This window comes from Vreelandella halophila, assembly GCF_009856365.1.
Classification (GTDB): Bacteria; Pseudomonadota; Gammaproteobacteria; order Pseudomonadales; family Oleiphilaceae; genus Halospina; species Halospina utahensis_B.
In genome coordinates, this window is record NZ_WMEX01000001.1 from 515,346 (window position 1) to 718,985 (window position 203,640).

The following is a 203,640-nucleotide window of genomic DNA, read 5'->3' on the forward strand; positions in this document are numbered from 1 at the left end:
CAGCGCGAGGAGGTCCGTTTCCGCGTGGGCGACGACCGTGAACAGCGTACGGTCCTGGTGCTGCCGGGCCTGAGCTACAGCTATCTCTACCGCAACTCCCCGGTGGATCCCTCCAGGGGCTATCGTTTCCAGTTTGAAAGTTCCGGTGGCCAACGCGACCTGCTTTCTGACATTGATGTGATCCATCTGGTCGCCTCGGCCCGTGGGCTGATCACCGTGGGCAACGGGCACCGTTTTCTCGCAAGGGTGCGCGCCGGCGGCATTGGAACCAATGAATTTGATCAGGTACCACCCTTTCTGCGTTTCTTCGCCGGTGGTGACCAGAGCGTGCGTGGATACGGTTACCGCACCCTGGGCCCGACGGATGAGGACGGCGACAATGTTGGCGGGCGCTTCCTGCTCACCGGCAGCGTCGAATACCAGTACCCACTGTCGAACAGCTGGCGCTTGGCGACTTTCGTGGATGAAGGCAATGCCTTTGATGATCTGGGGGATCCACTGAAAACCGGTGTGGGCGTGGGCATCCGTTGGGTGTCACCAGTGGGACCCATCCGCCTGGACATTGCGCGGGGGCTGGATGAACCCGAGAACTTCCGCCTTCATTTCTCCATGGGGCCGGAACTCTGATGATGCGTCGCCGTGTTCTCTGGGCAGTGATGCTGTTGCCGGTGGCGGCCCTGCTGGTGGTGATGGCGGTGGCAGGCTGGCTGCTGTTCACCGAGAGCGGGAGCCGCTGGGTCATCCAACAGGTCCCTGGCCTGGAAGTGGCGGGTTACCAGGGCTCGCTGGGCAGTGCCTGGCGTGCGGAGCGCGTTGTCTATGACGACGGCCGGGGAACAGAGGCCCGGCTGGAGGGCGTGGACCTCGCCTGGTCCCCCGGGTGCCTCTTCACACTGGAACTCTGCGTGGACCGACTCCATGCCAGCCGGGTGGCGCTCTCCCTTCCTGAGGGCGAGGCCTCGGAAGCCTCCAGTGACGCCATTGAGCTGCCCGCCATCCGGCTGCCGCTTTCCGTATCCATCGCGGACCTGGATGTGGGCCGGATCAGCTGGAACGACACGCTGATCCTCGAAGCGATTGAGTCCAGGGCCACACTCAGCAGCGGCACTCTCCAGCTTGATTCACTGCGCGTGATCAGGGAGGGCCTGGATGCCAGGGCCGAAGGGTCCCTCGAAATGAGGGGGGACTGGCCGGTGGATCTGGCACTGGAGCTGGATTATGAAACGGGTACGGATTTCCCCGGAGAGCTGAATCTGACGGCGGAGCTGGCCGGAACGGTCAGCGCGCTGGATGTGATGGCCCGTATGAGCCACCCCTGGCAGGCGCGCCTGCAGGGGCGGGTGAACCCCCTGGAGCCAGGAGTCCCCGCCGAAGCCCGACTGAGCGCTGAGCATTTCGCGGCAACACCGGATCTGCCCCCGCACTATGCGCTGAGGGATCTGGTGCTCGATGCCAGCGGCGATCTGGATGAAGGCTGGTCCGTCGCGGGGGATGCGGTGCTTGCCACCCAACCCGGGCTTGATGTGTCCCTGGAAGGGCATACCACCATCAAACAGGCAAGCATCGAGAAACTTGCCGTCTCGGACGGCCAGGGGCGGTCGCGCTCGCTGGAGCTCAGAGGCGCCAGCGTAAGCTGGAGTGATGGGCTGAGCGCCAGTGGTTCGCTGGCGTGGCACTATTTCCCCTGGCAACGGCTGATCCCGGATCTGCCCTCGGTGCCGGTGGCCGTGAGCGATGCCGGCCTGGATTTTGCGCTTGAAGACGGCGAGTACACCGGGCGCCTGGATGCGCAGCTCTTCACACGGGAAGGGCCCGTATGGCTGCGGACACCGGTTGAAGGCGACTTCGGTCGGGCCCGCCTTGAGGGGCTGGGTCTGGCCAGTGCACTGGGGCGTGCCGCTGGCGATCTGGGGGTGGGGTGGTCCGGCGGCCTTGAGTGGCGTACGGACCTTGCACTGGAGAATCTACTGCCGGGCCGGCGTCTGCCGGAGCTGGATGGGGTGCTCAGTGGTCATCTCAGGAGCAGCGGCCGCATGACGGATAACGGTCCTGAAGGGGATGGTTCGCTGGAACTGGCGGGCGGCCTCCGGGGCCAGGCTCTGTGGCTGAAAACGGGGGTCCGTCTGGAGGGGAAACACTGGGAGATCCCCGCGTTGGAGCTGCGTTTCGGCGACAATGGACTCACTGGTTCCGCCCGCCAGGCGGAGCAGCTGCAGGCGGAGCTGGAATGGAACCTGCCGGTGCTGGCCCAGTTCTGGTCCGGTCTTGAAGGGCAGCTTGAGGGGCGTGCGAGTGGCCGCCATCTGCTTGGCGACCCGAAGGGGAGCATGACCTTCAGCGCCCGGGATCTGGCGATTGAGGAGTACGGCATCGAACTCAGGCAGCTGCAGGGTGAGGCGGGTCTGGCCGACGACGGTGCGGCCCGGGCCCGCGTGGATTTCTCGGGACTGGAAGCCCGGGAGCAGCGGCTGGAATCCGGCCAGCTGAGGGTTGACGGGTCCCTGGCCGATCATGAGCTTGGTCTGTCCCTGATGCACCGCCAGGGAAATCTGCGACTGAGCGCAGCAGGCGCCTGGGGGAGTGAAGGCTGGCAGGCCACCCTCAACGGCGGTGGTGTTGCACTTCCGGGCCAGCACTGGCTGATGGCGACCCCGGCCAGGCTGACGCTCGCCCGGGATGGCGAGGTCCACCTCGGGGGCCACTGCTGGCGCTGGGGCGGTGCCCGTCTCTGCACCGGTGATCAGCGGCTCAATCCGGCGCCCTCACTGAAGCTGGGTGTGGCGGATCTGCCCACCCGGGCCTTCAGGCCCCTGCTGCCACCGACCTTCCGTTGGGAAGACACCCTGGATGCCCATGCCACGCTGGAACTGGATGACCAGGGGCCACGCGGGCGGGCATGGATTGATGCCGGCAGCGGCCAGGTTGAATTGCGCCGTGACGTGGATCCGGACAATCTGGACGCGCAGGTGGATGAGCAGGAGGGCGAGCAGGCCTGGCAGTGGCTGCCGTTTGAGTACAGTGGGTTGCGGGTTGCCGCGGATTTCGGGCCTGAGCGCACACGGCTGAGCGCGGATCTGGCTGGCCCGGAGATCGGGCAGCTTGACCTGAATGCCGGGCTCAGGCCGCTGGAGAAGGGTATGCCAGTGGACGGCCAGCTCAATCTGGAGGCGCTGGATCTGGCCCTGATCCGTCCCTTCCTGGATCTGGACACCGTGGAAGGACGGCTGGCGGGGCGCTTGGATGTCAGCGGGCCCGTGGCATCACCTTCCATGCAGGGGGAGGTGGCCCTGTCGGAGGGGGAGATCCGCGACCCCCGGCTCCCGCTCCCTCTGTCTGAACTGAGTGCAACAGCGCGCATCGATGGCACAGAAGCCAGGATCGACGGGAACTGGCGCAGCGGTGAGGAGGGCCAGGGCCGGATTGAAGGCACGGCCAGCTGGGCCGATGGGCCGAGGGCGGAGATTTCCCTGGTGGCTGAGTCGCTGCCGGTGAGTGTGCCGCCTTACGCAGAGCTGACGGTCTTCCCGGATCTGATGCTGCGTTACGGAGAGGAGGGGGTTGGCGTCTCCGGCCAGGTCCGAGTTCCTTCCGGAAGCGTGGTGATCGAATCCCTCCCGGAGTCCGCCGTTGGTGTATCCGGCGATACCGTGATCGAAGGCGAGGAACCCGACGCCGGCCCCATACCTCTATCCCTGGACCTGGACGTGCGGATCGGGGAGGAGCGTGTGGATTTCAACGGTTTCGGTGTGACAGGGAACCTTGAGGGGCGCCTGAACCTGGCCGACGACATGGTGGCCAATGGCAACCTCAACCTGCGTAATGGCCGTTATGAGCTCTATGGCCAGGATCTGCGCATCCGCCGCGCCACGCTGCTGTTCTCCGGGCCCATTGACCGGCCTTTCCTGGACATCGAGGCGGTGCGGATTGTGGATGACGTGACGGCCGGCATACGGATCACAGGCCCCGCGGACGAACCGCGCTCCGAGATCTTCTCCGAGCCCCCGATGAGCCAGCAGCAGGCGCTGGCGTATCTGACACTGGGCCGGCCACTGGAAAGCGAGAGCGACAGCTATGCCATGGAGCGGGCTGCGATCAATCTCGGGCTGGCCCGCACCGCGCCGCTCACCCGCGAGATCGGTGAACGTGTCGGGATCGAGGACCTGCAGCTTGAGACCGAGGGGCGGGGCGAGGAGGCGAGTGTGGTGGCCTCCGGCTACCTGACTGACAGGCTCAGCCTGCGTTACGGCGTGGGTCTGTTCCAGCCCGTCAGCCGTATGGCGCTGCGTTACGACCTGTCGCGCAACCTCTATCTGGAAGCCGCCAGTGGTCTTGCCAGCTCACTCGATCTATTCTATCGGACAGACTTTGGCAAACCGGGAGACTGACCATGCTTGTCCATGGTGACCAGATCCGGCTCACGCCCCGGGAGCGTCGGGTGATCCGGCGCCTGACCGGAATAGACCCGCACTTCATCCACAACCGGGAAACAATGATCCGTTTCCGGGATCAGTACCTGCAGAGCTACCCCACTGATACCCCCCAGATCCGACTGGTCAAACTGCTACTGCGTCGCAACCTTGTGTAGCGTCTTTCCGGATGTTGATTTTTCGCAATGGCCTCGATAGCCAGTGGTGATTAGATGGAACCACGATGCGGCAATAACAAGAGAGGCCCTCATGACGGACCCGGCTCAGGTGCCTGAAGAAGACCGCAGAAAACACGAAATCGGGCTCTTCCTTTTCCTGATCGTTTTTCTGTTCCCTCTGGTGACCTTCATGGTCGTTGGCGGTTATGGCTTTGGCGTCTGGATGTTCCAGGAGCTGATGGGCCCGCCCGGCCCTCCGACAGGCTAGTGGGAGCCCCGCCATGACAGACGAGATCCATATCGCGAGCCTGCTCGTTCAGGTGGCCCCCGAGTCCCTGGATGACCTGAGCCAGTGGGCCGGCGCCCACCCTGAGGTGGAAGTCCGCGGCACGGACCCGGCCGGGAAGCTGGTGCTGATCACCGAGAGCGAGGGTCGCCAGCCCATTCTTGACCTGATGGATGCCTGCCGGGATCGCCCCGGCGTGTTCACCGTCAATCTCATCTACCACGAGATCCTCAACGCCCAGGAAGCGGATCAACCGGAGGAAATCCAGCCATGACCATGACACGTCGGGAATTCGCCAAGGCCAATGCCGCCGCGGCCGCTGCTGCCACGGCGGGGATGGCAATCCCTGCCGGCGCCAGTAACCTGATCACCAACCAGGAGCTGACCTCTCTGCGATGGGACAAGGCCGCCTGTCGTTTCTGTGGCGTGGGCTGCAGCGTCATGGTCGGCACCCGGGGCGGGCAGATCGTCGCCACCCACGGTGACAACCAGTCCGAGGTCAACCGGGGGCTCAACTGCGTTAAGGGGTATTTCCTCTCCAAGATCCTCTATGGCAAGGACCGGCTGGAACAGCCCATGCTCCGCAAGCGCGATGGGCAGTACCACAAGGAAGGCCAGTTTGAGCCGGTTTCCTGGGACGAGGCGCTGGACGTTATGGCCGAGAAGTTCAAGACGGCCATCCGCGAGCACGGCCCGGACAGTGTGGCCATGTTCGGCTCCGGCCAATGGACCATCTGGGAGGGGTACGCCGCCTCTAAGTTGATGAAGGCCGGCTTCCGCACCAACAACATCGACCCCAACGCCCGCCACTGCATGGCCTCGGCCGTGGGCGGGTTCATGCGCACCTTCGGGTCCGATGAGCCCATGGGCGTGTATGACGACATCGAGGAGGCGGATGCCTTTGTGGTCTGGGGCTCCAACATGGCGGAGATGCACCCGGTGCTCTGGACCCGGGTCACGGACCGGCGACTGTCATTCCCGGATACGGAGGTCGCCGTGCTCTCCACGTTTGAGCACCGCTCCTTCGATCTGGCGGACAACGGCATGGTCATGCATCCGCATGCGGATATTGTCATCCTCAACTACATCGCCAACCACATTATCCAGTCCGGCAATGTGAACGAGGATTTCGTCAACAATCACACGAAATTCGTCCGGAACGTGACCGACATTGGCTATGGCCTGCGCCCTGAGGATCCGCGCCAGCAGGACGCCGAGAACGCGGACAACCCCAATAGCTGGTCGGACATGAGCTTCGAGGCATTCCGCGAGCACGTCAGTGAGTTCACCCTCGAACGCGCTGCCCGTGAATCCGGGGTGCGGGAAAGCCAGCTCAAGCGCCTGGCCGAGCTCTATGCGGACCCGGATCGCAAGGTAATGACCTTCTGGACCATGGGCGTGAACCAGCACACCCGGGGTGTGTGGGTGAACAACCTGATCTACAACCTGCATCTGCTTACCGGCAAGATCAGCACCCCGGGCAACAGCCCGTTCTCGCTGACGGGCCAGCCTTCCGCCTGCGGCACTGCGCGGGAGGTGGGCACGTTCGCGCACCGGCTGCCGGCGGACATGGTGGTGGCCAACGCTGATCACCGGAAGAAGGCAGAGAAGATCTGGAAACTGCCGGAAGGCACCATTCCCTCGAAAGTCGGCTTCCATGCCGTGGAGCAGAGCCGCCAGCTGCGTGACGGCAACCTCAAGGTCTACTGGACCCAGGTGACCAACAACATCCAGGCCGGCCCGAACTCAGCCCAGGAGACCTATCCCGGATGGCGCAACCCGGAGTCCTTCATCATTGTCTCCGACATGTACCCCACGGTTTCCGCCCAGTGCGCGGACCTGATCCTGCCGACCGCCTCCTGGGTTGAGAAGGAGGGGGCCTTCGGCAACTCCGAGCGCCGGACCCAGTTCTTCTACCAGCTGGTGAGCGGGCCGGGTGAGTCCCGCTCGGATCTGTGGCAGACAGTGGCGCTTTCAAAGCGCATCCGGCTGGATGAGGTCTGGCCGGAGGAGCAGCTGCAGAAGGCACCGGAGCTGCGGGATAAAACGCTGTTCGACCTGCTGTTCGCCAACGGTAACGTGGATGCCTATCCACTGGATCAGATGCGCGAGGGTTACCCGAACCATGAATCCGAGGACTTCGGGTTCTACATCCAGAAGGGCCTTTTCGAGGAATACCGCAACTTCGGCGAGGGTAAGGGCAAGGACCTGGCGCCCTTCGATACCTACCACGAGGTGCGCGGTCTGCGCTGGCCGGTGATTGACGGCGAGGAGACCCGCTGGCGCTACCGCGAGGGACTGGATCCCTACGTGGAAGAGGGCACCGGCTGGCAGTTCTACGGTAACGACGACAACCGCGCCCGCATCTTCGCGGTGCCCGATGAGCCGCCGGCCGAGAGCCCGGATGATGAATACCCCATGTGGCTGTGCACCGGCCGGGTCCTGGAGCACTGGCACACAGGGTCCATGACACGCCGGGTGCCGGAGCTGCACCAGGCCGTGCCGGATGCCCTGGTCTACATGAACTTCGACGATGCCCGGGAACAGGGCATGCGCCGTGGCAGCGAGGTGCGCGTGGTCAGCCGGCGGGGTTCCATCCGCGCCCGGGTCGAGACACGGGGCCGCGTGAATCCACCCAGGGGACTGATCTTCGTGCCCTTCTTCGACGCGGGCAAGCTGATCAACAAGGTCACACTGGACGCCACGGACCCCATCTCCAAGCAGACTGACTTCAAGAAATGCGCGGTCCGCCTGGAACTTGTGGACCTGGCTTAAGGCACCGGAACAGAGAGGCCCATCATGAAAAGCTTCATCACGACTGTAACCCTTCTGGTGCTCACCGTTCTGGCCATGGGCGTGGCGGCTGAGAAGACGACGGACGCACCCAGGCCGGATGGCCTGCGTGGTGCCGGTTACAGCGCAACGCCGGCTGCTCCGCCCATTGCTGGCGTCACCGACCGCAAGGGTCGGGAGGAACGCAATTACCCGGAACAGCCGCCGGTGATACCGCACAGCATTGACGGCTACCAGCTGGACAAGCGCTTCAACCAGTGCCTGGACTGCCACAGCCGCAGCGCCTCACCGGAGAGCGGGGCACCCATGGTCAGCATCACCCACTTCATGGATCGCAACAAACAGGTACTGGCGGCGGTTTCACCGGACCGTTACTTCTGCACCCAGTGCCATGTGCCGCAGACGGACGTGGATCCGCTGGTGGAGAACCAGTTTGAGACGGTGGATGAAGTGCTGCGGCGGCTGGCCGAAGACGGTGACGGCCAGGGAGGCGCGGAATGAAACAATGGCTGTGCTACTACTGGCGTCTGCTGTGGCGGCCCGCGGCCACCATCAGCCTGGGCGTGCTGGTGCTGGGTGGCTTTATTGCCGGGATCATCTTCTGGGGCGGGTTCAACACCGCGATGGAGGCCACCAACACCGAACAGTTCTGCGTCTCGTGCCACGAGATGCGCGACAACGTTTTTGAGGAGCTCAAGGGCACTGTCCACTACAGCAACAGCTCTGGGGTTCGGGCGACCTGTTCGGACTGCCATGTGCCCCACGAATGGACGGACAAGGTGGCGCGCAAGATGGAAGCCTCGAAGGAGGTCTGGGGCTGGCTCTTCGGCACCATCAATACGCCCGAGAAATTCGAGGCCAAGCGCCGGGAGCTCGCGGAGCGTGAATGGGCCCGCCTGGAGGCGAACGACTCACTGGAATGCCGCAACTGCCACGAGTTTGAGTCCATGGACTTCACACGCCAGAGCCCGCGGGCTGCGGAAGCCCATTCCACTGCCCTGGCTGGCGGTGAGGCCACCTGCATTGACTGCCACAAGGGGATCGCCCACGAGCTGCCGGATATGTCCGGGGTTCATAACCGTTGAACCCAGAACGTCCGCATGGAAGCGGGCGTTCTGGGCGTCAGTCGCGCTTCGTGCCCCCGGGGGCATATCCCGGAGCCGGGTGGAGAAACCGCTCTGCTATGGCCGGCCGGCCACTGATTGGGGACTGTAATTTGTGATGTGAGCTAAAAGCGCATTAGAATCCGCATCGACAGACACAACAAAGAGGTAATGATGCGTACAGTCTTTGATGCGAAAGGCGCAGTTGTTCTTACCGCTGCAATGATTCCCGGTATGGCCATGGCGGGTGGCTTCTCCCTGAACGAGCAGAGCGCGAGCGCCATGGGCACCGCCAATGCCGGCGCCGCTGCCAACCCGCAGAACGCCTCGACGGTGATCTTCAACCCAGCGGGTATGACCCAGCTTTCCGGTACCAATCTCTCCTTTGGTGCTGCGGTTCTGGATATCGATGCTGAAGCCGATAGTGCATCCGCCACCAATCAGGTCGGTGAACCTGTTCGGGGCTCGAATGGCGGCGACATTGCTGACCCTGCCTATCTGCCCAATGCCTTCCTGACCCATGAGATGAGCGATAACGTCGCAGTGGGTATCGGTCTCCATGCGCCCTATGGCCTGGCGGCGGACTATGATGATGACTTCAAGGGGCGCTACTTCGCGGACGAGACGGAGCTTACCGGGATTGCCCTGACGCCATCCATCGCAGTGGACTCCGGTAACGGGCTGTCGCTCGGTTTTGGTGTGAATGTCATGTATCTGGATGGCAAGTTGTCCAAGTTTACGGATACGTCAGGCGCAACACTTCAGGATTCCAGTAATGGCTTCAATACGCCTGCCGCCGCAACGCGGGCAGCCAGTGCAACGCCGACCTACTCAAACGTTGAAGGTGATTCCATTGAGTACACGCTTCGCATTGGTGCTATGTATGAGCTGTCCGACAAGACCCAGTTCGGTTTGACTGTAGAGTCCGGTACTGAAGCCTCTTTGGATGGTGACATCACCATCAGCGACTTTCCGACCCAGGCAGGCCCTGTAACTCTCAAAGAAGATGCCGAGGTCCCTCTGGATATCCCGCCAAGTGTAACCTTCGGTGCCCGGCATCAGCTAAATGATGACGTTACCTTGCTGTTCGGGGCCACTTGGGCACGCTGGAGCGACTTTGAGGAACTCGATATCTACTCCGGTGAGGGTGGTACAGGAGAAGTTTCCAGCGCACTCAGGGCCCAAGGCCAGGTTGGTAACCCGATCACCCATATCACCGAGAAGTGGCAGGACACCTGGCAGTACAACCTGGGCGCCAGCTGGCAGGCGGACCCGCAGTGGAAGCTCAGGGCCGGCTATGCCTGGGACGAATCACCTGTGGACAGCTACACCACAGCACGGATTCCGTCTCAGGACCGCCACTGGCTGACTCTGGGTGCCCAGTTTGCTCCGGCCAATACCGACTGGACCGTGGACGCGGCCGTGGGGACGCTCATCTTTGATGGTGATGCGAAAGTCGATGAACAAAACTACACACACGCCACACCGCAGCAAAGTCCGGCAGCAGATCAGTCGCGGTACCAAGGTTCTTACGACCTGAGCGCATGGAGCGCTTCCGTGGAACTCAGTCGCTCATTCTGAACTCCATCCCCTCGGCTCCAGGGATGGAGCCGCCTCCCCCTTAGCCAAGGCACTTGTAACCCCTTTACGGGTCTACGGCAGCCACAGCTCGAACACACTGCCTCCCAGATCACCGCCATTGCGCAGGCGGGTGAAGCCCTGGCGGTCGCCAGCGGTGTGCATCCCAGCCATACGTTCGGCGAAGTAAAGCCCGAGGTTGGTGCTGCCAGTGCTGAAGTCGATGCGTTCGGTGCCGGAAAAATCGACCTCCAGCATGTGTTCTGGGTAACCCGGCCCGTCGTCCTCCACGCTCAGGACCAGCCAGCCGTCTTCGGCACGGGCGTTCAGCTGGAGCTGGCTTTCGGCGTAGCGGATGGCGTTGTTGATCACGTTGGTCAGGACGCCACTGACGAGCTGGGGATCGAAGTAGCCTTCCTCCGCATCCGGCTCGGTGTGGACTTCGAGAGTGATGCCCAGCCCCTCCAGCAGGCGCCGGTGATGGGCCTGCTGCTCATCAAGAAAGTCGTGGACCAGCTGCTCCTCCACGGTCGCGGAAAGCTTTTCCTCGGACAGCCGGTAGAGGCTCAGCAGCTGGACCAGGTCGCCATGTACCCGCTGGGCCTCATACTCGAGGGTGGTGAAGGGGCGGGCGCCACGAACCTCCTCGCCGACTGAGTCACGCACCTCATCCAGTGAATTCAAGAGCATCCCCAGGGAGTTCTTCATGTCATGGACGGTTGAGGCGAGCACCGTGGAAAAGTCGAGATCATTGCTCATGTGTTGCTCCCGGATGTGAGATCCGCAATTTTCTTTTTCAGGAACTGGTAGCGTTTGTACTGCTTGTGCTGGGGCGGCAGGTGGCTGAGCTGATCAAGGCACCGCTCACAGCGGCGCAGCATGCTCGGGTCTGACCCTTTTCCTTCCTTTTCCGCGTTCTTGAGCAGCACCTGGACCAGGTTGAGGTTCAGAGCCGGATGCTGGGGCACCAGCTCCAGAGCCTGGCTGAAGGAATCCGCGGCCTGACCCAGCTCGCCGCTCTCAAAGGCCTTGATGCCTTCCTTGTTAAGCGCCCGGGCCTGGTTCTTCTTATGGAAGCTCACGGGCTCATCCATCAGTTCCTCGATGGCTTTCATGATTTTCGGGTCATCCTGACAGCGTTCGGCCAGCTGGTTGAGAACCCGTTGGGCAGCCCCATCCTCCTGCTGGGTGTAGAGCGCGCGGGCGTAATCCAGGGTTTCCTCCGGGCTCAGGGTCTCCGGATCCAGCTGATCACTGATGCTGTCCAGCGCCTTGCGGCTTTCGTTCATCCGTCCCTGGCCGGCGTAGACCCGGGCGGCTACCAGCTGCTTCCGGGTTTTTGCGCTTTCGTCGTCCTTGAAGCGACGTCCCACGTTATGCAGGGCCTTGAGAGCTTCGTCCGCCAGCTGTTTGCCTTCGCTGGAGGTATTGCCGTCGCTGAGCTCGGACAGGGTGCGACCCAGACCGAGGTAGTTTTCCGGGCTGTCGTGGATGGAGTTGTCGCTGAGCTTGACGGTGGAACGCCAGGCGTCAGCAGCGGTTTCCATGTCCTGGTTGCTGGCCGCGATGCTGGCGAGCTGTTTCTGGCGCAGGATGGCCAGCGGTGAGATCTCAAGCGCCTTTTCCACGACCTCCTGGGCCCTGCGGCTGTTGCCCTTGCGCTGCAGGGCGTCCGCCAGGGCATCGTAGGCCTCGATGTAGTCGGGGTTGCTCTCGATCAGCGTCTCGAAGTGGCTGATGGCTTCGTCCAGTGCGTTGCGGGCCAGCGCGGCCCGCCCCATGCCCATGCGGGCCCAGGCCAGCTCGCGGCCCTCCAGAACCTGCTCATAGATGCCACGTGCAAGATCTGGGGTGCCGCGCTGAAGGTAGAGGTCACCGAGGATCTGCATGACCCAATTACGGTAGCGGGTCTTCGTCTGCAGGAGCTGTTCCGCCTGGCTGATGGCTTCCGGCAGGTCCTCCTGGTCGAGGGCATGGTTGATGGGGTAGAGAGCGTGGCGCTGGGCCATCAGGGCATCCATGCGTTTCTGCAGCACGGCCTGGGTGATGGGTTTGATGATGTAGGTATCGGGATGGTACTCACGGGCGCCCATCACGATCTCCCGCGAGGTTTCCGCGGTCACCAGCACAAACAGTGAGGTGTGGCGCAGCAGCTTGTGGTGGCGCAGTGCCTCCAGCACCTGCTGGCCGGTCTTACCGGAGCCCAGGTTGAAGTCGCAGATCAGTACGTCGTAATGATCCTTGGTGCACTTGGCAATGGTTTCGTTGCCGTTGGCCGCCATGTCGATCTTCTCGGCGCCAAAGCTGCTGAGCATCTGACGCATGGACTTGCGGAAATTCTCAAAGTCATCCGTGATCAGAAACCGCAGCTTCCGGTAAAGGTGATAGCGCTCGTTCTCATCCATCGGCTCTGGGCCCGTAATCAGTGGTGGCAACACAGGGGGTGCTGTTCAAATTAGTCGACCCCCGACCATCCCTCAACAGATCATGCACCCCCTTGACATAAAATAACGCCATTGGCGGCGTTTCCCTGCTTTCAGGGCGGGTGGTAGAGTAGCGGCGAAGCCTGTTTCCAGTTGAGAGGCTGCTATGACCACGAAGGATGAGCGCCTTCAGTTCCTTGAGGCCATGGGGGATGTTGAGCCGATCCGCAAGCCGGATCGTGCGGATCTCGATGGAGGGCGTCAGGTTACGCCGGGGCAGCTGGAACGCCAGCGCGCCGCCGTGCTCGAGAAAACCCGGGACCGTAACCCGCTGACCGCCACGGATGTGGCCTGGCTGGGCCCCCAGGATGAGCTGAGTTTCAAGCGCGACGGTATCCAGCATGGCGTTTTCAAGAAGGTGCGCCTGGGGCAGTACCCCATTGAAGCACAGCTGGACCTGCACCGGATGACCGTAGATGAAGCCCGCCAGGAGGTGTTCAACTTCATCCGCGAATGTCTGCGCCGTGGCGTGCGCTCGGGGCTGATCAAGCATGGCAAGGGGGAGCGCAATCCGGACCGTATCGCTACCATCAAGAGCTACGTTAACCAGTGGTTGCCCCAGCTGGAGGATGTAATGGCGTTCCACTCCGCGCAGCCGAAGCACGGCGGTACCGGAGCGGTCTACGTGATGCTGCGCAAGAGCCCGGAGGAACGGGAACGCAATCGAGAGCGGTTCAGTGGTTGAAGGGCCACTGTGACAGGAGTGAACAATGACAATAACGATCAGGGTGAATGGCGCCGAGCAGTCGGTGGATGCCCCGGAGGATACGCCCCTGCTGTGGGTGCTGCGTGACTGGATGGGGCTTAAGGGCACCAAGTTCGGGTGCGGAATCGGCCAGTGCGGAGCCTGTACCGTGCATATTGACGGCAGTGCGCAGCGCAGCTGCATCACGCCGGTTGCCAGGGTAGCCGGTGGCGAGGTGTCGGTTACCACCATTGAAGGCCTTGCCGGCGAAGACAGCCTGCATCCGGTACAGGAAGCATGGCTTGAGCATAATGTGCCCCAGTGCGGCTACTGCCAGTCCGGTCAGATCATGAGCGCTGCGGCGCTGCTTGACCAGGAGGCGAACCCGGATGATGAGCGGATCAGTGAGTTTATGGCCGGCAATCTCTGTCGCTGTGGCACCTATCCCCGGATCCATGCCGCCATCCGCTCCGTTGCGGATGGGAGTGCCTCATGAGTGAAATATCCCGACGTGAACTGTTCCGCCTGGGTGCTGCTGGCTCCGGCGCTCTGGTACTGGGCATGGTGCTGCCCGGCTGTGCCACTGCCCCGGGTGAACGGGAACCAACCCGTGTCGGGGCCTGGGCGCCCAACGCCTGGCTTGAGATTGATCCTGACGGCGGGGTGGCGTTCACCCTGGACCGTGTGGAGATGGGGCAGGGGACGGTGACCGGCATTACCACCCTGGTGGCGGAAGAGCTGGATGTGGCCCCGCAGAACATTGAGGTGGTCTTCGCCCCGGTGGGTGACGCCTACATCAACCCCCAGTACGGCCTGCAGGTAACGGGTGGCAGCTCCAGTGTGCGTACCAGCTGGGAGCGGGTGCGCGAGGCCGGTGCCAGGGTGCGGGCGGTTCTGCTGGCCTCGGCTGCGGAGGTCTGGCAGGAGCCGGTTGCGTCACTGACCACCGGAGACGGCCATGTGCTGCACCCGGACGGTACCCAGCGGATAGCCTATAAGGACCTGCTGGCACTGGCGGCACGCCAGAGCATGCCCGAACAGGTCACACTGCGTCGCCCGGAAGACTTCCGCTACATTGGTAAACACAACCGTCGCCTGGATGCCCTGGCCAAGGTCACGGGCCAGGCCCGCTTCGGTATCGATGTGGAGCTGGAGGGGATGCGCTATGCCGTGGTGGCACGGCCACCGGCCATCGGCGCGCGTCTTGTGGCCTTTGACGATTCCAGGGCACGGGGGCTGCCCGGTGTGATCGATGTGCTGGCCATTGAGCGTGGCGTTGCCGTTGTGGCGGAAAGCTACTGGCAGGCCATGAAGGCGCGGGGTGAGCTGAGCATTGAGTGGGACGAGTCCGATGCGGTGAAGGTTACCCAGAATTCGGTCTTCCGCCAGTATCGTCAGGCGGCGGATGACAGCGCCGGTGATACCGAGCGCAGTGAGGGCGATGCCGCCGGTGTGCTTGAGAACGCGGATGAGGTGCTGGAGGCCGAATACGAGGCGCCTTTCCTGGCGCATGCCACCATGGAGCCCCAGAACGCCACCGCCATGGTCACGGACCGGGGGCTGGAGGTCTGGGCACCCACCCAGGGGCCCGATCTGGCACGGATTGCGGCAGCACGCACCAGTGGCTATTCCCCGGGTGAGATCAGGGTGCACACCACCTTTTTGGGCGGTGGTTTCGGTCGGCGCCTGACCCAGGAGTATGTGGAAGAGGTGGCGGAGATCGCCAGCCACAGAAAGGAACCCATCAAGCTGGTGTGGTCCCGGGAGGACGACATCCGCCATGACGTCTTCCGCCCGGCTATGCTGCACCGCTTTCGTGGCGCTCTGGCTGACGGGCGCGTCACGGCCTGGGATCACCAGATCACGGGCCCGCTCATCTTCGACTGGTTCGCCCGCAACGCGGCCGCCGCCCAGTACCCCTGGGCACCACGCATGTTCTACAACACCCTGGCGTCGGTGGGGCGAATGACCGAGGATACCTTCCTCACCCCCAAGGACCATTCCGCCATTGAGGGCGCTGTGGATGTGCCCTATGCCGTCCCGGACCTCTGGGTGCGCCATACCCACTCCGATGCCGGGGTGCCGGTCAGCTACTGGCGCTCCGTTGGCCATTCCCACAATGGCTTCGCGGTGGAGACCTTTATGGATGAGCTGGCCCACCGGGCCGGCGAGGATCCGGTAGCGTTCCGTCTGCGTCATCTGGAGGACAGCCCCCGGCACCGTGCGGTGCTGGAGCGGGCGGCGGAAGCCGCTGGCTGGGGCGGCTCCCTTCCCGAGGGCAGGGCGCGGGGCGTGGCCCTGCACCGCAGCTTCGGCACTTTCGTGGCGCAGGTGGTGGAGGCCAGTATTGAAGACGGCGCTATCCGTGTTCACCGGGTGACCTGTGCCGCGGACTGTGGTCGCATGGTGAATCCGGATATTGTGCGGATGCAGATGGAAGGCGGCATTCTGTTCGGCCTCACGGCAGCCCTCTATGGCGAGGTGGACTGGGATGAGAACGGCCGCCTGCAGCAGAGCAACTTCCACGACTACACACTGATGCGCCACGACGAGACACCGGAACTCAGCATTATACTGGTGGAGAACGGGGAAGATCCGCAGGGCGTGGGTGAACCCGGAACACCGCCGGCAATTCCGGCCCTGGGCAACGCTCTGTTTGCACTCACTGGTGAACGCCAGCGGCGTACTCCCTTCCAGGCAGGGAGCGCCGATGCCTGAAGCGAATCAGGATCCGGCTTTTTCGGTCATAGAGCATGTCAGCCGCTGGCTGGCCCGCGGTGAGCGGGCCTGGCTGTGCACCGTTCTGCGCACCTGGGGATCCTCGCCGCGCCCACCGGGCTCCATGCTGGCGGTCAACGCCGCCGGTGAGTGGTCGGGCTCGGTCTCCGGGGGCTGCCTGGAGGAATCCCTGATCCGGGAGGTAGTGGAAGGGGGGGAACCGCTTTCCACAGCCCCCAGGCTGGTGGACCACGGCGTAACCGAAGAGGAGCAGGAGCGCTGGCGGCTGCCCTGCGGCGGCCGCATGCGGCTGGTGGTGGAGGTTCTGGATCCGGATCGCCATGCCGGCCCGGTCGCCCGGGTGCTGGATGATCTGGCCGAGCGCCGGGCGGTGACCCGGCGTGTGAACTGGGCCAGCGGCGAGTGGCAGTTCGCCGGTGCCTCGGTGCCTGAGCGCGTTGAGGAGCATGAACAGGAGTTCCTGCACACCATTGGTCCAAGCTTGCGCATGCTGATGATCGGGGCCGGGGAAGTGGCTCGCTACGTCGGCCGCATGGCCCTGATGAATGGTTTCAGTGTCGCGCTCTGCGAACCACGCCCGCTGTTTCTGGAAGGCTGGGAGGAACCGGGTATCGAGTGCCATGCCTGCCTGCCGGACGATCTTATCCAGCGTGACTTCAATGATGCGCACTGCGCGATTCTGGCGCTTGGGCATGACCCACGCATTGACGACATGGGCCTGCTGGCCGCCCTGGAGAGCAATGCGTTCTATATCGGCGCCATGGGGTCACAGCGCACCGCCGCCCAGCGGCGGGAGCGCCTGTATGAGCTGGGCGTGACGGACTCCCGCATGGGGCGTATCCATGCGCCCATTGGCTTCAGTATCGGCAGCAAGGCGCCGCCGGAGATCGCCGTGGCGACCATGGCGCAGGTTCTGGCCGAGCGCTACCGGCTGCTCCACCGGGTCAGCCGGTATGACGTTTAGGCCGCTGGCCCGCGTTCTCCTGCCGGTCCTGTTGCCCCTGGTCCTGGCGGGCTGCTGGTCGGGTGGGGAGAATGATGCCCGGGCGGAGGCCTATGTTGACGCCCTTGCCGGGGCTTTCGGTGTGGCGCCCGAACCTTCCCGCATCCCCACGGTCGAGCCCCTGCCGCGCCCCCGTGAACGCCGGCTGGAACTGCCGGAACTGGACATGGGGCTGGTGGATTTCCTGTCCCTCTACGGCTGTGAACTGCAGGTGGTGGTCGGTGAGCGGACCAGTGTTCTGGGGCGTGTGGCGCATCCGGGTACGCGCATGGAATACCATCTGCGCTTTCTTGCCGCTGTGGATGCCTGCCTGCCGAAGATTGACAGCGATTCCCGTACCGAGGCCCTGAAGAAGGCGCGTGACGCGCGGGTGGAATCACTGCCGCTGGCACTGTGGAACGGCGCCTGGGGCAGTGATGAGATGGCTGAGCTGGTCAGCCGTTCCGGTGGCCGCGTGCCGGAACCTGTACCGGAGCAGGCGCTGGATCGGCTTATTGAGGGCCTCTCCGGGACCGCCTCGATGCTGGCTTCGGTGGAACCGGGCAGGGTGCCGGAGGGGCTTCCAGCCATGACGGAACGCTACCGTCAGTGGCGCAGCGAGCCGCGCTTCGGGCAGTTGCTGCGCAGTGCCGAGGCCCTTCAGGCCCGTCTCGGCGACAGTGCCGGCATTCTGGAGCGTGCCCTGGCGTCGGTGGATGGCTGCCCCATGGAGACCGGGGCGGTGGCCTTCTACCGTGAGCACTATCTGGAGGGACTGGCACCCCGTGTCCAGCGGGTGCGCCACTATGGTCGCCGCATGGCCCGGGCCCTGGAAGCGCTGGTCGAGGCCACCGGCGCGTCGCCTCCCGGGGCCATGACCCCCTTCATTGAACGCAATCTCCGTACCCGTCTTTCCGGCAGTGTCTGGCATGACCTCGACCGGGCGGTTGAGCGCCACGCTCGTGCCTGGAACCGCCTGCTCGCACGCTGTGACTGATCCCGTGCCCGGAGTGTGAGCCGGTCGCTTTTGCCGCTTTCCGGATCCTGTTAAAACCGCCGCTGAACCGTCATGGAACAGGATGAACGCCATGGAATCGCGTGCCGGGGCCACACTGCTGGTGGCCGTGACGCTGGGGCTCAGCGGCTGCTTTGAGAGCCAGAGAGACGAAACCTTCAATGACACCGTCGTCGGCGACGATGTGGACGTGCGTGTGCTCCATGCCGTGGCTGACGCCCCCGCCCTGCGCCTGGAGGCGGGTGGCGAGGTGCGGGCGGAGACGCTGGATTACGGGAAAGTCGCCACCTTCACCCTGCCGGCGAATCACCACCGTTTCGAGGCGGCGGGCTATACCGGCAGGGAGGCACCCGAGGCCCTTCTGGACAACCTCGAGGGTAATCTTACCGAGGGCAAGCGCCATGATCTGATTCTGGCGGGTTCCCTGGCCGATGACAGCGCCCGCGCCATACTGCTTGAACAGGATGACGAGCCCTTCGAGCCTGAGGAGGAGGAAGCAGAGAACGGGGAAGAGGAAGGTGACGGCGAGGCCGATTCGGACGGGGATGAGCCGGATCGGGATGTCCGCTTCCGGGCGGCCCACCTTGCCCCCGATACCGGGGCGGTTGATCTGTATCTGGGCGACGATACCTCCGGCAGTCCGGATGCGACCCTCTCTTACGGTGACGCCAGCGAGGCCATCCGGGTTGAGTCGGGCGTTTACCGTTTTCTGATCACCCGGGCCGGAGAAAGCGACCCCATTTATGACAGTGACTCGGTTCTGGGTTGGGATACCGGGGATGATCTGCTGCTGGCCGTGACGCCCGCCATCGGTGTTCAGGAGGACAGTGACCTGTCGCTGATCGAGGTGGATGGGGAGCAGAGTCGGCGGATTCCTGGTGATGGGCAGGGAGCTGAGATTGCTTTCGTCAATGGTTCGGCCAGCAAAGTCAGTGCTGAAAGCAGTGATGGCACAATCACCTGGCAGGATGTTGATTCTCTGAGTAAAGCACCCGTGGATGGATATGACCCCGTCGGAGGAGGAAGTTATCAGCTGGATTTCACTTCGGATGGAGGAGCGGCTGGCTCCTATGGTTTCAGTCTTGCCAAGGGGAGCGCAGGCACCGTTGTGCTGAGATCCTGGCCTCCCTCCGATTCGACGGAGGCCAGTTTGCTGATCAATGATGCCCGCTCTGTCGCAACCAATGCCAGGGCCCGTATTCTGAATACTTGGCCTAACGATCCCGATAACGATGGCGACGCCGAGCCCGTGGACGTTTACCTTGTGGAAGGCAGTGGGTGTGAGAACCCGCTTTCCGGTGATGGCGTTGTGCCCGAGCCGGTTGTCGGCAGCCTTGCCTATTCAAACAGGAGCTCAATGCTGCCGGTGCGGCCCGGTGATTATCAGCTGGTCGTAACGGAACCTGATGACCCCGGTACGCAGTTGCTCTGTGAGGATTCCGTATCACTGCAGGCGCAGGGGCTTTATGAGCTGGTGGTTGCCCAGGACAGTGACTCTGGCCTGATCCAGGTTGGAGGTGTCAGGTAGCCTGCCAGGGCTTCTTCGGGGTGTCGTAGACCAGAAGGCGCCCCGTGCCTTCCCTGACGTCCCGCCAGGACCCTCCATCAAACGCCATCCGGAAGACCGCACAGGTGGGGAGGTTGTCGGTGTGCGGGCCGGCCAGCAGATTGGCCAGGTCCGTCAGGTCCGGATTGTGGCCGACCAGCCAGACCTCCCGTGCCCGGTCCGGCAGATTCCGGATGGTGCCGAGCAGTCGCTGGGTATCCGCCAGATAGAGGCTGCGCTCGAAGTGGATGTCCGCCTCCGGAAAGCCCGTGCCCTGGGCCAGTACCAGCGCTGTTTCCCGCGCGCGCCGCGCGCTGCTGGCGATGAAGTGGTCCGGGTATTCCCCGCGTGCGGCCATCCGCCGCGCCATCTCCGGCGCATCCCGCTCGCCCCGCTCGTTCAGGGGGCGGTCAAAGTCGCTGAGGCTGGGGTCGTCCCAACCGGACTTAGCATGGCGTATCAGCGTCAGTACCCGTTCCGCGCTCATGTTCCATAACTCCTTTGGTGCTCCGCTGTTATTTGCGGTTCTTGGTCAGCCGGAATACCAGTTCCGGTGATACCCGCTTGAGCCACAGTGCCATCATTTCCTTGCCTTCGCCCACCGGGATCTCGCGCTTGCCCCGGCCGAGGCCATTGATGATGACTTCCGCGGCCTTGTTGGAGTCCATGCCACCGGCATTGTCCCCATCCGCCTGACCAAAGGCGCTGCCGTCCGCTGCCAGTGCGTTCTCCGCAACAGCGGTTGCCACGAACCCCGGTACGATGGTGGAAACCTGTATGCCTTCGTCCTCGACTTCCGCCCGCAGCGCGTCAAAGAAGCCCATAACCGCGTGCTTGGCGGCACAGTAGCCAGTGCGCAGGCGCACGCCGACCTTGCCGGCCACACTGGAGGTGACCGCGATATGGCCCCGCCCCCGCTCCAGCATGTGGGGCAGGACGGCCTTGGTCAGCGCGATCTGGCCCATGACATCCACATCCATCAGCCGCTGGTAGACGGAGAGGTCGGTGTCCTGGCAGAGCGAGCGCTGGGAGACGCCGGCGTTGTTGATCAGCAGATCAATCTGACCGAAGTGCGCCAGAACCTCGTCCGTCTTCCCGGAGGCTGCTTCCAGTTCGGCGACATCCAGCGGCAGCACCATGATGGCGCTGCGGGGGAGCCCGGTTTCACTTTCACAGCGCTGTGCCACCCGCTCCAGTTCCTCCTCGCGCCTGGCGGACAGCACCAGTCGCGCCTGCTGGCCGGCAAAGGCCAGGGCCAGTGATTCGCCGATTCCGGATGAGGCCCCGGTGATCCAGACCACCTGATGCGTGAACATGCGTTGCTCCTGGTTGGTTGTTGATTTCCAGTACAGGAGCAGTATGGATCAGTCCCGGGTGGGTTGCTACGTGGTGTTCAGGCCTGTATACCAGACGCACATGCACTTGCTGGGAGGTTCTGGGCTCTGGTGATGGATCTGATGCTGATCGCGGCGGGCATCGTCCTGCTCGCCAGTGGTGGGGAGTTGCTCATCCGTGGTGCGCTGACGCTGGCACAGCGGCTGGGCATCTCGCCGCTTCTGAGTGGCCTGGTGGTGGTTGGTTTCGGCACCTCCGCGCCGGAACTGGTGGTGTCTCTGGATGCCGCGCTGTCATCCCGCCCGGATATTGCCGTTGGCAACGTCATCGGCAGCAATATCGGCAACATACTGCTGATCCTGGGGGTGAGTGCCACCATACTGCCGCTGGTCTACCAGCCCATGGCCCTGCGGCGGGACGCGGTTGCCATGCTGGTGGCCACGGTTGCGGTCATGCTGCTGGCTGCCGGGGGCACACTGGGTGCCGTGCAGGGCGCCGTTATGCTGACGGGGCTGGCCGGCTACCTGATCTGGGCCTACACCACCGAGAAAGGCTCTCAGCTGCCCGCGGGCGAGCTGCATGCCGCCGAATCCGCTGAAATGACACCGTTGCCGGTAGGGCCGGGATTGACCCTCGTGATGCTCGCGGTGGGCCTGGGGCTGCTCATTGGTGGTTCGCGGGTGCTGCTGACAGGAGCAAGCAGTATCGCGGCGGAGCTGGGTCTTTCCGAGGCGCTGATCGGGCTGACTCTGGTCGCCGTGGGCACCTCGCTGCCGGAGCTGACGGTCTCGGTCATGGCGGCAATCCGGCGTCACGCGGACGTGGCCATCGGCAACATCCTGGGCAGCAACATCTTCAACATTCTGGGTATTCTGGGGGTATCCGCACTGGTGCAGCCATTGCCACTGGCATCACGTATGGCGTGGTTCGATCAGTGGATCATGCTGGGTGCGGCGGTACTGCTGACGCTGTTCCTGGTCAGCGGACGGCGATTGAGTCGCCTGGAGGGGGTGGTTCTGTTGATGGGGTATGGCGCCTACGTGGCCGTAGGCGTCACCCTGTAGGAGCGCGCTCTGCGCGCGATGGGAAAGAATCGCGAGCGGGGCTCGCTCCTACACCGGAGCAGGTCCGGGTTTAACGACGGCGCGGCGGACCGTTACGGCCGGCGCCGGGGCGCCCACCGCCACCAGGGCGTCCACCACCACCGCGTTTCGGGGCCGGGCCACTCTTCTGGACCGGCTCGAAACCGGCTTCCACGCCTGCGGGGATCTCCCGGCTGACCACCTTGCGGATGCTGTTGAACTGGCCCTTTTCCTGACCACTGACGAAGGACACGGCGGAGCCGCTTTCGCCACCACGGCCGGTGCGGCCGATCCGGTGCACATAGTCGTCCGGGTTGTCCGGCAGGTCGTAGTTGACCACGTATTCCAGCCGGTCGATGTCGATGCCACGGGCTGCCACGTCCGTGGCGATGAGGGCGCGAACGTTCTCATGCTTGAATTCTTTCAGGGCCTTGTTGCGGGCACCCTGGCTCTTGTCACCATGGATTGCGGCGGAGCGGATACCGTCAGTCTCAAGCTGCTTGGCCAGTTGGTCCGCGCCGCGCTTGGTGCGGGTGAAGACCAGAACCGAACGCCAGTTCTGGGTGCCGATCAGGTGCGTCAGCAGTTCCCGCTTGCGGCCACCGTCGACCATATAGGCGCTCTGGTCGACCCTTTCGGCGGTGCCATTGCGTTCGCCGGTCTGGATCAGTTCCGGTTCGTTCATGAACTTCTGCGCCAGCTTCTGGATGGGCGCGGAGAAGGTGGCGGAGAACAGCATGGTCTGGCGGGCATCCGGCAGTGTGCGGGCGATTTTCTCGATCGCCGGCAGGAAGCCCATGTCCAGCATCCGGTCCGCTTCGTCCAGAACCAGCACTTCAATGTCGGACAGGTTCACGGTGCCGCGTTCCATGTGATCCATCAGGCGACCGGGTGTGGCCACGAGGATATCCATGCCGCTCTTGAGCTGACGGATCTGCGGGCCAATGCCAGCGCCACCGTAGATCGCGACGGAACGCAGGGGGAGATGGCGGCCATAGGTGCGCACGCTGTCTTCCACCTGAGCGGCGAGCTCACGGGTGGGGGTGAGCACCAGGGCACGCGGCCGGCCGCCCTGTGACTTGCCTTCGGAAAGCTTCTGCAGCAGCGGCAGTGTGAAAGCGGCGGTCTTGCCGGTGCCGGTCTGGGCACTGGCCATCAGGTCGCGACCAGCAAGGGCGGCCGGAATAGCCTGCTGCTGGATCTGGGTAGCCTGGTCATAACCCTGTTCCTTGATGGAACGGCTCAGTTCAGCCCGCAGGCCGAGGGAATCAAAGGACATTCAGTCTTTCCTGTTCAATACGCCAGAGCGGGTGTTGCCCGATGCCCCGTAAACAGGGAAGGGCAGATTGTCGGCTTGTCGGGAATGGCCCTGGCAATATGCAGTCCGCGATAAGCGTGCGGAGACCAACCGGCGAAACTGGGGTCGTCTGGACGACCGGGGAAGGCGGAGGGAACAACGCAGGTCGGTACCCTACCACGACCTCCGCTCAGTCGCCACCATTATTCTGTCTGCGGGTGAACTCATGCATGATCCCCAGGGTGGTCTCGCTGACGTGATGCTCCATGCCTTCGGCATCAATACGGGCCGTGGCGTCATCCACCCCCAGGCTTCGCAGGAACTGGAGGACCACACCGTGGCGCTTGCGGGATTCCTCGGCCATGGTGCGGCCGCGTTCAGTGAGGAAGATCGATCGGTAGGGCTCATTGGTGACCAGCCCCTGATCGTTAAGCCGCCTGATCATACGGGCGACAGTGGCCTGGCGAACGCCCATGCGAGCCGCGATGTCCGTGGCCCTCGCCTCGCCGGCATGATCCAGTAGATCCCCGATGAGCTCGACGTAATCCTCGATCAGCTCGGTCTCATGGGCGTCTCTCACGGCAGCATACTGGCGCGCGTGCTGCTCGGGGGGTGGCAGGTTCGTGTCCTGTTCGGACGGGTCGGGGCCGTTGTCGGAGTAGGTTGGCATAGGGCCAGTCTAACCAACTCCCCGAGTCTCGACAATAGCCATGCTGCACAGTTTAGCCTTGGCTAAAAAAGTTTGCGGGAGTGTCAAAAGTTTTTGTAAACTACAAGGCATTACGCAACCCGATTGAAGGAGCATGAGGAATGGTGACGCAGGCGGTTCAGCGATGGATTGTTGCTCTCAGCTTCTCGGCGGTTCTCGTGATGGGCGCCTCCGGTGCGCGCGCCGCTGATGTTGTGACCACCACGGGGATGATCGCGGATGTGGCTGCCAACATCGCGGGTGAGTGCCTCAGCGTGGAACCCCTGATGGGGCCGGGGATTGACCCTCATCTCTATGAAACGCGCCCCAGCGATATCCCGCTTCTGCGCAACGCGGATGCGATTCTCTACAACGGCTTCAATCTGGAGGGCCAGCTCGGTAAGGTTCTCGCCAGGATGGCTGAAAGCAGGCCCACTGTTGCGGTGGGACCTGAGTCGATGAAAGACGACGATCTGATCAAGGGAGCCGGGGGCTATGCAGTGGATCCCCACCTCTGGATGGATGCCTCGCTCTGGGCCCGGATCGTGCCCACGGTGGCGGACGTTCTGGTCAGGGTCGCCCCCGATTGTGAATCCGGCATCCGCTCGCGCGCCGCGAACTACCGGCAGCAGCTCCTGACGCTGGATGAGTGGGTGAGTGCCAGCGCAGCCAGCGTTCCGGAGCAGCAGCGTATCCTTGTCACCGCACACGATGCTTTCCGCTATTTTGGTCTGGGGTACGGTATTGAAGTGGTCGGCATCCAGGGCATCAGCACCGACAGTGAGGCGGCAATCGCGGATATCCGCTCGGTCGTGGACCGGGTCGTCAGCCGTAATGTGCCCGCTATCTTCGTGGAGAGCACCATCAGCCGCCGGACAGTAGAGACGGTGGTCGATGGCGCCAGGGACCGGGGGCACGACCTGACAATCGGTGGTGAGCTCTATTCCGATGCCATGGGCGCCCGCGGTACGCCGGAAGGGACGTACATCGGTATGATCCGGCACAATACCCGGACCATTGTTGAGTCCCTGGGTGGCTCAGTTGAGTCCTGGCCCGGGAGCCTGCCGTCCTTTGCGGGCAGCGGGCGCAGCAACGCGGCAGAATGAGACTGGAGTTGCCATGAAACGGGAGAAACGCCACGAACCGGACCTGGCGCTGCATATAGAGGACCTGACCGTTGCCTACGAGGGCAAGCCGGTTCTCTGGGACATTGATGTGAATATTCCCCCGGGGGTGATGGCGGCGGTCATCGGGCCCAACGGTGCCGGTAAGAGTACGCTGATCAAGACGGTACTCGGGCTGGTGAAGCCCACAGCCGGCCATATCTGCATCCATGGTTACCCACCGCGTCAGGCACTGAAGCGTGTGGCCTATGTGCCCCAGCGATCCTCGGTGGACTGGGACTTTCCAACCACCGTTGTCGATGTGGTCATGATGGGACGCTATGGCCATCTGGGCTGGTTCCGCTGGCCCGGGAGGCGTGAGCGCAGGCGCGCCATGGATGCGCTTTCAGCTGTTGGCATGGAGGCATTCGCCAAACGGCAGATCAACCAGCTTTCCGGCGGTCAGCAGCAACGGGTCTTTCTGGCACGGGCGATGGTGCAGGACGCGGATGTGCTGTTCCTGGACGAGCCCATGGCCGGCGTGGATGCCACGACCGAGAAGGCGGTCGTGGCGCTTCTGCAGGAGCTGCGGGATCAGGGCAAGACCATCATCGTGGTGCATCATGACCTTCAGACCGTGCGCGACTACTTCGACTGGCTGGTGATCCTGAACGTGCGGGTTGTCGCCCAGGGTCCGATCCCTGAGGTGTATACAGGTGAGAACCTGCGTAAGGCCTATGGCGGCCGTATCGCTCTCCTGGATCCGGATTCCTCTGGCGAGACACCGGATGCGGTGCCGAGGGAGGTTGTGAACTGATGCTGGAGCTGCTCGGCAACCATACGGTCCAGACCGTCACGCTGGGCGCGGTGTTGCTGGGGATGGTCAGCGGCCTTCTGGGTTCCTTTGCCGTCCTGCGCCAGCAGAGCCTTCTGGGCGACACTCTGGCCCATGCCGCGTTGCCCGGCGTCTGTATCGGGTTCCTGATTGCCGGTACCCGTCATCTGGGCTGGATCATGGCCGGAGCGCTTGTCACCGCCGTGATCGCGGCTCTGTTCGTACAGGTGGTCACGCGCTACAGCCGGATCAAGATGGATGCAGGCCTGGGGGCGGCCCTGAGCGTTTCATTCGCGGTAGGCGTGGTGCTTCTGACCTACATCCAGGGCCACGCCAGTGCCTCCCAGGGTGGACTGGATTCCTTCCTGTTCGGGCAGGCGGCAGCCACACGCCCTTCCGATCTGTGGTTCATGGGTGGGGTCACCCTTGCCGCCATGGCACTGGTCGCCCTGATGTGGAAGCAGCTCAAACTGGTGACCTTTGATCCGCTGTTTGCGGGCTCCATCGGCTTGCGCGTCGGGGTTCTCGAGACGCTGCTGACGGCCATGATTGCCCTGGCCGTTGTGGTGGGGCTTCAGATGGTGGGTGTTGTCCTGATGACGGCCATGGTGATCGCGCCGCCAGTGGCGGCGCGCCAATGGGTGTCGCGGCTTGAGCACATGGTCTTCCTGGCCATGCTGATGGGAGTGATTTCCGGCGTTGTGGGCGTGCTTTTGAGTGCTGGTGTTGCCCATCTGGCCACGGGGCCGGTGGTAGTGCTGGTGGCCTCGGCGCTGGTGGCGCTGTCGTTGCTGCTGGCACCCGGGCGCGGCGTGCTGTGGAGCTGGCTGAAACTCTGGCGGGAACAGCGCTCCATCGGCCAGCGCCAGATGCTGGTGACGCTGCATAAGCTGGCGGAGCATCACGAGGATCCCTATTACCCGGTGGAACGCAGCATGCTGGACAGCTTCTATGGCGTGGCCACCAGCCATATTCTAAGACGCCTGCAGGCCCGGGGCTTTGTCGTGCCCGCCAGCCACATGCGTCAGGAGGGGCCCCACTGGGCATTGACGGATGCAGGGCATAATGAGGCCAGGCAGGAGCTGGAGCGCATGGACTGGAACCAGGCGGAGGTATGATGCAGGCGTTTCTGAACGATCCCATGGCCATGATCCTGCTGACCGGGGCCCTCGTGGCGACCTCGGGCGCCCTGCTCGGGACGTTTCTGGTTCTGCAACGCCAGAGCATGCTCTCTGACGCGATCAGCCACTCCATCGTATTCGGTATTGTGGTGGTGTGGTTGCTGACCCATGCCCAGTCCGGGCCCCTTCAGATTGCCGGGGCGGCGCTGACCGGTGTGCTGACCGTCTTCCTGACCGAAATGGTCGCCCGCACGCGCCGGGTCAAGCGTGACGCGGCCATTGGTCTGGTGTTTCCGGCGCTTTTTGCGGCGGGTGTGCTGCTGCTCAACCTCTATGCCCGGGATATTCATATCGACAGCCACACGGTGCTGCTGGGTGAGATCGGATTTGTCTGGCTGGATACCATGCCGCTGGCAGGGCTTGAGATTCCCCAGGCAGTGGTCTGGATGACGGTGGCGACGCTGGTCAACCTGGGCTTCGTGCTTGCCTGCTACAAGGAGCTCAAGCTGGCGTCCTTTGACTGGCAGCTGGCCGCCGCACTGGGGCTGGCGCCCACGCTCATGTTCTATCTGCTGTTGGGGCTGACCAGTGTGACGGCCGTAGCGGCATTTGATGCCGTGGGCGCGGTACTGTTCATCGCCTTCGTGATCGTGCCGCCCGCGACGGCTTACCTGCTGACCGACCGGCTCTCGTTGATGCTGCTCCTGGCGGTGCTGGTGGGCGTGGCGTCGACGCTGTGTGGCTACCCGCTGGCGGTCAGGCTGGATGTCTCCATTGGCGGCACAATGGCCTCCATGACGGGGGTCTTTCTGGTCCTGGCCTTCGTCCTGAGCCCACGCTACGGGGTGCTGGGACACTGGCTGAACCGGCGTGTGAAATACTCCGGCTGAGCCGATTCGCCAGTAGTCTCTGGTACTTGCCTGCGTTCGCCGGCGGCGTATAGTGGAGGAACGCGGCAGGACTGTGGCGCCGCGAGCACACGGAGGCGGCAATGCCGAACGGCACCATAGCGCTTTTTCACGATGACCGCATGCTGGCACATGAGCCGGATGTGGACGTTCCTTTCCTGCCCGGTCGCCTTGACCGGCGCATCCGCGAGATCCTGGCTGGTCTCAATGCCCAGTGGAAGTACCCGGAACACCCCGGACGTCTGCGGGCGGTGATGGATCTGCTGGCCTCCCAGCCGATTCCGGGGCTTGCCATGGAGGCTGGCCGACCGGCCACCCGGGAGGAGCTGGGGCGGGTCCACACCACTGGCTATCTCGATCTGATCGAGGAGCTGCGTGACAAGAACGCCTGGCTTGACGTGGATACCACTGCGGTTTCCGAGGGCAGCGTTCTGGCTGCCGAGGTTGCCGCCGGAACGGCGTTGGCGGCGGTCGAGGCGGTGGTTGAGGAACGCTATCGCCATGCCTTTGCGCTGGTCCGCCCGCCTGGCCACCATGCGGAGCCGGTACGGGCGCGCGGGTTCTGCCTGTTCAACAATGTGGCGGTGGCCGCGGCGCATGCACGCAGCGAGCTTGGCTGCGAGCGGGTGATGATTCTGGACTGGGATGCCCACCACGGTAATGGCACCCAGGATATCTTCTGGGCGGATCCTGACGTGATGTTCATTGATATCCACCGTGCGGCGCCGTTCTATCCCGGGTCCGGCCTGATGGAGGAGGTTGGCGTGGGCATGGCTGAGGGATCGACCGTGAATGTGCCGTTGCCCGGAGGCTCAGGGGATGTCGCCTACCTCAAGGCCATGCGCGAGATCGTGGAGCCGGCCGCGGATGCCTTCCGGCCGGATATCATCCTGGTCTCAGCAGGCTTCGACACCCACTGGTATGACCTGGCGCTGAACGTGTCCTACGAGGGCATGTCGGTGATGACGGATATCATCCAGTCCGTGGCGGAACGCCATTGTGACGGTAGGTTGGTGTTCGTGCTGGAGGGGGGCTACAACCTGGAGTCTCTTTCCCACGGAGTGCATACCGTTCTGCGGACACTGGCTGGGGAGCGCTTTCCGGAACCCGGTGCGGCCGGGGTAGCAGAAGTCGAGGCTGCGGCTCGCTTTCATCGGAATGCATTTCTGGATCCGGATCAGGAATAAGCCACGGCCACCGGCATGGGTCAGCTGCTCTGCCAGTGATCCGCGCCAATGAAGATCATCCGAAGGAAGCGGGTGGTCCGGCGCCTGATCCGGGCCAGCTCTGCCTCGTCCTCGGGTGAAATGCTGAGGATGTCGGTCAGGCTGAATGCCACCGTGCGCACCACCAGCTCACAGGCCATGTCCAGATCCTCATCACTGAGGCGGGTCAGCAGGCGGAGGTTACGCAGATCGTTGGCCAGCTCGCTGGCGAAGAACTGCATCTCGTTGCGGATGCCCTGCTGGATCGCCTGACTTTCCCCCGCCAGCCCCTGTGCCATGAAGGTGAAGAAGTTGCGATTGGCCTGAACGTGGTTCACGAAGATGGCCACGGATTCGTCCATGAGCTTGTCCGCATGCAGCACATTGGCGCGCGCTTCCCGCATCATTCCCCGCAGGACCACGCCCAGCTCATCCACCAGCGTTAGTCCCAGATCGTCCATGTTGCGGAAGTGACGGTAGAAGGATGTGGGCACCACCTCGGCCTGCCGGGTGACCTCCCGGATGCCGAGGCTGGCGAAGTGGCGGCCTCGGCCCACCAGGGTCAGCGCGGCCTCCATGAGCATGTCCCGGGTCTCGCCGGGGCGGCGTCGTTTCTGTGTTGTCATACCTTTACGGGCGCGTTCGGGCTGATCCCGGAAGTGTACCGACCTGCTGGCGGAATCGAAACGTGTGAGCCGGCTCAGATCACCTGTTGACACCCCGGAGCCCCTTGTGTACATTCGTACACAATATGTGAACAACCGTACACACGAGGCCTGTCATGCAGGAGTCAATGAACATGGAAAAGGGTGTTGATCGCGGTCAGGGCCGCTCCTACAGGGGCGTGCTGGCACGGGTCGGGCCGGGGCGTGACACCTGGCGCTGGCTCGGGCAGCAGCTGTTCAACCGGGAGAACCCGGCCATGTACTTCGATCCGCTGCTCGAGAGCATCAACCCGCTCTGGGCCCAGCGTTACATCCCGGCGCGGGTGGAAGCGATTGAAGCGGAGACCCATGACAGCAAGACCCTGACCCTGCGCCCGGCACGGCGTTGGGGTGGGTTCCGGGCCGGCCAGCACCTGAACCTGGAAGTGGAAAAGGACGGTCGCTGGTACAGCCGGCCCTTCAGCCTCTCCTGTTCACCGTCGCACTGGGAACAGGACGGCACCATTACTGTCACCATCAAGAAAGTGGCGGATGGCGAGGTCACGCCCTGGCTGCTCGAACACTTCGAACCCGGCGATGTGATCGGGATCAGCCGTGCCTACGGTGAGGATCACACCCCCGAGCCCGGTCGTCCGATGCTGTTCATCACCGGCGGCAGCGGCATCACCCCGGTGCTGAGCCAGCTGGAAGCCATGGCGGATCGTCACCTGCGCAACCCGGTCACGCTGCTGTATTTCGTGCGTACCGACGCGGACGTCATCGGGGGCCGCAAGCTGGAAGCGCTTGCCGAGCGCCTGCCGAACCTGGAGCTGCGCATCGTGGCGGCGGAGCAGGATCCGCAGAACCCGGACCATCTCGGCCCGCATCATCTGCAGGCGGTTGAAGGGCTTACGGAGCGGGATTGCTTTCTGTGTGGCCCGCCCGGGCTCATGAAACACGCTCAGAATCTGCTGGCGGACGCCGGTGTGCCGGAGGAGAAGGTCAGCAGCACGCTGTTTGCGGTAGGGCCGGGAGTGGTCGTGACCGAAGACGCCGGCGGGACCGTTCACTTCAGCCGCAGCGACATCACGGTGGAAAGCGCCGGCGATCGTCGACTGCTTGAGGAAGCCGAGTCAGCCGGCCTGAACCCGCGCTATGGCTGTCGCATGGGCATCTGCCACCAGTGCAGCTGCCGCAAGACAAGCGGCATTGTCATCAACCAGCAGACCGGACAGCCATCGGGTTATGGCGAGGAAACCATCCAGCTCTGTATCAATGTGCCCCAGGGCGCCGTTGAACTGGACCTCTAACCGAACATCGAATCGACACTGCAAGGAGAATCACCATGCAGAAGCTCAGCGAAGAACAGCTCGAAAATCTTGCACAGGACCTGGACGCCATCCGTAATGAGCAGATGGCGGATCTGGGCCAGAAGGACGCCGACTACATCCGCGGCATCATCCGCCTGCACCGGACGCTGGAGTTTGGTGGCCGGGCGCTGATGCCCCTCGGCTTCATCCCGCCGTTCTTCCTGGCCGGCATGACTTCCCTCGGGATCGCCAAGATCCTGGAAAACATGGAGATCGGCCACAACGTGATGCATGGCCAGTACGACTGGATGAACGACCCGGAGCTCAACTCCCAGACCTACGAATGGGACACCATCTGCACCGCGGATTCCTGGAAGCGGACCCACAACTACGAGCACCACACCTACACCAACGTCATCGGCAAGGACCGGGACTACGGCTACGCGGTGCTGCGCCTTGAGGATGAGACGCCCTGGAAACCGATGCACCTGCTACAGATGATCAACTTCATCAACCTGAGTGTCTTCTTCCAGTGGGGTGTGGGCGTTCACGAGCTGGAGTTCGAGAAGCTGCGCAGTGGCGAGGTGACGCTCCGGGAGAAGGCAGAGTTCCTGCGGGACTTCGCACGCAAGGGCGGCCGTCAGGTGTTCAAGGACTACGCGTTTTACCCGGCGTTGACCCTCCCGGTGGCTCCGGTCGTGATCGCGGGCAACTTCGGGGCGAACCTGATCCGTAACCTCTGGGCCTCCAGCGTGATCTTCTGCGGTCACTTCACTGAAGACGCGGAAAGCTTTACCGAGGAAGAGTGCGAGAACGAGAGTCGTGGTCACTGGTACCTGCGTCAGCTGACTGGTTCCAGTAACTTTACCGGTCTGAACTGGGTTTACACCCTGAGCGGGCACCTGAGCCACCAGATCGAGCACCACGTGTTCCCGGACATTCCGGCGTACCGGTATCGCGAGATTTCGCCCCAGGTTCAGGCCGTCTGCGAGAAGTACGGCCTGCACTACAACGCGGACAGCTTCCCACGCCAGTACGCGACCGTGCTCAAGCGTGTGACGGCCTTCTCGCTGCCGGACCGGATGCGTGAGCGGCTGTTCCCCGAGTTCAATGAAGGGGACGAGCAGGGCAAGGTGGCGGACAGGACCACCAGCACCTCCCTGGTCAGCCGCCTGCGTAACCGGGTGAGCAGTACGCTCTCAGTGGCGGCCTGATCAGGCCAGCCTGCCCATCCAGAAATTCATCGGCTTGGCCGTCTCCTCGGCCTGGTCGATGTCCTTCCAGGGGTAATGGGTCCGCAGCTCCGGCACGGGCTCATACCCCCGCTTTTTCCAGAAATCATCCAGTGGCTGGTAGTCAGCCGGTCGTAACGGATGATCCGCTGGCCGCTCCACCGCACAGAAGCAGCAGTACCGGATCCCGCCCAGTTCACTGGCGTGGGCTTCACGTTCCCCGAAAAAGCGTACGCCAATGCCCTGACCCCGGTATTCCGGCAGTAGCACCGATTCCCCGAAATAGAAGATCTCCGCCGGGTTGTAGCCCTGGTCAATGAACGGCTGAATGAAGGCGTCCTCTTCGTCTTCCAGCGGCAGTCCCGTGGCGGCACCCACAACGCGATCACCGTCCCGGGCCAGGACGAAGACACTGCGTGGCGACTGGATGTAGGTTTCCAGGTACTGCTGCTCGTAATCCATATCGCCGTCATACAGGTAGGGCCATTCACGGAAAACCTGGATCCTGAGCCTCGCGACCTCGCTGACCCAGGGCCGGATGGTTTCACCGCTGACACGTTCGAGCGTTACTGTCATTCGCTGCTGCCTCCCGGGACTGGTTATCGGCTAGGGGGTTCTTCAGATTGTCATCATTAGAGTACAGGGGCAGTGCCGTGACAATCCGGGATCAGCCGGAGGCAGTGGGGTATCCCTTGTCAAACGAACCGGATTGGCGTGACGTATAAAGAACAAAGGCCATGAAAAGCGGAGGGCAGCATGGTGGGATACTCCAGGCGCAGGGTGCTTGGCGGCCTGGGCGCAGGGCTGGCGGTTGCTGCATGGCCAGGGCTGGCGGCTGCAGCCGGGAAGGCATTGAATCGCGCTGCCCTGCCGAATGGGGGTGGTTCCATTCCGGTGATCGGCATGGGCACCTGGCGCACCTTCAATGTGGGGGGAGACCCGGAACTTCGAGAGGCACGCACCCAGGTACTGGCGGCGTTCTTCGAGGAGGGTGGCGGGCTGATTGACTCCTCGCCCATGTACGGATCGGCGCAGTCGGTGCTCGGGCATGGGCTCGAAAAGCTGGGGTACCCGGATTCGCTGTTTGCCGCGGACAAGGTCTGGACCCGGGATGGCGGTGCCACGCGGGAGCAGGCGGCGGAGTCGTCCGCTAACTGGGGTCTCGAACGGTTCGACCTGCTGCAGGTGCACAACCTGCTGGCTTGGGAGGCCCACCTGGAAACCCTCCAGGCCATGAAGGAGGCGGGGGAGGTGGGTGCGATTGGCATTACCACCTCGCACGGGCGCCGGCTCGACCAGTTCGAGCGGATCATGGAGCGCCACGAGCTGGATTTTATCCAGCTGACCTACAATATCCGCGACCGCTGGGCCGAGGACCGGATACTGCCGCTGGCCCGGGAAAAGGGCATTGCCGTTATTGCCAACCGGCCCTACCAGGGAGGCTCGCTTATCAGGGGCGTGCAGCGTCGGGGCACGCCCCTTCCAGACTGGGCGGACGAAATCGACTGCCGTACCTGGGCAGACTTCCTGCTCAAATTCATCGTCTCGCATCCGGCGGTGACCTGCGCTATTCCCGCCACCACGAGCGCCGAGCATGTGCGAGAGAACATGGCAGCCGGGCGGGGGATCATGCCGGACGCCGCGCAACGCCAACGCATGATTGAAGCACTGGCAGAGGTCTAGCCCATGCTGGGGGCGCTCGATACCTACGCACTGCGGGACTTCGTGCCGGTCACACCCGAAGTGTGGTCCGGTCTGTTCGAGCGCCTCAACGGGCAGGTGTGGCCATGGCAGGGCCTGTTCCTCTTGCTCATGCTTTTCGCGCTCTGGCGGCTCCACCGGGGCGGCAGCGCCACCGCTGGGCTGGCGCTGGCGGCGTGCTGGTGCTGGTCCGCCGTCCAGTTCCAGTTTCTGCTGCACGCACCTCTGAACTGGGCAGCCAGCCTCATGGGGTGGGCCTTTATGGTTCAGGCGGTGCTGGTGTTCCTGGTGGGCCTTGGAGGCGGCTGGCGGTTCAGCGGCGGGTTGCGGGCGAAGCTGGGAGTCGTTCTGGTGCTGGCAGGCATCGTTGTACTGCCGGTGACCGGCCCATTGACGGGGCGCAGCTGGGCGGCGTTCGAGGTTGCCGGCACGGCGCCAACACCCACGGCCCTGGTAACGCTGGGCATGCTGCTCCTGGCACGCCCCATCAGCTGGGTGACGGGGGTGATCCCCGTGCTCTGGCTGGTCTACAGCAGTGTGATCTGGTGGGTCAGTGGCTGGCTGCCGGGAGCGGTCGTGGCTCCCCTGGCTATTGGCACTCTCGGAGTTGCCATGGGTGCCAGCCCTTGGTCCCGAGGCAGGGAACCGTCCTAGAACAACCCGATCTGAGGCGGTTCCGTGTTGATCGCCAGTTCTGCCAGCTCTGGCACCCGCTCCCCCAGCAGTTCATGCCAGAACGCAGCCAGTGCCAGGGCATCGCCATTGTCCGGCATGTGCATGAATATGTATGGATGCCGCCCCTCAGCAATCCATTCGCTCACCCGTTCCGCCCAGGGCGTCAGGAAAGGACGATTGCTCTCAAGGTCTGGATGGCCGATGTAGCGGACCACTGGTGGGGCATCCACGGGCAGCAGGTGGATGGGAAGCCGGGGTTTGCGGCTCTGGGCTTCCCATGTTGCCTCGGATTCCGGTGTGGCGGTAAACAGCGCCCGGGTATCAAAGCACACCCGGGCGAGGTTGCGCTCGCGCAGGCCCCGGTTCAGCGCCTTCTCGGCATCCCCTTTTTCGAAGAAGGCGGGGTGCCGAACCTCGACCGCGCAGGTCAGGGGCGCGGGGAGAGCGTCCACGAAGCGCCAGAGGTTATCCAGTTGCTCCGGGCCGAAGTTCGGCGGTAACTGGAGCAGAAAGGGGCCCAGCACGTCTGCAAGCGGTTCAAGGGGTGCCAGGAACTCCCGGACCGCAGTCTCTGAGCCGGTGAGCAGCCGGTCATGGCTGATTTCACGTGGAAACTTGAACAGGAACCGGAAGTCGTCGGGTACCTGGGAGCGCCATTGGGCACATTGTTCCCGGGTGGGTGTGGCGTAGAAAGTGGTATTGCCCTCGACGCAGCCGAACACCCGGCTGTAGCGTGCAAGTGGCGTTGCTCCCGGTGGGAGCAGGGTGTTCCAGCTGGGATCCTGCCACTGCGGGCAGCCGAGGGCGTAGTGGGTCATGGCGCACAGGGTAAACCAGAACATCGCGGCCATCACGGAGGGACGCGGGGTGCTCTGGCTTCTATACTGACGGTTTGAGGCTGTGGAGGCCCTATGCTGGCGGATATGACTGCAATGGAGATCGCCGGCCAGATTGTCGCGCTGGTCTCACTGGGCTTCTGCATCGCCGGGTTTGCCAGCACCCGGGATGATCGCCTGATGCTGCTGCTGATTGGCGCCAACGTGGCCTTCGCCCTCCAGTACGCGCTTTTCCAGAGCTGGACCGCCGCGGCACTGACGGTGCTGGTGATCCTGCGCATCCATCTGGCACAGCGCTTTCAGGGCAATGTCGCCGTGATGCTGGGCATGCTGGCGGTCAGTGGCGTGGCAGCGGTGCTCACCTGGCAGAGCTGGATCGACCTGTTCCCGATGACGGCGATGGTGCTGGGCACCGTGGGCATGTTCATGCTCCGGGGCATTCCCATGCGGCTTTTTCTGGCCGGAGCCGGGCTGGCCTGGATGGGCAACAACATCGCCATCGGCTCGGTGGGCGCAACGCTCGCGGAGGCTCTTGTGGTGGTCACCAATTGTGTGACTATCCTGCGCCTGCAGCGGATGCGGCGGCGTTACCCGGATGTGGAGTTGCCCTGAGTCCTGCTGCGATCAGCGAGGTGTTCTCGGCCTCAGGCGCTGCCGAAGAAGCGCTCCAGTACACCGGCCTGGCGTAATCCCGGAACCGGGAGGTTGGCATGTTCGTCCATCGCGCGCCGCCAGTAGTGCTCGGGGTCGTCCATGGTGGCTGCCTGTTCCCGTTCGGCCGTGCTGAAGGAGTTATGCTCGCCACTGAAGCCCGCCTCGATGAGGTCGAGGGTCCAGAGGTAGATCGTTGAACGGACCAGGCGCAACAGGTCGGAGTAGGTCTCGCGGTTGATCGTGAGCGCCAGGTCGGTGGTCAGATTGACCCGGGTCTGCAGTTCACGCATCGCTTCCGCGGAGAGAGCATGCTGAATGTAGCTGTCCTTGCGGTAACGGAGGCAGGTTTTCTCCAGGCTGCGGACACCGTCCCTCAGATCCATATGCGCTTCCCTGCGGTTCTGTTCCTCGCTGACGGGGGCGGGAATCCAGCCGTACTGGGGCGACCGTGTCATCAGGTGGCCGGGGAGATTCCGCCGGTAGTCAGGCAGGTCCACTTCCTCGCTGTAACCGGCAAACTCGTTCTGGAGCCAGCTTCCCATCCTGCGATTGCGGAGCATCAGCGACAGAGTGATCGAGGCGGGCAGGACCTCCTCGAGCGGGTCCTGAGGGTCCCTGACGCGCTGTTCCAGTGCATCGACCGGTGCTCCCATGGTGCCTCTCCTTCTGGTTCCCTGTTTGTTGTTTTAACGCAGACCTGACAGGGTCATCCAGCTTGATGAATGTCACAGTCTTCAAGCTAGGTTACCGGGGCGGAAGGTGCAACTGAACAGATGTTGAGCATCGGTAACACTGTGTCACCGATGCGCTGGGCGCTCAGGTGGAGAGGTTCCCGAGCGCGTCGGCCGCGATGCCGAATGAGTGCTTACGGGCGTCGTGATCGTGGATCTGGCCGGTCAGGATCAGCTCGTCCGAGCCGGTGCGTTCCAGGAAGGCCTTCAGCCAGCGCTCCACCGTCTCCGGCGAACCGACGGCTGACTCTTTCAGGGCGTGACGGGCAGTGCCGAGTTCGGCCCGGCTGCCCAGGCTGTCAGGGTCATCCACTGGAGGCTGGAGTGGTCCAGGGGTCCCCCGCCGCAGGGCAATGAACTGCTGTTCCATGGAGGTCATGAGCCGGCGGCCTTCCATGTCCGTATCCGCGGCGAAAACGTTGGCGGCGGCCGCTACATAGGGCCTGGCCAGGCGTTCCGATGGCTGGAACTGCTCGCGATAGACCCGGATGGCTTCGTCCAGCATGTCCGGTGCGAAGTGGGAGGCAAAGGCATAGGGCAGCCCCAGCGCCGCCGCCAGCTGGGCTCCGAAAAGGCTGGAGCCGAGGATCCAGACGGGCACCCGGGTACCGGCGCCTGGAACGGCCTGAACACGCTGGCCCGGCTGTACTGGTTCCAGGAAATGCAGCAGCTCCTGTACTTCCTGCGGGAAGCGGTTGGCCGCCGAATGATGGTCCCGGCGCAGGGCGCGCAGGGTTTCCTGATCGGTACCCGGAGCGCGCCCCAGGCCGAGGTCCACGCGCCCGGGGTAGAGGCTCTCCAGAGTGCCGAACTGTTCCGCCACCACCAGCGGCGCATGGTTGGGGAGCATCATTCCGGCGGCTCCCACTCCGATGCTGCTGGTATTGGCGGCGATGTGGCCCAGCGCCACCGGCGTGGCCGCGCTGGCGATACCGGTCATGTTGTGGTGCTCCGCCATCCAGAACCGGCTGTACCCAAGGGACTCGGCGTGTTGGGCCAGATCGGCCGCGTTGAGCAGTGCCTGCCGCGGCGTGCTGCCTTCATTCACGGGGGCGAGATCGAGCAGGGAATAGCGCGTCATGGTCGCTCCTGATACGGGTTCAGGTCACACAGTAGCGAGCCGGTACCGTTGCCGGCAATACGGGGTTGCCGGCGGGCTTCGCAACGGCCTTCAGCGTCTGTAGTATGCCCCTGTTTTCCAGCGTGGCCCGAGTGAGCCCCGATCGAACCGGCTTTAAGGAGTGCGTGCATTGGATTTCCTGCTGGAAGTAACCCTGTTCCTGCTGGCGGCGGTGATTGCCGTGCCCATTTTCCAGTGGCTGGGGTTCGGAGCCGTGCTCGGGTACCTGGTTGCCGGTGTCATCATGGGCCCGTCACTGTTCAGTGTGATCGACGATGTCGAGAGTATGCTGCGCTTCGCCAAGATCGGGGTGGTGCTGCTGCTGTTTCTCGTGGGGCTGGAGCTGGCGCCGCAACGGCTCTGGGTGATGCGCAGGAACATCTTCGGTCAGGGGATGGCCGGCGTGCTTGTGTGTGCCATCCCGATGGGCGTAGTCGCCTGGGCCGGATTCGGTCTGGACTGGCAGACGTCGCTGATCATCGCGCTGGGTCTGGCGTTCTCCTCCACGGCCTTCGCCATGCAGGTGCTCTCCGAGCATAATGAGCTTTCCTCGCTCCATGGCCGCAGCGCCTTTGCCATGCTGCTGTTCAAGTACATTGCGCTGCTGCCGCTGCTGGCTGCGATTCCGCTCATGGGTGAGGGCAGTACCGCGTCCATGGACCCGCTCGGAATCGCCCAGGCCATTGCCCGCACCCTGGTGGTGCTGGTCGCGGTGATCGTTGGCGGCCACTACCTGCTGCGGCCGGTTTTCCGCACGGTGGCGCGCATCGGTGCACGCGAGACCTTCACCGCTACCGCGCTGCTGGTGGTGCTCGGGGTGTCCCAGATCCTGAAGATGGCCGGCATGCCCATGGAGCTGGGGGCCTTTCTGGCCGGCGTACTGCTGGCGGACTCCGAATACCGGCATGAGATCCATCTCTCCATCGAGCCGTTCAAGGGGCTGCTGATGGGGCTTTTCTTCATGTCCGTGGGCATGTCGGCCGATCTGCACATGCTGGCGGATATGCCCGGGCTGGTGTTCGGTATCACTGGCGGGGTGCTGCTGCTCAAGATCACCGTTCTCTATGCTGTCGGGCGGCTTGGTGGGCTCGATGACAAGGGCAGCAGGGCACTCGCCGCACTCATGCCCCAGGGTGGTGAGCTGGCGTTCGTGCTGTTCTCCATGGCCATGACCTACGGGGTCATGAGCGAGTCCGTGACCGACGTATTGTTTGCGGTGGTGATCCTCACCATGGCCGCCACGCCCTTCACCTTCCTTTTCAATCGTCGGATTCTGGATCCGATGCTGGCCACCTCGGAGATCGACGATCGGCCCTATGATTCGGTGGGAGAGGATGAGGAAAAGCCCAAGGTTCTGATCTGCGGCTTCGGGGGCTTTGGCCAGATGGTGGGCCGACTGCTGCACAGCGCCGAGATCCCGTTCTCCGCGCTGGATGCCAACCCCCTGCAGGTTGATTTCATCCGCCGTTACGGGCACCGCATCTACTATGGCGACCCGGCACGCGTGGACCTGCTGACAACCGCAGGCGCCCGGGATGCACAGGCCATCATTGTCGCGGTGGAGAATGCGGAGTACTCCATGCGCATCGTGGACCATGTCCGGCGCAACTTCCCGACCGTTCCGGTCTACGCCCGCGCGCGCAACCGCCAGCACGCCTGGCGCCTGATGGATCTCGGCTGCCGGGTGATCACTCGCGAGACCCTGTCGGGCAGCATGCACATGGGCGAGCAGCTGCTGCAGATCTTCGGCTGGGATGAGGATGAGGCCCGCGAAGCGGTGCAGGTCTTCCGGGATCACGATGAGGAGGAGTTGCGCAAGTACTACGCCATCCACCAGGAGAAGGGCAGCCGTAACCCCAGTGACCAGGAAATCATCGACGAACTGGAGGGGCTGTTCCAGTCGGACGAGGCGGAATCCATCGATCCGGACAGTCTTCAGCACTCGAGCAGCTGACCCCGTCTCCTGAAGTGTCTTGAATCTGTTGCTGCTTTCGTTCAGTTTTGCACAACAATAAGCACAACAACGAGGTAGTTATGGCTCAGGATGCGGATGTCATTGTGGTCGGCGCCGGCCTTGCGGGACTGGTGGCGGCGACGGAGCTGGCCGATGCGGGCCGGCGTGTTCTGATTGTGGAACAGGAGTCCGAACAGAATCTGGGTGGTCAGGCGTATTGGTCGCTGGGTGGGCTGCTGTTCGTCGATTCGCCCGAACAGCGGCGCATGGGTATCAAGGACTCCCCGGAACTGGCGTGGCAGGACTGGTTGGGTACGGCCGGCTTTGACCGGGGCGAGGATTACTGGCCGCGCCGTGTTGCCGAGGCGTACGTGAACTTCGCCGCGGGTGAGAAGCGCGCCTGGCTGCGCGAGATGGGCCATCGTGTCTTTCCGGTGCTGGGCTGGGCCGAGCGGGGTGGTTATGATGCCTGCGGTCACGGCAATTCCGTACCCCGGTTCCACATCACCTGGGGGACAGGCCCCGGTATTGTTGAGCCCTTTGAAAGGCGGGCCAGGGAAGCGGAGGCCCGGGGGCTGATCCGGTTCTGCTGGCGTCATCGTGTGGACGAGCTGCTGACCACTGGCGACCATGTGGATGGTGTGCGTGGCAGTGTGCTGGCTGATGACCGGGCCGAGCGGGGCGTTGAGACCAACCGGGAGGAGAAGGATGACTTCGAGTTCCGGGCCCAGGCCGTGATCGTGGCCTCGGGGGGCATTGGCGGCAATCATGAGATGGTGCGCCGCAACTGGCCGGAACGGCTCGGGCGCCCGCCCCAGCGTATGGTCAGTGGGGTGCCGGCCCATGTGGACGGGCGCATGATCGATATCACCGAGGCTGCCGGCGCGCGCGTGATCAACCCGGATCGGATGTGGCACTACGTTGAGGGCATCCAGAACTGGAATTCCATCTGGCCGAACCACGGCATCCGCATCCTTCCCGGTCCGTCCTCCCTCTGGTTCGATGCCACCGGCCGGCGTTTCCCCGCGCCCCTGTATCCCGGCTCGGATACCCTGGGGCAACTGGAGTACATCCAGTCCACCGGCTACGACTACAGCTGGTTCATCCTGGACCAGAGCATCATCAAACGTGAGTTTGCCCTTTCAGGTTCCGAGCAGAACCCGGACATTACCGGCAAGAGCTGGGCACAGACCCTGAAGCGGCCCTTCGGCAGGAAAGGTACTGGCCCTGTTGAGGCCTTCAAGGAGAACGGGGTGGACTTCGTGGCCCGGGACAATATCGAGGATCTGGTTAAGGGGATGAACGAACTCAGTGGCGACCACCTGCTGGACCCGGCGGACATCCGCCGCCAGATCGAGGCGCGCGACCGGCAGCTGACTAACCCCTTCACCAAGGATTTCCAGGTCATGGCCATGCACAATGCCCGGAAATTCTCCGGTGACAAGATGGTGCGCACGGCCAAGCCGCACCGGATGCTGGACCCGGCCCACGGCCCCCTGATCGCGGTGCGGCTGAATATCCTGACGCGCAAGACACTGGGCGGCCTGGAAACGGACCTGGAGGCCCAGGTTCTCAACGAACAGGGTGAGCGTATCCCCGGCCTCTATGCAGTGGGGGAGGCGGCCGGCTTCGGTGGCGGCGGCATGCACGGTTACCGTGCGCTGGAAGGCACCTTCCTGGGTGGTTGCCTGTTCTCGGGCCGTAATGCGGGGCGGGCCGCGGCGAAAGCCGTCATCTGACCGGGAGGTCGCGGCACAGGCCGCACTCGCCCTCACTCTGTTCCTCGGTTGCACCACCGCTCTCAACATAGCGCAGGCGGTGGCGGGCCCGACCGCGATTGGCGCTTACCTGGTAGCGCCGCGGCTCGTGTCGCTGCTCCGCTTCATCCTGTTGCGCCGGTACGGCGTCTGTTTCTTCAGGTTCAGTCATCGTGGGTCTCCCTGATGAGAGTGCGCCGGAGCCAGGGCACGGCCATTATCACCAGAAGGGCGAGAGCGCTCCATTCCAGCCAGGCGGGAATCCATTCCTGAACCCCCTGGACCGAGCCCTGGATGTCCAGGTTAAAGCCGGCAATGACGGCGTCGGTCGCCAGCCCCGCTGCAACGGTGCTCACCACGATGCCGGTGAGGTAGAGGAGCAGTGCCCCGGTGCCCATTTCTCGCTGGAAAATGCTGAGAGTGGCCAGGCTGGTTACAGGGCCGGCGAGCATCAGAACCAGTGCGGTGCCGGGGGATAGCCCTTCCAGCATCAGGGCTGCCGCAATCGGGGTGGTTGCGGCGGCGCACAGGTAAAGGGGGACGCCGATCAGCGCCATCAGCAGCATGGGGCCGATGCCGCTGCCCAGCACCGCCAGCCCCTGGGGCGGCGTCAGCGTGATCAAAAGGCCGGCCACGGCCAGGCCAATGGCAATCCAGACGCTGATGTCGTCGAGCATCTCGGTGAACGCGTAGCGCAGGCCGTGGCGCAGCCCCGGGGCTGTTTCATCGGCGTCCGCCATAACATCGCCGCCGTCACAGCCGGAGGAGCAGCAACCGGAGTTGCAGGCTGCCTCCGCGGGTTCCGCGGCGGTTGCACCGCCGTGGCTCAGGGCGGTAAGCAGGCCGGTACTGATCGCTGCGATAACTGCGCCCAGCGCCCTGGCCACCATCATGAAGGGACCCATCAGCACAAAGGTGAGTGAGAGTGAATCAACGCCCGCGCCCGGCGTACCCACCAGGAAGGAGGTGGTCGGGCCGCGCCCGGCGCCACCCCGGTAGAGCGCCAGCGCGGTCGGAATGGCGCCACAGGAGCACATGGGCAGGGGAACACCCAGAACGGCACCCCGCAGGATGGGCCGGATACCGTCGCCGCTGAGCCACTGCCGGATGCGCGCCCGGGGCACCAGGCCGCGCACCAGCCCCGCCACCAGCAGGCCCAACAGCAGCCAGGGAGCGGCGAGCAGCGTCATCTCAACAATCGCGAACACAAGTTCCTTCATACCCACAGTATAGAGGTCGGCATGCCGTTATGGTGTAGCGCCTTTTGCAAATTGAGGCTCGACCCCCTTTCTGGTAGCCTGTCATCCCATCTTGAGGCGACGCCTCCCTCCTCCTCACAACTGGCAATCGGGCAGAATACGGGATTCGCATGACGCGCTATATATTTGTCACCGGCGGGGTTGTGTCCTCGCTCGGCAAGGGCATTGCATCAGCATCACTGGCCGCCATCCTTGAGGCGCGCGGCCTCAGGGTGACCATCCTCAAGCTCGATCCCTACATCAATGTGGATCCCGGCACCATGAGCCCGTTCCAGCACGGCGAGGTCTTCGTTACCGAGGATGGCGCCGAGACGGATCTGGACCTGGGGCACTACGAGCGCTTCATCCGCACCACCATGAGCAAGCGCAACAACTTCACCAGTGGCCGGGTCTACGAGGAAGTCATCCGCAAGGAACGCCGTGGCGACTACCTGGGCGGGACGGTGCAGGTGATCCCGCACATCACGGATGAAATCAAGCGTCGCATTGTCGAGGGCGCCGGTGACGTGGATGTTGCCCTGGTGGAGGTTGGCGGTACCGTCGGTGACATTGAATCCCAGCCCTTCCTGGAGGCCACGCGCCAGCTGCGTGTCGAAGTCGGGCCCCAGCGTGCGCTCTTCATGCACCTGACGCTGGTGCCCTACATCTCCACTGCCGGCGAGGTGAAGACCAAGCCGACCCAGCACTCCGTTAAGGAGATGCGTTCCATCGGCCTGCAGCCGGACATTCTGTTGTGCCGCTCCGAGCATGAGGTGGACGCCAGCTCGCAGCGCAAGATCGCGCTCTTCACCAACGTCGAGGAGCGGGCCGTCATCCCGCTGTGCGATGCGCCCAGCATCTACCGTGTGCCGCGCATGCTCCACGAGATGGATCTGGACCAGCTGATCGTTGAACGCTTTAACCTAAACGTGGGTCCGGCGGACCTGTCCGAATGGGACCAGGTGTTTGAGTGGGAGCAGAATCCCGACAAGACAGTGACCATCGCCATGGTCGGCAAGTACATGGAGCTGCTGGATGCCTACAAGTCCCTGATTGAGGCACTGAGCCACGCCGGGCTGCACACCAGGACCGACGTTAAGATGAAGTACGTCGATTCCGAGGACCTGGAACGCGAGGGCGAGGCGGCGCTGGAAGACGTTGACGGCATCGTGGTACCCGGTGGCTTCGGCGAGCGGGGGGTGGAAGGCAAGATCAGCGCCGTGCGCTACGCGCGTGAGAACGGCATTCCCTACCTGGGCATCTGCCTGGGGATGCAGGTGGCCGTTATCGAATACGCCCGCAACATCGCCGGGCTTTCCGGGGCCCACAGCACCGAGTTCCGCAAGGACTCACCGTACCCCGTGGTGGGCCTGATCACCGAGTGGGTGGACGAACACGGCCAGCTGGAAAAGCGCGGCGAGGATTCCGATCTGGGCGGCACCATGCGTCTGGGCGCCCAGGACTGTCGACTTGAACCGGGAACCACATCGCATCGGTGTTACGGCAAGGACGTGATCCGCGAGCGCCACCGCCACCGGTACGAGGTCAACAACCTGCTTCTGCCCAAGCTGGAGGAAGCGGGCCTGCGCGTGGCCGGGCGCTCCGGCGACAACAGCCTGGTGGAAATGGTGGAAGTCCCGGAACACCCGTGGTTCGTCGCCTGCCAGTTCCACCCGGAATTCACATCCACGCCGCGTGATGGCCATCCGCTGTTCAAGGGCTTTGTGGAAGCCGCGCTGGCCCGCAGGGGCGAATCCTGAACCCGACTGCCGAGGGCGCTCACCATGGCGTATAGCACCATCGACATCGCTGACCTGAGCATCGCCAACGACCGCCCGTTCACGCTGTTCGGCGGCATGAACGTGCTGGAATCCCGGGAGCTCGCGCTGGAAGTGGCGGACGCCTACAGCCAGGTAACCGCCCGGCTGGGCATTCCCTATGTCTTCAAGGCCTCCTTCGACAAGGCCAACCGCTCCTCCATGCATTCATTCCGCGGCCCCGGCCTGGAAAAAGGGCTGGCCATCCTCGAGGAAATCCGCGACCGCTACGGCGTTCCGGTCCTGACCGACGTCCACGAACCGCACCAGGCGCAACCGGCCGCCAACGTCTGCGACGTGATCCAGCTGCCCGCGTTCCTGTCACGCCAGACCGACCTGGTGGTCGCCATGGCCCGGACCGGCGCCGTCATCAACGTCAAGAAAGGCCAGTTCCTCGCGCCCCACGAAATGAACCACATCATCACCAAGTGCGGGGAAGCCGGTAACGAGCGGGTCATACTGTGCGAACGCGGCACCAGCTTTGGCTACAACAACCTGGTCGTGGACATGCTCGGCTTCGGCGCCATGAAGAAACTCGGCGTGCCGGTGTTCTTTGACGTCACCCACGCCCTGCAGATGCCCGGTGGCCGTGCTGACTCCGCCGGCGGCCGCCGCGAACAGGTTACCGAACTGGCCCGCGCCGGCCTGTCACAGGGCCTGGCCGGCCTCTTCCTGGAAGCACACCCGGATCCGGATCAGGCTAAGTGCGACGGCCCTTGTGCACTAAGGCTCGAACAGCTGGAGCCTTTTCTTTCGCAACTCAAACAACTGGATGATTTGATCAAGGGGTTTCAGCCGCTGGATACAGCGTGACCAACAAGGTTTGAAGAGGTGGGGAAGGCAGTCCTTTACGGGATTGTCTGGAGCCATGGATGGCGGAAGACAAGCGTACAGGGATGTATTTACAGCGTATCCCGTAAAGGACTGCCTTCCCCACCTCCTGAAATGACTTTCAGACTCGATTTCATTTCCTGAATCACTGACTGATTCAAAGATAAGAGAGGTTGAACGGATGACAACAATCGCCAACATCAAGGCCCGCGAAGTCCTCGACTCCCGCGGCAACCCCACCGTCGAAGCCGACGTGATCCTCGAATCCGGCCAGATCGGCAGCGCCTGCGCACCCTCCGGCGCCTCCACCGGCTCCCGGGAAGCGCTCGAACTGCGCGACAAGGACAAGAACCGCTACCTCGGCAAAGGCGTACAGAAAGCCGTCGCCGCCGTGAACGACCGCATCCGCGGCGCCCTCAAGGGTATGGATGCCGCCGACCAGCGCGCCATCGACAATGCCATGCTCGAGCTCGACGGCACCGACAACAAACAGAACCTCGGCGCCAACGCCATCCTGGCCGTCTCCCTGGCCAGCGCCAAGGCCGCCGCCACCGCCCTGGGCAAGCCCCTGTACGAACACATGGCCGAAATCAACGGCGCCGCCGGCCGGTTCTCCATGCCCGTGCCCATGATGAACATCCTCAACGGCGGCGAGCACGCGGACAACAACGTCGACATCCAGGAATTCATGATCCAGCCGGTGTCCGCGCCGACCTTCCGCGAAGCCCTGCGCTGCGGCGCCGAGGTGTTCCACAGCCTCAAGAAGGTCCTCAACAGCAAGGGCCTGAACACCGGTGTGGGCGACGAAGGCGGTTTCGCGCCGGACCTCCCGTCCAACGAAGCTGCGCTCGAGGCCATCCGCGAAGCCGTGGAAGGCGCCGGCTATACCCTCGGCAAGGACGTCACCCTGGCGCTCGACTGCGCCTCCTCCGAGTTCTACAGTGACGGCGTCTACGACCTGAAAGGCGAGGGCAAGCAGTACAACGCCGCCGAGTTCAGTGACTATCTTGCCGGCCTGTGCGACCGCTTTCCGATCGTCTCCATCGAGGATGGCATGGACGAAGGCGACTGGGACGGGTGGAAAACCCTGACCGAGCGCCTGGGCAGCAAGGTCCAGCTGGTCGGGGACGACCTGTTCGTGACCAATACCCGGATCCTCAAGGAAGGCATCGACAAGGGCGTCGCGAATTCCATTCTTGTGAAGTTCAACCAGATCGGCAGTCTCAGTGAAACCCTGGATGCCATTCGCATGGCGCAGGATGCGGGCTATACTGCGGTTATCTCGCATCGTTCGGGCGAGACCGAGGACACCACGATCGCGGATCTGGCCGTGGCCACCAGCGCCGGGCAGATCAAGACCGGGTCCCTCTGTCGTTCCGATCGGGTGGCGAAATACAATCAGCTGCTGCGGATTGAAGAGCAGCTCGGGGATCGGGCCGAGTATCGCGGTCTGACCGAAATCAAGGGGCAGGGGGGCTGAGGCACCCCTGACGCGTCAGGGAGCGTCGTGCATGAAATGGTTGTGGGGCATTATGGCCGTGCTGACCCTGCTGCTGCAGGTCCGGCTCTGGGCGGGTGAGAACAGCCTGCCCCACGCCTGGGCCCTGCAGAAGCAGATCGATGAGCAGAAGACCATCAATGCCGGGCTCCGTCACCGTAACGAGGAGCTGTTCGCCGAGGTGAACAACCTCGGCGACGGCACCCGTGCGATCGAGGAGCGCGCCCGTCGCGACCTCGGCATGATCGGCGAGGATGAGACCTTTTTCCTGGTTGTGGAGCCCTGAACCGTATCCATGCCGCCCAATGCCGCCTCAGACGGCCTCCCCCCAGCCATTGTTATACCCGCCGCGGGCGTCGGTGCCCGTGTCGGGGGCGAACGCCCCAAGCAGTACCAGTATCTCGGTAACGCTTTCCTGATTGACGTCACCCTTGAGCGGCTGGCCCGGGCAGTGCCTGGCGCAGCCCTCATGGTGGCTCTGGGGGCCGGGGATGGCTGGTGGGCGTCTACCCGCAGCGTGGCGGCAGACTCCGTCCGTACCTGTATTGGCGGCGCCACCCGTGCCGAGTCCGTGCTGAACGCTCTGCAGGCGCTGGCACTTCCTGAGGAGCACCCCGTACTGGTGCACGATGCCGCCCGCCCCTGTATCACAGGAGGGGATATCCACGCCCTCATGGAAGGGGTTGGCAGCAGCGAGGCCGGAGGCCTTCTGGCCCAGGCAGTCACGGATACGATCAAGGAAGTGGATGGGGCCCGCCATGTGCTGGCAACCCGGGACCGGAGCCATCTCTGGCGGGCCCAGACCCCCCAGCTGTTTCCCGCCGGGGTGCTGGAACGGGCGCTGCTCAGGGCCGCGGCAGCCGGGGCGCCGGTAACGGATGAGGCCTCGGCGGTGGAATATCTGGGCCTGAAGCCGCTCGTGGTACCGGGCCGGGCGGACAATATCAAGGTGACCCATCCGGGGGACCTGGCCATGGCGGCATGGCTGATCGAACAACAGCAACAGGCCGGAGGGGCCGTAACATGATACGAGTCGGGCAGGGGTTCGACGTCCACGCCTTTGAGGAGGGCGATCATATCCGCATCGGTGGCGTGGTCATCCCTCATGATCAGGGACTGCGGGCGCATTCGGATGGAGACGTGCTGCTGCACACCGTCAGCGATGCTCTGCTGGGGGCCATCGCCCTGGGCGATATCGGCCACTGGTTTCCCGATACCGAACAGCGCTGGCGGGATGCGGACAGCCGTGCGCTGCTGCGCGAGGTCTATCGTCAGGTGCGGATGCAGGGCTACCAGCTGGTCAATATTGATGCCACAGTCATGGCACAGGCGCCGAAGATGGGTCCCCATGTGGATGCCATGCGCCACAACATCGCGGAAGACCTGGCGGTGAACCCGGAACGGATCAGCGTGAAAGCCACCACGACCGAACGGCTGGGGTTCGTCGGGCGCGCCGAGGGCATTGCGGCCCAGGCGGTCTGTCTGGTCGAAAGCCGTCGCAGCGGCGGGGGCTCGTGACGGGCTGGCGCCTGGACTGGCCGCGGGCCGGGGGAGAACCTGTCGGAACCGGCCGCATCCGTGTGGACCCGGGGGATTTCGGGGTCACTGAGAACCTGGGGTGGTCTCCCGACGGTGAGGGCGAACACCTTCTTATCCAGCTTGAGAAAAGCGGTGACAACACCGATTGGGTTGCCCGTGGGCTGGCGCGCCTCTGTGGCTGTCCTGCAGCAGCGGTGGGTTATGCGGGGCGCAAGGATCGCCATGCCGTCACCCGCCAGTGGTTCAGCCTGCCCTGTCCGCCCGGGAGAGCGGATGACGTGCTTCAGGCTGTTTCCGCGCAGTGGCGGGTTCTGTCGGTAGACCGGCATAGCCGCAAGCTGCGCACCGGCGAACTGGCTGGCAACCACTTCCGGATCCGGGTAAGGGATCTTGAGGCGGACAGTGCCGCCCTGGCCGCGCGTTGGCAGGCGCTGGCAAATAACGGCTGTCCGAACTATTTTGGACGCCAGCGCTTTGGGCGTGATGGGGCCAATCTGGAGGCTGCCGCGCAGCTGGACCCGCAACGCCTGAAGCGCCCGCGTGAGCGGGCCCGCTCTGGCATGCTGCTGTCCGCCGTGCGCAGCTGGCTGTTCAATGAATGGCTGGCCGGGCGACTGGCAGCGGGCGATTGGCGGCAACAGCGGGAGGGGGACCCGGAAACCTCTCCTTCAGGGCCGATGTTCGGTGACGACAGCTGCGGGGCCGAAGGGGCGCTGGCAGAGGCGGAACTGGCATTTGCCGGGCAGTACCCGGAGTTCATGGCACTTCTGCGGGCCACCCGCATGCGCCCGGCACGTCGCAGCCTCGCGCTGAAACCGCTAGACTGCGCTCTGGAGCAGGAAGGCGACAGTGCCGTTTTTGATTTCTTCCTGCCTGCCGGTGGCTTTGCCACGGTGGTACTGACTGAGATTCTGGATCTGGAGGACGGTTCCCGAACGCCATGAAATTGCTGCTTTCCAATGACGACGGTGTCTATTCCCCGGGGCTCAAGGCACTCTACGACGCTCTGGAGGACCTGGGGGACGTGCGTGTTGCCGCCCCGGACCGGGATCACTCCGGCGCCAGCAACGCACTGACCCTGACACGGCCGCTTTCCGCGACCGATGTACCCGGTGGTTTCACGGCCATCGACGGTACGCCCACGGACTGCGTTCATCTGGGCATCGGGGACATGTTCGGGATTGAATTCGACCGGGTCATCTCCGGTATCAATACCCACTCCAACCTGGGTGATGACATCCTTTACTCGGGGACGGTGGCTGCTGCGGTTGAAGGGCGTCTGCTGCATCATCCGCCGATTGCGGTTTCGCTGGCCAACCAGGGTAACTGGCGTTTCGATACGGCGGCGCGGGTGGTCCGCAGCCTGCTGCTGCGCCCGGATCCGCTGGCAGTGCCGCCCAGAACGGTCCTCAATGTGAATGTACCGGATGTGGATTGGCATGAGCTCAGGGGCTTCCAGATCACGCGCCTGGGCCATCGTGGCCGGGGGGAGCTGCCCCAGCGGGTCCACTGTCCGCGTGGACGCGAGCGGATGTGGATCGGTGCCGCCGGGGACGAGGATGATGCCGGCCCTGGTACGGACTTCCACGCCATTCGTGAGGGCTACGTGTCCATTACACCGGTGAAAGTGGACATGACCCACTATGATACGTTCCAGAACCTGAACGACTGGCTGAAAGACGGACTCTGAATGAATACCGAACTCCAGGGGATCGGCATGACCTCCCAGCGCACCCGGATGCGGCTGGTGGAGCGTCTCAGTGATGAAGGCATACAGCGTGTGGAAGTGCTGGACGCCATCGCGAATGTGCCCCGGCACATCTTCCTGGATGAGGCGCTGTCACACCGTGCCTATGAGGACACGGCGCTGCCCATCGGCTACCAGCAGACCCTGTCCCAGCCCTATGTGGTCGCACGCATGACCGAGATGCTGCTGGCTGCCGGCGCCACGCGAATCCTTGAGCTGGGCACCGGATCCGGCTACCAGGCGGCCATCCTGGCGTATCTCGGCAAGGAGGTTTACAGCATCGAGCGCATTGGTGGTCTTCATCGCCAGGCCCGGGAGCGCCTGCAGCGGCTGGGTTATCGCAATGCCCACCTGCGCCTGGGGGATGGCAGCCAGGGTTGGCCGGAAGCCGCGCCCTTTGACGGCATGATCCTGACGGCAGCGCCCGGGGATATACCGGCAGCGCTGTACGATCAGCTGGCGGACGGCGGCAGCATTGTGGCACCGCTCGGCCGTGATACCCAGATGCTGACCCTGATCACCCGAAACGGGGACGAATTCGAGCGCCGGGAGATTGAGCCGGTGCGCTTCGTGCCCGTGCTCGGTGGCGTGGTGCGATGAACCGGACCCACACCCAGTCCGCTCCCGGTATTGTGGTGCGAGGTTGTCTCATGGGGGCTGCGGATATCGTGCCGGGGGTGTCCGGCGGCACCATGGCGTTGATCACCGGTATCTATCAGCGGCTGCTGGCCGCGCTTGGCAATATCCCAGCAGCGGCGCTGACCCTGGTGCGCGACCGCAGCCTGGTCCGGGCCTGGCAGACCATGGACGCAAACTTCCTCCTGCTGCTTCTGGGCGGCATTCTCTTCAGCGTTGTGACCCTGGCGCACGGTATCGGGACACTGCTGGATGAGCATCCGATGCTGGTCCGTGCTTTTTTCTCCGGCCTGATCATTGGGGCAGTCCTCCATGTGGGGCGGCAGATTCCCCATTGGTCACTGACTGCCGGGCTGGGGCTGGGCCTGGGGACCCTCGTGGCCTGGGGCATTGCCCAGCTGACGCCCGCCACCCTGGCCCTGACACCGTTGATCGCTTTTGGGGCCGGATTTGTGGCCATCTCGGCGATGGTTCTCCCCGGTATTTCCGGCAGCTTCATCCTGCTTCTGCTCGGTCTCTACGAGCCGATCCTCGATGCCATCCGCGAGCCTGCTCTGGCAACGCTGGCGGTGTTTGCCGGTGGCTGCGCGCTGGGGCTGGTTGCCATGGCCCGCCTGGTGGCGGCGACCCTGGCCCGCTTTCCCGCTGTGACGCTGGCGGTTCTGACCGGTTTCATGGTCGGTTCGCTTACCAATCTGTGGCCCTGGAAGCGCGCAGTGGCCTGGCGCACCGGCTCGGGCGGGGAAGCTGAGCCACTGCTGTATGAGAATCTTGCGCCCTGGCGCTATACGGAGCTGACGGGTGCTGCTTCCCAGACCTGGACGGTGCTGGTGCTGGCGTGTCTGGGGCTGGGGCTGATCCTGCTGGTTGAGTGGTTGGGTCGTTGTGGCAAGTCGTAACTGGTTGCCTGGCCGTGCAGGGCATACACTTGAGACGGATCACGCGACAGTCGGAAGTAACGCACGGCTTTTGCGTGATCTGTTACGCCCACTGTTCCCACAGGTAACAGTTCGGGGTGGGTGGGTAACTGAATTCTGGGTAAAAATTATCCTGACAAAAGAGCGGTTTACCCGCGTCTCCTCAGAGGCTCGTGAATATTCAGGATTTTTTTAGAATAAAAACATAGAATCAATAGCGGAAAGTTCTAGTACGGATGGGGTTCAACACGGTCAGAAAGGCTGTACGGAACCAGGCGGGAACCGGGATTCGAACAATCCGAAAACCGCTCCTGGCCGTTCTGGTATTGCTTCTGGTTGGTGGCTGCAACTCCACGGATCTGCTCCTCGACAGTGATTACAACCCCAGAGTGAACTGGGGGCATCACCGTGTCTCGAAGGGTGAAACCCTTTACAGCATCGCCATGCGTTATGGCTGGGATTACCGCAGACTCGCGGCTGCCAACGATATCGAGCCCCCCTATGAGATCCATCCCGGTCAGGTGATCCAGTTCGACGTTGAGGCGCCGGATGACTTCAGGCGCTCCGGTGGTGGCTCGGCTTCATCCCCATCATCCGGCACCGCTTCATCGTCAACCGGACGGGCGTCCGGATCATCCGGGCAACCCGCAGACCAGACGCGGGCGTCACCCCAGGCTTCCCGGAGTAACAATGCGTTACAGGCATCTGATGAAGCGTCATCCGAAATCGATTGGGCATGGCCCCATTCTGGCCCGATTATTGCGAAATATTCATCCGACGGCTCCGATGTGAACAAAGGTGTTGATATCGGAGGTGACGCGGGAGACCCCGTCAGGGCCGCTGCGGATGGCAGCGTGGTTTACGCCGGGAACGGGTTGCTGGGTTACGGCAACCTCATCATCGTGAACCACAGCGAGACCTTCCTCAGCGCCTATGCCCACAACCGGACGATCCTGGTGGAAGAGGGTCAGAACGTTGGGCAGGGCGATACCATCGCCGAGATGGGGGATTCGGGCGCCGACAGGATCATGCTCCACTTCGAGATACGGAGACGGGGCGATCCGGTTAACCCGATGCAGTACCTTCCGCGTCGCTGATCCGGGACTTGCGGCCCATAAGAAGTCGAACAAGGCCGGAAGTGTTCAAGGGGTAGATCAGTTAACGCAGGGTGAAAGCTATGTCGGAAGAGATGGTTCAGGAAGCAGCGCTCGATGCATCGGCGGAAGAGGCGGTGATGGATCCGGAAGAGGCCGTGGCCGCCAGCGAAGAAGCCACAAAGCTGGATGGGGATGCGGCAGCGCTTGAACGTGCCCGCTCCAGAACGTCGCGTTACAGCTATACCAGCCGCCAGCAGCAGGCGGATGCCACACAGCTCTATCTCAACGAGATCGGGTTTTCACCGCTGCTCACACCGGAAGAGGAAAAGCACTACGCCCGGCTTGCACGTGATGGCGACGAAAGCGGCCGCCGGCGCATGATCGAAAGCAATCTGCGCCTGGTGGTGAAAATCGCCCGGCGTTACGTCAACCGCGGCCTGACGCTGCTGGACCTGATCGAGGAAGGCAATCTGGGTCTCATCCGGGCCGTGGAAAAGTTCGATCCGGAGCGTGGTTTCCGGTTCTCCACCTACGCGACCTGGTGGATCCGCCAGACCATTGAACGGGCCATCATGAACCAGACCCGTACCATCCGCCTTCCCATCCACGTGGTGAAGGAACTCAACCTATACCTGCGGGCGTCGCGTGAGCTCAGCCAGCAGCTGGATCACGAACCCACCGCTGAGGAGATCGCAGAGAAGTGCGAGAAGCCGGTGAAGGACGTGAAACGGATGCTGGGGCTCAATGAACGGGTTGCCTCCGTGGATACACCCATCGGGCACAATGGCGACAAATCCCTGCTCGACACGGTTCCGGACGAAGGCTCGGCAGACCCGGCCGCGCTGCTGCAGGAGAGTAACATCAAGGGCTGCCTGGGGCAGTGGGTTGAGCAGCTCAGCGAAAAACAGCAGGAAGTACTCTGCCGCCGTTTCGGTCTGCGGGGCTACTCGACCATGACCCTGGAACAGGTGGGCGCCGAGATCGGGCTGACCCGGGAGCGGGTGCGCCAGATCCAGGTCGAGGCCCTGCGCCGCCTGCGCGAAATCCTGGAAAAGGAAGGGCTTTCCTGCGACATGCTCTTTGAGGGCTGATCAGCCCCTGCCGTAGAGGCTGGCACCCTCGTGCTGCTCGCTCGAGGGTTCCAGCTCCAGTGTTGCATGATGGATCCCGAAGCGGGATGCCAGTTCCTTCCTGATCCGGGCCTTGATAACCTGCTGTTCCGGCCACGCGTCGTTGGCCACCACCACGTGCGTGTCCAGGGCGGCACTGCTCTCCTCCATCAGCCAGAAATGCGCATGATGGATGTCCTCCACGCCTGCGAGTCCCCGGATGCAGTCGAGTACCGCCTCGGTATCAATCTCCGGTGGGCTGCCCAGCATCAGCACCCGGATCACTCCGCCAACCTCGGTGGCTGAGAGCCAGAGGATGTAACCCGCTATGAGCAGGGTGATCAGTGGATCGATCAGGCGCCAGCCGTACAGCACGATGAGCACACCACTGACCACCACGGCCACTGACGTCAGGGCATCGCTGAGGTTGTGCAGGAAGAGGGCGCGGATGTTGGCGCCGCCCTGCCGGATGGAGCCTGTCAGGATGGCAGTGAGCGTATCCACCACCAGGGCCAGTACGCCCAGGGCGATGACGGTGCCGCCGCCGACCTCGGGTGGATCCAGAAGGCGCATGCCGCCTTCGAAAGCCAGGTAGAGCCCGATCAGGATCAGGGAGGTGTAATTGACCAGGGCTGCGACGGTTTCGATCCGGCGGTACCCGAACGTCATCGCGGGATCGGCGGGGCGCCGTGCAATGCGCCGCGCGACCAGGGCAATGACCATGGAGGCCATGTCCGAGAAATTGTGCAGGGCATCGGCGATGAGTACCAGGCTGCCCGAAAGTATACCGCCAAGGACCTGGCCCAGGGTCAGCACGAGGTTGGCGATGATGGCTCCTATGACGCGGCCATCGCCAGTGTGTGGGTGATGGTGCTCGTGGCTCATGTCGACTGGCTCCGATGGGTGACAGGCGCTGTTATCCTCGGCTAACGGCCAAGGTCTTGCAAGCCGGGCCGGGGGCCTCTAGCATCGGCGCCATTCACGTATCAGGTTCCGGTTCCAATCCATGCTGGATCACCTTCAAGGATTCCATCCACGGCGTCTCCCTAACGGTGTGGCCGTTACAGGGCTGATGCTCCTGCTCGTCGCCCAGGTGCTTCTGGGCACGGCGGTGCACCACCACGTACTGGGCGAGCATGATGGGGCGCCGCAGGGCGCTGTTCACGGGGATTTCGCGCATGTCTGGCATGCCGATCAGCATAACCTGGTCCCGGATGGCCTGATTCCGGATACCCTCGGCGATACGCCGCCCCTGCCGCTCGCAGGTGCGTTTTTCATAGCGGCGGCGCCGCTCGTCTCCCGCTGGATCAGGCAGCCACGGGAACGCTGCACGGGCCCGTCACCCCCACGCTACTGCCTGCCCCAGCCCCGCGATCCTCCCCACCTTCTGCTGACCTGAGAGCGCGCACGGGCCCCTATCCGTGCATGAGCCGAACGATCGTCCGCAGCAGCGGGCGCGTGGAAGCAGGAGTCTAAAGCATGCGTATTACGTCATCCGGCGCCGTTCCGTTTGCGGCGGTGCTACTGTCTGTCCTGATGCTTTCCGGTTGCGGGGAGCATGGGGCGGAGGATCACAGCGGGAACCACGGGGATCATGGTGACCATGAGGAGCACAAGGACAACAAAAACGGAGGACACCGGGATCACAAGACCGGCAAGGGGATAGCCCTTGATGATGAGGTGATCCACGAATTCGGTATAGAGGTGCGCCGGGCTGCTCCGGGCCAGCTGGCCATCACCCGCACTCTTCCCGGTGAGATCCGGTTCGACGAGGCCCTGATGACCCATGTCACTCCCCGTGTCGCGGGCCGTGCGGAGAAGGTCCGGCGCTACAGCGGGGACAGGGTGGAAAAGGGCGAGGTTCTGGCGGTTCTGTCGAGCACCGAACTCGCGGAGGCACGTTCCCAGTATCTGTCCCGTCAGGCACGCCTGGAGCTGGAACAGGCGGATTTCGAACGTACGCAGCAGCTGGCGAAGGACCGCGCTGTTTCCGAGGCGGAACTCCAGCGGGCTCGCCAGGCCCTGAAGGAAGCGCGGGTACGGATGACCCTGGCAAGGCGGCGGCTTGAAGCACTGGGGATGGCGCCGCAGGCGGTTGCGGAGCTGGATACTGAGGGCAGTGACAGCCTCGCCCGCTATGAGCTCCGGGCACCGGCGTCCGGGACCATTATCGAGCAGCACCTGACCCGAGGTGAGCGCGTCGATACGGATCGTGATGACCCGCCGTTCGTCATTGCCCGCCGCGATCAGGTCTGGGCGGAATTCAGTGTCTTCCCGCGCAGCCTGGGCGAAATCCGGCCGGGGCAGGTCGTGGAGGTGAGTGCCAGCGAAGGCGGCAATCGGGCCAGCGGCACCATCAGCTATATCACACCCCGCATGGCGCAAGACAGCCGCTCGGCCAGCGCCCGGGTGGTTCTGGATAACAGCGACGGCCAGTGGTACCCGGGCCAGTTCGTGACCGGTGAGGTGACCGTGCGCGAGCTTGAGGCGGACGTGGTGGTGCCTGCCAGTGCCATCCAGCGGCTTGATGACCAGCCCCATGTCTTCGTTCGCACCGATCATGGCTTCCGGCGCCAACCGGTCAGAACCGGGATCAGTGCCGGCAGCCGCGTGATCATCCGTGAAGGGCTGGATGCCGGCACGCGCTACGCCGCCACCAACACCTTCACTCTCAAGGCCGAGGCCGGGCGTGCCCAGCTTAAGCATGCCGGACATTCCCATTGAGCCGGCTGCGGCAGAGGTGAGCGATCATGATTGAACGACTGATGGACATGGCCTTCCGCAATCGCCTGCTGATGGTGTTGCTGGGGGTACTGGTGCTGGCTGCAGGGATCTGGAGCTGGCAGAAACTGGCCGTGGACGCTGTGCCGGACGTCTCGCCGACGCTGGTACAGGTCTTCACGGTGACTGACGGTCTCGCCCCCGAGGAGGTGGAGACCTATGTGAGCTACCCCGTGGAGCAGGCCATGACGGGGCTGCCGAAGGTGCGGGAAATACGCAGCAACTCGAATTTCGGGCTCTCGGTGGTCAGTGTCTACTTCGAGGACGGCACGGACATCTACCACGCGCGCCAGCTGGTCAGCGAACGCCTTCAGAAGGCCCGTGAAAACATTCCGGAAGGCTTCGGAGAACCCGAAATGGGCCCCATTGCGAGCGGCCAGGGCCTGATTCTCTACTACTACCTGGATGCTCCCGGGGACGAGTACAGCCTGACCCAGCTGCGTACCATCCAGGACTGGCTGATCAAGCCGAAGATGGAGACAGTGCGTGGCGTTACCGAAGTGCTCGGGATTGGCGGGTACAAGAAGCAGTACCAGGTGAACGTCAACCCGGATGCGCTCCAGCGCTATGATCTGGACCTCCAGAATGTCATCGAGCGGGTGCGTTCCAGCAACCTTAACGTGGGGGCACAGTTTCTGGAGGAGGGCGGTGAACAGTTTGTGATCCGTTCCGAGGGGCTGGCCAAGGGCATCAGGGACCTGGAACGGATCACCGTCAAGACGGTCGACGGCACCCCGGTTCGGCTGTCGGATATTGCCCGTGTTGAGATTGGTGGCGAGGTCCGCCAGGGCCTGCAGACCCTCAATGGTGAGAAGGAAGTGGTCTCAGGGATGGTGGTCAAGCTCTACGGTGCCAACACCTCTGAGGTGATTGAGCGGGTGGAGCAGCGCATGGAGGCCATCCAGAAGAGCCTGCCCGAGGGCGTGAAGATCGTGCCCTACTACGAGCAGAAGACCCTGGTCCAGAACGCCGTGGATACGGTCTCGGATGCACTCTTCCAGGGGATCGTGCTGGTGGTGCTGGTGCTGTTTGTATTCATGGGTGGTTTCCGGCCCAGCGTGGTGGTGGCAGCGGCCATTCCATTCTCGGTGCTTTTCGCGGTCGTCGGGATGTACTGGTTTGAACTTTCCGCGAACCTGATGAGTCTGGGTGGGTTGGCCATCGCCATTGGACTGATGGTGGACGGCACCATCGTGATGGTCGAGAACATCGACCGCCACCTGCATGAGGCGGAAAGCTACGAACCCCGACTGCAGGTCGTGGCCCGGGCATGTCGCGAGGTGGCCGCGCCCATTCTGTTCGCCATTGCGATCATCATCATCGTCTTCCTGCCGTTGTTCACGCTGACCGGCGTGGCGGGCAAAACGTTCCGGCCCCTAGCCTACACAGTGGCATTGGGCATGGTTGGTTCGCTGGCCTATGCGCTGTTCATGACGCCGGTACTGGGCAGCTTGATGATGCGCCGGCCGAAGGCGGATGCCGGTGATGGGCCAGAACGCTGGTGGCACCGTCTTGTCCCGTCCAGGCCGATTGCCAGGGAGTCGGAAGATCATGGCTACCGGCGTGAATCCCTGGTTGTCCAGTGGATCCTGGTGCTCTATCGCCCTCTGCTGCGTTTCTTCATTGCCCGGCGTTCCCTGGCGGTGCTGCTTGCCGTGGGCCTTCTTGGCGCAGGGGCGGCACTGTTCCCTCAGCTGGGCTCGGAGTTCGCGCCGCGGATGGACGAGGGGGATCTGATTGTGAACCTGACCATGGCGCCTTCCATTTCACTCAGTGAGTCGAAACGCAACACCATGCTGGCGGAGAAACGGATGCTCAGCGTGCCCGGGGTGAAGAAGGTCGTCAGCCGGGTGGGGCGTGGCGAGGTGGGGGCCCACGCCGACCCCATCAACACTGTGCACTCACTGGTCGTGCTGGAGCCCCGGTCGCAGTGGGAGAAACACGGCTATGAGTCCCAGGCGGGGATCGAGCAGGCCATCCGGGAGAAGCTGGACGGTATGCCCGGCATCATGACCAACATGACCCAGCCGATCCAGCTTTCCGTGGATGAACTGGTGGGCGGTGTGAAGTCCGAGCTGGCCGTCAAACTGTACGGGGATGATCTGGATACCCTGAAGCAGAAGGCGGATGAAATCGCCGCGGTATTACGGCAGGTGCCGGGCGCCGCCGATGTCCGGGCGGATCAGGTGATTGGCGCTCCGCAGGTGCGTATCCGGCCGGACCGGGATGCCCTGGCGCGCTATGGCATCAGCATGGAGCGTGTGCAGAAGCGCATCCGTAATGCCGTCGGCGGAACTGCGGCGGGGCAGATCTTCGAGGGGGTACGGCGCTTCGATGTCTATGTCCGCTACCAGGAACAGGACCGGAAGGACCTGGAGGCGATGAGCAATATCCTGATCGAGGCCCCTGGTGGCGCCGAGGTGCCCCTGAGCCAGCTGGCGGAACTGGAGAAGATCACCGGCCCGCGCCAGATCAGTCGTGAAAACGCCCAGCGCTACATTACGGTACAGGCCAACGTGGAGGGTCGGGACATCGGCAGCTTCGTGGAAGCCGGCCGTGAGGCGATCGGTGACCAGGTGGAACTGCCTGCGGGCTATCTGCTCGAGTGGGGCGGCCAGTATGAGCTGCAGCAGAAGGCCAATGCGCGCTTCGCGATCGTGATCCCGGTGACGCTCGCCCTGATCTGCCTGATGCTCTACATCAGCTTCCGGTCGGTGCGCAGCACCCTGCTGATCCTGCTCAACATCCCGTTGGCACTGATGGGTGGTGTCGCCGCGCTCTGGGTTTCCGGCCAGAACCTGTCGGTCCCCGCATCGGTGGGATTCATTGCCCTTTTCGGCATTGCGCTGGAGAACGGCATGGTACTGGTCACCTACCTGAATCAGCTGGTACGCGAGGGGATGAACCTGGATGAGGCCTCAATACAGGGGGCCTGCCTGCGGGTGCGGCCGGTTCTGATGACGGCGCTGACCACCTCCCTGGGGCTGCTGCCGCTGCTGGTGGCCACAGGCACCGGCAGCGGCGTCCAGCGCCCGCTGGCCACGGTGGTGGTGGGTGGCCTGTTGACGTCCACGCTGCTGACCCTGGTGGTGATACCAGCGCTGTACCGCTGGTTCGCGGAGAAGACAGCGCCGAGCCCTGGCGATTGAATGCGCGTCCTTGCCCCACGGACGGGGAAGGAGCGCGTGTGGGTCATTGCGGGCCGTTCCCCGATGGCCAAAAATGCCAACGCGTTGAGAACTGATGGGCATTTGGAGGCTATCCGCGATGGTAGACTCCGGGCACCATCTGAAAACCGATACAACAAGAGGACGTGTTCATGAAACAGATGCTGACCTTCGCGTTTGCGCTGCTGTGCGCCTTAGCGATGACGGCCCAGGCTCAGGAGATGACCGTTGAGGGCGTTGAGCTGCCGGGGACCATCAAGGTTGCCGATAACGAACTCAGCCTGAATGGTGCTGGCGTGCGCTCCAAGTGGTTCATGAGCCTGTATGTGGGGTCACTCTACCTGCCGCAGGCATTCGACAGCGCCCAGGCGATTGTTGAGGCGGATCAGCCCATGGCGATCCAGCTGGACATCATCTCGGGCATGATCAACAGCGAGAACATGACCGAAGCGACCATGGAAGGCTTCAACAATGCCACCGGTGGCAACATGGAGCCGATCCAGGACGATATTGATGCGTTCATGAGCCTGTTCGAGGAAGAGATCAAGGAAGGCGACCAGTTCAAGATCACCTATATCCCCGAAGAAGGGATTGTTGGTTTCAAGAATGGTGACCGCATCGGCACAGTGGACGGCGGCATGGATTTCAAGAAGGCTGTCTTCGGCATCTGGCTTGGCGAGGTTCCGGCCCAGGAAAGCGTGAAAACGGCCATGATGGGCGGCGAGTAAAACGGTCTCAGTCGACCGTTTTCTCCTTGTACTCGCACAGATCCTCGATGACGCAGCTGCCGCAGCGTGGCTTCCGCGCCAGGCAGGTGTAGCGGCCATGGAGGATCAGCCAGTGATGCGCGTCCTTGAGGTACGCCTTCGGGACGCGTTTCATCAGCCTGTCTTCCACTTCCCGAACGTTTTTGCCGGGCGCGATGCCGGTCCGGTTCGCCACCCGATAGATGTGCGTGTCCACCGCCATGGTGGGCTGATCAAACGCGGTGTTCAGGATTACATTGGCGGTCTTGCGGCCGACGCCCGGTAACGCTTCCAGCTCCTTGCGGGTCTGTGGTACCTGCGAATCGTGCTTATCAACCAGCATCCGGCAGGCCTTGATGATGTTCGTGGCCTTGCTGTTGTAGAGCCCGATGGTCTTGATGTACTCCTTCAGGCCCTCTTCCCCCAGTTCCAGGATCGCCTCCGGCGTGTTGGCGTCGGGGAACAGTTTCGCCGTTGCCTTGTTAACGCCTACGTCAGTGGCCTGGGCGGAAAGCGTTACGGCCACCAGCAGCTCAAACGGGGAGCTGAAGTTCAGCTCCGTGGTGGGCGCGGGGTTGGCTTCCTTAAGGCGGGCGAAGATGGCTTCACGCTTGGCGTCGTTCATGAGAATGTCCCCGTTACGCGGACCCGCTTGTGCCCGCTTTCCACGGGCGTCTGGCGGGCCTGCTGCTGTTGCTGGATATGGTGATCGATGCGGTTCCGGAGTGCGATGATCAGGCCCAGGCCGATGAAGGCACCGGGGGGAAGAACGGCGATCAGCGCCTGCCGGTAGTCCGGGAAGACCGTCAGTGTCCAGCCCCGGGCGGCCTCGCCGAAGAGCAGGTGGGCGTCCGCCAGAAGCGTGCCGTAGCCCACCAGTTCGCGCATTCCCCCCAGGAGCACCAGGACGGCGAGAAACCCGAGTCCGGTCATCAGGCCATCCAGGGTTGCCTTGGGCAGGGGGTTACGGCTGGCGAAGGCCTCGGCTCGGCCCAGGATGGCGCAGTTGGTGACGATAAGGGGAATGAAGATGCCCAGGATCTGGTAGAGCCGATAGGCATAGGCCTGCATGATCAGCTCGGTACAGGTCACCAGGGCGGCGATGATCATCACGAAGGCGGGCAGGCGCATGGAGTCGGTTACCCGGTTGCGGATAAGCGACACCGCCATGTTGGAGCCGGTGACCACCATCAGCGTGGCCAGGCCCAGGCCAATGGCATTGACCACCGTGTTGGTGACCGCCAGCAGAGGGCACAGGCCCAGCAACTGAACCAGCGCCGGGTTGTTGTGCCAGAGGCCGTCTCGGATGATCTGGTTGGCACCTGTACTCATGGTGTTCCGGCTCCCGTTTCCCCGCCTTCGCTGTTGAACAGACGGTCGTGATGCGCGGCCGTGAATGTAAGCCCGCGTTTGACGGCATCCACGACGGCGCGGCTGGTGATGGTGGCTCCGCTCAGGGCATCAAAGGCACCATTCTGGCCAACGCGCCATTGTTCAGGGTTTGGATTGTCCAGTGAGCGGCCATTGAAATCCAGTATCCAGTTGCTCTTCGCCACTTCGATGGCATCGCCCAGCCCCGGGGTCTCCTGGTGATCGGTGGCGCGTACGCCCGTGAGCGTCCCATCTGCCCGGATGCCGAGGATCAGCTCGATGCGGCCGGAGTAACCATCCGGTGCCGTGACCGGAAGGATCAGGATGGGATCGGCGTCGCCGGGAGTGACCCGTATGGCCTCGGCGCCTCCACGGATACCGGTCACGTCGTTCCGTGGCAGAGTGATCGGACGGGTGGCCCCGGCTGTCAGGGACACATCGTCCGGCAGCACGGCAGCGCGGGCCCTTGCGGTCGCCAGTTCGCGCTGCTGCTCGATGCGCTCGGCGGTGAGGATCTGGGTGACGCCAATGGCCCCGGCCGTCAGGGCCGCGAACAGGCCCAGTCCCAGGGCATTGCGCTGGATGGCCTGGAGTGCCTCGCTCATGACGGCACCCCCCGCCCCGCACGTTTATGGCCTCGTGTCCGCGGCCGGGTGTAATAGTCCAGGAAGGGCACGGCCAGGTTCATCAGCAGGACCGCGAAGGCGACGGCGTCCGGGTAGCTGCCCCAGGCGCGTATCGTGTAGAGCAGCACACCGATGCCGGCACCGTACCAGAGCTTGCCCCGGTTGGAGGTGGCGGCTGAAACCGGGTCGGTGGCGATGAAGAAGGCGCCCAGCATGGTGCCGCCGGCCAGCAGGTGCAGGCTCAGGGGCACGGACTGGTCCGGGTCATAACCGAACAGCAGGGCCATGATGGTCAATGCCCCGAGCAGGCTGACCGGAATGTGCCAGGTGATGATCCGGCGCTGGATCAACAGCAGGCCACCGGCAAGAAAGCCCAGGTTGACCCATTCCCAGCCCAGGGCGACCCGATCGCCGTAGATGGGCGCGGTGGTAACCTGGCTGGCGATGGCACCGTCAATGGCATGCTTGTAGTCATCCAGGGGCGTGGCGCCGGTGAAGGCGTCCACGGAGGTCGAACCCAGGCCGGTGAACACGGACAGGCTGTCCAGGAGGCTGAGCGGTGTCTCCTGCAGTGACAGCGGCAGCGCCCAGCGCGTGCTCATGGCTTCCGGGAAGCTCACCAGAACCAGGGCGTAGCCCACCATGGCGGGGTTGAAAAGGTTGCTTCCGAGCCCGCCATAGAGGTGCTTGGCCAGGATGATGGCACTGGCGGTGGCCACCAGCGCGATCCACCAGGGCAGCAGTGGCGGCAGGGACAGGCCCAGAAGCAGGCCGGTCAGCGCGGCACTGCCGTCCATGAGGGTGTGCTGGACCGGGCGGGCGCGAATCCAGAGGATCAGGGCCTCGGTGGCCATGGCAATGCCCATGCACCAGAGCACGTTGATCAGCACGCCCCATCCGAAGAAGTGGATGAGCGCCAGCAGGCCGGGCAGGGTGGCCGCCATGACCCAGAGCATGATCCGCTGGGTGGTCAGCATGCTCAGGTATCCTCCTGCGCGTCGCTGAGCGCTTTCTCGGCGGCGTCCAGGCGTTTCTGGTGCTTGTTCAGGGCCCGTTCCAGTTTGGGCACGGCTTCCGGGGTCTGTTCCCGGGCCTCGGCCAGTTGTGCCTGCGCCTCCTCGACCTTCTGTCGGGCCTGGTCCCGGCGCTGGATCAGGGTTTCACGGTCCGGGCCGGGCGCCGTCGGTGAGCTCGCTGCTGCGGTAGCGGCTTCGGATGCCTCTGCGGGCGCCACGTTGTGGCGCTGTTCCCGGGCCTGCTGGCGCGCCCGGCGACGTTCCTCGCGGTCCGCCTGTTCCCGTTCCAGTCGGGCCTGGCGTTCCTCAAACCGCTGGCGGGCATGATCCGCCTCCGCCTGCTCCTTCTGTTCCTGGCGCAGCACGCCCTTGCTGTGTCGGTAGTAATCCGTCAGGGGCAGGTGGCTGGGGCAGACCCAGTCGCAGGCGCCACACTCGATGCAGTCGAACAGGTCGAAGTGCTCGGCCTTGCGGTGCTCACCGGCGCTGGCGAACCAGTAGAGCTGCTGGGGCAGCAGATCCACGGGGCAGGCCTGTTCGCACAGGCCGCAGCGGATGCACGGCTGCGGGATCGGCGGGTCCGGGAATTCCCCGGCGGTGCCCGCGATCAGGCAGTTGGCGGTCTTGATCAGGGGCAGGCCGGTCGTGGTCAGGTCGAACCCCATCAGCGGCCCGCCCATGATGAGCCGGTGCAGGCGCTGGGGATCCAGCCCTGCTTCGAACAGCAGGTGGTCCAGGGGCGTTCCGATGCGGGCCTCGATGTTACCGGGCCGGGCCAGTGCCTCGCCCGTGAGGGTGGTGATGCGCTGGATGACCGGTTCGCCCAGACGCAGGGAGCGGTCCACGGCGACCGCCGTGGCGACGTTCTGGCAGAGCACGCCCACGTCAGCGGGCAGGCCGCCGGAGGGTACTTCGAGGCCGGTCAGCAGCTGGATCAGCTGGCGCTCGCCGCCGGAGGGGTAGCGCGCGGCGACAACCCGTATCTCGACGCTGGTTCCCTCGGCCGACTGTCTGAGCGCCTCAATGGCATCCGGCTTGTTGTCCTCGATGCCAATCAGGCACCGGCCCGCCCCCACCAGTCGCCACAGGGCCAGGGCCCCGGCCACTACCGAGTCCGGCCGTTCACGCATCAGGGCCTGGTCGGCGGTGATGTAGGGCTCGCACTCAGCGCCATTGAGGATCAGGACGTCTGGCGCTGCCTCTGCGCTCTGGAGTTTGTCGCGGGTCGGGAAACCGGCACCACCGAGCCCAACAACGCCTGTCCGGTGCAGGTGGTCGTAGCGTTCGGCGGTACTGGCGCTGTCCGGGCAGGGCGCCAGCTCGTACCACTGGTCGCGGCCATCCGCCTCAATGAGGATACAGGTCTCTTCCAGCCCTGAGGGATGAGGCACTTCGTGCGACTTGATGGCCGTGATGGTTCCGGAGGTGGGCGCATGCACCGGAACCGAGCGTCCCGGCTGGCCTTCGCTCAGTGGCTGTCCGGTCAGTACGTGGTCACCAACGGCTACCACCACCCGCCCGGGGTCGCCGCGATGCTGGCGCAGCGGCACAGTCAACCGATCCGGCAGTGGCGCCTGGCGGATCGGTGTCTGCAGCGACCGAAGTTTGTTGTCCGGTGGATGAATGCCGCCGGGAAAGTCGAATTGCGTCCCCATCAGGCGGAGGCCTCCGCCGGACGCTGGTCCGTGGCGATCACAGGACCGTCATGGGTCAGTGGCCGGTCCGCGGGGTGAGGCGGCACCCAGTCATCGATGCCTCGGGCGACTTCAATCATGTCGATGCAGTCCACGGGGCAGGGGGCCACGCACAGGTCACAGCCGGTGCATTCGCTCTCGATCACGGTGTGCATGAACTTGGGCGCACCCACGATAGCGTCCACCGGGCAGGCCTGGATGCACTTGGTGCAGCCGATGCACTCGGCCTCGCGGATGTAGGCTACCCGTTTGGGCTGCTCCTCGCCATGTTCGGCATCCAACGGTTGCGGTTCCACATCCAGCAGGTTGGCCAGGCTCTGGATGGTCGCTTCGCCACCGGGCGGGCACTTGTTGATGGCGTCGCCCTCGGCGATGGCTTCCGCATAGGGGCGACAGCCGGGGTAACCGCACTGCCCGCACTGGGTCTGGGGCAGCACCGCGTCGATCTGCTCCACCAGGGAGTCGTCATCCCGACGCAGGCGCACGGACGCATACCCCAGCAGGGCTCCGAAGGCGCCGGCCAGCAGCAGCAGGGTCGCGATGGCGAGGAGCAGGTTCATCCACATGCCGGTAACCCTCTCACACCTGCACCATGCCGGTGAAACCCATGAAGGCCAGCGACATGATGCCGGCGGTGATCATGCCGATGGCGGCGCCCTGGAATGGCTGGGGCACGTCGGCGGCGGCGATGCGCTCGCGCATGGCGGAAAACAGCACCAGCACCAGCGAGAAACCGGCGGCGGCGCCGAAGCCGTAGAGTACGGATTCCAGGAAGCTGTTCTTCTCCTGGATGTTGAGCAGTGCCACGCCGAGCACGGCACAGTTGGTGGTGATCAGCGGCAGGAAGATGCCCAGTACCCGGTGGAGCAGGGGGCTGGTGTGGCGAACGGCCATCTCGGTGAACTGCACGACCACGGCGATGACGAGGATGAAGCTGATGGTGCGCAGGTATTCGACCTGCAGGGGTTCGAGGATCCAGGTGTTGACCAGATAGCTGCACACGGAGGCCAGTGTCAGCACGAAGGTGGTGGCCATGGACATGCCCATGGCGGTCTCCAGTTTGTTGGAGACGCCCATGAAGGGGCACAGCCCCAGGAACTGGGCCAGCACGAAGTTGTTCACCAGGACGGTGCTGATCAGTATCAGAAGGTATTCAGTCATCGGCTTCCGCTTTGTCGTGGGGAGGGGGTCGGGTGGTTCCTTCCGGGAATCGCCACGAGTACGTCCCTGTAGGCTGCTATTCCGCCATCCATGGCTCCATAGCTTCCCGGAAGGAACCACCCGACCCCCTCCAATCCGGATCCGTCATGGGCATCCGGCCATGGAACTCTGTTGTCTCCGCAATCCCAGGCTCCTCGTCAATTGCCTGTCTGCGACACCGGGGCATCCAGTAGGTGGGTTTCAGGGAGGTCTTCCCGGGAAGCTATGGAGCCATGGATGGCGGAATAGCAGCGTACAGGGATGTATTTACAGCGATTCCCGGGAAGACCTCCCTGAAACCCGCCCGGCAACCCTGCCGCATTCCTGAGACAACTACATAACCCGCAACCCAGGCGTCGCCCCGGAGTCGGGAGCCAGAAGCCAGATATCCTCACCCCCGGGCCCGGCCGCCAGAACCATCCCCTCGGACACCCCGAACTTCATCTTCCGCGGCTTCAGGTTCGCCACCATCACCGTCAGCCGCCCGATCAGGTCCTCAGGTGCGTAGGCCGTCTTGATGCCCGCAAACACCTGGCGCTCTTCCGCCCCGATATCCAGTGTCAGCTTCAGCAGCTTGTCCGCGCCCTCAACATGCTCGGCGTTCTCAATCTTGGCCACCCGCAGGTCCACCTTCGCGAAGTCATCGAACTCGATCTGGTCGGCAATGGGCTCCACGTTAGATTCCTCCTTCTCGGCTTGAGCGGGCTGCTGGCTCGTCTGCTGATCCTGGGCCACATCTTCTTTCGAGGCTTCGAGCATGGCCTCGATCTGTTTGGAGTCGATGCGCTTCATCAGCGGCTTGAACTTGTTGATTCCGTGATCCAGCAGATGATCCTCAAGCCGGCGCCAGTCCAGGCTGGTGTTGAGGAAAGCCTCCGCGTTGCGCGCAGTTTCCGGCAGCACGGGCGCCAGGTAGGTCATAAGGATGCGGAACATGTTCAGCGCATTGGTGCTGATGGCCTGGACCTGGTCGCGGGTGGTCTCGTCCTTGGCCAGGACCCAGGGCTTCTGCTCGTCCACGTACTGGTTGGCCCGGTCGGCCAGTTCCATCACACGCTTCATGGCGCGGCCGATTTCCCGTTCCTCGTAATAGCCCGCAATCTCTTCGGCGGCGTCGGTGAATTCCTTCAGCCGCTCCGGTTCGGTGATTTCAGAGCCCAGGCGGCCCTCGAACTGCTTGGTGATGAAACCGGCGCTGCGGCTGGCGATGTTGACCACCTTGCCCACCAGGTCCGAATTCACTTTCTGGATGAAGTCATCCAGGTTCAGGTCCATGTCGTCCACACCGGCGGTGAGCTTGGCCGCGAAGTAGTAGCGCAGGTACTCCGGATGCAGGTGATCCAGGTAGGTGCGCGCCATGATGAAGGTGCCGCGGGACTTGGACATCTTCTGGCCGTTCACGGTCACGAAGCCGTGGCAGTTGATGGCCGTGGGCGTGCGGAACCCGGCCGTCTTGAGCATCGCCGGCCAGAACAGGGCGTGGAAGTTGACGATGTCCTTGCCGATGAAATGGTAGACCTCGGCGGTGGAGTCTTCGCGCCAGTAATGGTCGAAGTCAATGTCGCCACGCTGGTTGCACAGGTTCTGGAAGCTGGCCAGGTAGCCCACCGGGGCATCGACCCAGACGTAGAAGTACTTGCCGGGGGAATCCGGGATCTCGAAACCGAAGTAGGGCGCGTCGCGGCTGATATCCCAGTCGTGCAGGCCGGCGTCGAGCCATTCCGCCAGTTTGTTGGCCATGCCGGGCTGTAGAGCGCCGCTGTTGGTCCAGTCCCGCAGGAAGTCGGCGAAGTCCGGCAGTGTGAAGAAGAAATGCTCGGACTCGCGCTCCTCGGGCGTAGCGCCGGAGAGCGCGGATCTGGGTTCAATCAGCTCCATGGGCGTGTAGGTGGCGCCGCAGGCCTCGCAGTTGTCGCCGTACTGGTCCGGGGTGCGGCAGCGCGGACAGGTGCCCTTGATGAAACGGTCTGCCAGGAACATGCCCTTTTCGGGATCGTAGGCCTGCGTGATGCTGCGCGTTGCGATATGGCCGCGGTCGCGCAGTTTCTGGTAGATGTAGGAGGACAGCTCGCGGTTTTCCTCAGAATGGGTCGAGTAGTAGTTGTCGAATTCGACCAGAAAGCCGGCAAAGTCACGCTCGTGTTCGGCCTGGATGCGGCTGATCAGCTGTTCCGGCGTAATCCCCTCGCGCTCCGCCCGGAGCATGATGGCGGTGCCGTGGGCGTCGTCCGCGCAGACATAGTGGCAGTTCTCCCCCCGCAGCTTCTGGTAACGCACCCAGATGTCGCTCTGGATGTACTCCAGCAGATGGCCCAGGTGGATGGGGCCATTGGCGTAGGGCAGGGCACTGGTGACCAGGATGTCGCGGCGATGGGCGCTCGGCTCGCTCATGGGGGTTGGCTGGCTCCGTGTGATTGGTTTTGGAGTTGCCGATGATACCGCTCAGCCGCGTTTTTTTCATCCCGCCTGTATGGCAGCCTCCCCCGCGCCGGGCGTATCATTGAGGCATTGGAATCCTTTGTTTCGGGAGCAGCATGACGGATATTGACCAGAGCGCGGTCGAACAGGCGATCCGCCAGTACACGGACCCCTATCTTAAGCAGGACCTGTTGTCGCTGGGGGCCATCCGGAATCTGTCCATTGAGGACGGTACGGTGTCCTTTGAGGTCCAGCTGGGCTATGCATGGAATGGCATCGCGGGCGGTGCCCGGTCGCTCCTGACCCATGCCATCGAGGATGTGGAAGGCGTGGAGGATGTGCGCATCACCACCAGTCACAACATCCATCCCCACAAGGCTCAGGGCGATCTGCATGCCATGGGTGGGGTGAGCAACATTATCGCCGTGGCCTCCGGCAAGGGTGGCGTGGGCAAGTCCACAACCGCCGTGAACCTGGCTCTGGCACTGGCGGGCGAGGGCGCGCGCGTGGGCATCCTGGATGCGGACATCTACGGGCCGAACGTGGGGCTGATGCTCGGGATCCCCGAAGGCACCCGGCCGGAGACGAAGCAGGAGAAATACTTCGTACCGATTGAGGCCCACGGTATCCAGGCCATGTCCATGGCTTTCATGATCACGGATAAAACTCCCATGATCTGGCGCGGGCCCATGGTCAGCGGTGCTGTCCAGCAGATGGTTGGGCAGACCCTGTGGGATAATCTGGATTACCTGGTGGTGGACATGCCGCCAGGCACCGGCGATATCCAGCTGACCCTGGCGCAGAAGGTGCCCGTGACCGGTGCGGTTGTGGTCACCACGCCCCAGGACATGGCGCTGATGGATGGCCAGAAGGGCATCGAGATGTTCCGCAAGGTGGATATCCCGGTGCTGGGCGTGGTTGAGAACATGAGCACGCACATCTGCAGCCATTGTGGGCATCATGATCCGCTGTTCGGCAGTGACGGTGGCGAACGCCTGGCCGCGGACTATGATGTGGCGCTTCTGGCGCAGTTGCCGCTGCACCGCACCATCCGGGAGCAGACTGACGGGGGCAACCCGACGGTGGTGGCGGAACCGGACTCGGAAGTCTCGCGGATCTACGCTGATCTCGCTCGGCGGGTGGGAGCGGCACTGTCGCAGCGGGAGCGGGATACCAGCTCTCCCATCGCCGCAATGAGTTCCTGATTACAGGTCGTAAACGAGTCTTAATGGCCTGGAGGGTAACCATTGAGTTATAAACGGTGCGCTTGCAGTCTCCAGCATCCATTGGCCAGGGGCGTATGAAACGATTCCCCACACTCCAGGCCCGTTACCGGGTCCTCCGACGCCGCGGCCATAACTGGTTGGTGGGCCACCCCCGCCTGTGGCATCTGCTGTACGTGACCGGGTGCCTCAGAGGCGGCGTTGAGTCGGCTGCCCGTGGCGTCAGCGTCGGTCTGTTCGTGGGCCTGACGCCCACGGTGGGTTTCCAGACGATTTTCATGATCATCGGCTGTGTGGTGCTGCGGGGCAACTTTCCGGCGGCCTTTGCTGTGTCCTGGCTGAGCAATCCGATCACCATGGCGCCGCTCTACTGGGGGTTCCACGAGTTGGGTGAGCTGCTGACCGTGCTGCTGCCGGTGTCCATGGATTTCATCCCCTCATGGATGTTCGAGCGGGCGGGGGACACCATGACGTTCACCATCATCGGGAGCCTGATCGTTGCCGTGCCGTTCGCGGTGGGCGGCTATCTGGCGACCCATGGCCTCTCGCGATGGATTCTTGCCCGCCGTCGCCTGCGCAAGCAGCGCCGCAACGGAGCGGCTTCCGGTCCCTGACTTTCGGTGCCTGTGTCAGCTGCGGTATGATCCCCGGCTATCCCAATCATCCAATCGTGGACGTTGACGCAGCATGAGCATCAAATCCGATCGCTGGATCCGCCGGATGGCGGAGGAATACAGCATGATCGAACCCTTCGAGCCTGGTCAGATCAAGGAGACTGCGGACAAGGGCAAGGTCATCTCCTACGGTACCTCCAGCTACGGCTACGACGTGCGTTGCAGCTCCGAGTTCAAGATCTTCACCAACGTTCATTCGGCCACGGTCGATCCCAAGAATTTTGACGAGGACAGTTTCGTCAACATTTCCGGGGAATCGTGCATTATCCCGCCCAATTCATTTGCGTTGGCGCAGACCGTGGAGTACTTCCGGATTCCGCGCAACGTGCTCACCATCTGCCTGGGCAAGTCCACCTATGCCCGCTGCGGGATCATCGTCAACGTCACACCGCTGGAGCCGGAATGGGAAGGGCAGGTAACCCTGGAGTTCTCGAATACCACCAACCTGCCCGCGCGCATCTATGCCAACGAAGGGGTGGCCCAGATGCTGTTCCTGGAGTCCGATGAGGTCTGTGAGACCAGCTACGCGGACCGTAAGGGCAAGTACATGGGCCAGCGTGGCGTGACCCTGCCCAAGACCTGAACGCCGGGAGCGGCCCATGAACTCGAAGCAGTGGCAGCGGGAAATGAACCGCCTGACCGGCTGGCGCCAGTACGCTTTCATACTGGCGCTGGCCGAAAGGGCTTTCCCCAACTACGCGCTCTTTGCCGAGATCACCGAACCCGAGTGGGGTGACCGCTTCCGGGATGCCCTGGACTGGGGCTGGCGGATGCTGGCCATCAAGGACCATGACGTGGACCCTCTGAAGCAGCTCACCCGCCTGGAAGATGTGTATCCGGACCCCGCCGAGTATGATTTCTACGGGGTGGCCCCGGCCATGGATGCCTGGCACCTGCTGGAGCAGGCCTTCCTGTGCCATGTGAACCCGGAAAAGAAACGCGCCTTTGAGGCGGCAGCCCGGGCCCTGGAGACGGTGACCACCTTCATCGAGGTCACCGAGGGCGAGGGGCTGGAGGACGACGCGCTGGTGAAGCTGTTCGACGGGCATGAACTGGTGAAAGCGGAAAAATCGTTCCAGAAGACCCTGGCCGAGACGCTGCGTCGTGCCCCGGCACCGGATGGCGAAACCCTGAATGAATTGCACGAGATGGCGCACAACGACGGTGTCAGCAGCCTGGGCCTGGAAGTCCCGGAGCGCTGGGCGAACGCGAACCAATCCTGAACGGGAGCCTGCATGAAACTCTCATCCTTCGGTCAGAAGCTGGGCGAGGACGCCGGCATCAATTCGCTGATGGACGATCTGGGCGAGGCCATGGCCTCCGGTGGCGACGTGGTCATGATGGGCGGGGGCAACCCGGGCCATCTTCCGGAGGTGACAGACCGGCTGCAGGCGATCATGAAGGAGCTGGTGGACGATCCGGAGCAGTTCCGGCGCCTGACGGGCGTTTACGACCCACCCCAGGGCGAGAAGCAGTTCATTGCCAGCCTGGTTGAACTGCTCAACCGGGAATACGACTGGGGGCTGACCACGGAGAACGTGGGGCTGACCAATGGCAGCCAGTCCGCGTTCTTCATGCTGTTCAACATGCTGGCCGGTGAACATCCGGACGGCAGCCACAAGCACATACTCCTGCCGCTGGCGCCGGAGTATATCGGCTATGGCGATGCCGGGCTGACGCCGGGCCTGTTCCACGCGGTCCGCCCTGAAATCGAGGAGCTGGGGGACAATCAGTTCAAGTACCGGGTGGATTTCTCGCAGCTCGAGATCACGGAAGACACCGCCGCCATCTGCGTGTCCCGCCCAACCAACCCGACCGGCAACGTGCTGACCGATGGCGAAATGCTGGGCCTTGAGGAGCTGGCGCGGGAACATGATATTCCGCTGATCGTGGACGGCGCCTATGGCACGCCCTTCCCGGACCTGATGTATACCGAGGCATCCCCGCGCTGGACACCCCAGCATATCCTCTGCCTGAGCCTCTCAAAACTGGGTATCCCGGCGGCGCGCACCGGTATCGTGATCGCCGACAAGCCGGTGATCCGGGCCCTGTCAGGTGTGAACGCCATCATGAACCTGGCCACAGGGAGTTTCGGCGCCATGCTGGCGGAGCCGCTGGTGCGCAGTGGCGAGATCATCAGCATGAGCCGGGATCTGGTGCAGCCCGTCTACCAGCGCAAGATGGAGGCTGCCGTGGCAGCCTTCCGGGAAGCCATGGGTGATGAGTGCCCCTGGCGGGTCCACAAGCCGGAGGGCGCCATGTTCCTGTGGCTCTGGTTCCCTGATCTGCCCATCAGCAGTCTGGAACTCTATAAGCGGCTCAAGGCCAGGGGGGTGCTGGTGGTGTCAGGGCACTATTTCTTTCCGGGGCTGCGGGACGAGGGCTGGCGCCACCAGCATGAGTGCCTGCGTGTGACCTATTCCCAGGACGAGGCGGACGTGGCCCGCGGTCTCCAGGCCATTGCCGAGGAAGTCAAGCGGGCCTGGGCTCAGGGCTGAATGCGTTCGCCGTCGAGGGTGGCGCTCTTGAGGTAGATCTCGAAGTCCTCGCCCTCGTCATTGGTCTGCTCCAGCCGCACCAGCAGGTGATCCCATTCAGGGGCGAACCACATCAGGGTGGTGCGGGGTGAGTCCTCGTCCCGCACCCGTTCCACCACTACGGTTTCGACCTTGCCGAACTCGCGGGTATCCAGGGTCTCCTCACGCAGCACTTCGAACTGGTAATCCTTGAATTCGCCCTCGTCCGGGATCACGTACTCCATCGTCTCCCTGCCGGCGCGCAGGTCCACCCAGAGCTGGAGCTGGGCCCCGAGCTGGTCCTGAACATCCGGGTGGTCACTCATGTCCGTGCGCTGGTCGTTCACCCGGTCCACAATGACGCTTTCATCCCAGTTGAAATCGAGCTTTTTGTAGCGGTTGGACAGGAAGAAGCCTTCCAGGCTGTAGCGGTACCGCTCTGAGATCACGGTCTGGTCCTCGAAACGGAACCGGCTGGACTCGCGGATATCCGCCACGAAGGAGTCCACATCAAAACGGTAGATCCAGCGGCCGGTGTCCGTGGGTTCCAGTGAACGCGTGGCTTCGCCACTGATGGTGATGCCGCGTTCGAGCTCCGCGCCATAGGTGGTGGTCATGGGGTAGAGGCCCAGGTCCTGCGCGAAAGCGGCGGAAGGCAGAACGGCGGCGGCAGCGAGTGTGAGCACCAGGCGGCGGATCGGGTCCATGTCAGCATCCCTTGTTGGACGGTTTGCTTCTACCCTATGAGAACCCTGTGACCGGCTCAAGTGTTTTGGGAGTCGGGGTCCACCGGTTCGTCCAGGGGCGTGCCGTCGAGCTGCGCCCGACCCTGCACCAGGCGCAGCCGCCCCTGGCAGAACCAGCGTACGGCCTCTGGGTAGATCCGGCGCTCCTGCACGCCCACGCGGCCTGCCAGGCTGTCCTCGTTATCGTCAGGGTGTACCCGGACCCGGCCCTGGATGATGCGTGGGCCACCGTCCAGTTCCTCGGTGACGAAATGCACGGTGGCGCCGTGCTCCTTTTCCCCAGCCTCCAGCACCTTGCGATGGGTGTGCAGGCCGGGCCAGGCCGGCAGCAGCGAGGGGTGGATATTGAGCAGCCGCCCCTGGTAGTGCTGTACGAAAGCGTCCGTAAGAATGCGCATGAAGCCGGCCAGGACCACCAGATCCGGCCTGAACCCATCAATGGCGGCCATCAGGGCCTGGTCGAAGGATTCCCGGCTGTCATGGTCGCGGTGCGGAATGGCCTGAGCGGGAATGCCGGCGCTTTCAGCCCGATCCAAGCCCTTGACGCCGGTACGGTTGCTGATGACGCCGGCAATGGTGCCATCCAGCGTACCGGCGGCCTCGGCGTCAATCAGTGCCTGAAGGTTGGTTCCGCCCCCGGAAATGAGGACAACGATACGCGGCAGGGTGTCCGGCATCAGCGTTCGTCGTTGTCGGGGACGAAGCGGACACCCGCAGGGTCATCGGATTCCTGGATGTAGCCCAGGAGCCAGGCGTCCTCGCCCGCGTCATTGAGGGTTTCCAGAACCTGGTCACGCTCGGTCTCCGGAATGCAGACCACCATGCCGACGCCGCAGTTGAAGGTACGGAACATCTCGTCGGTGGCCACGTTGCCGGCGCGCTGGAGCCACTGGAAGACGTCCGGCCACTGCCAGCTGTGGGTGTCGATGACTGCTTCCGTGCCCTCGGGCAGCACGCGCGGCACGTTTTCCGTGAGTCCGCCACCGGTGATGTGGGCCATGGCCCGGACGTCGAACTGGTGCAGTATCTCCAGAAGCGGCTTCACATAGATGCGGGTGGGGGCCATCAGGGCCTCGCCCAGGGTCTCCGTGCCCACGGACTGTTTCAGGTCCGCGTCGGTGTGCTCGAGGATGCGGCGGATCAGGGAGTAGCCATTGGAGTGCGGGCCCGAGGAACCAAGACCAATAAGGGCGTTACCGGCTTCCACGCGGCTGCCGTCGATCAGGCGTTTGCGCTCCACAATGCCCACACAGAAGCCGGCAAGGTCGTAGTCGTTGCCCTGGTACATGCCGGGCATTTCCGCGGTCTCGCCGCCAACCAGCGAGCAGCCGGCGTTCTCGCAGCCGGTTGCAATGCCCTTGATGACGTCGGCGGCGATGTCATTGTTGAGCTTGCCGGTGGCGTAGTAGTCGAGGAAGAACAAAGGTTCGGCGCCGGTGACGATAATGTCATTCACGCACATGGCCACCAGGTCGATGCCGATGCGGTCGTGGCGCTCCGTGTCCATGGCCAGGCGGAGCTTGGTGCCGACCCCGTCGGTCCCGGAGATCAGCACGGGTTCCTTATAGCCCTCGGGAACCGCGAAGGCCCCTCCGAAACCGCCCAGGCCACCCAGAACCTCCGGCCGTTGGGTGCGTGCAACGCTCTCGCCGATGCGGTCGACCAGCTCACTGCCGGCATCAATGTCGACTCCGGCGTCGCGGTAGGTCATTCCCTGGTTGGTGTCGCTCATGGGGCGTTCCTCGAAACGGGCATTGCGCGGATTCTAGCACCGTGGTCATCCCCGGCCAAATGCTGTGGGTGTTGTGGTTGGGGTGGTTGTTGTATCCTGAGCCGACCTTTGAGGGCGAGACAGTGGACAATGGGAGTTCGGGTGGAACAGCGCATTGATCGGTTCCGGGCAGGGCTGCTGGCAGGCGGTCTTCTGCTGCTGTTGATGCTGGCCGGCCCAGCTCAGGCAGTGGTTGTGGATCGTTTGTATCAGGCGGTAGTGCCGGTTGAGGATACCGGGACGGGGGCACGGGATGAAGCTTTCCGGGAAGCCCTGCGCCAGGTGCTGCTGCGCCTCACGGGTGATCCCGCCGAGGTGCGGGAGCTGGTGCCGGTTGCCGGTGGGGACAGTGCCAGCGAGCGTGCCCTGGATGGACGCACCACCCGCTTCATTGACGCCTTCAGTTATCGGCGCAATGGGGAAGATCTGGAGCTCCATGCCACCCTGAGTGCTCCCGCGGTTGGTCAGATGCTGGCTGAGCGGGGCGTTGCGGTGTGGGGCGCCAATCGCCCCCGGGTTCTGGTCTGGTTCGCGGTGGATGATCGCGGTGATCGTGAGCTGATCCACCGGGAGAACACACTGCCCCCCTTCCTTACGGAACCCATGCAGCCTCTGGACAGGGAGGCCATTGCCGCGGAACGGGGCCCCTGGAAAGAGCCGCTCTGGGCGGAATCCCAGCGGCGCGGGTTGCCGCTGGCATTGCCCTTCCACGATGAGCGGGATCGCGCGGAAGTCAGTCTGTCCGAGCTCTGGGGGCTGTTCCAGGGACCTATAAAGGAGGCTTCCCGACGCTATCCCCATGACCTCATGGCGACGGTCAGGGTCAATCGGGCCGGTGGTGGCTGGCGGGCACGCTGGCAGTTGTGGCGAGGGAATGACCGGGTTGCGGAGGGCGTTGCCCGTGACAGCGAACGTGCCATGGTGGTGCGGCAGCTGGTGGATGCCTGGGCTGACCGGTTGGCCGGGCGTTATGCCGTGGCGCCGCCCAGGGGCGAGGACCTGCGTTCCGCCCGTATGCGGGTGACCGGTGTTGGGACACTCGCGTCCTATGCCGGTGTGCGCCGGTCACTGGCCGGGCTGGAGCCGATCCGGTCGGTGCAGGTGGACACGGTGAAGCAGGACCATCTGACTCTGGACCTGGCGTTCAATGGTGATCTGGGCGTTCTGCGTGACTACATTGGGCTTGATGAGCGGCTGGTGCTGACGGGCGGGCCGCCGGACGGTGCGGTTCCGGCTGATCCGCAGGATGACACGCTGAGGCTCTACTATCGCTGGGATGAAGAGCGGGGCAGCAGCATGCTGCCTGGCCGTGGTGAGGTGCAGGAGATCGTGCCGCTGGATTCGGCAGAGGAAACCGGAGGAAGCGGTGCCACGCTGCAGCAGTAGAATGGGGCCATGACACAGACACCTTCCCAGTTTCCCCTGCGGATCCGGCTTCGGGATGAAGCCGGATTTGCCAATTTCCATGCCGGATCCAACGGGGCCGTGGTCGAGCGGCTTCAGGCCTGGCCGGTATCGGCAGACGCCGGTTCCCTGGTGCTCTGTGGTGATGCCGGAGCGGGCAAGAGTCACCTTCTCAATGCCGTCTGCCTGGCCGCGGAGTCTGCCGGCCTCCAGCCGGTTTCGCTCAGTCTGCGCGAGGCGGCGGCACTGGCGCCGGAGGCGCTTCAGGGGTTTGAGGGGTTCGATCCCGTCTGTCTGGATGATCTGGACGGATTGCCTGCGGATCCCGCCTGGCAGGAGGCGTTGCTGCACCTGTTCAATCGTGTGCAGGATGCCGGTGGACGCCTTCTGATCGCGAGCCGACAGCCGCCGGCGGCACTGGACTGGGCCCTGCCGGATCTGGCATCACGGCTCAGGGCCCTGCCCGTGTGGCAGCTGGCCCTCCCGGACGATGATCAGCGTGCGGCCATGCTCCGGGCGCGGGCGGAAAACCGGGGGCTTGCCATGCCGGAGGAGGTGACCCGTTACATCCTGCGTCGTGCCCCCCGGGATCCGGGCCAGCTCCTGGGGCTTCTGGATCATCTGGATGAGGCCTCGCTGCAACAGCAGCGGCGGCTGACGGTACCCTTCGTCAGGCAGGTGCTGGGCTGGTAGACTCCGGATCTGCAGGGATTTCATCGATAACAGCAAAAACACAGGGGGAAAGCCATGCGCCGGGTTGTTTTCAATCAGAAGGGCGGTGTGGGGAAATCCAGTATCGTCAGTAATCTGGCGGCCATCAGTGCCAGCCGTGGTGTGCGGACACTGGTGGTTGACCTGGATCCACAGGGGAATTCAACCCAGTATCTGCTTGGCAGACCCGCGGAAGAGCTGAAGGACACGGTGGCCGACCTGCTGGAGCAGTCCATCGCCTTCCGCATCTCCAGCCGTCGCCCCGAGGAGTTCGTGCATGCCTCGGCGTTCTCCAACCTGCATGTGCTGCCCTCGAGTCCCGAGCTGGACTACCTGGAGCGCAAGCTGGAAGCCAAGCACAAAATCTACAAGCTGCGCGACCACCTGAGCCGCCTGAGCGATCTCTATGATGCCATCTACATCGACACGGCACCGGCGCTGAATTTCTACACCCGTTCGGCCCTGATCGCGGCGCAGCGCTGCCTGATTCCCTTTGACTGCGACGATTTCTCCCGCCAGGCGCTGTACAGCATCATGGGCGAGATTCAGGAACTTCAGGAGGACCACAACCCCGACCTGATGATTGAGGGCATCATTGCCAACCAGTTCCAGAGTCAGGCCAGCCTGCCGCGCCGGCTTGTCCAGGAGCTGACGGATGAGGGGCTGCCGGTGCTGCCGGTCCGGCTGCCGTCCTCGGTGAAGATGAAGGAATCCCACCAGGCGGGGCGGCCCCTGATCCACATGGCGCCGAAGCACAACCTCACGGCGCGTTTCCAGGACCTCTACGGCCTGCTCAATGGTGAGGCCGTGGACGTGGAACCGCTGGGAGCCTGAGGCGCATGGCAATGGACCGGGAACACGCGCGTCAGGCGCTGCCTGGCAGCATGAAACGTGTGGAGGAGGCATTGTCGGAGCTGGCACTGCGCAGCAGTACCTCGCCGTCGCCTGAGGCCTTTGCCAGTGTGCAGCCCTTCTGCGTGGATACCATGACCTTCCCTGAGTGGGTCCAGTTCGTGTTCCTGCCCAAGCTGGAGGGCATGCTGGAAGGCGGCGAAGCCATGCCCCCCTGGTGTGATGTGGCGCCCATGGCCGAGGAATATTTCCGGAAGCTGGAACAGGATGGCAGCCTGCTCATCGAGGCGCTCCGGCGGCTGGACGAGCTGGTAACGGCCGCGCGCTAGGTCTCCGTAGCGTCGGCCTCGTCCGGTTCCTGGGCCAGTGGCCAGCGCTCCCGCACCCTGTACACGGGACCGTGCAGGCCCTGCTCGCTTGCGTAGAGACAGACCTCGGCCACTGGCAGTTCCGCCTGCCAGGGCGTGGCTGTTATGGGGCGCGGCTTGCGGTCCCGGAAATGGGCGACCGTGATGTGTGGGCGCCACTGCTGTTCCTGCCGGGAATGCCCGAGTGTCTCTGCCAGGCCCTCCCTGAGGGTGCGCTGGAGCGTTTCGATGGTGGGGGAGGCGTAGCCTTCCAGAACCAGGTGACGGGGGCTGCCGGGATCGGGGAAACCCGCCACCTGACGGAAGTGGATCCGGCCCGGGCGCGCATCGGCCAGCAGTTCACCCACCCGTGGTATGACCTGATCATCCAGTACCCGCTGCGGGACGGCGCCCAGGAACACCAGTGTGAGATGCAGGTTCGCCCATGGGGTAATCCGCAGCGGCGGCAGGGCGTGGGTTGAGGCGTTGACCGTGGCCATCAGGGGTTCCGCCACGGATTGCCCCACTGGCACGGCAAGAAAGCTTCGGATCGCGTCGGCCACCTTCGGATCCTCCTCTGTCGCAGGCACCCCGTCTGGCCATCACTATAGACGTTTACCGTCCGTTGTGCCGTTCAGGCCTCATCCCGTATGCGCAGCGAAAGGTCCACGGCCGTGACATCCTTGGTCAGTGCGCCCAGGGAGATGAAATCGACGCCGGTTTCCGCAATGGCCGCCAGGTTCGCCTCCGTGATGCCGCCGGAGGCCTCAAAGCGGGCCTGACCACGGTAGCGTTCCACCATCCGCGCCATGCTCTCCAGCGGGAACTCATCCAGCATGATGCGTTCGGCGCCAGCAGCGATGGCCTCCGCCACTTCCGCTTCGGTTTCGGTTTCCACCTCCAGGGGCACATCCGGTGATGTCTGCCGGGCACGCTCAACGGCGGTGGTTATGGAGCCACAGCTGGCGATGTGGTTCTCCTTGATGAGAATGCCGTCGTACAGGCCGATACGGTGGTTGGCGCAGCCACCACATCCGACCGCGTATTTCTGGGCGATGCGCAGTCCCGGCAGGGTCTTGCGGGTGTCCAGGAGTCGTGCCCCGGTATGCGCGATAAGGTCTGCATAGGCGCGACAGCGCGTTGCCACACCGGAGAGCGTCTGGAGCCAGTTGAGCGCGATGCGTTCGGCGGTGAGCAGGGACCGGGCAGGGCCGGTGATGGTGAGGAGGTGCGAATCCGCGGCGACCCGCTCCCCCTCACTGCAGTGCCAGACCACGCTCAGGCGCGGGTCCACCTGCCGGAAGCACTCATCCACCCAGGGTCTGCCGGCGACCACCGCCTCATGACGCACAATGACCCCGGCTTCGACCACGCGCGCCGGATCAATAAGGGCGGCGGTGCGGTCACCGGAGCCTTCATCCTCGGCAATACTGGCGGCGACATCGCGTGTCACGGCCTGACGCAGTGTGGCAGCGGGGATCGGGTTCATCATGGTCTGGCCCTTGCTGGCGGTGGTCACAAAAGGTGACAAATTCTGACACAGATTGACGCGCTCCGACTCTATAGTGGAACCGTTGAAAATCCAACCGGCGTTTCGCTGAAGTTCGGGAGCCAGACAGATGAGTCGTGGAGAGAATGTAGTCACCCTGGGTCAGTCCGGGGAAGGGCGCCAGCTGCCATCCCCGCTGATCAGCCTGCGCGACAGGGCGGCGGTCCGTTTCCGCACACTGCTTGACGCTTTCTTCGACAGCGCCGATGACGCGCTGTTTGATCTGTCCGAGCGCTCACGCTCCAATGCCGAGCAGACCACCTACTTTGATGCCATGCGTGAACTGCGCATGCAACGCAAGTCCATGACTCTGGCCTTCCAGCAGTGGCTGAGCCGTGCCTTCAATGAAGGTGGCCACTTCGAGCCCGCGCCGGGCCGGCACAGCGAAGGGGAGTCCGACCTGGAGTCGCTGTCGCTGGTGGAAGACGACGACCTGGAAGAGCAGGTGGCGGTGGACAATATGATCCAGCGCATCCGCAACCGCTACACCGACCAGGTGGAGCTGCTGCGCCAGCGGGTGGCGGAACTGTTGCGGAACCCGGAGCTGGCGTCCTCGCGCAATCCCCTCGGGCCGGAAGTCATCTGTCACGGCCTTGCTGAGGCCTGCTCCTCGCTGTCCATCGATATACGCTCCCGGCTGGTGATCTATAAGCTGTTCGACAAGCTGCTGATCAACCAGCTGGACAACCTGTACACCGAGGCCAATCAACATCTCAGCGATGAGGGTGTGCTGCCCAACCTGAAGAATCCTATGCCGCAGCGTCAGCGCCGCAACACCAGTCAGGGTGCGCCGGCCGGCACGGCAGGGCAGACCAGCAGCGGCCCGGCTTCCGGTGACGGGGCCGAGCAGTCCAGTGGCACCGACATCCGCAGCCTGATCGAGATGATGCATTCGGGCGGTGGCCAGGGCGGTGGCATGCCGTCCGGCTCCATGGGTGCCGGCCAGGGCTTCCCGGTCATTGGCGCGGGGCAGGGGGCTACACCGGTGCAGACATCCGAGCTGGTGCAGATGCTCTCCGGTGTTCAGCTCTCGGCCGAGGCCTCACAGGCGGGTGGTATGGTTCCTGTTGTTCAGGGACTGGTTAACAGCAATGATCGCAATGTGCGCCAGGTGGATTCGGACGTGATCAACCTGGTTTCCATGCTGTTCGATTTCATCCTTGAGGATCGCCGCCTGCCCGAGACGATGCAGGCACTGATAGGCCGGCTTCAGATTCCCATGGTCAAGGTGGCACTGGTGGATCCGGCCTTCTTCGAGCGTGGTGGTCATCCTGCCCGTAAACTGCTCAATGAGCTGTCCTCGGCGGCGCTGGTGTGGAACGAGGGCAACGACAGCAGCCGTGATCCGCTCTACGAGAAGATGGAATCCGCGGTCAGCCGGATCCTGAATGAGTACAGCGATGACGTGAGCGTCTTTGAATCCGTTCTGGACGACTTCACGGCCTTCATGGAGAAGGATCGGCGGCGGCGTGAACTGGTGGAGCAGCGCCTGCGCGATGCCGAGGAAGGGCGCGCCCGGGATGAGCAGGCCAGGGCCGAGGTGGAACGTTTCCTGAGCGAGGCACGGGCCCGGTACACGGTGCCGGAGAGCCTGCAGGGCTTTCTGGAGAGTGCCTGGTTCCGTGTGCTCAAGTGGCATTACCTGCGCGAGGGTGATGAGGGCGAAGGCTGGAAGGCGCAGTGCGAGCTGACCGACAGGCTGCTCTGGAGCCTGGACCCAGCACCCTTCCTGGCCTCCACCCGCTCAGTGTTGTTGCGTGAAATCCCCGGCATTGTGCGAAGCGTGCGCGAGAGCCTGGAAAAGATCGGCTGGGATCCCTTTGAAACGGACCGCAGCCTGCATCAGCTTGAGCTGGTGCATGTGGATGTGCTCCAGCGCCTGAAGACCGCACCGAAGGAAGAAGCGCCGCAGGAGACCACCGGCGGCAGTGAGCTGGATCTCACCAGCGAGGCGCCCCCAGGCCTGGCCGAAGCGTCCGGTGATGAGCTCGCTGCGGAGCAGCCGCTTGAAGCGCCTGCCGAGGTCGTGCCCGAGCAGCCCGAGGAAGAAGCCGAGGCGGTGACGCCCCCGGATCTGAGCGTGGGGGCCTGGCTTACATGGCAGCCCCCTGAGGGCAGCCCTGTGCGCTGCAAGCTGGCGGCGGTCATCCGCGCCACGGGCAAGTACATCTTTGTTAACCGCAACGGCGCCCGGGTGGTGGAGTACATGATGCCGGAGGTCAATCAGGCCCTGGCTGATGGCACCCTCGAGATGCTGGATGATGGCCTGATCTTTGACCGCGCCCTGGAGTCGGTCATCGACAGCCTGCGCCAGGGGCAGACCGCCTGAGGCTTCGGGCTCCCTCTTGCAAAATATGGCCACTGTGCTTCACTGCCGCCTGAACCCGCGAGTGAGGCAAGCGCATTGGCCAGTGATCCTGTTGAATTCCTGACGCCCAACCCGGAGGGATGGCTGCCGGCGGCGCACCCCAGGCCCTCGGACAACCACGATGCCCGGCCTGCAGAAGCCGGCGTTTCGCTGCTGGTGATTCACGGTATCAGCCTCCCTCCCGGTGAGTTCGGTGGCGACGCCATCGAGCGCCTCTTCTGCAACACCCTGGACTGCAGTGAGCACCCCTGGTTTGAGCGGCTGCGTAACCTGCGTGTATCGGCCCACCTTCTGATCCGGCGCGACGGGCAACTGGTGCAGTTTGTTTCCCTGCTGGATCGGGCCTGGCACGCCGGGCGTTCCTGTTTCAATGGCCAGGCGGAATGCAATGACTTCGGCATTGGTATTGAGCTGGAGGGCGCCGATGACACGCCCTATACGGAAGCCCAGTACGACCGCCTGATTCCGCTGGCCCGGGGCATCATGCGCAGTTTCCCGTCTATTACCCCGGACCGGGTTGTGGGGCATGCCGACATTGCGCCGGAGCGCAAGACCGATCCGGGGCCCGCCTTTGACTGGCTGCGGCTCCGGCGGGGCATTGCACAGACGGCAGAGGGACTGAGCTGATGCGTCTTCTGGTGATTCTTCTGGCCTGGATGCTGCGCCGGCAACTCGATGCCCGCGGCTGGCTGGATCCGGGGTACTGGCAGAGGCGGCTCCTGGAGCATGCGCCGCCGGAGAAGGACGGGGGGCGGGGTACGCTGCGCTGGCTGCTGCCCCTGTACGGACTGCTCGTTGTTCTCACTGGCCTGCTTTCATGGGGGACAAGTGGTATCGCCGGGGGGCTCTGGGCAAGCCTGCTGGCGCTCGCACTGCTGGTGGCCGGTACCGGTATGCCGGGCTGGCGGGCACCGCTCAGGGCCTACAGTGCGGCCTGGCGCACCGGGGATATGCAGGCAGCCTGGCATCATGTCTCGCCACTGCTGCCTGTGGAGCAGCGGGGCGCGGCACTGGCGCCGGAACAACTTCACCTGAGCCTGTGCGGTGCGCTGATCCAGACCACCTTTGAGCGCTACTTCCTGCCGCTGTTCTGGTACGCTCTTCTGGGCCCCGCCGGGGTGGTACTGATCCTGGTCGCCCTGATGCTGCGCGACCACTACCCCTCCACCAGAGTCCGCGCCCGCTTCGGGCGCTGGGTTCACTGGCTCGCTGTACCGCCGCGCTGGCTGCTGTCATTCAGCTTTGCCCTGGCGGGAGACTTCTCCGGCTGGTCGGGTGAACCCCGTAATCGCCGTCCCCGGCGGACGGACAGCTGTGGCGAGGTGCTTCTGATCGCCGCCGGCAGCGCCCTTTCAAGCTACGCCCTGGATCCTGCCCGCTTCCAGGCCCATGACCCGGATGGCTGGCCGGATTACGGTCACAGGAGTCTGCTGGCCGTGCGTCATCTGCTGAACCGCAGCCTGCTTGTCTGGCTGGCGGTTCTGGCTGTGCTCGCGCTCATGGGGGTTCTGCCCTGAAGGCTCAAGATCCGCGGGAAAAAGTCGTTAAACAGCCCATGGAACTGACGGATCAGGCTTGTCCCGGTGCATATCTGACCTAGACTTCCGGGCACGGAATGATTCAGAGGCTACTGTGAATCGAATAACGCCGCATCGGAGTGCGGCACACAGGCGATAGCGCCGGCAGGATCCAGGGCCGGCCTGCCAGTACGACTGGTGTGTTTGAACGCTCGGAGGGCGTACCGTGAAGAAACTGCTGACCCCCGCCATTCTGCTGATGAACAGGCTGAAGTTTGTCTACAAGTTCAGCCTGATCAGTGTTCTGTTCCTGATCCCTATAGCGGGACTGGGGTATCTCCTGGTGAGCCAGCTGAATGCCTCCATTGATGACCTGAACAAGGCGATCGATGGTACAGAGGCGGTTGCCGAGGCCAATGACCTGGTGCGCAGTGCCCAGCGCTTCCGCGATTACCACACGGTGGTGCGGGTGCGGGAGCTCGAAGGCGGACTCCGGGACAAGTCGCAGCAGGCCAGGGCGGCCGTTACCGAGCAGCTGCAGGTACTGAGCGACTATGCGGATACCCTGGATAACGGGGATACCCTGAAGACGCAGCTGGATGAGGTGACCTCGGCCTGGACCCGTATGCTGGAGGAGGATCAGTACCTGCAGACCCCTGATCGTCAGTTCAATCTCTACGACCGTTTCTTCCAGAAGACACTGGCGCTGCGCAACACGGTGCTCCAGGTCAGCGGGCTGGGGCAGGATCCGTCCAACAGTGTGCAGATGCTGCTGGAACTGGTCATCAATGGCATGACGCCGGTCGCCGATGAGATGGGCCAGGCCCGTGCCTTCGGCCTTCATGGCCTCAATGAGGGACGGCTCTCGGGGCCGCTCAGTGAGCGGATGAACGGCATCTATGACAGCCTCACCAACGTCAGCAACCAGCTGCAGACGGCCTTCGACCTTGGTTTCGATGCGGCACCCGTCATCGGCCAGCGTTTCACACAGGACGCGGAGCGGCTCAGCAAGGCGCCCATCGAGATCCGTGACCTTATGGAAGAGGAGGTGATCACTCCCTTCAGGCTTGAGTTTCCGGCGGAGGAGTATGATGTCCGTGTGTCCGAGTCCATCGGTCAGCTCTATTCCGTGGGCAATGACATACTCGACGCCATCCGGGGCCAGCTGCAGGCGCGTCTTGCCAGTGAACGCCAGCAGCGGACCATCATCTTTGCCTCCCTTGCGGTCGTTCTTCTGATCATTGTCTGGCTGTATACCGGTTTCTATTACTCAGTGCGCTCCTCCATCCGCAAGTTTGCGGATTCAGCCCGCCGTGTGGCGGATGGCGACATGCGGGTGCAGCTTGAACTCAACAGCCGGGACGAGCTGGGCGAACTCAGCACCGAGTTCAACGGCATGACCGAGAGCATCCGCGAGCTGGTGGAATCCGTGCGTGAGACGGTCAACCGGGTGGATCAGCAGGCACGGCGCGTAAACGAGACAGCCACCTCCAATTCGGATGCCGTCTCCCGCCAGATGCAGGAGACGGACCAGATCAATGATGCCATGAAGCAGATGGTGGATACGGTCCAGGAGGTGGCCCAGAGCTCCCAGCAGGCTTCGGATTATGCCAACGAGGCCGATTCCGAGGCGGATCAGGGGCGTGCCGTGGTAAGTGATACCGTGCAGACGATCAACCGGCTGGCGGATGAGATCAAGGGCTCAGCGGACGTCATCAACCGGGTCAGCAACGACAGCGACAGCATCAGTCAGGTGCTGGACGAGATCAAGGCGATCGCCGAGCAGACCAACCTGCTGGCCCTGAACGCGGCCATTGAGGCGGCACGGGCCGGGGAGCAGGGGCGCGGCTTTGCGGTCGTGGCGGATGAGGTGCGTTCGCTGTCACAGCGCACGCACAAGTCCACGGAAGAGATCGAGGAGATGGTCGGGCGGCTGCAGTCCGGCGTGAAGGACGCCGTGAGTGCCATGAACAACAGCCATGAGGTGACCAACGAGACGGTGACCAAGTCCAGTGAGGTGACCGAGGCACTGGAGAATATCGTCAGCGCCATTTCCCGGATCGTGGATATGAGTCAGCAGATCGCCCAGGCGGCGGAGGAGCAGTCCGCGGTCGCCAACAACATCAACAGTAATGTCGAGACGATTTCCGAGGTGGGTCGCGAAACGGCGGGCAACGCCGAAGAGACCCTCTCCGCAAGCCGTGAGCTATCGGACCTGACCGCCTCACTGCACGAACAGGTCGAGCGCTTCAGGGTGTAGGCTTGCTCATCTGCTGGTCCCAGAGCACTTCCGCCGCGCCCTCGCGGCGGGCCAGCACCCGGGAGGCGACGAACAGGAAGTCCGAAAGCCGGTTGAGATACTGGCGGGCGTCCGGGTTGATGGACTCCTCATGACCAAGCGCCACCGTAATCCGTTCCGCGCGGCGGCATACCGCCCGTGCCATATGGCACTGGGCCGCGGGCATGGACCCACCGGGCAGGATGAAGTTCTTCAGCGGCGGCAGGTCCTGGTTCCAGTGGTCGAGGGTGCTTTCGAGCCAATCGATGTGACTGTCCGCGACCACGCGACTCCCTGGAATGGCAAACTCGCCGCCCAGATCGAAGAGGTGATGCTGAACCCGTTGCAGCACTTCCTTCAGTTCCGTTTCCTCGCTGCCGAGTGACTCGATCAGGATGCCCATCTGAGCATTGAGCTCGTCCATGGTGCCCATGGCTTCGACCCGCAGACTGTTTTTGGCGATGCGGTTGCCATCGGCGAGACCGGTGGTGCCGTCATCGCCGGTGCGGGTGTAGATCTTGGAGAGGCGGTTGCCCATGCGTCCGTCCGTTTTCCGTCGTGACTGATTCCCGGGATACGCTGTCTTACAGCGCCCGGATCTGTTCCAGCTGCTCGTTCAGCCGCTGGCGCTGGCTTTCCGCATCCTCCAGCTTGGCCTTTTCCTTCTCCACCACCTCTGCCGGTGCCTTTTCGACAAAGCCGGCATTGCCGAGCTTGCCGCCCAGGCGCTGGATCTCCTTGTCGAGCTTTTCCAGCTCCCGGCTCAGGCGCGCGATCTCTTCATCCTTGTCGATGAGGTTGGCCATGGGCACCAGCACTTCCAGCTCGCCCACCAGCTGTGTGGCGGAGAGCGGGGCCTCGCCGTCATCGACCCAGTCGATGCTTTCAAGCTTGGCCAGGGATTTCAGGAAGGTCCGGTTGGCCTCCATGCGCTCACGGTCCTGTTCGTCGCCGTGGCGAAGGAGCACTGGCAATGCCCGGGCCGGGGAGATGTTCATTTCGCCACGGATATTGCGCACGGCCAGGATCACGCCCTTGAGCCACTCGATATCCGCCTCGGCGTCGGCATCCTCCAGGTTGCGGTCCGGCTCCGGATAGGCCTGGAGCATGACCGTTTCGCCGGTCACGCCGGCCAGCGGGGCCACGCGCTGCCAGATTTCCTCCGTGATGAAGGGCATCAGCGGATGGGCCAGCCGCAGTACCGTTTCCAGAACCTGCACCAGGGTCCGCCGGGTGCCACGCTTGTGCTCGGCGGATTCATTGTCGTCGTAGAGCACTGGTTTGGAGAGCTCCAGGTACCAGTCGCAGTACTCGTTCCAGAGGAAGTCGTAGATGCTCTGGGCAATACGATCAAAGCGGTAATGGTCGAAGAAGCTGTTGGTTTCCTCGATGCAGGTCTGGAGGCGGCTCAGGATCCAGCGATCGGCCAGTGACAGCTCCAGAGGTTCGCCCGAGGTGCCGCAGTCTTCGCCTTCCGTGTTCATCAGCACGTAGCGGGCCGCGTTCCAGAGCTTGTTGCAGAAGTTCCGGTAGCCCTCGAGGCGCTTCATGTCCCAGTTGATGTCGCGGCCGGTGGTGGCCAGCGCCGCCAGGGTAAAGCGCAGGGCGTCGGTACCGTGGGCCTGGATGCCTTCCGGGAATTCCTCGCGTGTGTTTTTCGCGATCTTTTCGGCCAGCTGCGGCTGCATCATGTTGGCGGTGCGCTTGGCCACCAGGTCCTCGCTGCTGATGCCGTCGATCATGTCCATGGGGTCAAGCACGTTGCCCTTGGACTTGGACATCTTGTTGCCGTGCTCGTCACGGATCAGGCCGGTCACATACACCTGCTGGAACGGAACCTGGGGTGTGCCGTCCTCGTGCTTCATGAACTGCAGGGTCATCATGATCATCCGGGCGACCCAGAAGAAGATGATGTCGAAGCCGGTGACCAGCACCTGGGTGGGATGGAAGGTGCGCAGGCGCTCGGTATCTTCGGGCCAGCCCAGGGTGCCGAAGGTCCAGAGTGCGGAGCTGAACCAGGTGTCCAGTACGTCCTCGTCCTGCTGCAGTGTGCAATCGTCGGACAGGCTGTATTTGCTGCGGACCTCGCTTTCGGTGCGACCCACGTAGACGTTGCCGTCATCGTCGTACCAGGCCGGGATGCGGTGCCCCCACCACAGCTGGCGCGAGATGCACCAGTCCTGGATCTCGCGCATCCAGGCGTAGTACATGTTGGCGTACTGCTCCGGCACGAACTCGATATCGCCGTTCTCAACGGCCTTGATGGCGGGTTCGGCGAGGGGCTTGGTGGCCACGAACCACTGGTCCGTCAGCAGCGGTTCAATGATCAGGCCGGAACGGTCGCCGCGCGGGACCTTGAGCGTGTGGTCATCCACACCCTGCAGGCGACCTTCCGCCTTCATGGCTTCCACGATCTTCTCGCGGGCGTCAAAGCGGTTCAGGCCCGTGAAAGCCTCCGGCATGGTGCCGTTGAGCTCATGGTTGGGCGTGCCGTCGGCATTGAAGACCTCGGCCTGCTCACGGATGCTGGCATCCGGCGTGAGGATGTTCACCAGTGGCAGACCGCAGCGCTGACCCACCGCGTAGTCGTTAAAGTCGTGGGCGGGCGTGATCTTGACGCAGCCGCTGCCCATCTCCGGATCGGCGTGCTCATCGCCCACGATCGGGATGTCGCGTTCCACCAGCGGCAGACGGATGGTGCCGCCGATCAGGTGTTTATAGCGTTCGTCCTCCGGGTTCACCGCCACGGCGGTATCACCGAGCATGGTCTCCGGGCGGGTGGTGCCGACCACCAGGTAGTCAGCCCCTTCGGAGGTGGTCTGCCCGCCGTTGATCGAATACCGGAAGTGCCAGAAATGGCCCTGTTCCTCGGCGTTCTCAACCTCGAGATCCGAGATGGCCGTGTGCAGTTTGGGGTCCCAGTTCACCAGGCGCTTGCCGCGGTAGATCAGGCCCTCGTCGTACAGCCGCACGAAGACTTCCTGGACGGCGCGGTAGAAGCCGTCGTCCATGGTGAAGCGTTCATGGTCCCAGTCCACCGAGGTGCCCAGCCGGCGCATCTGGCTGGTGATGGTGCCGCCGGACTGCTGCTTCCATTCCCAGACCTTGTCGATGAAGGCCTCGCGCCCGAGGTCATGGCGTGTCTGGCCTTCGTCACTGGCCAGGTTGCGTTCCACGACCATCTGGGTGGCGATGCCGGCATGGTCACTGCCCACCTGCCAGAGGGTGTTGTCGCCCTTCATGCGGCGGTGACGGATAAGCGCATCCATGAGCGTGTGCTGGAAGGCATGGCCCATGTGCAGGCTGCCGGTCACGTTGGGCGGCGGGATCATGATGCAGAAGGGATCGCCCTCGCCGGAAGGCGCGAAATAGCCGCGCTCTTCCCAGGTCCGGTACCACTGGTTCTCGATCTTTTCCGGCTGGTAGGTCTTGTCCATGCTTGTTCGGCCCGGGTCTGCTGGTGTGGGTTAAGGCATTAAAGGTTAACAGACTCGCGATTATACATGGTGGTCCGTCACCGGCGAACCGTCAGTCCCGCTTGCGGAAATCGTGGACCTGCGGGGTGATGCCCAACTCACGCAGCTGCCGGTACTGGGCGCGTGCCCGCTGGAGGCTGTCGTCGTCATTGCTGGCGATCAGAGCAAGGCGGGCAAAGCCATCTGCCGTGGCGGGGAGGCTGGGCGCGACGATGATCAGCGTGTCCCAGTCCGTGGTTGTCGGCTCGCATTCCAGTACCGCCACGGGTGCGTCCGGACGCTGGTCGCTGCTCCGGAGCCGGTCATGGGGCAGGAAAGCCTCCGGGCGGAAGGACCAGAGCATCCCGTCCAGCGCTTCGGCGGTCTCCGGGTCATCACAGAAAAGGGCTACCCGGTCACCATCCTGCCAGGCTTTTTCCGCCAGTCTCGCCGCGTGCAGCAGGCGGGCGTCACGGCCGGAGCCGGCCAGGATGTGGAACCAGTGACTCATGGTGTCTTCCGGGGTTGGCTGTCATTGCTGCTACAGGTTATCTAGAATGGCCCTTCCTGTCAGGCGATGCGAGACGCTGGGACTGCCTGTGTTCATCATTTTCCGGTACCTGGGCCGTCAGGTCCTGACCACCATGACCGCCGTTGCGCTGGTGCTGCTGCTCATCTTCATGAGTGGCCGCTTCCTGCAGTATCTGGCGTCGGCCGCGGAAGGCGAGTACGCGGCCAACGTCATTTTCATCGTCATGGGCTACCGCCTGCCGGAATTCCTTGAGCTTATCCTGCCGCTGAGCTTCTTCCTGGGAATCCTGCTGACCTATGGGCGCATGTACCAGGAGAGTGAGATGACGGTGCTGACCGCCTGCGGGGTCAGCGAGCGCCAGGTCCTGTTCCTGACACTGGGCCCCGGTCTGCTGGTGGCCTGCCTGGTGGGGGCCATGAGCCTGTGGCTGACGCCGGCAGGGATCCAGCAGGTCGACCGTATCTTTGCGGAACAGGCCCAGCGCACGGGCTTCGAGATGCTGGCGCCGGGCCGTTTCCAGGAAATGGGATCGAACGACCGTGTCACCTATACCCGGGCCATGAGCGATGACAAGCAGACCCTGGAAGGGGTTTTCATGGCAGAGGGGGGTGACGACGGGCGCTTCACGCTGATGAAGGCGGTTGAGGGAACCCAGATCGTCGAAGGCGATGGTGAGCGTTTCCTGGTGTTGCATGAGGGCGTCCGTTTTGAGGGGCGCCCGGGCGGGGCGGAATTCGATGCCATGACCTTTGAGGATTACGGGCTCAGGATCGAGTCGCCCGGGGGCGTGAGCTCAGGGGGGTCCCGGGAAGGGCAGTCCACACTGGCGCTCATGGCGTCTGATGCACGTGCCGACCAGGCCATGGTCCACTGGCGTCTGTCTCTGCCGCTGCTGGTTCTGGTGATCACGGTCCTCGCCATTCCGCTGAGCCGGGTGAATCCACGCCAGGGCCGTTTCTTCCATCTGTTGCCGGGGATTCTGGTGTTCATCAGTTATCTGGGCGTTCTGATTCTGGGGCGGGATGCCATTGCCTCGGGTCAGGTTCCGGCCAGTGCGGGGCTCTGGGCTGTGCATGGCGCCTTTCTCGCCCTGGGTGTGGCAATGCTGGGGTGGCCTGCAATGCGGCTGCGCAGGGCTGCGGGGGTGCGCCATGCGTCTGATTGACGGCTACATCATGCGGGTGGTGGCCGCCGCCATCCTTCTGGTGCTTCTGGTGGTGCAGTCACTGGATTTCGTGTTCGCCTACATCGCGGAGCTGGAGGATACGGTCAACGACTACCAGGCGTGGGAGGCTTTCCTCTTCATGCTCTATACCCTGCCACGGCGGATCTATGAGTTTCTGCCGCTGGCCGCATTCATGGGGGCCCTGGTGGGCCTGGGACAGCTGGCGAACAATTCCGAGCTGGTGGTGATCCGGGCCGCTGGCGTTTCGCTGGGGCGTGTTACCTGGTCCGCCATGAAGCCGGCGCTGGTGGTGGTTGTAATCAGCCTGCTGATCGGGGATTTTGTGGCCCCGCCGCTGGAGCAGGCCGCCCAGAGCAACAAGGCAGTCGCCCGGCACGGAGGGCAGGCCGCGGCAACCCATGGGTTCTGGCACCGCGAGGACGATGTCTTCATGCATTTCAACACGGTGCTGCCCAATGGCGAACTCCATGGCGTTTCCCTGTTCCGTTTCGGTGAGGACGAGTGGCTGGAGGAGGCCCTCTATGCCAAACGCGGGGAATACCAGGGCGATTACTGGCTGCTGCACGATGTGAGCCACTCCCGGATCCGGGAGCAGTCCGTGAGCACGGAGGAGCAGGACACGTTCCGGTGGGAGAATGGCCTCTCGCCCGATGTGCTCAGTGTTCTGACCGTGAGGCCGGATCGGCTGGCGATCAGTGGCCTCTATACCTACGCCACCTATATGGAGAACCAGGGGCTGAATGCCAGCGACTACTGGCTGGCGCTCTGGAAGAAGACCCTGCAGCCGCTGGGGACCGCCGCCATGGTGCTGCTCGCCATTTCCTTTGTCTTCGGACCGTTGCGTTCGGTCACCATGGGGTTCCGGATCTTCTGTGGGCTGCTGGCCGGGCTCGGCTTCAAGTACACCCAGGACCTGCTTGGGCCCATGAGTCTGGTCTACGGCTTCAGCCCCGCGCTGGCCACCATCGTGCCGATTGCGATTGCCGGGAGCATCGGTGTGGTGCTGCTGCGCCGGGCAGGATGACGCCGTTTACTGCTTTTTGTTCCTTTTCGGCAGCTGCACCGTGCGGCTTCCCGACAGGCGATCCGTCCAGCTCCGGTGCTGCGGGTCCAGCCACTGCCACAGCCAGCCAAGCCCGAAGGTTGCCCAGCTCAAAACGCCTGCAACGATCCTCAGTAAAGCCTGGCTCCAGCTGACCACGGATCCGTCCGCGTTCTCGACCCGGATCCGCCAGGTCTGCATGCCCAGCGTCTGGCCTGCACGGCGCCAGAAGAACCCAAAGAACAGCCACAGGCTGCCGGCCAGCACCAGCGTCAGTACCGGATCATACCCGATGCTGCCCCCGGGCTCCGCTATGGTGGCGTAGCGGTCGCTGAAAAGGCCGATGTTGATCAGCAGCTTGTGCAGGCCGGTGTAGACCGCTGTGACCACAAAGACCAGCGCAATGCACAGCAGGCTGTCATAGAGCATGGCCATCAGCCGGCGCCAGATCGGGGCCGGAGGGTGCGAGTCGGAGGTTGCGGGGGCGCTGTTCATCAGGGTCACGGCTGTTGCTGGAGGTGGTCGGTATTGTACCGGCTCAGGGCTGGCGCGGCGAGGCGGCGGGTTGCCCGCGGCGTGATGCGGTCCCCGTATGGCGCGTTCCCCGGCTTTTTTCGGCTGTGTTAGAGTGTCGCCTTCAGAGTCAATGCAATCCTCATCACCAAGAGAATGGGTCCGAGTCCGCTATGAAAACAGCCGAGCTGCGCAGTGCGTTTCTGGAGTATTTCCGTCAGAACGGCCACACCATTGTTCCCAGCAGTTCGCTCGTGCCGGCGGACGACCCAACCCTGCTGTTCACCAACGCGGGCATGAACCAGTTCAAGGACGCCTTCCTGGGGCGCGAGGACCGGGGCTACACCCGTGCGGTTTCCTCCCAGCGCTGTGTGCGCGCCGGCGGCAAGCATAATGACCTCGAGAACGTGGGCTACACGGCGCGTCATCACACCTTCTTCGAGATGCTGGGCAACTTCAGCTTTGGCGATTACTTCAAGCGCGACGCCATCAACTTTGCCTGGACCTTCCTGACTGACCCGCAGTGGCTGGGCCTGCCCGCGGAAAAACTCTGGGTCACGGTCTATCAGACCGATGAGGATGCCTACCGGATCTGGAATGAGGAGATCGGGGTGCCCGCGGACCGGATCATCCGTATCGGCGACGAGGACGGCGTGCCCTACAAGTCCGACAACTTCTGGTCCATGGGTGATACCGGCCCCTGTGGTCCCTGCTCCGAGGTCTTCTACGACCATGGTCCGGACGTGGCCGGTGGCCCGCCCGGCAGTGAGGATGAGGACGGCGACCGCTACATCGAGATCTGGAACATCGTCTTCATGCAGTTCAACCGCACTGCCGATGGCGTGATGCATGATCTGCCGAGCCCGTCCGTGGACACCGGCATGGGCCTTGAGCGCATCGCCGCCGTGCTGCAGGGCGTGCACAGCAACTATGAGATCGACCTGTTCCAGTCCCTGCTGGGGTCGGTTTCCGAACAGCTGGGGGGCGTGGACAAGGATCAGGCATCGGTCTGTGTGGTCGCCGACCATATCCGTTCCTGCGCCTTCCTGATTGCCGACGGCGTGATGCCCTCGAACGAGGGGCGCGGCTTCGTGCTGCGCCGGATCATCCGCCGCGCGGTCCGCCACGGCAACAAACTGGGTGCCACCGGCCCCTTCTTTCACAAGCTCATAGAGCCGCTTGAAGCGCTGATGGGCGAGGCCTATCCGGAGCTGACCCGGGCACGCCCGCAGATCGAGAAGATCCTCAAGCAGGAGGAGGAACAGTTCGCCCGGACCCTGGAAAAGGGCCTGAGGCTGCTGGAGGATGATATTGCCCAGCTCAGCGGCAGTGAGATTCCCGGAGAGACTGTCTTTACCCTCTACGACACCTACGGCTTCCCGGTGGACCTGACCAACGACATCGCCCGGGAGCGCGGCCTGACGCTGGACCATGAAGGCTACGAGAAGGCCATGGAGGCGCAGCGTGAACGCGCACGGGCGGCGAGCAAGTTTGGCATGGACTACAACGCCGGGCTCAGCCTTGACGGCCAGACCGATTTCACTGGTTACGGCAATTTCGAGGACGAGGGCGAGGTCCGGGCCGTGCTCGTTGATGGTGAGCGCCGTGCTGCGGGCGTGGGCGAACGGGCCGTGGTGGTGCTGGATCGTACGCCCTTCTACGGCGAATCCGGCGGCCAGGTGGGCGATACCGGTGTGCTGAGCTGGTCCGGCGGCCGTTTTGAGGTAGAGGACACCCAGAAAGAGGATGGCCACCATCTACACATTGGTCGGGTCGTCGCCGGTACGGTTGAGCCGGGTATGGCCCTGCATGCCGAGGTGAACGGTGAGCGCCGGGCCCATACGGCGCTCAACCACTCCGCCACCCATCTTCTGCACGCAGCCCTGCGGACGGTGTTGGGCGAACATGTAGCCCAGAAAGGCTCGCTGGTGAATGCCGAGCGGCTCCGCTTCGACTTCTCCCACTTCGAGGCGGTAACCGGCGAGGAGCTGGCGCGTATCGAGCGGATGGTCAACGAACAGGTCCGCGCGAACACGGCAGTGGAAACCCGCGTCACGGATATGGATACGGCGAAGACCATGGGCGCCATGGCGCTTTTCGGTGAGAAGTACGGAGACACTGTCAGGGTGCTGTCCATGGGAACAGAGGGGTTCTCCATCGAGCTCTGCGGTGGCACCCATGTTGAGCGCACCGGCGATATCGGCCTCTTCCGCATTGTTACGGAAACCGGCATTTCCTCCGGCGTGCGCCGCATAGAGGCGCTGACCGGTGAATCGGCCCTCGCCCATGACCGCGAGCAGGAGGCCCGTCTCGGGCGCATTGCGGCGCTGGTCAAGGGAGCGCCTGAATCTGCGGTCGAACGCGTGGAATCCCTGGTGGAGTACAATCGCCAGCTGGAGAAGGAAGTGGAGCAGCTCAAGGGCAAGCTTGCCAGTGCCGCCGGCAGTGATCTTGCGGACAGCGCCGTGGACGTCAATGGCGTTAAGGTGGTGGCTGCAGACATGCAGGGAGCCGACCGCAAGGCCCTGATGGAAACCGTCGACCAGCTCAGGAACAAACTCGGCAGCGCCGTGGTGCTGCTGGGGGCTGCGGCCGAAGGCAAGGTCACACTCGTGGCTGGCGTGACCAAGGATCTCACTGGCCAGCTCAAGGCGGGTGACCTTATGCAGGCCATTGCACCGAAGGTCGGCGGTAAGGGTGGTGGCCGTCCTGACATGGCACAAGGGGGCGGCAGTGACCCGGAGGGCCTGCCCGAGGCGATTGCCGCCGTGGAGAACTGGGTGCGCGAGAATTCAGGGGGGTGAGGGCCTAAGGGCTATCCCTACCTGTACAGCCGCCCAAACAGGGCTATAATTCGTCCGGCGCTAGCAGTGAACCGGGATTCATTTAATCCGTTCGGACAAGGAATACGCACGCATGGCGTTGTACGTAAAAAAATTCGGTGGCACGTCCGTCGGTTCGGTTGACCGCATCGAGGCGGTTGCGGATCAGCTCCAGGCCGCCCGTGAGGGCGGGGATGACGTGGTGGTTGTGGTTTCGGCCATGAGTGGTGAGACCAATCGATTGATTGATCTGGCCAACCAGGTGATGGACGATCCGGATCCGCGCGAGATGGACGTCCTGGTTTCGACCGGCGAACAGGTGACCATTGCGCTTCTGAGCATGGCCCTGCTCAAGCGGGGTGTGGATGCGCGCTCGTACACTGGGGGCCAGGTCCGCATCACCACGGACAGCTCCCACACCCGGGCCCGTATCCAGGACATTGACGAACACAATATGCGTGGCGATCTGGATGCGGGCCGAGTGGTGGTAGTGGCCGGCTTCCAGGGTATGGACGAGGAAGGTCACATCACCACCCTTGGTCGTGGTGGCTCGGACACTACAGCCGTGGCGCTTGCGGCTGCGCTCAAGGCCGACGAATGCCATATCTACACCGATGTGGATGGCGTCTACACCACGGATCCGCGGATCGTGGACGGTGCTCGCCGTCTTGAGACCATCACCTTCGAGGAGATGCTGGAGATGGCCAGCCTGGGCTCCAAGGTGCTGCAGATCCGTTCCGTGGAGTTTGCCGGCAAGTACAACGTACCGGTGAGGGTGCTTTCCAGCTTCAAGGAGGGCCCCGGAACCCTGATCACCTTTGATGACGAGGATGATATGGAAAAGCCAGTGGTCTCGGGCATCGCGTTCAACCGCGATGAAGCCAAGCTGACGGTGGTGGGTGTGGCGGACGTTCCCGGCGTTGCTTCACGCATCCTCAAGCCGGTCAGTGATTCGGGTGTCGAAGTGGACATGATCGTCCAGAACGTCGGGTCGGATAACCGCACCGACTTCACGTTCACGGTTCACCGGAACGACTACCGTCAGTCGCTGGAACTTCTGGAGAACCTGGGGCGTGATCTCGACGTACAGGCTGTACAGGGCGACGAGCACATTGCCAAGGTATCCATTGTAGGTGTGGGGATGCGCTCCCATGCGGGCGTTGCCTCAAGGATGTTCGATGCGCTTTCCGCTGAAGGCATCAATATCCAGATGATCTCGACCTCCGAAATCAAGATATCGGTGGTGATCAACGAGAAATACCTGGAGCTGGCAGTGCGCACGCTGCACAGCGCATTCGGCCTTGAAGAGGCTGAAATCCGGGAAGAAAGCTGAATAATCATAACAAAACATGACTGGCGAAAACGCGTGCAGGCTCCAATAATTAGGAAGCCGAACTGAAAACGACACGGGGGAGCGTCTCGCGACTGAGCCGGAAGGGGCAGTGGGGCGTATAACCGGAAAGCGGTTAAAACGGAACAAGGAGTTTGGGAAATGCTGATTCTGACACGTCGCGTCGGCGAGACACTCATGGTCGGTGATGAGGTGACTGTGACCGTTCTCGGCGTCAAGGGAAACCAGGTGCGTATCGGCGTGAATGCGCCGAAGGAAGTGGCCGTGCACCGGGAGGAGATCTATCAGCGCATCCAGCAGGAGCAGGACGAGGACGAGCCGGAACGCGAGTGAATCCGGTCCTGTGCGGCGGCTGCCATGAAATTTCGCGTCAACCCTATGAAAACGCGTCACATATGGTAGTATACGCCGCGTTCCAAAGGAGAGGTGGGTGAGTGGCTGAAACCAGCTCCCTGCTAAGGAGCCGTACGCATTGCGCGTACCGAGGGTTCGAATCCCTCCCTCTCCGCCATTACTTGCGGCTGTAGCTCAGCTGGATAGAGCACGTGGCTACGAACCACGGGGTCGGGGGTTCGAATCCTCCCAGCCGCACCAGATTCAGGACTGATGCCAGAGTGGTATCAGTCTTTCTCAGAAAAACCTGCCTGTATAAGCGGCTGTAGCTCAGCTGGATAGAGCACGTGGCTACGAACCACGGGGTCGGGGGTTCGAATCCTCCCAGCCGCACCAATTCAAAACTCTGCCATTCAGTATCAGAACCTGTTCAATCAGACTGAGCAGTAACGTATTGCTGGGCGGTGAGAATCGTCGTCTGTGATCCTGACTGTAATACGCCTGCCATCTTCCTTTCCTGTCCGCCTTGGCTGGAACGACTTGCGGTTTATCAATCCTTAGCTTGCAATCATCTGAATTTGTGGGTATAAAACGCGGCGCTGCGGCTGGGCGACGGGGTTTTTCATTGCCCGGCGGAGCGAGAAACTGTAAATTGTGGCAGATTTTGCGAAGTCTCTGAGTCGGTTTCGCAATCAATGAATCCCGCTTAAAGGTGATTTCCATGGATGAAGTGATGCAGGGGGCTGTGGACCTGATGCTGGTTGGCATGGGGTTCGTGTTTTCCTTTCTGATCATTCTGGTGTTCGTCACCATGCTGATGTCCCGCATTGCGGGCCGCATCGCGCCCCCGGAGCCACCGCGCCCCACGGGTGGCGGATCAGGGGGTGCTGATCCCATGCAAGACCCGAAACTCAAGACGGCCATTTCCGAAGCTGTTGCCAGGCACCGGGCTCGTCGCCGGCAATGAGCTGCCGCGCGTAAGCGCGGCCGGGAACCCAATACGAGATAAAAAAGGTCAGAACGATGACAGATAGCAAACAACCGCTGGGGATCACGGATCTGGTGCTGCGTGACGCGCACCAGTCCCTGTTCGCGACCCGCATGCGACTGGACGACATGCTGCCGATCGCCGAGAAGCTCGATCAGGTCGGCTTCTGGTCGGTGGAATCCTGGGGCGGCGCCACGTTCGACTCCTGCATCCGTTATCTGGGTGAGGATCCCTGGGAGCGGATCCGGGAGTTGAAAAAGGCCATGCCCAATACCCGCCAGCAGATGCTGCTGCGGGGCCAGAACCTCCTTGGTTACCGTCATTACGCGGACGATGTGGTTCGGCGCTTTGTGGAACGTGCTGCCGAGAATGGCGTGGATGTCTTCCGGATCTTTGACGCGATGAACGACCCGCGCAATCTGGAAACCGCGATCCAGGCCACGAAGGAGACCGGCAAGCACGCCCAGGGCACCATCTCCTACACCGTAAGCCCGGTCCACACCATTGAGATGTGGGTGGATCTGGCCAAGAAGATCGAGTCCATGGGCGCGGATTCCCTCGCGATCAAGGACATGGCCGGGCTCATGAAGCCCTATGTCTGTTACGACCTGGTGAGTCGCCTCAAGAAGGAACTCGATATTCCCATCCAGTTCCATTCCCATGCCACCACCGGCATGTCGACCGCCAGCATCATCAAGGCGGCCGAGGCGGGTGTTGACCGGGTGGACACCGCTATTTCCTCCATGAGCATGACCTACGGGCACTCACCTACCGAGTCCGTAGTGGCCATGATGCAGGGCACCGACCGCGAAACCGGTCTGGATATCGAGCTTCTTGAAGACATTGCCAAGTACTTCCGCGAAGTCCGCAAGAAGTACGCCAAGTTTGAGGGCTCGCTGCGCGGTGTGGATTCCCGCATCCTGGTGGCCCAGGTGCCGGGCGGCATGCTTACCAACATGGAAGGTCAGCTCAAGGAGCAGAACGCCAGCGACAAAATGGACGAGCTGCTGTCCGAGATCCCGCGCGTGCGCGAGGATCTGGGCTACATTCCGCTGGTCACGCCGACCTCCCAGATCGTAGGCACCCAGGCGGTGCTGAACGTGCTGACCGGCGAGCGCTACAAGTCCATTTCCAAGGAAACCTCCGCCGTGCTCAAGGGTGAATACGGCGCCGCCCCGGCGGACTGCAACAAGGAGCTGCAGCAGAAGGTGCTGGAAGGCGGCGAGCCGATCACCTGCCGTCCGGCTGACCTGATCGAGCCCGAAATGGAGCGTCTGACCGACGAGCTCCGTCAGGAAGCGAAGGACAAGGGCTTCACCATTGCTGAGAACGAGGTGGATGATGTCCTGACCTATGCGCTTTTCCCGCAGATTGGTCTGAAGTTCCTGGAGAATCGCGGTAACCCGGAAGCCTTTGAACCGGTACCGACCGGCGAGGAAGCCACCAAACCGGCTGCGCCCGGTGAGCCCGAGACCTATACGGTCACGGTGGAGGGGCAGTCCTATGTGGTGGAAGTTGCCGATGGTGGCGACATCACCAACATCCAGCCCGCGCAGGGCGGTGGCCAGCCCCAGGCTGCGGCCGGAGGAGGCCAGGCGCCAGTGCCCGCGGGTGGGGGTGAACCTGTTTCCGCGCCGCTGGCCGGCAACATCTTCAAGGTTCATGTGAGCCCCGGCCAACAGGTCAATGAGGGCGATGTGCTGATCATTCTCGAGGCCATGAAGATGGAGACCGAGGTAAAGGCGGATCGTTCCGGTACGGTCGGCTCCGTTACCGTCAAGGTCGGCGACAGCGTGGCCGTTGGCGACGAACTTCTGACTCTGGGATAAGAAGGGCTGTACGGCATGGACAACCTTATGACTCTATGGACCGGTAGCGGTCTGTACAATCTGACGCCGGGCGCGCTCACGATGATCGTGGTGGGCCTGGTGCTGCTCTACCTGGCAATCAACAAGAAGTTTGAGCCACTGCTCCTCGTACCGATCGGTTTCGGTACCATCCTCGCCAACCTTCCGGAGGCGGGGCTGGCCCAGAGCGCGATTGAGGCGGCCATCTACAGTGAGTCGCCCAAGGTGCTCGCGGCACTTGCTTCTGTGATGGATGTCAGCTTTGACATGGGGCAGCGGGTCACCCCCGAGGTCATCAAATCCTTCATTGAAGCCTATAAGAACATGGATGCGGAGACTGCCCTGAGCGCCAAACAGGTGGCGACGGACGCGGGCTATTCTCCGGGGATCATCCAGTCGTTCTATGCGGTGGCGATCGGAAGCGGCGTTGCGCCCCTTCTGATCTTCATGGGCGTCGGGGCCATGACGGATTTCGGCCCGCTTCTGGCCAACCCCAAGACAATGCTCCTCGGGGCTGCCGCCCAGTTCGGCATCTTCGCCACGGTACTGGGCGCGGCGCTGCTCAACTCGAGTGGCCTGATGGAGTTCTCCGTGGCCGAGGCTGCGGCCGTTGGTATCATCGGTGGTGCCGATGGTCCCACCTCCATCTATGTGTCCAGCATATTGGCGCCGCACCTTCTGGGGGCGATCGCGGTTGCGGCCTATTCCTACATGGCCCTCGTGCCATTGATTCAGCCGCCCATCATGCGAGCGTTCACCACTCCCGAGGAGCGCAAGCTGAAGATGAGTCAGCTGCGTGAGGTCGGTAAGCTGGAAAAGATCCTGTTCCCGGTCTGCATCCTGGTTCTGACGGGCATGTTCCTGCCGGACGCAACACCACTTCTGGGCATGTTCTGCTTCGGTAACCTCATGAAGGAATGCGGCGTGGTCGAGCGTCTGAGCGACACGGTGCAGAACTCGCTGATCAACGCCGTGACGATCATTCTCGGTCTCGCGGTTGGCTCCAAGATGGCCGCCGAGGCGTTCCTGAACACCCAGACGCTGGGTATCCTGGTGCTGGGTATCGGGGCCTTCGCGGTGGGTACCATGTGTGGTGTTCTCATGGCCAAGCTCATGAATGCGCTGACCAAGGAGAAGATCAACCCGCTGATCGGCTCAGCCGGGGTTTCCGCAGTGCCGATGGCGGCCCGGGTATCCAACAAGGTGGGTCTGGAGGAGAACCATCAGAACTTCCTCCTGATGCACGCCATGGGCCCGAACGTGGCCGGTGTGATCGGCTCCGCCGTGGCGGCGGGTGTCATGATCAAGTTCGTCGGCGGCTGATCCCGGCGTGATAGGCGCTCCCGGCAACTGGGGGCGCCTTTCCCTTTCCTGTTTCAGGCTTCGCCGGGTGACGGCGGTGGCCATCCTCCCAGAGACTTCCAGCGGTTCACGATCAGGCAGAACAGTTCGGCCGTCTTGTCCGCGTCGTACAGCGCGGAGTGGGCTTCTTTGTTGTCGAACTCAATGCCGGCCAGGCGGCACGCTTCCGCAAGGACCGTGTGACCCAGCGCGAGACCGGACAGGGCTGACGTGTCAAAGGTCGAGAAGGGGTGGAAGGGGTTGCGCTTGATGTTCTGGCGATCCGAAGCGGCCTTTACAAAGCCGAGATCAAAGGTGGCGTTGTGGCCGACCAGCACGGCGCGCTTGCACTGGTTGCGGCGCACGGCCTGGCGGATGGACTGGAAGGTGCCGCGCATGGCTTCCAGTTCCGGCCGTTCATCGCGCAGGGGGTTGCCGGGATCGATGCCCGTGAACTGGAGCGCGGCTTTTTCCAGGTTCGCGCCTTTAAAGGGCTGGACGTTGTACTGGATGCGTTCGCCCGGGTAGAGCCAGCCCTCGTCATCCATTTCCAGCAGGACCGTGGCGATTTCGAGCAGCGCGTCGGTGGCGGCATTGAAGCCTCCGGTCTCTACGTCCACCACAACCGGCAGGAATCCCCGGAAGCGCTGCTGCATCAGTGTCGGTGTTGGCTCATGGCTGCTCACTCCGGGCTCTCCCCGTCGTCGATCCGCCAGTTCAGGGTGTCGCCGGCATTCAGGGGCACAATGGGGTGACCATCTTCATGGAGGACATCGGGAATCGGGTGCGGTTCACGGCGCAGGGTGATGCGGCCGGTATTGCGCGGCAGCCCGTAGAAGTCCGCTCCATGCAGGGAAGCGAAGCCTTCCAGGCGCTCCAGGGCACCGGCTTGCTCAAAGAAATGGGCATAGAGCTCGATGGCTGCGTAGGCTGAATAGCAGCCCGCACAGCCGCAGCCCGTTTCCTTGCGGTGGCGGTCATGGGGCGCGGAGTCCGTGCCCAGAAAGAACCGGGGATCACCACTGGTGGCGGCTTCCTGCAGCGCCTGCTGATGACGCTGGCGCTTGAGGATCGGTAGGCAGTAGAAATGTGGCCGGATGCCGCCCACCAGCAGGTGATTGCGGTTGAACAGCAGGTGCTGGGGCGTGATGGTGGCTCCCAGGTTGCGCTCTCTGGATCTGACGAAGTCAGCGGCGTCCGCCGTCGTAATATGCTCCATGACCACCCGCAGCCGGGGAAGCCGTTCGAGAAGGGGCGCCAGGACCTCGTCGATGAAGACCTTTTCCCGGTCGAAGATATCGACTTCGGGGCGGGTCACTTCACCATGGGTGAGCAGCAGCAGGCCCTCTTCCGCCATGGTTTCCAGGGCGGCATCAATATGACGGATGTCGGTGACGCCGGAGTCGGAGTTCGTGGTGGCGCCCGCCGGGTAGAGCTTGCAGGCCACCACGCCTGCACGGGCCGCCTCGCGGATCATGTCCGGCGTGGTATTGTCCGTGAGGTAGAGCGTCATCAGTGGCTCAAACGCGCTGCCGGCCGGCACAGCGCTGCGGATCCGCTCACGGTAATCCAGGGCCTGAGCTGCCGTGGTGACCGGCGGTGTCAGATTGGGCATGATGATGGCGCGTCCGAAGCGTCGTGCCGAGGCGGGAACCACCTGGCGCATGAGGTCACCATCTCGGACATGCAGGTGCCAGTCGTCGGGTCGGATCAGTGTCAGCGTGTCAGTCATGGCGCGAAGTATACCAGAAGATCCGGGGCTCAAGTTCCGGTGCTTGCTGCCGATACCCGGGGGTGAAGCGTCAGAACAATGGTTCCAATTACCATGAAATCACGTCACTGGATTGTCGCCGTGCTGGTCATGGCCGGGTTGCCCTCGGGCGCCCTGGGCACGACATTCTCTGCCGGCATCGAAAACAGCCGTTGGATCCTCTCGGATTCAATCTTTGCGTGCACGCTGACGCATCCGGTCCCCGGTTATGGCGAGGCGGTGTTCTATCACCGTGCCGGGGAGTCACTGCGCTTCTTTCTGCAGCCTGTCCGCAATCCCATGCGCGCTGGTGAGGCAGCGCTGGTGATCGAGCAGCCTTCCTGGAAAGCAGGTAAGCCAGTGGATGATCTGGGGTATGTCCGGGTTGAGGATAACCATGACCGGCCCGTGGAGCTTTCCTCCGGCACCAGCGAGCGGATGCTTGCGAGCCTTCGGGAGGGGCGCAGGCCCACCTTCACGCGCCGGGCGCGTCAGAGCGATCGGCCGGTGCGGGTTCGGCTCAATCATGTCAACTATGGCAGTCCCCACCAGTCTTTCCGCCGCTGTCAGAGTGAGCTGCTGCCGGTGAACTACGATCAGGTCCAGCGCACCGTGGTCCTGTTCGATCTGGACAAGTCCAAACTCAGCCAGGAAGCCCGTGAGCGCCTTGATGACGTGGCCCTGTACGTGAAAGCCGATGACCGGATCACGCAAGTCTACGTGGATGGGCATACGGACAGTATCGGCACCCCTCTGCGCAACCGTGAGCTTTCGGAGGCGAGGGCGGAGGCGGTGGCTGGCTATCTTCAGGACCAGGGCGTTCCGGAGGATCAGCTGGTGACGCGCTTCCACGGGGACCGCTATCCGGTTGCCGGCGTCGAAACGCCCGGCCCGAGGCACCGCCGTGCCACGGTGCGGCTGGAACGGGAAAACGATGATGATGAAGCCGATCCGGTGGTGACCCAGGCCCAGCGCAAGGATCTGGTGATCGTCGACTGAACCCGGATTGGCTCCGGACCCCGCCCTTGCCGTAAAATACCCTCCACCGATCAACAGGCCCGGGTGCCGCGTGGTAGCCCGGCGTTCATGAATTCCGGATAAGGCGAAACAGCGATGTCAGACATCAACAAGGTCGTTCTGGCCTACTCCGGGGGGCTCGATACCTCCGTCATCGTCAAATGGCTCCAGGAAACCTACGACTGCGAGGTGGTGACCTTCACTGCCGATATCGGTCAGGGCGAGGAAGTCGAGCCCGCGCGTGAGAAGGCCAAGGGCCTGGGCGTGAAGGAAATCTACATCGAGGACCTGCGTGAGGAGTTCGCGCGGGATTACGTCTTCCCGATGTTCCGTGCCAACACCGTCTACGAGGGTGAGTACCTGCTGGGTACTTCCATTGCCCGGCCACTGATCGCCCGCCGCCTGGTGGAGATCGCCAACGAGACGGGGGCGGATGCCATTGCCCATGGCGCCACCGGCAAGGGCAACGACCAGGTGCGCTTTGAGCTGGGCGCCTACGCGCTCAAGCCTGGCATCAAGGTGATCGCTCCCTGGCGTGAGTGGGACCTCAACTCCCGCCAGAAGCTCCTGGACTACTGCGACCACCACGGCATTCCGGTGGAAAAGCAGCAGGGCAAGTCGCCTTACTCCATGGACGCCAACCTTCTGCATATCTCCTATGAGGGTGAAGTGCTGGAGGACCCCTGGGCGCAGGCCGAGGACGACATGTGGCGCTGGAGTGTATCGCCCGAGCAGGCGCCGGATGAGCCCACGATTCTGGACGTCTCCTACGAGAACGGTGACATCGTGGCCATCAACGGCGAGCGCATGAAGCCCCACGAGGTGCTGTCGTACCTGAACAGAGTGGCGGGCGATAACGGCATCGGCCGCATCGACATCGTCGAGAACCGTTACGTGGGCATGAAGTCCCGTGGCTGTTACGAGACGCCGGGTGGCACCGTCATGCTCAAGGCGCACCGCGCCATTGAGTCCATTACCCTGGACCGGGAAGTGGCCCACCTGAAGGACAGCATCATGCCGCGCTATGCGGAAGTGGTGTACAACGGCTACTGGTGGGCCCCCGAGCGCCGCGCCATGCAGGCCCTGATTGACGAGACCCAGGGGCCCGTCAACGGCGATGTGCGCCTCAAGCTCTACAAGGGCAACGTAGAGGTTCTGGGCCGTCGCTCAGAGGATTCGCTCTTCGATGAGAAGGTTGCGACCTTTGAGGAAGACGAGGGCGCCTATGACCAGAAGGACGCGGAAGGCTTCATCAAGCTGAATGCCCTCCGCCTGCGTATCGCCGCCTCCAAGGGCCGTTCCCTGTAGGGGGCAGCTCCTCCTACTTGATGCGTTCCGGGAAGTGCCTGCGCAGTTCCCGGGCGTTCATCTGGGAAAAATCCTTCCCGATCTCCTCCGCGATGATCGCCTTGAGTTCCGGCTTCATGTGCTTACGCAGTTCGCCCAGGAATCTGGGTGGCGCGGCAATATAGAGTTTCTCCACTTCCCCTTGCTTGCGGGCCTGCTCAAGAGTCTCTGCAAGCTCCTTGGCAAAGCGCTGAGCCTCCACCTCTTTCGGTTCGCTGTGTTCCTCCATAGCGCTGCGGCCACCATGCATGTCATCCGCCTGGCGACCGGGCCGGTCGGTGGTCAGGTCGCCGTCGTGCAGTCGGGCCTCGGGGTTGAGCAGGGTGTCCACCTCCGTGAAGTCGCCCTTGGGGGAATCGGTGGTGAACAGGCGCGCACGGCTGGCGTCGGCGACCACGATGCGAACCTTCGGCATGGTGAAGTGCGGGTTGTTCATGGAGCCTCTCCTCTACGGATCGGTGGGTGAAGAACTCCTTCACAGAACCACTGTGGGGGCTGTTTGGGGGTGGGGCAAGGGGCCTGGAAGCATCTCTTCCACCTTTACGCTGCTGCAGCAACGCGTGATGATGGGGTGGCGACACAAACAGAATGGGAGAAGGCATCATGAGCGACCTGACAAAGCAGACCTGTGAAGCCTGCAGCAAGGATTCGCCACTGGCCACGGAACAGGAGAAAAAGGAGCTGGGGGCGGAGGTGCCTGACTGGACCACGGTCACCCGTAACGGTGAAGAGCAGCTGGAGCGGACCTTCAAGCTGAAGAACTTTGCCGAGGCACTGGCCTTTACCAATAAGGTGGGTGAGCTGGCCGAGGAAGTGGATCACCACCCGATGATTACCACCGAATACGGCAAGGTGACGGTCACCTGGTGGACCCACAAGATCGGCGGGCTGCACCGCAATGACTTCATTATGGCGGCGCGTACCGACGAACTGGCGGGAGCCTGACGCCTGATCCTTCCGGGCCCCGTTCGGGGCCCATTCCGGAGACGCCGATTCCCCGGGGTCATCCTTTCTGTGGTATTATTGGCGGCTTTGGCGTGCCCGGGCAGCACGCCGCAGACCACCGCCAGAATACAGGAAGGATGACGTCCCGATGGGAGAGCTAGCCAGAGAAATCCTGCCGGTTAACATCGAAGAAGAACTCAAACAGTCCTACCTGGATTACGCCATGAGCGTGATCGTGGGGCGTGCGCTGCCGGATGTGCGGGATGGGCTCAAGCCGGTGCACCGCCGGGTGCTCTTCGCCATGGACGAGCTCGGCAACGACTGGAACAAGGCCTACAAGAAGTCCGCCCGTGTGGTGGGTGATGTCATTGGTAAATATCACCCCCACGGTGACGCGGCCGTGTACGACACCATCGTACGCATGGCTCAGCCCTTCTCCCTGCGCTACACGCTGGTGGACGGCCAGGGCAACTTCGGTTCCATCGATGGCGACAACGCGGCGGCGATGCGTTACACCGAGGTGCGGATGCGCAAGCTCGCTCACGAGCTGCTGGCGGATCTGGACAAGGAAACCGTCGACTATGTGCCCAACTACGACGGCACCGAGCAGATCCCCGAAGTGCTGCCCACCCGGGTTCCCAATCTGCTGGTCAACGGCTCCTCCGGCATCGCCGTGGGCATGGCCACCAACATCCCGCCGCACAACCTGCGGGAAGTGGTCGAGGCCTGCCTGGCACTGGTGGACGACGACTCGCTCACCGTTGATGACCTGATGGAATACATTCCGGGGCCGGACTTCCCCACAGAGGGTCTGATCAGCGGCCGCGCGGGCATTGTTCAGGCATACCGGACCGGCCGCGGTCGGATCTACGTGCGTGCCCGTCACGAGATCGAGCATGATAAGAAGACCGGTCGGGATGCCATCATCTTCAATGAGCTGCCGTACCAGGTGAACAAGGCGCGGCTGATCGAGAAGATTGCGGAACTGGTCAAGGAAAAGCGCCTCGAGGGCATCAGCGAGCTGCGGGATGAGTCCAGCAAGGAAGGCATCCGCATCGTGATCGAGGTGCGCAAGGGCGAGAACCCCGAGGTGATCGTCAACAACCTGTTCAAGAACACGCAGCTCGAGAATGTGTTCGGCATCAACTGCGTCGCCCTGGTCGACGGTGAACCCCAGACCCTGAACCTCAAGCAGATGCTGGAGCGCTTCCTGCTGCATCGGCGCGAGGTGGTCACACGCCGCACCATCTATGAGCTGCGCAAGGCGCGCGAGCGCGGCCATGTGCTGGAAGGGCTCTCCGTGGCGCTGGCCAACATCGACGAGGTGATCGAGCTGATCAAGGCCTCGCCGGGTGCCGCCGAGGCGAAGGAAAAGCTTCTGGCCCAGGGCTGGCAGCCAGGGCAGGTCAACGACATGCTCGCACGTGCCGGCGCCGATGCCTGCCGTCCGGATGACCTGCCGGAGGGCTATGGCCTGCGCGATGGGAAGTACAATCTCTCCCCGGAACAGGCCCAAGCCATCCTCGACCTGCGCCTGCACCGCCTGACCGGTCTTGAGACCGAGAAGCTGTTCACTGAGTACAAGGAAATCCTCGCGAAGATCGAGGATCTCATCGATATCCTGAGCAATCCGGACCGCCTCATGCAGGTGATCCGCGAGGAACTCGAGAAAATCCGCGACGAGTACGGCGATGAACGCCGTACCGAGATCGTGAGCTCGCGCCAGGATCTGACCACGGCGGACCTGATCGACGAAGAGGACCTGGTGGTTACCATCTCCCACAACGGCTACGCCAAGACGCAGCCGCTGGAGGACTACCGGGCCCAGCGCCGGGGTGGCCGTGGTAAGTCCGCCACCAGCATGAAGGATGAGGACTTCATCGAGACGCTGCTGGTGGCCAACTCCCACGACACCATCCTGTGCTTCACGGACAAGGGTAAGGTCTACTGGCTGCGCGTGTTCGAGATCCCGCAGGGCAGCCGCAACTCCCGTGGCCGGCCCATGGTCAACATCCTGCCCTTGGACGATGATGAGCGCATCTCCACCTTCCTTCCGGTACGCGAGTACACCGAGGGTCATTACGTGTTCATGGCCACGGCCAACGGCACGGTCAAGAAGACGCCGCTGGAGAACTTCTCACGTCCGCGCAGTTCCGGTCTGATCGCCACCAATCTGGACGAGGGCGACCACCTGATCGGTGCGGTCATTACCGATGGCAGCACCGAGATCATGATGCTCGCCACTTCCGGCAAGGCAGTGCGTTTCACTGAGGACCAGGTGCGCTCGATGGGGCGGGCAGCCCGTGGTGTGCGCGGCATCCGGCTCAAGGCCGGCGAACAGGTGGTCTCGCTGATCCAGCCGGATCCCGAGGGCTATATCCTCACGGCCAGCGAGCACGGCTATGGCAAGCGCACGAAGGTGAGTGAATTTCCGGCCTACAGCCGTGGCAGCCAGGGCGTGATCGCGATGCAGCGCTCCGAGCGCAACGGTGACCTGGTCTGCGCGCTGCAGGTGTTTGAGGGGAACGAGATCATGCTGATCACCAACCAGGGCACCCTGGTGCGCACCGGTATCGAGGATGTCTCGATCAGCAGCCGCAACACCCAGGGCGTGCGCCTGATCCGGATGACCGGTGATGACGAGCGCCTGGTGGGCATCCAGCGGATCGAGGACAGCAGTGACGATGATGACGAAAACGGGGAACAGGACTGACCCATGACACGAGCCTATAACTTCTGCGCCGGCCCGGCAGCGCTTCCAGAGGAGGTGCTGACGCAGGCGCGCGATGAAATGCTGGACTGGCAGGGCAAGGGCCTGTCGGTGATGGAGATGAGTCACCGCGGTGATGCGTTTGTCAGCATCGCACAGCAGGCGGAACAGGATCTGCGTGATCTGATGGGCATCCCGGATGATTACGCGGTGCTATTCCTGCAGGGTGGCGCCAGCAGCCAGTTCGCGGGTGTGCCGCTGAATCTGGCCGGGCCCAATGACCCGGTGGATTACGTCAATACCGGTGTCTGGTCGCGCAAGGCCATTGCCGAAGCGGGCCGGATGGCGGACGTTAAGGAAGTGGCCAGTTCCGAGGACGCTGGCTACACCCATGTGCCGGACCCGGCTGAATGGCGCACCCGCCCGGACGCCCGCTATCTGCACATCACGCCCAACGAGACCATCGGCGGGCTGGCGTACAGCCGCTTTCCGGAGGCGGGCGACGTGCCCGTGGTAGCGGACTGGTCTTCGGCCATCCTCTCCGAGCCGGTGGACGTGAGCCGCTTCGGTATGATCTACGCCGGCGCCCAGAAGAACATCGGCCCCGCGGGGCTGACCATCGTGATCGTGCGCCGGGATCTGATCGGCAATGCCCGCGAGGGCACGCCGGCCATGCTGGATTACGCCATTCACGACAAGGCGGACTCCATGTACAACACGCCGCCCACCTATGCGTGGTACCTGGCCGGACTGGTGTTCCAGTGGCTCAAGCGCCAGGGTGGTCTCCAGGCCATGGCGGACATCAACCGTCGCAAGGCCAACCGCCTCTACGGTTTCATCGATGAGAGCGACTTCTACGCCAATCCGGTGCAGCCGGAGTACCGCTCGCTGATGAACGTCCCCTTCACTCTGGCGGACGACAGCCTCAACAGTGCCTTCCTTGAGGGCGCCGAGGCACGCGGCCTGCTCAACCTCAAGGGCCACCGGTCCGTGGGCGGCATGCGCGCGAGCATCTACAACGCCATGCCGGAGGCCGGCATCGAGGCGCTGATTGACTACATGGCGGAATTCGAAAAAGACAAAGGCTGACCATGAGCGACGAAGAGGCGCGCCTGGCCCGGTTGCGCGAGCGCATTGACCAGATCGATGACGACCTGCTGCGGCTGATCAGCGAACGGGCCGAGTGCGCCCGGGACGTGGCCGAGGTGAAACAGGAGGCCAACCCGGGAGAAGAGGTGGCGTTCTACCGCCCTGAGCGTGAGGCCCGGATCCTGAGCCGCGTGCGGGAGCGTAACCCGGGCCCGCTGGCGGACGAAGAGATGGCGCGCCTGTTCCGGGAGGTGATGTCCGCCTGCCTGGCGCTGGAAAAGCCCATGACCATTGCCTTCCTGGGGCCTGAAGGGACCTTCACCCAGGCGGCGGCGCTCAAGCATTTCGGTCATTCGGTGCTCAGCACACCGCTGGCGGCCATCGATGATGTCTTCCGCGAGGTGGCGTCCGGCAACGCCCAGTACGGAGTGGTGCCGGTGGAGAACTCCACCGAGGGCATGATCAATCACACCCTCGATATGTTCATGGGGTCGGCACTGAAGATCTGTGGTGAGGTGCAGCTGCGCATCCATCACCATCTTCTCAGGCGCCCGGACCAGGACGAGGCCGGCATCACGCGGATCTATTCGCACCAGCAGTCTTTCGCCCAGTGCCGCAAATGGCTGGACAGTCACTGGCCGGCGGTCGAGCGCATCAAGGTTTCCAGTAATGGTGAAGCCGCGCGCCTGGCCAGTGAGGAAGAGGGCGCGGCCGCCATTGCCGGCGACATGGCCGCCTCCCTCTATGGCCTCGAGCCCGCGCACAGCAACATCGAGGATCGCCCGGACAACACCACCCGTTTCCTGATCATTGGTACCGAAGCGGTGCCGCCCAGCGGGCAGGACAAGACCTCCATCCTGGTCTCCACACGCAACCGCCCGGGGGCGCTCTATGAGCTGCTGGAGCCGTTCAAGCGCGAGGGGATCGACCTGACCCGACTGGAAACGCGGCCCTCGCCCAGCGCCACCTGGGCCTATGTGTTCTACATCGATTTCGTCGGGCACCGGGATGCGCCGGCCGTCCGGGCGGTGCTGGATGAGATCGAAGCCCAGAGTCAGGAGCTGAAGCATCTGGGCTCCTATCCCATGGGGGTGCTGTGATGAGCTGTGATTACGAGGCACTGGCCGCACGTGGGGTGCAGGGCCTGCAGCCGTACCAGCCCGGCAAGCCGGTGGATGAACTGGCCCGTGAGCTGGGTCTGGATCCGGCGCGGATCGTCAAGCTGGCCAGCAACGAGAACCCGCTCGGCCCCAGTGACCGCGTGACGGCGGCTGTTGAAAAAGCCCTGCCTGAAGTGACCCGCTACCCGGATGGCGCCGCCTACACACTGCGCCAGACCCTGGCGGAGCGCCTGAGCGTGACACCGGAGATGCTGACCTTTGGCAATGGCTCCAACGACGTGCTTGAGCTGGTGGCTCGCGCCTTTGCCGAGCCGGGCGCCGAAATTGTCTATTCCGAGCATGCCTTCGCCGTCTACCCCATCGTGACCCAGGCCATCGGCGCGGATCACGTGAAGGTGCCCGCCGTGAACTGGGGGCATGATCTGGACGCCATGGCGGCGGCGATCACCGAGCGTACCCGGGTGGTGTTCGTTGCCAACCCGAATAACCCCACGGGAACCGTCTTGGAAAAAGACGCGGTGTATCGCTTCCTCCAGCGGGTGCCGGAGAACGTGATCGTGGTGCTGGACGAGGCCTACTGCGAGTACCTGCAGGGGCCCCAGTACGCGGACGGCGTCCAGTGGCTCAGCGGGTTCCCGAACCTGGTGGTCTCGCGCACCTTCTCCAAGGCCTGGGGCCTGGCGGGGCTGCGCATGGGGTATGGCATCTCCAGCCCCGAGATTGCAGACGTTATCAATCGGGTCCGCCAGCCTTTCAATGCCAATGCGCTTGCCCAGGCGGCGGCGACGGCTGTGCTCGACGACCAGGCCTACATTGACCGGGCCATCGAGGTGAACCGGGCAGGGCTGGAGCAACTGGCAGGCGGCTTCGACCGGCTGGGGCTGGACTACATCCCGTCTGCTGCCAACTTCATTGCCCTGGATACCGGCACGGACGCCAACGAAGTGAATGACGCACTGTTGCGTGAGGGTGTCATTGTCCGCCCTGTGGGCGCTTACGGCATGCCCCGGCACCTGCGTGTGTCGGTCGGGCTCGAGCACGAGAACCGGCGCTGTCTCGAGGCGCTGGAGAAGGTGCTGGGCTGATGGCCGCCAGCGGCGCGCCTTTGTTCCAGCGCATGGTCGTGATTGGCCTGGGGCTGATCGGCGGTTCCCTGGCGCGGGCCGCGAAGGCCCGGGGGCTGGTGGCCACGGTGGTGGGCTGTGACGAGCGCCCGGGCCCTCTGGAGGAGGGGCGCCGTCTGGGCCTGATCGATGAAAGCGAGACGGAGGCGGCGCGCGCGGTCCAGGGGGCGGATCTCGTGGTGCTGGCCGTGCCCGTGCGCGCCAACCGCGCCGTGCTGACGCAGATCCGTGATGCCTTGCCGGAGGGCGCGGTGCTCACGGATGTGGGCAGTGTTAAGGGCGGGTTCCTCGCGGATGTGCGTGGCGTTTTCGGCGAACTGCCCGCGAGAGTTGTTCCCGGCCACCCGATCGCCGGCTCCGAGAAGAGCGGGGTGGGTGCTGCTGATCCGGACCTGTTCCGGGAGCACAAGGTGATCCTGACCCCGGAACCTGAAACCGATGCCGGGGCGCTTGAGAAGGTGTGCCGCCTCTGGTCGGCCTGTGGGGCGGAGGTTCTGACCATGTCCGTCGCCCGGCATGACGAGGTCCTCGCCGCCACCAGTCATCTCCCCCACCTGATCGCTTTCTCGCTGGTGGATACCCTGGCCGGCGAGGACGACAGCCAGGATATCTTCCGCTATGCCGCCGGTGGCTTTCGGGACTTCACGCGCATCGCTGCCAGTGATCCGGTGATGTGGCGGGACATTTTCCTGGCGAACCGCGAGGCGGTGCTGGAAGCGCTGCGGCATTTCCGTGGTGATCTGGACCAGCTCGGTGCGGCCATCGAGGCCGGCGACGGCCAACGTCTGCAGCAGGTGTTCACCCGCGCCAAGGCGGCGCGCGAGCATTTTTCCCGAATCCTTTCCGGTGAGGCCTATCTCAACACCATGAACGACCAGACCGTAACCTACACCGCCCGGCCGGGCGGTCCCGTTCAGGGCGACATCCGCGTGCCCGGGGACAAGTCCATGTCCCATCGTGCCATCATGCTCGGTGCCCTGGCTGAGGGCATAACGGATGTCTCTGGCTTCCTCGAGGGCGAGGACAGTCTCGCGACGCTCCAGGCCTTCCGTGACATGGGGGTAACCATCGAGGGGCCGGATGCTGGCTTCGTGCGTATCCACGGCGTGGGCCTGAATGGGCTTCAGCCTCCCCATGGTTCGCTCTACGTGGGCAATTCGGGCACCGCCATGAGGCTTTTTGCTGGGTTGCTGGCAGGGCAGCGCTTTGATAGCGAGCTGACCGGCGATGCCAGTCTCACGCGCCGGCCCATGGCACGGGTAGCGGATCCGCTGCGGCTGATGGGAGCGCATATTGATACGGGCGAGGGTGGTCGCCCCCCGCTGCACATCGCCGGCGGCCAGCCGCTGAAAGGTATTGATTACGAACTGCCCGTGGCCAGCGCCCAAGTCAAATCCTGCCTTCTGCTGGCCGGACTCTATGCTGAGGGTGAGACCGTGGTGACGGAGCCGGCGCCCACCCGGGACCATACTGAGCGCATGCTCAAGGGCTTCGGCTACCCCGTGGTGCAGGACGGCCCGACCGCGCGTGTGACCGGCGGTGGCCGCCTGAGCGCCTGTTCTATCGATGTGCCGGCGGACATTTCCTCGGCCACCTTCTTCATCGTGGCTGCCGCCATTACGCCGGACTCGGACCTGTGGCTGCGCCACGTGGGCGTCAACCCGACCCGTATCGGTGTGGTCAATATCCTGCGCGCGATGGGCGCGGCCATTGAGTTGCATAACGAACGCGAGGCCGGCGGTGAGCCGGTGGCGGATCTGCGGGTTCGCCATGCGCCGCTGAAGGGCATCCGCATTCCCGAGGACCAGGTCCCGCTGGCCATTGATGAGTTCCCGGCGATTTTCGTCGCGGCCGCGAACGCCGAGGGCAGCACCGAGCTGACCGGTGCCGCCGAACTGCGGGTCAAGGAAAGCGACCGGATCCAGGTCATGGCCGATGGGCTGGATGCTCTGGGTGTTGTCAGTGAGGTCCGGGAGGACGGGATCCTGATCCAGGGTGGTGCCTACGGCGGCGGGCGGATCAACAGCCACGGTGACCACCGTATCGCCATGGCCTTCGCGGTGGCGGCCCTGCGCGCATCCGGGCCGGTGATCATTGACGACTGCGCGAACGTCGCTACTTCCTTTCCGGGCTTTGTGGCACTGGCCAACCAGGTCGGGCTGACGGTTGAATCTTCCGAGGAGACGCAATGACAGCATCTGAACAGGCACCGGTGATTGCCGTGGACGGCCCCGGTGGCGCTGGCAAGGGCACCATCACCCAGCTCCTGGCGCGGCGTCTGGGCTGGCATCTGCTGGACAGTGGCGCGCTCTACCGCCTCACGGCACTGGCTGCCATGAAACAGGCGGTGGATTTCGACGACGAGACTTTGCTGGCTGGGGTGGCGGCGGCGCTGGACGTGCGTTTTGAGCCCAGTCCGGGCGACGAGCCCGCTAGAGTCTTTCTGGATGGCGAGGAGGTAACGGGCGCCATCCGCACGGAGGAGTGCGGTGACCGTGCCTCGCGTGTGGCGGCCATCCCGTCGGTCCGCGAGGCGCTCCTGCAGCGCCAGCGCGACTTCTGCCAGCCGCCGGGGCTGGTGGCGGACGGCCGCGATATGGGCACGGTGGTTTTTCCGGATGCGAGTCACAAGATCTTCCTCACTGCCTCAGCCGAGGAGCGGGCCCGGCGCCGGCACGAGCAGTTGCTGGCCCAGGGGGAGAATGTTAGACTCCCCGACCTTGTAAAAGAGATTCAGGCGCGGGATGAACGGGACATGAACCGTTCCACAGCGCCGCTCAAACCGGCGCACGATGCGCAGGTTGTGGAAACAACCGGATTGTCCATTGACGAGGTGCTGGACCAGGTCCTGGCAGTAACGGGCCGTACCTGACAGCGCCTTTTTGTTATTGGAAAAGTGCCGGCGGGCCGCGTGAGACCAGCATGGCGGTGCGTGGGTGTATGGTGAACAGACCCCGGAGGGCTGGCTCGCGGGGAGCTTGGTATTGATCACATAGGACACACAATGAGCGAAAGCTTTGCGGAACTTTTTGAAGAGAGCCTGAAAGACATTGATATGCAGCCGGGGTCCATTGTCAAGGCCACGGTTGTGGACGTTGACAGTGACTGGGTCACGGTCAACGCGGGACTCAAGTCCGAGGGCATCATCCCGGTTTCCCAGTTCTACAACGAGAACGGGGAGCTGGAAGTCGCGGCAGGCGATGAGGTTGACGTGGCGCTGGACGCCGTGGAAGACGGTTTCGGGGCAACCCGCCTGTCGCGCGAGAAAGCGAAGCGCGCTGAAGCCTGGAAGGAACTGGAAAAGGCCTTCGAGGCGGAAGATGCAGTCAAGGGTGTGATCAATGGCAAGGTCAAGGGCGGTTTCACTGTCGACCTCAAGGGCATCCGGGCCTTCCTGCCGGGCTCCCTGGTCGACGTCCGCCCGGTGCGCGACACCACGCACCTTGAGAACAAAGAGCTCGACTTCAAGGTCATCAAGCTCGATGCCAAGCGCAACAACGTGGTTGTTTCCCGCCGCGCCGTGCTGGAAGCCGAGAACAGCGCCGAGCGTGAGCAGCTGCTCGAGACGCTGACCGAAGGCATGGAAATCAAGGGTATCGTCAAGAACCTGACCGACTACGGTGCCTTCGTGGACCTGGGCGGCGTGGACGGCCTGCTCCACATCACGGACATGGCCTGGAAGCGCATCAAGCATCCGAGCGAGATCGTGAACGTTGGCGACGAGATCAACGTCAAGGTCCTCAAGTTCGACCGTGAACGCAACCGTGTATCCCTGGGTCTGAAGCAGCTGGGCGAGGATCCGTGGGTCAACATCAAGGGCCGCTATCCGGAAAACACCCGCGTACCGGCCAAGGTTACCAACCTGACCGACTACGGCTGCTTCGCCGAGCTGGAAGAGGGCGTCGAAGGTCTGGTGCACGTCTCCGAAATGGACTGGACCAACAAGAACATCCATCCCTCCAAGGTTGTGGATGTAGGCGATGAGATTGAGGTGATGATCCTCGACATCGACGAGGAGCGCCGTCGTATCTCGCTGGGCATCAAGCAGTGCCAGCCGAACCCCTGGGAAGAGTTCTCCCAGAACTACAACAAGGGCGATCGGATTACCGGCAAGATCAAGTCCATTACGGACTTCGGTATCTTCATCGGCCTTGAGGGCGGCATCGACGGCCTGGTGCATCTATCCGACATCAGCTGGAACGAAACCGGCGAGGAAGCGGTCCGCAAGTACAAGAAGGGCGACGAGGTTGAAACCGTCATCCTGTCCGTGGATCCGGAGCGTGAGCGCATCTCGCTGGGTATCAAGCAGCTCGAGAGCGATCCCTTCGCCGAGTTCACTCAGGTCAATGACCGCGGCAGCATCGTGACAGGCACCGTGAGCAGTGTTGATGCCAAGGGCGCAACCGTGACCCTGAATGAAGAGGTGGAAGCCACGCTCAAGGCCTCTGAAATCAGCCGTGACAAGGTTGAGGACGCACGCAATGTGCTCCAGGAAGGCGATGAGGTGGAAGCCAAGATCATCAGCGTTGACCGCAAGAACCGCGTGATCAACCTGTCGATCAAGTCCAAGGACGTTGAGGACGACAAGGAAGCCATGCGGGATGTGCGCGAAAAGGCTGACAACAGCAGCAGCGCCACCACCATTGGTGACCTGATCAAGGAGCAGATGCAGCAGAACGACAACGGCTGAAGCCGGTTCTGCCGCAAAGCGTTAAAAAAAACGGGCTGTAACAGCCCGTTTTTTTTGTCTTTTTCATCAGGTTCGCTAAACTTAAGGCGTTGCTGAACCTGTGAGGAAGGACAGGACCATGACGAAATCCGAACTGGTAGAAGTGATCGCCTCGAAACAGTCCCAGCTTTCCGGCAAGGATGTGGAGCTGGCGGTCAAGACGATCATTGATCATATGTCCCAGTCCCTTGCCGAAGGGGAGCGGATCGAGATCCGCGGATTCGGGAGCTTCTCCCTGCACTACCGGGCGCCGCGGGTGGGTCGCAATCCCAAGACCGGCGAATCCGTGAATCTGCCCGAAAAGTATGTTCCCCATTTCAAACCGGGCAAGGATCTGCGCGAGAAGGTCAATGACAGCATGAAGGCCGGCTACTGATCCGGCAGGGAGGGCCGGATGGCCAGGATACGTCGTATTGTTCTTGTTCTGCTGGCGCTGGTGCTGGGACTGGCGGCGATGCTGTTCAGCTTCAGCAATCGCCAGGAGGTGGTGCTGGATCTTCTGTTGGTGCAGACGCCACCGATAAGCGTGGCGCTGGTCCTGGTGCTGACCCTGATCGTGGGCGCCCTTCTGGGGGTGGCCGCCATGCTGGTACCGCTGATGCGGGCAAGGGCCGGGCGCAGGCGGGCGGAACGGAAACTTCGCAAGTCTGAACAGTCATCTCGTGGGCTGCAACGGGATCCAGTCAAGAGTATTGAATGAACACCATCCTGCAGTGGCTGTTGCTGGCGGTGGCTGTCGGCACCGGCTGGGCGCTGGGGCGTTGGCGGCTGCGTCGGCAGGCCTCACCCGCTCCCATTGATGATGAGGATCGGCTCCGGGAACGTCTCCAGTTCCTGTTCACCAACTATTCCGACGAAGCCATTGAATCCTTCCTGGACTCGCTGGACGTCAACCGGGAGACGGTGAACCTCCATCTCTCCATTGGTGCCCACTTCCGTGATCGGGGCGAAGTCGAGCGGGCAACCCTGATCCACCAGAACCTGCTGGCGCGACCGGAGCTGCCGGGCCGCTATTCCTCGCAGGTGACCTACGAGCTGGCACTGGACTATCTGGCAGCCGGGCTCCTGGATCGGGCCGAGGCGCTGTTGCACGAGCTGCTGGGCACCCGCTCCTATGGCGCCCGTGCGGCGGAGCAGCTGGTGCTGATCTATCAGCGCGAGCGGGACTGGGAGAAGGCTGTGGAGGTGGCGCGCACCCTGGTAGGTATCAACGATACCCGGGAAATCCGTAAGCAGCTTGCCCATCTTCTGTGTGAACAGGCCTCGGATCAGGGAGCGGTGAGCCGGGTTCCGGACCCACGGGAGCTCCTTGAGCAGGCTCTGTCGTACGATCCGGGCTGTGTCCGCGCCAGTCTGCTTCTGGCGGACCTGGCGCGTGAACGGGGCAACTGGCGCGAGGCCCAGCAGCTGCTTCTGAAGGTATTCGACCAGAACCCGGCCTTTGGTCCGGAGGCGGTACGACGCCTGCTCGGCCTGGCCCGGGAGTTCGGGGTTGAGCGAAAGCTTCGCCGGCGCCTGCACCGGATCTATCGGCATCATCCCTCGACCACGCTGCTGCTCTGCCTGGTAGAGGAGGAGGAGCGCTTCAACTCCAGGGACCAGGCACTGTACCTGCTCCATGGTGAACTGCAGCAGCGCCCGAGTCTTCGGGCCCTGATGCATCTGCTGGAAATGGAGGAGGGGCGGGAGCCGCGCCAGGGCACCACGCCCCATCTGGTACGTCAGGTCGGGCAGCGGTTGCTGGAGAAGCGGCCCGCCTATCAGTGCACCCGCTGTGGCTTTGGTGGCCAGCAGCTGCACTGGCTGTGTCCGAGCTGCAAGAACTGGGAGACCGTCGAGCCCTATCAGGGTGTCGAGGGCGAGTAGTTACGGGAGTCATTGATGGCATCGATTATTGTGGCGCTGGATTTTGCGGACCGGCTGGAGGCACTCCAGCTGGTGGATCAGCTGGACCCGGCCCGTTGCCGGCTGAAAGTGGGCAAGGAGATGTTCACCCGCTTTGGTCCAGGGTTCGTGCAGGCCCTGCAGGGGCGGGGGTTTGAGGTCTTTCTGGATCTGAAATTCCATGATATTCCGAATACCGCGGCCGCTGCTGTGGCCTCGGCGGCGGAGCTGGGAGTGTGGATGGTGAACGTCCATGCGTCCGGCGGACGCCGGATGATGGAGGCCTGTGTCCGCGAGCTGGAGAACTTTGGTGAGGATCGGCCGTTCCTCATCGGGGTGACGGTCCTCACGAGCCTGACCGATTCCGAGCTGAAGGAGATAGGTTGGGAAGAGGGCGCCGGTGCGACGGTGAATCGTCTTTCCAGCCTGGCCCGTGAGTCCGGTCTGGACGGGGTGGTATGTTCGGCGGCCGAGGCGCCGTCGTTGCGTGACGCCATGGGGGCTGACTTCCGGTTGGTGACGCCGGGGATCCGGCCGGCCTTTGCGGCCCAGGGCGATCAGCAGCGGGTCATGACGCCGGCAAAGGCGGTTGCCGCCGGCAGTGATGACCTGGTGATCGGTCGGCCGATCACGCGGGCGGAGGATCCGATGGCGGCACTTGTGGCGATCGAGCAGGAGTTGTCTGAAAGCCGGGGCGTCTAGCCGCCGGCTTTCTTCGCTTTCCAGCCTTTCTTTTCGAGCTCGGCAAGCAGGGTGTCGCGGTGGTCGCCCTGGATTTCAATGACGCCGTCCTTGATGGTGCCGCCGGTGCCGCATTTGGCCTTGAGGGTTTTGGCGAGGGCCTTGAGGTCTTTTTCGGGGAGGTCGAGGCCTGTGATGAGGGTGACGCCTTTGCCTTTGCGGCCCTTGGTTTCGCGCTGGATGCGGACGGTGCCGTCGCTGCTGGTTGAGCGGGTTTCGTTGCTGCACTGGCACTGGTCGAGGGGGTGGCGGCATTCGGGGCAGGTTTTGCCGCCTGCTTCGGTGGAGTAGACGAGGCCGCCTTCTTTGTTCTTGCTCATTGCGTGTGATCCTCCAGCCTGTTGTGTTGCTGCATGGGGCAGGATGAGGCAGCACTAATCGGGAAACGCTGTAAATACATCCCTGTACGCTGCTCTTCCGCCATCCATGGCTCCAGAGCTTCCCGCTTAGTGCTGCCTCATCCTGCCCTGATAGTTTTTGGGTGGTTCCGGCCGTTAGAAGTGCTTGGACAGGATCTCAACAGCCTTTCGGAACAGCTCTTCGTCAAATGACTCTTCTGGAGTGAACCCCTCACTCCGCCATTCCAGCGATCCTGAGATAAACGCTCCACCATTGGCTTCAATACCACAATCCAGCATCAGGTTATCGCACAGGCCGAATCCTTCAACCAGGGTGCCGTTGGTGTCGGTTTCGGAGCCGCCTGAGACGCGCTGGTTATAGGGGGTGGCGCAGGTGGTGTAGGCGGCGACGGGCTTGCCCTGGGCGGTCATGAAGCCGAGTTCGAAGATGGTGCCGGCGTCGGCGCTGGTGCCGCGGAAGGGCGTGAGGTTGGCGATGAGGCCGTCGGCCTGGTTCATGAGGGTGCGGTTGGCCTCGTAGATGGCGCGGGCCGGGTTGTCGGTGTTTTCGAGGTCCAGGTTGTTGTCGCAGGGGGAGAGGGCTTCGAGGCCGTGTTCGGCGAGGATGGCCTTCTTGGTGGCTTCGATGCGGTTGCGGATGGTCTCGGGGAAGAAGACGTCCGGTCCGGCGAGGTAGATGCTTGCCATTGGGGCCCCTGAAACAGAAAAAGCCGCTCCGTGGAGCGGCTTTTTGTGATGTCTGGCTCCCCGAGCTGGGCTCGAACCAGCGACAACCTGATTAACAGTCAGGTGCTCTACCAACTGAGCTATCGGGGATAAGCGCTGCGTATATTAGGGGCGCTTGGCCCCTTCGTCAAGTCTTGAGAGCCTTCCCGAGTCGCTCGATGGCGTTTTTCAGGTTATCCATGCTGGTGGCGAAGCTCAGGCGCATATGGCCCGGGGTGCCGAAAGCGGAGCCGGGAACCAGGGCGACGCCGGCGGTGTTGAGCAGGTGTTCGGCCATTTCCACGTCGTTGTTCACGCCCTCGGTCGCCTCGATGGCGCCCTGGAAGCCGGGGAAGGCGTAGAAGGTGCCATCGCTTTCGATGCATTCCACACCGGGCAGTTCGTTCAGGGCCTTCACGACATAGTCATGACGCTCGTGGAAGGCCTTCAGCATCTCGGTGACACACTCCTGGGGGCCGTTCAGGGCGGCGGTGGCGCCGGCCTGGGAGATGGAGGCCGGGTTGGAAGTGCTCTGGGACTGGATTTTCTTCATGGCGCCGATCACATCCGCCGGGCCAGCGGCGTAGCCGATGCGCCAGCCGGTCATCGAGTAGGCCTTGGAGACGCCATTGAGTACGAAGGTGCGATTCTTGAGCGAAGGCGTGGCGTTGACGATGTTGATGAACTCGCCGTTCCAGAGGATGTGTTCGTACATGTCGTCGGTGGCGATCATGACGTCCGGATATTCCTCCAGGACTTCGCCGATGGCCGCCAGCTCCTCGCGGCTGTAGGCCTTGCCGCTGGGGTTGGAGGGGCTGTTGATCACGACCAGCTTCGTGCGTTCGGTCAGCGCCCCCCGGATCTGGTCTGCAGTGACCTTGAACCCGGTGTCGGCGCTGCTCTCAAGGATGACGGGCGTGCCCTCGGCGATCTTGACCATATCCGGGTAGGAGACCCAGTACGGCGCGGGGATGATGACCTCGTCACCCGGGTTCAGCAGGGCCAGGGCCAGGTTGAAGAAGCTCTGCTTGCCGCCGCAGGAGACCAGAATCTGGTTGCGTTCGTAGGTCAGGTTGTTGTCCCGGCGGAACTTCTCGATGATGGCGTCCTTGAGCTCGGGCGTGCCGTCCACCGGGGTGTACTTGGTCTTGCCGGCATTGAGGGCGTCCACCGCCGCCTGCTTGATGTGCTCGGGGGTATCAAAGTCGGGCTCGCCGGCACCCAGGCCGATGATGTCCTGGCCGGCAGCGCGCAGCTCGGCTGCCTTGCTGGTGATGGCGAGGGTGGGTGAGGGCTTGATCTGCTGGACGCGGTTGGACAGTTGCGCGCTCAAACTCGGGCTCCTGTTGAAAAGTCGGTGTGCCGGAACAACGTTGTGAACATGATAGCATGAGCTTTCCTGCCATGTGCGATCCCCCGGATCCGAAAGAGACGTAACCCTATGTCGAAAGACGACCTGACGTTCCGAGTGGCTTCGGATTTCGAGCCTGCGGGCGACCAGCCCCAGGCGATTGAGAAGCTGGTTGAGGGCATTCATGACGGCCTGATGCACCAGACACTGCTTGGTGTTACCGGCTCGGGCAAGACCTTCACCATGGCCAAGGTGATTGAGCAGGTGCAGCGCCCGACCATCATCATGGCCCATAACAAGACGCTGGCTGCCCAGCTCTACGGTGAATTCCGGGACTTCTTTCCGGACAACGCCGTCGAGTACTTCGTCTCCTATTACGACTACTACCAGCCGGAGGCCTATGTGCCGGCCTCGGATACCTTCATTGAGAAGGATGCCTCCGTGAACGAGCACATCGAGCAGATGCGGCTTTCCGCGACCAAGGCCCTGCTGGAGCGCCCGGACGCCATTATCGTCTCCACCGTGTCCTCCATCTACGGCCTGGGGGATCCGGAGTCCTACCTGCGCATGATCCTGCACGTGACCCGGGGCGAGCAGGTGGACCAGCGCGACATCGTGCGGCGGCTGGCGGAGCTGCAGTACACCCGTAACGATACCGAGCTGCAGCGGGGTAATTACCGGGTGCGCGGCGAGGTGATCGATGTTTTCCCGGCGGAGTCCGAGGACCAGGCGGTACGTATTGAGCTGTTTGATGACGAGGTGGAGAACATCGCCTGGTTCGATCCGCTGACCGGGGAGATCATCCAGCGTGTGCCGCGTGTCACCATCTACCCCAAGACGCACTATGTGACGCCGCGCGAGAAAATCCTGAATGCGGTGGATTCCATCAAGGAGGAGCTGGATGAGCGCTTGAAGCAGCTGCGTGCCAACAACAAGCTGCTGGAGGCCCAGCGGCTGGAGGAGCGGACCCGCTACGACATGGAGATGATGCTCGAGCTGGGGTACTGCAACGGCATCGAGAACTACTCCCGCTACCTGTCGGGGCGCGAACCGGGGGCGGCACCGCCAACGCTCTTCGACTATCTGCCCGACAACGCGCTTATGATGATCGACGAGTCCCACGTGACCATTCCCCAGATCGGGGGCATGTACAAGGGCGACCGCTCGCGCAAGGAGACGCTGGTGGAGTATGGCTTCCGCCTGCCATCGGCCCTGGACAACAGACCCATGCGGTTTGATGAGTGGGAGCGCATAGCGCCCCAGATGATCTTTGTTTCAGCGACGCCGGCCAAGTACGAGGCGGAGCATGCGGGCCAGGTGGCCGAACAGGTGGTACGGCCTACGGGGCTGGTGGATCCGGAGATCGAGGTGCGCCCGGCCACGACCCAGGTGGATGATCTGCTTTCGGAAGTTCGCCGCTGTGCTGAGGCAGGGGAACGGGTGCTGGTGACCACCATGACCAAGCGCATGGCGGAGGATCTGACGGACTTCCTGGAGGAGCACAATGTGCGGGTGCGTTATCTGCACTCGGATGTGGATACCGTGGAGCGTGTGGAGATTGTGCGCGATCTGCGCCGGGGTGAGTTCGATGTGCTGGTGGGTATCAACCTGCTGCGCGAGGGGCTGGATATGCCCGAGGTCTCGCTTGTGGCGATCCTGGATGCGGACAAGGAGGGCTTTCTGCGTTCGGATCGATCCCTGATCCAGACCATGGGGCGTGCTGCCCGGAATGTGAATGGCAAGGCGATCCTGTACGCGGACCGTGAGACGGGGTCGATGCGCCGCGCTATTGATGAGACGGAGCGCCGGCGCGAGAAGCAGATGGCTCATAACGAGGAGCACGGGATCACGCCCAAGGGGCTGGATAAGAAGGTGGCGGACATCATGGAGGGTGTGCATGTGCAGCGTAAGCGCGGCGACGGGAGCCGTGAGGTGGCCGAGTCGTCGGCGGATTATTCGGTGGATGTGCACGGCAAGGATGCGGATCAGATGATGAAGGAGATCGACCGGCTTGAGGATGAGATGTACAAGGCGGCGTCGAATCTGGAGTTTGAGAAGGCGGCTCGGTTGCGGGATGAGGCGAATAAGTTGAAGGAGGCGGCTTTAAGATATGGCTGAGAGGCGTCGTCTCAAACCTGTTGGTCTATTGCATGGTGGACGGGCTTCCGGGGATTGCTCTCCGGGAATCGCCACAAGTACGTCCCTGTAGGCTGCGCGGTGGCCGTCCCTGGCCACCGAGCTTCCCTCCGAGCAATCCCCGAAATCCCGCCCACTGATCATCCAGTTGCAATCGTCGACCAGCGCCGTGCATCACGGGCTGCTTCAGCGTTTGAACATTTCGTTCAGGGGAGCAGGGGATGCTCGGAGGGAAGCTCTGGAGCCATGGATGGCGGAAGAGCAGCGTACAGGGATGTATTTACAGCGTTTCCCGGAGAGCATCCCCTGCTCCCCTGACGCCTGGGGTTAGTTCTGGTTCGGCCCGGTGCGGAACTCGTCCGCGTACCAGATGCGGATATCGCCGATCCAGGGCAGGTCGCTGGTGCGGGACTTGAGCTGGCAGGTGAGGCACTGCTGGTTGCGGGAGGCCTCGTTCACCGCCGTGCGGCTTTCCAGGTAGAGCTCCACGGAGACTTCGTCCGACAGGTAGTGCAGCCGGGGCGGGCAGGTGTTGTGGAAGTTGATCAGGTCGCCCCAGCGTTCCTCCAGCTGGTTGGCCACGGCGCTGCGTGAGGGCAGGATGGCGGCGTGAACGTTCTGCTGGACGGCTTCGTCCTCGGCGTCGATGTGGAAGGTGACCTCGCGCACGTCCGGGACGGCTTCCAGGAGGCGGTGTTCAGCGCGCACGCCGATTTCGTGGCCCTCGGAGACGCTGACTTCGGGGTCCACCTGGAGGTGGATGTCGAGGAGGAAGTCGGAGCCCATGCGGCGGCTCTTGATGGCGTTCACCGAGCGGACGCCTTCGGTGGCTTCGGCAACCTCGCGCAGGTGGCGCTGTTTGTCCACCGGCATGGCGGTGTCCACCAGTTCCTTGACGTTGTCCCAGGCGAGGTGCCAGCCGACACGGGCAACGATAACGGCGATGCCACAGGCGGCGACGGCGTCGAGCCAGGGATAGCCCAGCATGGCGCCGGAGGCGCCGAGCATTACCACGATGGAGGAGAAGGCGTCCGTGCGGCTGTGCCAGGCGTTGGCCACCAGCAGGTCGGAGCGTATGGCTTTCCCCACCCTGAGGGTGTAGTGGTAGATCCATTCCTTGCCGAGGACGGCAGCAGCGGCCACCACCAGCACGGGCCAGCCAGGCACGCCGAGGTCGACGTGCATGACCCGCTGCACAGCTTCCCAGGCAAGGACGCCGGCGAGTGCGATCAGGGCGCTGCCGAGTATGACCGCGCCCAGGGTCTCGAAGCGTTCGTGACCGTAGGGGTGGTCTTCGTCCGGCTCCTCACGGGAGATACGGAACAGCACCAGTACCATGATGTCCGAGGCGACATCGGAGAAGGAATGGACGCCGTCCGCGATCAGGGCATACGAGTTGTAGAAAAAGCCGATGATGACCTTCACAACGCCCAGCAGGGCATCCAGAACGAGCCCGACGAGGGTTACCCGGCGAGCGGACTGGAGTTCGCTTTCCGGCGCATGATCAAGGGCTGTGTCTTCGGATGCATTCATAAACCGCACTGCTTCTCTCGGGCGCGCTCAGGATAACCCGGATACGGCGACCGGGGACAGGGCGCAGTGTAAATGGTCTGGCCAACCTTTTCATCCTTCAATGGTAAGGATTGGGGTTGATTTTATGCACAGAAGTGGTTCCGGGGCCTGTTGTTCGCAAAATGCCGTCAAAAGCCGGACTTAGCGCACGGACTTTTATAAGTATCTGAAAAACAATAGAAAATTATTGGTCAAAAAATAAACAATCTGTAGATTTCCGCCATTGGCAGGCGGTTTGGCGGTTTGCCACAAAAAAATTCACAGAGTTTTCCACAGATTCCGTGGAAAAGGTCACGGCGCTGTCATCGTTCTGACACGGAAAGCCTTTCGCGGCCACCGCCTCCATTCCTGTATACTGCTGGCTTTACAGCAGAAAACCACCCCGGTGATTCCCCATGTACCAGGCCCTGCGCCCCCTTTTTTTCCGGCTTCCTCCCGAAACGGCCCACTGGCTCGCCCTGGAATCGGCCCGGGCGGTTGCGGGAAGCGGGCTGCTTGGGCGTCTGTGGCCCGCACCCCCTGCTGCGCCCGTCGAGGTGATGGGGCTGACCCTGCCGAATCCGGTAGGGCTGGCCGCAGGCCTGGACAAGGAGGGACGCTACATTGATGCTCTGGGGGAGCTGGGATTCGGGTTTCTGGAAATTGGCACGGTCACCCCGCGTCCGCAGCCCGGAAACCCGAAGCCCAGGCTGTTCCGCCTCCCGGCTCATGAGGCCATCATCAACCGCATGGGGTTCAACAATCATGGCCTGGAGGCCATGGTCGCCAATATCCGGGCCAGCCGCTATAGCGGCATACTGGGGATCAATGTGGGCCGTAACAAGGATACCCCGGCGGATCAGGCACTGGATGACTATCTGGCCGGGATTGAGCGCATGTGGTCGCTGGCGGATTATCTCACCATCAACGTGTCCTCTCCCAACACGCCCGGTCTCCGGGACCTGCAGCATGGGGACGCACTGCGGTCGCTGCTGGCCGGGATCCGGGAGAAGCAGCTGGCGCTGACCGAGTCCATGGGCCATTACGTGCCCATCGCGGTCAAGGTGGCGCCGGACATGGATGAAGCCGCCGTCCGCTTTATGGCGGAAACGCTGCGTGAGGTGGGGATGGATGGCGTCATCGCCACCAATACCACGGTGGATCATTCAGCGGTGCTGCGGGATCCACTGGGCGAGGAAACCGGAGGCCTGAGTGGTCGCCCGCTGGCTGAGCCTTCCACAGCGGTGATCCGCCAGCTCCGTGCTGAGCTGGGGGTGGATTTCCCCATCATCGGGGTGGGCGGCATTACCAGCAGTGCCGCGGCGCTTGCCAAGATCCGGGCGGGGGCTTCGGCGGTCCAGCTCTATTCCGGGCTGATCTATCGGGGTCCGCATCTGGTGGCGGACTGCGCTCGCGCCATTGCGGGTGGTTCCGGGGCCTGAACGAAAACGGGCCCGCGCCGGCGGGCCCGTGGGGGACGAGTGGTCCCCCTTTCGCGTATGCAGAGATGGAGCCTCTGTATGTGTCAGGGGGCGAGTGGCCCCCTCAGGTCTGTAGCCCCTTTACGGTGGCATGCAGTGCTTTCAGGTTTTTCCGGGTTGGCCGCCTCGCGGCGGTCAGTTCACGCTGTCAGATTCGGCATCTTGTGTATTGAGGAGACACCCTGTGTCAGTCCGCTCCAATGGTCTTCCCGACCTTCCCGCCACCCGTTCATCCATTCCTGACGGGTTTCCGGTTTATCCAGTGGGCAGTTTTCCTTGGACCTGCCGGACAAACCTGCCATATAACCGCGTTTGTAGGCGCGGGCTGACATGTCTCGCTTCTGTCTTTTCATGCTCTCTACCTCATGTGGTCACATCGGTCATGAGCGTGCGCACGAATCCGCCACCCTTCATTGAGCGCCCGTCGCGGTCTGTCGGCAGCGTGAAACCGACGGTGATCCGCTCAGGGGCGTTGGCGGATGGATCGATCCTGTCAGGGCCCTTGCCGCCCGATCTTCTCAGGCGGTGTCATTGACGCGTCATAGTCAGTAAAGCGCAAAATCTGAGCAGTGTATACCCAGATAAAACCAATCATGCCCGGGGTTCTGATTGGCGACGCCAATAACCCTTCTGTGACGGGCACAAACGCCAAGGATCCGTGGAATTGAAGACCGATGATTTTTTTGTAACCGCCTCATGGGGCCTTCTGGAGCTGCTGGCGGATGAGATGGCCGCCTTTGGTATTGAGGTGACCGGGCGTGCGTCCGCCGGGCTCTGGGTGCGAACGGACATGGCCGGTGCCCGTGGCATATGCCTGTGGTCTCGGCTGGCAAGCCGGGTCACTCTGCATCTCCACCGGGCGCCGGCGGACAGTGCGGACACCGTCCGCAGGGCGGCGAGAGCCATTCCCTGGGAGGCGTGGCTGCGGCCGGAGATGACGTTCCGGGTCCGTTTCCAGGGCACCCATGGGGACATCCTGAGCCCGCGTTTCGGCGCCCAGTGCGTCAAGGACGGGTTGATGGAGCGGGTCCGGAGCCAGGGGGGAGCGGAGCCGATCATGACGCCTGATCAACCGGATCTGCCGATACAGGCAAGGCTGCGCCACGGCCAGCTTGAGCTGGGGCTGGATATGGCCGGTGTCAGCCTGCACCAGCGTGGATACCGCAGCGAGGCCGGCGAGGCACCGCTGCGCGAAACGCTGGCCGCCGGGCTGCTGTACCGGGCCGGCTGGCCGGAGGTGGCCAAAGCGGGCGGGGATCTGGTGGACCCGTTCTGCGGCTCGGGGACCATCCTCGTGGAGGCTGCCATGATGGCGACGGATACCGCGCCGGGGCTGTTCCGTGGCTTTGCCTTTGAGGGCTGGCCGGGGGCGGTTACCGAGGGCTGGCCCGCGCAGCGGGCGGAAGCGGACGAGCGCCGGAAACAGGGGCGGGCGGACAGTCGTTCCCGCTTCCGCGGTACGGACATGGATGGTCGTGTGGTGGCGGCCGCCTGGCGCAACATTGAGCGGGCCGGTTTCAGTGACCGGATCCACGTGGAGAAATGCGACGTGGCGGAGTGGCGTATGCCGGAGAAGGCCAGAACCGGCCTGATCCTGACCAACCCGCCCTACGGTAATCGGCTGGAGTCCCGGGAGCGGGCGGCGGAGCTGTTCCGGATCCTGGGGGAACGACTCCGCAGCGAGGCTGTGGGCTGGCGTTTCGGGCTGCTGCTGTCGGAATCGGAGCTCGGCCACCAGCTGGGCCTGCGCTCACGGCGCCAGTACCGGTTCTACAATGGCTCACTGGAAACCACGCTGCTGCTGTTCGACATCCGCGAGAACGAGTTCCGTCAGCCGGAGCAGTCGCTGGAGGAGTTGCGCACGGGCATCCCGGAGCCCGCGATCCACAACGAGGAGCGGGCTGCAATGCTGGCCAACCGCCTGCGCAAGAACCGGCGTCACCTGCGCCGGCGGATCAACCAGGCGCCTGACGAGTCCCACTGCCTCTATGATGCGGATATACCGGAATACGCGGTTCGCATCACCCAGACCGGGGAACAGTTGACGGTTACGGAGTACGCGCCGCCGGCCTCGGTACCGGAGAAGGCGGCCCGCCAGAGGCTTGCGGAGGTGCTGGCGGTGGCGCCGGACGTGCTGGGGATGGATCCCGGGGCGGTCTCGTACGAGTACGTCAGGCGCTGAAGAAGCCGCTCAGAAGTCCAGCCGCAGGCCGACGTTCCACTGGCGGATCCGGATGCTGGTGGTAGTGTCCTGATGCAGTTGGCCGTATTCCACGAACAGGCTGGAATTGCCGATGAAATCCACATCCGTGCCCACCAGCCAGCTGCGGCTCATACTGGTTTCGAGGTAGGGCTCCTCGGTCACGGTCACATTGCCGTCGTCATCCTCACTGGTGCGCGTGGCCGTGGTCTCCACGTGGCTCATGCCGAACTGCGCATAGGCGCGTGAGAACATGGTCCAGTGGTAGTAGACGCCGATGTAGGCGCTGGCGTAGTAGTCGATGTTCAGTTCCAGATCAGCGGTCTCTTCCTCGGGGGAGGGCGCTGCGCCCCCCCTTGCCTCAACCTTGATGTGGTCATTCAGGAACTTGCCGAACACGATGCCCGAGGTGGTGACGGTGGCCTTGCCATTGCCGCCACTGAGGTTCTTGTGCCGGAAGTGCGAGCCGGTTACGCCGAGATAGTACTCGCCGGCCTTGCTTTCAGCTTCCGGCTGCTGGGGGCGCTGTGGTCTCTGCTGGGCCATGGCCGGCAGGCTGGTGACCACCAGGAGCGCGGTGCAGGTCAGGAGAACGGGAATGCGGCGCATAGGCTGGCTTATCCGTGGCGCTGAATTGCCGCGGATTGTCACCCACCTGCAGCGCGCTGTCGTCGAAACCGGTCACAAAGTCCGCGTTCAGCCGGAAGAGTCCGGATCGGTGAGGCCCTCCTCGCGTGCGAGCAGCAGCTGGGCATAGACCGCGTTCTCCGCCACGCTGGCATCCAGCGTCTCGCGCAGGATGATGTCCTGGTAACGGTCATTGAGGCTTTCAAAGCTCTCATGATGGAGCAGGGCGGTCATTGGGGCCAGTTCGAACCCGGCCTGGATGCCCAGGGCCTCGCAGAGGAAGTCCAGCAGCTGATCGTCCGGATCCAGGCCGTCCGAGAACACCGTGGTTTCCCCCAGGTCCTCGTTCATTTCCCGCAGCACATCCACCGGTGCCACGCCCCGGTCGCGGAAGAACTCATCGTCCAGCAGGCGCTCATCCAGGTCCTCTGCCAGCCAATCATCCTCCGGGCGGATGATGACGTACTTGATCCGGCCGTCGCTCAGTGACCAGGCCACGGCGGTGGGGAACAGCTGCGGCCCGTTGTCGTCGTACTCGAATTTGAGAAACTGTGGAATCCGCATGGGGGTGTCATCCTGCGCTATGCTGTGGGAGCCCAATGGTAAACCCGCACACTTTCTGAGGCGAGACGCAGACGGGAGTCCGCATGGAACTGAATACTTTCAATGAGGGCCTGCTCGAGTTCCTGGGGCAGTCTCCAACCCCCTGGCACGCCGTGAGCAACATGGCCGGGATGCTCGACGCCGCTGGATTCCAGCGCCTGGACGAAGGCGACCCCTGGTCCCTGGCGCCGGGGCAGGGCTATTACGTGGTGCGCAATGGGTCGGCGCTGGTGGCATTTCACACCGGCCGGCGATCGCCCGCGGAGGCAGGCTGGCGCATGATGGGCGCGCACACGGACAGCCCCTGCCTGCGCGTGAAACCCAACCCGGAGATCCGCCGGAACGGCTGCCTTCAGCTGGGCGTGGAGGTCTACGGTGGCGCACTGCTCAATCCCTGGTTCGACCGGGATCTATCCATGGCGGGACGGGTGACCTATGAAGACGATCAGGGGCGGAGACGGGATACCCTGGTCGACTTCCGCCGCCCCGTGGTGGTGATTCCCTCGCTGGCGATCCACCTGGACCGGGACGCCAACAGCAGTCGCAGCATCAACAACCAGCAGCACCTGCCCCCGGTTACCCTGCTCACCGCCGAGCACCCGGATACGGATTTTGAGCAGCTGTTGGCGCAGCAGTTACGGGCCGATCAGCCGGGAATCAACCTGCGCCGGATCCTGGAGCATGAGATCTGTCTCTATGATACCCAGGCCCCGGCCCGAGTGGGCATGGCCGGGGAATTCATCACCTCCGCCCGACTGGACAATCTGCTCAGCTGCTGGCTGGGCATGCAGGCGTTGTTGGCCTCGGACGGTACCCAGCCGGCCCTGGCGGTGTTCAATGATCATGAGGAAGTGGGCAGCATGACTGCCGAGGGTGCTCAGGGCCCCCTCCTGGAATCCGTGCTGCAGCGCTGGGTCGGGGGCGAGGATCGGCACCGGGCACTTGCCCGTTCGATGATGATGTCCGTGGATAACGCCCATGCCATCCATCCCAATTACCCGGAGTATTACGATGACGCTCATGGGCCGGTGATGAATGAAGGGCCGGTGATCAAGATCAACCGCAATCAGCGTTACGCCAGCAGTACCCGCACCAGTGGCCTTTTCCGGCACCTGAGTGGTGAACTCGGGGTGCCCTGCCAGACCTTTGTGGTGCGTTCTGACATGGGGTGTGGTAGCACCATCGGTCCACTGACCGCCGCAGGTATCGGGATCAGTACTCTTGATGTGGGGGTCCCCCAGCTTGCCATGCATTCCATCCGGGAGATGGCCGGAAGCCGTGATGCGCACTCGCTCTATCGGGTATTGCGCCGCTACTTTGAACTGGACAGTCTCTGGGACTGAAAGGCGGGAATTGGCTCCCCGAGCTGGGCTCGAACCAGCGACAACCTGATTAACAGTCAGGTGCTCTACCAACTGAGCTATCGGGGAGCTGCAGAAGAGGGCGAATACTACCCATCCTGGCGTGAGGCGTCAATCCGGGACAGGGCCCGGGCACGGCGGCGTTCCGCTTCCGAATCGAAATGCTCTGAACGCAGCCGTTCCAGCGCCCGGCGCAGGTCGGATTCGGTCAGGCTGTCATTGCTCCGGATACGCTGTTTTTCCCGCTGGTAGCGCGCCAGCCGTTGCTGCCACCGGGCACGCTCCTCATCCAGTTCCGCCAGCTGGTCAGCCGCCTCCGCTCCGAGTTCGCGGCTGCGCAGGGCGTGGATCTCGGCGTCACTGGCCCCATCCTCGCGCATCCGGCGCGTCTTCTCACGCAGGGTATTGTAGGTCCGCGAGCGCTCCCGCACCTGCTGGACGTGCTCCGGCAACATCTCTTCGAGATCCCGCAGGCGCTTGCGTTTTTCGTCGGCGCTGAGGTCCGGGTTATTCTCGATCCGCTGGCGGGCCAGCTGATTTTCGATCCGCTGCTGTTCTCGCCCGAAGAAACCCTCGGTCATGGCCTCGCCCAGGTGATTGCGGCGCAGCTGCTTCAGCTGGTTCAGCACGTGCCGGGTCTGCTCCGGGGTCACCTCGCCCATCCGGGTTTCCAGGTTGCCCGCGGCCTCCCGGTAATCCAGGTAGCGGTCGAGCGCCTCCATAACGTCCTCGCGGATCGCCCCGGGCACCTCCCTCTCAACCATGGCCTGGCGCATGCGATCACGCATGGCGGCTTCGTCGTCCTGTGACCGGGTCAGGCCGATGAAAAAGTCCATGAATCGGCGCAGGTCCCGGTCAAAGACCAGGTTGCCGTTCATGTCCACCCTTATGGCCCCGTCAATGGCAATGTTCTTGACGGTGTCATCCAGGGGCAGCGCCTGCTTCGGGGGTTCCCTGGGGGGACTGTTGCGGTTACCGGCGGTGGCCGGGGTGTCATGCTTGAGGGTCGTCACCGAGCCTGCCGGGGAGGGAGCTTCGGGGCTTTCCGGTGACAGCAGGAAAAGACTGAATCCGAGTGTGGCGATGCCGGCAAAGGCACCCGCCAGGATTCCTTGTCTGATGCCCATGTCAGAGTACTCCTGTGCTCCCGGCCCACAGGGGGCCGGGATGCTCTCTGGGATGCAGGATCAGAGTCCGGCCTGTTGCAGACGGTTGGCCTGTTGGCGGTAGAGCTCGACCGGATCCGCTGCATGGCGGGAGGTGATGCCGAACAGATGGTTCACCGTGTCCAGGTGGTTGAGCTCATAACCGACACTGATGACCCTGCCCAGTTTCATACTGCAGGCGGGAACCAGTCCGTCGTTGGGCTCGTCAATGAGGGTGCCGGTCGCCGCCAGCAGAGGATCACTGGCATCCAGAAGGTTGGTCTTCACCGCGTCCCCGCCCCAGGAGTAGTAGCGGATACCGTTTGCTTCCGCCGCACCATCGTTGCCGCAGTACTCCGAGGGAACACCGGCCGGGAAGTCCTGGTTGAAGGCAACGCTGCCCTCAGTGCTCAGTGACTGGATGGCGGCGCCGGTATCCTGGGGCAGACCGCCGCCGGAGGCACCGTCCACGATGCTGAATACAATGTCGCCAAGGCCATCGAGCTCGCCGCTGGCCGTCGCGTCCGCCACTGGCGTACCCCAGTTGACGCCGCTCACGCTGGTCGCTGAGGCCACCAGGTCCGGCGCTACACCCGCCACGTAACGCACTGTTGGTCCGCCATGACTGTGACCAATCAGGTTCACCTTCTCGGCGTCGGTGGTGGCGACAATCTCCTGAACCTGGGCCAGAAGCTGTTCGCCACGCACTGCTGTGGAGTTGGCGGCCGAAACCTGTGGCACGTAGACCTCGGCGCCATCCTCGGCAAGCGCTCCGGGGATGCCGTTGAAATAGTCAACAATCCCGAAGAGGTTATCGAAGCCGGAGAGCCCGTGGACCAGCACGATCGGGTGCTGGGTTTCGGTGTAGCCCTGGTCGTCGTTACCCCAGCTGAAGAAGCTGTCGAGTAAGCCGGCACTGGCACTGTGTGCTCCCAGAGTGAGGGCCAGGGCCGTGCCCGTGAGGACCGGTGCGGTATGTTTGCGGAAGGTCATATCGATTTCCTTTTGTTGTTGGTCGATTAACCGTTTGTCAAAATCTGATCCAATCACAAAAAGTCGCGTCACGACATTGTTCGCGAAGGCATCTTTGTTGTTCCGCCCGGACAATGGCCGAACGTTATGTAAACTGGTGACGTGGATCACAGAGTTCAGCGGATCAAAAGCACTTCCGGAGCGGGCGGGCAAGCCGATACACTCGTCTCCCATGACGCAGAAAAACCGCAGTAACGAGCAGTTCCAGCCCCCGGTGTGGCTCCGTAACCCCCATCTGCAGACCGTCTGGCCCACGCTTTTCCGCCGGATCGACTTTGTGCCGGATGCCGCGGAAAGACTGGAGACGCCGGACAATGACTTCCTGGATCTCGACTGGTACCAGCGCGGCAACGGACGGCTGCTGGTACTCAGCCATGGGTTGGAGGGCTACAGCCGCCGCCCCTACATGCTGGGTATGGTGCAGGCGGCGCTTGCCTGCGGCTGGGACGTGCTGGCCTGGAACTTCCGTTCCTGCAGTGGTGAGATGAATCGCCAGCCCTGCTTCTATCACAGCGGTTCCAGCGACGACCTGTCGCTGGTGGTCGAGCGGGCGCTGGCTGAGTCGCCGGCCTATGACAGCATCGCGCTGGGCGGTTTCAGCATGGGTGGCAACGTCACCCTGGTCTATCTGGGGGAGCGTGGGGCGTCACTGGATCCCCGGATCCGGGGCGCCGCGGTTTTCTCGGTGCCCTGCGATCTGGCGGGCAGCGCCCGGGAACTGGCGAAGCCCGGCAACCGCTTCTACATGAGCCGCTTCATGGATGAGCTGAGAGTCAAGATCCGCGCGAAGCACGAGCTCTATCCCGATCTCATCCCGCTGGAGGGACTGGATCGCATGAAAACCTTTGCAGAGTACGACGATCAGTACACCGCGCCCCTGCACGGATTCCGGGATGCTGAGGACTACTGGTACCGCTGCTCCAGCACCCGATTTCTGGGTGGTGTCCGGGTGCCGGCGCTGATCGTCAACGCGGCGGATGATCCCTTTCTGACCCCCGGAAGCTATCCCCATGCAGAGGTGATGGACAACCACCGGATCAGGCTGGAAGTGCCCCGATACGGCGGCCATGTGGGGTTTGTGGGGGATGAGCGCAACGGGCAGTACTGGTCCGAGTGGCGGGCGATGCGGTTCCTTGAGTCCCTGGACTAGTCCGTTTCCGCCAGCAGCGGCTGCAGCGCCTGCCACACGCGATCCCGTATCAGCGGCTGAGCCTGGGCCGTGGGGTGGATGCCGTCGTCCTGCATCATGCCGTCCCGGTTGTGGATTGCCTCAAGCAGGAAGGGGATGAAGGCCAGATCCTTTTCCTCTGCCAGAGTTTGATACTGCTGGCGGAACGCGTCCGTATAGGCGCGCCCGTAGTTGGGCGGGATCTCGGTGCCCACCAGCAGAACCCTCGCACCGTCGGCGCGGATGCGTTCAACCATGCTGGTGAGATTGGCGTGGATGGTAGCCGGGTCCTTGCCACGCAGCCCGTCATTGCCGCCGAGTTCCAGGATGACCAGCTCCGGGGACTGGGACTCCAGCATCCGGTCGATCCGCCGCAGCCCGCCGTCAGTGGTTTCGCCGCTGATGCTGGCATTGACCACGTCCCATTCCGGCGCCTCCTGCGTCATGCGCTCCTCCAGCAGGCTGACCCAGCCGTTCTCTTCAGCCATGCCGTAGGCCGCGCTCAGGCTGTCGCCGTAGACCACCAGGGTGTTCGCCTGGGCCAGCACGGGCAGGAGGGCAGCCATAAGAACCAGCGTCATGGCCCGCAGGAATGAACCGGGCAGGCTTTCGCGCGTATCAAGTGAGGGTATACCGCGCCAAGTGTGGCGATTAGGATTCACAGCTGTCATAGACCAACCGGAGACCATGGGTGAGTAAGGCAACTGACGCAATCATAAGGGCACAGGACCTGAGTCACCAGGTGGAAGTGGGGGCGGAGACTCTGACCCTTCTGAGTGACATCAACCTCAGCGTCGCCGCAGGGGAGTCGGTGGCCATCCTGGGCCGCTCCGGTTCGGGCAAGACCACGCTGCTGGGCCTCCTGGCGGGGCTGGACCTGCCCTCTTCAGGAACCGTGGATCTTGCCGGTGAGCGCATCAGTGCCATGGATGAGGACAGTCGGGCCCGGCATCGCGCCAACCGGGTGGGCTTTGTGTTCCAGTCATTCCAGCTGCTGCCCACCCTGAGTGCCCTGGAAAACGTTCTGCTGCCGCTGGAACTCGGTGATGTACGTGATGCCTCGGGCCGGGCAAAGGAACTGCTGGAGCGTGTGGGGCTGGGCGAGCGCCTGGGCCACACGCCCCGTCAGCTTTCAGGGGGTGAACAGCAGCGCGTGGCGATTGCGCGGGCCTTTGCCGCCAACCCGGCGGTGCTGTTTGCCGATGAGCCCACGGGTAATCTGGACACGACCACGGGGCAGCAGATTGCAGACCTACTGATGGCGCTCAACGCTGAGCAGGGCACCACCCTGGTGCTGGTGACCCACGACGAGGAACTGGCAGGGCGCTGCAACAGGCGCATCCGAATGGACGGTGGCAGGCTGCTCGACGCAGCCACGGAGCCTTCCTTATGAGCGGTCTTCACCGGCTCGGGTGGCTCTCGCGGCGGGACTGGCGCCAGCGGGATGTGCGGGTGATGCTGGCCTCGCTCATGGTGGCCGTGGGAATTGTGGCAACCATTGGACTGTTTGCTGACCATCTGCAGCGCACCATCATGACCTCGGCCACCAGCTTCCTGGCCGCGGACCGTCAGCTGGCGTCCTCCCATCCACTGCCGGAGGCTTTCCGGAGCGAGGCGGAGAACAGGGGGCTGGCCACCGCCCGCCAGATCGCGTTTGCCACCATGCTCCAGGGTGGGGAGGGCATGGAACTGGTACGCGTGCGGGCGGTGGATGGCGACTACCCCCTGCGCGGTGAGGTTGAGATTCAGGACGCGCCCGGCGAACCGCGCCGTATGGTGGGTCATGGCCCGCAGGAAGGTGGGATATGGGTGAACTCGCGCCTTCTCCGGCTTCTGGATGTGGCCCCCGGAGACCGCGTCGGCGTCGGCGACGTGCGCCTGCGTATTACCGGTGTTCTGGTGCGCTCCCCGGATGCGGGTTTTGACCTGGCAGCACTGGCGCCGAGGGTGATGATGCATCACGCGGATGTTGAGGCGGCCGGGGTGGTGCAGCCGGGCAGCCGCGTGACCTATCGGGACCTTTACGCCGGTACGGAGTCGCAGCTCAGCGGTTTCCATGAATGGCTGCAACCCCGGCTCAGGGAAGGGCAGCGCTGGCGCAGTGTAGAGGATGGCCAGGCTGGTGTCTCGGATGCGCTGGACCGGGCGGAGCGTTTCCTGCTGCTGGGCGGGAGTCTGGCAGTGCTTCTGGCGGCGGTCGCGGTGGCCGTTGCCAGCCGCCAGTATGCTCTGGGCCAGCGCGACACGGTCGCATTGCTCAAGACCCTGGGGCTGGACGGACGTACCATCGGCCGGCTCTACCTTTTGCGTCTGGGGCTCTGGGGTGTGGTCGGTACAGGCCTCGGCCTGTTGCTCGCGTTGCCGCTGTTCGCGGTTCTGGCCCATATCGCCAACCGCTTTCTCGAGGAGCCGGTGGCCTGGCAGGTGAGCCCGACGGCACTGCTGCCGGCGCTGGTCACCGCCTTCGTGGCCCTGTTCGCCTTTGCCTGGCCGCCCATCCGGCGCCTTCGTGGCGTTACCGCCATGCAGGTGCTGCGGGCGGCACCGGGGGAACAGGGACGCTGGGTAGTACTGGACCTGACGGTTGCGGTGGTCGCCATATTCGGTCTGCTGTGGTTCTACAGCGGTGAAGTCTGGCTGGTGCTGGCGCTGCTGGGGGGGCTGGCTGCGTTGCTGGCGGTGCTGACACTGCTTTCCGCAGGCATCGTCAGCATTCTCGGGCGCATCCGGGGCGGCAATCGCGCCTGGCGTCTGGCACTGGTGGCGCTGTACCGCCACCGGCGCTCCGGGCTGGCCCAGATGTCGGTCTTTGCCATGGTTCTGATGCTGGCGGCGACACTCTTCCTGACCCGCTCCGCGTTGCTGGAGGACTGGCACCGCCAGCTTCCGGAAGATGCGCCCAACCATTTCCTGATCAATATCGCGCCGGAAAAAGTGGAGGCCGTGGGCGACTTCCTCGAAGCGCATGGCATGAGCTTTGAGGCCCTGTACCCCATGGTCCGGGGCCGGCTGGTGCGGATCAATGGCGAGCCGGTGCGCCAGGCCGTCTCCAAACACGACGAGATCGGCGCTCTGAACCGGGACCTGAACCTGACCTGGATGGCAGAGCTGCCTTCGGACAACCGTCTGCAGCGGGGGCAGTGGTGGGATGACACCGGTGGCGAGGGCGTCTCGGTTGAGGCTGAGCTGTTCGAGGAAATGGGGCTGTCGATGGGCGATGAGCTGACGTTCCGGATCGGGGGACAGCAGGTCACGGCGCCGGTACGCAGTGTGCGCAGTGTGCAGTGGGAGAGCATGCGGCCGAACTTCTTCATGGTGTTCGCGCCGGGCAAGCTGGATAACCTCTCTGCCACCTGGCTGACCAGCTTCCACCTGGAGGAGGGGCGCAAGGATCTGCTCAATGAGCTGGGTCGGCAGTTTCCGGCAGTGTCGATCCTGGAGGTGGACCACTTCATCGAGCGCATCCGGAGCATCATCGCCCAGGTGACACGGGCCATGGAGGCCCTGTTGAGCATGATCCTGGTGTCAGCGCTGCTGGTGATGGCGGCCGTGGTCAGTGCCACCCTGGGCGCACGCCAGCGCGAGGGCGCCCTTCTGCGGACTCTGGGCGCGCGGCGGGGGTTGCTGGTGGGGAGCAGCATGCTGGAGTTCGCACTCATGGGGTTGATCGCAGGGTTTCTCGGGGTGCTGGCAGCGGAGCTGGCAGTGTGGGCGCTGCAGTACCGGCTGTTCGAGGGCAGCTTCCGGCTGCACGCGGAGCTCTGGCTGGTGCTTCCGGCGGTCAGCGCTCTGGTCCTGGCCCTGATGGGGCGCTGGCAGCTGTCACCGGTGCTTAACGTCTCGCCCATGCTGCTGTTACGCCGACTGGAAGACTGAGCCCGTGGAAAAACGGCGGGCGAGCCTGCATACTATCAGGGTTCCTATCCCCAAATTCCCGGAGGGAGAGATTCGATGAACAACGAGCAGCTTCAGGCTCTGAAGGAGAAATACGTTGCCGCTGGCGGTGCCAGCCCCAACAAGCAGTTCGCCGATCACGCGGAAAACGCCGTGCTCTGGGACGCGGACGGCAAGCGCATGATTGACTTTGCCGGGGGCATCGGCGTCCTCAACCTGGGGCATCGCCATCCCCGGGTGGTTGAAGCGGTCAAGGGCCAGCTCGACAAGCTGATGCATACCTGCCAGACCGTCATGCCCTACGCTCCCTACGTGCAGCTGGCCGAGAAGCTGAGCAACATCGTGCCGGTGCGCGGCCATGGCAAGGTCTTCCTGGCCAACTCCGGAGCCGAAGCCCTGGAAAACGCCGTCAAGATCGCGCGCTCCAGTACTGGGCGCAGCAACGTCATCTGCTTTACCGGCGGCTATCACGGTCGGACCTTCATGACCATGGCGATGAACGGCAAGGTCCACCCCTACCAGACCGATTTCGGCCCCATGCCGGGTGGTGTCTTCCGGGCGCCCTATCCAGTGCCCTATCACGGTGTGAGCGAGGAAGAAGCCCTGCGCGGCCTCGAGGCCACCTTCAAGGCGGACTCCGCGCCCCAGCACACTGCTGCCATCGTTATTGAGCCGGTTCTGGGCGAGGGCGGTTTCTACGCCGCGTCGCCGGAGTTCCTGCAGAAGATCCGCTCCATCTGTGATGAGCACGGTATCCGCATGATCGTGGACGAGGTCCAGTCCGGTTTCGGCCGTACCGGCAAGATGTTCGCCATCGAGCACAGTGGTGTTGAGCCGGACATGATGACCATGGCCAAGAGCATGGCCGACGGCATGCCGATCTCCGCCGTGGTGGGAACCGACCACATCATGGACAGCTCCGGCGGCAACTCCCTGGGGGGCACCTACACCGGTAACCCCCTGGCGTGCGCGGCGGCCAACGCGGCTATTGATGTGTTTGAGGAAGAGGACATCCTTGGCAAGAGCCGTGCCCTGGGCGCGCGCCTCGAGGAGCGCTTCAACGACTGGCACCGCCGTTTCCCGCACGTGGACAACGTGCGCCGTGTCGGCGCCATGGCAGCTTTCGAACTGGTGAAGAGCCGCGACAGCCACGAGCCTGATGCCGAGATGGCGGCTGCCATCGTGGGCAAGGTCAAGGAGAAGGGCCTGATCCTGTTGAGCTGTGGCATGTATGGCAACACGCTGCGGTTCCTGATGCCGGTGACCATTGAGAACGAGGTTCTCGAGGAAGGTCTGGGCATGATCGAGGAGGCGCTGGCCGAAGTTCACGGCTGAGCACCTGCTCCAGGATCGTAAAAAAGGGGCTCCCACGGGAGCCCCTTTGTCGTTGCGGATCCTGTGCCCGCGTTACTCCACTTCGATCCGCCGCGAACTTCCGGCCTGTTCCGGATCACGGCCAATGGTGATGGTCAGTACACCGTTGCGGAACTTCGCCCGGAGGTCATCGGCTCTGGCGTCCGCGGGGAGATCCAGGATCCGCTGGAAGGCGCCGTAGCGGCGCTCGACGAAATGGTAGTTGTCGTCGCTGTCGTCCCGTTCCTGTTGTTTCTCACCCCGGATGACGAGGGCGTCACCCTCCAACTCGACTTTCACGTCATCCTTTTCAACACCGGGCATATCCACGTGCAGTGTGTAGTGTCTGTCGCTCTCCTTGATGTCCACCGACGGCCGGAAGAAATCCTCCGTGATGCCGCCACCCAGCGCTGGCCACTGGGAAAGGCCGAACTGGCGGTAGAAATCATCAAAGAGCCGGTCCATCCGGTCGTGCAGGCTTGTGACCGGATCACTGCTTACGGGCTGTGACCCGCCTTCCCGGGTGGCCGGTACAGCGTTCATGTTCTGTTGTTCACGGGCCTGCTCCTGTTCCTTGCGGAACCAGTTCCACGGGGAGATCTTTTTCAGGTCCATAGCATCACCTCCTCCGGTAGATTCATCATGACCTTCTATTCCTTTAGGTGTGGGGCGGAAACGGTGGTTTCAAGAGGCGGCCTGTACACCCGCCGCCTCAGCGGTTAAGGTTTCAGACCGTCTTGTAACGCCACTCACTGGGCACCGCAGGAGGATTCCGTGACAAGCTGGCTGATGGCATTGATGGCGTTCGCCGTCTTTTTCCTGGGTTACCGCTATTATTCCCGTTTTCTTGCTGAACGGCTTTTTCAGCTGAGCCCGGACTATCGGACTCCGGCGCGTCGCTATGAAGACAGTGTGGATTTCGTCCCGACCAACAAGTTCATCCTCTGGGGCCATCACTTCACGTCCGTGGCGGGTGCCGCGCCCATCATCGGGCCCGCCATTGCGATGATCTGGGGCTGGGGGCCGGCCCTCGCGTGGGTGTTGATCGGCACGGTGTTCATGGCCGGCATCCATGACTTCGGTACGCTCTGGGCATCCGTCCGCAACCGGGGCCAGTCGGTGGGTGTGATTGCCCGCAATGTCATCAGCCCGCGTGCGCTGATGCTGTTTCTTCTGATCATCTTCTTCCTGCTGTTGATGGTGAATGCGGTCTTTGCCGTGGCCATCGGCACGCTGTTCTCCACCTTCCCGGAGAGTGTGCTGCCGTACTGGCTGCAGATTCCGATCGCCATCACCATCGGTGTCCTGGTCTATCGTCGCAACTGGCACATCCTGATGCCGTCGCTGGCTGGGCTCATCCTGCTGCTGTTCCTGGTCTACGCCGGCACACTCGCACCGCTGGGGCTGCCCGAGCAGATGGGGGGCTATTCCAGCACCGCCTGGTGGGTGCTGATCATGCTGGGTTACGGCGCTATTGCCTCGCGCCTGCCGGTCTGGCTGCTGCTTCAGCCCAGGGACTTCATCAACTCGCATCTGCTGTTCATCTGCCTCGCGCTGGTTTATATGGGTGTGTTCATCGGGCAGCCCGAGATTGTTGCGCCGATGTACAACACGGCCGTTCCCGATGATGCGCCACCGCTGCTGCCGCTGCTGTTCGTGACCATCGCCTGTGGTGCGATTTCCGGGTTCCACGGTCTGGTCAGTTCCGGTACCTCCTCCAAACAGCTGGCGCACGAGACGGATGCCCGGTTCGTGGGTTACCTGGGGTCCACAGGCGAGGGGCTGCTGGCGGTTGCGGCCATCCTGGCAACGGCTGCCGGCTTTGCCACCGTTGGGGACTGGAACGAGCATTACGGTTCATGGGCCGAGGCCAGCAGCCAGGGGATTGCGGCTTTCGTGGAAGGGGCCGGTAACCATGTGAACCAGCTTGGTATTCCTGTGGAAGTGGCGACCACCTTCATGTCCATGATGGTGGTGGCATTCGCTGCGACCACCCTGGATACCAGCATGCGCCTGCAGCGGTTCATCCTGGGTGAAATCGGTCGCCAGTACCGGATGCCAGCTCTGGGCAACATCAACTTTGCGACCGTTCTGGTTTTCCTGAGCTGTGCTGCGTTGGCGTTCTTCGCTGATCCCTCGAATCCAGGGGCCGGGGGTATGGTGCTCTGGCCGCTGTTCGGCACCACCAACCAGCTCACAGCCGGACTGTCGCTGCTGGTCCTGACGCTCATCCTCTGGCACCTGAAGCGTCCCATCATCTACAGCCTGGTGCCGTTCCTGTTTGTGGGCGTGATGACCATCTGGAGCATGATCATCAATATCGGCACCTACCTGCGGGAGGGCAACATGCTGCTGGTGGTGATCGGTGGTTTGATCTTCGTGCTCAACATCTGGCTGATTCTGGAAGGGATCAACGCGGTGCGCCAGAAGCGCGATCCCTCCGAACTGCTGGATACGGACAATGATTAGGGAAGGGCTGCGGCGCCTGTTCGCGTTCTACGACGAGATGTACCAGGCGCCGTATCGCCGGATTGAACGCCGTGCCCAGCGCCGCAGGGACGATCTGTTCCGGCTCATGGTGCTGTCCGAGTCACTGGGCGTGCCCAATCCCGCGGCCTTCTACACCCTTGAACTGGTGCCCTTCATGCTGGAGGACTTCCATGAATGGCACCAGCGCATGGGGATGGAGCATTCCCCGCTGGAGGGCTTCCGTTGCTGCTAGGGCGCCTCTTCGGCCGTAAAGCCGCACCGGTGGATACCGGCGAGGGCGCGCGGCTGGTGTTCTTCGGTGGCAAGGGGGGCGTGGGCAAGACTACCTGTGCTTCCGCTTATGCCCTTGCCAGGGGGCGTGAAGGGGAAAGGGTGCTGGTCATTTCCACGGATCCGGCCCACTCCCTGGGGGATCTATGGTTGGTCTCCCTGGGACCATCGCCCAAGCGGGTAGCCGAAGGCGTGGAAGCGCTGGAGCTGGATCCTGCTAAGGCCCTTGAGAATTACATCAGCCAGGTGCGTGAGAACCTGCGCGACCTGGCCAGCCCGGAGGTGCGCGAGGCGGCGGAACGCCAGGCCTCACTCGCTGCCGGGGCGCCGGGGGCCGAGGAGGCGGCCCTGCTGGATGAACTGGTGCGCCTGACCCTTGGGAATGAGAGCCGGTACGACCGGATCGTGTTCGATACCGCGCCCACGGGCCATACGCTTCAACTGTTGCAGTTGCCGGAGGTCATGCGCACCTGGACGGAGGCGCTGCTGGAAAAACGACGGGAGGCGGTGGATACCAGCAGTGCGCTGCAGGGGGCGGAGGGAAGCCCCGAAGATCGGGCCGCGCGGATTCTGGCGGAGCGCCGGGATCGCTACATGGCGATGCGGGATCGCCTGAGGGATCCGAATCGGACCCGCTTCATTCCGGTCCTTAATCCGGATCGCCTGTCACGGGAGGAAACCCGTCGCATGGTGGCGACCCTGGAAGAGGTGAATGTCCGGGTGGATACGCTCATCCTCAACCGGGTCCTGCCTGAAAGCGCGGACGGCGATTTTGCCCGCCGGCGCCGCGAGTCCGAAGCGGATCACATCGCGGCGACACGTCAGGCCTTTCCCGGCATGACCCTGATCCAGCTGCCCCTGAATGCGGCTGACGTGAGCCGTGACCAGGGGCTTGAGGAACTGGCCGGGGCGCTTTAGGCCCAGGCCTTTTCCAGCACCGCACGGGCATCCTCGAGCGAGGCTTCCTTCGGATTGAACATGATGGAGCCGTCGTCGATGGTCATCTGCGCAATCCGGTCCAGCTGGCTCTTCTCGACCTTGCCGGTTTCCTGGAGGGTGCGCGGCAGCCCACAGTGGCGATGGAGGTCGTCACGCAGCTTGCGGATGGTCGCAATGGACTCCTCGGCACGCTGGCTCTTGGGCGTCATGGCGTAGATCTCGGGGCCGGCCAGGTGCAGCAGCAGCTCGCTCAGCGGCTCACGGATCTCTTCCAGGTTGTATTCCAGCACGTAGGGCAGGAACAGGCTCATGCACAGCCCGTGGGGCAGGTGGCAGGCCGCGCCCAGTGAGTGGCCAAGGGCATGGACCAGACCAACCATGGAGTTCGAGAAGGCAATCCCCGCCATGGTGGAGGCCTGGGCCAGCTCCAGGCGGCGCTCGGCGTCGTCCGGCTTTTCCATGACCTTGAGCAGGTTGTTGCTGATCTTCCTGATGGCTGCCGCCGCGTAGGCGTCACTCAGCGGGTTCTTGGCGAGACAGGTGAAGGCCTCCACCGAGTGGGTCATGGCATCCATACCCGTGGCCGCCGTGATCTGCGGGGGCAGGGTGAGCGTCATGCGCGGATCGAGCACCGCCGCGTCCGGAAGCATGAAGCCGGAGGCAAAGGGCAGCTTGACCTCTTTCTCGGTATCCGCGATCACGGCCACGTTGGTGACCTCGGATCCGGTGCCGGCCGTGGTCGGGATCACGAAGAATGGCTTGAGCGGGCGCTTGAGCACGCCGGAACCGGCGTACTGGGCAATGTCATCACCGCCTTCGGAGACCAGGATGTTCACCGCCTTGGCCGTGTCGATTGGCGAGCCGCCGCCGATGGCGAGAATCCCGTCGCACTTCTGTTTGCGGTATTCCTTCGCGATCGCAGTGACCGTCTGCTTGGAGGAGTCAGCGGGCACGTCGTCATAGACTACGGTGATGTCCATGCCGCCTTCTTCGCAGGCAGCCAGGACCTTGTCCAGAAGGCCTGCGTTACGCACTCCCTTGTCGGTGACCACCATGGGCCGCTTCACAGCGCGGGAGCTGAACTCGTAGGGCAGGTGTTCGAGTGCTGCCTGGCCGGCGATGACCTTGACCGGGCAGAAGAATTCGTAATAGCTCATGATGACCTCACCGTGTCCACAAAATTCATTGCCACTTTCAGATAGATGCGGGCCGCGCTGAAGACTTTCTCAGGCAGGCCCAGATTATCCGGGTATTCCTTGACCGCGCGGGAGGCAACCAGCCGCGGCAGGATGAAGGTCTCGAGGCGGTTGAGTACACGCGTCATGCGCACCGCGTAGCCCAGGTCGCCATCCACCAGCATGCGGTCATTGGCGAAGGACTGGGCGGTTTTCTCCTGGAACGACAGGACCAGAAAAGCGTGATGCAGGTGCTTGAACTGGATGCTCAGGTCGGGCCTCTGGGCCACGCTGCCGCCCAGATACTGGAGGCTGCCGTCGCGCTGCTTGCGGATGAACAAAGCCGGGCCCTTCGGCATGACCTGCATCGAGAAGAGGAAGCCATCCGGAAGGACGGCCACTTCGCCACGGACTTCATCGTCCACCTGGCTGATCGCTTCCAGCGAGCGGCCAACAACATCCAGCATCAGCTGGACATAGGTACGCTTGGCCTGGGAGGCCAAGGGTCTCAGACGTTCTCGGATCATGATGGTCGATTCCCTGCGTAGAAAGCGGTTTCGCGTTGAACGTGATAGGCTACGCCACCGTGCGCAGGCCCACCTGAATTGTCCGACGCCTTTTGTACCACAGCGCCGGAACCGATGACAGGGTGGCAGGTTATCCAGAACGGGAGGACATGGCATTGGCACAAACGGCACCCGCACCCATTCCCGGATTGCAGTACTGGGAGCGCCGCACGTCCGCGGGCCATCTCGTCACAGGCTGGCACTCACAACCCAGTGGCCGACCGGTGGTGCACTTCATCCATGGCAACGGCTACAACAGCCTGGTCTATCTGCCCCTCCTGGAGCGCCTTGCCGAGGACTATGACCTGTTCCTGAGCGACGTCCAGGGCCATGGCGCCAGTGAAGAGAACGGTGAATTTCTGGGCTGGAACCGGACCTCCGAGCTGTGTGAGGAAACCTGGCAGGCATTCGCCCATCTCTGGGAAGGGCAGCCCCATTACGCCATGGGCCACAGCTTCGGCGGCATCATGAGCCTGTTGATGATGGAGCGGGATCCGGCCCTCTTCGACCGCGCCGTCCTTCTGGACCCGATTATCTTCTCCAGGCGGATGCTGTGGGTGATGCGCATTGGTACCTGGCTTGGACTCTGGCAGAACAATGGCTTCTCGAAGAAGACACGGCAGCGCCGAAGTGAGTGGCCGGATCGTGCCACCGCGCTGGAAAGCCTGGAAGGGCGAGGCATGTTCCGGGGCTGGACTCCGGAAGCGCTCCGGGCCTACGTGAACCATGCGCTGATCGAGCAGGACGGCCAGGTGGTGCTGCGGTGTCCGCCAGAGGTGGAGGCGGCGATTTTTGCCGGCTATCCACGTGGACTGTGGCGGGCCATGAGGCGCTTGCGCACCCCCAGCCATGTGATCCATGGCGAGAGTACCTACGACTTCGTGCGCGACTCCGTTGCACAATGGGTCACACTCAACCGGAACGTGAGTGCCGAGACACTGCCCGGGGGGCACTGCTTTATGCAGCAGGCCCCGGGAACCGCGGCCGAAAAGGTGCGCGCAGCGCTAGCCGCCGCTCAGTGACTCCAGCCTCTGGCGGGCAATATCGCCAATCCTGCCTTCGCCCTGGGCGGCCTTCTGGTAGTACTGGCGGGCCTCGCTGGTACGCCCCTGGCCGGAAATCGCATCGCCGAGCCCAAGGTAGGCGATGCTGGTGGGCACGACCTCCAGCGAGGCCTTGAAGTCCTTCTCCGCGGCGTCAAAGTTGTCCAGCTCCTCATGGGCCAGACCCCGTCCGATGCGGTAACTGAACATCTCCGGGTAGAGCTCCACCGCCCGGTTGTAGTCCGCCAGTGCGGACTCGGTCTGACCCTGCTGCATCCGGATGTCGGCGCGCAGTTCCCGGAACGCGGCCTCGTCTGGAACCTGCTTTATGGCCTGCTCCAGCAGAGCCAGAGCCTTCTCGGACTCCCCTTCGCCGGCGGCCTTACGGGCCCGGTCGTAGGCTTCGTAGGCATCCGCATCCTCGCGTAGTCCGGCCATCATGCGCTGATAGCGTTCTTCCCCGAAGGTGCCTTCGCGCCCCAGTTCATCAGCAATCCGGCGGTTGGCCTCGACGCGCTCCTGGGACGGTGGGTGGGAACGGAAAAGCCCGGTTACGAAGTTGCTCTGCTCGTTCTTCGACAGACGCACGAAGACCTCCTGGAGCTGGACGGCGGCTTCCGGGTTGTAGCCGGCCTCGGCCATGTACTGCATGCCGTAGCGGTCGGATTCCAGCTCGTGGCTGCGGCTGTACTGCGCCATGATCAGCTGCGAGCCAAGGGCGGCGCCGCCCATGATCAGCCCGGCGTATTCATTGCCGTTCAGCGCCAGACCCAGGCCTATACCGGCCACCCCCAGGTTGATGAGGGTGCCGCGCTGCATGCGCTGCGCACTGTGGCGGGCTGCCGCGTGTACGATCTCGTGCCCCATGACGGCTGCCAGCTGGGCTTCGTTCTCAAGCTCCGTGAGCAGGCCCCGGTTGATCGCGATCTTGCCTCCGGGCAGGGCCCAGGCGTTGGGTACGCCGCTGTTGATCACGGTGAACTCGTAGGGGAGGTCGGGGCGGTCGCTGACGTCCGCCAGGGACTGGCCCACCTCGGACACGTAGTTGTTGAGTTTCTCGCCCCGGTAGTAGCGCCCGCCCTGGGTCTGGATGGTGGGCTGGTACTGCTCCCTGCCGATCTGGAGCTCATCGGACTCAGAGACCAGGCGCAGCTCACGCTCACCGGTGACGGGATTGACACCACAGCCGCCCACGAGAAGGGTTGTGAGGATCAGGGCCGGAAGGGCATGAAGGTGTTTCAGGCGCCGCATGGGTCAGGGTACCTCGTCTGTGAAAGGGAGTCAGTTTCCGTTATAGTGCGCCGGATTCCACGCAGATTGCAAAGCCGCCATGAATGATGAAACCCTGCTCGCACGGGTCTCGCGCTTCATCGGGACCCTGCGTCACTGCCAGCATCTGGGTATCCGGGCTGTATCCGCCACGGAGAATGAGCTGGTCGTTGAACTGCCTTATTCCGATGCCATTGTAGGCAACCCGGAGACCGGGGTGATCCACGGCGGGGCGATCACCACGCTCATGGATACCGCCTCCGGTACGGTGGTGATCTGCGCGCTGCCGGAGTTTGAGCTCTGCCCTACACTCGATCTGCGGGTGGACTACATGCGGGCGGCTGAGCCGGGGCATCCGGTGTACGCACGGGCACGGGCCTACCGGGTAACCAGTAATATCGTCTTTACCCGCTGTGAGACCTTCCAGGAGGATCCGGAGCAGACCATTGCCCACTGTGTGGGAACCTTCATGCGGATCGGCCCGGAAGCCACGCCCAAGGCCTACCGTGACCTGATCACGGGAGGGTATGACGAATGAGCCTGTCCGGTGAGATGCGCAGTGCCCTGGAGGCCGGGGATTACCAGGCCCTGATCCAGGCCGTGCCCTACGCCCGAACCCTGGGCATGGAATGCGAGACCTTCGGGGAGGAGGTGGTTTTCCACCTGCCCCGCAGCGATGACAACCTCGGCAATCCCATCCTGCCTGCCATCCATGGTGGCGTGATTGGTGGCTTCCTTGAGATGTCCGCCATGATCTCGCTCATGATGTCCCAGGAGACCCCCAGGCTGCCACGGATCGTGGACTTTTCCCTCGACTATCTGCGTGCCGGGCTGGACCGGGATACCTTCTGCGAGTGCCACCTGACCCGCCAGGGCAACCGGGTGGCGAACGTGATCGTGACCGCGTGGCAGCAGTCCCGGCGCAAGCCCATTGCGACGGCACGCGCGCACTTCATCATGGATTGACCCCGAAACCTGAACCTGTAGGAGCTTGCTTTGCAAGCGATATCGCGAGCAAAGCTCGCTCCCACGGTAATATCGCTTGCAAGCAAGCTCCTACAGGTTGACGACACCCCTTGAAATCCGGCGCACTGCCCCAAAATTGCCAGCTGACAACAGGTTCAAGCAGGCAACAACCATCAAGGAGTGCGGCGCATCATGACTGCCGAAGCACAGAAAGAAACCCTCGGCTTCCAGACCGAGGTCAAACAGCTCCTCAACATCGTTATCAATTCCCTGTACTCCAACCGGGAAGTCTTCCTGCGGGAGCTGATCTCCAATGCCTCCGACGCTGAGGACAAGCTCCGCTTCGAGGCCCTGTCCAATAATCAGCTTCTGGAGGAAGACCCGGATCTGGCGATTCATCTGAGCTACGATTCAGAGGCCGGCACCATCACCATCCGGGATAACGGCATCGGTATGACCCGGGACGAGGTGATCGAGAACCTGGGCACCATCGCCAAGTCCGGTACCTCGGACTTCCTCAACCAGCTCACTGGTGACCAGCAGAAGGACGCCAAGCTCATTGGTCAGTTTGGTGTGGGCTTCTATTCGTCCTTCATCGTTGCCGACCAGGTGGAAGTGACCACCCGCAAGGCTGGGACGGGCTCCTCTGAAGGCGTGCACTGGGTCTCCAGTGGCGACGGTCAGTTCACCATTGAGCCTGTTGAAAACGCGCCCCGGGGGACAACCGTGGTCCTGCACCTGCGTGAGGATGCGAAGGATTTCGCGGACGGCCACCGTCTGCGCCATCTGGTGAAGAAGTACTCCGATCATATTTCGTTCCCGGTCCGCATGCCCCCGGAGCCGACCGGTGAAGAGGACGAGAACCAGGAGGACAAGCCCGCCGAGGAGACCGTCAACGAGGCAACGGCCCTGTGGACCCGGCCGCGTAATGAGGTTTCCGAGGACGAGTACAAAGCGTTCTACAAGCACATCGCGCATGACTTCGAGGACCCGCTGACCTGGTCCCACAACCGGGTTGAAGGCTCGCTGGACTACACCAGCCTGCTCTACATTCCGGGCCGGGCGCCGTTCGACCTTTACAACCGGGAAGCCTCACGTGGCCTGAAGCTGTACGTGCAGCGCGTCTTCATCATGGACGACGCCGAGCAGTTCCTGCCGCTGTACCTGCGCTTCGTGCGCGGCGTGATCGACAGCAATGACCTCTCGCTGAACGTCTCGCGGGAGATCCTGCAGAACGACAGTACCGTTGAGAGCATCCGCACGGCGCTGACCAAGCGGGTGCTGGACATGCTCAAGAAGCTGGCCAACAACGATCCGGAGAAGTATCAGCAGTTCTGGGACCAGTTCGGTCAGGTACTCAAGGAAGGGCCCGCGGAAGACTTCGGCAACCGCGAGAAGATCGCGCCGCTGCTGCGGTTCGCCTCCACCCATACCGGCGAGCCCACGCAGAACGTGTCGCTGGATGACTACGTGGCCCGCATGAAGGAAGGCCAGGAGAAGATCTACTTCCTGACATCGGACTCCCACCAGGCGGCCAAGGCGAGCCCGCACCTGGAGATCTTCCGCAAGAAGGGCATTGAGGTGCTGCTGCTGTCGGATCGCATCGATGAATGGATGATGGGGTACCTCAGCGAGTATGAGGGCAAGCACCTGCAGGACATCTCCCGTGGCGAACTGGACCTGGACGAGGTCGAGTCCGAAGAGGAGAAGAAGGAGCAGGAGCAGGCCTCCGAAGAGCACAAGGACCTGGTCGAGCGTATCCAGAAGGTGCTGTCCGACCGGGTGAAGGAAGTGAAGGTGACCAAGCGCCTGACCGAGTCACCGGCTTGCCTGGTGGTTGGCGATTACGACATGGGCCAGCAGATGCGCAAGATCATGGAAGCCGCCGGCCAGCCGCTTCCGGATTCCAAGCCCATCTTTGAGATCAACGTGGATCATCCATTGCTGCAGCGGCTTGAGAAGGAGCAGGGCGAGGAGCGGTTCTCGGATCTGACCCAGGTGATCTTTGATCAGGCGACACTCGCCAGCGGTCAGGAGATCGAGGATCCAGGCACCTATGTATCCCGCCTCAACCGTCTGCTTCTGGAACTCGCGGAGTAAGCGGGAGGACGTATGGCCGGAGAGTCAGTGGTCGTGGATGTGGTGATCCATCGGGATGACTGGCTCCGGGTCTATGAAGGGACCGCCTGGCGCGTCTGGGTCAAGGCGCGTGACGGGCGGTCCGTCGTCTTTCCTGCCCGTATCCTTCAGCGCTGGATGGAGCATGACGGTGTCTTCGGCACGTTCATGATCCACTACGATGGCGAGGGTAAATTCCACTCTGTTGCAAAAATCGGCGACGTTCCGCGGAACACACCGGCTTCCCCGATCGGCTGAACGGAACTGAACTGAACCGGAATCCGCCCTCACCGAGGGTCAGCGATTGACGTGGAAGTGCTGTTCCAGCGCATCAAATACCCGTTCCGGGTACCACACCTTGCCTACGCTGCCGTTGTAGCGGGCCAGCGCCTTTGCGAGGTTCCCGTCTTCCTTTTCCAGGTAGTGCGCCAGAATGGTGGTGCCGTAGACCAGGTTGGTTTCCACCTTGGTGAGGTTGTCCTCGGGGCGGCCGATCTCCTTTTTCCAGAAGGGCATGACCTGCATCAGGCCCTGGGCGCCAACCGGGGAGATGGCGAACCGGTCGAAACCGCTTTCCACCTGGATCACTGCGAGGACGACTTCCGGGGAAAGGCCGCGTCGGCTGGCTTCCCGATGCACCAGCCGGAGAATGCGCAGGCGGCGGTCGTGGTTATCCAGCCAGCGTTCGGTGCGGCCGGACATATCCACAAGCCAGACCTCGGCGTCGAAGCGGTCGTCGAAACTGTCCGCGGCATTCACGGCCTCGCGGAGTTTGGACCGCAGTTCCGGATCCGGCTGGCTGGTGGCGGCATGGATCGGGCTCGCCAGCAACAGGGCAAGCCCGAGTACAGCGATGCTGACGGCGGTGCGCATATTCCGGAGTCTAGTCCGCGATCACCCTGGCCGCCAGGAAGCGGATGATGTCATCCGCCGCCACATCCTGTTTGTCCGCGTCGGTGCGGCCCTTGTATTCAAGGGTGCCGGCTTCCAGGCCGCGGTCACTGATGACCACTCTGTGGGGTATGCCGATCAGCTCCATGTCCGCGAACTTCACCCCCGGGCGCTCTTTGCGGTCATCCAGAAGCACGTCATAGCCGGTCTGGCGCAGCTGGTCATAGAGCTTCTCCGCGGCCTGTGCCACGCGCTCGGACTTGTGCCCGTTGAGCGTGACAATGGCGATCTCGAAGGGGGCGATGGCGGTGGGCCAGGTGATGCCGCTGTCGTCGTGGTTCTGCTCGATGGCAGCCGCCACCAGGCGGGAAACCCCAATGCCGTAGCAGCCCATGTCCATGTGCACGGACTTGCCGTTTTCATCCAGAACGGTGGCGTTCATGGCCTCGCTGTACTTGCGGCCCAGTTTGAACACATGGCCTACCTCAATGCCACGCTGGATGCCAAGAACACCATGGCCGTCCGGGCTGGGATCGCCTTCCTCAACCTCGCGCAGGTCGGCGGTCTCGCCCAGGGCAACATCGCGGTCCCAGTTCACGCCGGTCAGGTGGTAGCCGGTACGGTTGGCGCCACACACAAAATCCGCGAGATGGGCCGCGGCGTGATCCACGATCATGGGGACCCTGAGGCCCACAGGGCCGATGGAGCCGGCGTCGACGCCCAACGCCTTACGGATCTCCTCATCACTGGCCATGGTCAGCGGCTCGGCAACGTCCGCACGCCGCTCCGCCTTGAGGTCGTTCAGGGTATGGTCACCGCGCAGTACCAGTGCCACCAGTGGCTGCTCGTTGCTGTCCTCATCCTTCGGGGCATGGACCAGCAGGGTCTTGAGGACCCGGTCCGGCGTTGTGTTCAGGTAGCCGGCCACCTGTTCGATGGTGTTCTGGTCCGGGGTGGCCACTTCCTGCATGGTTTCGGTGGCGGTGGGGCGCTCACCTTCCGGCGCCAGGGCTTCGGCCAGCTCGGTGTTGGCGGCGTAGTCGCTGTCCGAGCTGAAGGCAATGGCGTCTTCGCCGGAGCTGGCCAGTACGTGGAACTCCTGGGACTTGCTGCCGCCGATGGCGCCGGAGTCCGCCTCCACGGCCCGGAAGTCCAGGCCCAGGCGACGGAAGATGGCGCTGTAGGTGTCGACCATCACCTGGTAGGTCTCGTCCAGTGACTCCGGGCTGGCATGGAAGGAATAGGCGTCCTTCATCAGGAATTCGCGCGAGCGCATCACGCCAAAGCGCGGACGGCGCTCATCCCGGAACTTGGTCTGGATCTGGTAGAAGTTCGCCGGCAGGTCGCGGTAGCTCTTGAGCTCGTTACGGGCGATGTCGGTGATCACTTCCTCGTGTGTGGGGCCGTAACAGAAGTCACGCTCGTGGCGGTCCTTCAGGCGCAGCAGTTCGTCACCGTACTCCTCCCAGCGGCCGCTCTCCTGCCAGAGCTCGGCCGGCTGAATGGCCGGCATCAGCACTTCCTGGGCGCCGGACCGGTCCATTTCCTCGCGCACGATCCGCTCAACCTTGCGCAGCACGCGCAGACCCAGCGGCAGCCAGGTGTAGAGGCCACCGGCGAGGCGGCGGATCATGCCGGCGCGAAGCATCAGCTGGTGGCTGACAATTTCAGCGTCTGCCGGGGTTTCCTTGAGGGTGGCGATCAGGTACTGGCTTGCTCGCATAGGGGCTGAGTCCGTCTGGATGATGCAAAGATGACTGTTCGGTAAGTGGGGGTTATTCTACGAAGTCCGCCGGCCAGGGTACAGGGTGGCGGTTACGCCAGCAGTAATCGGGAGGCAGAGACAGCATGAAGTTGAGTGCCGAGGAAGTGCAGCAGTTGATCCGGGACGGCGTGCCGATGGCCGAGGATATTGATTTCCGCGTGGAAATCATTGAGTACCACGCGGCCACTGCCCGTGTGCCCTTCAGCGAGCGTATGGTGCGCCCGGGCGGCACGCTCTCCGGCCCGGTACAGATGGCGCTGGCGGATGCCACCATGTATGCGGCGGTCCTGGGGGCGCTCGGAGAAGTGCAGATGGCGGTCACCAGCAACCTGAACATCAACTTCCTGCGCAAGCCGGGTCGCTGCGATCTGATCGCCCGTGGTCAGGTTCTGAAACTGGGCAGCCGCAACGCCTTCTGCGAGGTGCAGCTGTTCTCCGAGGGCAGTGATGAACTGGTGGCTCATGTCAGCGGGACCTATTCCCTGCCATGAGACAGCCGATCACGGGTTATCACCGGGATGAGGAGGGGCACTGGGTGGCGCAGCTGGCCTGTGGTCACAATCAGCACGTACGCCATGGCCCGCCATTCATCAACCGCCCCTGGGTGGTCACCCCCGAGGGGCGTGATTCAATGCTCGGCACGGCGCTCGCGTGCAAGAAATGTGATGAGGGGGCGCCGCCGGATGAGCAGCCACTGCAAACCTGAGCCCGCCTTCAGAGGTACTTCAGCGGCAGCTCCGTGTTGTCGATCACACGCCGCATCACGAAGCTGGAGTGCACGCCGCTGACGCCGGTGATGCGAGTAATCTTGTTGAGCAGGAACTGCTGGTAGTGCTCCATGTCCGGCACCACCACCTTGAGGATGTAGTCCGCCTGCTGTCCGGTGATCAGGTAGAGTTCCTGGACTTCCGGGTAGGTGGCGACCTGGTCCTCGAATTCCTGGAAGCGTTCCGGGGTATGGCGGTCCATGCCGATCTGCAGGATGACCGTCAGTGAAAGGCCGAGCTTGCGCCGTTCCAGCAGGGTCTTGCGGCCCAGGATGATGCCGGCCTCCTCCAGTGCCTTCACGCGGCGTGAGCATGGGGAGGGGGATAGGCCAACGCGCTCTGCCAGCTGCTGGTTGGTGAGGCCGCCGTCTTTTTGCAGGTATTCCAGGATCTGGCGATCAATGCGGTCGATCCGGACCAGTTCCGAGTCTGTTTTTGCCATGGAATAACGCCGTTTTTCGTGGTTTAGCTATTATTTGCCAATTTATGGATTTATAGTAGCATAACATTGCTTAACAGTCGGAAATAACCACAAATTCGCAAACACATTGCTCGGTATTTTGGTTACCTTGGACATGTCCCCGGGAGGTGAGCCGGCGTTACCGCGCCGGGCCAGGCTTCCGGAAAGACGGCCCCGCACCAGGGGCCGTCGGTGGCGGTCCGCGACGCCACCCTGGACCGGGTGCCAAAAGCATCCGCAAGCGGAGCAGACGGTGTGATCCACCCTCCGCAGCGCAGGCGCGGCGGCAGGGCAGGCCCCGGGGCTTGCCCCACGCTTGTGCCGCTGGTGTTTCGACCACAGTATTGATGATAGACAGAGGCATCCGGGAAGCCGCGTGGACGGGTTCCCCGATGCCTTGATCCGATTTCAGGCACAGCAGGCAACGCAGAGAAGGAGCAGATCATGGCTTTTGACCATCGCAGGTACCGGCCCTTCAAGCCGCTCAACAAGTCCGATCGGCGCTGGCCGGATAAGGTCATCGAGAAGGCGCCGACTTATTCCGCGGTGGATCTGCGCGATGGCAATCAGGCACTGGTCAAGCCCATGAACATCGCGCAGAAGCAGCGCCTGTTCGACCTGTTGGTGAAGCTCGGCTACAAGCAGATCGAGATCGGCTTCCCGGCCGCCAGTCAGCCCGACTTTGATTTCTGCCGCAAGCTGATCAGTGAGGATCGCATCCCCGAAGACGTCAGTATCCAGATCCTGACCCAGGCACGGCCCGACCTGATCAAGCGCTCCTTTGAGGCGCTGGACGGCGTACACAGTGCGATCGTTCACGTCTACAACTCCACCTCCACCGCCCAGCGTGAGCAGGTGTTCGAGATGGATATGGAAGGCGTGAAGCAGATCGCGGTGGACGGTGCGAAGGAAGTCCAGCGCCATGCGAAGAACTATCCCGATACGGAGTGGATCTTCCAGTATTCCCCGGAAAGCTTCTCCGCGACCGAGGTGGATTACGCCGTAGAGGTGGTGGATGCGGTTAATGACGTCTGGCGCCCGGACCGGGGCCAGCAGGTGATCATCAACCTGCCGGCCACGGTGGAGATGGCCACGCCCAACGTGTTCGCGGATCAGATCGAGTGGTTCTGTGACCACGTGAGGTATCGCGATCACTTCAGCCTGAGCGTCCACACCCATAACGACCGTGGCTGTGCTATTGCGGCGGCGGAGCTGGCGGTCATGGCCGGCGCCGACCGGGTCGAGGGCACGCTGCTGGGCAATGGCGAGCGTACCGGCAACATGGATCTGGTGGCCTTCGGCATGAACCTGTACTCCCAGGGCATTGATCCGGAAGTGGATCTTTCCGGTATGGCCGAAATCGTGGACGTGGTTGAGGCCTGCACCGAGATCGCCACACACCCGCGCCATCCCTGGGCGGGCGAGCTGGTGTTCACGGCCTTCTCCGGCAGCCATCAGGACGCCATCCGCAAGTGCATGGCCAAGCACGGCGAGAATGACATCTGGAACGTGGCCTACCTGCCCATCGATCCCAAAGACATCGGCCGGCGCTACGAGGAAGTGGTGCGCATCAACAGCCAGTCCGGGAAGGGCGGCGTGGCCATGGTGCTGGAGCGCGACTACGGCATCAGCCTGCCGCGCTGGCTGCAGATCGAGTTCGCCAAGGTGGTCCAGAAGGAGGCGGAGATCACCGGTGGCGAAGTGGATTCATCCACCATCCACAAGCTGTTCGAGCGGGACTACCTGCAGGTACCCAAGGGCTGGACACTGCATACCTACGACCTGCACCGCACGGATGATGGCGTCCAGGCGTCGGTCGTGGTGGGCAATGGCGAGCGTACTGAACTCAAGGGTGGCGGCCAGGGCGCGGTTGAGGCCGTGGTAGATGCACTGCAGCACCGCCATGGCGTGAAGGTAGCCGTGGAGGCCTACGATGAGTTCGCGCTGGGCGAGGGCACCAGTGCCAATGCGCTTGCCTGCATCCGGATCCAGGTGAACGGCGAGGTCTACAGCGCGGCGGCGCTGGCCGAGGACACGACGTCAGCAACGCTCCAGGCGCTGCTGTCGTCTGTTGCGCGGTGTGTGAACGCCACGGCGGTGGATACCGCAGCCGTCCTGTAACGCAGGAGCGAGCTTGCTCGCGATTGGCCCCCCAGGGGCCTTACTGAAACGAATATCGCGCGCGAAGCGCGCTCCTACAAGCGAAAGACCCTCAGCCGACGGTCTTGACCGGAATGATATTCGGGTCCGGCTCCGCGCCCGGGACCTCCGGTGCCTCTGACAGCCCCAGGTTGTTCTGTTCGAACACCCGGTCCGCGCGGTAGCTGGAGCGGACCATGGGGCCGGAGGGCACTTCCAGGAAGCCCTTCTCAAGGCCCTTCTCGCGATACCACTCGAACTCCTCCGGAGTCACCCAGCGTTCCACGGGCAGGTGGTTCTTTGTGGGCTGGAGGTACTGGCCGAAGGTAACGATATCCACGCCGATGGCGCGCAGATCGTCCATGGTTTCCAGGATCTCTTCCTCGGTCTCGCCCAGGCCCAGCATCAGGCTGGTCTTGGTGATGACCTTCGGGTTGTGCTTCTTGGCATGCTCGAGCACGTCCAGTGTCTTCTTATAACCGGCGCGCGGGTCACGGACGCGCTCAGTCAGCCGCTCCACGGTTTCCACGTTCTGCGCGAAGACTTCCAGTCCGGAGTCCACGACGGTCTCAACGTGCTCGTTGATGTTGTCGAAGTCCGGGGTCAGGGCTTCCACGGCCACGTGCGGGGTGCGGCGCTTGATGGCGCGCACGCAGTCGGCGTAGTGGCCAGCGCCGAAGTCGTCCAGGTCGTCCCGGTCGACGGAGGTGAGCACGATGTAGCGCAGGCCCATCATTTCCACGGAGTGCGCTGTGTTCTCGGGTTCGTCCTGATCCAGCCAGCCCTTGGGGTTGCCGGTGTCGACGGCGCAGAAGCGGCAGGCCCGGGTACACACAGAGCCCATGACCATGATGGTGGCGGTGCCGTTGTTCCAGCATTCGCCCATGTTGGGACAGTGTGATTCCTCGCAGACGGTGCTGAGGCGGTGCTCGTGGACGTTGCGCTTGACCTGCTCGAAGCGCTCGCCGCCGGGCATACGCGCGCGCAGCCAGGAGGGCTTGCGGGTGCGTTCGACTTCCTGGGCGCGGGAGGCTTTCTGGCCGTCCTTGATGGCGGCGATGCCGTGTTCGCTGCGGAATTTTTCGCCGCTGCGGGGTTTCTGGCGATCACTCATGGCGGTGTCCGGTCCCCTGGTCAGGTACCAGCCTGTAAAGGTGGCAGCCAGGAAAGGGGCCGGCAGCCTCTGACGGGAATCGCCACAAGTACATCCATGTAGGCTGCTCTTCCGCCATCCCTGGCTCCAGAGATTCCCGTCAGAGGCTGCCGGACCCTTTCCGATCCAGCGCGGATCAGGCCGGTACGGTTAACGATTGGCCAACCATTATAACGGATCTGCCGCCAAAAATCGTGGGTGACTGGACTCAGACCCGCTCTGGCGCCACAATTCCGCCCATTAAAGCCACCCGTTACGGATTGTCTGCATGGATTACGACGCGCTTGTTCCCGAGGTTCTGGCCATTGCGGCGGATGCCGGTGAGAAGATTATGGCGTTCTATCGCCAGGATTATGAGGTGACGCAGAAGCAGGACGACAGTCCGCTGACGGAGGCGGATATGGCGTCCCATCACCGGATCGTCGAGGGGTTGCGATCGCTGGAGCCGAAGCTGCCGATCCTGTCCGAAGAGGAAGAGGTGGCCTGGGAGCAGCGCCGTGACTGGGATCGGTTCTGGCTGGTGGACCCGATCGACGGCACCAAGGATTTCATCAAGCAGAGCGGTGAGTTCACGGTGAACATTGCGCTGATCGAGAACGGGGTTCCCGTGTTGGGTGTGGTGACGGTGCCAGCCCTGGGTATTGAGTACTGGGGGACGCGGTCCAGCGGGGCATTCCGCCGCAAGGATGGCGAGACGGTGCGCCTTCAGGTGGCTGAGCCGCCGGATGAGAAGCGGGTGGTGGCGAGCAAGAACCATATGAACGCGGAGACGGAGGCGTTCATTGAGAGTCTGGGGCCGCATTGTCTGGTGCAGGCCGGGTCGTCGCTGAAGTTCTGCCGGATTGCCGAGGGCGAGGCGGATATCTACCCGCGGGTGGGGCCGACCTGTGAATGGGATACCGGTGCCGCCCAGGCGGTGCTGGAGGCGGCCGGTGGTTGCGTCCTGACCTTTGAGGGGGAGCCGCTGCTCTATGGCAAGGAAAGTGTGTACAACCCGCATTTTGTGGCGGCAGGGCCCTGGTTTACGCCGGTCTGAGCCGCCTCAGTATTGATCCGGTGATTAATAGCGGCTAGGGTTTCGCGGTTACACAAAGGTTTCAGAAACAACAGAAGAAGCGGGAAGGGCTCAACCATGAATGAGAAGCGAAGCTCGGTCCACGGTGAGTGGTCCAGTGGTCTGATTTTCATCCTTGCTGCCACCGGTTCCGCCGTGGGCCTGGGCAATCTGTGGCGTTTCCCTTATCTGGTGGGCGAAAACGGCGGGTCCGCCTTCGTCATACTGTATCTCGCCTGCATCCTGCTGGTTGGCCTGCCGATCATCATCGGTGAGGTCACCATTGGTCGCAAGGGCCGGCGCAGCCCCATCAACAGCCTGCGGCTGATTGCCCGGGAGGAAGGGCTCAACCAGAAATGGGCCCTGGTCGGCTGGATGGGCGTGGTCGCCGGTTTCCTGATCCTGTCTTTTTATAGCGTCGTTGGGGGTTGGTCGCTCTATTACGGTTATGAGGCCCTGATCGGTGGTTTTGCCGGCATGACCTCGGATTCCGCCGAAGGGATGTTCAATGGGCTTGTGAGCAGCCCTTCCGCCGTACTTGGGTGGCACACGCTCTTTATGCTGATTGTGTTCGGCATCGTGGCTTCAGGCGTCAAGAAGGGCCTGCAGCGGGCGGTGACGCTGCTGATGCCCCTGCTCTTTATCCTGCTGGTGGGGCTGGTGGTTTACGGCGTGACCACGGAAGGCTTTGGTGATGCCATGACCTTCCTCGCCACACCGGATTTCAGTGCCCTGGACGGAGACACCGTGCTGGCGGCCCTGGGGCAGGCGTTCTTCACGCTGAGCCTGGGTATGGGCGCGATCATGGTCTACGGGGCCTATCTGCCGCAGGAGAACTCCATTCCGGTCAGCACTGGATGGATCGTGGGCATGGACACCCTGACGGCGCTGCTGGCCGGCTTCGCGATCTTTCCGATCGTGTTCACGGTTGGCCTTGAGCCAGGCGAGGGCCCGGGGCTGGTGTTCCAGACCCTGCCGATCGTCTTCGGTGAGATCACCTTCGGTGCGCTGCTTGGTGTTGTCTTCTTCGCGCTGTTGTCGGTGGCGGCGATCACCTCCGGCATGTCGCTGCTTGAGCCCGCTGTTGCCTACCTCTCCGAATCCTTCGGCGGAGGCCGGGTCAAGGCGGCGGCCATCATCTCCGCCCTGATCTGGTTGCTTGGCGCTGCCTGCGGCCTTTCCATGAATGCCTGGTCCGGCTTCCATCTGCTGCCGGGCATGACCATCTTCAATACCATCGAGTTCATCTCCAGCAATATCCTGCTGCCGCTGGGCGGGCTCTTTGTAGCGCTGTTTGTGGGATGGAAGATGCGCACCACGACAGTGGCCGCGGAACTCGATACCCACAACCACCACAACCTCTTCCTCCTGTGGTTGTGGGTGACCCGCATTGTTGCGCCCGCGGCGGTGCTGTTCATCTTCCTTAACGCCACTGGTCTGCTTTCCGTCATCACCGGGGAGTGATGCCATGGCCAAGCTGACGCTCGATCTGCATCCCATTTTCAATAAGGGGGATCGGATCGAGCAGGCGCTGGAGGACATCATCGACGAGGCGGAGCGCAAGCGCGTTCCGACCGTCGAGATCATCCCCGGCAAGGGCAGTGGTCAGCTCAAGAAGCGCGTCCTGCGCTTCCTGGATCGCAAGGACATCAAGCAGCGTTACCATCGCCTGGACAAGGACAGGGATAATCACGGACGTCTGTTCGTGTATTTCCGTTTCAGGGGGAAACGATGACGGTGCGCGTGCTGGTGCCCATTGTCATGGCCTTGATTGCTGGCTGCGGCAGCGTTACCGGGGAGGGCCCTGGAGGCTCCATTACCCTCTGCCTGCCTGCTGATGAGCGTCTGATTCCGTTGGAGGCGGAACTTGCCGTTACGCCCTCCGCCCGGCAGAAGGGTTTGAGTGGGCGGAAAGCGCTGTCGCGGCGTGCCGGTATGCTGTTTGTCTATCCCCGCCAGCAGGGGCCGGACAACAGCTTCTGGATGCACCGGACACGCATTCCACTGACCATCCTGTTCCTGGACGGCCAGGGCGTGGTGCGTTCCGTGCAGGATATGGCTCCGTGTCTGGAGGCGTCCGGTTCCGGGTGTCCCAGCTATCCGGCAGGGGTGGATCACTGGATGGCGTTGGAGGTGAACCAGGGGCTGCCGGCGGCGCTGGGCATCAGCGAAGGCGACAGCATCCGGCTTTCACGCGCCGGTGGCACGGCGACCTGTGACAACGCCGGGAAACTGACGCCTGCGAGCCTGCCGGAGGCTCACTGAGCGGCGTTCAGCTCGCGCTCTATAACGGCTTCCAGCTGGGCCCAGTTGGCGCGCCTCAGGGGGATATTGTCCACCATCACCGTAGGGGTGCTGGTGACTCTCAGGTCCCGTGCCAGGTTGCGGCTCTCCCGGATTTCACGCTCAACCCGATCCAGCCCCATACAGCGTTCGAAAGCCCGCCTTTCCAACCCGAGAGACGCGGCGTAGTCGCTGAACAGGCGCTGCGGATTGTCCGCGCTGCTCCAGTCATTCTGGCGCTCGAACAGACGGTCGTGCATCGGCTTCCAGGCATCCTGGTCCTCGGCGCAGCGCGCCGCTTTGGCCGCTGGAACGGCATTCTGGTGCTGACGCAGAGGCAGGTCGAAGAATACAAAGCGGACCTTGCCGGGCTCCACGTACTCCTCCATCAGCCGGTCATGGTTGGCCGCGAAGTCAGCGCAGGCCGGGCACTGGTAATCCGCGAATTCGCGCACGACCACTGGCGCGTCGGGATCACCGATGCGCACACCGAGGCGGTCCCGTTCGGCCGGGAACGGTGGCTGGTCTTCGGCTGTGGGCAGCGCGGTGGGCCCGGAAAGCGAGGGACTGGTCAGCCAGAACACGCCACCGATCACGGCGAGCAGGGCCGCGGCGAACAGGCTGCCACCAATCAGGCGCTGGCGGCGGCGTTTGCGGCTCAGCGGGCTGGGTTTTCCGGTCTTCTGGCGGTTCTTTGCTTCTCCCATGATGGGCTTCCCCGTTCCCTGTTCGTTATGATGGTTGAAAGTTCCCAGAGAGTAGCGCTGTCCCTCTGGGCTGACAACACCATGGCGGGAGGTCATCATGGGCGGCCAGAAGCGCCGGTTAGTGGTTTACTACGATGGCTCCTGCCCGGCCTGTATCCGGGACCGGCAGGTCTATGAACGCCTGGCCGGAAAAGCGGGCCGGAGTGTGGTCTGGTTCGACATCACTGGCCAGGAGGCATCCCTGCGTGAACGGGGGATCGATCCGGATCAGGCCCTGCAGGAGCTCCATGTCGAGGATGCGGATGGGCGCATCCACAGCGAGATGGCAGCCTATATCCTGCTGATGGGGCGGGTTCCGGTTCTGAAGCCATTGGCCTGGCTGCTGTCTCTGGGGCCGATCAAGCGCCTTGTGTCGGCGCTCTATCACCGCTGGGTCCAGCGCCGGCTGGCGCGTGAGGGCCGTCTGCCAACATCCAACCGGGAACCGTAACCATGAGTGATGATGACCAGGAGCTGGACCGCGAGATTGAATCGCTCGCGAGCCAGCTCGATGACGACAAGATGGATGCCATTGCGCGCCGGCTGGGGTTGCGGGATGACGAACAGGTTTACCGGACGCAGGCGGATGGGCAGTGCTCATTCTGTGGGCGCCCTCAGGCCGAAGTCGGCGCCATGGTGAGCAATGGCGCCGGGGCCCGTATCTGTGGTGAGTGCCTGGCGAGCTTCCGCTCCTCCTGAACCGGCCATAAAAAAACCGCGGCCGGAGCCGCGGTTTTTTCCTGAAAGGGCCGTTGTCAGGAGGCTGCCGCCTTCTTCTTCCCGCCCTTGCTGCCGGACTCGGCCGGCTTGATGCCGCGTTTCTCCATGGCAAGGGTGCGTACCCGGTCGAAATCCTCGTCCGTGTACACGCCGTTGACCCCGGAGATGGAGGCCAGTTTCATGCCGTGCTTGAGCCCCAGCTTGTAGATCTCGCGGACCTTTTCCCACTCGATCTCGCGACCCACTGTAAAGGTCTCGTAGCGCCCTTCGAGCGCCAGAACAATGGTTTCCGCCAGGCAGGCATAGGCCACTTTGGGCGGCAGACCAATGTTCTTCATCTTCACATCGCCAGGCAACTCGACCTCACCGGACTCGATCACCAGCACGTCCGGGCGCTTGGCCACGTCCTCCGGCGGGATATCCAGTGGCCGTGCCACGTCGGTGATCACGCAGCCCGGCTTAACCTCCATAATATCGAGGATGCGCTTGCCAGCCCCCGATGTAGAGGTCACGATCATGTCCATGTCCCGCAGGTACTTGTTGGGGTTGGACGTGACGTGGATCTTGGCCTCTGGTGTCTCCTTCATGATGGATTCCTTGAGCGCCAGAAGCCGGGCGGACTCGCGGGCCACGATGTAGACCTCGTCCACGGCCTTCGCCAGCAGGCGCGCGCAGACCGCACCGATGGAGCCGGTGGCGCCAACGACCATGGCCTTCGCCTTGGCCTTGTTGTTCTCGCCAATCTCCACCAGCCCCAGCTTCTTGAGCGCTTCGTGTGCGGCCCAGAGGGCCCCGGAGGCGCTGTAGCTGTTGCCGGTGGTGATCGGCAGTGGTGAGCGCTTGGAGACAGTCAGGCCAGCATCGCCGACGACCTTGGTGAAGGCTCCGAGACCCATGATCTGGGCGCCCAGGCGCTTGGCCAGCCGCGCCGCTGCCAGCAGGCGTCGGTAGGTGAATTCCGGACTGTGCGCCATGATCTCCTTGGGCGTGCCCCCCACGGTGATCAGCCAGCCCTCGGCCTCTGCGCCGGTGGGGGATTTGATCCCCGTCACCCGTGAATAGACGAAGGGTGGTGAGTAGGCCATCACCTTTTCCACCGTGTTCATGAAGGCCTTGGGCGCGTAGTTTGCCACCGTGTCCAGCGGTTTGGCGTTGCGGAAATACTGCTGTGACAGTGGGTGGATCACGAAGGCGAAGCGGCTGATGCGCTTGTACCCGGAGGGATACAGAATGCGCGGCTCAATGCCCTCATTGGTAATGATTTCCAGGTAGTCGTCATGGGTGATCTCGGCCGGCGAACGCTCGAGCGCGGCCAGGATCATCGCCTCGACAACGTTCACGCCCACGGTCTCATTGAAGATCTGGGGGGTGTAGTCGATGACGACGTTGACGCCACGATCTCCCAGCTCCTTGAGGCGTTCATCGGAGACGGAGGCGGTAAGCACGGTCTTGCCGGCAAGCTCTTCCAGGCCCATGGCCTCCAGCTCGTTGTAGCGGGCCGCGATGACGTCGGCGTTCTGGGCACCCTTGCGCAGCACGTAGTCAGTCACATTCTTGGCAACCGGCAGCCGGCCAACGGTGTCGCCGATGTGCCATGACTGGATGGGGCCGGTGCCGGCGGCGTAACTCTCAAGCTGGCTCAGCGAGGTGAGCATCTTGGGTACGCCGAGCTGGGTCACCGGGTCGGCGAAGAACAGGTTCTCGGTGTATTCGCTGAATACACGGGCCGGGCGGTAGTTGGCCTGACCGTTCAGGAACAGCACCTTGGCGTTATTGAAGCATTCCTCCAGCTCCAGCTGGGTGTGGCGCACGGCCCAGTCCTGGAGGATGCTGCGCAGCGTTGCCCCGGTGGTTACGGGTACTGACTGAACGGCCTCCTGCAGCCGTTTGGTGTCTTCGTGAGTAATGGTATGGGTGCCGACCTGGTAATGGTCCTGCACCATGCCCAGCCCGACCACGTCGGCTTTCGGCTCCCACTCACGAATGGCGGTTTCGGCGCGATCGACGCTGCCATCGGTGCCGATCCGGATGACGCGTATGGTCTGACCAAGAAACTCGGTCTCAAGGTCATAATCGAGCCTGGCGGGCCCCAGGCTGATACTGACAACCGTCTTCATGGACTTCTCCCCTTGGTATTCCCGTTCAACAGCATGGTCCAGAACCTGTTTCCCTTCAAAGGAACCTTCAGGCTGCTGAACTCCGTTCTGATAGCCGGCGGATTCTGTGGTTGGCGTTATACGCCGGCGGACGGGATTGTGATTATGATTATGAATGCAATCGTCTCAGGCTATTTGGTCGATTGTCGGGCAGAGTATAACAGGGGGAGGAAAGGGGTCGGTACAGGGTGGAATATGATTTTTACAACAAAAAAAAGCCCGGCTCGATGAGCCGGGCTTTTCGACCTGCGGTCGCTTTACACGGCGGTTACGTTTTCCGCCTGCGGACCTTTCGGGCCCTGCGTAATAGCGAACTGGACTTCCTGCCCCTCGGTCAGCGTCCGGAAACCGGTTCCGTTGATCGCACTGTAATGTACGAATACGTCAGAGCCGTTTTCGCGAGCAATGAAACCGAAGCCTTTTGCTTCGTTGAACCACTTGACGCGACCAGTATTGAGATCAGACATGATGCACTTTCCTTAAAAAACACGATTTTCTTTCACACCCACCGTATTGTGGATGCTTTGAGCTGGGACGCTTGAAGGCCTTTCGGTGAGGAACGAACGAGGAGTCCTGATGCAGGTCGTCGTAATGCTTTCACTTACAAGAGCCGCTTAACGTGTGCAGCAAATGCAGTATCGGTGCTGTGGGGAGTCACGTCAAGCGTTTTCATCACCTGTATTCACGTTCTCGACACGGCAGTCCAGAGTACCCTCTCCGAGCCGCACGTGGACTGCGTCTCCGGGGGCGCGCTGTACGGCGTTTCTCAGGATTCTGCCGCTGTCGTCCTCGGCAATGGCGTAACCCCGGTTGAGGGTGGCGAGCGGACTGACCAGATCAAGCTGCGCGCTCAGGCTGCGTATACGGTCGTGGTCGCGTTCCAGGCGGCCACGCACGGCCCGTTCAAGGCGTTCGCGGTTTTCGGAGACGCGTTCGCGGGCCAGGCGCAGACGGTGTTCCGGGCGCACGGCCGCCAGGCGCCGCCAGTACTGGTGCAGCTGCTGCTGGAGCTGGCTGAGATGGCGGCGGGTCTGCTGGTGCAGTCGGGCCTCGAGTTCATCCAGCCGCTGGGCCTGCTCCTGGAGCTGCTGGCGGGGGTGGCGCAGCCGCTGGTGCAGCTCGCCGAGCCGGTCTCTGCGCTGTTGGACAAGTTGGCGGGCGCCGAGGATCAATCGCTCCTCGAGTCCGCTCAGCCGGTCCAGGAATTCCTGCCGGTTGGGTGAGATGGCTTCGGCAGCTGCGGATGGGGTGGGGGCGCGCTGGTCTGCCACCAGGTCAGCGATGGTGATATCCACTTCGTGGCCAACCGCGCTGATGATGGGGATGCGGCTGCGGAAGATGGCCCGAGCCACCGCCTCCTCGTTGAAACACCAGAGGTCCTCGAGTGAGCCGCCGCCCCTGCCCACGATCAGGGCATCACAACGGCCGTGTCGATGGGCGCGCTCGATGGCGGCGACAATGCCGGCGGTGGCATCGGCGCCCTGTACCGGTGTCGGGTAGAGGGTGATCGCAAGCCCCGGGAAGCGGCGGTTCAGTACCGTGAGGATGTCCCTGATGGCGGCCCCGGTCCCGGACGTGACAAGGCCCAGGTGTTGTGGCGGAACCGGCACCGGTTGCTTGTGCTCCATGGCAAACAGGCCTTCGCGCTCCAGGCGGGCCTTGAGCTCCTCGAAGGCCCGTTGCAGGGCGCCTCTGCCGGCCGGCTCGATGGCCTCCACAATCAGCTGGAAATCACCCCGGGCTTCGTAGAGGCTGACTTTCGCCCGGATCAGAACCTGTTCGCCGTCCGCCGGGGCCTGTTTCAGGAGCCGGTTGCGGTTGCGGAACATGGCGCAGCGGATCTGTGAGCGCTCATCCTTGAGCGTGAAGTACCAGTGTCCGGATGCCGGGCGGCTCAGGCCGGAGATTTCGCCCTCCACCTGAACCTCCATGAAACTGGTCTCCAGAAGGCCCTTAACCTGGCGTGTGAGCTGGCTGACGGTAAGGGCGCCGGAGGCGCCCGCGGCGGGGCTTTCGTCTTTACGCATTCAGTCGTCGCAACGTATAATATTCGTTTACTGAAACCGGCGCCACAGGCGCCCTGAAGGGGTTTTCCGAAGTGTGTCTGCCGAGGTGTGCGCAGCACCGGAGTGAACCAGAGAGAATCCCGGAAGGCAAGTTGATAAGGCGGACCCAATGCTGCGAATCGCGGAAGAAGCGCTTACCTTCGACGATGTACTCCTCGTCCCCGGCTATTCCGATGTCATGCCGAATGAGGTGGATCTGCGAACGCCCCTGACCCGTGGGATCCGGCTCAATGTGCCGCTGGTCTCGGCGGCCATGGATACGGTGACCGAAGCGGATCTGGCCATTGCCATGGCGCAGGTCGGTGGCATCGGCATGATCCACAAGAACATGACCATTGAGCAGCAGGCCGCCGCTGTCCGCAAGGTGAAGAAATACGAAAGCGGTGTCGTCAAGGACCCGGTGACCGTGTCACCGAGCACCACGGTGCGCGAGCTGGTTCAGATCACCTCGGCCAACCGGATCTCCGGACTTCCGGTCGTGGATGGCCGCGACCTGGTGGGCATTGTTACAGGCCGCGATATCCGGTTTGAAAGCGGCATGGATACACCGGTCTCGGAGATCATGACCCCGCGCGAGAAGCTGGTGACCGTGCGCGAGGGCGAGGACGTCCAGAACATCAAGGATCTGCTGCACCGCCACCGCATTGAGAAGGTTCTGGTGGTCAACGATGACTTTGAACTGCGCGGTCTGATCACCGTCAAGGATATCCAGAAATCCGAGGATTACCCGGACGCCTGCAAGGACGCCCAGGGGCATCTACGCGTGGGAGCGGCCGTCAGCACCGGCGGTGACACTGAGGCGCGGCTGGATGCGCTGGTCGAGGCAGGCGTGGATGTGGTTGTCGTGGACACCGCACACGGTCATTCCCAGGGCGTGATCAATCGCGTCCGCTGGGTCAAGGAGCGCTACCCGGATCTGCAGGTAATCGGCGGCAACATCGCTACCGCAGAGGCGGCCATTGCGCTGGCGGATGCCGGGGTGGATGGCGTTAAGGTCGGTATCGGCCCGGGGTCCATCTGCACCACCCGCATCGTCGCGGGCATCGGGGTGCCCCAGATCAGTGCCGTCTCCAATGTGGCCGAAGCGCTGCGTGACCGGGATGTCCCCGTAGTCGCCGACGGTGGCATCCGTTTCTCAGGGGACATCGCCAAGGCCATTGCGGCAGGGGCTCATACCGTCATGGCGGGCAGTCTTTTGGCGGGTACCGATGAGGCACCGGGCGAAGTGGAGCTTTATCAGGGGCGCACCTACAAAGCGTACCGCGGCATGGGATCGTTGGGCGCCATGGGGCAGGGCTCTAGTGACCGCTATTTCCAGGACGCAGCCGAAGGCATCGACAAGCTGGTGCCGGAAGGCATCGAAGGCCGTGTCGACTGCAAGGGCCCGATGAAGTCGATCGTTCACCAGCTCATGGGTGGGCTGAAAGCGGCGATGGGGTACACCGGCTGTGGGGATATCCAGGAGATGCGCACCAAGCCCCAGTTCTCGCGCATTACCAATGCTGGCGTCCGGGAAAGCCACGTCCATGACGTGACCATCACCAAGGAAGCACCCAACTACCGCATCAGCTGAGTCCGCCACAACCAGAGGCCCGCATGACCCGGAACATCCATGATCACCGCATACTGATCCTTGATTTTGGTTCCCAGTACACTCAGCTGATTGCCCGCCGGGTAAGAGAGATCGGCGTCTACTGTGAGATCCGGCCCTTTGATGCCACCCCGGAGGAGGTGCGTGAGTACGCGCCGAGCGGGATCATCCTGGCCGGAGGACCTGAGTCCGTCACCGAGATGGGCAGCCCCCGGGCACCCGCCGGGCTGTTTGAGCTGGGCGTGCCGGTTCTGGGCATCTGCTATGGCATGCAGACGATGGCCGAGGAGCTGGGTGGGCGTGTTGCCGGCTCTGACAAGCGGGAGTTCGGGTATGCCCAGGTCCGCGTGACAGCGGAGAGCGATCTTCTGCATGGCATCTCCGATCACGTAACGGATGCTGGTGAACGCCTCCTGGATGTCTGGATGAGTCATGGTGACCAGGTTGTCGAGACACCAGAGGGCTTCGAGGTCCTGGCAGCGACCGACAGTGCGCCTGTGGCCGCGATGCAGAACCCGTCGCACCGGCTCTACGGCGTGCAGTTCCATCCGGAAGTGACCCACACGCTCCAGGGGCAGCGCATTCTCTCCCAATTCGTGCTGGACATCTGCGGCTGCGAGGCGCTCTGGACGCCGGCCGAGATTGTTGAGGACGCCATCCAGCAGATCCGCGATAAGGTTGGCAGCGATAAGGTCCTGCTCGGCCTTTCGGGCGGCGTGGATTCCTCCGTGACGGCGGCGCTGCTGCACCGGGCCATCGGTGACCAGCTGACCTGCGTGTTCGTCGACAATGGCCTGTTGCGGCTCAACGAGGGCAAGCAGGTGATGGATATGTTCGCCCGCAACATGGGCGTCAACGTCATCCACCACAATGCCGAGGATCGCTTCCTGTCCCGTCTCGAGGGTGTTCAGGATCCGGAAGAGAAGCGGCGCCTCATCGGCAATACCTTCATCGAGGTCTTTGACGAGGAGGCGGCGACCATCACCGATGTGGACTGGCTGGCCCAGGGCACCATCTACCCGGATGTGGTGGAATCCGCCCAGTCCCGCAGCGGCAAGGCCACCGTCATCAAGTCCCACCACAATGTGGGCGGGTTGCCCGAGACCATGAAGCTCAAGCTGGTGGAACCCCTGCGCGAGCTGTTCAAGGACGAGGTGCGGAAGATCGGGCTGGAGCTGGGGCTGCCCTATGACATGGTCTACCGGCATCCGTTCCCGGGGCCGGGGCTGGGCGTCCGGATTCTGGGCGAGGTGAGGAAGAATTACGCGGATATGCTGCGCGAGGCGGATGCGATCTTCCTTGAGGAACTGCACCGCTATGACTGGTACCACCACACCAGTCAGGCCTTTGCTGTTTTCCTGCCGGTCAAGTCCGTTGGCGTGGTGGGCGATGCCCGCCGCTATGAATACGTGATCGCCCTGCGCGCTGTGGAGACGCTGGATTTCATGACCGCCCGCTGGGCGCATCTGCCCTATGAGCTGCTCGAGACGGTCTCCAGCCGGATCATCAACGAGATTCCGGGCATCTCCCGGGTCACCTACGATGTATCCTCCAAGCCACCGGCGACCATTGAGTGGGAATAACCGGGTCCATCCATGACCACCGAAGGGGCTGATGAAGCCTGGATGGCCCGCGCGCTGGCGCTCGCGGAACAGGCGGAAGCGCGGGATGAGGTGCCCGTGGGGGCAGTGATCGTTCTCGACGGGGAGGTTGTGGGCGAGGGGTTCAATCAGCCCATTTCCGGTCATGATCCGACTGCGCACGCGGAGGTTCGGGCGCTCAGGGATGCCGCGCAGCGGATTGGTAATTACCGGCTGACCGATGCCACCCTCTATGTGACCCTTGAACCCTGTACCATGTGTGCGGGTGCGCTGGTGCACGCCCGTATTGGAACCCTGGTTTTCGGCGCCCGTGAACCCAAGGCCGGTGCCATCCGTTCCCGGGCCCGAATGCTGGAAGCGGAGCATCTGAACTGGCAGGTTGGGGTTCGCGAGGGCATCCGGGAACCGGAGTGTCGCGACCAGCTTACGGCCTTCTTTGCCCGCCGCCGGGCTGAGAAGAAAAAACGCCGGGATGATTCAGAAGGAGAGGATGAGTGACAGACAGGGTGTTGGTGACCGGCGGTGCCGGCTACATCGGAAGCCATGTGGTACGCCAGCTGGGTGAAGCGGGTTACGACGTGGTGGTGTTCGACAACCTCTCAACCGGCCATGAATGGGCCGTTACACACGGGAAACTCGTGGTGGGTGACCTGGCGGACCCGGAGGCCCTGGAGGCGCTGTTTGCGGCCAATGAGTTCGCCGCCGTGCTGCATTTTGCGGCCCACATCATTGTGCCCGAGTCGGTCTCGGACCCGCTCAAGTACTACCGCAACAATACCCGTAACACGCTGAACCTGCTGGGGGCGATGAGCCGCCATGGCGTGAACCGCATCGTCTTCTCGTCCACCGCGGCCGTCTACGGCATGCCGGATCAGCAGGTTCTGACCGAGGACCTGCCATTGGCGCCGATCAACCCCTATGGCGCCTCCAAGATGATGAGCGAGCGCATGATCATGGATCTGGCGAGCGCCAGTGATCTGGACTATGTGATCCTGCGCTACTTCAACGTCGCCGGGGCGGATCCCCAGACCCGCCTCGGCCAGGCTACGCCGGAAGCCACGCACCTGATCAAGGTGGCCTGTGAATGCGCAACAGGCGCGCGGGATGGCATGCAGATCTTCGGAACGGATTACGGCACGCGGGACGGTACCTGCGTCCGGGACTACATCCATGTCGAGGACCTGGCCAGTGCCCACGTGCGGGCCCTGGAGCATATGCAGCAGGGGAACGGCTCCGAGATCCTCAACTGCGGTTATGGGCGGGGGTTCACCGTGCGTGAGGTCATTGATGTGGTAAAACGTCTCTCCGGCGCCGACTTCCCTGTGACGGAGGCGGAGCGCCGTGCCGGTGATCCGGAGGCGCTGATGGCGGATAACCAGAGGATCCGCCGGCGCCTTGACTGGGCGCCGGCCTACGACGACCTGGACACCATCGTGCAGACCGCGCTTGACTGGGAACGCCACTGGCAGGCGCGCCAGAACAACCCAACGGATCAGTAAGGAACAGCAGCATGCGCATCACCATTTTCGGAACCGGCTATGTGGGCCTTGTCACCGGCGCCTGCCTGGCCGAGGTGGGGCATCACGTCATGTGCATGGACGTGGACCAGGCCAAGATTGATCGCCTGCGCGAGGGCATCATCCCCATTTACGAGCCCGGCCTGGAGCCGATTGTCGCGCACAATACCGCCGCGGGCCGCCTGCAGTTCACCACGGATGTTGTTGAGGCTGTCGATTACGGCGAACTGCAGTTTATCGCTGTGGGCACGCCCTCGGACGAGGATGGCTCGGCGGATCTCAAGTACGTGCTGGCGGTGGCGGGCAGCATCGGCGAGCACATGAACGACTATAAGGTTGTGATCGACAAATCCACGGTGCCGGTGGGGACCGCGGACAAGGTGCGGGAAGCCGTGCGTGGCAAGCTCCTGGAACGGAGCGCCGACATCGACTTTGACGTGGTCTCCAACCCCGAGTTCCTGAAAGAGGGCGCGGCGGTTGATGATTTCATGAAGCCGGACCGCATCATCGTGGGCACCGACAGTGACCGCCCGCAGGAGCTGCTGCGTGAGCTCTATTATCCGTTCAACCGCAACCATGAGCGTGTCATCTTCATGGACGTACGCTCGGCGGAACTCACCAAGTACGCCGCCAATGCCATGCTGGCGACCAAGATCAGCTTCATGAACGAGGTGGCCAACCTGGCCGAGCGCCTGGGGGCGGATATTGAGCATGTTCGCCGTGGCATGGGGTCGGACCCGCGCATCGGTTACCACTTCATCTACCCGGGCTGTGGTTACGGCGGTTCCTGCTTCCCCAAGGATGTGAAGGCGCTGGCCTGGACCGCCCGGGAATACGACTACGAAGCACGCCTCCTGGATGCCGTTGAGGCAGTGAACAGTGCCCAGAAGCATGTACTCTTCGACAAGGTCAGCCATTACTACGGCGGCGATCTGGCAGGGAAAACCGTGGCGCTCTGGGGACTGTCGTTCAAGCCCAAGACTGACGACATGCGCGAGGCGCCCAGCCGGGTGCTGATGGAGAAGCTCTGGGCGGCCGGAGCCAGTGTGCAGGCATTTGATCCGGAAGCCATGGAGGAGACCCAGCGCATCTATCCGGACCAGCCCGGTCTGCAGCTGTGCGGGACCAAGGAGCAGGCGCTCAAGGGCGCGGACTGCCTGGTGATCTGTACCGAGTGGAAGGAGTTCCGGTCACCGGACTTCGCCCAGATCGCGGCCGCCATCCGCTCGCCAGTGGTCTTTGACGGGCGCAACCTGTACGACGAGAAAATGCTGGGGCGTCACGGGCTGAGTTACTACGCCATCGGGCGAGGGCTCAACCAGTTCGGTACACGCTGAAAAAAACGCCTGGTGCGGCGAATTTCTGCGTTGCGCGGTGCTCGCGAACTCGCCTACCAGGCAGGTATGTCTCCTTCGCTGCGCTCCGTGCGCCTTGAACTTCGCCGCACCAGGCGTTTTTAAGTTTCAGCCATGGTCTGGGCGCCAACCAGCACCATCCTGAGCTGGATCTTGAGCTTCTCCTTGAGGTTGGCGCGCTGCTTCGCCGGCGCGTCCAGCGCTTCCGCGCCCAGGTGGAAGACCAGTACCACCATGGATTCGGCAACCAGATGAGGGTCGGACAGGGGGCGCTGCTTGCCCGTGGCCAGCTTCTCCAGATCTTCCGCCAGCTCCGTGACGAAATGATCGATCTCGGCCTGGACCGCCGTGCGGAAGATGCGTGATACCCCGGTGCGCTCGCGCAGCAGAAGGCGGAAGAGGTTGGCGTTGTCCGTGAGGTACTCCATGAAGGTTTCCACGGACGTATTGATGGCCCCGCCCTCGCGCTCGATGCGCTTGCGGGCCTGGCGCATGAGCTGGCGCAGGGCTACCCCGGCCTCATCCACCAGTGCCAGCCCCAGTTCATCCAGATCCGTGAAGTGGCGGTAGAACGACGTGGGCGCAATGCCGGCTTCGCGAGCGATCTCGCGCAGACTCAGGCTGCCGAAACCCCGGTCGGCACTGAGCTGGCGCAGCGACGCGTCCATCAGGGCACGGCGGGTCTTGAGTTTCTGTTCGGCGCGGACGGACACCCTTAAGCCTCTCCTTCAAACGGGATGAATCGCCGGTAATGGTAGCCGTTGCGGGGGCCCGCGTCACGGATACAGGGGCGCTGGCTGTGCGCGTGCACCGGATCACGCTGTCATGGTCTGACTTCGCGGCCTGATGCCGTTATAATACCGGCCCTTTAACCACATCGGCGGAAGCCCCAGGCAAACAGGAACCAATGGGTATGCGCAGTCACTATTGCGGCGGAATCAACGAATCCCACATTGACGAGACAGTGACCCTCTGCGGTTGGGTTCACCGGCGCCGGGATCACGGCGGCGTGATCTTCCTCGACCTCCGGGACCGGGACGGCATCGCGCAGGTGGTGTTTGACCCGGATACCCCGGACAGCTTCGCCCAGGCCGACCGGGTGCGCAACGAGTACGTCATCCAGATCACGGGCCGTGTGCGTCGGCGTCCGGAAGGCACCGAGAACGATCATATGGCCACGGGCCAGATCGAGGTGCTGGGCAAGGAGCTGACGATTCTCAATGAGTCCGCCACACCGCCGTTCCCGCTTGATGAGTACACGGAAGCGGGCGAGGATGTGCGTCTGCGTCACCGCTACGTGGATCTGCGGCGCCCGGAGATGGCCCAGCGGCTGCGCTTCCGTTCCCGCGTGACCAGCTACCTGCGCAACTTCCTGGACGGCGAGGGCTTCATGGACGTGGAGACACCCGTTCTGACCCGCGCCACGCCGGAAGGCGCCCGTGACTACCTGGTGCCGAGCCGTACGCACGCTGGCAGCTTCTTTGCCCTGCCGCAGTCGCCCCAGTTGTTCAAGCAGCTTCTGATGGTCTCCGGCATCGACCGCTATTACCAGATCGCCAAGTGCTTCCGCGACGAGGACCTGCGGGCGGACCGCCAGCCCGAGTTCACCCAGGTGGACGTCGAGGCCTCCTTTGTCACCGAAGAGGACATCATGAACGCCATGGAACGCATGGTGCGCAACCTCTTCAGTGACCTGCTGGGCGTGAACCTGCCCGAGTTCCCGCGCCTGCCGTATGCCGAAGCCATCCGCCGCTTCGGCAGCGACAAGCCGGACCTGCGGATTCCGCTGGAGCTGGTGGACGTTGAGGATCTGGTCCAGAACGTGGACTTCAAGGTCTTCTCGGGCCCGGCCAAGGACCCGAAAGGTCGGGTTGCGGCCCTGCGCGTGCCGGGCGGCAGTGAGCTGACCCGCAAGCAGATCGACGACTACACCGAGTTCGTCGGCATCTACGGCGCCAAGGGTCTGGCCTACATCAAGGTCAACGACCGCTCCGCCGGTATCGAAGGCCTGCAGTCGCCCATCGTCAAGTTCCTGGGCGAGGAAGCAACAGTGGCCATCATGGACCGGGTCGAGGCAGCCGACGGCGACCTGGTTTTCTTCGGTGCAGACAAGGCCAGCGTGGTGGACGAAGCCCTGGGCGCGCTGCGTGTTCGCCTGGGCCATGATCTGGGCATGGTGGAAGGCGAGTGGGCCCCGTGCTGGGTGGTCGACTTCCCCATGTTCGAGGAAGACGACGACGGCAAGCTGCACGCGCTGCACCACCCGTTCACCGCACCGGTCTCCGCCGAGGAGCTGCAGAACAACCCGGCGGGTGCATTGTCGCGGGCCTATGACATGGTGCTCAACGGCACCGAGCTGGGTGGCGGCTCCATCCGTATCCACGACGAAGCCACCCAGAACGTGGTCTTCAACAGCCTGGGCATCGGCAAGGAAGAAGCACGCGAGAAGTTCGGCTTCCTCCTGGACGCCCTGCGCTTCGGCGCGCCGCCCCACGGTGGCCTGGCATTCGGGCTGGACCGGCTGGTGATGCTGATGACCGGTGCCGGGTCCATCCGTGACGTGATCCCGTTCCCGAAAACCCAGAATGCGACCTGCCTGATGACGGATGCGCCTGGCGAGGTGGACGAGAAGCAGCTGCGTGAGCTGCACATCCGCCTGCGCCGCAGCGCCAAGGGTGATCAGGAAGGTAACAACTGAGCGAGGCAGGGCATGGCCGGACACAGCAAGTGGCACAACATCCGACACCGCAAAGCCGCGCAGGATGCGAAGAAGGGCAAGATCTTCACCAAGCTCATCAAGGAGCTCTATGTTGCCGCCAAGGAGGGTGGCCCCGAGCCGGAGGATAACCCCCGGCTGCGCAGTGCCGTGGACAAGGCGCTGAGCAACAACATGAAGAAGGACAGCATTGACCGCGCCATCGAGCGTGGGGCGGGCAATGCGGACGGTGAGAACTACGAGGAACTGGTCTACGAAGGCTATGGTCCGGGTGGCGTTGCCATCTACGTGGAAGCCATGACGGACAACAAGAACCGTACCGTCTCAGACGTGCGCCATGCGTTCAGCAAGTTCGGCGGTAATCTGGGCACGGACGGTTCCGTTGGGTTTCTCTTCAACCGTCAGGGCACGCTGAGCTTCAGCCCGGAGCATGATGAAGACACCATCATGGAAGCGGCGCTGGAAGCCGGCGCCGAGGACGTGCGGGTGAACGACGACGGATCCAAGGACGTCATCACTACGCCGGAACAGTACATGGACGTTAAGGACTCCCTGAAGTCGGCAGGCCTGGAGCCGGACCATGCCGAGGTGAGCATGGTGCCCATGACCACGGTGGCGCTGGAAGAGGATGGCGCCGATACCAACCTCAAGCTGATCGACTGGCTTGAGGATCTGGATGACGTCCAGAACGTCTACACCAATGCCGACTTCCCCGAGGCGGCGCTGGAGCGCTTCGGGTACGCATGACCATCATCCTGGGCGTGGATCCCGGCTCGCGGATCACCGGCTACGGCGTGATCCGCAGCAACGGCCGCCACCTGGAATACCTGGACAGCGGCTGCATCACCATGGGCGAGAAGGCCATGCCGGAGCGCCTGCAGACGATCCACGCCGGGCTCGCCGAGATCATTGAGACCTACCGGCCGGAAGAAATGGCCATCGAAAAGGTCTTTCTATCCCGTAATGTCGACTCCGCCTTAAAACTTGGACAGGCGCGTGGCGTTGCTATTGTGTGTGGCGCCAACGCGGGTCTGCCCGTGGCTGAATACTCTGCCCGCCAGGTCAAGCAGGCGGCGGTGGGCAAGGGCAGTGCCGACAAGCATCAGATCCAGCACATGGTTCAGGCCATCTTCAAACTCACCCGCCAGCCCCGCGAGGACGCCGCCGACGCGCTGGCCATCGCCCTGTGTCACGCGCACCTGCGCCAGGGGCTGGCCCGCACCGGGGCGACCGAAAGCCGCAACGGGCGCGCACGCTGAAGGAGACTCGCCATGATCGGTCGCATCCGCGGCATCCTGATTGAGAAACAGCCCGGTGACGCCCTGATCGAAGCCGGGGGCGTGGGTTACGAAGTGGACATTCCGTACACCACTTTTTTCCGCCTTCCGGATACGGGCCAGGAGGCTGTGCTCTACACGCACCTGGCCGTGCGCGAGGACGCCCAGCAGCTCTACGGCTTCGCCAATAAGGGTGAACGCGAGCTATTCCGTCTGTTGATCCGTACCAGTGGCGTCGGGCCCAAGCTGGCCCTGGCCATCCTCTCCGGGCTGGAGGCGGACGCCTTCATCCGGGTGGTGGAGGACAACGACGTGGCCGCCCTGGTCAAGGTTCCCGGCGTGGGCAAGAAGACCGCGGAACGGCTGCTGATCGAGGTGCGCGACCGTATACGCCAGCTGGAGAAGAGTCCGACGGGCACCACGCGCGAGGAGGCGGTCAGCGAGCTGCCCGGTATCGAGCCGGTGTCCGCCAGCCCCATGGAAGAGGCGGAGGCGGCCCTGATCGCGCTGGGATATCGCCCGCAGGAGGCGGGCAGGGCGCTGCAGGCGGTGGCCGAAGAGGGCATGACCAGCCAGGAGCTGATCCGTCTGGCGCTGAAGAATATGATGAACCGTTAACCCCCTTTAATTCTGGCTCCACAGCTGACATTCACGTAACGTGACCGTCTGATCAAAGTTTGTAAAATGCAGGCGCTGAACAGGGCGGCCTGGATGGGCTGAAAGGCGTTATGATTGAATCCGATCGACTGATCTCCGGCCAGTCAGGGCCGGGCGAGGACAACCAGGACCGGGCGATCCGTCCCAACACGCTGCGCGAATACGTGGGTCAGCCCACGGTCAGCGAGCAGATGGAGATTTTTGTCGGTGCTGCCCGTGGTCGGCGCGAAGCACTGGATCATGTCCTCATCTTCGGGCCGCCCGGCCTGGGCAAGACCACACTGGCCAATATCATTGCCAACGAGATGGGCAGCACCATCAAGGCGTCCTCCGGGCCCGTGCTCGAAAAGGCCGGGGATCTGGCAGCACTGCTGACCAACCTGGAAGAAGGCGATGTGCTGTTCATCGACGAGATCCACCGGCTCAGCGCTGCCGTTGAGGAAGTGCTGTATCCAGCCATGGAAGACTACCAGCTGGACATCGTGATCGGTGAGGGTCCGGCGGCTCGTTCCATCAAGCTGGATCTGCCGCCCTTCACGCTGGTCGGGGCCACCACCAGGGCCGGTCTGCTGACCTCACCGCTGCGGGACCGCTTCGGTATTGTCCAGCGCCTGGAGTTCTACAGCACCGAGGATCTGACGCACATCATTGAACGGTCGTCGGCGCTTCAGTCCATTGAGATCGAAAATGGAGGCGCCCGCGAGATCGCGCGCCGCTCGCGGGGGACACCGCGCATCGCCAACCGCCTCCTGCGCCGTGTGCGGGACTTTGCGGAAGTACGTGCGGACGGCCGGGTGACGGAAGCCATTGCGGATCAGGCGCTGAACATGCTCAAGGTGGACTATCAGGGCTTCGACCACATGGACAGGCGCCTGTTGCTGGCGCTGATCGAGAAGTTCGGCGGCGGGCCCGTGGGGGTGGAGAGCCTCTCGGCGGCCATCAGCGAGGAGCGGGGCACCATCGAGGACGTGCTTGAACCTTTCCTGATCCAGCAGGGGTTCATGATGCGCACACCGCGGGGGCGCATGGCGACCCAGCACGCCTATCTCCATTTTGGGTTTGATGCCCCGGAAGGAGAGGCAGCCCGATGAGCGGTTTCCAGTGGCCGGTGCGGATCTATGTGGAGGACACGGATGCCGGGGGCATCGTCTTCTACGCCAATTATCTGAAGTATTTTGAGCGAGCGCGCACTGAGTGGGTGCGCTCGGAAGGTGTGGCCCTGCGTGGGCGACTGGAGAGCGAAGGGGTGGCCTTTGTGGTGCACAGCCTGAACGTCCAGTACCACCAGCCGGCCTTCCTGGATGATGAGCTGATGGTCTCAGCGGATCTCATTGCCGGTACTCGAACGGCCATGACATTCCGCCAGCAGGCACACCGGAAGGCGGATGACGCACTGCTGGTCGACGGCGAGGTCAAGGTGGCTTGCGTTCAACTGCCCGCCGGGCGGCCGAGGCGCATGCCCGAAGACATCCAGGCCCTGGTGAACAGGACACTGCAACCCAACAACGAATAGGAGCATTCCGTGGAGGGAGATCTTTCGGTCTGGTCGCTGATCGCCAATGCCGGGATCATTGTGCAGCTGGTCATGCTGCTGTTGCTGCTGGCATCCATCGGATGCTGGGGGCTGATCTTTCAGCGTATCCGGATCTATCGCCAGTCCCGGCAGGAGCAGGCGGCTTTCGAGGAGCGCTTCTGGTCCGGCATGGACCTGGGGCAGCTCTACAAGGAGGTGACCGGAAGCCCGGCGCCCCATGGTGGCGTGGAGAATGTCTTCCGGGCGGGTTTCAAGGAGTTCACCCGGCTGCGCCAGCAGAGCCACGACGCCGAAGCGGTGATGGATGGCACCCAGAGGGCGATGAAGGTGGCCCTGGCCCGGGAGCTGGAGCGCCTGGAGTCCAATCTGCCGTTCCTGGCCACAGTTGGCTCCACCAGTCCCTACGTGGGTCTGTTCGGCACGGTCTGGGGGATCATGAACAGTTTCATCGGGTTGGCGCAGGTACAGCAGCCCACGCTACAGACGGTGGCGCCGGGTATTGCTGAGGCGCTGATCGCCACGGCAATGGGGCTGTTCGCAGCCATTCCGGCGGTGGTGGCCTACAACCGCTTCACCTCCCAGACGGATTCGCTGATCAAGAACTATGAGACCTTTGCCGAGGAATTCGCCAGCATCCTCCATCGGAGAGTGCACAGCCACGGAGCCAGCGGTTGAACGCCGGGAGGTGATGCCATGGATATGAGCCCACGCCGTTCGCGCCAGGCGCCGATGTCCGAGATGAACGTGGTGCCCTACATTGACGTCATGCTGGTGCTGCTGGTGATCTTCATGATCACGGCGCCCATGCTGACCCAGGGGGTGGACGTGGATCTGCCGAGCACTGAGGCGGAACCACTGCCGGTGGATACTGAAAAAGAGCCGGTGATCATTTCGGTGGATTCCAACGGCGGTTATTTTCTGGAAGTCGGGGATGACCGGGGAAAGCCCAAGTCCCTGAGTACGGTTGTGGACGAGGTGGCCGCCATTCTTGCTGAGCGCCCGGATGCGGACGTCTTTGTGCGCGGTGACCAGCATGTGCGCTATGGCACTGTGATCCGCCTGATGTCGTCCCTCCAGAGTGCCGGGGCAAGCCAAGTGGGGCTGATTACCGAGCCACCGGAGGACGAGTGATGGTCGGATTCGGTCAGGGCGGTGCGTCAGCACGATGAAACGGGACTGGCAGCGCATCATCCAGGCCGCGGGCGCTCTGGGGGACCGGGCGATTCCGCTTTGGAGCCGGATTCTCGGGATGGACGAAGCCGAGCTCCGGGAGTGGAAGTGGCCCTTTATGGGGTCCGTCGGACTGCACCTGTTGATCGTGCTCCTGGCGGTGGCCGGCTGGGACTGGCAGACCCAGGAGCCGGAATTTCAGCAGCCCCAGGCCGTACAGGCCAAGGTTGTGCAGGCCCAGCAGCAGGAACCGGAGCCTGAGCCACAACCGGAGCCTGAGCCGGGACCGGAACCAGAGCCGGAGCCAGAACCAGAGCCGGAGCCGGAACCAGAGCCGGAGCCGGAACCAGAGCCGGAGCCGGAACCAGAGCCGGAGCCGGAACCGGAACCAAAGCCAGAACCGGAACCAGAGCCAGAACCGGAACCAGAGCCAGAACCGGAACCAGAACCAAAGCCAGAGCCAGAGCCGGAACCAGAGCCGGAACCGGAGCCTGAGCCGGAAAAGGAACAGCAGGCGGACGAGCAGCGGGCTGAGCGTGAACAGCGGCTGGAGCAACTGGCACAGCAGGCCGAGGAGGCTGAAGCCCAGAAGGATCAGAAGCCGGAAGAGGGGGCTGATGTTGAGGCCTCGAGTATGGAGGGCGTTAACATTGCCGATGAACGTAAACGCTTCAACGCCCTGATCCAGCAGGAAGTACAGAACAGCTGGTACATACCACCGGGCAATGAAGACCGGGTGGTCAGACTGCGGCTTGAGATCCTGCCCACGGGCGAGCTGCGCTCAGTGGAACTGGTGGAAGGCAGTGGCAGTCAGCAACTGGACGAATCAGCGATGAGTGCGGTCAGGCGGGTCGACAGCTTCCCGACCCCGGATGAGTCGGCGCTGTTCGATGAACTGTTCCGTGGTGGTATCACAATTGAATTCAGCCCCGAGGAGTAGGCGAGCATGACCATGATCCATTGCCGAGCCGGCCAGGTGCTGACACTGATCTTTCTGATGCTGGCGTCCTCAGTGGTGCAGGCCGACATGGTGGTGCGCGTCACCGAGGGCGCGGATCGGCGCATGCCCATTGCCGTGGTGCCGTTCGGGGTCAACCACTCACAGGATGCCCCCGAGGATCTCGACAGCATCATCCGGGATGACCTGACCATGAGTGGTGACCTCAAGCCCCTGGAACCCTCCCGTATGCTCAGCCTGCCGACGTCCGGGGATGACATCCATTTCCGCGACTGGCGGGTTCTCGGCCAGCAGTTCGTGCTGGTCGGGGAGGTGGATTTTGATGCGGAACGCAATCGTTACATCCTCAGCTATGAGCTTTTCGACGTCAGCCAGCAGGAACGGCTGCTCGGCTCGCGGGCGTCCGCCGCGCCCTCGGAGCTGCGGACGCTGGCACACCATGTGAGCAACCGGATCTATGAGCGGGTTACGGGGATCCCCGGTATCTTCAACACCCGACTGGCCTTTGTGACGCGCACGGGCAGTGGCGAGGATGTTGAGTACCGGCTCAAGGTCAGTGACGTGGATGGGTACCGGGATCAGGTCCTGCTGCGCTCCAGTGAGCCGATTCTGTCTCCGGAGTGGTCACCGGACGGTAAGGAGCTGGTCTACGCGTCGTTCGAGAGTGGTCGCCCTGCCATCTACCGGCAGGTGGTGAGCAGTGGCGAGCGGCGCCGGATCGCTCACTTCCGGGGGCTCAATTCGGCGCCGGACTGGTCGCCGGACGGGGAGTCGCTGCTTCTGACGCTGTCGAAGGACGGGAGCGCGGACATCTACGAGATGCCGCTGGACACACTGGAGCCGCGCCGGCTCACCCGCCACTATTCCATCAACACAGAGCCAAGCTGGTCACCGGACGGTGAACGCTTTGCCTTCACTTCCGACCGCTCGGGCAATCCCCAGGTCTACATCCAGTCCCTGGGTGGTGGTGATCCCGAACGCCTGACCTTTGAGGGCAACTATAACGCCCATCCGATCTATGGGCCGGAGGGCGAGGAAATCTTCTACATTCACCAGGCCGACGGGCGCTTCCTGCTCGGCTCGGTGGATCTGGAGACCGGTGAGGAACGTGTGCTCTCCGGCTCCGAGATTGACGAGGCACCTGCTATGGCGCCCAATGGGCGTCTGGTGCTCTACGTCACCAATGCCGGCGGACGGACGGGAGCGTTGGAGATGACCACCGTTGACGGGAATGCGCGTTTCACGCTGCCTGTCAGGCACGATGGCATCCGCGATCCCGCCTGGTCACCGCTGGCTGAGTAGATCCTGATGTTTGCAGTATTATCAGGAACATCATACATTAAACGTAATCCAAAACCGGAAAACCAAAAAGGAAGGCCAATGACCGATCTTCTCAAGAACCGTGTACTGATGCTGGGCTTTGCCCTGCTCTTCGTAGCGGGTTGCAGTTCAACAGCAACCGAACCGGAGGGCTCCGGGTCCAACGGTATGGATGAGACGGATATGGAGCAGCAGAGTGATTCCGATGCTGACACCAGTGATGCCTACGGTGCTGGTGACGGCAGCGGCGTCTCTGAAGAGGCCATGACGGCGGAAGAGCGCGCGCGGAAGTCTCTGGAGCAGGCGAAGGAAAAAGCCATGCAGGCTGCTTCCACCATCTATTTCGATTTCGACAGCTCCGAGATCCGTCGCGAATCCCAGTCCATTCTGGAAGCGCACGCGGCATACCTGGCTGAAGACGATGACGTCACCGTCGTGCTCGAAGGTCACACCGACCAGCGTGGCAGCCGTGAGTACAACATGGCCCTGGGTGAGCGCCGTGCGGAATCCGTGGCCCGCTTCCTGCGTGTGAACGACGTGTCCTCTGACCAGATCGAGACCGTCAGCTACGGCGAGGAGCAGCCCGCGGTTGAAGGCAACAACGAAGAAGCCTGGGCTGAGAATCGTCGGGTTGAGATCAACTACGAATAAGCCCATGCGGAGTCTGTTGACAGCAGGCCTGATCCTGGCAGTGGTCGGAGCCTCTCCGGCCATTGCCCAGGATGACGGCGAAGCACCGCTGGTTTCCGGGGGTGACCCGGAACGTTCAGGGGGGAGTTCTGCCGGTGAGCTGTTTTTCCTGGTTGAGGATCTGAGGGTGGAAGTGCAGCACCTGCGCGGCCAGCTCGAGGAAACCACCCATCAGGTGAAGCGCCTCAGGCAGCAGGCCCGTGAGCGTTACATTGATCTCGACGAGCGACTGGTTGACCTCAATTCACGTCTGTCCGAGCTGGAAGAGGGCTCCGGGGAAACCAAAGACGGTGAGACTGCCAGTGACAGCGGTAATGACGGCGATGGAAACGGAAACACGGAATCCACGTCCTATCGCCAGCCTGATAAGGCTGAGCGTGAAGCCTATGCCTCGATCCAGTACCTGATCCAGGAAGAGCAGGACTATGAGGCCGCCATTGACGAGATCTACAGTTTTCTTGAGGAGTACCCGGAAGGGGATCTGAGCGTTAATGCCTATTACTGGCTGGGGGAGCTCTACCTGAGTCAGGGCAAGCATGAGCAGGCACAGCAGGCGTTCACGATCGTCACCTCGAAACACGGATCCCATCGCAAGGCACCGGACGCGCTGTTCAAGCTTGCGGTTGCCCATGATCGTGCCGGTAACAGCGAACAGGCCCGCAGAATTCTGGATCAGCTCGGAGAGCGTTACCCGGAATCCGAGGCTGCTGCCCTGGGACGTGAATACCGCAATGAAATGGGTTGATTCGAACGGGTTGCGAAAACCGAAAATTTAAGTACCATATGCGCCTCGTTTGGGTCGTTAGCTCAGTTGGTAGAGCAGTTGGCTTTTAACCAATTGGTCGCAGGTTCGAATCCTGCACGACCCACCACTATTTGTCGCTTCCCGGTTTTGTCAGGGGTCGTTAGCTCAGTTGGTAGAGCAGTTGGCTTTTAACCAATTGGTCGCAGGTTCGAATCCTGCACGACCCACCATTCCCACCCCCCGCTTTAACCCCCGCAGCCCGGCCGTTTGTATCCGACCATTGAAAAATGCGGGTGACAGAGGCATAAACGGGTAGGAGACAACCTTTAAACGGCTTACTCAAAGGGTGGTCAGAGTCCATGACGTACAGGCAGGACCGCATTCTGGTTCAGGAACATCTGGCGCACGAACAGGAAGCGCCAACGCTCGGCAGCGCCGAGGCGGAGGAACTGCGCACTGCGATCCGGCGTGAGCTTGAGGCGCAGGATGCGGTCCTGGTGGCTCATTACTATACCGATCCCCTGATCCAGTCGCTGGCTGAGGAGACGGGTGGCTGTGTCGCGGATTCACTGGAAATGGCCCGTTTCGGTAACGCGCATCCGGCTTCCACACTGGTGGTCGCCGGGGTGCGTTTCATGGGTGAAACCGCCAAGATCCTGAATCCGGAGAAGCGGGTGTTGATGCCGACTCTGGAGGCAACCTGCTCGCTGGACATCGGGTGCCCCGCCGATGAATTCGCGGCCTTCTGTGACCAGCATCCGGAAAGAACCGTGGTGGTGTATGCCAACACCTCGGCGGCGGTCAAGGCACGCGCCGATTGGGTTGTGACCTCCAGCTGCGCGGAGGCCATTGTTGATTACCTGGACTCGAAGGGTGAAACCATCTTGTGGGCGCCGGATAAACATCTGGGCGCCTACATCCAGCGCTCAACCCAGGCGGATATGCTGCTCTGGGACGGCTCCTGCATCGTGCACGAGGAGTTCAAGGGGCAGGGCGTTGAGGATCTGCGGGCCACCATGCCCGGAGCCGTGGTCCTGGCGCATCCGGAATCGCCGGCGGCCGTGGTTGAGCAGGCGGATGTTGTCGGCTCCACGTCCCGGCTGATTGAAGCGGTGCGGACCATGGACGCTGAGGACTTCATCGTGGCCACGGACAGCGGTATCTTCCACAAGATGCATGAAATGGCCCCGGAGAAGAACCTCATCGAAGCGCCCACCGCCGGGCAGGGCGCAACCTGCCGCAGCTGTGCCCATTGCCCCTGGATGGCGATGAACGGTCTGGATAACGTGCTGCGCGTGCTGCGCAAGCAGGATGAAGAAATCCATGTGGATGCCGCCACGCGCGAGAAAGCGCTCATCCCGCTGCAGCGCATGCTGGACTTTACTTCTGACCGCCAGCTCCAGGTGGCCGGTAACGCCTGAGGCTCCCTCTCAGCGCTGGCGGTTGGCACTGACCTGCCGGTTGGCCTCTTCCAGTCGGTCCCTGAGCAACGCCTTGCGGGTGTGGTTGGCCGGCGCCCGTTCCAGTGCCTGGCGGAACTGACGTGCCGCCGCCTCCGCATCTCCCAGAAGCAGCAGCCGTTCGCCCCGGGCGCGATGAACCTCGATCAGGTTGCCCGCACGCCCGGCGGCCTCGGAAAGGTCGTTCCAGAGCGTGGCGTCCCCGCCGTAATCCCGGGTCAGCTTCTCGTAGAGCCGTGCTGCGGCTTCCGGTTCGTTCAGCTCCATGCGGGTATCCGCCAGTGTCCGGCTCAGGGTCAGGTTGCCAGGGTGGCGCTGGAGGTGGCGCTCGAGCAGTTCCGCAGCCTCACCGGCCCGGCCATCGCCGCGCAGAGCCCTTGCCAGTTCCGCGACCAGGAAGATGTCGCCCTCGTAGTCCTCCAGCAGTTTCCTGAGATGCGGAATCGCCTCGCCCGCCCGGTCAGCGGCAATCAGTGCGGCTGCCAGGCCGTGGCGTGCCGCATCAGCATCAAGCCCGGTCTGTGCCGCCTGTTTTTCCCGGAAGCGTGATATGAAGGCTTCCGGATCCTCGCCGTGGTGCAGTCGGACCCGGTTGCGCACCAGGTGGTAGGCGAGCCGTTCGTCGTAACGGTCCCTGTCCCGGAAATCGGAAACCCGTGCCCGCGTATCCGCAACCCGGGATTCGGTGAGCGGATGGGTTGAAAGGTATTCCGGTGGGCGGTTCCCCTGCAGCCGGGCCTGGCGCAGCATACGCTCGAACATGGCTGGCATGCCCGCCGGGTCGTAGCCGGCCCGGGCCATGATCTCGATGCCAAGGCGGTCAGCCTCCTGCTCATGGGCGCGGCTGTGTCGCAGCATCTGGTCGATGGCCAGTGCCTGGGTGCCGGCAATGGCGGCAATACCGGCTTCCGAGCCGGTTGCAGCGGTGAGGATGAGACCTGCCAGCATGCCGGCAATGGTCAGGGGGGTGCTGCGTTCCTGCTGTTCCAGGCGGCGGGCGTAATGGCGCTGGCTGAGGTGAGCGATTTCGTGAGCCACCACGCCCGCGAATTCATGTTCTGTCTCGGCGGTGCGCAGCAATCCGGTGTGGATCCCGATGATGTTGCCGGGGACGGCGAAGGCATTGAGTGACGGTTCGTTAATGATCACGGGTGTGATGTCCCTGTCCTGCAGGGGGGCGTGAGGAATCATCCGGTGCAGGGTATCCTCGAAGTACTCCCGGAGCATGGGGTCCGATACCAGGGGGGCGCTGCGACGCAGCTGGGTGAGCACCTGCTGCCCTATGGCGCGCTCCTTCTGGCCCGCGATCAGCCCGCCACTGCCAATGGCCGGCAGTCTGTTGTCCTCGGCCGGTAGAGCCGGCAGGGCGATCAGGCAGAGGATCAGGAAAAAGACAATGGCGCGTCGCATGCTTTAACAATGCCAGATCGGAGGGGGTGGGTACAGGCGGTCACTCTCCGGTTTAACGCGCCATCCATGCTAGGATATCGGCCAGCGTCAAACCGAACGGAACCAGCCCATGAGCGACAGCGTGGACCAGCATCTTGATGCCAGCGGTCTGCAGTGCCCAATGCCTCTGCTCAAGACCAAACTCTGTCTCAATGGCATGAGTCCCGGTCAGTGCCTGCGGGTTGTTGCCACGGATCCGGGGTCAGCCCGGGATATCCCCGCCTTTCTCTCCCTCTCGAGCCATCAGCTTGAGCACCAGGAGGAGGGCGACGGCCACTGGGTCTTTGTCATCCGGTGCGGCCCCGCCAGTACGGGGGGGCAGGGCTGATGGTCCGGATACTGCGTGATTTCACCGCGCGTTACTTCTCGAATGAAGAAGCCCTCATCATCGTTCTGCTCCTGGCAGCCTCTTTCCTGGTGGTCGCGTTTCTCGGGCGGGTTCTGGCGCCCTTCATCGCCGGCATCATCATCGCGTATATCCTGCAGGGACTGGTTGCCAAGCTCTGTCGTCTGGGGGTGCCGCATCTGCTGTCCGTCACCCTTGTGTTCGTGTTTTTCATCGGCCTGTTCATCGCCTTCATCCTGGGCCTGCTTCCCCTGGTCTGGGGGCAGGTGTCCGGCCTGGCGTCGGAACTGCCCAGAATGATGCGGGCAGCCCAGCAGTACATTGAGACCCTGCCGCAGGAATACCCGCAGCTGGTCTCCATGGAAGAGGTCAATACCCTGTTCCGGCAGGTGACGGCGGAAATGGGCCAGATCACGCAATGGCTGGTGTCGCTCTCGCTCGAGAGCATTCCCGGACTCATCACGCTGCTGGTCTATCTGGTGCTGGTGCCGATACTGGTGTTCTTCTTCCTCAAGGACCGTCGGCTGATCCTGGAACGTCTCGGCAGCTTCCTGCCCCAGCAACGGCCGTTGATGGATCGCATCTGGCGTGAGGTGAACATGCAGTTCGCCAATTTCGTCCGGGGCAAGGCCATAGAGATCCTGATCGTCGGGGGTGTCACCTACTTCGCCCTCAAGATGATCGGGCTGGAATACGCAGCACTTCTGAGTCTGCTGGTCGGTTTCTCAGTGGTCATTCCCTATGTGGGCGCCGCCGTGGTGACCATTCCCATTGCCATGGTGGGGCTGTTCCAGTTCGGTTGGAGCGAGGAGTTCTTCTGGCTCATGGTGACCTACCTGGTCATCCAGGCGCTGGATGGCAATGTGCTGGTACCACTGCTTTTCTCCGAGGTCGTGGATCTGCATCCGGTCACCATTATGCTGGCGGTTCTGGTGTTCGGTGGCATCTGGGGCATGTGGGGGGTGTTCTTCGCCATCCCGCTGGCGATTGTGCTCAATGCCATCATGAAAGCCTGGCCGGTCCATGAAAGCCCCGGGACAACAGAAACCTGATGGCGCGGCGCAGCTCTTGTCTCGCCCTGATGCCGCGATTACCATTGCCCTTTTAACCGGTTCGGAGCGGATATGATCACTGGGAGTCTGGTTGCGCTGGTAACCCCAATGGACGCCGAAGGGCGTATCGACTGGGAATGCCTGGATAAACTGGTGGACTATCACGTCGATGCCGGTACGAGCGCCATTGTGGCCGTGGGTACGACCGGTGAGTCCTCAACGCTGAAGCCGGATGAGCACATCAGTGTGATCCGCCGGGTGGTGAATCATGCCAATGGCCGGATTCCGGTCATTGCCGGCACGGGTGGCAACTCCACCCATGAGGCGGTGGACCTGACCCGTGAGGCGGCCGAGATCGGTGTGGATGCCTGCCTTCTGGTGGTGCCGTATTACAACAAGCCCACCCAGGAGGGGCTCTACCAGCACTTCCGTACCGTGGCCGAGGCAGTCGACGTCAACCAGATCCTGTACAACGTGCCCGGCCGCACCTCCTGTGACATGCTCAACGAGACCACGAACCGCCTGGCCGACATTCCCAATATCGTTGGCATCAAGGATGCGACGGGTAATGTCAGCCGCGGGGAAGAGCTGGTTCGGATGGTGGGTGACCGTATCGCGGTCTATTCCGGGGACGACGGGACCTCGCTGGAACTGATGCTGCGCGGTGGCAGTGGCAACGTCTCGGTGACGGCCAATGTGGCACCGAAGCTGATGGCACAGACCTGTGCCGCCGCAGTGAGCGGCGATGAGGCGGAAGCCCGCCGGCTGGACGAGATCCTGACCCCTCTCAACCGCAAGCTGTTCCTGGAAGCCAACCCGATTCCGGTGAAGTGGGCCATGTGCGAGATGGGGCTGATCGGGCCGGGCATACGCCTGCCGCTGACGCCCCTGAGCGAGGAATACCGCGAGGATGTGCGCGAAGCACTCAGGGCTTCAGGATGCCTCTGAACCAGACAAACCGCCGACTGCGCCTGACAGCTGCCATAGCCGTTCTGCCACTTGCGGGTGGCTGCGGCCTGTTTCCGGACAGGTCGCTGGATTACCGTGAGGAACCGCTGGGCGAGCCGCTCCAGGTGCCGGAAGACCTTTCCAGGGCATCTTTCGAGAGTGAGTACGTGATTCCGCAGGTCCGCGGTGATGCCACCGTGGAGCAGGACGGGGAGTTTGAGATCCCGCGCCCGCCGGATCTGACCGGCCAGATCATGGAAAACAACTACCAGGTTTCCCGCTCCGGCGATCTGAGCTGGTTGATTGTCAATGATGTGCCGGGCCGCGTCTGGCCCGCCATTTCGGATTTCCTGAACGACCGTGGGGTTGAGGTGGCCTATGGCGATCCGCGCGCGGGCGTGCAGCAGAGCGGGGTTCTCAACCGTTCGGCCCGGGTCCGTGAGTGGCTCGGGATTGATCGGCTGGATCAGGAGCGCCCTCTGATTCTGCAGGTGCGGGTTGCGTACGGTGTTCAGAGCCGCAGCACCGAAGTCCAGGCCCGGCTGCGGGTTGTGGAGGGCAGCCCCGGGGAACGCCTGGAGTGGCGTGAAGACGTTGAGTATGCCGGGCGTGAACAGAGAGTGCTCAAGGACCTGGCGGATTACCTGGAAGCCAATGCGGATACCAAGACGTATTCCCGTGTGGCGCTGGATCTGCCCCGTGATGAACGCGTCAATCGTGATCGTGAAGGCGGAGAGACACAGGCGCTGGAGCTTGATCTGGCCTTTGATCGCAGCTGGGCCGAGGTGGAGCAGGTGCTGGGCAGCATGGAGCTGACCGTGGTGGACCGTAACCGCAGCGAGGGCGTCTGGTATCTGGATCTGCGTACCGAGGAACAACGCAGTCGTGGCTGGTGGCTCTGGCGTTATCAGGCGGAGGCCGAAATCAATGCGGAACTGCGGCTGCAGCAGAGCACAGGGGGGTACCGGCTCACCCTTGCTCCCCGTGAGACTCTGGAACAGGCGGATCGCCCCGCACAGGTGCTCGACAGCCTGTACGAAAGCCTGCGCTGAGCAGCTGCCCTGTCAGCCTGTGAGGCCTGCCTGAAGGCCGGCGACTGTCAGGCCGGCCACCAGGGACAGGCCCATGGGGACCGCGACCCGGGTGCCCAGGGCTGCTGGGCCGATCACGCCCGCCATTCCGGCTTTCACGATATTGTTCACGGCCGAGGCCAGAACGATGCCGATCACGGCAGTCTCCGCGGTGATGGCCGACTGGGACATACGCGTCAGTGACAGGGTGATGGCGTCCACGTCTGCAATGCCTGAGACGGTGGCCAGCGCATAGACGCCCGCATCACCGAACCATGCCTTGAGCCACTGCCCGACCAGCAGGATCAGCGTGAGCAGGAAACCGAACAGCAGCGCCGGCTTAAGGTCCAGCGGGTTGCGGTTGAGGATGGGCTGATCCACGTTCAATGCGGCCCGGTTGCGGTGCCAGATGAGAACAGCTGGAACGTAGAGCAGTAACGCCATGGCCAGAACGGGCTGAACCAGGCTCGGCAGCAGGGCCGGGTTGATCACGGCGCAGTAGACCAGAATCCGTGGGAACATGGTACCGCAGGCGATCAGGATGCCGGCGGCCAGCTGTGGTGAGAGTGTCTGTGCGTCGCGTGCCTGGCGGGCGAACTGGAGCGTCAGTGCCGTCGATGAGCTCAGGCCCGCGAAAAGGCTGGTAAAGAGAATCCCCTTACCTGTGCCGGCCACCCGGATGGCGAAGTAGCCTACGAAAGAGATGCTGGCAATCATCACGACCAGCCACCAGATTTCGTAGGGGTTGAGCACGCCGCCCGGGCCGAAGCCTTCATTGGGCAACAGCGGCAGCATCACCACGGAAATCAGCAGCAGCTTGAGCCCGGCATCCAGCTCACCAGCCTGGAGTTTGCCCAGCAGGCCGTGGATTTCCGCCTTGTTATCCAGAATGAGGGTAGTGACCACCGCCGCTGCGGCTGCCAGAGTGATATCCAGGCTCACGGCCATAACCCCGAAGCTGAAGGTCAGCATCAGTCCGATGGCGCCGGTGATGCTGTAATCGCCGCTGCGCGGTGCCCGGACCCAGTAGGCCAGCAGGTTCAGTGCTACCAGCCCCAGGAATACTGCGGGCAGAAGCCAGGGCGAGACCTCCCGGGCAAGCAACGCCGTGATACCACCGAGCAGACCGGTCAGCGCATGGGTGCGGATGCCGGCGATACGCTGGCCGGGATCACGGTCGCGAGCCTGCCACCCGCGCTGCAACCCCACCAGCATGCCCAGAAGCAGTGCCACCCCGAGGTGGAGGGCATCGCCATTGGCCGTGATAAACTCATTGAACAGTGACTGCATGCGGATCCTCCCTGCATGCAGAGTATAGGGGCCTGAGCGGTTACACGCATTGAGCAATCATGGCGTCGACTGGCGCTGATCGGCTATCATTCGCGCGTTCAGGGTCGGGTGCCGGCCCCGCAACCGCAATCTGGGAGAGCGTGATGGAAAAAGGCAGCGAACTCTACGCTGGCAAGGCGAAATCCGTATACCGGACGGACGATCCGGAGCGTTTCATACTGGCGTTCCGGGATGATACGTCCGCCTTCGACGGTGAAAAGGTCGCCCAGCTTGATCGCAAGGGGCGGGTTAATAACCTGTTCAATGCCTTCATCATGCAGAAGCTGGAGGACGCGGGCATTCCCACCCATTTCGAGCGTGTCCTGGCGCCCAATGAATCCCTGGTGCGTAACCTTGAGATGCTGCCGGTGGAGTGCGTGGTACGCAATTACGCTGCGGGCAGCCTGTGCCGGCGCCTCGGGGTCCAGGAAGGCCAGGAACTGTTGCCGCCGACCTTTGAGCTGTTTCTCAAGGACGACGCCCTCCACGACCCCATGATCAATGAATCCCTCGCGGAGACCTTTGGCTGGGCCCAGGCGGACGAGCTCAGGGAGATGAAGGAACTCACCTACGCGGTGAATCGTGTGCTCAAGCAGCTGTTCCTGGACGCGGGGATGCTGCTGGTTGATTACAAGCTGGAGTTCGGGCGTGCTGGCGGCGGTCTGGTGCTGGGTGACGAGTTCAGCCCGGACGGTTGCCGCATCTGGGATGCCGAAACCCGCCGCAAGATGGATAAGGACCGCTTCCGCCAGGACCTCGGTGATGTCATCGAAACCTATGAGGAAGTGGGGCGGCGCCTGGGGATCGACTTTGAAAGTGTGTGAATTCAGGTCGATACTGGGTGTGACTTTCTTCAAACGCCGACAGCAAGAGGATTCCGCAATGAAGACAACAACAAAAGCCGCTCTCGGTGCCCTGCTGATGACCAGTGCCGGCGCCGCCAATGCCGTGGTACCGCTGGTCGACGTGGATGTGACGGCAGGTTACTGGGATGCGGATGCGTCCGGGACTCTCCAGTCAGGAGGCGATCCGATCGATGTGGAGAATGACCTCGGTTACGACAGCGAGGGGCACAATAACTTCTCCATCCGTTTTGCCCATCCAGTTCCGGTGATTCCGAATCTGCGGCTGCGGTATAACGATATCGAGCACAAGGGCACAGGCAGCGTTAATACGACGTTTGAAGGCAACAGTTATGGTAGAGATGTGAAGAGCAGGGCCGACCTGACGCACTATGATTACACTGCCTTCTATACCGCGCCGATCCCTGTTGTGACGCTGGATCTGGGTCTGAACGTGAAGCACTTCGATGGCGAAGTAACCCTGAAAGAGCAGGGCGGTAATACCGACACCGTCGAGGTTGATGAATTCCTCCCCATGGGCCACGTCCGAGCTGATGTGGATCTCCCCCTGACCGGCCTTGGCGCGGGCGCGGAGCTCAACTACATCTCCTATGACGGCGACTCGGCCACCGATGTGGAAGGCTACATCAGCTACAACGCCGATCCGGTCTATATCCAGGGCGGTTACCGCCAGTTTGATGTGGATGTGGACGCCTCCGGCGATCTCAACGTGGACACCGAGCTGAGCGGCCCCTTCGTACGCCTCGGCGTCGGCTTTTAATCAGGGAGAACGGAATTGCGGATACTGGTAACGGGAACGGCCGGGTTCATCGGCTCACACGTGGCCCATCGCTTGCTGGATCGCGGCGATGAGGTCATCGGCGTGGACAATGTCAACGACTATTACGACGTGTCCCTCAAGGAAGCCCGGCTGGCCCGGCTGACGCCCCGTGAAGGATTCACGGAGGAGCGCCTGGACATCGCGGACCGCGAGGGCATGGCCCGGCTATTCAGCGAGTACCAGCCGCAACGGGTGGTGCATCTCGCCGCCCAGGCCGGTGTCCGCTATTCCATCGAGAACCCCAACGCCTATGTGGATGCCAACCTCGTTGGCCACATGAACATCCTTGAAGGGTGTCGCCACAATGGCGTGGAGCATCTGGTCTACGCCTCCAGCAGTTCGGTCTACGGGGCCAACGAGAGCATGCCGTTCTCGGTCCACGACAACGTGGATCATCCGCTCAGTCTCTATGCGGCCTCCAAAAAGGCCAACGAGCTGATGTCGCACACCTACAGCCATCTCTACCGGCTTCCCACCACCGGCCTGCGGTTCTTCACCGTCTACGGGCCCTGGGGCCGGCCGGACATGGCGCTGTTCATCTTCACGAAGCGAATCCTGAACGGCGAACCCATCGACGTGTTCAACCACGGTCATCACCAGCGGGACTTCACCTACATTGATGACATTGTGGAGGGCGTGATCCGCACGCTGGACCACGTGGCCACCCCGAACCCGGAATGGAGTGGGGCGGACCCGGATTCAGGCACCAGCAACGCGCCCTACCGGCTCTACAACATCGGCAGCAACAATCCGGTTGAGCTTTCCCGGTTCATCGAGGTGCTGGAAGAGTGCCTGGGCCGCAAGGCGGAAAAGAACTACCTGCCGATGCAGCCCGGAGACGTACCCGCCACCTATGCCGATGTCCAGGATCTGATCGAGGATGTGGGCTATCGGCCGGAGACCCCAGTGGAAACCGGGATCCGCAACTTCGTGGACTGGTACCGGGATTTCTATCAGGTCTGAGCCACTCAGTAGCCGGTGACCCACGCCAGCACCGGCGCTGCCACCAGCCATACCCAGAGCGCGATCAGCAGAAGTGTGATGCCACTCAGCCAGGCGCCCGCATGGGCCATCTGGCCGACGCTGATGCGCTCGCTGCTGAAGATGATGGCGTTGGGAGGCGTGGCGACCGGCAGCATGAACGCGCATGAGGCAGCCATAGCCACAGGCACTGTCAGGTGGATCAGCGACAGGTCCTGAGCAAGCGCAAATGAAGCGGTCAGAGGCAGCATGGTCGCGGCCGTGGCGGTGTTGCTGGTGACATGGCTCAACGTCATGATCAACGCCGCCACCGCGAGCATCAGTAGCAGAAGCGGCCAGTCCGCCATCCCGGAAAGCAGTTCCGCGGCCGCGGCTGCCAGGCCACTGGACTCAATGGCCGACCCCAGTGCCAGCCCGCCTCCGACCAGAATCAAGACACCCCAAGGCAGATTGCGTGCCTGCTCCCAGCTCAGCAGAAAGCTCGGGCGGCGCCAGTCGGACGGTATAAGGAACAGCAGCAGGGCGCCGGTGATGGCGATGCCCGCATCCGTGAGCTGTAGCGATTGGAAGAGACTGTCGAGAAGCGGGCGCGTGAGCCAGGCCAGCGCCACCAGAAGAAACACGACCGCAACCATGACCTGCGGGAGCGTCATTGGGCCGAGGCTGTGGCGTTCCCGGTCCAGCAGGGATTCAAGCCCGTCAATGGGAGTGTGGCCCGGCTGGTAGAGCTTCCGGGTAAGAAGCCACCAGGCGGTCGCCAGCAGCGTGAGCGCCAGAGGCAAGGCAACCGCCATCCAGGAGAGGAAGGTGATATCCAGATCATGGCTGTCCCTCAGATAACCCGCCAGAAGGGCATTGGGCGGCGTACCGATGAGCGTTGCCATGCCCCCGATATTCGCCCCCATTGCGATGCCGAGCAGCAGCGCTACGTTCAGACTCTGATGGTTGTGGTCCTGATCGCTTTCTTCCACCAGAGTCAGCACAGAGAGCCCGATGGGCAGCATGAGTGCGGCGGTGGCGGTATTGCTGACCCACATGCTGAGAAGGGCCGTTGCCGTCATGAAGCCGCCAACAACGCGATCCGGGCGGGTTCCTGAGAGACTGAGTACGAGCAGTGCCAGACGCCGGTGGAGATTCCAGCGCTGGATGCCCTCCGCCAGCAGGAAGCCACCCAGGAAGAGGAACACCAGAGGGTTGGCATAGGAAGCCGCCGCCTGATCAATGGGGGCCACATTCATCAGGGGAATCAGGGCAACAGGCAGCAGGGCGGTAACGGCAATGGGCAACGCCTCGGTCACCCACCAGATGGCCATGAGAAGGGTCAGTGCGAGCACGCGCCAGCTGGCCATATCCATGGAATCCGGCGGCCCCGCGGTGAGCAGAGCCGCGAACACCAGCGGACCGAGCACAAACCCCAGCTGCAATCGCCAGTGACTGAGCCGCGCCAGAAGCGTGGGTTCCGTGGAGGTGAGGGCCGTTTCAGAGCGTGAGAACCAGTGTTTCATGGCGCCATTGAAGCGCATCACACCGCCGGATGCCAGCGCAATCAGCCGTCATGGTTGACCAGCCCGGGCCGGATCGCTATATTACGCACCCTGTCGCGCACAGCAGGACCGTAGCTCAGTTGGTTAGAGCGCTGCCTTGACATGGCAGAGGTCGGCGGTTCGAATCCGCCCGGTCCTACCATTTCCAAATCAATCTCTTATCTCCTCTCTCGCGCCCTATCCAAATTCCTTTTGGTAAAACTTTGGTAAATCCTTGGTAAAACGTGGGCACTATACAGTGTCGTTTACCGGGTATCGAATACTGTCTTGAGATCCAGATCGGCGCGCACATCCACCCACTTTTTCTGGTGCCCGGACTGGTAGTGGGCTGTCATTTTCTCGTCTCCGTGAGCCATGAGCGCTTGGACGTAGTCACGCTCAAAGCCGGCCTGCTCGTAGAGCCACGAGCCTAAAGCGCGGATCTCGTGGAAACTGGGGCGCTCATTGCTGGCCATGGCGGCGAGTTCGGGCACCTGATCACGAACCTTGCGGAACTTTGCTGAAAAGTCGTTGAGCGTAAGCTGGGTCCAGTGCTGTTTGCCTGAAGCACGCTTTCGTTTCGCTGGAGCCCGGTGGACGATGAAGGGGCTGACCACTTCATCCCGCGAACGCCGGATAATATCCTCAAGGGCAGGCGTTACCGGAATCCTCAGGTGTCCCCATTCGTTTTTCTTGGTCTTTTCCCGGACGACATAAAGCTGGTCGTCCTGAAGGTCGTCGTAGCGCATATGGCACACTTCATATCGCCCCTGCAGAGTGACGATGGCCAGCTCCATTGCGATCTGCATCCAGTGAGGCGCCTGCTGATGGATGGCGCGGAACTGTTGGAGTGTCATCCGCCGCCGGTGTTTGCCGTAGTCCATCTTGGAGTAGGTCAGTTCGGCAGGGTTGTCCCGCGTGTCCGGGAACCAGCCCTTACGTTTGGCAAAACGGAACAGTTCCACCATCTGGCCGCGGTGTTTGACATAGCTATCGCGTTTAAATTGATCCAGGTAGGACGCAATCTGGCCAACATCGAATTGAGAGACAATACGATCTCCAAGATCCTGTTTAAAACGCGCGAGTCGGTATTCGGTATTGCGGCGGGTCTGCTCCGCCAGCGTTTTCGTACCTAGAATCTCATCCTGGTAGAGAGCGATCATCTCAGAGAGGGTGATGTCGTTGGTACCCAGAACCTGAGCGAGCCTGTCCTTATCCTCCACAAGCTGGGCGTTCGCCTGTCGTGCGATGGCGTTGGCCTTACGCTTGTCCGAGCCCAGGCCAAATCGCTTGCCATCAGTTGGCCGACGGTACGTGTAGTACGTGCGGCCTGCTGACCGAGTGGAATACAGGTTCGGTTCCAGACCTTGATTGCGCCTAAGCCGTTTTCTTGGAGCCATAGAGAATATCGTCCAGTTCTTCAATGCCTGTTTCAGATTCCTCGCGTTCGATATCGACGAACCATGAACCGCCACGTTTGACGGCAGGGATCCGGCCGGTAGCTGCCCAGTCCTGGACAGTTCGCATGGGTGGGCGGGGTGGTAGGAATCGATGTTCTCGCCAAGCCTGTAATGCCATCAGTTTCATGTTTACTCTCCTGGGTCGTTGTCGGTATTCCATCTGCACTTCACTTTGGTTGGTAAGCGAGCCGAGGGTCACGGTGGCGCCCCTAATCCCTCTAACGGTTCACGCCAAAGTGCTGCAGGTTCACTATCTCAAAAGAAAGGGCGCGAAAATCGCAGAACCGACCTGAAAAGATTGGGGAGTTCTGTCAGTGCTCAGCGTCAGGTCTGCTAATCGTCTCTATATCGTCTTGTTGAGGTTCATGTGAAACGCAATCCCGCCTGTCGACGGGATTGCGGAATTTCGACTTAAATTTGCGTATCAGTGAAAAAGTCGGTCCAACTAACCCACTGGCCCTTACGGCGGTAGACGCTGTAAACGTTTGTTGGGATTCGAAGACGGGTTTTTTCTTCGGGATTCGCTTTGCACCACGCAAACCAATCTCTCTGGCTCCGGATTTTATTCTTCTGAACCACCTTTTTTACGTCTGAAAGATGTGCGTACTCATTTCGCTTCATTTCGTGATTTTTGGTCATTTCCCGATTCCTTCTTTTAATTGAATTGGACTTTATTGCATCGGTCACAGCCCGCCCTTTATCCGGCCTCTGTTTAAGTGCTTTCAGGGTCGGGCTGTTGTGATTCTGGAGTTCCGCAATGGAATTAATTCCCATCTCTTCTGTGATGTGGCGATAAACCTCCTCTTCTGATCCATTCAAAACAAGCGCTATGTCGTCTGAAACCTGGCGCTCAGTCATCTTTTCGGTAGACGGAATTGGAATATACATATTGGTAGATTCCAATATTTTACTTTGTAAATCCTCTGCGAATTCCTCAGCTTTAAATCCTTGGTAAGAGGAGTAATAGAGATCACTGTCGACAGTTATATAGTTGATGTATTCAGATTCGTATTCCTTGTATTTCGCCTTGGTTCGCTCAACATATCCATCTCTTCGACTACCTCGATTTCCGCTTTTGCACTGCTCTATCTCAATCACGAGATCGACATCTGGTAGATAAAAATCTGCGTAACGAGGCCGTCCTTGTCTTCTCTTAAGAGGGACTTTGTGCTGACCCACGTAACAAACACCGGATAACTCGAGAATGTTTCCGGCAACCAGCTCAGCGAGAGAGCGATACCGGCGGTCACCCAGCCCGATATAGAAATGTCGTCCAAACGCCGGAGCCAGCCGAATAAGCGCCTCGTCCAGCCCCCTGGCCTTGATATGGTGGCGCAGATCTTTCTGGCAGTTATGCAGGTCGGTGAAATTTCCGTACGGTTTTGCCAAGTTCAACAGAAATTGATCGGGGAGATGCCAGAGCCTTAGCTGACCTGCGGAAAGTTTGAGGTAATAGTTTACCCATATACTGTATCCGGATTTGACAATTTCGCGGTAAAGGGTAGGGGCTCTTTTGAGTAATTCGCTCAGATTTTTGAGCTGGTAGTAGCTGGCCCTTTCAATAAGGCTGTCCAGGTAATCGCTTTCAATATCGTCGTATCGAACTTCTCTTTCGACTCTGATTTTAAGTTCCCGGAAAAACGGATATATATCAGGGTGAAAACGGTTTCTGACCAGAGCCGAAAATCCCTGCTCGTTTAACAATTTTTCGCTTAAGCGCCCACGCCGGTCCAGTATATGCTCAGGTCGCTCATTGTAATGGTTGATGCAGTTGGTGAGCTTGTGAAGTTGATTGGTTGTTTCGTTCATCTTGACTTCTCCGTTTGAAATTCAGTTATTGAAGCTTTGACTCTAAGCCTCAAAATCAATTTAAAACTGGGTTAAGCATCTGCAAGAGCCGAATGGAAGTTTTCTTCACTCGTGTTCCCCAGTTACCCTTATTATGGGTCTACGGATGGAATTGTTTAGCGCTGATTTGCCGATGGTGAACAGTGGGGCGAATAATAGGCGTGATGACGGGAGTTGATGTCGTCGAATAAATGCACTGTGAACCTGTGGGGAGTGAGACACACATTCATGGCAAATAGAAGCGTTTCGGGATCGTTTTTTACGATCCGGAACCGGTGACAGCTAGTCTCGGTGGAGAACTCTTCGAGCTTCTTGTCTAGGGCAGGGAGGAGACAGCTTTCAGGCTTTGGCGATCGAGGTTGGTTACGGTGCTCATGTGGTTCTCCATGGTTTGTCCAAAAGGACTCGCTGTGGGCGAGTACATTCAGATTCCCATGGCCACCGGCACCTGCAAGCTGCCCGTTATCAGGTGGTCTAAGCGGTAGTTTTCAACCCAGTTGTCCAAAAAGTTTGTTCTAAGCCGCGCATTGGTTGCGCTCGATTTCCTGACGCTTGCCCGGATTGAGTGGAACAGCGCCGACGGCTTTCCAGTTCCGGGTGTCCCCGGACCAACGCTTCGGGTTGTTGCGTTTGGCCCGCTCGTAAACCGCCTTGCGGTAAGCCAGCTGGTGCTGATCCTCGCCGCGGTGGCGGGCGCCCGGCGTCACGAAGTTGATGCCGCTGTGCAGGTGCTGTTCGTTGTAGGCATGCTCGAAGCGCAGCATCCACTGGCGAACCGTTTCCAGCGACTTGAAGCCCTTGGGCGGCCACTTCGGGCAGTATTTGACGGTGCGGAACAGCGACTCCGAGTACGGGTTGTCGTTGCTCACCCGGGGCCGGCTGTAGGACATGGCCATGCCCAGCTCCGCCAGTCGGGATTTCAGCGTGTAGGAGGTCATGGGCGCGCCGTTGTCCGAGTGCAGCACGGGCGGATTATCCCAGCAGCCTTCACGGATCAGCGCCCGCTCAACCAGCGCTCTGGCATGGTCCCCGGATTCGCTCTCATGCACCTCCCAGGCGACGATCTTGCGGCTGTAGACATCCAGGATCAGGTAAAGGTACCAGAACAGTCCCTTCACGTTGGACGGGCAGTAGCTGATGTCCCAGCTGTAGACCTGGTTGGGCCCAGTCGCGGTAAAGCTGGTCGGTTCCGGCACCTGACGTGGCGGCTGACTCCGGCCCCGGTGGCTGAGCTGGCGATGCTTTTTCAGAACCCGATAGAACGAGGACTCGGAGGCGATGTAGATGCCCTTATCGGCCAGCGCCGGCACGATCTGTGACGGCGGCAGACTGCGGAACTCGCTCAGGTTGCAAGTATCAACCATGGCCTGTTCTTCCTCGGGCGTGAGTTGATGAGGCTGTGGCGCGGGCTGTGTGTCCGGGCGGCGATCCGCCGCCACGCCGTCACCCTTGCGCCAGCGCTTAATCGTGCGCTCGCTGAGCGCCATCAGCTGCGCCACCTTATAGCGTGGCGCACCACTGGCAACCGCTTCATCAAAGTATTCAATCAGCCTTGCACGTTCGGTCAACGGAGTCAGCTGTCCTCGTCGTCCCGGTCGCTGGCGTACAAGGCTTCGAGCTTTTTTGACAGCACCAGCAGCGAGGTGGTCTCGGCAAGGGCCTTGTCCTTGCGCCGCAGCTCCGACTCCAGCTTATGGATCTTTTTCTTGCTCTGCTTTTGCTGGCGCTGAGTCTCTTTGTGCTGACTCTGCTGTTGGCCAGCACCGTGCAGGCAGGCTTCTTTCCAGCTCTGGATCTGCTCGGGGTAAAGGCCCTTCTCACGACAGTAAGCGCTGAGTTCCGTCTCTGACATGGCGGCGGTTTCGATGACCACAGCCAGCTTGGCGTCGGCGGACCAGTCGTCCCCGGTCTTGCGATTTCCAGGCACAGGCATTCCCCGTTCACGGCATTGTTTCAGCCAACTATACAGGGTCACATTGACCTGCTCCCCTCTAGCTTAACCGCTTCTGACTTAGTAGTGTCCCTCTCAGAAGAGGATGAACGACATGAAGAAGCGATTTTCCGAAGAGCAGATTATCGGTGTGTTGAAAGAGGCGGAAGCCGG

General features: G+C 62.9%; 194 protein-coding genes and 8 tRNA genes (1 of these 202 cut by a window edge). 134 read left to right on the forward strand and 68 right to left on the reverse strand.

What is annotated here, in order from left to right; genetic code table 11:
* From GLW01_RS02250 to GLW01_RS02290, 9 genes are all read left to right on the forward strand, one after another.
* Positions 1 to 627, forward strand: partial view of an autotransporter assembly complex protein TamA gene (locus tag GLW01_RS02250; RefSeq protein ID WP_151438938.1) — the end only. The gene continues 1,098 nt to the left of window position 1, outside the view; 627 of the gene's 1,725 nt are visible here — the last part of the coding sequence; its start codon lies off the left edge, out of view; the stop codon is at positions 625 to 627.
* Positions 627 to 4,385 carry a translocation/assembly module TamB domain-containing protein gene (locus tag GLW01_RS02255; protein WP_160898001.1) on the forward strand — a complete coding sequence of 1,253 codons (3,759 nt, stop codon included), beginning with the start codon at positions 627 to 629 and terminating at the stop codon, positions 4,383 to 4,385. Before GLW01_RS02250 ends, GLW01_RS02255 begins: the two co-directional genes overlap by 1 nt.
* A 2-nt stretch (positions 4,386 to 4,387) precedes the next feature.
* On the forward strand, positions 4,388 to 4,585 hold the full coding sequence (locus GLW01_RS02260) for a hypothetical protein (RefSeq protein WP_095617580.1): 198 nt from the start codon (positions 4,388 to 4,390) through the stop codon (positions 4,583 to 4,585).
* A gap of 91 nt (positions 4,586 to 4,676) precedes the next feature.
* Positions 4,677 to 4,853 carry a nitrate reductase gene (locus GLW01_RS02265; protein ID WP_160898002.1) on the forward strand — a complete coding sequence of 59 codons (177 nt, stop codon included), beginning with the start codon at positions 4,677 to 4,679 and terminating at the stop codon, positions 4,851 to 4,853.
* 13 nt (positions 4,854 to 4,866) lie between these two features.
* Complete coding sequence (locus GLW01_RS02270) at positions 4,867 to 5,145, forward strand: chaperone NapD (RefSeq protein ID WP_160898003.1); 279 nt, start codon at positions 4,867 to 4,869, stop codon at positions 5,143 to 5,145.
* Positions 5,142 to 7,646: a nitrate reductase catalytic subunit NapA gene (napA, locus tag GLW01_RS02275; protein WP_160898004.1), complete on the forward strand. Its 2,505-nt coding sequence runs from the start codon at positions 5,142 to 5,144 to the stop codon at positions 7,644 to 7,646. The genes GLW01_RS02270 and napA overlap by 4 nt, the downstream gene beginning before the upstream one ends.
* 24 nt (positions 7,647 to 7,670) lie before the next feature.
* The gene (locus tag GLW01_RS02280; protein ID WP_151438942.1) at positions 7,671 to 8,165 is read left to right on the forward strand and encodes a nitrate reductase cytochrome c-type subunit; all 495 of its coding nucleotides are present in this window, start codon (positions 7,671 to 7,673) and stop codon (positions 8,163 to 8,165) included.
* Positions 8,162 to 8,749: a NapC/NirT family cytochrome c gene (locus tag GLW01_RS02285; protein WP_151438943.1), complete on the forward strand. Its 588-nt coding sequence runs from the start codon at positions 8,162 to 8,164 to the stop codon at positions 8,747 to 8,749. The genes GLW01_RS02280 and GLW01_RS02285 overlap by 4 nt, the downstream gene beginning before the upstream one ends.
* A 192-nt stretch (positions 8,750 to 8,941) precedes the next feature.
* Positions 8,942 to 10,348, forward strand: coding sequence for an OmpP1/FadL family transporter (locus tag GLW01_RS02290; protein WP_237416452.1), 1,407 nt, complete (start codon positions 8,942 to 8,944; stop codon positions 10,346 to 10,348).
* A 72-nt stretch (positions 10,349 to 10,420) separates the two neighbouring features.
* On the opposite strand, the gene GLW01_RS02295 is transcribed toward GLW01_RS02290, so the two are convergent.
* Positions 10,421 to 11,104 (reverse strand): sensor histidine kinase, encoded by a 684-nt coding sequence (locus tag GLW01_RS02295; protein ID WP_160898005.1) that lies wholly within the window; start codon positions 11,102 to 11,104, stop codon positions 10,421 to 10,423.
* On the reverse strand, positions 11,101 to 12,750 hold the full coding sequence (locus tag GLW01_RS02300; RefSeq protein ID WP_160898006.1) for a tetratricopeptide repeat-containing response regulator: 1,650 nt from the start codon (positions 12,748 to 12,750) through the stop codon (positions 11,101 to 11,103). The genes GLW01_RS02295 and GLW01_RS02300 overlap by 4 nt, the downstream gene beginning before the upstream one ends.
* 184 nt (positions 12,751 to 12,934) lie before the next feature.
* Here GLW01_RS02300 and smrA point away from each other — a divergent pair, with 184 nt between their 5' ends.
* The 6 genes from smrA (at position 12,935) to GLW01_RS02330 (ending at position 19,777) form a co-directional block, all read left to right on the forward strand.
* Positions 12,935 to 13,513, forward strand: a complete 579-nt coding sequence (gene smrA / locus GLW01_RS02305; RefSeq protein ID WP_151438946.1) for a DNA endonuclease SmrA — start codon at positions 12,935 to 12,937, stop codon at positions 13,511 to 13,513.
* Positions 13,514 to 13,538: 25 nt separating this feature from the next.
* The gene (locus tag GLW01_RS02310; protein ID WP_151438947.1) at positions 13,539 to 14,009 is read left to right on the forward strand and encodes a (2Fe-2S)-binding protein; all 471 of its coding nucleotides are present in this window, start codon (positions 13,539 to 13,541) and stop codon (positions 14,007 to 14,009) included.
* Positions 14,006 to 16,231, forward strand: a complete 2,226-nt coding sequence (locus tag GLW01_RS02315) for a xanthine dehydrogenase family protein molybdopterin-binding subunit (protein WP_160898007.1) — start codon at positions 14,006 to 14,008, stop codon at positions 16,229 to 16,231. Before GLW01_RS02310 ends, GLW01_RS02315 begins: the two co-directional genes overlap by 4 nt.
* Entirely contained in the window at positions 16,224 to 17,216 is a 993-nt protein-coding gene (locus GLW01_RS02320) for an XdhC family protein (protein ID WP_160898008.1), read from the forward strand. Before GLW01_RS02315 ends, GLW01_RS02320 begins: the two co-directional genes overlap by 8 nt.
* A complete protein-coding gene (locus GLW01_RS02325; RefSeq protein WP_160898009.1) occupies positions 17,206 to 18,231 on the forward strand; it encodes a DUF3080 family protein in 1,026 nt (341 codons plus the stop codon). Before GLW01_RS02320 ends, GLW01_RS02325 begins: the two co-directional genes overlap by 11 nt.
* 91 nt (positions 18,232 to 18,322) lie before the next feature.
* Positions 18,323 to 19,777, forward strand: coding sequence for a DUF4397 domain-containing protein (locus tag GLW01_RS02330; RefSeq protein ID WP_160898010.1), 1,455 nt, complete (start codon positions 18,323 to 18,325; stop codon positions 19,775 to 19,777).
* Here GLW01_RS02330 and GLW01_RS02335 read toward each other — a convergent pair.
* Positions 19,770 to 20,282, reverse strand: coding sequence for a SixA phosphatase family protein (locus tag GLW01_RS02335; protein WP_160898011.1), 513 nt, complete (start codon positions 20,280 to 20,282; stop codon positions 19,770 to 19,772). The two genes, GLW01_RS02330 and GLW01_RS02335, sit on opposite strands and share 8 nt — an antisense overlap.
* A gap of 28 nt (positions 20,283 to 20,310) precedes the next feature.
* Positions 20,311 to 21,111, reverse strand: coding sequence for an SDR family oxidoreductase (locus tag GLW01_RS02340; protein WP_160898012.1), 801 nt, complete (start codon positions 21,109 to 21,111; stop codon positions 20,311 to 20,313).
* 132 nt (positions 21,112 to 21,243) lie between these two features.
* On the opposite strand from GLW01_RS02340, the gene GLW01_RS02345 reads away from it, so the two are divergent.
* Positions 21,244 to 22,194, forward strand: a complete 951-nt coding sequence (locus GLW01_RS02345; RefSeq protein WP_425356588.1) for a calcium/sodium antiporter — start codon at positions 21,244 to 21,246, stop codon at positions 22,192 to 22,194.
* 70 nt (positions 22,195 to 22,264) lie between these two features.
* Here the strand turns inward: GLW01_RS02345 and GLW01_RS02350 are convergent, their stop codons facing one another.
* Together GLW01_RS02350 and mntR are read right to left on the reverse strand one after the other, a co-directional pair.
* A complete protein-coding gene (locus GLW01_RS02350; RefSeq protein WP_160898013.1) occupies positions 22,265 to 23,491 on the reverse strand; it encodes a DEAD/DEAH box helicase in 1,227 nt (408 codons plus the stop codon).
* A gap of 208 nt (positions 23,492 to 23,699) precedes the next feature.
* Positions 23,700 to 24,179, reverse strand: a complete 480-nt coding sequence (gene mntR / locus GLW01_RS02355) for a manganese-binding transcriptional regulator MntR (RefSeq protein WP_151438956.1) — start codon at positions 24,177 to 24,179, stop codon at positions 23,700 to 23,702.
* 140 nt (positions 24,180 to 24,319) lie between these two features.
* Here mntR and GLW01_RS02360 point away from each other — a divergent pair, with 140 nt between their 5' ends.
* From GLW01_RS02360 to GLW01_RS02380, 5 genes are all read left to right on the forward strand, one after another.
* Positions 24,320 to 25,303 carry a metal ABC transporter solute-binding protein, Zn/Mn family gene (locus tag GLW01_RS02360; RefSeq protein WP_237416453.1) on the forward strand — a complete coding sequence of 328 codons (984 nt, stop codon included), beginning with the start codon at positions 24,320 to 24,322 and terminating at the stop codon, positions 25,301 to 25,303.
* Positions 25,304 to 25,316: 13 nt separating this feature from the next.
* The gene (locus GLW01_RS02365) at positions 25,317 to 26,117 is read left to right on the forward strand and encodes a metal ABC transporter ATP-binding protein (RefSeq protein ID WP_160898014.1); all 801 of its coding nucleotides are present in this window, start codon (positions 25,317 to 25,319) and stop codon (positions 26,115 to 26,117) included.
* Positions 26,117 to 27,253: a metal ABC transporter permease gene (locus tag GLW01_RS02370; protein ID WP_151438958.1), complete on the forward strand. Its 1,137-nt coding sequence runs from the start codon at positions 26,117 to 26,119 to the stop codon at positions 27,251 to 27,253. Before GLW01_RS02365 ends, GLW01_RS02370 begins: the two co-directional genes overlap by 1 nt.
* Positions 27,250 to 28,146 (forward strand): metal ABC transporter permease, encoded by an 897-nt coding sequence (locus GLW01_RS02375; RefSeq protein WP_160898015.1) that lies wholly within the window; start codon positions 27,250 to 27,252, stop codon positions 28,144 to 28,146. Before GLW01_RS02370 ends, GLW01_RS02375 begins: the two co-directional genes overlap by 4 nt.
* Before the next feature lie 101 nt (positions 28,147 to 28,247).
* A complete protein-coding gene (locus GLW01_RS02380) occupies positions 28,248 to 29,351 on the forward strand; it encodes a histone deacetylase family protein (RefSeq protein ID WP_160898016.1) in 1,104 nt (367 codons plus the stop codon).
* Between the two features lie 20 nt (positions 29,352 to 29,371).
* On the opposite strand, the gene GLW01_RS02385 is transcribed toward GLW01_RS02380, so the two are convergent.
* Entirely contained in the window at positions 29,372 to 29,995 is a 624-nt protein-coding gene (locus GLW01_RS02385; protein WP_160898017.1) for a TetR family transcriptional regulator, read from the reverse strand.
* A gap of 173 nt (positions 29,996 to 30,168) precedes the next feature.
* On the opposite strand from GLW01_RS02385, the gene GLW01_RS02390 reads away from it, so the two are divergent.
* Positions 30,169 to 31,323 (forward strand): FAD-binding oxidoreductase, encoded by a 1,155-nt coding sequence (locus tag GLW01_RS02390; RefSeq protein ID WP_160898120.1) that lies wholly within the window; start codon positions 30,169 to 30,171, stop codon positions 31,321 to 31,323.
* A gap of 35 nt (positions 31,324 to 31,358) precedes the next feature.
* Entirely contained in the window at positions 31,359 to 32,537 is a 1,179-nt protein-coding gene (locus tag GLW01_RS02395) for a fatty acid desaturase family protein (protein ID WP_160898018.1), read from the forward strand.
* Here GLW01_RS02395 and GLW01_RS02400 read toward each other — a convergent pair whose 3' ends face one another.
* Positions 32,538 to 33,131: a GNAT family N-acetyltransferase gene (locus GLW01_RS02400; RefSeq protein ID WP_160898019.1), complete on the reverse strand. Its 594-nt coding sequence runs from the start codon at positions 33,129 to 33,131 to the stop codon at positions 32,538 to 32,540. It lies immediately after the preceding gene.
* Between the two features lie 180 nt (positions 33,132 to 33,311).
* Between GLW01_RS02400 and GLW01_RS02405 the strand changes: the two genes are divergently transcribed.
* Both GLW01_RS02405 and GLW01_RS02410 read left to right on the forward strand, forming a co-directional pair.
* Entirely contained in the window at positions 33,312 to 34,238 is a 927-nt protein-coding gene (locus GLW01_RS02405) for an aldo/keto reductase (protein WP_160898020.1), read from the forward strand.
* A 3-nt stretch (positions 34,239 to 34,241) separates the two neighbouring features.
* Entirely contained in the window at positions 34,242 to 34,910 is a 669-nt protein-coding gene (locus GLW01_RS02410; RefSeq protein ID WP_160898021.1) for a hypothetical protein, read from the forward strand.
* On the opposite strand, the gene GLW01_RS02415 is transcribed toward GLW01_RS02410, so the two are convergent.
* Positions 34,907 to 35,773 carry a DUF72 domain-containing protein gene (locus tag GLW01_RS02415; RefSeq protein WP_237416454.1) on the reverse strand — a complete coding sequence of 289 codons (867 nt, stop codon included), beginning with the start codon at positions 35,771 to 35,773 and terminating at the stop codon, positions 34,907 to 34,909. The two genes, GLW01_RS02410 and GLW01_RS02415, sit on opposite strands and share 4 nt — an antisense overlap.
* Before the next feature lie 69 nt (positions 35,774 to 35,842).
* On the opposite strand from GLW01_RS02415, the gene GLW01_RS02420 reads away from it, so the two are divergent.
* Complete coding sequence (locus tag GLW01_RS02420; protein ID WP_160898022.1) at positions 35,843 to 36,379, forward strand: YgjV family protein; 537 nt, start codon at positions 35,843 to 35,845, stop codon at positions 36,377 to 36,379.
* A 32-nt stretch (positions 36,380 to 36,411) separates the two neighbouring features.
* Here the strand turns inward: GLW01_RS02420 and GLW01_RS02425 are convergent, their stop codons facing one another.
* On the reverse strand, positions 36,412 to 37,074 hold the full coding sequence (locus GLW01_RS02425; protein WP_151438968.1) for a hypothetical protein: 663 nt from the start codon (positions 37,072 to 37,074) through the stop codon (positions 36,412 to 36,414).
* 163 nt (positions 37,075 to 37,237) lie between these two features.
* A complete protein-coding gene (locus tag GLW01_RS02430) occupies positions 37,238 to 38,233 on the reverse strand; it encodes an LLM class flavin-dependent oxidoreductase (RefSeq protein ID WP_160898023.1) in 996 nt (331 codons plus the stop codon).
* A gap of 169 nt (positions 38,234 to 38,402) precedes the next feature.
* Between GLW01_RS02430 and GLW01_RS02435 the strand changes: the two genes are divergently transcribed.
* Positions 38,403 to 40,226 (forward strand): monovalent cation:proton antiporter-2 (CPA2) family protein, encoded by a 1,824-nt coding sequence (locus GLW01_RS02435; protein WP_160898024.1) that lies wholly within the window; start codon positions 38,403 to 38,405, stop codon positions 40,224 to 40,226.
* Between the two features lie 80 nt (positions 40,227 to 40,306).
* The gene (locus GLW01_RS02440; RefSeq protein WP_160898025.1) at positions 40,307 to 41,965 is read left to right on the forward strand and encodes an FAD-binding dehydrogenase; all 1,659 of its coding nucleotides are present in this window, start codon (positions 40,307 to 40,309) and stop codon (positions 41,963 to 41,965) included.
* On the opposite strand, the gene GLW01_RS02445 is transcribed toward GLW01_RS02440, so the two are convergent.
* Positions 41,958 to 42,155, reverse strand: a complete 198-nt coding sequence (locus GLW01_RS02445) for a hypothetical protein (protein ID WP_095617541.1) — start codon at positions 42,153 to 42,155, stop codon at positions 41,958 to 41,960. The genes GLW01_RS02440 and GLW01_RS02445 overlap by 8 nt on opposite strands.
* A complete protein-coding gene (locus tag GLW01_RS02450; protein ID WP_160898026.1) occupies positions 42,148 to 43,203 on the reverse strand; it encodes an SO_0444 family Cu/Zn efflux transporter in 1,056 nt (351 codons plus the stop codon). The genes GLW01_RS02445 and GLW01_RS02450 overlap by 8 nt, the downstream gene beginning before the upstream one ends.
* Positions 43,204 to 43,352: 149 nt before the next feature.
* Between GLW01_RS02450 and GLW01_RS02455 the strand changes: the two genes are divergently transcribed.
* The 12 genes from GLW01_RS02455 to rpoS all read left to right on the forward strand — a co-directional run bounded on the left by GLW01_RS02455 (position 43,353) and on the right by rpoS (position 54,394).
* On the forward strand, positions 43,353 to 44,981 hold the full coding sequence (locus GLW01_RS02455) for a CTP synthase (protein ID WP_151438973.1): 1,629 nt from the start codon (positions 43,353 to 43,355) through the stop codon (positions 44,979 to 44,981).
* A gap of 24 nt (positions 44,982 to 45,005) precedes the next feature.
* A complete protein-coding gene (kdsA, locus tag GLW01_RS02460) occupies positions 45,006 to 45,851 on the forward strand; it encodes a 3-deoxy-8-phosphooctulonate synthase (protein WP_160898027.1) in 846 nt (281 codons plus the stop codon).
* A gap of 199 nt (positions 45,852 to 46,050) precedes the next feature.
* Positions 46,051 to 47,349, forward strand: a complete 1,299-nt coding sequence (eno, locus tag GLW01_RS02465; RefSeq protein WP_095617538.1) for a phosphopyruvate hydratase — start codon at positions 46,051 to 46,053, stop codon at positions 47,347 to 47,349.
* Between the two features lie 31 nt (positions 47,350 to 47,380).
* Positions 47,381 to 47,653, forward strand: coding sequence for a septum formation initiator family protein (locus tag GLW01_RS02470; protein WP_160898028.1), 273 nt, complete (start codon positions 47,381 to 47,383; stop codon positions 47,651 to 47,653).
* Positions 47,654 to 47,662: 9 nt separating this feature from the next.
* The gene (gene ispD / locus GLW01_RS02475) at positions 47,663 to 48,394 is read left to right on the forward strand and encodes a 2-C-methyl-D-erythritol 4-phosphate cytidylyltransferase (RefSeq protein WP_160898029.1); all 732 of its coding nucleotides are present in this window, start codon (positions 47,663 to 47,665) and stop codon (positions 48,392 to 48,394) included.
* The gene (gene ispF, locus GLW01_RS02480; protein WP_192497230.1) at positions 48,391 to 48,885 is read left to right on the forward strand and encodes a 2-C-methyl-D-erythritol 2,4-cyclodiphosphate synthase; all 495 of its coding nucleotides are present in this window, start codon (positions 48,391 to 48,393) and stop codon (positions 48,883 to 48,885) included. The genes ispD and ispF overlap by 4 nt, the downstream gene beginning before the upstream one ends.
* Positions 48,882 to 49,850 carry a tRNA pseudouridine(13) synthase TruD gene (gene truD / locus GLW01_RS02485; protein WP_151438976.1) on the forward strand — a complete coding sequence of 323 codons (969 nt, stop codon included), beginning with the start codon at positions 48,882 to 48,884 and terminating at the stop codon, positions 49,848 to 49,850. Before ispF ends, truD begins: the two co-directional genes overlap by 4 nt.
* Positions 49,847 to 50,596: a 5'/3'-nucleotidase SurE gene (gene surE, locus GLW01_RS02490; protein ID WP_095617535.1), complete on the forward strand. Its 750-nt coding sequence runs from the start codon at positions 49,847 to 49,849 to the stop codon at positions 50,594 to 50,596. The genes truD and surE overlap by 4 nt, the downstream gene beginning before the upstream one ends.
* On the forward strand, positions 50,597 to 51,253 hold the full coding sequence (locus GLW01_RS02495; protein ID WP_151438977.1) for a protein-L-isoaspartate(D-aspartate) O-methyltransferase: 657 nt from the start codon (positions 50,597 to 50,599) through the stop codon (positions 51,251 to 51,253).
* The gene (locus GLW01_RS02500) at positions 51,250 to 52,188 is read left to right on the forward strand and encodes a DUF368 domain-containing protein (protein ID WP_160898030.1); all 939 of its coding nucleotides are present in this window, start codon (positions 51,250 to 51,252) and stop codon (positions 52,186 to 52,188) included. Before GLW01_RS02495 ends, GLW01_RS02500 begins: the two co-directional genes overlap by 4 nt.
* Positions 52,189 to 52,442: 254 nt before the next feature.
* A complete protein-coding gene (locus tag GLW01_RS02505) occupies positions 52,443 to 53,303 on the forward strand; it encodes a peptidoglycan DD-metalloendopeptidase family protein (RefSeq protein ID WP_160898031.1) in 861 nt (286 codons plus the stop codon).
* A gap of 80 nt (positions 53,304 to 53,383) precedes the next feature.
* Positions 53,384 to 54,394 carry an RNA polymerase sigma factor RpoS gene (rpoS, locus tag GLW01_RS02510; RefSeq protein WP_225741628.1) on the forward strand — a complete coding sequence of 337 codons (1,011 nt, stop codon included), beginning with the start codon at positions 53,384 to 53,386 and terminating at the stop codon, positions 54,392 to 54,394.
* Here rpoS and GLW01_RS02515 read toward each other — a convergent pair whose 3' ends face one another.
* Positions 54,395 to 55,297, reverse strand: a complete 903-nt coding sequence (locus tag GLW01_RS02515; RefSeq protein WP_160898032.1) for a cation diffusion facilitator family transporter — start codon at positions 55,295 to 55,297, stop codon at positions 54,395 to 54,397.
* Between the two features lie 94 nt (positions 55,298 to 55,391).
* Positions 55,392 to 55,592, reverse strand: coding sequence for a hypothetical protein (locus GLW01_RS02520; protein WP_160898033.1), 201 nt, complete (start codon positions 55,590 to 55,592; stop codon positions 55,392 to 55,394).
* A gap of 299 nt (positions 55,593 to 55,891) precedes the next feature.
* On the opposite strand from GLW01_RS02520, the gene GLW01_RS02525 reads away from it, so the two are divergent.
* The 3 genes from GLW01_RS02525 to GLW01_RS02535 all read left to right on the forward strand — a co-directional run bounded on the left by GLW01_RS02525 (position 55,892) and on the right by GLW01_RS02535 (position 61,088).
* Positions 55,892 to 57,136 (forward strand): efflux RND transporter periplasmic adaptor subunit, encoded by a 1,245-nt coding sequence (locus GLW01_RS02525; RefSeq protein WP_160898034.1) that lies wholly within the window; start codon positions 55,892 to 55,894, stop codon positions 57,134 to 57,136.
* Positions 57,137 to 57,162: 26 nt separating this feature from the next.
* On the forward strand, positions 57,163 to 60,342 hold the full coding sequence (locus GLW01_RS02530; protein ID WP_202405515.1) for an efflux RND transporter permease subunit: 3,180 nt from the start codon (positions 57,163 to 57,165) through the stop codon (positions 60,340 to 60,342).
* A gap of 170 nt (positions 60,343 to 60,512) precedes the next feature.
* Complete coding sequence (locus GLW01_RS02535; RefSeq protein WP_151438984.1) at positions 60,513 to 61,088, forward strand: chalcone isomerase family protein; 576 nt, start codon at positions 60,513 to 60,515, stop codon at positions 61,086 to 61,088.
* 7 nt (positions 61,089 to 61,095) lie between these two features.
* Here GLW01_RS02535 and nth read toward each other — a convergent pair whose 3' ends face one another.
* From nth to metG, 8 genes are all read right to left on the reverse strand, one after another.
* Entirely contained in the window at positions 61,096 to 61,731 is a 636-nt protein-coding gene (gene nth, locus GLW01_RS02540) for an endonuclease III (RefSeq protein ID WP_160898035.1), read from the reverse strand.
* Positions 61,728 to 62,438 carry an electron transport complex subunit E gene (locus tag GLW01_RS02545; RefSeq protein ID WP_160898036.1) on the reverse strand — a complete coding sequence of 237 codons (711 nt, stop codon included), beginning with the start codon at positions 62,436 to 62,438 and terminating at the stop codon, positions 61,728 to 61,730. The genes nth and GLW01_RS02545 overlap by 4 nt, the downstream gene beginning before the upstream one ends.
* On the reverse strand, positions 62,435 to 63,082 hold the full coding sequence (locus tag GLW01_RS02550) for an RnfABCDGE type electron transport complex subunit G (RefSeq protein ID WP_151438986.1): 648 nt from the start codon (positions 63,080 to 63,082) through the stop codon (positions 62,435 to 62,437). The genes GLW01_RS02545 and GLW01_RS02550 overlap by 4 nt, the downstream gene beginning before the upstream one ends.
* Entirely contained in the window at positions 63,079 to 64,080 is a 1,002-nt protein-coding gene (gene rsxD, locus GLW01_RS02555; protein WP_095617520.1) for an electron transport complex subunit RsxD, read from the reverse strand. The genes GLW01_RS02550 and rsxD overlap by 4 nt, the downstream gene beginning before the upstream one ends.
* Positions 64,081 to 64,082: 2 nt before the next feature.
* Positions 64,083 to 65,774: an electron transport complex subunit RsxC gene (gene rsxC, locus GLW01_RS02560; RefSeq protein WP_160898037.1), complete on the reverse strand. Its 1,692-nt coding sequence runs from the start codon at positions 65,772 to 65,774 to the stop codon at positions 64,083 to 64,085.
* A complete protein-coding gene (rsxB, locus tag GLW01_RS02565) occupies positions 65,774 to 66,373 on the reverse strand; it encodes an electron transport complex subunit RsxB (protein WP_202405539.1) in 600 nt (199 codons plus the stop codon). The genes rsxC and rsxB overlap by 1 nt, the downstream gene beginning before the upstream one ends.
* A gap of 19 nt (positions 66,374 to 66,392) precedes the next feature.
* Complete coding sequence (rsxA, locus tag GLW01_RS02570) at positions 66,393 to 66,974, reverse strand: electron transport complex subunit RsxA (protein ID WP_151438988.1); 582 nt, start codon at positions 66,972 to 66,974, stop codon at positions 66,393 to 66,395.
* A 372-nt stretch (positions 66,975 to 67,346) separates the two neighbouring features.
* Complete coding sequence (gene metG, locus GLW01_RS02575) at positions 67,347 to 69,404, reverse strand: methionine--tRNA ligase (protein WP_160898039.1); 2,058 nt, start codon at positions 69,402 to 69,404, stop codon at positions 67,347 to 67,349.
* 143 nt (positions 69,405 to 69,547) lie between these two features.
* Here metG and apbC point away from each other — a divergent pair, with 143 nt between their 5' ends.
* The 5 genes from apbC to GLW01_RS02600 all read left to right on the forward strand — a co-directional run bounded on the left by apbC (position 69,548) and on the right by GLW01_RS02600 (position 73,826).
* Positions 69,548 to 70,636 carry an iron-sulfur cluster carrier protein ApbC gene (apbC, locus tag GLW01_RS02580; protein WP_151438990.1) on the forward strand — a complete coding sequence of 363 codons (1,089 nt, stop codon included), beginning with the start codon at positions 69,548 to 69,550 and terminating at the stop codon, positions 70,634 to 70,636.
* Positions 70,637 to 70,731: 95 nt separating this feature from the next.
* Positions 70,732 to 71,268 carry a DUF2062 domain-containing protein gene (locus GLW01_RS02585; protein ID WP_151438991.1) on the forward strand — a complete coding sequence of 179 codons (537 nt, stop codon included), beginning with the start codon at positions 70,732 to 70,734 and terminating at the stop codon, positions 71,266 to 71,268.
* 73 nt (positions 71,269 to 71,341) lie between these two features.
* Entirely contained in the window at positions 71,342 to 71,911 is a 570-nt protein-coding gene (dcd, locus tag GLW01_RS02590) for a dCTP deaminase (protein WP_151438992.1), read from the forward strand.
* Positions 71,912 to 71,927: 16 nt separating this feature from the next.
* The gene (locus GLW01_RS02595) at positions 71,928 to 72,551 is read left to right on the forward strand and encodes a DUF416 family protein (RefSeq protein WP_151438993.1); all 624 of its coding nucleotides are present in this window, start codon (positions 71,928 to 71,930) and stop codon (positions 72,549 to 72,551) included.
* Positions 72,552 to 72,563: 12 nt separating this feature from the next.
* Positions 72,564 to 73,826 (forward strand): valine--pyruvate transaminase, encoded by a 1,263-nt coding sequence (locus GLW01_RS02600; protein ID WP_160898040.1) that lies wholly within the window; start codon positions 72,564 to 72,566, stop codon positions 73,824 to 73,826.
* Here GLW01_RS02600 and GLW01_RS02605 read toward each other — a convergent pair.
* Genes GLW01_RS02605 through purM form a run of 3 tightly spaced genes read right to left on the reverse strand, consistent with a single transcriptional unit; the run spans position 73,817 to position 76,322 of the window.
* The gene (locus GLW01_RS02605; protein WP_151438995.1) at positions 73,817 to 74,551 is read right to left on the reverse strand and encodes a DUF3108 domain-containing protein; all 735 of its coding nucleotides are present in this window, start codon (positions 74,549 to 74,551) and stop codon (positions 73,817 to 73,819) included. The genes GLW01_RS02600 and GLW01_RS02605 overlap by 10 nt on opposite strands.
* Positions 74,552 to 74,607: 56 nt before the next feature.
* Positions 74,608 to 75,267, reverse strand: a complete 660-nt coding sequence (gene purN / locus GLW01_RS02610; RefSeq protein ID WP_192497233.1) for a phosphoribosylglycinamide formyltransferase — start codon at positions 75,265 to 75,267, stop codon at positions 74,608 to 74,610.
* Positions 75,267 to 76,322, reverse strand: coding sequence for a phosphoribosylformylglycinamidine cyclo-ligase (gene purM, locus GLW01_RS02615; protein WP_160898041.1), 1,056 nt, complete (start codon positions 76,320 to 76,322; stop codon positions 75,267 to 75,269). The genes purN and purM overlap by 1 nt, the downstream gene beginning before the upstream one ends.
* A gap of 141 nt (positions 76,323 to 76,463) precedes the next feature.
* Between purM and GLW01_RS02620 the strand changes: the two genes are divergently transcribed.
* From GLW01_RS02620 to GLW01_RS02635, 4 genes are read left to right on the forward strand one after another with little or no spacing between them, the layout of a single operon-like run.
* A complete protein-coding gene (locus tag GLW01_RS02620; RefSeq protein ID WP_160898042.1) occupies positions 76,464 to 77,747 on the forward strand; it encodes a DUF2066 domain-containing protein in 1,284 nt (427 codons plus the stop codon).
* A gap of 9 nt (positions 77,748 to 77,756) precedes the next feature.
* Positions 77,757 to 78,458, forward strand: coding sequence for a DnaA regulatory inactivator Hda (gene hda / locus GLW01_RS02625; RefSeq protein WP_151438999.1), 702 nt, complete (start codon positions 77,757 to 77,759; stop codon positions 78,456 to 78,458).
* 54 nt (positions 78,459 to 78,512) lie between these two features.
* Positions 78,513 to 79,310, forward strand: coding sequence for a ParA family protein (locus GLW01_RS02630; protein WP_160898043.1), 798 nt, complete (start codon positions 78,513 to 78,515; stop codon positions 79,308 to 79,310).
* A 5-nt stretch (positions 79,311 to 79,315) separates the two neighbouring features.
* The gene (locus tag GLW01_RS02635; protein WP_202405516.1) at positions 79,316 to 79,657 is read left to right on the forward strand and encodes a YqcC family protein; all 342 of its coding nucleotides are present in this window, start codon (positions 79,316 to 79,318) and stop codon (positions 79,655 to 79,657) included.
* On the opposite strand, the gene thpR is transcribed toward GLW01_RS02635, so the two are convergent.
* Together thpR and nadC are read right to left on the reverse strand one after the other, a co-directional pair.
* Positions 79,654 to 80,238 carry an RNA 2',3'-cyclic phosphodiesterase gene (gene thpR, locus GLW01_RS02640; protein WP_160898044.1) on the reverse strand — a complete coding sequence of 195 codons (585 nt, stop codon included), beginning with the start codon at positions 80,236 to 80,238 and terminating at the stop codon, positions 79,654 to 79,656. The genes GLW01_RS02635 and thpR overlap by 4 nt on opposite strands.
* A gap of 71 nt (positions 80,239 to 80,309) precedes the next feature.
* Positions 80,310 to 81,167, reverse strand: a complete 858-nt coding sequence (gene nadC, locus GLW01_RS02645) for a carboxylating nicotinate-nucleotide diphosphorylase (RefSeq protein WP_340162426.1) — start codon at positions 81,165 to 81,167, stop codon at positions 80,310 to 80,312.
* Positions 81,168 to 81,294: 127 nt separating this feature from the next.
* Between nadC and GLW01_RS02650 the strand changes: the two genes are divergently transcribed.
* The 4 genes from GLW01_RS02650 (at position 81,295) to GLW01_RS02665 (ending at position 87,369) form a co-directional block, all read left to right on the forward strand.
* Positions 81,295 to 83,553 carry a DUF1631 domain-containing protein gene (locus tag GLW01_RS02650; RefSeq protein WP_160898045.1) on the forward strand — a complete coding sequence of 753 codons (2,259 nt, stop codon included), beginning with the start codon at positions 81,295 to 81,297 and terminating at the stop codon, positions 83,551 to 83,553.
* Between the two features lie 75 nt (positions 83,554 to 83,628).
* Positions 83,629 to 84,219 carry a 1,6-anhydro-N-acetylmuramyl-L-alanine amidase AmpD gene (gene ampD / locus GLW01_RS02655; RefSeq protein WP_160898046.1) on the forward strand — a complete coding sequence of 197 codons (591 nt, stop codon included), beginning with the start codon at positions 83,629 to 83,631 and terminating at the stop codon, positions 84,217 to 84,219.
* Positions 84,219 to 85,109 carry a histidine kinase gene (locus GLW01_RS02660; RefSeq protein ID WP_160898047.1) on the forward strand — a complete coding sequence of 297 codons (891 nt, stop codon included), beginning with the start codon at positions 84,219 to 84,221 and terminating at the stop codon, positions 85,107 to 85,109. Before ampD ends, GLW01_RS02660 begins: the two co-directional genes overlap by 1 nt.
* 226 nt (positions 85,110 to 85,335) lie before the next feature.
* Positions 85,336 to 87,369 carry a methyl-accepting chemotaxis protein gene (locus tag GLW01_RS02665; RefSeq protein ID WP_160898048.1) on the forward strand — a complete coding sequence of 678 codons (2,034 nt, stop codon included), beginning with the start codon at positions 85,336 to 85,338 and terminating at the stop codon, positions 87,367 to 87,369.
* Here GLW01_RS02665 and GLW01_RS02670 read toward each other — a convergent pair.
* From GLW01_RS02670 to GLW01_RS02680, 3 genes are all read right to left on the reverse strand, one after another.
* On the reverse strand, positions 87,359 to 87,925 hold the full coding sequence (locus GLW01_RS02670) for a cob(I)yrinic acid a,c-diamide adenosyltransferase (RefSeq protein WP_095617498.1): 567 nt from the start codon (positions 87,923 to 87,925) through the stop codon (positions 87,359 to 87,361). The two genes, GLW01_RS02665 and GLW01_RS02670, sit on opposite strands and share 11 nt — an antisense overlap.
* 46 nt (positions 87,926 to 87,971) lie before the next feature.
* Entirely contained in the window at positions 87,972 to 90,824 is a 2,853-nt protein-coding gene (locus tag GLW01_RS02675) for a valine--tRNA ligase (RefSeq protein ID WP_160898049.1), read from the reverse strand.
* A gap of 91 nt (positions 90,825 to 90,915) precedes the next feature.
* Positions 90,916 to 91,353 (reverse strand): DNA polymerase III subunit chi, encoded by a 438-nt coding sequence (locus tag GLW01_RS02680; RefSeq protein ID WP_160898050.1) that lies wholly within the window; start codon positions 91,351 to 91,353, stop codon positions 90,916 to 90,918.
* A gap of 46 nt (positions 91,354 to 91,399) precedes the next feature.
* On the opposite strand from GLW01_RS02680, the gene lptF reads away from it, so the two are divergent.
* Both lptF and lptG read left to right on the forward strand, forming a co-directional pair.
* Entirely contained in the window at positions 91,400 to 92,539 is a 1,140-nt protein-coding gene (gene lptF / locus GLW01_RS02685; protein WP_202405517.1) for an LPS export ABC transporter permease LptF, read from the forward strand.
* Positions 92,526 to 93,584 carry an LPS export ABC transporter permease LptG gene (gene lptG / locus GLW01_RS02690; RefSeq protein WP_160898052.1) on the forward strand — a complete coding sequence of 353 codons (1,059 nt, stop codon included), beginning with the start codon at positions 92,526 to 92,528 and terminating at the stop codon, positions 93,582 to 93,584. Before lptF ends, lptG begins: the two co-directional genes overlap by 14 nt.
* Positions 93,585 to 93,590: 6 nt before the next feature.
* On the opposite strand, the gene GLW01_RS02695 is transcribed toward lptG, so the two are convergent.
* Positions 93,591 to 94,097 carry an RDD family protein gene (locus GLW01_RS02695; RefSeq protein ID WP_160898053.1) on the reverse strand — a complete coding sequence of 169 codons (507 nt, stop codon included), beginning with the start codon at positions 94,095 to 94,097 and terminating at the stop codon, positions 93,591 to 93,593.
* A 191-nt stretch (positions 94,098 to 94,288) separates the two neighbouring features.
* On the opposite strand from GLW01_RS02695, the gene alaS reads away from it, so the two are divergent.
* The 9 genes from alaS to GLW01_RS02740 all read left to right on the forward strand — a co-directional run bounded on the left by alaS (position 94,289) and on the right by GLW01_RS02740 (position 102,779).
* Positions 94,289 to 96,919: an alanine--tRNA ligase gene (gene alaS, locus GLW01_RS02700; RefSeq protein ID WP_160898054.1), complete on the forward strand. Its 2,631-nt coding sequence runs from the start codon at positions 94,289 to 94,291 to the stop codon at positions 96,917 to 96,919.
* Positions 96,920 to 97,031: 112 nt separating this feature from the next.
* The gene (locus GLW01_RS02705; protein WP_151439010.1) at positions 97,032 to 98,270 is read left to right on the forward strand and encodes an aspartate kinase; all 1,239 of its coding nucleotides are present in this window, start codon (positions 97,032 to 97,034) and stop codon (positions 98,268 to 98,270) included.
* A gap of 159 nt (positions 98,271 to 98,429) precedes the next feature.
* Positions 98,430 to 98,621: a carbon storage regulator CsrA gene (gene csrA / locus GLW01_RS02710; RefSeq protein WP_077530810.1), complete on the forward strand. Its 192-nt coding sequence runs from the start codon at positions 98,430 to 98,432 to the stop codon at positions 98,619 to 98,621.
* A gap of 87 nt (positions 98,622 to 98,708) precedes the next feature.
* Positions 98,709 to 98,799, forward strand: a tRNA-Ser gene (locus GLW01_RS02715).
* A gap of 6 nt (positions 98,800 to 98,805) precedes the next feature.
* Positions 98,806 to 98,882, forward strand: a tRNA-Arg gene (locus GLW01_RS02720).
* A 58-nt stretch (positions 98,883 to 98,940) separates the two neighbouring features.
* Positions 98,941 to 99,017: transfer RNA gene (locus tag GLW01_RS02725), tRNA-Arg, on the forward strand.
* 325 nt (positions 99,018 to 99,342) lie between these two features.
* A complete protein-coding gene (locus tag GLW01_RS02730) occupies positions 99,343 to 99,588 on the forward strand; it encodes an OadG family protein (protein WP_151439011.1) in 246 nt (81 codons plus the stop codon).
* 56 nt (positions 99,589 to 99,644) lie between these two features.
* Positions 99,645 to 101,438, forward strand: a complete 1,794-nt coding sequence (gene oadA / locus GLW01_RS02735) for a sodium-extruding oxaloacetate decarboxylase subunit alpha (RefSeq protein ID WP_151439012.1) — start codon at positions 99,645 to 99,647, stop codon at positions 101,436 to 101,438.
* Positions 101,439 to 101,453: 15 nt separating this feature from the next.
* Positions 101,454 to 102,779 (forward strand): sodium ion-translocating decarboxylase subunit beta, encoded by a 1,326-nt coding sequence (locus GLW01_RS02740; protein WP_202405518.1) that lies wholly within the window; start codon positions 101,454 to 101,456, stop codon positions 102,777 to 102,779.
* Between the two features lie 53 nt (positions 102,780 to 102,832).
* On the opposite strand, the gene rnt is transcribed toward GLW01_RS02740, so the two are convergent.
* Entirely contained in the window at positions 102,833 to 103,453 is a 621-nt protein-coding gene (gene rnt / locus GLW01_RS02745; protein WP_095617489.1) for a ribonuclease T, read from the reverse strand.
* Positions 103,454 to 103,479: 26 nt separating this feature from the next.
* Positions 103,480 to 104,529: a dihydroorotase gene (pyrC, locus tag GLW01_RS02750; RefSeq protein WP_151439014.1), complete on the reverse strand. Its 1,050-nt coding sequence runs from the start codon at positions 104,527 to 104,529 to the stop codon at positions 103,480 to 103,482.
* Between the two features lie 93 nt (positions 104,530 to 104,622).
* Between pyrC and GLW01_RS02755 the strand changes: the two genes are divergently transcribed.
* The gene (locus GLW01_RS02755; RefSeq protein ID WP_160898055.1) at positions 104,623 to 105,546 is read left to right on the forward strand and encodes a flagellar protein MotY; all 924 of its coding nucleotides are present in this window, start codon (positions 104,623 to 104,625) and stop codon (positions 105,544 to 105,546) included.
* Positions 105,547 to 105,660: 114 nt separating this feature from the next.
* A complete protein-coding gene (locus GLW01_RS02760) occupies positions 105,661 to 106,872 on the forward strand; it encodes an argininosuccinate synthase (RefSeq protein ID WP_095617486.1) in 1,212 nt (403 codons plus the stop codon).
* Between the two features lie 13 nt (positions 106,873 to 106,885).
* Here the strand turns inward: GLW01_RS02760 and GLW01_RS02765 are convergent, their stop codons facing one another.
* Positions 106,886 to 107,347 carry a VLRF1 family aeRF1-type release factor gene (locus GLW01_RS02765; RefSeq protein WP_202405519.1) on the reverse strand — a complete coding sequence of 154 codons (462 nt, stop codon included), beginning with the start codon at positions 107,345 to 107,347 and terminating at the stop codon, positions 106,886 to 106,888.
* A 167-nt stretch (positions 107,348 to 107,514) separates the two neighbouring features.
* On the opposite strand from GLW01_RS02765, the gene GLW01_RS02770 reads away from it, so the two are divergent.
* The 12 genes from GLW01_RS02770 to pyrF all read left to right on the forward strand — a co-directional run bounded on the left by GLW01_RS02770 (position 107,515) and on the right by pyrF (position 121,215).
* The gene (locus tag GLW01_RS02770; RefSeq protein WP_095617621.1) at positions 107,515 to 107,856 is read left to right on the forward strand and encodes a 4a-hydroxytetrahydrobiopterin dehydratase; all 342 of its coding nucleotides are present in this window, start codon (positions 107,515 to 107,517) and stop codon (positions 107,854 to 107,856) included.
* A gap of 148 nt (positions 107,857 to 108,004) precedes the next feature.
* Positions 108,005 to 110,569 carry a DNA gyrase subunit A gene (gyrA, locus tag GLW01_RS02775; protein WP_160898056.1) on the forward strand — a complete coding sequence of 855 codons (2,565 nt, stop codon included), beginning with the start codon at positions 108,005 to 108,007 and terminating at the stop codon, positions 110,567 to 110,569.
* 3 nt (positions 110,570 to 110,572) lie between these two features.
* Positions 110,573 to 111,655 carry a 3-phosphoserine/phosphohydroxythreonine transaminase gene (gene serC, locus GLW01_RS02780; RefSeq protein ID WP_095617483.1) on the forward strand — a complete coding sequence of 361 codons (1,083 nt, stop codon included), beginning with the start codon at positions 110,573 to 110,575 and terminating at the stop codon, positions 111,653 to 111,655.
* Positions 111,656 to 111,657: 2 nt separating this feature from the next.
* Positions 111,658 to 112,755 (forward strand): prephenate dehydratase, encoded by a 1,098-nt coding sequence (gene pheA / locus GLW01_RS02785; protein ID WP_151439019.1) that lies wholly within the window; start codon positions 111,658 to 111,660, stop codon positions 112,753 to 112,755.
* On the forward strand, positions 112,755 to 113,861 hold the full coding sequence (gene hisC / locus GLW01_RS02790) for a histidinol-phosphate transaminase (protein WP_160898057.1): 1,107 nt from the start codon (positions 112,755 to 112,757) through the stop codon (positions 113,859 to 113,861). Before pheA ends, hisC begins: the two co-directional genes overlap by 1 nt.
* A complete protein-coding gene (locus tag GLW01_RS02795; protein WP_160898058.1) occupies positions 113,861 to 116,092 on the forward strand; it encodes a bifunctional prephenate dehydrogenase/3-phosphoshikimate 1-carboxyvinyltransferase in 2,232 nt (743 codons plus the stop codon). The genes hisC and GLW01_RS02795 overlap by 1 nt, the downstream gene beginning before the upstream one ends.
* On the forward strand, positions 116,089 to 116,772 hold the full coding sequence (gene cmk / locus GLW01_RS02800; protein WP_160898059.1) for a (d)CMP kinase: 684 nt from the start codon (positions 116,089 to 116,091) through the stop codon (positions 116,770 to 116,772). The genes GLW01_RS02795 and cmk overlap by 4 nt, the downstream gene beginning before the upstream one ends.
* A gap of 132 nt (positions 116,773 to 116,904) precedes the next feature.
* Positions 116,905 to 118,590, forward strand: a complete 1,686-nt coding sequence (gene rpsA, locus GLW01_RS02805; protein ID WP_095617478.1) for a 30S ribosomal protein S1 — start codon at positions 116,905 to 116,907, stop codon at positions 118,588 to 118,590.
* A 118-nt stretch (positions 118,591 to 118,708) separates the two neighbouring features.
* Positions 118,709 to 119,005 (forward strand): integration host factor subunit beta, encoded by a 297-nt coding sequence (locus GLW01_RS02810; protein WP_077530832.1) that lies wholly within the window; start codon positions 118,709 to 118,711, stop codon positions 119,003 to 119,005.
* An 18-nt stretch (positions 119,006 to 119,023) separates the two neighbouring features.
* Entirely contained in the window at positions 119,024 to 119,329 is a 306-nt protein-coding gene (locus GLW01_RS02815) for a lipopolysaccharide assembly protein LapA domain-containing protein (protein WP_151439023.1), read from the forward strand.
* The gene (lapB, locus tag GLW01_RS02820) at positions 119,326 to 120,495 is read left to right on the forward strand and encodes a lipopolysaccharide assembly protein LapB (protein ID WP_095617476.1); all 1,170 of its coding nucleotides are present in this window, start codon (positions 119,326 to 119,328) and stop codon (positions 120,493 to 120,495) included. The genes GLW01_RS02815 and lapB overlap by 4 nt, the downstream gene beginning before the upstream one ends.
* Before the next feature lie 15 nt (positions 120,496 to 120,510).
* Positions 120,511 to 121,215 (forward strand): orotidine-5'-phosphate decarboxylase, encoded by a 705-nt coding sequence (pyrF, locus tag GLW01_RS02825; RefSeq protein ID WP_160898060.1) that lies wholly within the window; start codon positions 120,511 to 120,513, stop codon positions 121,213 to 121,215.
* Here the strand turns inward: pyrF and GLW01_RS02830 are convergent.
* The 4 genes from GLW01_RS02830 to GLW01_RS02845 all read right to left on the reverse strand — a co-directional run bounded on the left by GLW01_RS02830 (position 121,212) and on the right by GLW01_RS02845 (position 123,651).
* On the reverse strand, positions 121,212 to 121,574 hold the full coding sequence (locus GLW01_RS02830; protein WP_151439025.1) for a translation initiation factor Sui1: 363 nt from the start codon (positions 121,572 to 121,574) through the stop codon (positions 121,212 to 121,214). The two genes, pyrF and GLW01_RS02830, sit on opposite strands and share 4 nt — an antisense overlap.
* Positions 121,575 to 121,748: 174 nt before the next feature.
* Positions 121,749 to 122,300 carry a nucleoside 2-deoxyribosyltransferase gene (locus tag GLW01_RS02835; RefSeq protein ID WP_160898061.1) on the reverse strand — a complete coding sequence of 184 codons (552 nt, stop codon included), beginning with the start codon at positions 122,298 to 122,300 and terminating at the stop codon, positions 121,749 to 121,751.
* A gap of 53 nt (positions 122,301 to 122,353) precedes the next feature.
* Positions 122,354 to 122,429, reverse strand: a tRNA-Asn gene (locus GLW01_RS02840).
* A gap of 37 nt (positions 122,430 to 122,466) precedes the next feature.
* Positions 122,467 to 123,651, reverse strand: a complete 1,185-nt coding sequence (locus GLW01_RS02845) for a pyridoxal phosphate-dependent aminotransferase (RefSeq protein ID WP_151439027.1) — start codon at positions 123,649 to 123,651, stop codon at positions 122,467 to 122,469.
* A gap of 108 nt (positions 123,652 to 123,759) precedes the next feature.
* On the opposite strand from GLW01_RS02845, the gene uvrB reads away from it, so the two are divergent.
* On the forward strand, positions 123,760 to 125,787 hold the full coding sequence (gene uvrB / locus GLW01_RS02850; RefSeq protein ID WP_160898062.1) for an excinuclease ABC subunit UvrB: 2,028 nt from the start codon (positions 123,760 to 123,762) through the stop codon (positions 125,785 to 125,787).
* 345 nt (positions 125,788 to 126,132) lie between these two features.
* Here uvrB and GLW01_RS02855 read toward each other — a convergent pair whose 3' ends face one another.
* Positions 126,133 to 127,338: a cation diffusion facilitator family transporter gene (locus GLW01_RS02855; protein ID WP_095617470.1), complete on the reverse strand. Its 1,206-nt coding sequence runs from the start codon at positions 127,336 to 127,338 to the stop codon at positions 126,133 to 126,135.
* 434 nt (positions 127,339 to 127,772) lie between these two features.
* On the opposite strand from GLW01_RS02855, the gene GLW01_RS02860 reads away from it, so the two are divergent.
* Entirely contained in the window at positions 127,773 to 128,798 is a 1,026-nt protein-coding gene (locus tag GLW01_RS02860; protein ID WP_160898063.1) for a quinone-dependent dihydroorotate dehydrogenase, read from the forward strand.
* Between the two features lie 179 nt (positions 128,799 to 128,977).
* Here GLW01_RS02860 and rmf read toward each other — a convergent pair whose 3' ends face one another.
* On the reverse strand, positions 128,978 to 129,190 hold the full coding sequence (rmf, locus tag GLW01_RS02865) for a ribosome modulation factor (RefSeq protein ID WP_151439031.1): 213 nt from the start codon (positions 129,188 to 129,190) through the stop codon (positions 128,978 to 128,980).
* Positions 129,191 to 129,501: 311 nt separating this feature from the next.
* Here rmf and rlmKL point away from each other — a divergent pair, with 311 nt between their 5' ends.
* Positions 129,502 to 131,019, forward strand: a complete 1,518-nt coding sequence (gene rlmKL, locus GLW01_RS02870; RefSeq protein ID WP_160898064.1) for a bifunctional 23S rRNA (guanine(2069)-N(7))-methyltransferase RlmK/23S rRNA (guanine(2445)-N(2))-methyltransferase RlmL — start codon at positions 129,502 to 129,504, stop codon at positions 131,017 to 131,019.
* 9 nt (positions 131,020 to 131,028) lie between these two features.
* Here rlmKL and GLW01_RS02875 read toward each other — a convergent pair whose 3' ends face one another.
* On the reverse strand, positions 131,029 to 131,646 hold the full coding sequence (locus GLW01_RS02875) for an outer membrane beta-barrel protein (protein WP_151439033.1): 618 nt from the start codon (positions 131,644 to 131,646) through the stop codon (positions 131,029 to 131,031).
* A gap of 87 nt (positions 131,647 to 131,733) precedes the next feature.
* Positions 131,734 to 132,228 carry a hypothetical protein gene (locus GLW01_RS02880; protein ID WP_095617465.1) on the reverse strand — a complete coding sequence of 165 codons (495 nt, stop codon included), beginning with the start codon at positions 132,226 to 132,228 and terminating at the stop codon, positions 131,734 to 131,736.
* A gap of 83 nt (positions 132,229 to 132,311) precedes the next feature.
* On the opposite strand from GLW01_RS02880, the gene GLW01_RS02885 reads away from it, so the two are divergent.
* On the forward strand, positions 132,312 to 133,610 hold the full coding sequence (locus tag GLW01_RS02885; RefSeq protein WP_160898065.1) for a M18 family aminopeptidase: 1,299 nt from the start codon (positions 132,312 to 132,314) through the stop codon (positions 133,608 to 133,610).
* 11 nt (positions 133,611 to 133,621) lie between these two features.
* Here the strand turns inward: GLW01_RS02885 and GLW01_RS02890 are convergent.
* The 3 genes from GLW01_RS02890 to GLW01_RS02900 all read right to left on the reverse strand — a co-directional run bounded on the left by GLW01_RS02890 (position 133,622) and on the right by GLW01_RS02900 (position 135,766).
* A tRNA-Asn gene (locus GLW01_RS02890) sits at positions 133,622 to 133,697 on the reverse strand.
* A 20-nt stretch (positions 133,698 to 133,717) separates the two neighbouring features.
* On the reverse strand, positions 133,718 to 134,755 hold the full coding sequence (locus tag GLW01_RS02895) for a lipase secretion chaperone (RefSeq protein ID WP_160898066.1): 1,038 nt from the start codon (positions 134,753 to 134,755) through the stop codon (positions 133,718 to 133,720).
* A 60-nt stretch (positions 134,756 to 134,815) separates the two neighbouring features.
* Positions 134,816 to 135,766 (reverse strand): esterase/lipase family protein, encoded by a 951-nt coding sequence (locus tag GLW01_RS02900; protein WP_151439036.1) that lies wholly within the window; start codon positions 135,764 to 135,766, stop codon positions 134,816 to 134,818.
* A 211-nt stretch (positions 135,767 to 135,977) separates the two neighbouring features.
* Here GLW01_RS02900 and GLW01_RS02905 point away from each other — a divergent pair, with 211 nt between their 5' ends.
* Positions 135,978 to 136,955 (forward strand): YheT family hydrolase, encoded by a 978-nt coding sequence (locus GLW01_RS02905; RefSeq protein ID WP_151439037.1) that lies wholly within the window; start codon positions 135,978 to 135,980, stop codon positions 136,953 to 136,955.
* Here the strand turns inward: GLW01_RS02905 and GLW01_RS02910 are convergent.
* Positions 136,952 to 137,554, reverse strand: a complete 603-nt coding sequence (locus tag GLW01_RS02910) for an arylesterase (protein WP_160898067.1) — start codon at positions 137,552 to 137,554, stop codon at positions 136,952 to 136,954. The two genes, GLW01_RS02905 and GLW01_RS02910, sit on opposite strands and share 4 nt — an antisense overlap.
* Positions 137,555 to 137,664: 110 nt before the next feature.
* Here GLW01_RS02910 and GLW01_RS02915 point away from each other — a divergent pair, with 110 nt between their 5' ends.
* The 3 genes from GLW01_RS02915 to gabT all read left to right on the forward strand — a co-directional run bounded on the left by GLW01_RS02915 (position 137,665) and on the right by gabT (position 142,202).
* Positions 137,665 to 138,366, forward strand: coding sequence for an ABC transporter ATP-binding protein (locus tag GLW01_RS02915; protein ID WP_340162427.1), 702 nt, complete (start codon positions 137,665 to 137,667; stop codon positions 138,364 to 138,366).
* Complete coding sequence (locus GLW01_RS02920) at positions 138,363 to 140,849, forward strand: ABC transporter permease (RefSeq protein WP_160898068.1); 2,487 nt, start codon at positions 138,363 to 138,365, stop codon at positions 140,847 to 140,849. Before GLW01_RS02915 ends, GLW01_RS02920 begins: the two co-directional genes overlap by 4 nt.
* Before the next feature lie 75 nt (positions 140,850 to 140,924).
* On the forward strand, positions 140,925 to 142,202 hold the full coding sequence (gene gabT, locus GLW01_RS02925; RefSeq protein ID WP_095617458.1) for a 4-aminobutyrate--2-oxoglutarate transaminase: 1,278 nt from the start codon (positions 140,925 to 140,927) through the stop codon (positions 142,200 to 142,202).
* 72 nt (positions 142,203 to 142,274) lie between these two features.
* Here gabT and GLW01_RS02930 read toward each other — a convergent pair whose 3' ends face one another.
* On the reverse strand, positions 142,275 to 142,835 hold the full coding sequence (locus GLW01_RS02930) for an Hsp20/alpha crystallin family protein (RefSeq protein ID WP_160898069.1): 561 nt from the start codon (positions 142,833 to 142,835) through the stop codon (positions 142,275 to 142,277).
* Between the two features lie 159 nt (positions 142,836 to 142,994).
* On the opposite strand from GLW01_RS02930, the gene GLW01_RS02935 reads away from it, so the two are divergent.
* From GLW01_RS02935 to GLW01_RS02945, 3 genes are read left to right on the forward strand one after another with little or no spacing between them, the layout of a single operon-like run.
* On the forward strand, positions 142,995 to 144,689 hold the full coding sequence (locus GLW01_RS02935) for a carbon starvation CstA family protein (protein WP_340162428.1): 1,695 nt from the start codon (positions 142,995 to 142,997) through the stop codon (positions 144,687 to 144,689).
* Complete coding sequence (locus tag GLW01_RS02940) at positions 144,682 to 144,942, forward strand: cory-CC-star protein (protein ID WP_095617456.1); 261 nt, start codon at positions 144,682 to 144,684, stop codon at positions 144,940 to 144,942. The genes GLW01_RS02935 and GLW01_RS02940 overlap by 8 nt, the downstream gene beginning before the upstream one ends.
* Positions 144,933 to 145,898 (forward strand): ArsA family ATPase, encoded by a 966-nt coding sequence (locus GLW01_RS02945; RefSeq protein WP_160898070.1) that lies wholly within the window; start codon positions 144,933 to 144,935, stop codon positions 145,896 to 145,898. Before GLW01_RS02940 ends, GLW01_RS02945 begins: the two co-directional genes overlap by 10 nt.
* On the opposite strand, the gene GLW01_RS02950 is transcribed toward GLW01_RS02945, so the two are convergent.
* Together GLW01_RS02950 and GLW01_RS02955 are read right to left on the reverse strand one after the other, a co-directional pair.
* Positions 145,895 to 147,076: an iron-containing alcohol dehydrogenase gene (locus GLW01_RS02950; RefSeq protein ID WP_160898071.1), complete on the reverse strand. Its 1,182-nt coding sequence runs from the start codon at positions 147,074 to 147,076 to the stop codon at positions 145,895 to 145,897. The genes GLW01_RS02945 and GLW01_RS02950 overlap by 4 nt on opposite strands.
* Complete coding sequence (locus GLW01_RS02955) at positions 147,073 to 147,621, reverse strand: hypothetical protein (protein ID WP_151439044.1); 549 nt, start codon at positions 147,619 to 147,621, stop codon at positions 147,073 to 147,075. The genes GLW01_RS02950 and GLW01_RS02955 overlap by 4 nt, the downstream gene beginning before the upstream one ends.
* Before the next feature lie 149 nt (positions 147,622 to 147,770).
* Here GLW01_RS02955 and GLW01_RS02960 point away from each other — a divergent pair, with 149 nt between their 5' ends.
* A complete protein-coding gene (locus tag GLW01_RS02960; protein ID WP_160898072.1) occupies positions 147,771 to 148,682 on the forward strand; it encodes an alpha/beta fold hydrolase in 912 nt (303 codons plus the stop codon).
* On the opposite strand, the gene GLW01_RS02965 is transcribed toward GLW01_RS02960, so the two are convergent.
* Positions 148,665 to 149,954 carry a M48 family metallopeptidase gene (locus GLW01_RS02965; RefSeq protein WP_151439046.1) on the reverse strand — a complete coding sequence of 430 codons (1,290 nt, stop codon included), beginning with the start codon at positions 149,952 to 149,954 and terminating at the stop codon, positions 148,665 to 148,667. The two genes, GLW01_RS02960 and GLW01_RS02965, sit on opposite strands and share 18 nt — an antisense overlap.
* A gap of 79 nt (positions 149,955 to 150,033) precedes the next feature.
* Between GLW01_RS02965 and GLW01_RS02970 the strand changes: the two genes are divergently transcribed.
* The 4 genes from GLW01_RS02970 to GLW01_RS02985 all read left to right on the forward strand — a co-directional run bounded on the left by GLW01_RS02970 (position 150,034) and on the right by GLW01_RS02985 (position 153,314).
* Complete coding sequence (locus tag GLW01_RS02970) at positions 150,034 to 150,510, forward strand: PaaI family thioesterase (protein ID WP_151439047.1); 477 nt, start codon at positions 150,034 to 150,036, stop codon at positions 150,508 to 150,510.
* Complete coding sequence (locus GLW01_RS02975; protein ID WP_151439048.1) at positions 150,507 to 150,938, forward strand: PaaI family thioesterase; 432 nt, start codon at positions 150,507 to 150,509, stop codon at positions 150,936 to 150,938. Before GLW01_RS02970 ends, GLW01_RS02975 begins: the two co-directional genes overlap by 4 nt.
* A gap of 192 nt (positions 150,939 to 151,130) precedes the next feature.
* Positions 151,131 to 153,038 carry a molecular chaperone HtpG gene (gene htpG / locus GLW01_RS02980; RefSeq protein ID WP_151439049.1) on the forward strand — a complete coding sequence of 636 codons (1,908 nt, stop codon included), beginning with the start codon at positions 151,131 to 151,133 and terminating at the stop codon, positions 153,036 to 153,038.
* 12 nt (positions 153,039 to 153,050) lie between these two features.
* Entirely contained in the window at positions 153,051 to 153,314 is a 264-nt protein-coding gene (locus tag GLW01_RS02985; protein ID WP_151439050.1) for a DUF2835 family protein, read from the forward strand.
* A 39-nt stretch (positions 153,315 to 153,353) separates the two neighbouring features.
* Here GLW01_RS02985 and GLW01_RS02990 read toward each other — a convergent pair whose 3' ends face one another.
* Together GLW01_RS02990 and GLW01_RS02995 are read right to left on the reverse strand one after the other, a co-directional pair.
* Positions 153,354 to 153,929 (reverse strand): lytic transglycosylase domain-containing protein, encoded by a 576-nt coding sequence (locus tag GLW01_RS02990; protein ID WP_151439051.1) that lies wholly within the window; start codon positions 153,927 to 153,929, stop codon positions 153,354 to 153,356.
* Positions 153,930 to 153,939: 10 nt separating this feature from the next.
* A complete protein-coding gene (locus GLW01_RS02995; protein WP_151439052.1) occupies positions 153,940 to 155,670 on the reverse strand; it encodes a proline--tRNA ligase in 1,731 nt (576 codons plus the stop codon).
* 125 nt (positions 155,671 to 155,795) lie between these two features.
* Here GLW01_RS02995 and GLW01_RS03000 point away from each other — a divergent pair, with 125 nt between their 5' ends.
* Both GLW01_RS03000 and GLW01_RS03005 read left to right on the forward strand, forming a co-directional pair.
* The gene (locus tag GLW01_RS03000; protein WP_151439053.1) at positions 155,796 to 156,203 is read left to right on the forward strand and encodes a PaaI family thioesterase; all 408 of its coding nucleotides are present in this window, start codon (positions 155,796 to 155,798) and stop codon (positions 156,201 to 156,203) included.
* Positions 156,200 to 156,418 (forward strand): DUF3565 domain-containing protein, encoded by a 219-nt coding sequence (locus GLW01_RS03005; protein ID WP_160898073.1) that lies wholly within the window; start codon positions 156,200 to 156,202, stop codon positions 156,416 to 156,418. The genes GLW01_RS03000 and GLW01_RS03005 overlap by 4 nt, the downstream gene beginning before the upstream one ends.
* A gap of 8 nt (positions 156,419 to 156,426) precedes the next feature.
* Here GLW01_RS03005 and GLW01_RS03010 read toward each other — a convergent pair whose 3' ends face one another.
* Entirely contained in the window at positions 156,427 to 156,921 is a 495-nt protein-coding gene (locus GLW01_RS03010; protein WP_151439055.1) for an Lrp/AsnC family transcriptional regulator, read from the reverse strand.
* A 462-nt stretch (positions 156,922 to 157,383) separates the two neighbouring features.
* On the opposite strand from GLW01_RS03010, the gene GLW01_RS03015 reads away from it, so the two are divergent.
* Entirely contained in the window at positions 157,384 to 159,060 is a 1,677-nt protein-coding gene (locus GLW01_RS03015) for a 2-isopropylmalate synthase (protein ID WP_151439056.1), read from the forward strand.
* Between the two features lie 91 nt (positions 159,061 to 159,151).
* On the opposite strand, the gene lipA is transcribed toward GLW01_RS03015, so the two are convergent.
* Positions 159,152 to 160,192 (reverse strand): lipoyl synthase, encoded by a 1,041-nt coding sequence (gene lipA / locus GLW01_RS03020; protein WP_151439057.1) that lies wholly within the window; start codon positions 160,190 to 160,192, stop codon positions 159,152 to 159,154.
* A 307-nt stretch (positions 160,193 to 160,499) separates the two neighbouring features.
* On the opposite strand from lipA, the gene cysQ reads away from it, so the two are divergent.
* From cysQ to GLW01_RS03040, 4 genes are all read left to right on the forward strand, one after another.
* The gene (cysQ, locus tag GLW01_RS03025; RefSeq protein ID WP_160898074.1) at positions 160,500 to 161,267 is read left to right on the forward strand and encodes a 3'(2'),5'-bisphosphate nucleotidase CysQ; all 768 of its coding nucleotides are present in this window, start codon (positions 160,500 to 160,502) and stop codon (positions 161,265 to 161,267) included.
* A 96-nt stretch (positions 161,268 to 161,363) separates the two neighbouring features.
* Positions 161,364 to 162,749, forward strand: coding sequence for a sodium-dependent transporter (locus tag GLW01_RS03030; RefSeq protein ID WP_160898075.1), 1,386 nt, complete (start codon positions 161,364 to 161,366; stop codon positions 162,747 to 162,749).
* Positions 162,750 to 162,753: 4 nt separating this feature from the next.
* Positions 162,754 to 163,020, forward strand: a complete 267-nt coding sequence (locus GLW01_RS03035; protein WP_151439060.1) for a Smr/MutS family protein — start codon at positions 162,754 to 162,756, stop codon at positions 163,018 to 163,020.
* A complete protein-coding gene (locus tag GLW01_RS03040) occupies positions 163,017 to 163,550 on the forward strand; it encodes a DUF192 domain-containing protein (protein ID WP_160898076.1) in 534 nt (177 codons plus the stop codon). The genes GLW01_RS03035 and GLW01_RS03040 overlap by 4 nt, the downstream gene beginning before the upstream one ends.
* Here GLW01_RS03040 and GLW01_RS03045 read toward each other — a convergent pair.
* Entirely contained in the window at positions 163,544 to 164,275 is a 732-nt protein-coding gene (locus GLW01_RS03045) for a DsbA family protein (RefSeq protein WP_160898077.1), read from the reverse strand. The two genes, GLW01_RS03040 and GLW01_RS03045, sit on opposite strands and share 7 nt — an antisense overlap.
* A 97-nt stretch (positions 164,276 to 164,372) precedes the next feature.
* Here GLW01_RS03045 and GLW01_RS03050 point away from each other — a divergent pair, with 97 nt between their 5' ends.
* Together GLW01_RS03050 and GLW01_RS03055 are read left to right on the forward strand one after the other, a co-directional pair.
* On the forward strand, positions 164,373 to 164,765 hold the full coding sequence (locus tag GLW01_RS03050) for a thiol-disulfide oxidoreductase DCC family protein (RefSeq protein WP_151439063.1): 393 nt from the start codon (positions 164,373 to 164,375) through the stop codon (positions 164,763 to 164,765).
* 2 nt (positions 164,766 to 164,767) lie between these two features.
* On the forward strand, positions 164,768 to 165,013 hold the full coding sequence (locus tag GLW01_RS03055) for a ClpX C4-type zinc finger protein (protein ID WP_160898078.1): 246 nt from the start codon (positions 164,768 to 164,770) through the stop codon (positions 165,011 to 165,013).
* Between the two features lie 56 nt (positions 165,014 to 165,069).
* Here GLW01_RS03055 and GLW01_RS03060 read toward each other — a convergent pair whose 3' ends face one another.
* The 3 genes from GLW01_RS03060 to xseA form a co-directional block, all read right to left on the reverse strand.
* Positions 165,070 to 167,151, reverse strand: a complete 2,082-nt coding sequence (locus tag GLW01_RS03060; protein WP_151439064.1) for a dehydrogenase — start codon at positions 167,149 to 167,151, stop codon at positions 165,070 to 165,072.
* 296 nt (positions 167,152 to 167,447) lie between these two features.
* Positions 167,448 to 167,657, reverse strand: coding sequence for a cold-shock protein (locus tag GLW01_RS03065; protein WP_077530880.1), 210 nt, complete (start codon positions 167,655 to 167,657; stop codon positions 167,448 to 167,450).
* A 192-nt stretch (positions 167,658 to 167,849) separates the two neighbouring features.
* Positions 167,850 to 169,217: an exodeoxyribonuclease VII large subunit gene (xseA, locus tag GLW01_RS03070; RefSeq protein WP_160898079.1), complete on the reverse strand. Its 1,368-nt coding sequence runs from the start codon at positions 169,215 to 169,217 to the stop codon at positions 167,850 to 167,852.
* Between the two features lie 148 nt (positions 169,218 to 169,365).
* Here xseA and guaB point away from each other — a divergent pair, with 148 nt between their 5' ends.
* The 5 genes from guaB to GLW01_RS03095 are packed head-to-tail and all read left to right on the forward strand — an operon-like array spanning position 169,366 to position 175,302.
* Entirely contained in the window at positions 169,366 to 170,829 is a 1,464-nt protein-coding gene (gene guaB, locus GLW01_RS03075) for an IMP dehydrogenase (protein WP_151439066.1), read from the forward strand.
* A gap of 23 nt (positions 170,830 to 170,852) precedes the next feature.
* Positions 170,853 to 172,430 carry a glutamine-hydrolyzing GMP synthase gene (gene guaA / locus GLW01_RS03080; protein ID WP_151439067.1) on the forward strand — a complete coding sequence of 526 codons (1,578 nt, stop codon included), beginning with the start codon at positions 170,853 to 170,855 and terminating at the stop codon, positions 172,428 to 172,430.
* Positions 172,431 to 172,442: 12 nt separating this feature from the next.
* Positions 172,443 to 172,946 (forward strand): tRNA adenosine(34) deaminase TadA, encoded by a 504-nt coding sequence (tadA, locus tag GLW01_RS03085; protein ID WP_151439068.1) that lies wholly within the window; start codon positions 172,443 to 172,445, stop codon positions 172,944 to 172,946.
* Positions 172,943 to 173,947, forward strand: coding sequence for a UDP-glucose 4-epimerase GalE (gene galE / locus GLW01_RS03090; RefSeq protein WP_151439069.1), 1,005 nt, complete (start codon positions 172,943 to 172,945; stop codon positions 173,945 to 173,947). Before tadA ends, galE begins: the two co-directional genes overlap by 4 nt.
* A gap of 11 nt (positions 173,948 to 173,958) precedes the next feature.
* Positions 173,959 to 175,302 (forward strand): UDP-glucose dehydrogenase family protein, encoded by a 1,344-nt coding sequence (locus tag GLW01_RS03095; protein WP_151439070.1) that lies wholly within the window; start codon positions 173,959 to 173,961, stop codon positions 175,300 to 175,302.
* A 119-nt stretch (positions 175,303 to 175,421) separates the two neighbouring features.
* Here the strand turns inward: GLW01_RS03095 and fabR are convergent, their stop codons facing one another.
* Positions 175,422 to 176,033: an HTH-type transcriptional repressor FabR gene (fabR, locus tag GLW01_RS03100; protein WP_095617427.1), complete on the reverse strand. Its 612-nt coding sequence runs from the start codon at positions 176,031 to 176,033 to the stop codon at positions 175,422 to 175,424.
* 200 nt (positions 176,034 to 176,233) lie between these two features.
* Here fabR and aspS point away from each other — a divergent pair, with 200 nt between their 5' ends.
* The 15 genes from aspS (at position 176,234) to nadA (ending at position 187,808) form a co-directional block, all read left to right on the forward strand.
* Positions 176,234 to 178,018 carry an aspartate--tRNA ligase gene (gene aspS, locus GLW01_RS03105; protein ID WP_160898080.1) on the forward strand — a complete coding sequence of 595 codons (1,785 nt, stop codon included), beginning with the start codon at positions 176,234 to 176,236 and terminating at the stop codon, positions 178,016 to 178,018.
* Positions 178,019 to 178,030: 12 nt separating this feature from the next.
* Positions 178,031 to 178,783 (forward strand): YebC/PmpR family DNA-binding transcriptional regulator, encoded by a 753-nt coding sequence (locus GLW01_RS03110; RefSeq protein ID WP_160898081.1) that lies wholly within the window; start codon positions 178,031 to 178,033, stop codon positions 178,781 to 178,783.
* The gene (gene ruvC / locus GLW01_RS03115) at positions 178,780 to 179,295 is read left to right on the forward strand and encodes a crossover junction endodeoxyribonuclease RuvC (protein WP_151439073.1); all 516 of its coding nucleotides are present in this window, start codon (positions 178,780 to 178,782) and stop codon (positions 179,293 to 179,295) included. The genes GLW01_RS03110 and ruvC overlap by 4 nt, the downstream gene beginning before the upstream one ends.
* Positions 179,296 to 179,307: 12 nt before the next feature.
* Entirely contained in the window at positions 179,308 to 179,931 is a 624-nt protein-coding gene (ruvA, locus tag GLW01_RS03120) for a Holliday junction branch migration protein RuvA (protein WP_095617423.1), read from the forward strand.
* A gap of 110 nt (positions 179,932 to 180,041) precedes the next feature.
* Entirely contained in the window at positions 180,042 to 181,061 is a 1,020-nt protein-coding gene (gene ruvB / locus GLW01_RS03125) for a Holliday junction branch migration DNA helicase RuvB (protein WP_095617422.1), read from the forward strand.
* Complete coding sequence (gene ybgC / locus GLW01_RS03130; protein WP_151439075.1) at positions 181,058 to 181,483, forward strand: tol-pal system-associated acyl-CoA thioesterase; 426 nt, start codon at positions 181,058 to 181,060, stop codon at positions 181,481 to 181,483. The genes ruvB and ybgC overlap by 4 nt, the downstream gene beginning before the upstream one ends.
* 9 nt (positions 181,484 to 181,492) lie before the next feature.
* Positions 181,493 to 182,179 carry a protein TolQ gene (gene tolQ, locus GLW01_RS03135; RefSeq protein WP_160898082.1) on the forward strand — a complete coding sequence of 229 codons (687 nt, stop codon included), beginning with the start codon at positions 181,493 to 181,495 and terminating at the stop codon, positions 182,177 to 182,179.
* Between the two features lie 18 nt (positions 182,180 to 182,197).
* Entirely contained in the window at positions 182,198 to 182,635 is a 438-nt protein-coding gene (gene tolR, locus GLW01_RS03140) for a protein TolR (protein WP_225741634.1), read from the forward strand.
* A 34-nt stretch (positions 182,636 to 182,669) separates the two neighbouring features.
* Positions 182,670 to 183,614 (forward strand): cell envelope integrity protein TolA, encoded by a 945-nt coding sequence (locus GLW01_RS03145; protein ID WP_160898083.1) that lies wholly within the window; start codon positions 182,670 to 182,672, stop codon positions 183,612 to 183,614.
* Between the two features lie 6 nt (positions 183,615 to 183,620).
* The gene (gene tolB, locus GLW01_RS03150; protein WP_202405520.1) at positions 183,621 to 184,934 is read left to right on the forward strand and encodes a Tol-Pal system beta propeller repeat protein TolB; all 1,314 of its coding nucleotides are present in this window, start codon (positions 183,621 to 183,623) and stop codon (positions 184,932 to 184,934) included.
* Positions 184,935 to 185,012: 78 nt separating this feature from the next.
* Positions 185,013 to 185,603, forward strand: a complete 591-nt coding sequence (pal, locus tag GLW01_RS03155) for a peptidoglycan-associated lipoprotein Pal (protein ID WP_160898084.1) — start codon at positions 185,013 to 185,015, stop codon at positions 185,601 to 185,603.
* Between the two features lie 16 nt (positions 185,604 to 185,619).
* Positions 185,620 to 186,387, forward strand: coding sequence for a tol-pal system protein YbgF (ybgF, locus tag GLW01_RS03160; RefSeq protein WP_237416455.1), 768 nt, complete (start codon positions 185,620 to 185,622; stop codon positions 186,385 to 186,387).
* A gap of 51 nt (positions 186,388 to 186,438) precedes the next feature.
* Positions 186,439 to 186,514: transfer RNA gene (locus tag GLW01_RS03165), tRNA-Lys, on the forward strand.
* Positions 186,515 to 186,541: 27 nt separating this feature from the next.
* Positions 186,542 to 186,617 (forward strand) — tRNA-Lys (locus tag GLW01_RS03170).
* A gap of 129 nt (positions 186,618 to 186,746) precedes the next feature.
* Positions 186,747 to 187,808 (forward strand): quinolinate synthase NadA, encoded by a 1,062-nt coding sequence (gene nadA / locus GLW01_RS03175; protein ID WP_151439080.1) that lies wholly within the window; start codon positions 186,747 to 186,749, stop codon positions 187,806 to 187,808.
* 9 nt (positions 187,809 to 187,817) lie between these two features.
* Here the strand turns inward: nadA and GLW01_RS03180 are convergent, their stop codons facing one another.
* On the reverse strand, positions 187,818 to 189,257 hold the full coding sequence (locus GLW01_RS03180) for a M48 family metalloprotease (protein ID WP_160898085.1): 1,440 nt from the start codon (positions 189,255 to 189,257) through the stop codon (positions 187,818 to 187,820).
* Between the two features lie 109 nt (positions 189,258 to 189,366).
* Here GLW01_RS03180 and GLW01_RS03185 point away from each other — a divergent pair, with 109 nt between their 5' ends.
* From GLW01_RS03185 to bamC, 4 genes are all read left to right on the forward strand, one after another.
* Positions 189,367 to 189,624 carry a sulfurtransferase TusA family protein gene (locus GLW01_RS03185; RefSeq protein ID WP_160898086.1) on the forward strand — a complete coding sequence of 86 codons (258 nt, stop codon included), beginning with the start codon at positions 189,367 to 189,369 and terminating at the stop codon, positions 189,622 to 189,624.
* Positions 189,624 to 190,694 carry an AI-2E family transporter gene (locus GLW01_RS03190; RefSeq protein WP_160898087.1) on the forward strand — a complete coding sequence of 357 codons (1,071 nt, stop codon included), beginning with the start codon at positions 189,624 to 189,626 and terminating at the stop codon, positions 190,692 to 190,694. Before GLW01_RS03185 ends, GLW01_RS03190 begins: the two co-directional genes overlap by 1 nt.
* Before the next feature lie 72 nt (positions 190,695 to 190,766).
* Positions 190,767 to 191,642: a 4-hydroxy-tetrahydrodipicolinate synthase gene (gene dapA, locus GLW01_RS03195; RefSeq protein WP_160898088.1), complete on the forward strand. Its 876-nt coding sequence runs from the start codon at positions 190,767 to 190,769 to the stop codon at positions 191,640 to 191,642.
* Positions 191,633 to 192,694, forward strand: coding sequence for an outer membrane protein assembly factor BamC (gene bamC, locus GLW01_RS03200; RefSeq protein ID WP_160898089.1), 1,062 nt, complete (start codon positions 191,633 to 191,635; stop codon positions 192,692 to 192,694). The genes dapA and bamC overlap by 10 nt, the downstream gene beginning before the upstream one ends.
* Before the next feature lie 12 nt (positions 192,695 to 192,706).
* Here bamC and GLW01_RS03205 read toward each other — a convergent pair whose 3' ends face one another.
* A complete protein-coding gene (locus GLW01_RS03205) occupies positions 192,707 to 194,002 on the reverse strand; it encodes an MgtC/SapB family protein (protein ID WP_151439086.1) in 1,296 nt (431 codons plus the stop codon).
* A 143-nt stretch (positions 194,003 to 194,145) separates the two neighbouring features.
* Between GLW01_RS03205 and purC the strand changes: the two genes are divergently transcribed.
* From purC to GLW01_RS03220, 3 genes are read left to right on the forward strand one after another with little or no spacing between them, the layout of a single operon-like run.
* Positions 194,146 to 194,865 (forward strand): phosphoribosylaminoimidazolesuccinocarboxamide synthase, encoded by a 720-nt coding sequence (gene purC / locus GLW01_RS03210; RefSeq protein ID WP_151439087.1) that lies wholly within the window; start codon positions 194,146 to 194,148, stop codon positions 194,863 to 194,865.
* A gap of 58 nt (positions 194,866 to 194,923) precedes the next feature.
* Complete coding sequence (locus GLW01_RS03215; protein WP_160898090.1) at positions 194,924 to 195,664, forward strand: TIGR04219 family outer membrane beta-barrel protein; 741 nt, start codon at positions 194,924 to 194,926, stop codon at positions 195,662 to 195,664.
* Positions 195,665 to 195,679: 15 nt separating this feature from the next.
* Positions 195,680 to 196,687 carry an NAD-dependent epimerase gene (locus GLW01_RS03220; RefSeq protein WP_160898091.1) on the forward strand — a complete coding sequence of 336 codons (1,008 nt, stop codon included), beginning with the start codon at positions 195,680 to 195,682 and terminating at the stop codon, positions 196,685 to 196,687.
* A gap of 5 nt (positions 196,688 to 196,692) precedes the next feature.
* Here the strand turns inward: GLW01_RS03220 and GLW01_RS03225 are convergent, their stop codons facing one another.
* A complete protein-coding gene (locus GLW01_RS03225; RefSeq protein ID WP_237416456.1) occupies positions 196,693 to 198,228 on the reverse strand; it encodes an SLC13 family permease in 1,536 nt (511 codons plus the stop codon).
* 86 nt (positions 198,229 to 198,314) lie between these two features.
* Between GLW01_RS03225 and GLW01_RS03230 the strand changes: the two genes are divergently transcribed.
* A tRNA-Val gene (locus GLW01_RS03230) sits at positions 198,315 to 198,391 on the forward strand.
* A 103-nt stretch (positions 198,392 to 198,494) separates the two neighbouring features.
* On the opposite strand, the gene GLW01_RS03235 is transcribed toward GLW01_RS03230, so the two are convergent.
* The 5 genes from GLW01_RS03235 to GLW01_RS03255 all read right to left on the reverse strand — a co-directional run bounded on the left by GLW01_RS03235 (position 198,495) and on the right by GLW01_RS03255 (position 203,463).
* The gene (locus GLW01_RS03235) at positions 198,495 to 199,628 is read right to left on the reverse strand and encodes a phage integrase Arm DNA-binding domain-containing protein (protein ID WP_160898092.1); all 1,134 of its coding nucleotides are present in this window, start codon (positions 199,626 to 199,628) and stop codon (positions 198,495 to 198,497) included.
* Positions 199,606 to 199,815 (reverse strand): DNA-binding protein, encoded by a 210-nt coding sequence (locus GLW01_RS03240; protein ID WP_202405521.1) that lies wholly within the window; start codon positions 199,813 to 199,815, stop codon positions 199,606 to 199,608. The genes GLW01_RS03235 and GLW01_RS03240 overlap by 23 nt, the downstream gene beginning before the upstream one ends.
* A 284-nt stretch (positions 199,816 to 200,099) precedes the next feature.
* Positions 200,100 to 201,497 carry a hypothetical protein gene (locus tag GLW01_RS03245; RefSeq protein WP_160898093.1) on the reverse strand — a complete coding sequence of 466 codons (1,398 nt, stop codon included), beginning with the start codon at positions 201,495 to 201,497 and terminating at the stop codon, positions 200,100 to 200,102.
* Between the two features lie 554 nt (positions 201,498 to 202,051).
* Positions 202,052 to 203,104 carry an IS3 family transposase gene (locus GLW01_RS03250; protein ID WP_237416457.1) on the reverse strand — a complete coding sequence of 351 codons (1,053 nt, stop codon included), beginning with the start codon at positions 203,102 to 203,104 and terminating at the stop codon, positions 202,052 to 202,054.
* A 5-nt stretch (positions 203,105 to 203,109) separates the two neighbouring features.
* Positions 203,110 to 203,463 carry a transposase gene (locus tag GLW01_RS03255; protein WP_237416458.1) on the reverse strand — a complete coding sequence of 118 codons (354 nt, stop codon included), beginning with the start codon at positions 203,461 to 203,463 and terminating at the stop codon, positions 203,110 to 203,112.
* Positions 203,464 to 203,640 lie beyond the last annotated feature (177 nt).

Bases quoted from the DNA above. Each gene is read 5' to 3' on its own strand.
- GLW01_RS02505 (WP_160898031.1), top strand. From the start codon at position 52,443: ATGGGGTTCAACACGGTCAGAAAGGCTGTACGGAACCAGGCGGGAACC.
- nadC (WP_340162426.1), bottom strand. From the start codon at position 81,167: ATGATGAACCCGATCCCCGCTGCCACACTGCGTCAGGCCGTGACACGC.
- rsxB (WP_202405539.1), bottom strand. From the start codon at position 66,373: ATGAACCTGCTCCTCGCCATCGCGACCCTGCTGCTGCTGGCCGGCGCC.
- GLW01_RS02315 (WP_160898007.1), top strand. From the start codon at position 14,006: ATGAGTGAAATATCCCGACGTGAACTGTTCCGCCTGGGTGCTGCTGGC.
- tolB (WP_202405520.1), top strand. From the start codon at position 183,621: ATGACCATGATCCATTGCCGAGCCGGCCAGGTGCTGACACTGATCTTT.
- rsxD (WP_095617520.1), bottom strand. From the start codon at position 64,080: ATGCTGACCACCCAGCGGATCATGCTCTGGGTCATGGCGGCCACCCTG.
- GLW01_RS02765 (WP_202405519.1), bottom strand. From the start codon at position 107,347: ATGAACAACCCGCACTTCACCATGCCGAAGGTTCGCATCGTGGTCGCC.
- purN (WP_192497233.1), bottom strand. From the start codon at position 75,267: ATGCCGGACACCCTGCCGCGTATCGTTGTCCTCATTTCCGGGGGCGGA.
- GLW01_RS02585 (WP_151438991.1), top strand. From the start codon at position 70,732: ATGAAACGATTCCCCACACTCCAGGCCCGTTACCGGGTCCTCCGACGC.
- xseA (WP_160898079.1), bottom strand. From the start codon at position 169,217: ATGCGTAAAGACGAAAGCCCCGCCGCGGGCGCCTCCGGCGCCCTTACC.
- GLW01_RS02695 (WP_160898053.1), bottom strand. From the start codon at position 94,097: ATGAACAGCGCCCCCGCAACCTCCGACTCGCACCCTCCGGCCCCGATC.
- GLW01_RS02500 (WP_160898030.1), top strand. From the start codon at position 51,250: ATGAACCGGACCCACACCCAGTCCGCTCCCGGTATTGTGGTGCGAGGT.
- GLW01_RS02365 (WP_160898014.1), top strand. From the start codon at position 25,317: ATGAAACGGGAGAAACGCCACGAACCGGACCTGGCGCTGCATATAGAG.
- GLW01_RS02895 (WP_160898066.1), bottom strand. From the start codon at position 134,755: ATGGGCATCAGACAAGGAATCCTGGCGGGTGCCTTTGCCGGCATCGCC.
- pyrF (WP_160898060.1), top strand. From the start codon at position 120,511: ATGGCATCGATTATTGTGGCGCTGGATTTTGCGGACCGGCTGGAGGCA.
- GLW01_RS02425 (WP_151438968.1), bottom strand. From the start codon at position 37,074: ATGGGAGCACCGGTCGATGCACTGGAACAGCGCGTCAGGGACCCTCAG.
- GLW01_RS03145 (WP_160898083.1), top strand. From the start codon at position 182,670: ATGAAACGGGACTGGCAGCGCATCATCCAGGCCGCGGGCGCTCTGGGG.
- tadA (WP_151439068.1), top strand. From the start codon at position 172,443: ATGACCACCGAAGGGGCTGATGAAGCCTGGATGGCCCGCGCGCTGGCG.
- metG (WP_160898039.1), bottom strand. From the start codon at position 69,404: ATGAGCGAGCCGAGCGCCCATCGCCGCGACATCCTGGTCACCAGTGCC.
- GLW01_RS02330 (WP_160898010.1), top strand. From the start codon at position 18,323: ATGGAATCGCGTGCCGGGGCCACACTGCTGGTGGCCGTGACGCTGGGG.
- rsxC (WP_160898037.1), bottom strand. From the start codon at position 65,774: ATGGGGACGCAATTCGACTTTCCCGGCGGCATTCATCCACCGGACAAC.
- ybgC (WP_151439075.1), top strand. From the start codon at position 181,058: ATGAGCGGTTTCCAGTGGCCGGTGCGGATCTATGTGGAGGACACGGAT.
- GLW01_RS02755 (WP_160898055.1), top strand. From the start codon at position 104,623: ATGAAATCACGTCACTGGATTGTCGCCGTGCTGGTCATGGCCGGGTTG.
- GLW01_RS02875 (WP_151439033.1), bottom strand. From the start codon at position 131,646: ATGCGCCGCATTCCCGTTCTCCTGACCTGCACCGCGCTCCTGGTGGTC.
- GLW01_RS02395 (WP_160898018.1), top strand. From the start codon at position 31,359: ATGCAGAAGCTCAGCGAAGAACAGCTCGAAAATCTTGCACAGGACCTG.
- GLW01_RS03030 (WP_160898075.1), top strand. From the start codon at position 161,364: ATGAATGAGAAGCGAAGCTCGGTCCACGGTGAGTGGTCCAGTGGTCTG.
- GLW01_RS03240 (WP_202405521.1), bottom strand. From the start codon at position 199,815: ATGAAACTGATGGCATTACAGGCTTGGCGAGAACATCGATTCCTACCA.
- GLW01_RS02255 (WP_160898001.1), top strand. From the start codon at position 627: ATGATGCGTCGCCGTGTTCTCTGGGCAGTGATGCTGTTGCCGGTGGCG.
- GLW01_RS02525 (WP_160898034.1), top strand. From the start codon at position 55,892: ATGCGTATTACGTCATCCGGCGCCGTTCCGTTTGCGGCGGTGCTACTG.
- GLW01_RS02340 (WP_160898012.1), bottom strand. From the start codon at position 21,111: ATGTTCACGCATCAGGTGGTCTGGATCACCGGGGCCTCATCCGGAATC.
- GLW01_RS03225 (WP_237416456.1), bottom strand. From the start codon at position 198,228: ATGCGCTTCAATGGCGCCATGAAACACTGGTTCTCACGCTCTGAAACG.
- GLW01_RS02970 (WP_151439047.1), top strand. From the start codon at position 150,034: ATGAATGATGAAACCCTGCTCGCACGGGTCTCGCGCTTCATCGGGACC.
- purC (WP_151439087.1), top strand. From the start codon at position 194,146: ATGGAAAAAGGCAGCGAACTCTACGCTGGCAAGGCGAAATCCGTATAC.
- GLW01_RS02390 (WP_160898120.1), top strand. From the start codon at position 30,169: ATGGAAAAGGGTGTTGATCGCGGTCAGGGCCGCTCCTACAGGGGCGTG.
- GLW01_RS02535 (WP_151438984.1), top strand. From the start codon at position 60,513: ATGAAACAGATGCTGACCTTCGCGTTTGCGCTGCTGTGCGCCTTAGCG.
- surE (WP_095617535.1), top strand. From the start codon at position 49,847: ATGAAATTGCTGCTTTCCAATGACGACGGTGTCTATTCCCCGGGGCTC.
- GLW01_RS02270 (WP_160898003.1), top strand. From the start codon at position 4,867: ATGACAGACGAGATCCATATCGCGAGCCTGCTCGTTCAGGTGGCCCCC.
- eno (WP_095617538.1), top strand. From the start codon at position 46,051: ATGACAACAATCGCCAACATCAAGGCCCGCGAAGTCCTCGACTCCCGC.
- GLW01_RS02285 (WP_151438943.1), top strand. From the start codon at position 8,162: ATGAAACAATGGCTGTGCTACTACTGGCGTCTGCTGTGGCGGCCCGCG.
- GLW01_RS02325 (WP_160898009.1), top strand. From the start codon at position 17,206: ATGACGTTTAGGCCGCTGGCCCGCGTTCTCCTGCCGGTCCTGTTGCCC.
- GLW01_RS02770 (WP_095617621.1), top strand. From the start codon at position 107,515: ATGAGCGACCTGACAAAGCAGACCTGTGAAGCCTGCAGCAAGGATTCG.
- ispF (WP_192497230.1), top strand. From the start codon at position 48,391: ATGATACGAGTCGGGCAGGGGTTCGACGTCCACGCCTTTGAGGAGGGC.
- GLW01_RS02660 (WP_160898047.1), top strand. From the start codon at position 84,219: ATGCGTCTTCTGGTGATTCTTCTGGCCTGGATGCTGCGCCGGCAACTC.
- GLW01_RS03180 (WP_160898085.1), bottom strand. From the start codon at position 189,257: ATGCGACGCGCCATTGTCTTTTTCCTGATCCTCTGCCTGATCGCCCTG.
- GLW01_RS02470 (WP_160898028.1), top strand. From the start codon at position 47,381: ATGAAATGGTTGTGGGGCATTATGGCCGTGCTGACCCTGCTGCTGCAG.
- purM (WP_160898041.1), bottom strand. From the start codon at position 76,322: ATGAGCGACACCAACCAGGGAATGACCTACCGCGACGCCGGAGTCGAC.
- GLW01_RS02705 (WP_151439010.1), top strand. From the start codon at position 97,032: ATGGCGTTGTACGTAAAAAAATTCGGTGGCACGTCCGTCGGTTCGGTT.
- GLW01_RS03035 (WP_151439060.1), top strand. From the start codon at position 162,754: ATGGCCAAGCTGACGCTCGATCTGCATCCCATTTTCAATAAGGGGGAT.
- lptG (WP_160898052.1), top strand. From the start codon at position 92,526: ATGCGTCTGATTGACGGCTACATCATGCGGGTGGTGGCCGCCGCCATC.
- GLW01_RS02975 (WP_151439048.1), top strand. From the start codon at position 150,507: ATGAGCCTGTCCGGTGAGATGCGCAGTGCCCTGGAGGCCGGGGATTAC.
- oadA (WP_151439012.1), top strand. From the start codon at position 99,645: ATGACAGATAGCAAACAACCGCTGGGGATCACGGATCTGGTGCTGCGT.
- GLW01_RS03040 (WP_160898076.1), top strand. From the start codon at position 163,017: ATGACGGTGCGCGTGCTGGTGCCCATTGTCATGGCCTTGATTGCTGGC.
- kdsA (WP_160898027.1), top strand. From the start codon at position 45,006: ATGGCGTATAGCACCATCGACATCGCTGACCTGAGCATCGCCAACGAC.
- ispD (WP_160898029.1), top strand. From the start codon at position 47,663: ATGCCGCCCAATGCCGCCTCAGACGGCCTCCCCCCAGCCATTGTTATA.
- htpG (WP_151439049.1), top strand. From the start codon at position 151,131: ATGACTGCCGAAGCACAGAAAGAAACCCTCGGCTTCCAGACCGAGGTC.
- GLW01_RS02730 (WP_151439011.1), top strand. From the start codon at position 99,343: ATGGATGAAGTGATGCAGGGGGCTGTGGACCTGATGCTGGTTGGCATG.
- GLW01_RS02740 (WP_202405518.1), top strand. From the start codon at position 101,454: ATGGACAACCTTATGACTCTATGGACCGGTAGCGGTCTGTACAATCTG.
- hda (WP_151438999.1), top strand. From the start codon at position 77,757: ATGACACAGACACCTTCCCAGTTTCCCCTGCGGATCCGGCTTCGGGAT.
- GLW01_RS02630 (WP_160898043.1), top strand. From the start codon at position 78,513: ATGCGCCGGGTTGTTTTCAATCAGAAGGGCGGTGTGGGGAAATCCAGT.
- GLW01_RS02370 (WP_151438958.1), top strand. From the start codon at position 26,117: ATGCTGGAGCTGCTCGGCAACCATACGGTCCAGACCGTCACGCTGGGC.
- GLW01_RS02600 (WP_160898040.1), top strand. From the start codon at position 72,564: ATGAAACTCTCATCCTTCGGTCAGAAGCTGGGCGAGGACGCCGGCATC.
- GLW01_RS03110 (WP_160898081.1), top strand. From the start codon at position 178,031: ATGGCCGGACACAGCAAGTGGCACAACATCCGACACCGCAAAGCCGCG.
- GLW01_RS02320 (WP_160898008.1), top strand. From the start codon at position 16,224: ATGCCTGAAGCGAATCAGGATCCGGCTTTTTCGGTCATAGAGCATGTC.
- GLW01_RS03060 (WP_151439064.1), bottom strand. From the start codon at position 167,151: ATGAAGACGGTTGTCAGTATCAGCCTGGGGCCCGCCAGGCTCGATTAT.
- GLW01_RS02445 (WP_095617541.1), bottom strand. From the start codon at position 42,155: ATGACTGAACCTGAAGAAACAGACGCCGTACCGGCGCAACAGGATGAA.
- GLW01_RS02595 (WP_151438993.1), top strand. From the start codon at position 71,928: ATGAACTCGAAGCAGTGGCAGCGGGAAATGAACCGCCTGACCGGCTGG.
- nth (WP_160898035.1), bottom strand. From the start codon at position 61,731: ATGAACGACGCCAAGCGTGAAGCCATCTTCGCCCGCCTTAAGGAAGCC.
- GLW01_RS03215 (WP_160898090.1), top strand. From the start codon at position 194,924: ATGAAGACAACAACAAAAGCCGCTCTCGGTGCCCTGCTGATGACCAGT.
- gabT (WP_095617458.1), top strand. From the start codon at position 140,925: ATGAACAACGAGCAGCTTCAGGCTCTGAAGGAGAAATACGTTGCCGCT.
- apbC (WP_151438990.1), top strand. From the start codon at position 69,548: ATGACGGATATTGACCAGAGCGCGGTCGAACAGGCGATCCGCCAGTAC.
- nadA (WP_151439080.1), top strand. From the start codon at position 186,747: ATGACGTACAGGCAGGACCGCATTCTGGTTCAGGAACATCTGGCGCAC.
- GLW01_RS02550 (WP_151438986.1), bottom strand. From the start codon at position 63,082: ATGAGCGAGGCACTCCAGGCCATCCAGCGCAATGCCCTGGGACTGGGC.
- guaB (WP_151439066.1), top strand. From the start codon at position 169,366: ATGCTGCGAATCGCGGAAGAAGCGCTTACCTTCGACGATGTACTCCTC.
- rnt (WP_095617489.1), bottom strand. From the start codon at position 103,453: ATGCAGCAGCGCTTCCGGGGATTCCTGCCGGTTGTGGTGGACGTAGAG.
- GLW01_RS02530 (WP_202405515.1), top strand. From the start codon at position 57,163: ATGATTGAACGACTGATGGACATGGCCTTCCGCAATCGCCTGCTGATG.
- GLW01_RS02400 (WP_160898019.1), bottom strand. From the start codon at position 33,131: ATGACAGTAACGCTCGAACGTGTCAGCGGTGAAACCATCCGGCCCTGG.
- GLW01_RS03010 (WP_151439055.1), bottom strand. From the start codon at position 156,921: ATGGCAAAAACAGACTCGGAACTGGTCCGGATCGACCGCATTGATCGC.
- GLW01_RS02795 (WP_160898058.1), top strand. From the start codon at position 113,861: ATGGCCGCCAGCGGCGCGCCTTTGTTCCAGCGCATGGTCGTGATTGGC.
- GLW01_RS02495 (WP_151438977.1), top strand. From the start codon at position 50,597: ATGAATACCGAACTCCAGGGGATCGGCATGACCTCCCAGCGCACCCGG.
- GLW01_RS03050 (WP_151439063.1), top strand. From the start codon at position 164,373: ATGGGCGGCCAGAAGCGCCGGTTAGTGGTTTACTACGATGGCTCCTGC.
- GLW01_RS03005 (WP_160898073.1), top strand. From the start codon at position 156,200: ATGAGACAGCCGATCACGGGTTATCACCGGGATGAGGAGGGGCACTGG.
- lptF (WP_202405517.1), top strand. From the start codon at position 91,400: ATGGCCCTTCCTGTCAGGCGATGCGAGACGCTGGGACTGCCTGTGTTC.
- GLW01_RS02830 (WP_151439025.1), bottom strand. From the start codon at position 121,574: ATGAGCAAGAACAAAGAAGGCGGCCTCGTCTACTCCACCGAAGCAGGC.
- GLW01_RS02835 (WP_160898061.1), bottom strand. From the start codon at position 122,300: ATGGCAAGCATCTACCTCGCCGGACCGGACGTCTTCTTCCCCGAGACC.
- GLW01_RS02300 (WP_160898006.1), bottom strand. From the start codon at position 12,750: ATGGATGAGAACGAGCGCTATCACCTTTACCGGAAGCTGCGGTTTCTG.
- GLW01_RS02905 (WP_151439037.1), top strand. From the start codon at position 135,978: ATGACGCAGAAAAACCGCAGTAACGAGCAGTTCCAGCCCCCGGTGTGG.
- ruvC (WP_151439073.1), top strand. From the start codon at position 178,780: ATGACCATCATCCTGGGCGTGGATCCCGGCTCGCGGATCACCGGCTAC.
- lipA (WP_151439057.1), bottom strand. From the start codon at position 160,192: ATGAGTGATCGCCAGAAACCCCGCAGCGGCGAAAAATTCCGCAGCGAA.
- tolR (WP_225741634.1), top strand. From the start codon at position 182,198: ATGGATATGAGCCCACGCCGTTCGCGCCAGGCGCCGATGTCCGAGATG.
- GLW01_RS02985 (WP_151439050.1), top strand. From the start codon at position 153,051: ATGGCCGGAGAGTCAGTGGTCGTGGATGTGGTGATCCATCGGGATGAC.
- GLW01_RS02440 (WP_160898025.1), top strand. From the start codon at position 40,307: ATGGCTCAGGATGCGGATGTCATTGTGGTCGGCGCCGGCCTTGCGGGA.
- GLW01_RS02420 (WP_160898022.1), top strand. From the start codon at position 35,843: ATGCTGGCGGATATGACTGCAATGGAGATCGCCGGCCAGATTGTCGCG.
- serC (WP_095617483.1), top strand. From the start codon at position 110,573: ATGACACGAGCCTATAACTTCTGCGCCGGCCCGGCAGCGCTTCCAGAG.
- GLW01_RS02990 (WP_151439051.1), bottom strand. From the start codon at position 153,929: ATGCGCACCGCCGTCAGCATCGCTGTACTCGGGCTTGCCCTGTTGCTG.
- csrA (WP_077530810.1), top strand. From the start codon at position 98,430: ATGCTGATTCTGACACGTCGCGTCGGCGAGACACTCATGGTCGGTGAT.
- pheA (WP_151439019.1), top strand. From the start codon at position 111,658: ATGAGCGACGAAGAGGCGCGCCTGGCCCGGTTGCGCGAGCGCATTGAC.
- uvrB (WP_160898062.1), top strand. From the start codon at position 123,760: ATGTCGAAAGACGACCTGACGTTCCGAGTGGCTTCGGATTTCGAGCCT.
- GLW01_RS03095 (WP_151439070.1), top strand. From the start codon at position 173,959: ATGCGCATCACCATTTTCGGAACCGGCTATGTGGGCCTTGTCACCGGC.
- ruvA (WP_095617423.1), top strand. From the start codon at position 179,308: ATGATCGGTCGCATCCGCGGCATCCTGATTGAGAAACAGCCCGGTGAC.
- GLW01_RS02385 (WP_160898017.1), bottom strand. From the start codon at position 29,995: ATGACAACACAGAAACGACGCCGCCCCGGCGAGACCCGGGACATGCTC.
- GLW01_RS02635 (WP_202405516.1), top strand. From the start codon at position 79,316: ATGGCAATGGACCGGGAACACGCGCGTCAGGCGCTGCCTGGCAGCATG.
- GLW01_RS02345 (WP_425356588.1), top strand. From the start codon at position 21,244: ATGGATCTGATGCTGATCGCGGCGGGCATCGTCCTGCTCGCCAGTGGT.
- pyrC (WP_151439014.1), bottom strand. From the start codon at position 104,529: ATGACTGACACGCTGACACTGATCCGACCCGACGACTGGCACCTGCAT.
- GLW01_RS03245 (WP_160898093.1), bottom strand. From the start codon at position 201,497: ATGAACGAAACAACCAATCAACTTCACAAGCTCACCAACTGCATCAAC.
- dcd (WP_151438992.1), top strand. From the start codon at position 71,342: ATGAGCATCAAATCCGATCGCTGGATCCGCCGGATGGCGGAGGAATAC.
- GLW01_RS02860 (WP_160898063.1), top strand. From the start codon at position 127,773: ATGTACCAGGCCCTGCGCCCCCTTTTTTTCCGGCTTCCTCCCGAAACG.
- GLW01_RS02670 (WP_095617498.1), bottom strand. From the start codon at position 87,925: ATGGGCAACCGCCTCTCCAAGATCTACACCCGCACCGGCGATGACGGC.
- cmk (WP_160898059.1), top strand. From the start codon at position 116,089: ATGACAGCATCTGAACAGGCACCGGTGATTGCCGTGGACGGCCCCGGT.
- GLW01_RS03185 (WP_160898086.1), top strand. From the start codon at position 189,367: ATGAGCGACAGCGTGGACCAGCATCTTGATGCCAGCGGTCTGCAGTGC.
- ruvB (WP_095617422.1), top strand. From the start codon at position 180,042: ATGATTGAATCCGATCGACTGATCTCCGGCCAGTCAGGGCCGGGCGAG.
- GLW01_RS02950 (WP_160898071.1), bottom strand. From the start codon at position 147,076: ATGAGCTATTACGAATTCTTCTGCCCGGTCAAGGTCATCGCCGGCCAG.
- GLW01_RS03055 (WP_160898078.1), top strand. From the start codon at position 164,768: ATGAGTGATGATGACCAGGAGCTGGACCGCGAGATTGAATCGCTCGCG.
- pal (WP_160898084.1), top strand. From the start codon at position 185,013: ATGACCGATCTTCTCAAGAACCGTGTACTGATGCTGGGCTTTGCCCTG.
- GLW01_RS03190 (WP_160898087.1), top strand. From the start codon at position 189,624: ATGGTCCGGATACTGCGTGATTTCACCGCGCGTTACTTCTCGAATGAA.
- GLW01_RS02605 (WP_151438995.1), bottom strand. From the start codon at position 74,551: ATGGACCCGATCCGCCGCCTGGTGCTCACACTCGCTGCCGCCGCCGTT.
- GLW01_RS02900 (WP_151439036.1), bottom strand. From the start codon at position 135,766: ATGACCTTCCGCAAACATACCGCACCGGTCCTCACGGGCACGGCCCTG.
- smrA (WP_151438946.1), top strand. From the start codon at position 12,935: ATGACCACGAAGGATGAGCGCCTTCAGTTCCTTGAGGCCATGGGGGAT.
- GLW01_RS02910 (WP_160898067.1), bottom strand. From the start codon at position 137,554: ATGACGCTGGTTCTTATGGCTGCCCTCCTGCCCGTGCTGGCCCAGGCG.
- rpsA (WP_095617478.1), top strand. From the start codon at position 116,905: ATGAGCGAAAGCTTTGCGGAACTTTTTGAAGAGAGCCTGAAAGACATT.
- GLW01_RS02360 (WP_237416453.1), top strand. From the start codon at position 24,320: ATGGTGACGCAGGCGGTTCAGCGATGGATTGTTGCTCTCAGCTTCTCG.
- napA (WP_160898004.1), top strand. From the start codon at position 5,142: ATGACCATGACACGTCGGGAATTCGCCAAGGCCAATGCCGCCGCGGCC.
- GLW01_RS03065 (WP_077530880.1), bottom strand. From the start codon at position 167,657: ATGTCTGATCTCAATACTGGTCGCGTCAAGTGGTTCAACGAAGCAAAA.
- GLW01_RS02650 (WP_160898045.1), top strand. From the start codon at position 81,295: ATGAGTCGTGGAGAGAATGTAGTCACCCTGGGTCAGTCCGGGGAAGGG.
- aspS (WP_160898080.1), top strand. From the start codon at position 176,234: ATGCGCAGTCACTATTGCGGCGGAATCAACGAATCCCACATTGACGAG.
- GLW01_RS02405 (WP_160898020.1), top strand. From the start codon at position 33,312: ATGGTGGGATACTCCAGGCGCAGGGTGCTTGGCGGCCTGGGCGCAGGG.
- GLW01_RS02450 (WP_160898026.1), bottom strand. From the start codon at position 43,203: ATGAAGGAACTTGTGTTCGCGATTGTTGAGATGACGCTGCTCGCCGCT.
- GLW01_RS02885 (WP_160898065.1), top strand. From the start codon at position 132,312: ATGGAACTGAATACTTTCAATGAGGGCCTGCTCGAGTTCCTGGGGCAG.
- GLW01_RS02965 (WP_151439046.1), bottom strand. From the start codon at position 149,954: ATGCGGCGCCTGAAACACCTTCATGCCCTTCCGGCCCTGATCCTCACA.
- GLW01_RS02675 (WP_160898049.1), bottom strand. From the start codon at position 90,824: ATGGACAAGACCTACCAGCCGGAAAAGATCGAGAACCAGTGGTACCGG.
- GLW01_RS02930 (WP_160898069.1), bottom strand. From the start codon at position 142,835: ATGGACCTGAAAAAGATCTCCCCGTGGAACTGGTTCCGCAAGGAACAG.
- gyrA (WP_160898056.1), top strand. From the start codon at position 108,005: ATGGGAGAGCTAGCCAGAGAAATCCTGCCGGTTAACATCGAAGAAGAA.
- rsxA (WP_151438988.1), bottom strand. From the start codon at position 66,974: ATGACTGAATACCTTCTGATACTGATCAGCACCGTCCTGGTGAACAAC.
- GLW01_RS02415 (WP_237416454.1), bottom strand. From the start codon at position 35,773: ATGTTCTGGTTTACCCTGTGCGCCATGACCCACTACGCCCTCGGCTGC.
- rpoS (WP_225741628.1), top strand. From the start codon at position 53,384: ATGTCGGAAGAGATGGTTCAGGAAGCAGCGCTCGATGCATCGGCGGAA.
- GLW01_RS02280 (WP_151438942.1), top strand. From the start codon at position 7,671: ATGAAAAGCTTCATCACGACTGTAACCCTTCTGGTGCTCACCGTTCTG.
- GLW01_RS02545 (WP_160898036.1), bottom strand. From the start codon at position 62,438: ATGAGTACAGGTGCCAACCAGATCATCCGAGACGGCCTCTGGCACAAC.
- GLW01_RS02810 (WP_077530832.1), top strand. From the start codon at position 118,709: ATGACGAAATCCGAACTGGTAGAAGTGATCGCCTCGAAACAGTCCCAG.
- GLW01_RS02920 (WP_160898068.1), top strand. From the start codon at position 138,363: ATGAGCGGTCTTCACCGGCTCGGGTGGCTCTCGCGGCGGGACTGGCGC.
- GLW01_RS03015 (WP_151439056.1), top strand. From the start codon at position 157,384: ATGGCTTTTGACCATCGCAGGTACCGGCCCTTCAAGCCGCTCAACAAG.
- GLW01_RS03205 (WP_151439086.1), bottom strand. From the start codon at position 194,002: ATGCAGTCACTGTTCAATGAGTTTATCACGGCCAATGGCGATGCCCTC.
- lapB (WP_095617476.1), top strand. From the start codon at position 119,326: ATGAACACCATCCTGCAGTGGCTGTTGCTGGCGGTGGCTGTCGGCACC.
- GLW01_RS02260 (WP_095617580.1), top strand. From the start codon at position 4,388: ATGCTTGTCCATGGTGACCAGATCCGGCTCACGCCCCGGGAGCGTCGG.
- GLW01_RS02380 (WP_160898016.1), top strand. From the start codon at position 28,248: ATGCCGAACGGCACCATAGCGCTTTTTCACGATGACCGCATGCTGGCA.
- GLW01_RS02515 (WP_160898032.1), bottom strand. From the start codon at position 55,297: ATGAGCCACGAGCACCATCACCCACACACTGGCGATGGCCGCGTCATA.
- GLW01_RS02350 (WP_160898013.1), bottom strand. From the start codon at position 23,491: ATGTCCTTTGATTCCCTCGGCCTGCGGGCTGAACTGAGCCGTTCCATC.
- GLW01_RS03000 (WP_151439053.1), top strand. From the start codon at position 155,796: ATGAAGTTGAGTGCCGAGGAAGTGCAGCAGTTGATCCGGGACGGCGTG.
- hisC (WP_160898057.1), top strand. From the start codon at position 112,755: ATGAGCTGTGATTACGAGGCACTGGCCGCACGTGGGGTGCAGGGCCTG.
- cysQ (WP_160898074.1), top strand. From the start codon at position 160,500: ATGGATTACGACGCGCTTGTTCCCGAGGTTCTGGCCATTGCGGCGGAT.
- GLW01_RS02855 (WP_095617470.1), bottom strand. From the start codon at position 127,338: ATGAATGCATCCGAAGACACAGCCCTTGATCATGCGCCGGAAAGCGAA.
- GLW01_RS02375 (WP_160898015.1), top strand. From the start codon at position 27,250: ATGATGCAGGCGTTTCTGAACGATCCCATGGCCATGATCCTGCTGACC.
- GLW01_RS02760 (WP_095617486.1), top strand. From the start codon at position 105,661: ATGTCAGACATCAACAAGGTCGTTCTGGCCTACTCCGGGGGGCTCGAT.
- alaS (WP_160898054.1), top strand. From the start codon at position 94,289: ATGAAAACAGCCGAGCTGCGCAGTGCGTTTCTGGAGTATTTCCGTCAG.
- GLW01_RS02335 (WP_160898011.1), bottom strand. From the start codon at position 20,282: ATGAGCGCGGAACGGGTACTGACGCTGATACGCCATGCTAAGTCCGGT.
- GLW01_RS03235 (WP_160898092.1), bottom strand. From the start codon at position 199,628: ATGGCTCCAAGAAAACGGCTTAGGCGCAATCAAGGTCTGGAACCGAAC.
- GLW01_RS02960 (WP_160898072.1), top strand. From the start codon at position 147,771: ATGGCATTGGCACAAACGGCACCCGCACCCATTCCCGGATTGCAGTAC.
- dapA (WP_160898088.1), top strand. From the start codon at position 190,767: ATGATCACTGGGAGTCTGGTTGCGCTGGTAACCCCAATGGACGCCGAA.
- GLW01_RS02520 (WP_160898033.1), bottom strand. From the start codon at position 55,592: ATGCGCGAAATCCCCGTGAACAGCGCCCTGCGGCGCCCCATCATGCTC.
- rmf (WP_151439031.1), bottom strand. From the start codon at position 129,190: ATGAAAAGACAGAAGCGAGACATGTCAGCCCGCGCCTACAAACGCGGT.
- GLW01_RS02815 (WP_151439023.1), top strand. From the start codon at position 119,024: ATGGCCAGGATACGTCGTATTGTTCTTGTTCTGCTGGCGCTGGTGCTG.
- GLW01_RS02265 (WP_160898002.1), top strand. From the start codon at position 4,677: ATGACGGACCCGGCTCAGGTGCCTGAAGAAGACCGCAGAAAACACGAA.
- GLW01_RS02290 (WP_237416452.1), top strand. From the start codon at position 8,942: ATGCGTACAGTCTTTGATGCGAAAGGCGCAGTTGTTCTTACCGCTGCA.
- GLW01_RS02295 (WP_160898005.1), bottom strand. From the start codon at position 11,104: ATGAGCAATGATCTCGACTTTTCCACGGTGCTCGCCTCAACCGTCCAT.
- GLW01_RS02995 (WP_151439052.1), bottom strand. From the start codon at position 155,670: ATGCGAGCAAGCCAGTACCTGATCGCCACCCTCAAGGAAACCCCGGCA.
- GLW01_RS02955 (WP_151439044.1), bottom strand. From the start codon at position 147,621: ATGATCCGAGAACGTCTGAGACCCTTGGCCTCCCAGGCCAAGCGTACC.
- GLW01_RS02410 (WP_160898021.1), top strand. From the start codon at position 34,242: ATGCTGGGGGCGCTCGATACCTACGCACTGCGGGACTTCGTGCCGGTC.
- mntR (WP_151438956.1), bottom strand. From the start codon at position 24,179: ATGCCAACCTACTCCGACAACGGCCCCGACCCGTCCGAACAGGACACG.
- GLW01_RS03045 (WP_160898077.1), bottom strand. From the start codon at position 164,275: ATGGGAGAAGCAAAGAACCGCCAGAAGACCGGAAAACCCAGCCCGCTG.
- GLW01_RS02940 (WP_095617456.1), top strand. From the start codon at position 144,682: ATGATTAGGGAAGGGCTGCGGCGCCTGTTCGCGTTCTACGACGAGATG.
- GLW01_RS02455 (WP_151438973.1), top strand. From the start codon at position 43,353: ATGACGCGCTATATATTTGTCACCGGCGGGGTTGTGTCCTCGCTCGGC.
- guaA (WP_151439067.1), top strand. From the start codon at position 170,853: ATGACCCGGAACATCCATGATCACCGCATACTGATCCTTGATTTTGGT.
- GLW01_RS02310 (WP_151438947.1), top strand. From the start codon at position 13,539: ATGACAATAACGATCAGGGTGAATGGCGCCGAGCAGTCGGTGGATGCC.
- GLW01_RS02430 (WP_160898023.1), bottom strand. From the start codon at position 38,233: ATGACGCGCTATTCCCTGCTCGATCTCGCCCCCGTGAATGAAGGCAGC.
- GLW01_RS02680 (WP_160898050.1), bottom strand. From the start codon at position 91,353: ATGAGTCACTGGTTCCACATCCTGGCCGGCTCCGGCCGTGACGCCCGC.
- bamC (WP_160898089.1), top strand. From the start codon at position 191,633: ATGCCTCTGAACCAGACAAACCGCCGACTGCGCCTGACAGCTGCCATA.
- GLW01_RS02880 (WP_095617465.1), bottom strand. From the start codon at position 132,228: ATGCGGATTCCACAGTTTCTCAAATTCGAGTACGACGACAACGGGCCG.